This window comes from Salmonella enterica subsp. diarizonae (genome assembly GCF_008692785.1).
GTDB lineage: Bacteria > Pseudomonadota > Gammaproteobacteria > Enterobacterales > Enterobacteriaceae > Salmonella > Salmonella diarizonae.
This window is the reverse complement of record NZ_VXJV01000010.1, coordinates 1-167301: the sequence shown is the minus strand read 5'-3', so window position 1 is coordinate 167301 and position 167301 is coordinate 1. Positions and strand designations below refer to the sequence as shown.

Here is a 167301-nt window from a genome sequence, read left to right as displayed (position 1 = left end):
CGCGGCCTTTTTCAGAATATCCCGCTCTTCCTCAGTGCGTTTAAGCTGTGCTTTCAGCCTGAGAATTTCTGTTCTGGCATCCAGTAAATCCTGTGCCTGCTGTCCACTGTTGTCAGGCTTAACAGCATGGAGCCATTTATATAGGCTGTGCGCCGACACGCCGAGCCGTTCAGATACTTCAGCAATAGAATAGCCCCGCTCGGTGATCTGGCGGACAGCCTCTCCCTTAAATTCAGGTGTAAAACGTGGTGTGCCCATAGACTCCTCCTATGCTCAAACTATAGGGCTGATTTGTCTACGGGCTCGGGGGCACTCCAACTGAAGCTGAAATCAATAGTGTACTCAAATCCTCTTTTGAAGAGACAAATAGGCAAATATAAAAATCTACCAGACACTCCGGAGCATAATTACTTGAATCAATAAAAATCAAATCAAATTCATCTTTACACATAAGATATCATGTGACCATCCGGTACCCAGAGTAAGTATAATTGTAATGATGAGACAGAGAACAAGGTATCTACTGCGGACTCTCAGAAGGTCACTGCGTCTTTACCCTTTATAAAAGATAACGACAAATGGATAGTCGTTATGCCAGCTTAATAAAAGTTATTTAAAAATGTACAATTATCCAGTGTGTCGTAAGATCCCGATCTTCTTGGCGGGAACATAGTTTATGGTTTTCAATCTTACTTTTTTTGTAAAGTTAGCGGTATAAAGCGACGCCAAGACTTTAAATTTCAGCTGCGACCATATCGTTATCAGGTTTATAACGATGAGACACTTTATTGGGAGCCATCGTTTCGTTTTTAACCATGCGCCAGCTCTCCAGAATGAGAACAATGAAACTGGAAGTGACTATATTATCTACACAAAGAAGGTTTCGTTGCAGATTGAGTGGACATAATTTTCGAATTTTATTGCGTCAGTGACACTGAATCTCAGAAAAATATCATCAGATATCCTAATCTGCTTAATTCTATGTAAAATAATACAATAACCATTTAACTGAGCTTGTCTTTATTAAATTATCACACTTGGAAATTATGTTTCAAACTATACGAATCCGTTTTCTTTTGGATGTTTTATTTTTGTCTCTTTGGTTTTTTATTGGTTTTGTTTGTTTTGTTTGTTTGGTTTGTTTGGTTTTGTTTATTGATTTTGTTTGTTTTGTTTTTATTTTCAAATATTGACGTGAATCTATTTTTGTTTAATTTCTCTGTTTTTCATATAATTTTGATTTTTTGTTTATTGGCGATCTTTTGTTCTATTTTTTGTTTGTTTTTTGGGGCTTTTATCTGTTTTTATTTTCTTTTTTGATGTTTTGTTTTGGTATTTGACCATATGTCGATATAAAAGATCGCTCAATCAACTCTTCACAGTACAAAATTCTTGGATATAATTTATAAAAACATTAAGTTGTTGATTATTTCCTTTATGCACTCTGTTATCACAGGCAACTGAATTGAGGGTCGTTTTGTATGCAAATGGGGAATATTCTTTGTCATCCGGAGGATAAGGTGCTTTTTTCCAAAAAGAGGGAAGGGGTATTGATGCCTGGGGAGGTACCTGAAGAACAATTCTGGTTGCTGATTGAAATATCTTCTATCCATAGTGAACGTAATATCCATGCGCTGAAAGATTATCTGGTTTCTGGTTATTCCAGGAAGGCTGTCTGTGAGCGTTATGGTGTTAATAATGGTTATTTCAGTACCAGTCTTGGTCGTCTGCACCGCATTAATCAGATGGCCTGGAAACTGGCGCCTTATTACAGGAATGCTGTCTGACTATCTGAATTAATATTCACTTTGACGGATTTTATATGAATAGATTTTCAGTATTCATTCTCCTGCTATTGGTGGGGAGCGAATTCTCTCATGCCTCGGTTCAGAAAACCATATTCAGCGCTGATGTAGTGGCCTCTGCCTGTCATGTGGTGGTGGATGCTGAAGGCACCAGCAGCAGCCGGCTCATTTTCGGTACGTACCGCAAGTCATCTGCTGTATCTGTGCCACCACGTGATTTCACCGTTCGGCTGTATGAGTCTGGTGCCACGGTTCAGGGTTGCTCTGCTTTTCTGGCAGGACAGATCGCCACCCTAGACTTTGGTAACCCTGGACAACTTGATGCCGCTGGCGTGGTAACCCACGGGGCCGGAGACGGGATACGTATTGATGTTCGGGCGGTGGATGCGCAGGCAGACACCCATGGACGTCTGACACAGGCTACTCATACGGTTAACTATCCTGTGGATTTCGCGGCCAGGGGGCAATTCCGTTTCCGTGCACAGCCAGTCATCCCGGCAGACGTGAAGGCCGGGGAATATAGCGGGGCTCTGACTTTCGTGGTGACCTATCAGTAAGAGAATGAGGAACAACAGAATGAATCGGAAGCAGGCGTCATCACAGTCCCCTCTATATTACCGGACGGTCCTGGCACTTGCGATAGCGGTTGCACTGGGCGGTGGTACCGCAAGTGCCGGGGAAAAACTGGACATGTCATTTATTCAGGGGGGGGGGCGATATGAACCCTGAAATCTGGGCTGTCCTGAACGGTAGTTATGCGCCGGGGCGTTATCTGGTTGATCTGATCCTGAACGGTAAGGACACAGGAAAGCAGATACTTGATGTGACACCACAGGACAGCGAGGAATTGTGTCTGCCGGAAGCATGGCTGACAAAAGCCGGAGTCTATATCAGCCTGGACTACTTTCGGGATGGCTATGACACCACTCGGCAGTGTTATGTGTTGACCAAAGCACCGTCCGTAAACGTGGACTTTGATGTTTCCACTCAGACCTTGGCGCTGGCTATTCCCCAGAAAGGTCTGGTGAAAATACCTGAGAACGTGGAATGGGACTACGGCACTAGTGCATTTCGTGTGAACTATAACGTGAACGCCAATACCGGAAAAAATAACACGTCAGCCTTTGGCTCAGCAGACCTGAAAGCCAATATTGGTCGCTGGGTGGTGAGTTCGTCGGCCACAGCCAGCAACAGTGACAACGGCGATAACACTGCCACGATAAATATGTTTACGGCCACTCGAGCCATCGGGGCAATGAGCGCAGACTTGGCGGTTGGGAGGACATCGACAGGTGACAGCCTGCTTGGCAGTACCGGGACTTACGGGGTGTCCCTGTCACGCAACAACAGTATGAAGCCGGGGAACCTGGGATATACGCCTGTGTTCAGCGGGATTGCAAACGGACCGTCGAGGGTAACCCTGACACAGAATGGACGACTGCTGTATTCAGAGATGGTGCCGGCCGGGCCATTCTCCATCACAGATGTATCGTTGTACACCAGTGGTGATGTGACGATGAAAGTTACCGGAGAGGACGGTCGGGAGTATGCGCAGAACTTCCCGCTGTCGGTTATAGCCGGGCAGCTGAGTCCGGGAGAGCATGAGTTCAGTGTAGCAGCGGGGATGCCGGACGATGACAGTAATATTAAAGGTGGCGTGTTTGCTGCCTCTTATGGCTATGGCCTGGACGGACTGTCTCTACGGGGGGGCGGAGTGTTTAACCCGGACTGGCAGGGGGGCAGTGTTGGCATAGTAGCCGGGTTGGGATATCTGGGGGCAGTGTCAGTTGATGGTGCGTATGCCACAGCAAAATACAGGGACGGCAGCCATAGTGGCAGCAAGGTAAAGCTGGCCTGGAGTAAGCAACTGGATATAACGAACACAGGACTGCGCGTGAGCTGGTCACGGCAGAATGAGGAATACGAAAACCTGTCCTCCTTTGACCCGATGGAGTTGTGGGTGCAGTCAAATCACGGACGTCGGATAAAGGATGAGTGGAATGCTGGTATCAGCCAGCCGGTGGGGGGATTATTCAGCCTGTCGGTATCGGGCTGGCAACGGAGCTATTATCCGGGGAATGTTATCGCCAGTTATTACTACCGTGATGACAATGGGAAAGAGAAAGGGCTTACTGGCACGATGAGTACACAGATAAAGGGCGTAAGCCTGAATCTGGGGGTGTCCGGCTCAAGAAACTCACAGGGGGAGAACAACTGGTCGGCTTCTGCATCAGTGTCGGTACCCTTCACCCTGTTTGACCACAGGTACAGTAATAGTACATCCGTAACAACCAGTAAGGGAGGCGGAACCGGATTCAGTACCGGGGTATCAGGCTCACTGAATGACCGTTTCAGTTATGGGGTTGGTGGTGGTCGTGACAGCAGCGGTGGTGCCAGCAGTTATCTGAACACGTCATACAGCGGTGATCGGGCGTATCTGAGTGGCACTCTGAACCATTCATCCGGCTCAGGAACCAGTGGTTCTGTATCTGCCAGTGGTTCAGTACTGGCGGTGCCGGCAGTACGGGATGTCATGTTCAGCCGGACCAGCAGTGACACAGTGGCGGTGGTGAGCGTGAAGGACACGCCGGGCGTACGGGTGACATCAGGAAACGGAGAAACCAACCATGATGGCAATCTGGTAGTACCCCTGAGCAGTTACGACTGGAACACGGTGACCATTGATGCGGGTACCCTGCCACTTAACACCGAGCTGAGTACGACTAGTCAGAAGGTGGTGCCGACTGATAAAGCGGTTGTGTGGATGCCGTTTGATGCGCTGAATGTACGCCGTTACCTGCTACAGGTGAAGCAGCGTAATGGTGAGTTTGTTCCGGGCGGAACTTGGGCTCGGGACAGTAAAAACACCCCGCTGGGCTTTGTGGCTAACAATGGCGTGCTGATGATTAACGCGGTAGATGTGCCGGGTGATATCACCCTGGGGCAGTGCCGGATACCTGCGAAAAAACTGCAGGAGACTGAGAAACTACAGGAGATTACGTGTGAATAAGCGTAGTGCAGTAACGAAGTTTTTCACCAAAAAAGTGACAAAAGGTCTTGGTATGACCTTGGCCCTGATGGTAGTCAGCCAGAGTGCGCTGGCCTCTCTGGCGGCGGACCAGACCCGTTATATATTTCGCGGGGACAAGGATGCGCTGACCATCACGGTGACCAATAACGATAAGGAGCGCACCTTTGGTGGGCAGGCTTGGGTGGACAATATTGTGGAGAAAGATACCCGCCCGACCTTCGTGGTGACTCCGTCCTTCTTTAAGGTGAAACCGCAGGGCCAGCAGACGCTGCGAATCATCATGGCATCAGACCATCTGCCGAAGGACAGGGAGTCTGTGTACTGGCTGAACCTGCAGGATATCCCACCAGCACTGGAGGGTAGCGGGATTGCGATTGCCCTGCGCACGAAGCTGAAGTTGTTCTACCGCCCGGAAGGGCTAATTAAAAATCGTAAGGGGGCTGAGGAAGGTATTAGTCTGCAGAGCCGTCCGGATGGCAGAACTGTGCTGGTTAATACCACGCCGTACATCTACGCCATTGGCAGCCTGCTGGACGCGAATGGCAAAAATATTTCGGTGGACAATGACACAGCCCAGAAGCTGCTGATGTTCATGCCCGGGGATGAGGTGCAGGTCAAGGAAAATGTGGTGAAGGTGAGTTCCCTGAACGATTACGGCGAACTACAGACTTGGGCCATTAACCAGAAGAAGCCGGGAGAGGCGGAAATAAAAAGCGTGTCTGAGAAAAAAGCAAGCACAGAAGCCGGTACAAAGGAATAACTGGTCATAGTGGCATAAAGGGAAAGCATGATGAAAAAAACACTGATGGCTGTGGCTCTCGTCACATCCCTGCCGGTGCTGGCAGCAGATTACAACGAGAAAACCCAGTACCTAGGAGTGGTGAATGGCAGGGTGGTAGGCAACAGCGTGGTGAAGGTGACTCGTACGCCAGCAGAGCCAGTACTATTCCGGGCAGAGAATAACGACTCGCTACCGGAAGAACTGGTTATCCGGCATGCGGAAAGCCGCCCGGCATCAGGAGGCCTGACCAACATCACGGTGAAGCAGCTCCTGGCGGACGGGCGGGACGCGCGACTCACCCTGAAAGCCGGTCTGATGGTGGACGGGAAAAAAGTGGTTATTACTGCCAGTCAGCGGGGGGAGGACGTGGTTATCAGTGTACCGGCAGCGACCAGACTGGTGGAACTGAGAAGTGATGCGCCGGTAGAGCTGGAAGTACCGGCAAACTACAGGGGCAACTTGCAGGTGCCGGTGGAAGTGGAAGGGATTAAAACCAGTTAAAAAATAAAAAGGAACAGAATGAAATAAAAGTGCTATTGAGGTGAAGGGATTTCTTCCTTTATACGGAAGTAACGTAAAGCCATTCCGTACTTAAAAGATGAACATGTAAATGCAAGCATATTAATCAGGGGTAAGGGATGGTTTTGCGGTAAGACCGGAAAAAGGGATTGCCAAATTTAAAAAATACATTGTTGTTTTATAAAACTGAAAGGAATTTATTTTATGAAAAAAACATTGATTGCACTGGTTGTGGCAGCATCGGCAGCAGTATCCGGCTCAGCTATAGCATGGACTGCAAATGGTAATGGTGGGACTGTTGACTTTGGTGGTACACTGACTCCAGAAGTAGAAGGAAATCCATGGGAAGTAAAGATCGGTAGTGCGGTTAGTGGTTTGGATATTAATATTCAGCAAGGAGTGGATTCAGTTACTATTCCTGCTAAGGAGAATATTTCACTGCTGGGTATTCGCACTCGAACTAATGAAGCATTTAGGCCTCAAAGTGGAATTATTCCACAAATTGATTATGGTGATAGCGTTGATTTAAGATCTGGTGAATGGGGTAAGGTTGTGCTCACTCTACCGGTATTAAATTCAGACTCCCAAAAAATTGGCACTCTCCAAACATCCATGCAGGTTGGTGGCGGTCTATCTATAAAAGGTTCCGATAATAATGCAGATGGTGTTTATTCATTGTCAGCTGAAAAATGGGGATATGCTTTCCATGGTGGCCTACCTCTACGGCAGAATATTGGTGGGGCAAACAATATTACTAAATATTTTGATGGTGAAGTTAACAGGAATTTTACCACTCAGGGTCAACCAGAAACCTTTGAGAGATTTAAATCCACCGTATTTAATGATGGGGGGGCCAGCTATAGCGCATTTTATGCATCTGGCATTGCGCAACAAGAGGATATTCGTATTACTCTTGAATCTCCAGTAAGTAGTAACGCTCCCATTACATGGAAAGCATCTATGCCAATTACTGTTTCTTATCGGTAATATCGCAGATGCTCGAGCATAATAGATTATTTGACTTCTGATTCTACTTAATTATTAAAACCGATGTTGGTTATACGGCTGGCATCGGTTATATCATTCCAGTGTTAGTTTTTATGTGATTTTCTGTTTTATTATGGTAGGTTTTATATGTGATTATATTGCTGAGGGTTGTTTTTTTCTTAAATAAAATAATGTGAATAACTATGAAACTCATCTGTCATTATAAATCTATTATTTTCACCCTGACTATGGTGACCCTGTTTTATTCTGCCATACCCAGGGCCGAAATTCTTGATGGTGGCGAAATTCAGTTTTACGGCTTTGTCACCGACGAGTCTCCAAAATGGACCTGGCAGGTTAGTTCTTATGAACAATCATGGTCAGTGGATATCGCTGATGCCCGAACAGAGAGCGGGCAACTTATCTTTGATTTACGCAATAAAGGAGCCTTGCCCTTTCTTGAAGGACATCTTTATGAGGTGGCCGAACGAGGCGGTCCCGGGTTCACTCCTTTTATTACATTCAGCAGTGCAGGCCAGCCTTTTTCCGTGAAAGACGGAGAGAGCACTGCCGCACAACATTTTCGCGCCTCTGTCCCAGTACGTGATCCGGAAAACGGTAATGTGGCCGGGCGACTTTTCTTCACGTTCAACCAAGGGATGGCTGTCAGTGTTGGTACGCAAATGGAAGGGACATCCTTGCCGGCAGGGATGTCCCTGGTCAGTGGACAGAGTGTAACCAAGGTATATTCAGAAACTCTGCCGCAGGGACTTAAGAACCGTCTTTCCTCACTGCTGCTGATGAATAAAGGCTTTGGCGATGGGATGAGTGCAAATGATAACAGGCAGGTTATCAGTCAGGGAGTTTTGGCTGACGGACGGGTTATGAACATTGCTGCGGCTTACGCTTCTGTAGTATCAGATTTTGAACTGCAATTGCCGTCTGAAGGAACGCCTTCACGGTGGCAGGCGGGACTGAATGTGACGGTGACCGTCCAGTGATTTCTGAACCGGGAGATAGACAGAGCATATGAAGAAAATAACATTTCTGTTACTGGCAGCCAGTTTGTTGCCATCTTGTGTGCTGGCCTGGAATACGCCGGGGGAAGATTTTAGTGGTGAGTTGATACTGGGGGGACCGGTTACCAGTACGCGAAACCCTTGGGTATGGAAAATTGGTGAAGGAAATGAAAGCCTGGATGTGAGGCAGGTACAGGGGCATTCTGGCAAAGGGCAGGTGACACCGGTATCTCTACCAGAGATGGCGGTGTTATTAGGGAAAACCACACAGGCCACCCCGTCAGGACGTGAAGGCCTCTCTCCCCGGGTGAACTACGGAAAAACAGCAGACGGTTTCAAACTGGAGTGGGTTTTGCCGGGGATGGCGGAAGTAACTCTTCCGGTGACAGGAGAGGATAACTCACGTATTGGCAGTTTCAGCTTCAGAATGCAGGCTGTGGCGGTAATGCGACATACAGTGAATGGACGGGCAATGTATGCCGGACTCTATGAGAACCTGAAGGGAAATGGTCTGCCTGAGCAGGCCGCAGTGATGTCGGCTGAACAAACTCCAGGGAAACTGCAGGCTATGTTTGGTAGCGAAGGGCCACTTTGGTTACAGGATATTGGCATCAACGAAACTATCGGCTTGAGCAGCTTCAGTGACGCAGCCTTACATCAGATAGAGGGGGTTTATGGTGCGCAGGTGGTTCCTGGCAGCGGTGAGCTCCGTTTGGCTGACAAAACATCGTCACGTTGGCGGGTATCCTTGCCAGTAAGTATTGAGTACCAGTAAGAGGGGGTGGGATAGTGAAAACAGCAAATTATATTTGTTCCGTAGTAGCTCTGTTATCTCTTCTGATGCCGACAACAAATGCTCGGATGCAGGACTTTACGTCCGGACACTGGCAGGAAGGAGGCGCTATGGGAACAGCAAACCTCAGCGGGACTCTGTATGTTCGCGGTGTGACCTGGCAATGGCATCCACAAATACTGCAGATGAGTAACAGTGGCTGTATCCAGGCCGGACTTCGTCTCGGCAAGCAGGGCATGATGAGTGAGAGTAGTCCCGGGCAGCTTTACTATATTCTTGGTGGCCATACAACGACACTGACAACGGTCCGTCCCGGGCTTCAGCCATCGGTGAGTTTGTTGCAAACTGATCCGGTTGCTCCCCGCCTGGAAGCCAGAGGTGAGCTGGCGAAAGGGCAGGTTAGGTATGGTGAAATTACTTTTTCCGTCCGGCATGTACTGGCCTGGCAGGATAGCACTACTGCAGACAGCGGATGGAGTGTAGTCAGTGGTGATGTCACTCCTGACATGGAGCAACAAATAAAAAATCAGTTATGGCAGGTGACCGGATATGACTGGGAGCCGGTGTATTCAGGTCTTACGGCACGACCAGATGCTTTTACGGCGATGCCTGACAGTATTCAGCCAGAAAATAAGACTAAGCATAATATTGCTGGCGCTTGGGTCACCGCGCTGGAAGATATTCGGGTGAGATTCCCGGGAGCTGAAGAGCCGGTCAAACGCTGGCAGGGTAACCTTACGCCTGTGGTAATGTATTTCTGACTACATAAGAGAGTATCCGGAGTGAAAATATCTGCATGTTATTTTTTACTTGTTAATTTTGGTAAGCATTATCTTGGTGCTGGTAGGGGTTGTTGGTCAGGCGTTTGAGGTGTGGTAAAGAAAGTACAACATGAACAGCATGTTACATAACCGAAAACGTGTACTACTGACCGGGAACTGTAAGTACGAACTGACCGGATTACACCATCTTCTTACAGATATAGGGTGTGAGGTCATGTACCAGGGAATACCGGGCAGCGGACAGTATGATCTTATTGTGATCGCTCTGAGTGCTGAGCCGCTGGCTGGCTGGGGAAAACATCTTCAGAATATCAGAGAACTGTACGCAGGTGTGCATGTGCCAATGATTGTGCTGGTTCCTCCCCAATTGCAGGCATTGCGACTTCTGAAGGGAGTTGCCCGGATTTACAACGGACGAGACAGATTATCCCGGTTGGAAACCGTACTTCGTCAGTCCCTCGACGGTGGTTTATGTCCGGCAGAGATGGAGGTGCTGACTTGCCGCCGACAGCGTACGCTAATGTCACTGCATATGGCAGTGAGCAGTAATACATCGTTGAAGCCAGCAAACCGAAGAGAGTATTACCACCGGGCCCGCCTTGTTGAATATGTGGGGGTGGACAGTCTGCACGTGTTGTGTATGAGTGGCTTGGTATATGAGGTATGCAGAGTGTCCCGTCAGCCTGATATCCCCGGGGGAAAGCGACTGGATTTTTAATTCCCTGCGCCGTGAGTACCACTGTCAATCGGGGACGCCACTCTGAATATTGAGACTAACAATCTTACGGAGAGCCTGGTCTGTCTGGTGGTCGGGAGTTAAGGATAAAGATGAATAAAATATATGCGCTTAAATACAGTGCAATTGCCGGTGGGGTTATTGCAGTATCTGAATTTTCCACAAAATGTACCCGCAGGATAATTGGAAAAAAACAGCTGAAAGCTTTGGTGTTACTATCGTTACTGTTTTTCTCCGGTCTGTCAGGTGCGTCCATTGTCAGTTCAGAAATTGATTATCAGATATTCCGTGATTTTGCGGGAAACAAAGGGATATTTAAACCTGGAACTACAAACATCTCTATTTACAATAAAAAGGATGAGCTGGTTGGAATACTGAATAAGGCTCCCATGCCGGATTTTAGTTCTGTTGGTGTACGTGCTCATCCGGGGGTGGCAACACTAATTAACCCACAATATATAGTTAGTGTGAAACATAACAGCGGATATCAGAATGTCAGATTTGGCGATGGTGAAAATGAGTATAATATTGTAGATCGAAATGATCATGCATCTCAGGATTTTCATGTTCCAAGACTTGATAAACTGGTCACCGAGGTTGTGCCAGCCGCTGTCACGGCGGAAGGCCAGAAAAAAAATGCTTATGCTAATACTGAGCGCTACACCTCGTTTTATCGTCTTGGGAGTGGCATGCAATATATCAAAGATAAAAACGGCAATGTAACTTGGAGATCAGAGGCTTATAGCTATCTGACAGGTGGAACTGTTGGTGCACCATCGTCATCCGATTATATTATTTCGAGCTGGCCTGGGAATGTGTTTGATCCGATTAATGGTCCTCTGTCTAGTTATGGGGCTCCCGGGGATAGTGGCTCTCCCTTGTTTGCATATGATTCATGGCAGGAAAAATGGGTAATAGTGGGGGTTCTTTCGACCTGGACCGGTGAAAATGGGACAAATAGTAGGTGGGCCGTTATCCCGCTGGATTTTATTGAACGCACTTTAACTGAGGACAACGATGTTTCTGTCACGTTTAACTCTTCACTCAGCGAACCGCTGCTCTGGTCGTTTGACCAGAGCAGCGGTACTGGTTCTTTGGCGCAGGCCAGTACCTCGTATAAAATGCATGGGCAGAAGGGGGATGATCTTAATGCCGGTAAGAACGTGGTCTTTTCCGGGAATGGAGGCCAGATTGACATTAGGAATGATGTTTCTCAGGGTGCTGGCTCACTGACCTTCAAGGATGACTATACAGTCTTTTCCTCAACGGGGAATATCTGGACTGGTGCTGGCATTATTGTTGATAAGGGGGCATCGGTCATCTGGCAGGTTAATGGGGTGAAAGAAGATAACCTTCACAAAATTGGTGAAGGTACCTTGCATGTGAACGGTAGCGGAGTTAATGAAGGTGGTCTGAAAGTTGGGGATGGCACTGTAGTTCTGAATCAGCAAGCAGACAAAAGTGGTCAGGTACAGGCCTTTAACAGTGTTAATATTGCCAGTGGACGACCCACAGTGGTGCTGGCTGATGACCGACAGGTGAATCCGGATAATGTCTCTTGGGGATATCGTGGAGGCACACTGGATGTGAATGGTAACAGTTTGACCTTTCACCAGCTGAAAGCTGCGGATTATGGTGCCGTGCTGGCGAATAATGCCGGCACACAAGCAACGATTACACTGGATTACACCCTGTCTCGGGAGAGCGTGGTTATAAATAACTGGGCTGACACTCGCACAGGAACTGCCGGAGAGCTTTATGAATACAGCAATCCTTATACAAAAACCACAGATTATTTTATCCTGAAAAAAGACCGCTATGGTTATTTTCCTACAAATCAGAGTAGTAATGATGTCTGGGAATATGTCGGTAATAACCGTACTGAGGCACAAAAACTGGTTGCAGACAGAGAGAATGAAAAGGGGTATCTGTATCATGGTCAGCTGAAAGGCAACCTGAATGTGTCAAATGCTGTACCGCAGGGAATTACCGGGGCTCTGGTCTTGGATGGTTCTGCAGATGTTTCCGGTACCTTTACTCAGGAGAATGGTCGTCTGACTTTGCAGGGGCATCCTGTCGTTCATGCGTATAATGATTATGCCTTGGCAAATAAACTGACTGCTATTGGCGATACGTCTGTCCTGACACAACCTACTTCATTTGGCCAGGACGACTGGGAATGCAGGGTCTTCACTTTTGATAAGCTGGAACTGAAGAATACGGATTTTGGGCTTAGTCGCAATGCCACTCTGAACACCATTATTGAGGCCGATAACTCCGTTGTTACATTGGGTGACAATCGTGTGTTTATTGATAAAAAAGACGGTGATGGTACTGCTTTTGTTCTGGAGGAGGGAAAATCTGATGCGGTATGGGAGGGGGACAGGAGTATCTTTAACGGCAGCGCTACGTTGACCGGGAATACTCAGCTGAATATTATTAACTCTGTTGTTAATGGTGACATCACTGGTTATTCGGGGACTCAGGTACAGTTATCCCGAAGCGGAAGATGGAATATGGACAAAAGTTCAACCCTTGATACTTTTCGCAGCCAGGGAGGTAATCTGTCCCTCGTCACGCCGGACTGGTCACCGAAGAATTTGACTGTGAATACCATGGATGCTAATAGCCTCCATATCAGTCTTGGTGTCAGCATCGCGGATAGTACAGGTGACCGGGTTGATATTCTGCAGAAGGCGACAGGTGGGCATAACATATTGGATTTGACCACTCTGTTTGATCAGTCTGTACTACTAAAGAATGATTTGACACTGGCCTCAGCACCTGCAGGTACATCACATAGTTATTTTTCTTTTGCCAGTCTGAACAGGGGTTTTACAGTGTATACACCTGATACACAGGTGCAGGAAAAGGATGGAAAGGTGTTATGGCAGTTGAAAAGCAATACTCCTCCGGGTATTGGAGAAAATAACGGTAATAACGGTAATGTGACTGTGCCGGATACTCCTGGTCCAGGAGAACCTGTCTTTAAAGGAGAGGATAACACCTCACTCCTTAAAAAAGCCCGGAGTTTATTTACTGCCCGGGAATATATTATCAGTAGTAATGTGGACCACTGGCAGCAGGTTGCGGATAATGCCAAAACTGAAAGCGGCCCACTGGTTATGGCTGGTTACAGCCATGGTGGATATGGGGACTTTACAGTGAGCCAGAGCGGACTGGATATCGGTTTCATAACTGCGGAAGATATGAAGTTCTGGGGGGGGGCCAGTATCGGGTTATATAAGGGACACAGTAGCACTGATGGTTATCGGGATGACTATAACCTGTGGGGTGGTAATATATTTTTTGGGATATCATCAGAGGAAGGTTTGTTTGCTGACGGTGGTGTAGGATATAAACGTTTGTCTGAACAGTTTTCTATTCAGGGGGAGCTGACTGACTTATCAGGCAAAGCGGATACGAATATTTTCACAGCAGGTGCTCGGGTGGGCTGGCGCGGGAATATAAAGAGTCTGGATATGAGCGTCACGCCATCTGCCTCACTTAACGGTGTCCAGGTGGGGGCTAATCGCCTGAAGGGGGAATATCGGTCAGCAGAGATTCAATCTGGGCGTGCTGTATGGCTGAAGACCGGCATTCTTGCGGAAAAGGATTTTGGGGGAATCATGGTAACAACCGGATTGTACCGTAATTTTACGCTGGATGAGATGCCAGGTATGGTGTTGAGTGATGCCTGGAAAGCCAGGCACTATTCGGCCGAGAGGGCAGATCGTTATACTGCAACGATAGGTATTGATGGAAAGATAACGGAGAAATTACATGTGCAGGTGAAACTGAACAGCAGCTTTGGTGGATACTTCAGAACTGACTGTGAAGGAGGGATGGGAGTGCGGTATGATTTCTGAGCTGGCTGATGAACAGCTCCGGCAGAATGATATACGGGAGATGACTGTTCCTGAGAAAATCATTGAATTTATGAGGAACAGTATTAATGAGGATGGCCAGGTATTTTTCCGTAGCAGGGAAATAGCAGACGCAATTGGACTGACGATATACCAGATACGTGCGCATTTAACCCTGCTGCAGGACGCAGGGATAGTGGAAAGGGTTAATATCGGGAGAGGACGTCCAGGGGTATGGATACTGAAATAAAAACTGAGGACATCATACGGAAGGGAGATATTTTCTCTTGTGGTTGCTGAGTTTTTATCTCCCCGGTAGTATTCTGGATTGTAAGCGATTTGATGAGTTGGCGATTTTGCACCATGGGCCTGAAGCGTGTTTTTTACTATAAATCGGTGTTACTGACAACAGCTCTTCTGATAATGGCTGGAGTAGTTATCTTGTATTTCCCGGAGACGTATTACCTGAAAGAAACGGGATGGAACCTTACAGCAGAAAAAGAAATTCCAGGAGTAAAAGGAGGATTATCCGGTCTTACGTGGAACCCGGATAGTGGTACATTATTTGCTGTGACAGATCATCCGTCATCAGTAATCGAGTTGGATACTGAAGGGAATGTACTACGAGTAATACTATCGGATCGAGACCATGATTTTGAGGCCATCGAATATCTCGGTCAGAATCGCTATATTCTGGCCAGGGAGAGAGAGCGGACACTCTCCACCCATTGTATTGATCGGACTACTACAGAATTACCACTGGCGGTATACACCATGACTCTGGATATAAACAGGGGGCGTGATAATACCGGTTTTGAGGGTCTTGCCAGTAGTTCGGGCAGGGATGAACTTATTATTGCCCAGGAAAAAAAGCCTCTTCGGATTTACCGTGCCGGACACAGCAAAAACGGGATGATGATCAGCGACGCCATAACCTGGGAGACGTCGTTACCGTGGTTTATAAAGGATATATCTGGTCTGCATTATGACCATAACAGGCAGTGTTTGTATATCCTTTCTCATGAGTCTGCACTGGTTCTGGTGTCAAATCTGGCAGGTAACAGGAGGTTAATGCCACTTCTCAGAGGCCACTATGGGCTTCACCGGGATATACCGCAGGCGGAAGGCATTGCCTCCGATGACAGAGGTACTTTGTGGATAGTCAGTGAGCCAAATTTATTTTATCGGTTTAGCAGGACAACGATGTCCTGACGTCAAATCAGAGTTAAATGTATTAGAAGTACTCCTTCTTTACTCAGAAATTGTCATCCTCCCCGCTCTGAAGGACAGGGCTTTACGGTGCATCTGGGTAATTAAAATAAGTGTGCTCAGGGAGTTTTATGATGAAAAAAATCCTTTTATCTTCTCTGTTATTATCGACATCTGTGGACATTGTTATTACTGATGCTCAGGCTGATACTCATTCCCTGTCAGTAGTCAGGCAGAAAATTTTAAGGATAACAGGAATATAGATCTGAAGTGCTGTTATGAGGCAGAAGCATCAGTAGGGTTGATGACATCCCTCAACTGGCAGTCTGGTGAGTATGATTATTTATATTCTGTGTTGGGTTACAGGTGCCGGCCGAATATCAAAGCAGATTGCTTACCAGATAATAAGTTTGTATCATTTTACGCGCTGACTGGGGGCGAAGTCAGAATTAAAGTATCACGTCAATATACCAGGCTATAGTGGAAGGTGTTTTTTTGTATGCCAGTCTTCTTTATACTGATAGTATAGGCCAGCAATCATTTCCGGGAAGGTGACAAAAGATAAAAATGAAATTTTTTTCGTTGCATCCATACAATGAGAACCATTAGAGTGAAAAATAATCTATTCAGCTTTAAAGAATTTATCTATTTTACAGGTATGTTAACTCTTTGGATTGTGGTCTGGTATATTCCTGGGTTGTTACAAGGATATTATTAAGAATGCTCTTTATACATCTATAAATCTCTTCATTGCTAATTCTGTTGTTGGTTTAGGGAGTGTTAATTTTATCTCATGGTTGTATGACACATACCAAAACATCCCTCCACTGGGTAATCAAATATTTTTGTATAAAAGAGAGGTAACAGAATTCAGAATTTTTTCTATAGCTATTCAGATGAAGTCAACCCAATAATAAAAATAGCCATATGAGCCATGTGGTTATTTAAGGATGTATTATACAATAGCACTAAATACTCTAGCCTCTACAACTACACCATAAATTAGTGACCCTGGCCCAAAATCAGTATAGTACTAAATCAGAGATCTTTATTTTTCTTGAGACTTCGGATGAATTCTGCCGGAGTCATGTCATTTAATGATGAATGCGTCCTCTCATGATTATATTCCCTGCGCCACTTCTAGAGTTTATCCTGCGCATCTTCCAGCGACAGGAACCAGTGAATATTCAGACATTCATCCCGCAGGCTTCCCTTAAACGATTCAATAAACGGGTTATCTGTCGGTTTTCCGGGGCGGGAGAAGTCCATCGTGACACCGTGCTCATATGCCCATTTATCCAGACTTTTCGGGATAACTCGCTGCCGTTATCTGTCTGAATACGTACCGGCAGACGCTTATCCAGCATCCGCAGCGCTTCCCTTACGCGGACTACATCCTCACCCTTCAATGATTTTCCGGCATGGATCGCCAGGCATTCCCGACTAAAATTATCCACTACAGTCAGTGCCCGGAAAGCCATCCCTTAAACAGACTATCCGACACGAAATCCATACTCCAGCACTGATCGATGTACGTCGGGGTCGGACGCTGCTGACGGTGTGCCACACTGATATGCCTGCGGGGACGTTTTCTGCGCAAATTCAGGCCTTCCGGATAATAAATCCGGTGTGTTTTCTTATAGTTAATTAGCCAGCCTTCTCGTTGCAGCAGGACGTGAATGCGCGGACAGCCGTAGCGTATTCGTGCTTCCGCAATTTCCCTGATGCGCAGTGTTATCGCCCGATCGTCACGCTGACTCTGCCAGTGGTAGACAGTTCAGCTCTGCATCAGCAACCCGCATCCCCGATGGCGATGAAGTGCAGGCCCTGCGTGAGCAGCTTAAACAGATGAAACAGGCGATAAAAACGGTAAAGGTGGAAGTGCTGAACGCGCTTTGATAGGCTGAGTAAGCGTTTATTGGGGAAGAAGTGGATAAGTGAAATTTTGCGAATGATCGAATTCGTTCGATGAAGAGTCTGGATGCAGAAAAGCAAAAACCCGCCTTTTGAGCGGGTTCTTTAGAATAGTGGTGCCCGGACTCGGAATCGAACCAAGGACACGGGGATTTTCAATCCCCTGCTCTACCGACTGAGCTATCCGGGCAACGGGGCGCATTAAACCGTAAAGGGGCGCGGTCGTCAACGGCTTTACACGAAAAAAGTGGTAAAAGCGCGTTGATTGTCTGCTTTTCAGGCAAAATGCGTAAAATCAGTACTCCGTCAGGTTAGCGCGCCACCCTGGCGGCACTGTGCAAAACGCAGAATATCTTCCGCCAACCGCTGAGCGGTATCTACATCAGCCTGACTGCGGTTGACCAGCATTCGACTGAGACAACCTTCCAGCACCAGCTCCATCTGCCTTGCGACCATCGCTGGATCGTCAATTTCCAGCGTGGTCAGTAGCTCATGGGTAAAATCATGTGCCGCGCGTTTTTGTTGATCGGCCAGTTGATGAATAGGATGGGCTGGATCGGGATAAAACGTGCAGGCGGCAATGAACAGGCAACCAGGATAACGGTTATTACTGACACATTCCGAGAGCGCGCTGTAGCGTGCCAGCAGCTTTTGTTCAGCAGAAAGGGTCTCATCAAGAAGAAGCTGGCGTCGCCAGATATCTACCTGCTGACTAAGATAACGTAGCGCGTCATACAAAATGGCTTCTTTATCTGGCCAGAAACGCTGTAATGTGTCGAGTGGTTGATTTACGCGCTCAGCCACCATTTCCAGCGTAGTATTGGCTATCCCTTGCGTCTCCAGTAATTTCAGGGCTTCTCCCAGAATATCTTCACGTTGCACGGTATTCTCCTCCGTCTTTGCTTTTGCAAGTGTCGCTCACGGTTGGCGATCGTGCAAATGCGCGCTAAAGGTTGCGGCGTCCATAAAGCCGGTGACTCGCGCTTGCGGCTGTTCCTGACCTTGAGCATCAAAGAACAGAATGGTGGGTAGCCCGAGGACTTGCAGATGCTTTAACAGCGCGACATCCTGCGCATTGTTAGCGGTGACGTTAGCCTGCAAGAGCACCGTGTTGTCGAGCGCCTGTTGGACCCGCGGATCGCTGAAGGTATACTTTTCAAACTCTTTACAGGCCACGCACCAGTCGGCGTAGAAATCCAGCATAACGGGTTTGCCTTTGGCCTGTGCCAGCGCCTGATTGAGCTCGTCCACGGTAGAAATAGCCGTGAAATTGAGGTGCGCCTGAGTCTGCGCGGACGGCGATCCGAATGCCCAATCCTGTAGCGGCCGCACGCTAATGAGCGCTGCTGCCAGCAGGATAATCTGTACGATACGCATCCATGCACGTCTGGCCTGAAGGCTGGTGATAAACGCCCAGCCAAAGAAAGCGACGCCCAGCAGCGACCACAGCCGTAAACCCCAAGCCTCGCCAATAATCCGCTCCAGTAAAAATACCGGTAACGCGAGGATTACGAAACCAAAAGCGGTTTTGACATGCGCCATCCACGGGCCGCTTTTCGGCAGCAGGCGGTTGCCAAATACGGTGACCAGAATTAGCGGCAGACCCATGCCTAATGCATACAGATACAGCGTGCCGCCGCCCAGCCACATATTTCCGCTCTGAGCGATATAGAGCAGAATCGCGCTTAACGGCGCTGTGGTGCAGGGAGAACAAATTAATCCGGCAATCGCCCCCATAACAAAGACGCCGCCGGGCGAGCCGCCTTGCTGACGATTACTCATTAATGTTAGCCGGGTTTGCAGTGAGGAGGGGAGCTGTAGTGTGAACAGGCCAAACATCGACAACGCAAGCAGGGTGAACACGATGGCAAGGCCGATTAACACATAAGGGTGCTGCAGCGCCGCCTGAAACTGTAATCCCGCCGCGGCGACGACCAGACCCAGTGCGGTATAGGTCAGCGCCATCCCTTGTACATAGATAAAGGCCAGCAGCAGTGTGCGACCCGTCGACAAACGTTGCCTTCCGCCCAGTACAATACCGGAAATCAGCGGATACATGGGTAAAACGCAGGGCGTAAAGGCGATGCCGATGCCGATCAGAAGTGCCCAGATCGCGGAGAAAGGTAGCTGGGCGGCGGGTTTTGACGTCTCACCCGTCTGGGTGACAGCAGGCGTCGGCGTGGCGTCTATTGCCGCGGCGACTTCACTTAGCGGCACCGTTTTCGTTTCCGGCGGATAACAGAATCCCGCATCGGCGCACCCCTGGTATGTTACCGTTAATGTCGCGCCAGCCGCCGCCTGGTTAACTGTTACCGGAACGTTTAGCCGCTTACGGTAGATTTCGCTTTTCCCGTAAAACTCATCTTCATGCCAGACGCCTGCCGGGAGCTGGACTGCGGCGATATCCGCTTTCGTCGGCGTAATGCTGATTTGTTTACGGTAAAGGTAGTAACCCTCTTTTACCTGCCAGGAGAGGGTAAGGTCGTGTTGATTTTGCTGAAAATCAAAAACAAAAGCCCGGTCGGCAGGGACGAACTGTGAGCGACCCGGCGCGTCGAATAATCCGGCGAAGGCGGATGTGCTGCACAGCAGCAGGATCAGCGTAAAGATGCGTTGAGCCATGAGAGGTAATCAGTATCTCCGTGAGTAACAGGTAAAACCAGAAGTTCGGGCGTTTGATACGGGTGATGAGACTTCAGGCAGTCGATAAGCGCTTGCTGATGTGAAACGGTGGTTTTCAAGATCATTTGAACTTCATACTCCTGCTCCAGTTTGCCTTCCCAGTAGTACAGCGATGTCGCTCCGGGGAGGAGGGTGGCGCAGGCGGCCAGTTTTTCCGCCAGCACTTTGGCGGCCAGATCCTGGGCGGTAGCTTCATCCGGGGCGGTGCAAAGCACCACAACGGCCTCGGGGATGGAAATATCCTGACTCTTAACATCAAGCATAAACACCTCGAAAGAACAAAAAGATCCGCAAGTGAATGGTCACTATACAATGGACGAGGGCAGGATGTTAGTCAAAGGGCGGGAGAATGCGGGGCGTGATACGCCCCGCGGGTAAAACACTTACAGCATAACGCTGCCCAGCAGGAAGCCGAAGCAGACAGCCAGAACGACGCCCAGGGTGCCTGGGATGAAGAACGGGTGGTTAAAGACGAATTTACCGATACGGGTTGTACCGGTGTCATCCATCTGTACCGCCGCAACCAGAGTCGGGTAGGTCGGCAGAATGAACAGGCCGGAAACGGCAGCGAAGGAAGCGACTGCCGTCAACGGAGAGACGTTCAGCGCCAGCGCCATCGGCATCAGAGCTTTCGCCGTTGCCGCCTGAGAGTAGAGCAGCGCGGAAGCAAAGAAGAAGATGACGGCCAGCAGCCACGGATGACCCTGAATGACGCTACCCGCAGTATCTTTGATCCAGTCGATGTTAGCGGATACGAAGGTATCACCCAGCCACGCCACGCCCAGAATACAGATACAGGCGCTCATCCCTGCTTTAAAGGTACTGGAGTTGAGGATGGCGTCAGTTTCCACTTTACACAGGATGGTGGTCAGCGTTGCGACGCTCAGCATGATGATCAGAATAGCGTTGGTGGTGTTCATCAGCGGTTTCTCAACCAGGCCGAGGCTCGGACTGTTGACAATCGCATAAACAACCACGCAGATAACGCCCAGCAGGAACAGCCAGACGGAGTTTTTTGCCATCGGTTTGATTTCAATCTGCTTTTCACCACGCAGTTCAATCAGTCCTTCTTCCAGACGCTTGCGGTAAATCGGGTCGTCCGAAAGTTTGGAGTTGAACAGCATAGTGACCAGGAAGGACATCACCAGCACCGCCAGCAGCGTAGATGGGATAACCACGGACAACAGGTGGATGTAGCTGATGCCATGACCTTCCATGACAGAAGACATATACACCACGGCCGCAGAAATCGGCGAGGCGGTAATCGCGATCTGCGCGGATACCACGGCGGTAGAGAGTGGCCGGCAAGGTTTGATTCCCTGCTCCTTCGCGACTTCAGCAATAACCGGTAGCGTTGCCAGGGAAATGTTCCCGGTACCGGCAAAAATAGTCAGGAAATAGGTCACAATCGGTGCGAGGATGGTGATGTATTTCGGGTTCTTACGCAGCAGTTTTTCTGTCTGGTTTACCAAATAATCCAGACCGCCCGCGACCTGCATGGCAGAGATCGCGGCGATAACCGCCATGATGATGGAAATGACATCGAATGGAATTGTCCCTGGCTTCACGCCGATGGCGGCAAGTACCAGAACACCCAGCCCACCTGCGAATCCAATACCGATGCCCCCAAGTCTGGCGCCCAAAAAGATTGCCAGCAAAACAATGATAAGTTCGACAACTATCATATTAGCCTTCCTTGTTGTTTAACAAGTTGATATTAAATTGTTGTTATTTGGTAACTTATTGCAAGAAAAAAGGCACGTCATCTTGACGTGCCTCTTTGGTACTACCCTGTACGATTACTGTTCGCTTTCATCAGTATAACGTTTAGCTTTATAAGCCGGGTGCATCAAGTTCTGTACGGAGAAAATATCGTCCAGCTCGGCTTCCGTCAACAGGCCGCGCTCCAGCACAACTTCACGTACGCTCTTACCGGTTTCGGCACAGATTTTACCGACGATGTCGCCGTTGTGGTGGCCGATGAACGGGTTGAGGTAAGTGACGATACCGATGGAGTTATAAACGTACCCTTCGCACACTTCTTTATTCGCGGTAATGCCGTTAACGCATTTTTCCAGCAGGTTGTAGCACGCGTTGCTCAGAATGTGAATGGATTCGAACATCGCCTGACCGATAACCGGTTCCATAACGTTCAACTGTAGCTGACCGGCTTCCGCCGCCATCGTAACGGTGGTGTCGTTACCGATGACTTTAAAGCATACCTGGTTTACGACTTCCGGTACAACCGGGTTCACTTTTGCTGGCATGATGGAAGAGCCCGCCTGCAGTTCCGGCAAGTTGATCTCGTTCAAGCCGGCACGAGGGCCAGAAGAGAGCAAGCGCAGGTCGTTACAGATTTTGGACATCTTCACCGCCAGGCGTTTCAGCGCGCTATGAACCATGACATATGCGCCACAGTCAGACGTCGCTTCAATCAGGTCTTCAGCCGGAACACAAGCAAAACCAGTTACTTCAGCCAGTTTTTTCACCGCCAGCGGAGAGTATTCTTTCGGCGTGTTCAGACCGGTACCGATTGCCGTAGCGCCAAGGTTCACTTCCAGCAGCAGTTCAGCAGTACGTTCGATGCTTTTCACTTCTTCTTTCAGCAGGATGCTGAAAGCACGGAATTCTTGACCAAGCGTCATCGGTACGGCGTCCTGCAACTGGGTACGACCCATTTTCAGGATGTCCTGGAATTCAACTGCTTTACGTTCGAAGCCTTCACGTAACTGGTTGATGGCATCAATTAGTTTGATGATAGAGGCGTAAACCGCTACACGGAAGCCTGTCGGATAGGCGTCGTTAGTCGATTGACATTTATTCACGTGGTCGTTCGGGTTCAGGTACTGATATTCACCTTTCTGATGACCCATCAGTTCCAGCCCGATATTGGCCAGCACTTCGTTGGTATTCATGTTGACGGAAGTGCCCGCGCCGCCCTGGTAGACATCTACCGGGAACTGATCCATGCACTTACCGTTATTAAGGACTTCATCACATGCGGCAATGATGGCATTCGCCACACTCTTAGGAATGGTTTGCAGCTCTTTGTTGGCCAGCGCCGCCGCTTTTTTTACCATAACCATGCCACGCACAAATTCAGGGATGTCGCTGATTTTGTTATTGCTAATGTAGAAGTTTTCAATCGCTCTCAGAGTGTGAACACCATAGTAGGCTTCAGCTGGAACTTCCCTGGTACCCAACAGATCTTCTTCGATACGAATGTTGTTTGACATGTGAACCTTCTTTTTCAAGCTGCCAATGATTTTTACTTTAAAACACACAGGATATATGTGATTTCGAATGTTTTCTGACCGACGATTATCCCCTCCATCGGCCTGATAAACGAGATCATATGCTGGTCCAGAATTCCTACCGTAATCTGGATCACTTAAAGTGTGGGAATTTACCCCTTATTTATTATTTTGTGAAATAGGTCACCGCTTTAGGATTACTACTTAAAATAAGTGTACAAACTGCTTGAAATTTTGCTAAGCACCACCATATCGGATCAATGCGAATCGCAAACCCATTTAAATGGTCGTCGCAGACGGCTATGACTTACAGGAGAGTCCTTTGCGCTGGATACCCTTTTTAGCTGTCTTTCTCTATGTTTATATTGAGATTTCTATCTTTATCCAGGTCGCCCATGTGCTTGGCGTCCTGATGACGCTAATCCTGGTGATTTTTACGTCGGTTATCGGTATGTCGCTGGTACGTAACCAGGGTTTTAAAAACTTTTTGCTGATGCAACAAAAAATGGCGGCCGGTGAGAGCCCTGCGGCAGAAATGATTAAGAGCGTATCGCTGATCATCGCTGGCTTACTGCTCCTGTTGCCGGGTTTTTTCACCGATTTTCTCGGCCTTCTCCTTTTGTTACCGCCAGTGCAAAAACATTTGACGCTGAAGTTGTTGCCACATTTACGTTTTTCCCGGATGCCGGGCGGCGGGTTTAGCGCAGGTACTGGTGGTGGCGAAACATTTGACGGCGAGTATCAGCGTAAAGACGACGATCGCGATCGTATTGAACATAAGGATGATCGTCGGGATTAAAGGTGGAGATGCAGGTCGGATAAGTTGCGTGAGCGTCGCTATCCGGCCAATGGTTGCCTCTCACGTCATGCGTTTCCGCTTCGGTAAAAACCGCCATAACATTACCAGCATAATAGTGGCGTATAAGCTTTTCCAACCCACCATTACCAGCAATAATAGACACAGTAGACAACCCGTCACCGCCAGTGCATGACCGCGCCCTTTCAACAGCCGACAGCCCGCCAGCATACAAAGCAGATAGAGCATAATAAAAATACCGTTAGCATAGACGATCAGCGCATTGAGATTAATTCTCAGGGCGTAGACGACCAGGGAACTCACGCAACAACAGGCCAGAATGGCGTTTAACGCGTGCAAGGGGATGCGTCCGGGAGAGAGTTGAGCCAGATAGTGGTCGGGCTTATATTGCATTTGCGTCCATATCAGGCGCGCGAAACTCTGAGCATACACATTCAGGCTGGCAAAGCAGGTGAGATAACCAATAATGCAGGCTACCCACAACGCCTGCAGACCGAAGAGATGAACAATAATAAGCGGTAGCGATGCTGTCGCCGCTATCTTGTCGCTATAGACGCCAAAATGCAGTACCACGGCGGTACTGGCCCAATAAATGGAGCCGGCCAGCATCAGGCCAATGATCAATGCGCGCGGAAAATCACGTTCAGGATTTTTAAATTCAGACGACAAATGCGTAAAAGCCTCAATTCCCACAAATCCCCAGAATATGATCGCCAGGGCGGTACACAGCCGGGAAAATGTGATTTCTTTCGCGGCTGGAAAAGTGATATCCGCAGGTTTAATCGCGCCTTTCCACAGAATGGCGGCAATAAGCGCGATAATTAATCCAGCGATAATGGCTTGCAGGTTGGCGCTGGAGCTGGCGCCGCGAGAGCCCATAAACCATAGTAAGACTATAGTTCCCAGTTCCCCGAATAAGAGCTGCTCGTTCCGCCAGCCAAACAGCGCCTGACCGAAGCCCACCGCAATATGCAGGGCTGCGGGAAAGCTGACAGGAATTACCGATAAAAATAACCAACTGATCACCCGTTGTAGGTGCGGGCCAAATGCCATTCCGACAAAATGCGCTATGCCGCCAGCGTGTGGAAAATGACGCCCCAGCACGGCAAAGACAATGGCAATAGGGAAAATCAAAATAATGAGCAGCGGCCATGCCCACAGGCTGATGTTGCCTGCGGCCCGCGCAGCCAGTTCCGGAAGCGCAAAAACGCCAGTCCCTAATAATGACGTGGTTAACAAGATAACGCCCTGAACCAGCCCAAGCTCTTTTTTTAGTTCATTCATAAGCTAATTATCCGGCGGCATTGTAACGTCAGGCGACGACAGACATTTTTAAGCGTATCACACACGCATTTTCTTTTAGCAGGATGTTCTAAACCTCGGGTAAACGTGAGATAAGTAGCGTTTTTACAGCTTTTTTGGCTTAGAAGAATTTTTTTTCATCTCCCCCCTTGAAGGGGCAAAATCCCATCCCCATCTCTCTGGTCACCAGCCGGGAAACCGTTTACGGGCCGGCGTAACCCATAACTGATAAAGACTTTCTCAAAGGAGAGCTATCAATGAGTATTCGTCCGTTACATGATCGTGTGATCGTCAAACGTAAAGAAGTTGAGTCCAAATCTGCTGGCGGCATCGTATTGACCGGTTCCGCAGCGGGTAAATCAACTCGTGGCGAAATCATCGCTGTCGGTAAGGGTCGCATCCTGGACAACGGTACTGTACAGCCGCTGGATGTGAAAGTCGGCGACATCGTTATTTTTAACGATGGCTACGGTGTGAAATCTGAGAAGATCGACAATGAAGAAGTGTTGATCATGTCTGAAAGCGACATTCTGGCAATTGTTGAAGCGTAATCCGCGAACGACACTGAACATACGAATTTAAGGGAAAGAGAAAATGGCAGCTAAAGACGTAAAATTCGGTAACGACGCTCGTGTGAAAATGCTGCGCGGCGTAAACGTACTGGCAGATGCAGTGAAAGTAACCCTCGGTCCGAAAGGCCGTAACGTGGTTCTGGATAAATCTTTCGGTGCACCGACTATCACTAAAGATGGTGTTTCCGTAGCGCGTGAAATCGAACTGGAAGACAAGTTTGAAAACATGGGCGCGCAGATGGTGAAAGAAGTTGCCTCTAAAGCGAACGACGCTGCAGGTGACGGCACCACCACCGCGACCGTACTGGCGCAGTCCATCATTACCGAAGGCCTGAAAGCCGTTGCTGCGGGCATGAACCCGATGGATCTGAAACGTGGTATCGACAAAGCGGTTGCTGCTGCGGTTGAAGAGCTGAAGGCGCTGTCCGTACCGTGCTCCGACTCTAAAGCGATTGCTCAGGTAGGTACTATCTCCGCTAACTCCGACGAGACCGTAGGTAAACTGATCGCGGAAGCGATGGATAAAGTCGGTAAAGAAGGTGTCATCACCGTTGAAGACGGTACCGGTCTGCAGGACGAACTGGATGTGGTTGAAGGTATGCAGTTTGACCGCGGCTACCTGTCCCCTTACTTCATCAACAAGCCGGAAACTGGCGCAGTAGAGCTGGAAAGCCCGTTCATCCTGCTGGCTGATAAGAAAATCTCCAACATTCGTGAAATGCTGCCGGTTCTGGAAGCCGTTGCGAAGGCTGGTAAACCGCTGCTGATTATCGCAGAAGATGTTGAAGGCGAAGCTCTGGCTACCCTGGTCGTGAACACCATGCGTGGTATCGTGAAAGTGGCTGCGGTTAAAGCGCCTGGCTTCGGCGATCGTCGTAAGGCGATGCTGCAGGATATCGCTACCCTGACCGGCGGTACCGTAATCTCTGAAGAGATCGGTATGGAGCTGGAAAAAGCAACTCTGGAAGATCTGGGCCAGGCGAAACGCGTTGTGATCAACAAAGACACCACCACCATCATTGATGGCGTGGGTGAAGAAGCGGCCATCCAGGGCCGTGTCGCTCAGATTCGTCAGCAGATTGAAGAAGCGACCTCCGACTACGATCGTGAAAAACTGCAGGAGCGCGTAGCGAAACTGGCAGGCGGCGTTGCGGTTATCAAAGTTGGCGCTGCGACCGAAGTTGAAATGAAAGAGAAGAAAGCCCGCGTTGAAGATGCCCTGCACGCGACCCGTGCGGCGGTAGAAGAAGGCGTGGTTGCTGGTGGTGGTGTTGCGCTGATTCGCGTGGCGTCCAAACTGAGCGAGCTGCGTGGTCAGAACGAAGACCAGAATGTGGGTATCAAAGTTGCGCTGCGCGCAATGGAAGCTCCGCTGCGTCAGATCGTGCTGAACTGCGGCGAAGAGCCGTCTGTTGTGGCTAACACCGTTAAAGGTGGCGACGGTAACTACGGTTACAACGCAGCGACCGAAGAATACGGCAACATGATTGATATGGGTATCCTGGACCCAACCAAAGTCACCCGTTCTGCGCTGCAGTACGCGGCTTCTGTGGCTGGTCTGATGATCACCACCGAGTGCATGGTGACCGACCTGCCGAAAAGCGATGCGCCTGATTTAGGTGCTGCTGGCGGTATGGGTGGTATGGGTGGTATGGGCGGCATGATGTAATTGCCTACACCCTGCATCCTTCAGGCTGCAGATGCGTTGGCTGCGTTTGCTAACCCCAGTCACTTACTTGAGTAAGCTCCTGGGGATTAACAAACTGGCCGCCTTCCTGCAACCAGAATGATTTGGGTGCTTATCTCCCAGAATTGAGAAACCTCCGGGCAGAAATGACCGGGGGTTTTTCTTTTGGTCATCTTTTTAGTATAAGATTCAGATACGGACAAAACGTCCAGCTCATTGATTATGGGGAATAACATGCACGTGAAATATTTAGCAGGGATCGTTGGCGCCGCGCTGCTGATGGCGGGTTGTAGCTCCAGCAACGAACTCACCGCGGCCGGCCAGAATGTGCGCTTTGTCGAAGATAAGCCAGGCGCGGAATGCCAGCTTATTGGTACGGCAACCGGTAAACAGAGTAACTGGTTTTCAGGCCAGCACGGCGAAGAGGGGGGGTCAATGCGCGGCGCAGCGAACGATCTGCGTAACCAGGCGGCCGCGATGGGCGGGAACGTTCTGTATGGCGTAAGTAGCCCGTCGCAGGGCATGTTGTCCAGCTTTGTCCCGACGGCCAGCGAGATGAACGGCCAGGTTTATAAATGTCCGAACTGATATGTCTGAATCGTAACGCCCTCTGCAAGATTCAGGGGGCGATATGGTTAGTGTTTTTCCTGCGATGACCCCATGCGTAGATTATGCAACGCGCGCAGGCATTGATCTTGCGTCAGACGCGTTGCTTTACCGGTTCCTGGCGTTCTGACAAAAACCTTACATGGTCTTCCCTCCTGCTTTTTAAGACGCGGGCTGTAATTCAGCAAACGGCGTGATATCGCTTCGGCTTCTTTAGAGCCTGACTGACTGCGGGTTTTAATGATGGTGCCGCAATCATAAGATTTTCCTGCTTCATCCGTGTAACGATAAACGAGCGCCAGATAATGGTTATACAGATTATGTTTCCAGTCGGGCTGGTTATAGGTATCGAATTGCAGATTACCGTTTTCCAGACAATCAGCATCGTATAATGGTAAAAAGTCCAGCATTGAAGAAATACGCAATGCGAGCTCACGCATTCCGGCATTGTTAATAGCGTGAATAATAGCTATCACCAGGACTTCAACCTGCCACTCTCCAACCTGTAAATCCAGGTGGCTACCATTGTGCAGATTTAACGTAAAGATTAATGCCTCTTCTGTATTATCGCTGAGCGCTAAGGACTCAATGCGCTAATTAATATCGGCGTTTTCCAGCTCTTCACGGAGTATTGCCGGAATATTCTCATGCATTTTACGCACATGGATGCTTTTGGCTTTCTGGCGTTTTTCCTGCTCTTGTTCCGGAAGCGAGTGTTGTAAATAAAGCTGGTGTTCAAGGCCGATCAGCAGGTCTCGCAGCGCGAGCACAGGAAAGAAAAGCACTATTTCTTTATTTCTCAGGGACTTCACCTTAAGCGCCAGCGCGATAAACGTATTATTGTGACGAATAACGCCGGTATTTAGTTCTTTAATCGTTAAGGCTATGTCAATTCTCCATAAATATAAAATAATTAAATGTTTAATAGTAATGTATTTAATATATGAATTGTTTATGCTGCTCTATAAAAAGGAAAGCCAGTATAATTTGAAAATGCAGTACATGCTAAGCGAGTCCTAAAACGGATTTTATTGAAAAGAGAGTGTCAGAAATAGGAGGGATAACGAACGTTATTTTATCGTCGCCAGATGGTGAGGAGAATCGCAGGGCGAATCTCCTCGTGATATTGCGCGGTAATATTTTTCGCCGTCCCTGATTCGCCCGCGAGTATTATTGTTGACGAAGCTGTAAATCAAGCGGCGTTTTGCTCGGTTCGCCGCCAATTTCACGCGCCAGTCTTGGCACCATATAGCCGGATACCAGCGTGAGCAGTTCGCGCATGATTTGCCGGGCTTCGTCATCGGTGACCATAAAATGCGCGGCACCCTGCACTTTATCCAGCACATGCAGGTAATAGGGCATCACTCCGGCGTCGAATAGCGCGTTGCTCAGATTCGCCAGCGCTTGCGCATTATCATTCACGCCACGCAGCAGGACGCTCTGGTTGAGAAGCGTTACGCCCACGCGGCGCAGTTTCTTCATCGCCAGGCAGAACGCCTCGTCCACTTCATTGGCGTGGTTGATATGGTTCACCAGCAAAAGTTGCAGACGCGACTGGTCAAAGCGGGCGACCAGTTCGTCAGTAATACGTGCCGGGATGACGATAGGCAACCGGCTATGGATGCGTAACCGCTTGACGTGCTTAATGGCTTCCAGTTGCGTGAGCAGCCAGTCCAGCTCATGATCTTTCGCCATCAGCGGATCGCCGCCGGAAAAGATGATCTCATCCAGTTCCGGGTGCGCGGCAATATACTCCAGCGCGACTTTCCAGTTGCGTTTATTGCCTTGATTCTCCGCATACGGGAAGTGACGACGGAAACAGTAGCGGCAATTTACCGCGCATCCGCCTTTTACCAGCAATAGCGCTCGGTTTTGGTATTTATGCAATAATCCTGGCACCACGCTGTGTTGCTCTTCCAGCGGGTCGGTGGAGAAACCGGGGGCGACAATAAATTCGTCCCGGGACGTCAGTACCTGACGTAAAAGAGGATCGTCAGGGTTGCCTTTCTCCATGCGCGCAATAAAAGCGCGCGGCACGCGGAGGGCAAACAAATGCCTGGCGTCCTGTCCTGCCCGGAGTTTTTCATCAGCTTCAATCTGTAAAAGATGCAGCAGTTCATCGGGATTGGTCACAACATCGGCAAGTTGCGCTAACCAATCTTCTCGCAATGGGGTATTTAGGGTTACAATATGCGCCATTTTGTGGCTTAGCTACCAGTTAACAATTTCAGAGGGCCTTATGGCGACTTACTATAGCAACGATTTTCGTTCCGGTCTTAAAATCATGTTGGATGGCGAACCTTATGCGGTTGAATCCAGTGAATTCGTGAAACCGGGTAAAGGCCAGGCGTTTGCCCGCGTTAAGCTGCGTCGCCTGCTGACCGGCACGCGTGTAGAGAAAACCTTCAAATCGACCGATTCCGCTGAAGGCGCGGATGTGGTCGATATGAACCTGACTTACCTGTATAACGACGGTGAGTTCTGGCATTTCATGAACAACGAAACCTTCGAACAGCTCTCTGCAGATGCCAAAGCTATCGGCGACAACGCAAAATGGCTGCTGGATCAGGCGGAATGCATCGTGACCCTGTGGAACGGTCAGCCAATCTCTGTCACCCCGCCAAACTTTGTTGAACTGGAAATCGTTGATACCGACCCAGGTCTGAAGGGCGATACCGCAGGTACGGGCGGTAAACCAGCTACTCTGTCTACTGGCGCAGTGGTTAAAGTTCCGCTGTTCGTGCAGATTGGTGAAGTGATCAAAGTCGATACCCGTTCCGGCGAATACGTATCTCGCGTAAAATAATTTACGTTACCGGGAAGTATGGCGTAGCGTGTGCTGCGCCATCGTATTTTTCGAGCATCAATGATGAAACGCCTTATCAGCCTTGTCGCGCTGGTTCTCCTCATCGGCACATTATTAACGGCATGTAATACCGCTCGTGGTTTTTGCGAAGATATTCAGCATCTCGGTCACACCCTCTCCCGCGCAGCCAGTTAATCACTTCTCGTCTTCCTAAAATTAGTCGAACGTCCGTCATTTTCTGGGATGTTGTCTATTATTAAGTTGCTATACACAAACAACATTGGCTAGAAAAGGAAGACATTATGGTTAAAAAGACAATTGCAGCGATCTTTTCTGTTTTGGTACTTTCCACTGTATTAACCGCTTGTAATACCACGCGTGGCGTGGGTGAGGACATCTCGGACGGTGGTAGTGCGATCTCTGGCGCTGCAACCAGAGCTCAGCAGTAATCATCAACGGTACGGCATGGCGTCGTACCGTTAATCTATTCTCTCCGGAAGCGTTAGAAAGGGAGAATACCGATTATCCATATGAAGTTTCATACGGATATTACGTTTATAGGTGTAAACCGTTTTCCCGTGAATGCCAAGCGCATACGCAATTTCTTTATTGCTGGTGCCTTCTGTCCACATCGCGAGCACCTTTTCCTCCTGCGGAGAGAGCAATGGCGTGGCGCTTTCCGGCGCTTCCTGCAGTGGATGAGTACATAGTGCGCCTTTAATTCGTTGTGCAAGCTCATGTAAAGACGTGTGTTTAGATAACACCGCATGGCTGGCATAGTGTGACCTGTACGGCACATCCCCTGACTGTAATAATACCAACGGCGTCATCCCACAGGCGGCGAAAAATGCATTGATAGGCTGCGCGGGCAAGGCATCGTTGAGAAAACCATATAAATCAGCGATAACCAGATGAGGCTTCCATTGCAGAATATGTTCTTTCGCCAGTATAAGGTTATTCATCCCGGATACCAGCAGCGAAGAACTGAGCACATCAGTGTGATTAAGCCAGGCCTCCATTCCCGTACGGGTAAAATGGCATCGGTCTATCACTAAAATTTTCAACATAGTTTTTTTGCACCTGGAAGTAGATAAAGCATTTTCTGATCCCAGAAAGCGCTCCATCATAGAGAACTCCTGTTGGCGCTAAATGCGAAAATTACGCGGCTTAAAAGGGTCAATTCCCGCCTTTAGACGGAAAAAAATAAAAAGGTTGAAATTCATTTTCTCTCAGGCAAGAATAGCTTTTAATCCGTATACGTTACAGGACGACCTGTAAACGCTATTCTCAGCGGGGACGGCCCCATTAATTCTCTGGAGCCTGATATGTCCTGGATCATTTTATTAATCGCTGGTTTACTTGAAGTGGTATGGGCTGTCGGCCTGAAGTATACCCACGGTTTTTCTCGTCTGACCCCCAGTATTATCACTATTATTGCCATGATTATCAGTATGGCGTTACTTTCCTGGGCAATGAAAACGCTACCTGTTGGAACGGCGTACGCTATCTGGACCGGCATCGGCGCCGTCGGGGCGGCAATCACCGGTATCCTTCTGCTGGGCGAGTCTGCCTCACCGGCGCGTTTGCTCAGTCTTGGCTTGATCGTCGCGGGTATAATTGGGCTAAAACTCAGCACGCATTAATTCGTCGCTGACATCGCTACGAACCTGATTGTTTTACCCAAATTAATTTATTGACGTCAAACCCCTCCCGGGTCGCGACGGCCAGCATTTGCTGTTTTATTTCCTCAGAGAGCGTTGGCGTGCGAGAGAGTATCCACAAATAATCGCGATCCGGGCCGCACACCAGCGCATGACGGTATTCCCTGTCAAGCGCAATCACGTTATAGCCGCCGTAGAACGGGCCGAAAAAAGAGACCTTGAGCGCGGCGTGGTTTGGACTACCGGTAAAATACGCTTTGCCTTCTGTTTTTTGCCACATTCCCCGATCCGGGTTATAGCCTTTATTGATGACATTAAGCCCGCCATCGTTACGCAGACTATAGGTGGCAGTAACTTGCTCCAGTCCACGCTCAAATCGATGATCGAGGCGTGCGATTTCATACCAGGTGCCGAGGTAACGTTTGGCATCAAAGTTATTTACCACGGTAACGCCTTTAGGCGGCGTAGGCGAACTACAGGCGACAACCAAAAATGCCGCGGTAACTGCAGCAACGACGGGCAGCAAGCGCATAGAGTTTTTCCTTCCAGTGTTTTTTCTAAGTGTAGAACCTGGCGGGAAAATGAGGGGCAGGAAAAGAAAAAACGCCCTCTTACCGGGTAGATAAGAGGGCATCGTTGCGACTTAGAGAGTGATAACGCCAATCGCCGTCACAACGGTCAGGATTGCCGCCAGGCCGTAGAAGACCCATTTGCCCGCGGGCACATGAATTTTCAGGTCATGCATCGCATGGTGCATACGGTGTAAGCCACACCATAGTGGCAGTACGATCATCAGGAACAGAAAAACGCGACCAATAAAGCTTTGGGCGAACGTTAGTACGCGCTCAAAACTTAGGGCATCGCCCGGAAACAGCCCCAGCGGCAGCATGATGCCAACCAGTAGCACGATCACCGGCGCGATGATCGCGCCCCACATACCGCCTGCGCCAAACAGTCCCCAGAATACGGGTTCATCAGAACGTTTTGGGTTTGGATTAATCATCCGGGACTCCTTACCAGAACAGGGCAACATACAGAATGACTACGGTGACTACCGCAGTGACCACCCAAAGCCCTTTGATGATTGGCTCTGGCCCCATTTTTTCGTCTTTTACAATGATATTGGCAGCCTTCGGCGCCAGCTCAAACCAGGTTTTGGTATGCAGCAGCGCGGCAGCCAGGGTGATCAGGTTTAAGATCACTACCACCGGATTTTGTAAAAAGCCGACGAATCCCATCCAGGATTCCGCGCCGTGTTTGAGTGCAAACAGACCGAAAATCAGTTCAATACTGAACCAGACTGCCGGCACCGCTGTGCCTTCGCGCAGCATATAAAAGCGATAAAACGGCAGTTTCTTCCACCAGGTGGACGTCATCGGCCGCACATAGGGTTTGCGTTTAGTCGTCATGTTGCACTCCTTAGCGTGGTTTCAGGGTGGCGATAAGAAAGTCTTTCGAGCTTTCCACTTTACCCTGCTGAATGGCCGCAGCCGGATCGACATGTTTTGGACAGACTTCGGAGCAGTAGCCCACGAAAGTACAGGTCCATACGCCGTTCGGACTGTTCAACTGCGCCATACGCTCCTTCTTACCGTGGTCGCGGCTGTCTTCGTTATAGCGATGCGCCAGCGTAATCGCAGCCGGTCCGATAAACTCAGGGTTCAGACCGAACTGCGGGCACGCGGCGTAGCACAGACCACAGTTGATGCAACCGGAGAACTGGTGATACTTCGCCATTTGCGCCGGGGTCTGGACGTTCGGCCCCTGATCCGGCGTGCGAGAGTTGCCAATAATGTACGGTTTGATCGCTTCCAGACTTTCAATAAAGTGCGTCATATCGACAACCAGGTCGCGCTCAATCGGGAAGTTTGCCAGCGCTTCCACCTTCATACCGTTGGTGTAATCGCGCAGGAAAGTTTTACACGCCAGTTTAGGGACGTTGTTGACCATCATGCCGCAAGAGCCGCAGATAGCCATACGACAGGACCAGCGGTAGCTCAGGTCTGGCGACAGGTTATCTTTGATGTAGCCCAACGCATCCAGTAGCGACGTTGTCTCATCATAAGGAACTTCATAGAAAGCACTGTGTGGCGCGGTATCGGTTTCCGGGTTATAGCGCACCACCTCAACTTTCAGGTTTTTCATCTCAGCCATTCGCCTTCTCCTTCTTATCGGCTGCTTCCGCTTCACCGCCGTAAACACGTTTGGCTGGCGGCAGGGTGGTGATTTTCACGTCACTGTATTCCAGGCGGGTCGTGCCATCAGCATCGCGGAAGGCGAGGGTGTGCTTGAGGAAGTTCACATCGTCGCGCTCGGTACAGCCTTCATCCAGACGCTGATGCGCGCCGCGGGACTCTTTACGCGCCAGAGCAGAGTGCGCCATACATTCCGCCACGTTCAGACCATGACCCAGTTCGATGGTATATAGCAGGTCAGTGTTGAACACACTGGAGGTATCGGAGATACGTACGCGCTTGAAGCGTTCCTGAAGTTCGGCCAGTTTATCAACGGTTTTCTGCATCAGTTCCGGGGTACGGTAGATACCGCAACCTTCTTCCATAGACAGACCCATCTCATCGCGGATCTTCGACCAGTTTTCGTTGCCTTCCTGGTTCACCAGATTTTTCAGACGTTGTTCAATGTCGGCAACCTGGGCGTCGAGCGCGGCGCTATTTGCGGCGCCTGCCGTAGCAGCGCGCTCCATCGCTTGTTCGCCAGCCAGACGACCAAATACCACCAGTTCCGCCAGTGAGTTGGAACCGAGGCGGTTCGCGCCATGCAGACCGACAGAGGAACATTCGCCAACGGCAAACAGTCCTTTGACACGGCTTTCACAGTTCTGGTCGGTTTCAATGCCGCCCATGGTGTAGTGCGCGGTCGGACGTACTGGAATCGGTTCTTTAACCGGATCAACGCCGACATAGGCTTTCGCCAGTTCGCAAATGAACGGCAGACGTTCATGCAGTTTCTTCTCGCCGAGATGACGCAGGTCGAGGTGAACCACATCGCCGCGCGGCGTGGAGATAGTGTTGCCTTTACGCCATTCGTGCCAGAAAGCCTGGGATACTTTGTCGCGCGGCCCCAGTTCCATATATTTGTTTTTCGGCTCGCCCAGCGGCGTTTCAGGGCCCATGCCGTAGTCTTGCAGGTAACGGTAGCCATTTTTGTTGACCAGAATACCGCCTTCGCCACGGCAACCTTCGGTCATCAGGATACCGGAACCTGGCAGGCCGGTCGGGTGATACTGAACGAATTCCATATCACGCAGCGGAACGCCGTGGCTCAGCGCCATGCCCATCCCGTCGCCGGTGACGATGCCGCCGTTGGTGTTATAGCGGTATACGCGGCCTGCGCCGCCTGTCGCCATTACCACGGCGTTGGCGCGGATTTGCACCAGCGTGCCTTCCATCATGTTCATCGCCACCAGGCCGCGCGCATGGTTGTCATCAACCAGAATGTCCAGCACAAAATGTTCGTCAAAGCGCTGGATTTGTGGGAATTGCAGGGAAGTCTGGAACAGGGTATGCAGCATATGGAAGCCGGTTTTATCTGCGGCGAACCAGGTACGCTCGATTTTCATACCACCGAAGCGACGCACGTTAACGCTACCGTCCGGACGGCGGCTCCACGGGCAGCCCCATTGCTCGAGCTGCGTCATTTCAGTGGGACAATGGTGGACAAAGTAATCCACGACATCCTGCTCACACAGCCAGTCTCCGCCTGCTACCGTATCGTGAAAATGATAGTCAAAGCTGTCATGATCCTGGGCGACAGCGGCTGAACCCCCTTCGGCAGCGACAGTGTGGCTGCGCATCGGGTACACTTTTGAGATCAGTGCGATTTTAGCGTTGGGATTCGCCTGTGCGGCAGCAATTGCAGCACGTAATCCCGCGCCACCGGCGCCTATAATGGCAAGATCGGCTTGAAAGGTTTGCACGACATTCCTCCAGATTATTGTAATTTCACCCTCGCGCAGCCAGATAAAGCCTCTGGGTTCTGCGGAGTATGAATGCGTTTCCACTGCTCCTTTATGGGTACAACAGTATAGTCTCAGGGATGTCAGGGAAATTTGACGTGTTCGATTTTTTTAGCGTATCAGGGGGATGAATTATCATTGATTTTGATTAATTTAATTACTAAACCATCTGAAATCACTTTTTTTACCCTCCAGAAGGCGCCCGATACGCCCGCGCAAAATTTGTTTCGCCCGCGCGTTGCGAGTAGACTTCGTGACCTTGTCTTAAACTGGAGAAAGAATCATGAGCGAAACGGCAACCTGGCAGCCGAGCGCGTCCATCCCCAATTTATTAAAACGCGCGGCGATTATGGCGGAAATCCGTCGTTTCTTTGCCGATCGTGGAGTGCTTGAGGTTGAGACGCCTTGCATGAGTCAGGCGACGGTCACGGACATCCATCTGTTCCCGTTCGAAACGCGTTTCGTCGGACCTGGCCATTCCCAGGGGATGAACCTCTATTTAATGACCAGTCCGGAATACCATATGAAACGCCTGCTGGCGGCAGGATGTGGTCCGGTTTTTCAGCTATGCCGCAGCTTCCGCAACGAAGAGATGGGACGACATCATAATCCGGAATTCACTATGCTGGAGTGGTATCGACCGCATTACGATATGTACCGCCTGATGAATGAAGTGGATGATTTGCTTCAGCAAGTGTTGGATTGTCAGCCTGCGGAAAGCCTCTCCTATCAACAGGCGTTTCAGCGCCACCTGGAGATTGACCCATTATCAGCGGACAAAATGCAGATGCGTGAGGTGGCGGCAAAGCTTGATTTAAGCAATATTGCCGATACGGAAGAAGACCGGGACACCTTGCTGCAACTGCTGTTCACGATGGGGGTCGAGCCGCATATAGGTAAAGAAAAGCCGACCTTTATTTATCATTTTCCGGCAAGTCAGGCATCGCTGGCGCAAATCAGTACCGAGGATCATCGCGTCGCCGAGCGCTTTGAGGTGTACTACAAAGGTATTGAGCTGGCGAATGGTTTCCACGAGCTGACGGACGCACGTGAACAACAACAGCGCTTTGAACAGGATAATCGTAAGCGCGCTGCGCGCGGCCTGCCGCAGCAGCCGATTGACCAAAATCTGCTGGATGCGCTGGCCGCAGGTTTACCGGATTGTTCCGGTGTGGCGCTGGGCGTTGATCGTCTGGTGATGCTGGCGCTGGGGGCGGAAAGCCTGGCGGACGTGATTGCTTTTACGGTCGATCGGGCGTAAATCTGAAATTTACTCTTTTGCGAGATAAAATGGCGCAATAAGCGCCATTTTGTAGCATATTTTTTCAATTATCCTCTACTTGCCACAACATAAGGCTGGATATTTGATGCCATTTAGGTATCAATCCTGTGTTGATTTTTTATCGCTGACCTTTGTAAAAAGAAGGCGGCGTCAATCGGTGAGCGGCGTCTGGCAAACGCGCTCGAGCGTAAGGGATGGTTGAATGACTCACACAATAAAAAAGATGAGCCTTATTGGGCTTATCCTGATGATTTTTACTTCTGTTTTTGGTTTTGCGAATAGCCCTTCGGCGTTTTATTTAATGGGATATAGCGCAATCCCGTGGTATATATTTTCTGCCTTACTGTTTTTTATTCCATTCGCCTTAATGATGGCTGAAATGGGTTCCGCTTATCGAAAAGAAGAGGGTGGAATCTATTCCTGGATGAATAATAGCGTGGGGCCGCGTTATGCGTTTATCGGCACGTTTATGTGGTTTTCATCGTATGTCATCTGGATGGTAAGTACGGCGGCAAAAGTCTGGGTACCGTTTTCTACTTTTGTTTTTGGCGCCGATATGACGCAGCACTGGGGGATCGCCGGGCTTGAAGCTACCCAGGTTGTCGGATTGTTGGCCGTTGGCTGGATGATTCTGGTGACGTGTGTCGCCGCCAGAGGGATTAATAAAATTGCGCGAATTACGGCGGTCGGAGGTATTGCCGTAATGTGTCTTAATTTAGTTTTATTGTTAGTGAGTGTCGCTATTTTGTTGTTAAATGGTGGGCATTTTGCACAAGAAATTAATTTTACCTCGTCACCGAATCCGGGTTATCACTCTGGCCTGGCAATGTTGTCATTTGTTGTATTTGCTATTTTTGCTTACGGTGGCATTGAAGCCGTCGGCGGGCTGGTGGATAAAACCGAGAAACCGGAAAAGAATTTTGCGAAAGGTATCGTCTTCGCGGCAATTGTGATTTCAATTGGTTATTCTTTGGCAATTTTTTTATGGGGCGTCAGCACTAACTGGCAACAGATATTAAGTAATAGCGCCGTTAACTTAGGGAATATCACCTATATTCTGATGTCGAGTTTAGGCACGACATTAGGCAACGCGTTAAACCTTTCTCCAGAAGCGGCGTTGACGGTGGGCGTCTGGTTTGCACGTATCACTGGTCTTTCTATGTTTCTGGCTTATACCGGCGCGTTTTTTACGTTGAGCTATTCACCGCTGAAAGCCATTATTCAGGGGACGCCAAAAGCGTTGTGGCCCGCGCCGATGACGAAACTGAACGCTAACGGTATGCCGGCGACCGCTATGTGGCTACAGTGTGTGCTGGTGAGTCTGTTTATTTTGCTGGTCTCTTTTGGCGGCGATACCGCGTCGGCGTTTTATAACAAACTCACGCTGATGGCGAATGTCTCAATGACGTTGCCATACCTGTTCCTTGCGCTGGCATTTCCCTTCTTTAAAGCGCGTCAGGATCTGGAGCGGCCATTTGTTCTCTTTAAAACCAAAGCCTCTACCCTGGTCGCGACAGTTGTTGTGGTGCTGGTGGTGACGTTTGCCAACGTTTTTACCATCATCCAACCAGTGATTGAGGCCGGGGACTGGAATAGCGCTCTGTGGATGACCGGCGGCCCGATCTTCTTCTCGTTGTTAGCGATGGCGATTTATCAGAATTACAGCCGCCGTATGAGCGCTGATCCGGAGTGGGCGGCGGAGTAAGCGCTTTGCGTGTAGGCCTGATAGCGCTGCGCTTATCAGGCCTACACGACACGAACCCGGATTACAAACTGCCTGCCGGGCGGCTGGTTTTACCGGCTGACGTTAACGTTCTTCCCGTCTGCTTCCCGTTCAGGCTTTCCAGACGCATCTGGAACGGTGGGAATGGCATATCGATACCGTGCTTATGGAAGCCCGCCAGAATCAACTGATGGATCTCATGGCGTAATGGCATACGGTGCCCCATTTCCGCGGCATAGATACGCAGTTCGAAAATCTGAATACCCTGCTGGAGATCCACCAGAAAGATTTCAGGTGGTGGGTTATCAAGCACCAAAGAACAGCGCTGCGCCGCCGTCAGTAGAATTTGCGTAACCTCTTCGCTATTGGCATCCGCTGGCGCCGGGATGGTTAACACCACGCGCGTAACGGAGTCAGACAGCGACCAGTTAATAAACTGTTCAGTGATAAAGGCTTTGTTCGGCACGATAATCTCTTTACGATCCCAGTCGCTGATGGTGGTGGCGCGGGTATTGATTTTGGTCACGCTACCGGTGAGATCGCGAATGGTCACCGTATCGCCGATACGAATCGGCTTTTCAAACAAAATAATCAGACCGGAGATAAAGTTAGCGAAAATTTCCTGCAGGCCAAAACCGAGCCCAACGCCGAGTGCGGCAACCAGCCACTGTAGCTTCGACCACTCAATTCCGATCATCGAGAAGCCGACCAGTCCGCCAATCAGCATTAACAGATATTTGGTGATGGTAGTGATGGCGTAACCGGTGCCCGGCGTTAAATCGAGATGCTGTAATAACGCCAGCTCCAGCAGCGCAGGCAGATTACGCACCAACTGCGTGGTGATGATAAACACCAGAATCGCAATGAGCACCGCCCCCAGGGTAATCGGCTCCAGGCTCTCCACACCCTGCACCGTAGAGGTGACATCCCACAGCGAAATATTCTCCAGGAAGCCGAACGCCGAGTGGATTTCCGACCACAGTACGATCACCGATAGCAGGGCGATAAGCATCAGAATCGAGCGGACCAGACGTAGCGATTGAGCGCTAATAGTGTCAAGATCGATTTCACTTTCATCGATGTCGACCGCGCCTTCAAGGCTGGAGGAGTGCGCCGGTTCTTCTTCGCCGCGCGCGCGCTGCGCCAACATTTCCGCCCGACGATGTTTGGCGCGGTCAAAAGCCAGTCGGCGTCGTTGGATCAGCATCCAGCGGCGAATTACGTGATAAATGACCAGCAGCAGGAACCAGATGGCGACCGAGGTTTCCAGTCTCGCCAGTAGCGCCTGCGCCGTGGCCAGATAGCCCACCGCCGCCGCCAGAATCGCGATAAGTGGCGCGCCCATCAACATATTCCACAGCAGGCTGTTGACCATGTTGTCGCTGTTGCCTTCTTTATCGAGATAGAGCGGGATTCCCGCTTTTTTCAGACTCAGCGTCACCAGCGCCAGCGCGCCGCATATCAGGATGAAGCAAAGGCGGCCCAACGAGCCGGAAAACTCCCGATCGTTAAGATTATCAAACATGATCACCGCCATAATGAGCGGCACGATCAGCCCAATGCTCATCAGGTAGTAGCGCATCGCTTTCGCTACCCGATTTCGCGGCCAGCCGAAATGCGCCACAAACAGGCCGTTAGGGCGGGCAAAAGCAGCGCAAATCATGACTACCCACAACAGCGGTACTGTCGCCGTCACGCCATCGCCGATAGCGACGGCCAGCGGATACGGCCAGGCTTCCTGTAGGCCATAACCAAGCGTCGCCCATAAGACGGGCAGCGGCGAGGCGACCAGAATCGACCAGAACACCGTTCGCAGCGTCAGCGAGAAGTGATCCTGGGTAACTTTCCCGACGCGCGAGGCTGAGCGCTCAAGGAACCGGTTGAAGTGTTGGCGCGAATAGAGGCTAAATCCGACCAGCACCAGCGCGCCGAATAACGGCAGTAGCGTCTCTTTGCTGGTCAGCATCATGATGCTGGCTTTACCTAACTGATTAAACGTATCTAATGAGATAAGCCGACGTAAATCCTGAACCAAATCAACAGGCCAGGAGAGCGATAGTGGGCTAACGTCAGCGGTCCAGAACAGATAACGGTGGGTCGCTTCGTTAACCTCTTTAAGCGCATCCTCCAGTTGACTATTGGAGACTTTCAGTTTGGTCAGCTCCAGGATCAGCGTGTCGCCGCCCTGTAACAAGGAGTTGAGCAGCTCACGCTGAGTACGAAGCTGGGCGTCAAGGATCCGGTTTTGCTCGGCGGTCAGCGGCTGTCCATCGGCCTGACGTATTTGCCGTAGCTGCGGCTGCTTATTGAGTAACTCTTCATAGCGCATACGGTGAACGCGTAGCTGCGCCATTTCCGTATCAAGCTGCTGCGGCTTAGGCATTTCCGGCAGACGGGCGACCTGCGCGCGCAGCGCTTCGCCAAGCATGTTGGACACGCCAAGCCATTGCGACTGCTCCCGCAGCGTATTGAGCGCCTGACGCACCTGTAACGTTTGGCTGGTGGCCTGTCGCTGCTGCGAGGCGACCAGATCCATCCGCTGCGCTTGTTGATTGAGTGCTTGTGACAGTTCGCGGTTGATTTTAAATTGTTCGACGATGCCTTCCGGCAGACCGGCGCTGTTTTCCGCCAGCAGCTCAGTGCTTTCCAGCGCGCGTTCCGCTTCACGTTGACGCAGGCTGTTAAGCTGATTGCGCAGCGCCTGAAGATACGCATCCAATTGCTGACTCTGTTTTTCCGCCAGTTCGGAACGCAGACGAGCCAGTTCCTGACGGTTGTTGGCGGACAGTTGCGCCAGCTCCAGTTCGTCGACTAACGCCTTTAGTTTAGCGGATTCCGCCTGCATACTGAGACTTTGCGCCTGGCTAAGCGAGGCACTTCCGCCCGCGGCGCCGAGCCGTCGCTCAATCTCATTAAGCTGGCGGCGGGCGTCGTTTTGCTGTTGGGGAAGCTGGCTGAGCGAGTCGGCGATCTCCCTGGCGCGCTCCTGCTCCTGCTGCGCCTCGCGGGTTTTATCCAGTAGCTGGCTGCTAACCTGCAAGATCTCCTGATTTAACGCCTCGGTGGACATCTCTGGCGGTACGCTGCGAGGTTCATCGCGCAGATTATTCAACTGGGCGCGCAAGGTGGCGGACAGCTTAGGGAAATTATCAATAACGTGTTGATATTGTTTCGCGCGCTCAAGCGAGCCTTTTCGCTCTTCAAGCGCGTTTAACGCAGTCTGGAGCGCCTCAACAACTTCCGGCTGAGCAGGCTTCGCCGCTTTTGCCTGCTCCAGTTCCTGCGTGATTTGTTTGGCGTCGGGGGCCGTTGCGGCGAACGCCCCCGTGCTGAGGCACCAGGCCATCAGAAAAGCGATAATCAGGCGCACGTCAGCGTTCTCTCTTGATTAGGTTTCGTCTTTTTTATCGTCAACCAGCGGGCTGGCGTCGTGTTCGGCTTTAATTTCTTCTTCCGGCAGTGGAGCAGGTTCTACCTCCGGTGCGACGAATGTTTCGGTCGAGGTTGCCAGCGGTTGGCCAATTTTGGTGACGGACAGGCTTGCCAGCGACTCGATCAGATCCACTTTCCCCGGCGCAAATAAGTTGATGACCGTGGAACCCAGTTTAAAGCGCCCCATCTCCTGGCCTTTCAACAAGGCGACAGACCCTTCATGTTCGCCTTCTGGCCAGGTCCAGCGCTTGATGATGCCTTCGCGCGGCGGCGTAATGGTCCCCGCCCAGACGGTTTCGATACTGCCGACAATAGTCGCGCCGACCAGAATCTGCGCCATAGGGCCGAACTCGGTATCAAACAGACAGATAACGCGCTCGTTGCGGGCAAACAGGTTGGGGACGTTTTGCGCGGTCAGATGGTTAACGGAGAACAGATCGCCCGGTACGTAGATCATTTCGCGCAGGATGCCGTTGCATGGCATATGCACGCGATGGTAGTCGCGAGGGGAGAGGTAAGTGGTCACGAACGTGCCGTTGCGGAACTTATTCGCCATCAGGTAGTTACCCGCCAGCAACGCCTCAAGGCTGTAATTATGGCCTTTGGCCTGCAAAATTTTATCTTCTTCGATACGGCCCAACTGGCTAATCACGCCGTCGGCAGGCATAACCAGGATGTTAGGATCGGTATTGAGCGGGCGCACATCATCACGCAGCGGGCGCACGAAAAAATCATTGAACGTACGATAGCTGGCGGTATCCGGTTTTTGCGCCTCTGTCATATCGACTTTGTAATACTTTACAAAGAGATCGATAACCAGTTTCGTCAGCCATCCTGCTCGTTTGCTTGCGCCCCAGCCCGCCAGGCGAGTGAGCCATAGTTTCGGCAGTATGTATTGTAGCGAAAGTTTAAATGAGTTTAACAAGGTAGCCTCCAGGCCATTGTTGTTCCTGAACCGGCATTTATACCGGCATCCTGAAAAAAGGGGACGATTCTAACGACGCCTAGCGTATCTGTCAGTCGTCCGTATCAGAAAAGTTTTTACGCGTTTTTACCTGCGCCATACTTTCAAGAATTCGGTGATAATTTTCGAAACGGGTTTCCGCTATAGCGCCGTTCTCTACCGCCTCGCGAATGGCGCAGCCTGGATCGGCGTCATGCTTGCAGTCCCGGTATTTGCAATGTCCCAAATAGTCATGAAATTCGACAAAGCCCTGCGTGATTTGTTCCGGCTCCAGATGCCATAAGCCGAACTCGCGCACGCCAGGGGAGTCAATGACATCGCCGCCATGCGGGAAATGATACAGACGAGCAGCGGTAGTGGTATGTTGACCCAGACCGGAGACATTCGACACATCGTTCGTCAGAATCTCGTCCTGTAAGCCGAGCAGGGCGTTTAGCAGACTGGATTTTCCGACGCCGGACTGTCCGGCAAAAATACTGATGCGACCGGTTAACGCCTCTTCCAGCGGTTTCAGGCCATCCTGCGTATGGCTGGAGACCATCAGCACGCGATAGCCGATATTGCGGTAAATATCCATCTGCTCATTAACGAAGTCCATGCCTTCGTCATCCAGCAGATCAATTTTGTTCAGTACGATAAGCGGCTCAACCTGTAGGGTTTCACAGCCGACCAGATAGCGATCGATGATATTCAGCGACAGCTCCGGCAAAATCGCGGAGACGATAACGATTTGGTTAATGTTGGCGGCAATAGGCTTCACGCCGTCGTAGAAGTCCGGGCGCGTCAATACCGAGGTGCGCTCATGCACCGCTTCAACGATGCCTTTTACGTTGACGCCCTCTGAGGCGGCTTTGCCCGGACGCCAGACGACACGATCGCCTGTCACCAGCGAGCGAATGGTGCGGCGGATATTGCAACGGTGAACCTCGCCGTCAGCAGATTCCACATCGGCATGCATACCAAAACGGCTAATGACGATACCTTCTGCAGGCTCGCCAAACAGGTTGTCATCGTAGTCGGCTTTCTCCGCGGACGTTTTTAAACGACGCTGGTGATTGGCGTTCACACGGCGCTGCTGGCCTTTGGAGAGTTTATTTTTGCTCAATCGTACTGGCTCCTGGTCGCCCATAGTGGGCAAAACATCTATGATACACGCAATTGTAGATGAATATAGTCACAGTGAATGTGACCTCTGAAGGGTGGAAAATAGCATGAGTGCCGATGAAAACAACCTGATTTGGATCGATCTGGAGATGACAGGTCTGGACCCCGAGCGCGATCGCATTATTGAGATAGCCACGCTGGTGACGGATGCCAGTCTGAATATTCTGGCGGAAGGGCCGACGATTGCGGTACATCAACCCGATGCGCAACTGGCGTTAATGGATGACTGGAACGTGCGCACCCATACCGGCAGCGGCCTGGTGGATCGCGTTAAGGCAAGTACGATGGGCGAACGAGACGCTGAACTGGCGACGATTGAATTCTTGAAAACGTGGGTGCCTGCGGGTAAGTCGCCGATTTGCGGTAATAGCATTGGTCAGGATCGTCGTTTCCTGTTTAAATATATGCCGGAACTGGAGGCTTACTTCCACTATCGCTATCTGGATGTCAGTACACTCAAGGAACTGGCGCGCCGCTGGAAGCCGGAGATTCTGGCTGGCTTTACCAAGCAGGGCACGCACCAGGCGATGGATGATATTCGCGAGTCGGTAGCGGAACTGGCTTACTACCGCGAGCATTTCATTAAGCTATGAGGCGCGACATGCCGGATGACGACGCCAGAGCGTTTTATCCGGCAGCTCTCCCGCCGCTGAATTACTGCGTAAACCATTTCTCTTGCATCTGCGCATATTCCGGCGACGCTTTCACCTTGTCGAGTGCGGCATTAATCTCTTGCAATAGCGGGTCATTGCCTTTGCGTACCGCAATGCCTAACCCTTTTCCGTAGTAGTCAGGATCGCTGGCGCGTTCATCCATGATGGCGTAATCTGGATTGTTTTTTAGCCATTTGCCAATCGCGGCGACATCGCCAAACACGCCCTCAAGGCGGTTATTTTTCAGATCGGTAAAGGCGTTCAGATAGCTGTCATAGGCGACTGGCGTGATTGCTTGTTGTTTATCCTGCAAATAGCGCTGATGCGTTGTACCGTTTTCCAGTCCGACTTTTTTGCCTTTCAGATCGGCAAAAGTGTGATAAGCCCCTTTACGCGTGACGACTACCGCCGACAAACCTTCGTAATAGGGTTGGCTAAAGGAGACCTGCTGTTCACGTTTGGGCGTCATGTCCATACCAGCGATCACCGCATCAAATTTCTTGAAGCGTAGACCGGGGATCAGGCTATCAAAGCTCTGGTTAGTGAATGAACACTCCGCTTGCATCTCTTTGCAGACTGCGTTGGCGACATCAATATCGAAACCAACAATTTTATTATCGGCATCGACAAACTCATAGGGCGCATAGGTTGCGGAGGTGCCAAAATGTAATGTTCTGGCGGAAACGGAAGCAGCGTGAACGGAGAGGCTGGCTAACAGCATGACAATAAGCTTTTTTTTCATCTTGATCCTTGATATCGATTGGATGTTGTGGTGGTTCCGATGCGCTTCGTTCTTTAAGCGGTTTTCTGGCGGCTGGCTTAAGATACGCCAGTCACATCGCTATCTATGTTCCTGATCGTTTTTTGCTGCTGCGATACCGCGTAAATGATGAGGCGCATACACCTTGCTATTCTTTTTTTGGCGCAGGGTGCTATTCTGATTCTGTGCCTTTAGGCGTGGCGTGAAAAGTTTTTTGTCGAATGACGCACGCTTTGCTCGTTTTTTATCTTGTTTGGTGATTTAATCAGCACTCAAACAAAAAACGCGAAAAAATGCGCTCAGGGGCTTGCAGCTAAATGGATTTCTCGTATAATGCGCCTCCCGTAACGACGCAGAAATGCGAATTACGACAGCAACAAATTTGCGGGAATAGCTCAGTTGGTAGAGCACGACCTTGCCAAGGTCGGGGTCGCGAGTTCGAGTCTCGTTTCCCGCTCCAAAATTTGAAAGTACTTGTTAAGTACAGACCACCAATCGCAGGATTTCGAATTGCGACAAGGCGGCAACTGAATGAGTCCTCAGAAGCTTACTGAAGTAAGTGGCTGAGGCGAGTGAAGGCAGCCAACGCAGTAGCGGTTCGAAAGACGAAGATTATGCGGGAATAGCTCAGTTGGTAGAGCACGACCTTGCCAAGGTCGGGGTCGCGAGTTCGAGTCTCGTTTCCCGCTCCAAATTTGATAGTGCTTGTTAAGCACAAACGCACCCAAGCGGGAATAGCTCAGTTGGTAGAGCACGACCTTGCCAAGGTCGGGGTCGCGAGTTCGAGTCTCGTTTCCCGCTCCAATTCTTATCTACAGTAAAATTATCCACAACGAAAATCGCGTTGGGGAACGTTTTGTTCCGCTTTCGTCAGATCCTTGTAAACAGACTTATCCACAGGATGGTCCATTACTCCTGGAATGCCAAAAATCATACCTAACCAGTGGAATTTATACAACGCATTGAAATTTATGCAAAAAATAAGATTTCAAAATGTTAGCGTTATGGACTGTTCCTTTTCTCCCTCTTGAATCGCAATGTGTTTTTATTTTTATACACAGCCTGTGAATAATTCAGGCATCGCGCACCAGCCCTTTCTCAATCACCCTGACCAGACGTTGTTTTTTCGGTAGCTGCACTTCAATGATGCAGGCGTTCCGCTTTTCAATTTGTTGCGCAACCGCCCATTCGATATGCTCATCAAGGAGTGGATGCTCACCCTTGCGGCTTTCCAGCGCCGCAATGACGGCATTACTCCACGGCGCATTCCCCAGCGCGACGGCAACATTGCGCAGCCAGCGTAAATGACCAATGCGCCGAATCGCAGAACCTTCAGTGACTTTCAGAAATTGCGCTTCGCTCCAGCTAAACAACTCAAGCAACTCCGGAGCATGCAGCGCCTTGCGTGGGCTAAAATCTGCTTCGTCGGTCAACTGAGAATAACGATTCCACGGACAGATAAGCTGGCAGTCATCGCAGCCGTAAATACGGTTGCCTATTAGTGGGCGAAATGCTTCTGGAATAGCGCCTTCCAGCTCAATGGTGAGATAAGAAATACAGCGCCGCGCGTCCACCGTATAGGGTTCGACAATCGCCCCGGTCGGGCAAATGGTCATACAGGCGACGCATTTGCCGCAACCTTCCTCAATCGGTTGGTCGACCGGCAGCGGTAAATCAATCAGCAATTCCCCCAGGAAAAAGAATGACCCCGCCTCCCGATTAAGAATAAGTGAGTGCTTACCCGTCCAGCCAAGTCCGGCTTTTTCCGCTAATGGGCGTTCAAGAATAGGCGCAGAGTCGACAAACGGTCTAAAATTCAGCGAACCGCAGTGCTGCTGGATCTGCTCGCCCAGTTTTTTAAGGCGGTTGCGTAATAGCTTGTGATAATCACGCCCCAGCGCATATCGGCTAACGTAGCCCAGCGTGGGATTCTTCAACGTACTGGCAAACGCGGCGTTGGCGGGCAGATAGTTCATGCGCACGCTGATGACACGTAGCGTTCCAGGTAAGAGTTCATGAGGCCGGGCGCGCATCATACCGTGGCGCGCCATCCATGCCATCTCGCCGTGGTATTGTTTGTCCAGCCACGCCTGCAGCACAGGTTCGGATGCGCGCAGATCGGTGTCGGTAATACCGACCTGCTGAAAGCCCAGCTCCAGCCCCCACTGCTTAATATTTTGCGCTAACTGATTGAGATCGAGGGGCTTTGACATGATGGACCATAACATGAAGAAAAACCCTGTAAGTATACCACACTCCATTTGGCCCGCCGATGACATCAAACGGCTGGAACGCGATGCGGCGGATGCCTTCGGGCTCACACTCTATGAATTGATGCTGCGCGCTGGCGACGCAGCGTTTCGGATAGCTCGTGACATGTACCCTGACGCCCGACACTGGCTGGTGCTGTGTGGTCATGGTAACAACGGCGGCGATGGTTACGTCGTGGCGCGACTGGCGCAAGCGGCGGGCATTAGCGTGACGTTGCTGGCGCAGGAGAGCGACAAACCGTTGCCTGAAGAAGCAGCACAGGCGCGCGATGCCTGGCTGAATGCCGGGGGAATTATTCATGCTGCCGATATTATCTGGCCGGAAGTGACAGATCTGATTATCGACGCGCTGCTTGGCACTGGCATAGCCCAGGCGCCGCGCGCCCCGGTAGCCAGTCTGATTGAACAGGCGAACGCCCATCCTGCGCCGGTTGTCGCCGTCGATATCCCGTCAGGTCTGCTGGCGCAAACGGGCACCACGCCCGGCGCGGTGATAAGTGCCGCGCATACGGTCACGTTTATCGCGCTGAAACCTGGGCTGCTGACCGGCAAAGCGCGTGATGTTACCGGCATACTGCATTATGACGCGTTGGGACTGGAAGGCTGGCTGGCGAGCCAGACGCCGCCGCTCCGGCGTTTTGATGCGACGCAGTTGGGGCAATGGCTAACGCCGCGTCGACCGACCTCCCATAAGGGCGATCATGGTCGCCTGGCCATTATCGGCGGTGACCTGGGAACTGCGGGCGCGATTCGGATGGCTGGCGAGGCGGCGCTGCGTGCGGGAGCGGGGTTGGTCAGGGTACTGACCCGCGGTGAAAACATCGCGCCGTTGCTGACGGCCCGCCCGGAACTGATGGTACATGAACTGACGCCTCAGTCGCTGGAAGAGAGCTTGACCTGGGCTGACGTTGTGGTTATCGGCCCGGGGCTTGGGCAGCAGGAATGGGGAAAAAAATCCTTACAGAAAGTAGAAAACGTCCGTAAACCTATGCTGTGGGATGCGGATGCGTTGAACCTACTGGCAATCAATCCTGATAAACGTCACAATCGCGTGATTACGCCGCATCCGGGAGAGGCTGCCCGCCTGTTAGGATGTTCTGTGGCAGAAATTGAAAGTGATCGCTTACTTTCAGCACAGCGTCTGGTAAAACGTTACGGAGGCGTGGTTGTGTTAAAAGGCGCAGGAACGATTATCGCCTCTGCACACCACCCTTTGGCTATCGTTGACGCTGGTAATGCGGGGATGGCGAGCGGCGGGATGGGCGATGTCCTGTCTGGCATCATCGGCGCATTGCTTGGACAGAAGTTTACCCCGTATGATGCGGCATGTGTGGGATGTGTGGCTCACGGCGCGGCGGCGGACTTACTGGCAGCGCGTTATGGCGCTCGCGGCATGTTGGCGACCGATCTTTTTACTACGCTGCGGCGTATTGTTAACCCTGATGTGATTGACGTAAACCATGATGAATCGAGTAATTCCGCTACCTGACGAACAGGCGACGCTAGACCTGGGGCAACGCGTAGCCAACGCCTGCGATGGCGCGACCGTTATTTATCTGTATGGCGATTTAGGTGCCGGTAAAACGACGTTTAGCCGGGGGTTTTTACAGGCGTTAGGCCATAACGGTAATGTAAAAAGTCCCACCTATACACTGGTAGAACCTTATGCGCTTGATAACATGATGGTATATCACTTCGACTTATACCGTCTTGCGGACCCGGAGGAGCTGGAGTTTATGGGCATTCGCGATTATTTCGCCAACGACGCCATTTGCCTGGTGGAGTGGCCGCAACAAGGTAAAGGCGTTCTCCCCGACCCGGACGTCGAAATCCATATTGATTATCAGACGCAGGGGCGTGAGGCGCGCGTAAGCGCGGTATCCTCAGCGGGTCATTCGTTACTGGCGCGTTTAGCCGATTAGCTATAAAGGTGGCGGGATGATTTATCGCATCAAAAATGCCGTAATAGCAGCCTTAATCCTGCTGTGCGCGCAGGCGGGCGCCGCCAGTCTCTCTGATATTCAGGTTTCCAACGGCGAGCAGCAGGCGCGCATTACACTCAGTTTTATCGGCGAGCCGGAATATGCTTACGCACAGGACGGTAAACGTACCGTGGCGTTGGATATCAGGCAGACCGGCGTGATTCAGGGGCTGCCGCTTCAGTTTAGCGGTAACAATCTGGTGAAAACGATCCGTGCCGGGACGCCGAAAGATGCGCAATCTTTACGGTTGCTTGTCGATCTAACAGAAAATGGCAAAACCGAGGCTGTGAAGCGGCAAAACGGCGGCAACTATACGGTCATTTTCACCATTAATGCCGATGTCCCGCCACCACCACCTGTCGTTGCGAAACGGGTTGAAAGTGCGCCCCGCCCGACGGAGCCTGCCCGTAATCCGTTTAAATCTCCTGATGATCGCCTAACCGGCGTAACCAGCAGCAAGACCGTTACGCGACCTACGGCGCGCGCGCCGGCAGGCGCTGGCGATAAAGTGGTGATTGCTATTGATGCCGGACATGGAGGCCAGGACCCCGGCGCGATAGGCCCGGGTGGTACGCGTGAGAAAAATGTCACCATCGCCATCGCGCGTAAGTTACGCACATTACTGAATAACGATCCGATGTTTAAAGGCGTGCTGACGCGTGACGGCGACTATTTTATTTCGGTGATGGGGCGGTCTGACGTGGCGCGTAAGCAAAACGCCAACTTCCTTGTCTCTATTCATGCGGATGCCGCGCCAAATCGCGACGCCACTGGCGCCTCCGTTTGGGTATTGTCCAATCGTCGCGCGAACAGCGAAATGGCAAACTGGCTTGAGCAGCATGAGAAGCAGTCCGAACTGTTAGGCGGCGCTGGCGATGTGCTGGCGAACAGTCAGTCAGACCCTTACCTGAGCCAGGCGGTACTGGATTTGCAATTCGGTCATTCGCAGCGGGTAGGGTATGATGTAGCGACGAACGTGCTAAGCCAACTGGACGGCGTGGGGTCACTGCATAAACGTCGCCCGGAACACGCGAGCCTCGGCGTGCTGCGTTCGCCGGATATCCCGTCCATTTTGGTGGAGACAGGCTTTATCAGTAATCACGGCGAAGAGCGATTGCTGGCGAGCGATCGCTATCAGCAGCAGATTGCTGACGCTATATACAAAGGGTTGCGTAAGTACTTTGCAGCGCATCCGATCCAGTCTGCGCCGCAGGGCGGCCCAGGCCAGACGGCCAGTATCAACCAGCCTGGCGGCATAACCGCCGCGAATTAAGGAGATTTCATGCCGATTCAGGTTCTGCCGCCGCAGCTTGCGAACCAAATCGCCGCTGGCGAAGTGGTGGAACGCCCTGCGTCGGTTGTTAAAGAGCTGGTAGAGAATAGTCTGGATGCCGGTGCCACCCGCGTTGATATCGACATCGAGCGTGGCGGCGCGAAGCTTATTCGTATTCGTGACAATGGCTGCGGCATTAAAAAAGAGGAGCTGGCGCTGGCGCTGGCCCGACATGCCACCAGTAAAATCGCCTCGCTTGACGATCTGGAAGCGATTATGAGTCTGGGATTTCGCGGCGAAGCGTTGGCGAGTATCAGTTCGGTCTCGCGTCTGACGCTAACGTCGCGCACGGCGGAGCAGGCGGAAGCCTGGCAGGCGTATGCGGAAGGGCGCGACATGGACGTGACGGTAAAACCCGCCGCGCACCCGGTCGGCACCACCCTGGAAGTTCTGGATCTCTTTTATAATACGCCCGCCCGGCGCAAATTCATGCGTACCGAAAAAACGGAATTTAATCATATCGATGAGATCATCCGTCGTATTGCATTGGTCCGTTTTGACGTCACTCTTAACCTGTCGCACAACGGCAAATTGGTACGGCAGTATCGCGCTGTTACAAAGGATGGGCAAAAAGAGCGCCGGTTAGGCGCCATCTGCGGCACGCCGTTTCTCGAACAGGCATTGGCGATCGAGTGGCAGCATGGCGATCTGACTCTGCGCGGCTGGGTCGCCGATCCGAATCATAGCACCACGGCGTTAACGGAGATCCAGTACTGCTATGTGAATGGCCGCATGATGCGCGATCGTTTGATCAACCATGCTATTCGCCAGGCCTGTGAAGACAAATTGGGCGCGGACCAACAGCCTGCGTTTGTGCTGTATCTGGAGATTGACCCGCATCAGGTGGATGTCAATGTTCATCCCGCCAAGCACGAAGTGCGCTTTCATCAATCCCGACTGGTGCACGACTTCATCTATCAAGGGATGCTGAGCGTTCTGCAACAGCAGACGGAAACGACGCTGCCGCTGGAGGACATTGCGCCAGCGCCGCGGCATGTCCCGGAAAACCGTATCGCCGCCGGACGTAACCATTTTGCTGAACCCGCCGTGTCGGCTGCGGCGCGCGAGCCGGCTACACCGCGTTATTCTGGCGGCGCATCGGGCGGTAGCGGCGGGCGTCAGTCCGTTGGCGGCTGGCCTCACGCGCAGCCGGGCTATCAGAAGCAGCAGGGCGAGGTTTATCGCGCGCTTTTACAGACGCCTGCGACGAGCCCAACGCCGGAACCGGTTGCGCCTGCGCTTGACGGACATAGCCAGAGTTTTGGCCGCGTACTGACGATAGTCGGCGGTGACTGCGCGTTACTGGAACATGTGGGGAATATCCAGCTCTTGTCGCTGTCGGTTGCGGAGCGTTGGCTGCGTCAGGCGCAGCTTACGCCGGGTCAAAATCCGGTTTGCGCGCAGCCGCTGCTGATTCCGCTGCGTTTAAAAGTGAGCGCCGATGAAAAAGCCGCGCTGCAAAAAGCCCAACCTTTGCTGGGGGAATTGGGCATTGAATTTCAGTCAGATGCGCAGCATGTGACCATTCGTGCAGTGCCTTTACCCTTACGACAACAAAATTTACAAATCTTGATTCCTGAACTGATAGGCTACCTGGCGCAACAAACTACATTTGCAACGGTCAATATTGCACAGTGGATAGCACGTAATGTGCAGAGCGAACATCCGCAGTGGTCGATGGCGCAGGCCATATCGCTGCTGGCGGATGTTGAGCGGCTATGTCCGCAACTGGTAAAAGCGCCGCCGGGTGGTCTGTTACAACCTGTTGATTTACATTCGGCGATGAACGCCCTGAAGCATGAATGATGTAAGTAAGGCGAGCCTGCCTAAGGCGATATTTTTGATGGGGCCGACGGCCTCCGGCAAAACGGCACTGGCGATAGAACTGCGTAAAGTTTTGCCAGTAGAGTTGATAAGCGTTGATTCCGCCCTCATTTATCGGGGAATGGATATTGGTACGGCCAAGCCGAATGCCGATGAGCTGAAAGCGGCGCCGCATCGACTGCTGGATATACGCGACCCGTCGCAGGCGTATTCGGCGGCGGATTTTCGCCGTGATGCGTTAGCGCAAATGGCGGAGATCACCTCCGCGGGGCGTATCCCGCTGTTAGTAGGCGGTACCATGCTGTATTTTAAGGCATTGCTTGAAGGGTTATCGCCGTTGCCTTCAGCAGATCCGGAAGTCAGATCCCGGATAGAGCAGCAAGCTGCGGAGCTTGGATGGGAAGCGTTGCACCAGCAACTTCAGGAGATAGATCCGGTTGCCGCCGCGCGAATTCATCCAAATGATCCGCAAAGACTTTCCCGGGCACTGGAAGTTTTTTTCATTTCGGGTAAAACTTTAACGGAGCTAACGCAAACGTCAGGAGACGCGCTACCGTATCAGGTGCATCAGTTCGCTATCGCCCCGGCGAGCCGTGAACTGCTCCATCAGCGCATTGAGCAGCGTTTTCATCAGATGTTGGCTTCAGGTTTTGAAGCAGAAGTCCGGGCGCTTTTTGCCCGAGGAGATTTGCATACGGACTTGCCTTCCATCCGTTGTGTGGGATACCGCCAGATGTGGTCATACATTGAGGGCGAAATTTCATATGATGAAATGGTTTATAGAGGTGTTTGCGCCACGAGACAGTTGGCGAAGCGCCAGATGACCTGGTTGCGCGGTTGGGAAGGGGTGCGCTGGCTTGACAGTGAAAATCCCGATCGAGCGCGAAAAGAAGTATTACAGGTTGTTGGTGCTATCGCAGACTGAATGTGTACAATTGAGACGTATCGTGCGCAATTTTTCAGAATCGAAAGGTTCAAAGTACAAATAAGCATATAAGGAAAAGAGAATGGCTAAGGGGCAATCTTTACAAGATCCGTTCCTGAACGCATTGCGTCGGGAACGTGTTCCAGTTTCTATTTATTTGGTGAATGGTATTAAGCTGCAAGGTCAAATCGAGTCCTTTGATCAGTTCGTGATCCTGTTGAAAAACACGGTCAGCCAGATGGTTTATAAGCACGCGATTTCTACTGTTGTCCCGTCTCGCCCGGTTTCCCATCACAGCAACAATGCCGGTGGCGGCACCAGCAATAACTACCATCACGGTAGCAACGCGCAGGGTTCTACTGCGCAACAGGACAGCGAAGAGACTGAATAAGTTCACGCGCTGTTTATCCATGTCGGGGGCGTCGGATAATCGCCCCCGCTGGTTATTAAGAGGGTTTACGCTTGTTTGACCGTTATGATGCCGGTGAGCAGGCGGTACTGGTACACATCTATTTTTCGCAAGACAAAGATATGGAAGACCTCCAGGAGTTTGAATCTCTGGTCTCTTCCGCCGGTGTCGAAGCAATGCAGGTGATTACCGGTAGCCGTAAAGCACCGCACCCGAAGTACTTTGTAGGTGAAGGTAAGGCAGTTGAAATTGCGGAAGCCGTGAAAGCGACTGGCGCAGCGGTCGTATTGTTTGATCATGCATTGAGTCCAGCCCAGGAGCGAAACCTGGAACGTTTGTGCGAGTGCCGGGTTATCGATCGCACCGGTCTTATCTTAGATATTTTTGCCCAACGTGCGCGAACCCATGAAGGTAAGCTGCAGGTTGAGCTGGCGCAGTTGCGCCATCTGGCTACGCGTCTGGTGCGTGGCTGGACCCACCTTGAACGTCAGAAAGGCGGGATTGGTTTGCGCGGTCCGGGTGAAACCCAGCTCGAAACCGACCGTCGTTTACTGCGTAATCGCATTGTGCAGATTCAGTCGCGCCTGGAGAAAGTTGAGAAGCAACGTGAGCAGGGGCGACAGTCGCGTATCAAGGCCGACGTTCCGACGGTATCGCTGGTGGGCTATACCAACGCCGGAAAATCCACCCTTTTTAATCAGATCACTGAAGCGCGGGTCTACGCGGCAGATCAGCTATTCGCGACGCTGGACCCCACGTTACGTCGTATTGATGTGGCGGATGTCGGTGAAACCGTGCTGGCGGATACGGTAGGTTTTATCCGCCATTTACCGCACGATCTGGTGGCTGCCTTTAAAGCTACCCTGCAGGAGACGCGTCAGGCGACGCTGCTGCTGCATGTGGTCGATGCGGCGGATGTTCGTGTGCAGGAAAACATCGAGGCGGTAAATACCGTTCTTGAAGAGATTGACGCTCACGAAATCCCCACCTTAATGGTGATGAACAAAATCGATATGCTGGACGACTTTGAACCGCGTATCGACAGAGATGAAGAGAATAAACCCATCCGTGTTTGGCTTTCAGCGCAAACCGGCGTGGGAATACCACAGCTTTTTCAGGCTTTGACGGAGCGTCTTTCCGGCGAGGTGGCGCAGCACACGCTGCGTTTGCCGCCGCAGGAAGGGCGTCTGAGAAGCCGGTTTTATCAGCTTCAGGCAATAGAAAAAGAGTGGATGGAGGAAGACGGTAGCGTCAGTCTGCAGGTACGAATGCCGATTGTCGACTGGCGTCGCCTCTGTAAACAAGAACCGGCGTTGATCGAATACGTGATCTAGAGCGGAGTCATTCAGGTCGCATTGAAGCGGTAGCTGAGAGAATCTCAGGAGTTTACAACTGTAAAGTGACTGGGGTGAAAGTAGCAGCCACTCAAGGAGCGGCCTGAGAGATGACGCCTGTAACGGCGGCTCGTCTGAAGCATGGAGTAATTTCGCCTTATCCTCTGGAGTCGAAAGACAACGGGGATCACCGCATAACAAATATGGAGCACAAACATGGCGTGGAATCAGCCCGGTAATAACGGACAGGACCGCGACCCGTGGGGAAGCAGCAAACCTGGCAGCAACTCTGGGGGAAATGGAAACAAAGGTGGCCGCGATCAGGGACCTCCCGATCTGGATGATATCTTCCGTAAGCTGAGTAAAAAACTCGGTGGTTTTGGGGGCGGTAAAGGCACCGGTTCCGGCGGCAGTAGCTCATCGCAAGGCCCGCGTCCGCAACTGGGCGGTCGTATCGTCGCCATTGCCGCGGCGGCAATAGTCATTATCTGGGCAGCCAGCGGCTTCTATACCATTAAAGAAGCCGAGCGCGGCGTTGTGACGCGTTTTGGTAAATTCAGCCATCTGGTAGAGCCAGGTCTGAACTGGAAGCCGACATTTATTGACGACGTCACGCCGGTGAACGTCGAAGCGGTGCGCGAACTGGCGGCGTCAGGCGTGATGCTGACGTCTGATGAAAACGTCGTGCGTGTTGAAATGAACGTGCAATACCGCGTCACCGATCCGCAGAAATATCTGTTTAGCGTGACCAACCCGGACGATAGCCTGCGTCAGGCCACCGACAGCGCGCTGCGCGGCGTCATTGGTAAATACACGATGGATCGCATCCTGACCGAAGGTCGTACCGTTATTCGTAGCGATACCCAACGCGAACTGGAAGAAACCATCAAGCCGTACAACATGGGGATTACCCTGCTGGACGTGAACTTCCAGGCTGCGCGGCCGCCGGAAGAGGTGAAAGCCGCCTTTGACGACGCGATTGCCGCACGTGAAAACGAGCAGCAGTACATTCGTGAAGCGGAAGCGTATACCAACGAAGTTCAGCCGCGCGCCAACGGTCAGGCGCAGCGTATTCTTGAAGAAGCACGCGCGTATAAAACCCAGACTATCCTGGAAGCGCAGGGTGAAGTTGCCCGGTTTGCGAAGATTTTGCCGGAATATAAAGCCGCGCCACAGATTACGCGCGAGCGTCTGTATATTGAAACGATGGAAAAAGTGCTGAGCCATACCCGTAAAGTACTGGTTAACGACAAGAGCGGTAATTTAATGGTGCTGCCGTTAGATCAGATGCTAAAAGGCGGGAATGCGCCGGCGGCAAAGAGCGACAATAGCGCCAGCAACCTGCTGCGCCTGCCGCCGTCCACAAAGTCTAACGCCAGCGGAGCAAGCAACACGTCGTCCTCAAATCAGGGCGATATTATGGACCAACGCCGCGCGAATGCGCAGCGTAACGACTACCAGCGTCAGGGGGAATAACGATGCGTAAGTCAGTTATTGCGATTATCATCATCGTGCTGGTAGTGCTCTACATGTCCGTCTTTGTGGTCAAAGAGGGCGAGCGCGGCATTACGCTGCGTTTTGGTAAAGTTCTGCGTGACGATGAGAACAAACCGCTGGTTTACGCGCCGGGTCTGCACTTTAAGATCCCGTTTATTGAATCAGTGAAAATGCTTGATGCGCGTATCCAGACGATGGATAACCAGGCCGATCGCTTTGTTACCAAAGAGAAGAAAGACCTGATTGTCGACTCCTACATCAAATGGCGTATCAGCGACTTTAGCCGTTATTATCTGGCGACCGGCGGTGGCGATATTTCGCAAGCCGAAGTGCTGTTAAAACGTAAATTCTCGGACCGCTTGCGTTCTGAGATTGGTCGCCTGGACGTAAAAGACATCGTGACCGATTCTCGTGGTCGTCTGACTCTGGAAGTGCGCGACGCGCTGAACTCCGGTTCAGCCGGTACTGACGATGAAGTGGCGACCCCGGCGGCGGATGACGCCATTGCCGAAGCGGCGGAACGCGTCACGGCGGAAACCAAAGGTAAGGTACCAGTCATCAATCCGAACAGTATGGCGGCATTGGGTATCGAAGTGGTCGATGTGCGTATTAAGCAGATCAACCTGCCGACCGAGGTTTCTGAGGCGATTTACAACCGTATGCGCGCCGAGCGTGAAGCGGTAGCGCGTCGTCACCGTTCACAAGGTCAGGAAGAAGCGGAAAAACTGCGTGCGGCGGCTGACTACGAAGTGACGAAAACTCTGGCGGAAGCTGAGCGTCAGGGGCGTATCATGCGTGGTGAAGGCGATGCCGAAGCCGCGAAGCTGTTTGCCGACGCATTCAGCCAGGACCCTGACTTCTACGCGTTCATTCGTAGTCTGCGCGCTTACGAGAATAGCTTCGAAGGTAATCAGGACGTCATGGTGCTGAGCCCGGACAGCGATTTCTTCCGCTACATGAAGACACCGAGTTCGACGACACGCTAAAATAGCGTCAGCGGTTTTAGACCAGCAAAACCACCGCATCCAAAGGATGCCGGTGGTTTTCTTTTATAAGGGCGATAAATGAATTCAACAATCTGGCTGGCGCTTGCTCTGGTATTAGTCCTCGAAGGGCTGGGACCGATGCTATATCCCGGCGCATGGAAAAAAATGGTTTCGGCACTGGCGCAACTGCCGGAAAATGTTTTACGTCGTTTTGGCGGCGGACTTGTGGTTGCGGGAGTTGTAGTCTACTACATGTTGAGGAAAACGATTGGCTGAGCAAAAAGTGGTCGGATTTGCCGAAGATTGAGTGCAAAAAGTGCTGTATATCTGAAAAAGCGATGGTAGAATCCATTTTTAAGCAAACGGTGATTTTGAAAAATGGGTAACAACGTCGTCGTACTGGGCACCCAATGGGGTGACGAAGGTAAAGGAAAGATCGTCGATCTTCTGACTGAACGGGCTAAATATGTTGTACGCTATCAGGGCGGTCACAACGCAGGCCATACTCTCGTAATCAACGGTGAAAAAACCGTCCTCCATCTTATTCCATCAGGTATTCTTCGTGAGAATGTTACCAGCATCATCGGTAACGGCGTCGTGCTGTCTCCGAGCGCGCTGATGAAAGAGATGAAAGAACTGGAAGACCGTGGCATCCCCGTTCGTGAGCGTCTGCTGCTGTCTGAAGCCTGTCCGCTGATCCTTGATTATCACGTTGCGCTGGATAACGCGCGTGAGAAAGCGCGTGGCGCGAAAGCGATCGGCACCACCGGTCGTGGAATCGGGCCTGCTTATGAAGATAAAGTGGCACGTCGCGGTCTGCGTGTTGGTGACCTTTTCGACAAAGAAACCTTCGCTGAAAAACTGAAAGAAGTGATGGAATATCACAACTTCCAGTTGGTTAACTACTACAAAGTTGAAGCGGTTGATTACCAGAAAGTTCTGGATGATACGATGGCTGTTGCCGACATCCTGACTTCTATGGTTGTTGACGTTTCGGACCTGCTCGACCAGGCGCGTCAGCGTGGCGATTTCGTCATGTTTGAAGGTGCGCAGGGTACCCTGCTGGATATCGACCACGGTACTTATCCGTACGTAACTTCTTCTAACACCACTGCAGGTGGCGTGGCGACCGGTTCCGGCCTGGGCCCGCGTTATGTTGATTACGTTCTGGGTATCCTCAAAGCTTACTCCACTCGTGTAGGTGCAGGTCCGTTCCCGACTGAGCTGTTTGATGAAACCGGCGAGTTCCTCTGCAAGCAGGGTAACGAATACGGCGCCACTACCGGTCGTCGTCGTCGTACCGGCTGGCTGGACACCGTTGCCGTTCGTCGTGCGGTACAGTTGAACTCCCTGTCTGGCTTCTGCCTGACCAAACTGGACGTTCTGGATAGCCTGAAAGAGGTGAAACTCTGCGTGGCTTATCGTATGCCGGACGGTCGCGAAGTGACCACTACTCCGCTGGCGGCGGACGACTGGAAAGGCATCGAGCCGATTTACGAAACCATGCCGGGCTGGTCTGAATCCACCTTCGGCGTGAAAGATCGTAGCGGCCTGCCGCAGGCGGCGCTGAACTATATCAAGCGTATCGAAGAACTGACCGGCGTACCGATTGATATTATTTCAACCGGCCCGGATCGTACTGAAACGATGATTCTGCGCGACCCATTCGACGCGTAATCTTCCTGAGGGCGTGGTTATCCACGCCCTATGTTATCCTTCCCGCCGTTAGCGCCGCGCGTAAGCCCGCGACATTTCCCTGTTTTTAGACGCCAGCAACGCGAAGTTCGTTGGGTATAGCTATGTCCGGTTACGTGGTAGGATAAACGTTGGCATCAAGGCGCCAGAGAGGGAAAGCATGTTGACCATTACCACTGAGAGATTAATTCTACGCCCACAAACCATCGCTGATTTTGCAATATGGTATCCTATGTATGCCGATCCTGAGATATTTCGTCTGGATAATGCGCCTGGATTCACACCAGAAGAGGGATGGAATCGCCTATTAAGGAATGTGGGTCATTGGGCGGCATTCGGTTACGGCATCTTTGCCATTTTCCAGAAATCTGACGGCGCTTTCCTTGGGGAAACGGGGCTGGCTAACTTTCATCGCGGCCTTGATGATAACTTTGCGCGTTGCGCTGAGGCTTCCTGGGTTATTTCACGCCCGGCGCAGGGGCGGGGAATTGCAAAGGAAGCGGCTGTTGCCGCGCATCAGTGGTTTGTGCAGACATTCTCGCCAGCAAAAACGGTCTGTCTGATTGCCAAAAATAACCCTGGCTCGGTCAGCGTTGCTGAACATGTGGATTATCATATTTACGACGAATGTTTATACAAAGGCGCCGAGTGTTTAAAGCTTGCGTGTTTATGGGATAAATCAGTCGGCTCGCCTTGAGATTCGCGCTTTTTTGCTCTTGCGTTTAAATAAATTAGCGGCCTGAGCGCTGGCTGGTTTATCATCAACGATAATGCTCTTTATTGAGCTGGTGTCTGTGTTGGGTGTGTTGGCGCAACATTGATATCCTGAATCATAGAGGCATCCCTATCCGTTTTTCCCAGAGGTTGATGTGCAGTTAACGAGTTTCACCGATTACGGCTTACGTGCGCTAATCTATATGGCGTCGTTACCAGATGGACGAATGACCAGCATTTCTGAGGTGACAGAAGTCTACGGCGTGTCCCGTAATCATATGGTCAAAATTATCAATCAGCTTAGCCGGGCGGGCTTTGTCACCGCCGTTCGGGGAAAAAATGGCGGTATCCGCCTGGGTAAACCGGCTAATACTATTTGTATTGGCGATGTGGTGCGTGAGCTGGAACCCTTATCACTGGTCAACTGTAGCAGCGAATTTTGCCACATCACCCCTGCCTGTCGTCTGAAACAGGCGCTTTCTAAGGCCGTGCAGAGTTTTCTCAAGGAGCTGGATAACTACACGCTTGCCGATTTGGTTGAAGAGAATCAACCGCTTTATAAATTATTACTGGTGGAGTGAAGTAAACTTCATTAGAGATGACAATGGAGGAACCTCAATGTCACATGATCCTTTCCAGGAACGCGAAGCAGAAAAATACGCGAATCCTATCCCGAGCCGGGAATTTATCCTCGAACATTTAACGAAACGTGAAAAACCGGCCAGTCGCGAAGAACTGGCCGTAGAACTGAATATTGAAGGCGAAGAGCAGCTTGAAGCCTTGCGTCGCCGCCTGCGCGCGATGGAGCGCGACGGACAACTGGTCTTTACCCGTCGCCAGTGCTATGCGCTGCCGGAACGCCTCGACCTGGTGAAAGGCACCGTGATCGGTCATCGTGACGGTTACGGTTTCTTACGTGTCGAAGGCCGCAAAGATGATCTGTATCTTTCCAGCGAGCAGATGAAAACCTGTATTCATGGCGATCAGGTGCTGGCGCAGCCGCTTGGCGCCGATCGTAAAGGTCGCCGCGAAGCGCGTATCGTCCGTGTTCTGGTACCGAAAACCAGCCAGATAGTCGGGCGTTATTTTACTGATGCGGGCGTGGGTTTTGTGGTGCCTGACGACAGCCGTCTGAGCTTCGACATTCTTATCCCGCCAGAAGACGTCATGGGCGCGCGGATGGGGTTCGTGGTCGTGGTTGAACTGACCCAACGTCCAACCCGGCGTACCAAAGCGGTAGGGAAAATCGTCGAAGTGCTGGGCGACAATATGGGCACTGGTATGGCGGTTGATATGGCGCTGCGTACCCATGAAATTCCCTACATCTGGCCGCAGGCGGTAGAGCAGCAGGTCGCCGGGCTGAAAGAAGAGGTGCCGGAAGAGGCGAAAGCAGGCCGTGTCGATCTGCGCGATTTACCGCTGGTCACTATTGATGGCGAAGATGCCCGTGACTTCGACGACGCGGTTTACTGTGAGAAAAAACGCGGCGGTGGCTGGCGTTTGTGGGTCGCGATTGCTGACGTGAGCTATTATGTACGGCCGCCAACGCCGCTGGATCGCGAGGCGCGCAATCGCGGCACGTCGGTTTACTTCCCATCACAGGTTGTCCCAATGCTGCCGGAGGTGCTCTCCAACGGCCTGTGCTCGCTGAACCCGCAGGTTGACAGGCTGTGTATGGTCTGTGAAATGACCATCTCGGCGAAGGGGCGGCTGACCGGCTACAAATTCTATGAAGCGGTGATGAGCTCCCATGCGCGTCTGACCTATACCAAAGTCTGGCATATGTTGCAGGGCGACCAGGATCTGCGTGAACAATATGCGCCGTTGGTGAAGCATATTGAAGAGCTGCACAACCTCTACAACGTGCTGGATAAAGCGCGTGAGGAGCGCGGGGGGATCTCATTTGAGAGCGAAGAGGCGAAGTTTATCTTTAACGCCGAGCGTCGCATTGAGCGTATCGAACAGACCCAGCGTAATGACGCGCATAAGCTTATCGAAGAGTGCATGATCATGGCGAATATCTCGGCGGCGCGCTTTGTCGAAAAAGCTAAAGAGCCGGCGCTATTCCGTATTCATGATAAGCCCACTACCGAAGCGATTACCTCATTCCGCTCTGTACTGGCGGAGCTGGGACTGGAGCTTCCGGGCGGAAATAAACCGGAACCGCGCGATTATGCCGAACTGCTTGAATCCATTGCCGACAGGCCGGACGCCGAAATGCTGCAAACTATGCTGCTGCGTTCAATGAAGCAGGCGATTTACGATCCGGAAAACCGCGGGCACTTTGGCCTGGCATTGCAGTCTTATGCGCACTTTACCTCGCCGATTCGCCGCTATCCGGATCTTTCTTTGCACCGCGCCATTAAGTACCTGCTGGCGAAAGAGCAAGGGAACAAGGGCAACACCACAGAAACGGGTGGCTATCACTACTCGATGGAAGAGATGTTGCAGCTCGGTCAGCACTGTTCGATGGCGGAACGCCGCGCTGATGAAGCGACGCGTGATGTCTCCGACTGGCTGAAATGTGACTTTATGCTGGATCAGGTAGGCAACGTCTTTAAGGGCGTGATTGCCAGCGTCACCGGTTTCGGCTTCTTTGTGCGCCTTGACGAACTGTTTATCGATGGGCTGGTACACGTTTCCTCACTGGATAACGATTACTATCGCTTCGATCAGGTAGGGCAACGTCTGATTGGCGAGTCTGGCGGACAGACGTATCGCCTGGGCGACCGGGTCGAGGTACGCGTCGAAGCGGTGAATATGGACGAGCGTAAAATCGACTTTAGCCTCATCTCCAGCGAGCGCGCGCCGCGTAACGTCGGCAAAACGGCGCGTGAAAAAGCGAAAAAAGGCGAAAGTAAAAACGCCGGTAAGCGTCGTCAGGTAGGTAAAAAAGTTAACTTCGAGCCTGATAGCGCCTTCCGCGGCGAGAAAAAAGGTAAGGCAAAGCCGAAAGCGGAGAAAAAAGGCGATAAAAAAGCGAAAAAGCCGTCGGCAAAAACGCTCAAAATCGCCGCGGCTACCAAAGCAAAACGCGCCGCGAAAAAGCAATCCGCGGAGTAAATTTCCCCTTATAAGCCGGGTAAGCGTAGCGCCCCCGGCAAACGTCATGAATGAGAACCATCAATGAGTGAAATGATTTACGGCATCCACGCGGTGCAGGCCCTGTTGGAGCGTGCTCCTGAACGTTTTCAGGATGTCTTTATCCTAAAAGGGCGTGAAGACAAACGCCTGTTGCCGTTGATCCATGCTTTAGAAGCGCAGGGCGTTGTTATTCAGCTGGCAAACCGCCAGTTTCTGGATGAGAAAAGCGAAGGCGCGGTACACCAGGGCATTATCGCCCGTGTGAAACCAGGCCGGCAATATCAGGAAAACGATCTACCGGATCTGATCGCATTACACGATCGCCCCTTTTTGTTGATCCTTGATGGCGTCACCGATCCGCATAATCTTGGCGCCTGTCTGCGCAGCGCCGATGCCGCAGGCGTACATGCGGTAATCGTGCCGAAAGACCGCTCCGCGCAACTCAACGCGACGGCGAAGAAAGTCGCCTGCGGCGCAGCGGAAAGCGTGCCGTTGATCCGCGTCACCAACCTGGCGCGCACGATGCGCATGTTGCAGGAAGAAAATATCTGGATTGTCGGGACGGCGGGCGAGGCTGACCATACGCTGTATCAGAGCAAAATGCCTGGCCGCATGGCGCTGGTCATGGGCGCAGAAGGTGAAGGTATGCGTCGTCTGACCCGTGAGCACTGCGATGAGCTGATCAGCATTCCCATGGCCGGTAGCGTGTCGTCGCTGAATGTCTCTGTTGCGACCGGGATTTGTCTGTTTGAAGCCGTTCGCCAGCGAACCTGATGCTGATATTATTTTTTCAGAAAAAACCATCCATAATCGGATGGTTTTTTTTAATCTTTGGCTGGTAATATAAAAAGCAAAACATACCCTGTAGTTTCTTTTAGTTATAAAGAGATAGGAATATGGTATGGACTCCACGGACGCTGGCGGATGCGTTAAACAACATCGCCGATTTAGATATAGAATATAATAAATCTTCATTAATAATAAAAATGAATGATTATGGCGATTTACCACTGACAGTTTTATTTACCTCGCAACAAATAATTATCGAGACTTATATATGTCCGGCAAATACTATTAGAGATACCGCGGAGTTTAACGTTTTCTTACTTAGAAATCAGAAGGTTTTACCACTGTCTTCGGTCGGTATTACTCGGGTGAAATAGGAAGAATATTATGTCACTTTTGGCGCGTTGTCGTTAAATTCTTCGCTTGACGACGTGACGCTGGAGATCACCACGCTTATAGAAAATGCGTTGGATGTCGTTGAAATAACACAAGACTACTTACAGGAATAATACAGGCGGCAGTCAGATTTTTCGCTACTACACCTCTGGCGATGAGTTTCTGCAAATTAACACGACTGGCGGCACGGATGTTGACGACATTGATGACATCAAACTCTTTGTGTACGAGGAAAATTTCGGTATTAACGAGGAACGATACTGGCGTTCAGCCATTGCGCCAGCGGAAATGGGACCGATAACCCTCAACTGGCAAGAACGGCGCTGGCTGGCGGTATTTTTAACTCTGCCTGTATGACATGGTAACGGAAGATCATGGCAAGAAAACGAAAATCCAGAAGCACATCCGGCGTAGGCTATTCGGCAATAAGACGGAAAGCCGAACCGGTTAATCCTTTTGAGCGGAAACGAAATCGCTACACGCCAAAATGCCTGATGCTGCCGCTATTGTGGCGCTTCTTCCCTGACCATCCGAATCTGCTGCCGGCCTGGTTTGAGGGCGAAAAATCGCTCGCAGCGCCTGGCGAAAGCAGTGTACGGAAGCCGATTTATTCGCGGGAAGGCGGTAATGCCACGATTTTCGATGACCGGAAAAATGTTATCGATTATGCCGACAGTGGCTACGCCGATGAGCCGATGATTTACCAGGCGTTTCAGCCTTTGCCGCGCGTTGGCGATAGCGATACGCTGATTGGCAGTTGGATCATTGACGATGAAGCCTCCGGGATGGGGATTCGCGAGGATAATACGCTGATTACCAAAGATACTTCCCGTTTCGTTCCACATTATATTGCCGATTAATCATACTTTTGTGATCTTCCTCCGGCGTCAATGGCGCGGTCATGACCATACTTGACTTCACCGCCATTGAAGGAGGGAGACACCATGTCCTGGCAAACACATACCGTTTTTAATCAACCTGCTCCGCTCAATAACAGTAACTTATTCCTGTCTGATGGCGCGCTGTGTGAAGCGGTTTCCCGGGAAGGCGCGGGATGGGACAGCGACCTTCTCGCCAGCATTGGTCAACAACTGGGAACGGCGGAATCACTGGAACTGGGTCGTCTGGCGAACGCGTATCCTCCTGAGTTGCTGCGTTACGATCCACAGGGACAACGTCTGGATGACGTTCGCTTTCATCCCGCCTGGCATCTGTTGATGCAGGGACTTTGCGCTAATCGGGTACATAATCTGGCCTGGGAGGAGGATGCCAGGGCGGGGAGCTTTGTCGCCCGAGCCGCGCGTTTTGTATTACATGCTCAGGTAGAAGCGGGAACACTCTGTCCTGTCACGATGACCTTTGCCGCGACACCGTTGCTATTGCAAATGCTTCCCGCCACTTTCCATGACTGGCTGGCACCGCTGCGCAGCGATCGCTACGATTCGCATTTATTACCGGGCGGGCAAAAACGGGGTCTACTCATCGGTATGGGGATGACGGAAAAGCAGGGCGGATCTGACGTGCTCAGTAATACGACCCGCGCGGATCGGCTGGCGGATGGTTCATATCGGTTGGTGGGGCATAAATGGTTTTTCTCTGTGCCGCAAAGCGATGCACACCTGGTGCTGGCGCAGGCAAAAGGAGGTCTATCCTGTTTCTTTGTGCCGCGTTTCCTGCCTGACGGGCAACGGAACTCTGTTCGTCTTGAACGCCTGAAAGATAAACTCGGTAATCGATCGAATGCCAGCGCCGAAGTTGAGTTTCATGATGCCGTCGGCTGGCTGCTGGGAGAAGAGGGCGAAGGGATTCGGCATATCTTAAAGATGGGCGGTATGACGCGTTTTGACTGTGCGCTTGGGAGTCATGGCTTAATGCGGCGCGCGTTTTCAGTCGCGATTTACCATGCTCATCAGCGTCAGGCTTTTGGTAAGCCGCTGATCGAGCAACCGTTGATGCGACAAACCTTAAGTCGTATGGCGCTATGCCTGGAGGGGCAGACGGCACTTTTATTTCGGCTGGCGCGCGCCTGGGAGCAACGTCGCGAGGCGAAAGAGGCATTATGGGCGCGATTATTTACGCCAGCGGCGAAATTCGCCATCTGTAAGCAGGGAATCCCTTTTGTGGCTGAGGCGATGGAGGTTCTCGGCGGGATGGGGTATTGCGAAGAGAGCGAACTCCCGCGCCTGTACCGTGAAATGCCGGTGAACAGTATCTGGGAAGGTTCCGGCAATATCATGTGTCTGGATGTACTTCGGGTGCTGACAAAACAACACGGTGTCTATGACGTATTGGGTGAAGTTTTTGCAGAAGTCAAAGGTCAGGATCGCCATTACGACCGCGCGGTACGTCAGCTACAGCAACGTTTACGCAAACCGGACGAAGCAATGGGCAGAGAGATTACGCAGCCGCTTTTCTTGCTGGGATGCGGAGCGGAAATGCTTCGTCATGCATCGCCGCCACTGGCGCAGGCGTGGTGTCAGATGATGCTGGATACACGTGGCGAAATGCCGCTGTCTGCACAGGTACAAAATGATTTATTGTTAAGGGCGACGGGGGGATTGCGGTAGCGTTTTTCTGGTTTCGACTTGGTCCGGATGGGACACGGTGTGCCTGATGATACCTGGTGTCTGGCCTGCAGTACATGCCCATCCTTCAGGCCGGATAAGACGTAGCCGCCCTCCGAAAAATTGCCCGGTGGCGCTGTCGCTTACCGGGCCTTCGGGGGCGTCAATGTGTAGGCCAGATAAGATGCTGGCGTCGCTATCCGTCGCGAGCCACGCGGAATCAGGCGTAGAGTATCGCCTGTACGCGCCAGTTATCCGGCTGTTGTTCTTCATACATTTGAATAATCCTGTACCAGGATGCGCCCTGTTCATCGGCTTTCAGGGCGATAATCCGCTCTACATCCTGTGGGTTTCCTGCAACATTACTGACCGATATCAGGCCGATTTCATTCAGACCCGTTACGCAGTCAGCACTGGCGAATTCGGCAGACTGTGCCGTCGTACTCACCAGTCCGGCAGAAAGCAGCAGTGAGGATAAGGCAAGTTCTTGTTTCATCGTCAGCTCCTTATTACATACCCCGCATTTAACAGGACGCTCCATCACGGTAAACCTGTTTGTTTATTGTGCACAGGTAAACGCATAGGGGCGCAAAGCAATGTAAAACTGACTAAAAATCAATCTACTGTTATTGACGATACAAAATGGCTTGTGAATACCACTGTCCGGTTACAACCGTTTCATCAACCATTAAGATAACGTAATAATCGGCTTTCGCAGCGGCGGCTTTCGCTCTGATTTCATCTATTGCATCATCCGGGGAACCCCGAACCAGCGCGCTTACGGTCCCCATCCGCTGTAGTCCTTGCGTTTGATCGCGACGGATTTCCTGCGGGTGATCGGCGACAGGCGGCGCAGGTTGCGGCGTACCTTGCAGCACGCTACACGCGCTTAATAACAGTGCTGCTATTAATGAAGCAAACCGACGCATAACTCTATCTCGTTTCCTGATAACCATAGTGTAATGCCTTATTGATTTCCCTTTAGGGGGAATGTTCCCGAAGTGTTACCTGTCACGCGATTTTCGAATGAAAATGTTGCGAAAGCGTAACCCAGTTCTCAACATTATGAATCATTGCGCTATCCATAAACTTGCGTTAAGTATTTCTCCGTGGCATACCGGATAAAAAGGAGAGAATAATGATAGCGATTGAAACACGACAATTAGACGGGCGCGCCGTACTGCATGCCTTCCCGGAAGGGAAACGCGACGCGCCGCTTCCCTGTGTGGTGTTCTATCATGGTTTCACCTCCTCCAGCCTGGTTTATAGTTATTTTGCCGTTGCCCTGGCGCAGGCCGGATTCCGGGTGGTCATGCCGGATGCGCCGGAACATGGCGCTCGCTTCGGCGGCGACTCACAGGGACGGATACAGCGATTCTGGCAAATTCTGCAACAAAACATGCAGGAATTTACGACGTTACGTGCGGCGATTCTGGCGGAAAACTGGCTGCTTGACGAGCGTCTGGCGATAGGCGGCGCATCCATGGGCGGTATGACGGCGCTGGGCATTATGACGCGTCACCGTGAGGTAAAATGCGGGGCCAGTTTAATGGGGTCGGGCTATTTTACCGAGCTCGCCCGGACGCTTTTCCCGCCGTTGTCCCCGCAGAACCCGGCACAACAGGCGGAATTTGACAATATCATTGCGCCGCTGCAGGAATGGGAAGTCACACACCAACTGGAACGACTGGCCGACAGGCCGCTTCTGTTGTGGCATGGTCAGGAGGATGACGTGGTGCCTGCTATTGAAACCTTCCGGCTCCAGCAGGCACTCGCCGGAGCGAAGCTGGATAAGCATGTGACCTGTTTGTGGGCCGCAGGCGTGCGGCATCGCATTACGCCAGAAGCGTTGTCGGCGACGGTAGCGTTTTTCCGACAGCATCTTTAAACGCGCAGTATGCTTACGCCCTGGGCTTCAAGCTGTTGCAAAACCTCCGGATTGGCATTTTTGCCGGTAATCAGCATATCGATTTGATCGGCGCGGCTGAATAACATCCCCGCGCGCTCCCCAATTTTACTGCTATCGACCAGAGCGACCAGTTTCCCGACGACGCTGAGCATTTTTTGTTCCGCCATGGCGGTCAGCATATCGGTTTTGTACAGGCCATCTGCGGTTAAGCCCTTTCCGCTGGTAAACATCCAGTGGCCAGCATAGAGACTGTTTTCACTTCCCTGCGGGCTCAGGGTAATCGACTGGCTTTTGTTGTACTGACCGCCCATGATAATCACGCTTTCATGCTCTTGATCGATCAAATAATTCGCCAGCGGCAGATAGTTAGTAATGATCTGTACCGGCTTCCCGCACATTTCGCGCCCCAGCAGGAAGGCGGTAGAGCCGCAGTTAATCACTACGCTTTCACCCGGATTCACCAGTTGTGACGCCGCTTTCGCGATGCGTACTTTTTCATCATGGTTTTGCGCCTGGTGCAGATTCATTGGCGTCCAGCGGGGCCGCTGTTGGGTGATAGCTTCCGCGCCGTTGCGTACTTTTTTAAGTTTACCGCTTTCGTCGAGCTTGTTAATGTCACGGCGCGCTGTCGCCGGGGAGATCCCCAGACGCTCGATCACGTTTTCGACGGTAACAAAGCCAAACTGTGCCAGCATATCCAGCAGTATTTGATGTCTTTGTGCTTCAGTCATGAGCTATTCCGATATAAATTGATTTGAAAAGATGATATTTGAAATAGCCTGGAAATACTAAAGTAAATGGGAAAAAATGCCGGGTAATCCCGGCATGATGTCGGCTCAGAGGAAGGATTTGAACGGTAGATCTGGCTCAATCGTAAAGCAATCGTCAAAACCACGTGGATAGTGGTATTCGAAATTGTCTTTATCCAGCGGCCAGGTAAACTTGCCGCCAACCTGCCAGATAAACGGTTTAAAACCATACTTCAGGCGATCTTTTTTCATTTCCCATAGCACGCGGATCTCCTGCGGATCGGCCTGGAAGTTCGACCAGATATCGTGGTGGAACGGGATCACCACTTTGGTATTCAGCGATTCCGCCATGCGTAGAATATCCGCACTGGTCATTTTATCCGTAATACCGCGTGGGTTTTCGCCATAGGAACCGAGCGCGACATCAATTTGATGCTCGTTGCCGTGTTTCGCGTAATAGTTGGAATAGTGAGAATCGCCGCTGTGATAGAGATTGCCGCCCGGCGTTTTAAACAGATAGTTAACCGCGCGTACATCCATGCCGTCCGGCAGTACGCCAGCGGCTTTCTGATCGGCGGGCAGCGTGATTAATGCGGTGCGGTCAAAAGCATCAAGCGCATGAATTTCAATATCTTTCACTTTCACTCTATCGCCCGGTTTTACCACGATGCAGCGTTCTTTCGGGACACCCCATCCGACCCATAAATCCACGCAGGTCTGTGGGCCGATAAACGGAACATCATCGGCGCAATTCTGCATTACGGCAGCCGCCACATTGACATCAATGTGATCGTTATGGTCATGGGTCGCCAGTACGGCGTCAATCTGACGGATAGCGAAAGGATCGAGAACAAACGGCGTGGTGCGCAGATTAGGCTGTAATTTTTTGACGCCAGCCATACGCTGCATCTGATGGCCGGTTTTCATCAGCGGATTACCGTGGCTTTGTTTACCAGTACCGCACCAGAAATCGACGCATACGTTAGTGCCGCCTTCAGATTTTAGCCAGATGCCGGTACAGCCCAGCCACCACATGGCGAACGTGCCCGGCGCGACCTGCTCTTGCTCAATCTCTTCATTCAGCCAGCTTCCCCACTCCGGAAACGTGCTCAGAATCCATGATTCACGCGTGATGCTTTGTACTTTACTCATCGCATTTACCTTCATGTTTGTTCAAAATTTCTCAAAGTGTGATTTGTTTTGATTAATCCTGACACTATTTTCTCAAGAAGGCAATGGGCTATTTTTTGGCTTTTTGGGAGAGGATAACGCTGATAGATGAAAAAATTAATCCGATATAGCGTCATGTAGATATATTCATGTTTATGATTTTACTTATTTTAATTAAAAAATAGGTTATCTGTAAGTAAACCATGTATTAAGTGTGCTAATTATTTGCGCGCTACGTCACATTTAATCAAATTCAATCTTGTTGTGATTACTTTTGAAAATTACAGTGAAGGGACACTATCCTGAGCGCCTGCGACTCAGCAACCTTGTCTACCGGAGATCGTTATGGAGATTCTCTACAACATCTTTACCGTTTTCTTTAATCAGGTAATGACCAATGCCCCGCTATTACTGGGTATTGTGACCTGCCTGGGCTATATCCTGCTGCGCAAAAGCGTCAGCGTCATCATCAAAGGAACGATCAAAACCATCATTGGCTTCATGCTGCTACAGGCCGGGTCCGGTATTCTGACCAGCACCTTTAAGCCTGTGGTGGCGAAGATGTCCGAGGTCTACGGTATCAACGGCGCGATTTCCGATACCTATGCTTCGATGATGGCAACGATCGACCGAATGGGCGATGCGTATAGTTGGGTAGGCTACGCGGTGTTACTCGCGCTTGCGCTGAACATTTGTTACGTCTTGTTGCGACGCATTACCGGTATTCGCACCATCATGTTGACCGGGCACATCATGTTTCAGCAGGCGGGGCTGATTGCGGTCTCTTTCTATATCTTCGGCTATTCCATGTGGACCACCATTATCTGCACGGCGATACTGGTTTCCCTGTACTGGGGCATCACCTCCAACATGATGTATAAGCCCACCCAGGAAGTGACCGATGGCTGCGGTTTTTCTATTGGTCACCAGCAGCAATTTGCTTCCTGGATTGCCTACAAAGTTGCGCCATACCTGGGCAAAAAAGAGGAGAGCGTTGAAGATCTCAAGCTGCCGGGCTGGCTGAATATCTTCCACGACAACATCGTCTCTACGGCGATTGTGATGACCATTTTCTTTGGCGCGATCCTGCTCTCTTTTGGTATCGACACCGTACAGGCGATGGCGGGTAAAACCCACTGGACGGTCTATATCCTGCAAACCGGCTTCTCGTTCGCTGTGGCGATTTTCATCATTACTCAGGGCGTGCGTATGTTCGTTGCCGAGCTCTCTGAGGCCTTTAATGGTATCTCCCAGCGTCTGATTCCGGGCGCGGTACTGGCGATTGACTGCGCCGCTATTTACAGCTTCGCGCCTAACGCCGTGGTCTGGGGCTTTATGTGGGGCACCATCGGACAACTGATAGCCGTTGGTATCCTGGTAGGTTGCGGCTCTTCCATTCTGATCATTCCCGGCTTCATTCCGATGTTCTTCTCTAACGCTACCATCGGCGTCTTTGCCAACCACTTTGGCGGCTGGCGCGCGGCGCTCAAGATTTGTCTGGTGATGGGCATGATTGAAATTTTTGGCTGCGTCTGGGCAGTAAAACTCACCGGTATGAGCGCCTGGATGGGGATGGCGGATTGGTCGATTCTGGCGCCGCCGATGATGCAGGGGTTCTTCTCCCTCGGCATCCTCTTTATGGCTGTCATCATTGTTATTGCACTGGTTTATATGATCTTCGCAGGACGCGCGCTGCGTGCTGAAGAAGATGCAGAAAAACAACTGGCAGATATTTCTGCTCAATAAGGAGTTTGGATTATGACCGTACGTATTCTGGCTGTATGTGGCAACGGACAAGGCAGTTCTATGATCATGAAAATGAAAGTAGATCAGTTTCTAACCCAATCCAATATCGACCACACGGTAAACAGCTGCGCGGTGGGAGAGTACAAAAGTGAGCTGAACGGTGCGGACATCATCATCGCTTCCACACATATTGCAGGTGAAATCAGCGTGACGGGCAACAAATATGTGGTTGGCGTGCGCAACATGCTATCGCCCGCAGACTTTGGTCCGAAACTACTGGAAGTGATCAACGCGCATTTTCCACAGGACGTGAAGAAGTAAGGACGCAACATGAAATTACGTGATTCGCTGGCGCAAAACCATTCCATTTGTTTACAGGCGGAAGCCGACACCTGGCAAGAAGCTGTCAAGATCGGCGTCGATTTGCTGGTGGCTGCCGACGTGGTGGAGCCGCGCTATTACCAGGCCATTCTCGATGGTGTTGAGCAGTTTGGCCCCTATTTTGTGATTGCCCCCGGCCTGGCGATGCCGCATGGCCGCCCGGAAGAAGGGGTCAAGAACACGGGTTTTGCTCTGGTGACGCTGAAAAAGCCGCTGGCGTTTAACCACGAAGATAACGACCCGGTCGATATTTTGATCACCATGGCGGCAGTAGACGCTAATACCCATCAGGAAGTGGGCATCATGCAGATCGTCAATCTGTTTGAAGATGAAGCCAATTTTGACCGTTTACGCGCCTGCCGCACCGAGCAGGATGTGCTGGATTTAATCGATAACGCCACTGCGGCGGCTGTTTAAGGGAGAAACAAAATGTCATTACCGATGTTGCAGGTCGCGCTGGACAACCAGACCATGGATAGCGCCTATGAAACTACCCGCCTGATTGCCGAAGAGGTCGACATTATCGAAGTGGGTACCATTCTATGCGTTGGCGAAGGCGTACGTGCCGTTCGCGACCTGAAAGCGCTCTATCCACACAAAATAGTGCTGGCGGACGCTAAAATTGCCGATGCCGGTAAAATTCTCTCCCGTATGTGTTTCGAAGCCAACGCGGACTGGGTGACAGTTATTTGCTGCGCCGATATCAATACCGCGAAAGGCGCGCTGGATGTGGCGAAAGAGTTCAACGGCGACGTGCAGATAGAACTGACCGGCTACTGGACCTGGGAACAGGCGCAGCAGTGGCGCGATGCGGGTATTGGGCAGGTAGTTTATCACCGTAGCCGCGATGCGCAGGCCGCGGGCGTAGCGTGGGGCGAGGCGGATATCACCGCCATCAAACGTCTGTCCGATATGGGCTTTAAAGTGACCGTGACCGGCGGCCTGGCGCTGGAAGACCTGCCGCTGTTCAAAGGCATTCCGATCCATGTCTTTATCGCAGGCCGTAGCATTCGCGATGCCGAATCGCCGGTAGAAGCCGCACGTCAGTTCAAACGCTCCATTGCCCAGTTGTGGGGCTAAGGAGGGGCTATGCTGTCGAAACAAATTCCGCTCGGCATCTATGAAAAAGCGCTCCCTGCCGGGGAGTGCTGGCTGGCGCGCCTGCGGTTGGCGAAAACGCTGGGTTTTGACTTCGTCGAAATGTCGGTGGATGAGACCGACGCCCGGCTGGCGCGGCTCGACTGGAGTCGCGAGCAGCGTCTGGCGCTGGTAAATGCGGTTGCTGAAACCGGCGTGCGCGTACCGTCCATGTGCCTGAGCGCGCATCGTCGTTTTCCGCTCGGTAGCGAAGATGACGCGGTGCGGGCGCAGGGGCTGGAGATTATGCGTAAAGCAATTCAGTTTGCGCAGGACGTCGGGATTCGCGTCATTCAACTGGCGGGGTACGACGTTTACTATCAGCAGGCCAATGACGAAACGCGCCGTCGCTTCCGCGATGGATTAAAAGAGAGCGTTGATATGGCCAGCCGCGCCCAGGTCACGCTGGCGATGGAGATCATGGATTACCCGCTGATGAATTCCATCAGTAAAGCATTGGGTTACGCTCATTATCTGAATAACCCCTGGTTCCAGCTTTATCCGGATATCGGCAATTTGTCGGCATGGGATAACGATGTACAGATGGAACTGCAGGCCGGAATAGGCCATATCGTCGCGGTACACGTCAAAGATACTAAACCCGGCGTGTTCAAGAATGTGCCGTTTGGCGAAGGCGTTGTCGATTTCGAACGCTGTTTTGCAACGCTCAGGCAGAGTGGGTATTGCGGGCCATACCTGATTGAGATGTGGAGCGAAACGGCAGACGATCCGGCGCTTGAAGTCGCGAAAGCGCGCGACTGGGTGAAAGCGCGCATGGCCAGCGCCGGCCTGGTGGAGGCAGCTTAATGCAAAAACTCAAGCAGCAGGTATTTGACGCTAACATGGATTTGCCCCGTTACGGACTGGTGACGTTTACCTGGGGCAACGTCAGCGCTATTGATCGCGAACGCGGGCTGGTGGCGATTAAGCCAAGCGGTGTCGCCTATGAAACCATGAAAGTAGATGACATTGTGGTGGTGAATATGGATGGCAAAGTGGTGGAGGGGCGTTATCGTCCTTCTTCCGATACCGCTACCCATCTGGCGTTGTATCAACGTTATCCATCGCTTGGCGGCGTCGTTCATACCCATTCAACCCATGCCACGGCATGGGCGCAGGCAGGGAAGGCGATTCCAGCGCTGGGCACGACCCATGCTGACTACTTCTTTGGCGATATTCCTTGTACCCGGGCGTTAAGCGAAGAGGAAGTGCAGGGCGAATATGAGCTAAACACCGGCAAGGTGATTATCGAAACGCTGGGTGACGTGGAACCGCTGCACTCGCCAGGTATTGTGGTGTATCAACACGGACCGTTCGCCTGGGGGAAAGATGCGCATGATGCGGTACATAACGCAGTAGTCATGGAGGAAGTTGCGCGAATGGCGTGGATTGCCCGCGGTATTAACCCTGGCCTCAACCCCATTGACGATTATCTGATGAATAAGCACTTCATGCGTAAGCATGGCCCGGATGCGTATTACGGGCAAAAGTGAAATGTGTGCTCCGTAATGTGAATATTATCGGGATGTCACAGGTCTAATTCCGGAGCCATCTTTCAGAGAAAAAAGCCCCCTGTTCAGGGGGCAAATCAAACTATGGCTTTTTTGTTGGTTTTCCTGATGCTAGCGATAAATATCCGCGCTGGCGTGAATATTGCCGTTACTGCCCGGTTCCCGGATAAGTATGATGTAATAATACGCCGCGCCCTGAGCCTCCGCTTCTTCATTCAGCGCCAAATTGGCTTCACTTTCCGTGGCGACGTTATGGTTGATATAAATGACGCCCAGGCTGCGTACATCATCCATATTCCTGGCCTGGTGATGGTTTATTTTGATGGCTGCCGTTGCCGTTGCCGTTGCCGTTACGCTAAGCAAAAGCGCCGCCAGAACTAGCATTATCCGGGCTCGCATGGTGTACCTCCTCAGCAGCGCGGTCTGGTTGGCGATATCTCCCCGTCAGTTAATCGCTTCTGGTTTAATTTTAACCATAACCCGCCGCAGAGATGGCGACCTTTTCTGATGCTGTTGTTCAAAAAATTATCGCATGGTCGTTTTTCGCCTGATTACCAGCCCGGTGACCTCCGCCGTCACGCTAAAAATACCTGTGCGCAAAGCAAGATCTCTTACCGAATCGTCAATTTTCCTGTCGGAGCAGCCTGTTTATAGTGAGGCGCAGCATAAAGATAACTTTATGATAATAAGGCAGAAAATGATGGATACTTCTTTCATGAATTTCAGCTACTTTGCGATCATGTTTATGGTGGCGTTGCTGGCTGGTTTTATTAATGTGGTGTCTGGCGGCGGCGGGTTTCTTTCTATTGGCGCGTTACTCCTTTCAGGTCTTCCGCCCGCCAATGCGCTGGCGACCAACAAAATACAGTCGCTGGGCAGCTCGCTAACCTCCGGAATTTATTTCTTGCGGCGGGGACACATCAAGGTACAGCAGCATAAATATGTCTTTCTGGCCGCGTTTATGGGGTCGGCGCTGGGCACGACGCTGATTCAGTTTATCGAGCCGGCGCTGTTAAAAAAGTTATTGCCGGTCCTGATTATTACCGTTGCGGTCTATTTTATTTTCGCTCCTAACCTTACCGAGCCCAAAAAGAAGCCGCCGGTCTCGCTATTCCTTTTTTCACTTATTTGCGGCGCAGGCGTGGGGTTCTATGACGGTTTTCTCGGCGCGGGAGCCGGTTCTTTTTATACGCTGTGCTACATCCTGCTGTGGGGATATAGCATTGATAAAGCGCAAATTCATTCAAACTTCATTAATCTTGCGTCGAATATCGCTTCCATTGTGTTCTTCATCTTCGGCGGCAAAATGATCTGGTCGCTGGGGCTGGTGATGTTCGTCGGGCAGTCGCTTGGCGCGAGGTTAGGCGCTACGGTAGTGCTGGCGCGCGGTAAGAAAGTCATCAGGCCGATGATTGTGATTGTCTCTATCTGTATCAGCGTCAAAATGCTGCTGGATATGTATTGAGGGTCGCACGATAAATAATCGTACAATCACCTTGAGTTTACCCGCTGGCGCCAGTATTATAACGCGTCATTTTTCAGCCGACCTTTAACACGTTCCTTGCCTCCATGGGCCGCGGCTGACCCAGACAGGAGGCTGAATAATCCGTAAGGAGCAATTCGATGCGTCATTACGAAATCGTTTTTATGGTCCATCCTGACCAGAGCGAACAGGTTCCGGGCATGATCGAGCGTTACTCTGCCGCCATCACTGGCGCAGAAGGCAAGATCCACCGTCTGGAAGACTGGGGTCGCCGTCAACTGGCTTACCCGATCAACAAACTGCACAAAGCGCACTACGTTCTGATGAACGTTGAAGCGCCGCAGGAAGTGATCGATGAGCTGGAAACTACCTTCCGCTTCAACGATGCCGTTATCCGCAGCATGGTTATGCGTACTAAGCACGCTGTTACCGAAGCATCTCCGATGGTTAAAGCGAAAGACGAGCGCCGTGAGCGTCGCGATGATTTCGCAAACGAAACCGCAGATGATGCTGAAGCTGGGGATTCTGAAGAGTAATTTCTGATGACCAACCGTCTGGCGTTGTCCGGCACCGTGTGCAGGATGCCCCTTCGAAAGGTCAGTCCATCAGGAATTCCGCACTGCCAGTTCGTGCTTGAGCATCGTTCTGTGCAAGAGGAAGCCGGCTTTCACCGGCAGGCGTGGTGCCAAATGCCCGTTATTGTTAGCGGACACGAAAACCAGGCCATTACTCACAGTATAACGGTCGGCAGCCGCATAACCGTTCAGGGGTTTATCTCTTGCCACAAGGCAAAGAACGGTCTGAGCAAAATGGTTCTGCATGCCGAGCAGATTGAATTGATAGATTCTGGAGACTAGCCATATGGCACGTTATTTCCGTCGTCGCAAGTTCTGCCGTTTCACCGCGGAAGGCGTTCAAGAGATCGACTATAAAGATATCGCTACGCTGAAAAACTACATCACCGAAAGCGGTAAGATTGTCCCAAGCCGTATCACCGGTACCCGTGCAAAATACCAGCGTCAGCTGGCTCGCGCTATCAAACGCGCTCGCTACCTGTCTCTGCTGCCGTACACTGATCGCCATCAGTAATCGGTCACGGTCCATTAATACGACTTTGAGAGGATAAGGTAATGCAAGTTATTCTGCTTGATAAAGTAGCAAACCTGGGTAGCCTGGGTGATCAGGTTAACGTTAAAGCGGGCTATGCTCGTAACTTCCTGGTACCACAGGGTAAAGCTGTTCCGGCTACCAAGAAAAACGTTGAATACTTCGAAGCACGTCGCGCTGAACTGGAAGCTAAACTGGCTGACGTTCTGGCTGCTGCAAATGCACGCGCAGAGAAAATCAACGCCCTGGAAACCGTTACTATCGCGTCTAAAGCAGGCGACGAAGGTAAACTGTTCGGTTCCATCGGTACTCGCGACATCGCTGACGCTGTGACTGCAGCTGGCGTTGACGTGGCTAAGAGCGAAGTTCGTCTGCCGAACGGCGTTCTGCGTACCACTGGCGAACACGAAGTGAACTTCCAGGTTCACAGCGAAGTATTCGCAAAAGTTATCATCAACGTGGTTGCTGAGTAATCAGTCATTCTCGTTTTTGCTAGCAACGAAACGTCGGCCCAGCGCCGGCGTTTTGCTTTTTTTACCCTATCGTTTTTCGACTGGCTATCTCCCCCTCTTTTCGCGATAATCAAAAAATAAAACATTATTTTAATTTCTTGGTGACAGAATGGATACCCAACGCCAGGCCTCTCCGTTTGCCCGCAAAAACGTCGTTTATTTGTGTGCCGCATTTTGTTGCCTGCTGTGGGGCAGCGCCTATCCGGCCATCAAAAGCGGTTATGACCTCTTTCAGATAGCCACCGACGATATCCCTTCTAAAATTGTTTTTGCTGGTTATCGTTTTTTGTTTGCGGGTGGGTTGCTGCTACTGTTCGCGCTGCTTCAGCGTAAACCGATTGGTCGGTTTCGCCCGCGCCAGTTTGGTCAGTTGACGTTACTGGGGCTGACCCAGACGTCGCTGCAATATCTCTTTTTCTATATCGGCCTCGCGTTCACCACTGGCGTGAAAGGCTCAATCATGAACGCCACGGGCACATTCTTCAGCGTATTGCTGGCGCACTTTATTTATCAGAACGACCGACTGAGCTACAACAAAACGCTCGGCTGTATTCTGGGCTTTGCGGGCGTCATGGCGGTGAACGTCAGTAGCGGCCTGGATTTCAGCTTTAATCTGCCGGGAGAGGGCTCCGTAGTACTGGCGGCGTTTATTCTTTCTGCGGCCACGTTGTATGGTAAACGTCTCTCGCAGACGGTCGATCCGATGGTCATGACTGGCTATCAATTGGGGATTGGCGGTCTGGTACTGGTCATTGGCGGTTACGTTTTTGGCGGTACGCTGACGATACATGGCTTCTCGTCGGTGGCGATTTTGGGCTACCTGACGCTGCTCTCGTCGGTCGCTTTTGCGCTATGGAGCATTTTACTCAAATATAATCGCGTGGGGATGATTGCGCCGTTTAACTTTCTGATCCCGGTTTCCGGCGCGGTACTCTCGGCTGTTTTTCTCGGCGAGAATATTCTGGAGTGGAAATACATGGTTGCGCTGGTGCTGGTATGTTCAGGGATCTGGTGGGTAAATCAGGTGAAGCGGTAATGCTTCACCTGAACGAATGCGGTGTAGGTGGGGTAAGGCGCAGCCGGCGTTACTGTGCGCGAATAAAACTGCCGTCAGGCTGACGCGTAAACAGCACCTGCTGACCATTATCGCCATCTATCGTTAAACCTGTCACCACGCCGCTGGTATTCTGGCGAATTTTAATCATTTGACCATTTTTGAGATTACTCAGCGGCTTGCCAGCGCCTTCTACCTGCGCCATTGCATAAACGTCTGTCGGGGGCAATCCGTGATCGCGGAACAGTTGCGCCAGAGTTTTACCCGGTTCCACCCGGTACGAGCGCCACTGTTGACCGATGCCGCTATCCTGCTGGAAAGGCTGAGTTTGCGCTTGGCCTGGTTCTTCCGGTTGGCCTTCCTGGATAGGTTCAGGCGCAACGGGCGCCACCTGATCCGGATCGTTTTGCGGTGCGACCAGTTGCGCCTGAATCTGCGCTTCGTCAGGCGCCCGGGAGGGCGATTGCAGATCCAATTGCGCTTCCCGCGTGACCACAGGCGCGTCGCTGGTCTCGCTGGCGGGCAGCAGGAAACCAATCACCAGCACGATAGCGGCAATGATAATGCCACGACGATGCATCGGCGGCAGTGGCTCCATGAGGCGAAAATTATCCGGCGCGTGCCAGATTTTCGCCAGGGTTGGTTTTAGTTCAAAGCGCCCGGGCATGGTTTACCTCCTGCTCCGCATCTCGTTCCTTAATCATAGAGTATAGATGGCTAACGCTATGATACTGGTAGTGCTATCCGCTTTCGTGACGTCAATACGGATAATCTATTGTTTCTTTTTCCCTGCGATTTGTCATCCTCCCTGAGACAAAGTTTTACCAGAAGAAGCGTGGCTGTTATGCTGCCCGCTACTTTTTTTGATATCCGATGAAGGAAAAATAATGGCCACCCCGAATTTTGACACTATCGAAGCGCAAGCGAGCTACGGCATTGGTTTGCAGGTAGGGCAGCAGCTCAGCGAATCCGGTCTTGAAGGACTGTTGCCTGAAGCGCTGGTTGCAGGCATTGCTGATGCGCTGGAAGGTAAACAGCCGGCGGTTCCTGTTGATGTGGTGCATCGTGCGCTGCGTGAAATTCATGAACGTGCGGACGCGGTGCGTCGTGAGCGTTTTAAAGCGATGGCGGCCGAGGGCGTGAAATATCTGGAAGAAAACCGCGAAAAAGACGGTGTGAACAGTACTGAATCCGGTTTGCAGTTCCGCGTTCTGACGCAAGGCGAAGGTGCGATTCCAGCGCGTACCGACCGCGTACGAGTGCATTATACTGGTAAGCTTATTGATGGCACCGTATTTGACAGCTCCGTCGCACGCGGCGAACCGGCTGAATTTCCGGTAAATGGCGTGATCGCCGGCTGGATTGAAGCGCTGACTCTGATGCCAGTAGGTTCCAAATGGGAGCTGACTATACCACAGGAGCTAGCCTATGGTGAGCGTGGGGCCGGGGCATCTATTCCGCCATTCAGTACCCTGGTGTTTGAGGTAGAGTTGCTGGAAATCCTGTAAGCGCCGTGGATTTGCCGGATAAGGCGAAGCCGCCATCCGGCAATCCTTGAATTCAGTAGATGTCGATATTTTATTTTGCAAATGGAATCGCTACGTGTATTTTTGTGAGATAATTCGCATTATCAAAGTGATATAACACTCACTTTAAACATAAAATTAACATTATATTTAAATCTTAGTATTCATCCCGCCGATTCTTACCTAATATCGATGAGTCCTGATAACAGGATCGTCGTATCATAGACCAAAGGCCGTAGAGCCCGCACAACACAGACAGGTACAGGAAGAAAAAACATGGTAGATCAGGTAAAAGTCGCAGCCGACGAACAGGCTCCGGCTGAACAGTCGCTACGGCGCAATCTTACAAACCGTCATATACAGCTTATCGCCATCGGCGGCGCTATTGGTACCGGTCTGTTTATGGGATCGGGTAAAACGATCAGTCTCGCCGGACCGTCGATCATTTTTGTGTATATGATCATCGGTTTTATGCTTTTCTTCGTGATGCGCGCCATGGGGGAGTTGCTGCTCTCGAATCTGGAATACAAATCATTTAGTGATTTTGCTTCCGACCTGCTTGGTCCCTGGGCGGGATATTTCACCGGCTGGACGTACTGGTTTTGCTGGGTAGTGACCGGTATGGCTGACGTAGTGGCGATTACCGCCTACGCGCAGTTCTGGTTCCCTGGCCTTTCCGATTGGGTGGCCTCGCTGGTGATAGTGATCCTGCTGCTAAGCCTCAACCTCGCCACCGTTAAAATGTTTGGTGAAATGGAATTTTGGTTTGCTATGGTCAAAATCGTCGCCATCGTGGCGTTGATTGTGGTCGGGCTGGTCATGATTGCGATGCACTTTAAATCGCCAACCGGCGTTGAAGCGTCTTTCGCGCATCTGTGGAATGACGGCGGCTGGTTCCCGAAAGGTATTAGCGGGTTCTTTGCCGGTTTCCAGATTGCGGTGTTCGCCTTCGTAGGGATTGAACTGGTCGGCACCACCGCCGCAGAAACCAAAGATCCGGAAAAATCGCTGCCGCGCGCGATTAACTCGATACCGATCCGTATCATTATGTTCTACGTCTTTGCGCTGATTGTTATTATGTCGGTGACGCCGTGGAGTTCCGTGGTGCCGGATAAGAGCCCGTTTGTTGAGCTGTTTGTGCTGGTGGGCCTGCCTGCTGCCGCGAGCGTGATCAACTTTGTCGTGTTGACCTCGGCGGCGTCTTCCGCCAACAGCGGCGTCTTCTCGACCAGTCGTATGCTGTTTGGTCTGGCGCAAGAAGGCGTGGCGCCAAAAGCATTCGCTAAACTGTCAAAACGCGCAGTACCGGCGAAAGGACTAACCTTCTCGTGTATCTGCCTGCTGGGCGGCGTGGTTATGCTGATGGTCAACCCGAGCGTGATTGGCGCATTCACCATGATCACTACGGTTTCGGCCATTCTGTTTATGTTTGTCTGGACCATCATTCTGTGTTCATACCTGGTGTACCGCAAACAGCGTCCTCACCTGCATGAAAAATCCATCTATAAGATGCCGCTCGGTAAGCTGATGTGCTGGGTCTGCATGGCGTTCTTTGCGTTCGTGCTGGTATTGCTGACGCTGGAAGACGATACGCGTCAGGCGCTGATCGTGACGCCGCTGTGGTTTATTGCGTTGGGTCTGGGCTGGCTGTTGATAGGTAAGAAACGGATGGCGGGAATGCGTTAATTGTTTTGCCCGGTGGCGCTGGCGCTTACCGGGCTTACAGCGTAGCGTTGATTTGTAGGCCGGATAAGGCGTAGTTCACTGCCGCCATCCGGTAAAATGCCCGGTGGCGCTGGCGATTATTCCCCGGCCAGCGCGCGTGGGAACAGCACGTTATTCTCCAGACTGATGTGCTCCATCAAATCATCAATCATCTCATTAATACCGTTATACATCGCTTTCCAGGTGGTGCAGGCTTCCGGCGGCGGCGTCACATTTTGGGTGACATGTTTGATGACGTCCACCAGCTCTCCCGCCTCGTCATGCTCGCTTTCCATTACGCTTATCGGGCCCGTTGCCTGGCGACCCATACCCTGTTGTATCATCGGGAACAGGATCTGTTCTTCTTTCATCATATGGCTGGAAAGCTCTTCATGCAGCGCGGTGAGATATTTTGTCAGACCGCGTGGGACGTTTGGCTTATCCGCGTGAACGCGTTCCACTTTGGTTGCCTGCAGGATAAGCTCCGGCAGTTGTTCGCGATGTCGGTCATGATAACGCACAACGATATGGTCAATAATGTCCGCCAGCGGAACGGCGCGCCAGTCTTTTTCGATGGGCTGTTCAGCCAACTGCGCGAGTTGCGCTTCAATGATGTTAATATCGACGTCGTGACGCGCGGCGGCGCGCGCCAGCGTCTGTTTTCCGCCGCAGCAGTAATCCATATCGTACTGGCGAAACAGCGCCGATGCGCGGGGAATAGAAAGCGCCAGTTCGCCTAAAGGTTGATCGCGATAAGCCATAGCCGTTACCTCATTTGCAATAACATAAGTTGTATTTTAAATGCATCTTTAAGGCGTGGCTATAACTCTTTCGGGGTGCGTATAATTTAATCCAGCATGAGACTAGCGTTCCGTGACCGGAACGACGGTCGCTTTTTCTGGTTTCGCTCTCACGGCGATGACCACGCCAGCCACCAGGAGCGCAATGCCGCTTAACGTCAGGAATGGCGGAATTTCCTGGCGTAGAATGAAGGTATAGAGCAGTCCCGCCAGCGTCTCAAAAACAATCAGCGGCCCTAAAATAACGGTTGGCAATTTTTGGCTGGCGATATTCCAGCACAGCGCGCCCACCCAGGAACATAGCACCGCGATGGCGATCATCAGACCGATAAACAGCGCGGGATGTGGGCCAAAGGGCAGGGCAAACGTCGGTTTCTGGATACTCAGCCACAGACAAACCGCCGCATAGCCGATTAACGAGACTGGCAGCGTGACCAGCGCCTGCGCCGTTGCCCACATCATGGGATGTTTGTCGGGATTTTCCCGTAGCCAGCGAGCGTTGCGCAGCGCATACCATGCCCAGCACGCTACAGAAATCAGCGCCAGCACAATACCTGAACCATAGCGCCAGCCGCTAACATCGGATAATCCTTGACTAAGTTCAGCAATATTGACGCACAGCAGGCCAAAACCGATAAGCGCCAGCGCGGGCGCTAAGCGCAGCCAGGATAATCTGCCGTCCCGTTGGCTATAGAGAACGTTAGCGAAAACCGGAATGACGACCGGTAGCGTCCCGATGATCATCGTCGAAACTGGCGCGCCGGTTCGCTGAATGGCGCTGGCGAGGCAGGTGTAATAGATCAGGTTGCCCATCAGAGTCAGTGACAGGGCGGTGGACCAGTCTTTGCGCGTCAACTGGCGTAACCGCGTGCGGCCTAACCAGGCAACCGGCAGGGCAATCAGCCCCAGCGCCAGATAGCGTCCCATTGACTGTAAGAGGGCCGGGTAATCCGGCACGATTAACGGGCCGACGAAAATCAATCCCCACATTAGCCCTGCCAGCAGGGCGTACAGTACGCCGCTAATCATCAGATTCTCCTCATAAACCGTTCCGTCATTATCAGAGAAGGTCTATGAGGATGCTACATAAATTAACTAAATTTTAACACTTACAATACGGAGCGAAGGCTTTCTGTGAGCATCGTCGTCGGGCGACCAATGAGTTTACGCAACGTATGGCTGTCATCAAACAGGCCGCCTTTCGCTGCGCCAACGTCAGAATTAGCCAACATATCCGCCAGTCCGTCAGGCAGGCCTGCGCCTTTCAGCGCGGCGGCAAAATCGACTTCGCTCAGGTTCTGGTAGACGATTTTTTTTTCCGCTCTGATGAGTAAGTTCATCCACCAACTGGCTTAATGTCCAGGCGTCATCACCTGCCAGCTCGTAAACATTCCCGGCGTGACCCTCTTCACTGATGACGCGCGCGGCGGCGGCGGCATAGTCAGCGCGCATTGCGGAGGCGATTTTCCCTTCTCCCGCCGCGCCAATAAAGACGCCATGCTTCAGCGCGGCAGGGACGCTCGCCAGATAGTTTTCCGTATACCAGCCGTTACGTAATAGCGTGTGAGGAATACCTGACTCAGCCAGCATCTTTTCAGTTTCAATATGTTCATCAGCGAGCGCCAGTGGCGATTTATCCGCATGTAGCAGGCTGGTATAGGCGATGAATTTCACCTTCGCGGTAATGGCGGCCTGAATGACGTTGCGATGCTGCGCGGTGCGTTGTCCTACTTCGCTGGATGAAATGAGCAGCAGTTTATCAACGCCCTGTAAGGCGGTGGTCAGTGCAGCTTCGTTAGCGTAATCCGCCAGGCGAACGGCGATCCCGCGCTGACTGAGCGGGGCGGCTTTTTTCGGGTTACGGACAATCGCGACGAGGTGACTGGCGGGCGTCGTTTTTAGCAGGTTTTCAATAACGTGTTGGCCCAGTTGGCCCGTTGCGCCGGTGATAGCAATCATGGTGAACTCCTCAGTATTGGTCTTGTGTTTTATTACGCTACCACCTAAACTTACTTTTAGTAAGTACGTACAAAAAGGTAAGTATTAATGCATGCTCATTCTCTTTCCCGGCAGTTGCGTGAAGGCAATCTCTTTGCTGAACAGTGCCCGTCCCGCGAGGTGTTAAAACATGTCACCAGTCGCTGGGGCGTGCTGATCCTGGTGGCGTTACGCGACGGTACACACCGTTTTAGCGACCTGCGCCGCAAGATGGGAGGCGTGAGTGAAAAGATGCTGGCGCAGTCGTTACAGGCGCTTGAACAGGACGGATTTCTCAACCGGGTGTCATATCCCGTTGTTCCGCCGCATGTGGAGTACAGCCTGACGCCGCTTGGCGAGCAGGTGAGCGATAAAGTCGCCGCGCTGGCAGACTGGATAGAACTGAATTTGTCGCAGGTATTGGCGCAGCGGGAGCGTATATCAGATGGCGGCTAGCGCTTTATTCGGCCTGCCAGTCAGGCCGAATAAACGCGGCGCCATACGGTACTAACGTTACTTGCTCAAATCCACCTGATAAATGGCAAAACCGATATCATCGACAGCAACCTTATTCATCGGATACTGCCCTTTCTCTTTAATGAAGGCAGCGGCTTTATCGCCTGGCGATGTTTCAAAGCGGATATCCAGCGTCGTATCGCTGTGGATTGGTGCCAGACGCCAGTTATTATCCGCCGCCGGATGGATTTCGCCTGCGCGTTTTGACTCTGCGCCAATCCATGCCGCCAGCACGGCGCGATTTTCATCCGGAGACGCAAAGGCGATATGGCTGTCGCCAGTGCCGGCAAACTTGCCGCCGTAAGCGCGATAGTTATTCGTGGCGACCAGGAACGTAGCGCTCGGGTCGACAGGCTTACCGTTAAAGGTCAGGTTTTTAATACGCTCCGCCTGCGGATTCACCATCTGGCATTCGCCATCATAGCGGGCGGGCTGTGACACATCGATTTGATAATTCACGCCGTCAATGACATCGAAATTATAGGTGCGAAAGCCATCCCAATTGATCAATGATTGCGGTTTGTTGCTGTGAATATCAATCTGATTAAACTGTCCGGCAGAACATTCCAGCCACTCTTTTACCTCCTTGCCGCTGGCTTTCACCACCACCAGCGTATTCGGATAGAGATAAAGATCGGCGGCGTTACGGAAGGTCAACTGGCCTTTTTCCACTTCGACAAAGCTGGCGGGATCGTTCTTACGCCCCCCGACTTTAAACGGCGCGGCGGCGGAAAGCACCGGCAGTTTCGCCAGATCCGGATCGCCCTGAATAAAGTGTTCCACATACGCTTTTTGCGCGTTATTCACCACCTGTACGGTAGGATCGTCCTGCACCAGAGCAAGATAGCTGTACATGTTATCGGCGGATTTACCAATGGGCTTGCTGACAAACTCGCGGGTGGCATCGTGGTCGGCTTTCAGAATACCGACCAGCTTACTGTCTTCCGCCGCCAGCGACTTTTTAGCGGCGGCGTCGTAAATGGGCCGCGCTTCCGCTTTCGCCTGCGTAACCTGCCATTTGCCGCTGTCGTTATTGAGCACCAAATCGACCACTCCCAGATGGTCGCCCCACATGCCAGGCATCACCGCAGGAATGCCGTTAAGCGTACCTTTGGCGATATCCGCGCCTTTGATGTCGGCAAAATCTTTACCGGGGAAGACGGCGTGGGCGTGGCCAAACATAATAGCGTCGACGCCGGGAACTTCACTGAGGTAATAAACCGAGTTTTCCGCCATGCTGTGGTACGGATCGGCAGAAAGGCCAGAGTGAGCAATTACTACCACTATATCAGCACCTTTCTCGCGCATTTCGGGCACATATTTCCTGGCGGTTTCCGTGATGTCATTTACGGTGACTTTTCCGCTCAGATTCGCTTTATCCCAGATCATGATTTGCGGCGGCACAAAGCCGATATAGCCGATTTTCACGGTTTGCGGGTTGCCGTCTTTATCAATAACGTTCGTCTCTTTAATCAGATAAGGCGTAAAGAGCGGCTTTTGGGTTTTAACGTCGATAATATTGGCGTTAACGTAAGGGAATTTCGCGCCGGCCAGCGCGTTATGCAGATAGTCCAGACCATAATTAAACTCATGGTTGCCGAGGTTTCCAACCGCGTAATCCAGAGTATTGAGCGCTTTATAGACCGGGTGAATATCGCCTTCTTTGAGTCCTTTTGCCGCCATATAATCGCCCAGTGGGCTCCCCTGAATCAGGTCGCCGTTATCCACCAGCACACTGTTTTTGACTTCATTTCGGGCGGCATTAATCAAACTTGCGGTACGTACCAATCCGAATTTTTCGGTTGCGGTATCCTTGTAATAATCGAAATCCATCATGTTGCTATGTAAATCAGTAGTTTCCATGATACGGAGATCGACGGTGGCCGCATTCACGCTGGCGGCGATCAGCGTAGCCAGAAGCGTTGCACTAAACTTAATCATCAGAGGCACCTTTTAAGAACGCAATACAAAAGCCGGATAGTGAAAAATAGCGATGACAAACAGTGAAACCCGATAATCGCTCTGACCGTCGCCAGGAGAAGGCGAGACCGTCCCATCCGGCCGATTTTTTGCGATTGTTCACAGAATGGTGAATCATGCCATGAAAGGTATTATCAAAACCGCAGACGGTATCACAGTTGGCGGAACCCTTAACGATCGGGTATAAGTAAAACAACGAGTTAACGCCCCTGCCATAAAGAGGTGGAGAATGTTAGAACAAGTATGCCAGCTTGCACGGAACGCGGGCGATGCCATTATGCAGGTTTATGATGGAGCCAAACCGATGGAGTACGCCCGTAAGCAGGACGATTCTCCAGTCACTGCGGCGGATATCGCCGCACATACCGTGATTCTCGAAGGGTTACGTACGCTCACGCCGGATATTCCTGTGCTTTCAGAAGAAGATCCGCCCGCCTGGGAAGTGCGCCAGCACTGGCAGCGTTACTGGCTGGTCGATCCGCTCGACGGCACCAAAGAATTCATCAAGCGTAATGGAGAATTTACGGTCAATATTGCGCTGATTGAGCAGGGCAAGCCGGTGTTGGGCGTTGTCTATGCGCCGGTGCTGAAAGTGATGTACTACGCGGCGGAGGGTAAGGCCTGGAAAGAGGAGTGCGGGGTGCGTAAGCAGATTCAGGTCCGGGATGCCCGCCCGCCGCTGGTAGTGATTAGCCGTTCGCATACGGATGATGAACTCACCGAATATCTCCAACAGCTTGGCGAACATCAGACAACCTCTATTGGTTCCTCGCTGAAATTCTGTCTGGTGGCGGAAGGCCAGGCGCAGCTTTACCCCAGATTTGGGCCGACCAGCGTCTGGGACACTGCCGCAGGCCATGCTATTGCCGTTGCAGCCGGGGCGCACGTTCACGACTGGCAGGGAAAAACGCTGGACTATACCCCTCGTGAATCGTTCCTTAACCCCGGCTTCCGGGTGACTATTTATTGAGGAGCTTATGCAGCAGGTCGACCACCTGTTGTACCTCTTGTTGGGTTAACGCGCCATCTTTCACCCATTGAACCCGCCCGTCTTTGTCAAGCACGATGACGGCGGACCCCTCTTCTTTTAATTGCCAGGCGTTGCGCGCCACGCCATTGCTGTCGACAATAAATTGCGACCACGGATAGAGCTTTTTATTACTTTCTATACTGCTACGCACGAACATACCGGAGCCTGGGATCGCATCATCGGTATTCACAATTGTGGTCGTCTGGTATCTGTCGTGCGGAAGCCTGGCGGCTTTAATCGCTTCAATCAGCGTGGCGTTTTTCTCCTTCGCTGACGTTCGTCCGGCAATATGTAGCAGGACGCGCACTTTTCCCGCCAGTTGCGCGCTATTCCAGTTTTTATAGCTAAACTCATCTTTATTCAACATCAGTTCGCCACGATCGGCAATGCCTACCGGCGGCACCCGTTGGTTAACTTCAAGGTTATGCGCGGAAGCCATTATAGGGAGTAGCAGGCACGACATTGCCAGAATTTTACGTAGGGTCATGGTCATTCCTTCTTTATTTTTTGCAGGTGATCCGACCACTTTGGGCCGACAGTTAATCATATGTGCGATTGATGCTTTTTCCCGCAAAGGGGATGCCAGTTTGCGGGTGGGCGCACACTTCCTGTGAAAAATGAAGGCATATACTGACAAAAATGAGCTGATGTTTAGATAATTCTGAATAACTGTAATCAAAAGGTAAATATACTTATGCACACTGGAAACGACGTAGATATGGTCTATAGTCATATGGCATTAAAATTTGCGCCTTAAAACTGTTGGGCCGATTGTGGCACCGCAAGGGCGTAATACTCAGCAGGAGACAACAATGAAAATTTTCCAACGCTACAACCCGCTACAGGTGGCGAAGTACGTGAAGATCCTGTTCCGTGGACGGTTATATATCAAGGATGTTGGCGCTTTTGAGTTCGATAAGGGTAAGATTCTTATCCCAAAAGTGAGAGACAAGCAGCATTTTTCTGTGATGTCTGAAGTTAACCGTCAGGTTATGCGTCTGCAAACTGAGATGGCGTAACCAAAAGTGCTATGCAGTAGGTTAAAAAAGTAAAAAAACGGCTCCTGGATCAGGAGCCGTTAATGTTTCTGGTAAACGGATTTCAGGCCGCGCCGTCTTCTTTGCCTTTCGCATCTGGCAATTTCGGTGCCGGAACGTTGGTTTTACTGTCGAGACGCGTGACCAGCAACTGATCGATGCGGTAGTTGTCGATATCCACCACTTCAAATTTGTAGCCAGCCAGCTTCACCGAATCGGTACGTTTCGGGATCTTACGCAGCATAAACATCATAAAGCCGCCGATGGTTTCATAGTTGCCGGATTGCGGAAACTCATCGATATCCAGCACGCGCATGACGTCGTCAATCGGCGTGCCGCCGTCAACCAGCCAGGAATTCTCATCGCGCGCCACAATTTGTTCTTCCAGTCCCTGGCCGACCAGATCGCCCATCAGCGTAGTCATCACATCGTTCAGCGTGATAATACCGACGACCAGCGCGTATTCATTCATAATGACCGCGAAATCTTCGCCTGCCGTTTTGAAACTTTCCAGCGCCTCGGAAAGGGTCAGCGTATCCGGCACAATCAAGGTATTGCGAATTTGCACGCCGCTATTCAGCGCCATACTTTGGTTCGCCAGCACGCGATTCAGCAGATCTTTGGAGTCTACATAGCCGATGATGTGGTCGATATCTTCATTACATACTAAAAATTTTGAGTGCGGATGTTCGGCGACCTTTTTCTTCAGGCTTTGTTCGTCTTCGTGCAGATCAAACCAGATGATACTTTCGCGCGACGTCATAGAAGACGGTACGGTGCGGGATTCAAGTTCAAACACGTTTTCAATCAGTTCGTGCTCTTGCTTGCGCAAAACGCCCGCCAGCGCGCCGGCTTCCACCACCGCGTAAATATCATCAGAAGTGATGTCGTCTTTCCGCACCATTGGAATTTTGAACAGGCGGAAGATGTTGTTTGCCATGCCGTTAAACAGCCACACCAGCGGGCGAAAAACGAACAGGCAGAAGCGCATCGGGTTGATGATACGCAAAGCCACAGCTTCTGGCGCAATCATACCGATGCGTTTCGGGGTTAAATCCGCGAACAGGATAAACAGCCCCGTCACCAGCGAGAAAGAGAGAATAAAGCTCAGCTGCTCGGAGAGTTCTGGCGACATATAGTGCGAGAAAAGGGCGGAAAAGGCGGGCGAAAATGCCGCATCGCCGACGATACCGCCAAGAATAGCGACGGCGTTCAGGCCAATTTGCACAACGGTGAAAAACATGCCGGGATTTTCCTGCATTTTCAATACGCGTTGTGCGTTGATACTGCCTTCATCAGCCAATAACTTGAGTTTAATCTTACGTGATGCGGCAAGCGAGATCTCGGAGATGGAGAAGAACGCACTTACAGCGATCAGGCAGAATATAATGAATATACTGTTTAACATATCTTATCCGGCGAAACGCCAGATCCTCGGAAGGGAAGTTTATAAATCCGTGTGGTAACGTTTAATGAAAACCGGCTCGTAGCAGTGAGCCGGTAAGTTCAGGGCTAGTATAGCGTAAGCTACTGTAAAGTCGCCAGAGGGTTCATTTTCAACGCCGACAAGCGCCCCCTACGCCAGCGCCGTCACGCGTCAGGCGGCAGGCAAACGCCGAGCCCGCCAATCCCGCAGTAACCGTACGGATTTTTGTGCAGATACTGTTGGTGTTCATCTTCGGCGTAGTAAAACGGCGTCGCATGGGCGATTTCCGTGGTAATTGGGCGATCGTCTCCGGCGGTGGCCATTGCCGACTGGAAGCGCTCGCGACTGGCGTGAGCGGCGGTACTCTGTTCCGGTGTTAAGGGATAAATCGCAGAACGGTATTGCGTACCGTGATCGTTGCCTTGTTGCATCCCCTGCGCCGGATCGTGATTTTCCCAGAAGACCTGTAAAAGTTGCTCATAACTGATAACGGCAGGATCGTACACTACCCGTACCGCTTCGGCATGACCGGTCTGTCCGGAGCAGACTTCCCGGTAGGTTGGATTAGGCGTGTAACCGCCCGCATACCCTGCCGCGGTGCTATATACGCCGGGCAATTGCCAGAATAAACGTTCTACGCCCCAGAAACAGCCCATAGCGAAGTAGGCGATCTCCATCCCGGCAGGAACATTGGTCATAGAGTGTTCATTTACCGCATGCAGAGTGGCGATCGGCATCGGGGTATTGCGTCCTGGTAACGCATCTGCTTGAGTAACAAGATGTTTTTTATCAAATAAACTCATGAACCATTCTCCCGAAAGCGTTAATTGGCGTTAAGGTTGTAACGAGACGCATCTTTGCACACAATAACAACATTAATGTATCTGGATTTAACCATAAGAAATATTTGGGCTGTCGTCTGCTTTTCAATCGCGATTGTTGATTTTATGTTAAGCCGCGGAGCGGTAGTGTGATTTTTTCCAGGGGTGGGAATAGGGGATATTCAGGAGAAAATGTGCCACATATCCGTCAGTTATGTTGGGTTAGCTTACTGTGCCTGAGCAGTTCTGCGGTAGCCGCAAATGTTCGTCTGAAAGTCGAAGGGCTATCCGGAGAACTGGAAAAAAACGTTCGCGCACAGCTCTCTACGATTCAAAGCGACGAGGTGACGCCGGATCGGCGCTTTCGCGCTCGAGTTGATGATGCGATTCGCGAAGGGCTTAAAGCGTTAGGCTATTACGAACCCACTATCAATTTCGACTTGCTTCCGCCGCCTGCGAAAGGACGGCAGGTATTAATCGCCAAAGTTACGCCCGGCCAGCCGGTGCTGATTGGCGGTACAGAAGTCATTTTACGCGGCGGCGCGCGTACGGACAAAGATTATCTGGCCTTACTGAAAACGCGTCCGGCAATCGGTACGGTGCTGAACCAGGGAGACTATGACAATTTTAAAAAGTCGTTAACCAGCGTGTCGCTACGTAAAGGCTATTTCGACAGCGAATTCGTTAAAAGCCAGTTGGGAATTGCTCTGGGCCGTCATCAGGCGTTTTGGGATATTGATTATGATAGCGGTGAGCGCTATCGCTTCGGACATGTCACCTTCGAAGGTTCGCAGATTCGTGATGAATATTTACAAAATCTGTTGCCGTTTAAAGAGGGCGATGAGTACGAGTCGAAAGATTTGGCGGAACTAAACCGCCGACTTTCCGCTACCGGATGGTTTAATTCTGTCGTCGTGGCGCCGGAATTTGAGAAATCCCGTAAAACAAAAATTCTGCCGTTAAAAGGCGTGGTATCGCCGCGAACCGAAAACACGATTGAAACCGGGGTGGGGTACTCCACCGACGTCGGGCCGCGCGTGAAAGCGTCGTGGAAAAAGCCGTGGATGAACTCTTACGGTCATAGTCTGACCACCAGCACCAGTATTTCTGCGCCGGAACAGGTGCTGGATTTTAGTTATAAAATGCCGCTGCTGAAAAATCCGCTGGAGCAATACTATCTGGTACAAGGCGGTTTTAAACGTACCGATTTGAATGATACGGAGCAGGATTCGACCACGCTTGCCGTTTCGCGTTACTGGGACCTTTCCAGCGGCTGGCAGCGGGCGATTAACCTGCGCTGGAGTTTCGACCACTTTACCCAGGGGAACGTCACCAATACCACCATGCTGTTCTACCCGGGTGTGATGATCAGCCGAACCCGCTCGCGAGGGGGGCTGATGCCAACCTGGGGCGATTCGCAGCGCTACTCGGTAGACTATTCGAATACGGCCTGGGGTTCCGACGTGGATTTCTCCGTGCTACAGGCGCAAAACGTCTGGATTCGGACTTTGTACGATCGCCACCGTTTTGTGATGCGCGCCAATTTGGGCTGGATAGAAACCGGTGACTTCGACAAAGTTCCGCCGGATTTGCGTTTCTTCGCCGGGGGCGATCGCAGTATTCGCGGCTATAAATACAAATCTATTTCGCCTAAAGACAGCGACGGCAATCTTAAAGGTGCCTCAAAACTGGCAACCGGATCGCTGGAGTACCAGTATAACGTCACCGGCAAATGGTGGGGGGCGGTATTTGTCGATAGCGGCGAGGCGGTGAGTGATATTCGCCGTAGCGATTTCAAAACCGGGACCGGGGTCGGCGTGCGCTGGGCGTCGCCGGTTGGGCCTGTCAAACTCGATTTTGCCATACCGGTCGGTGACAAAGACGAACACGGTTTACAGTTTTATATCGGTCTGGGGCCTGAATTATGAGTTTATGGAAGAAAATAAGCCTCGGGGTGTTGATTTTCATTGTGCTGTTACTGGCGAGCGTCGCGTTTCTGGTCGGGACGACGACGGGGCTGCATCTGGTGTTCAGTGCGGCGAACCGCTGGGTGCCGGGGCTGGAAATTGGGCAGGCCACCGGTGGCTGGCGGGATTTATCATTGAAAAATATCCGCTATGAGCAGCCGGGCGTCGCGGTACATGCGGGCGAAATTCATCTGGCCGTCGGGCTTGGTTGCCTGTGGCACAGTAGCCTGTGCGTCAATGATCTGGCGCTAAAAGACATTAATGTCGCTATCGACAGCAAAAAAATGCCGCCTTCCGCACCGGCGCAAGAAGAGGAAGAAAGCGGACCGCTGAACCTCTCCATGCCCTGGCCCATCACGCTGTCGCGCGTGGCGCTGAATAACATCAATATCAAGATTGATGGCACTACCGTTTCGGTGCTGGATTTTACCTCCGGGCTGACATGGCAGGAGAAAAACCTGACCCTGAAACCGACGCGGCTTCAGGGGTTGCTGATTGCGCTGCCGAAGGTCGCCGACGTGGCGCAGGAAGAGGTGGTTGAACCTAAAATCGAGAAACCTCAACCAGATGAAAAGCCGCTTGGCGAAACGCTAAAAGATCTGTTTGCAAAACCGGTAATGCCGGAGATGACCGATGTTCACCTGCCGCTCAATCTGAATATCGAGTCATTTCGCGGCGAGCAGCTACGCGTTACCGGCGATACCGATCTCACGGTGCGCACGATGCTGCTTAAAGTCAGCAGTATCGACGGTAATATGAAGCTGGATACTCTGGATATCGACGCCAACCAGGGCACGGTGAAAGCCTCCGGTACGGCGCAGCTCGCCAATAACTGGCCGGTCGATATTACGCTCAACAGTACGCTGAATATCGATCCGCTAAAGGGTGAAAAGATAAAACTTAAGGTCGGCGGCGCGCTACGCGAACAACTGGAGGTTGGGGTGAACCTTTCCGGGCCGATGGATGTCGCGCTTCGCGCCCAGACGCGGCTGGCGGAGGCCGGTTTACCGCTCAATCTTGAAGTCGTCAGCCAACGTATTGCCTGGCCGTTCACGGGCGATACCCAATTTCAGGCTGACGATCTGAAGCTCAAACTGAGCGGTAAGATGACCGACTATACGTTGTCGATGCGAACCGCCGTGAAAGGACAAGATATTCCGCCTGCGACCATCACGCTGGATGCCAAAGGGAATGAGCGGCAGATTAATCTTGATAAACTTACCGTCGCCGCTCTGGAAGGCAAAACTGAACTGAAAGCGCTGGTAGACTGGCAGCAGGCGATTAGCTGGCGTGGTGAACTGACGCTGAATGGCATCAATACCGCCAAAGAGATCCCGGACTGGCCCGCGAAGCTTAACGGCGTAATGAAAACCAAAGGCAGTCTCTACGGCGGTACCTGGCAGATGGATGTTCCGGAGCTCAAGCTGACCGGCAATGTGAAGCAGAACAACGTTAACGTCAACGGGACGCTAAAGGGCAACAGCTACATGCAGTGGACGATCCCGGGGCTGCACCTTGCGCTGGGCCCAAACAGCGCCGATGTAAAAGGCGAGCTTGGCGTTAAGGAGCTGAATCTTGATGCCACCATCGATGCGCCAGGGCTGGATAATGCGCTGCCAGGGCTGGGCGGCACCGCAAAAGGTATCGTTAAAGTCCGCGGTACGGTAGAAGCGCCGCAGTTGCTGGCGGATATCACCGCCCGCGGTCTGCGTTGGCAGGCGTTGTCTATCGCCCAGGCGCGCATCGAGGGCGATATTAAATCCACCGATCAGATAGCGGGCCATCTCAACGTTCGCGTAGAGCGGATTTCGCAGCCCGATGTTAACATCAATCTGGTGACGCTTGACGCCAAAGGCAGCGAGAAGCAGCATCAGCTACAGCTCCGCGTTCAGGGAGAGCCGGTATCCGGCCAACTCTCTCTGAGTGGCAGTTTCGATCGCGATGCGGCGCGCTGGAAAGGGACGTTAAGCGACACCCGCTTCCAGACGCCAGTGGGGCCATGGTCGTTGACCCGCGCGATTGCGCTGGACTACCGCAATAAAGAACAGAAAATCAGTATCGGGCCACATTGTTGGCTGAACCCGAACGCCGAGCTGTGCATACCGCAAACCATTGATGCGGGCGCCGCAGGACGAGCGGTGGTCAATCTCAACCGCTTTGATCTGGCGATGCTGAAGCCATTTATGCCTGATACCACTCAGGCCAGCGGGATCTTTAGCGGGAAAGCGGACGTGTCGTGGGACACCACCAAAGAGGGATTGCCGCAGGGGAAGGTCACGCTTTCCGGTCGTAACGTGAAGGTTACGCAGACCGTCAATGACGCGCCGTTACCGGTCGCGTTTGAGACGCTGAACCTCAACGCCGATCTGCACAATAATCGCGCCGAGCTGGGATGGCTGATTCGCCTGACGAACAATGGTCAATTCGATGGCCAGGTGCAGGTAACCGATCCTCAGGGGCGGCGCAATCTCGGCGGTAACGTCAACATGCGCAATATCAATCTGGCGATGGTCAACCCTATCTTTTCGCGTGGCGAAAAAGCGGCGGGAATGTTAAACGCCAGACTACGCCTGGGCGGTGATGTGCAAAGCCCGCAGTTGTTTGGTCAGTTGCAGCTTAGCGCGCTGGATATTGACGGTAATTTTATGCCGTTTGAGATGCAGCCGAGCCAGTTCACCATGAACTTTAGCGGTACGCGTTCGACGCTCGCCGGTATCGTGCGAACGCAACAAGGGCAAATTAACCTGAACGGCAACGCCGACTGGAGTCAGATTGACAACTGGCGCGCGCGGGTGACGGCGAAAGGCAGTCGGGTGCGGATTACCGTTCCGCCGATGGTGCGCCTGGATGTCTCGCCGGATGTGGTCTTTGACGCGACGCCCTCACTGTTCACGTTGGATGGTCGTGTGGACGTTCCGTGGGCGCGAATTGTGGTGCATGACCTACCGGAGAGCGCGGTCGGCGTCTCCAGCGATGTGGTCATGCTCAACAATAACCTGCAACCAGAAACGCCGCAGACAGCGTCTATTCCCATCAACAGTAATCTGACGGTACACGTCGGCAACAACGTGCGCATCGACGCCTTCGGGCTTAAAGCGCGTTTGACCGGCGATTTGAAAGTTGCGCAGGATAAGCAGGGGCTGGGGCTGAATGGTCAAATCAATATTCCTGACGGCCGATTCCGCGCCTACGGCCAGGACCTGCTTGTCCGTAAAGGCGAGCTGCTGTTCTCCGGCCCGCCGGATCAGCCGCTGCTTAATATCGAAGCGATCCGTAACCCTGACGCCACCGAAGACGATGTCATTGCGGGCGTGCGCGTCACAGGCACTGCTGATGAACCCAAGGCGGAAATCTTCTCCGATCCAGCGATGCCGCAGGCTGAAGCGCTTTCTTATCTGCTGCGTGGGCAGGGGTTGGACAGCAATCAGAGCGATAGCGCGGCAATGACCTCCATGCTTATTGGCCTGGGGGTTGCGCAAAGTGGTCAGGTTGTGGGTAAAATCGGAGAGACATTTGGCGTAAGTAATTTGGCGCTGGACACGCAAGGGGTGGGCGATTCGTCTCAGGTCGTGGTCAGCGGCTATGTACTGCCGGGTCTACAGGTGAAGTATGGTGTAGGGATATTTGACTCTCTGGCGACGCTCACGTTACGTTATCGCCTGATGCCTAAGCTATATCTGGAAGCAGTGTCTGGCGTAGATCAGGCACTTGATTTGCTCTATCAGTTTGAGTTTTAGCAATGCGAATATTTGTCTATGGCAGTTTACGACAGAAACAAGGCAACAGTCACTGGATGACCAATGCCCAATTGCTTGGCGATTACCGTATCGATAACTACCAGTTGTATAGTCTGGGCCACTATCCAGGCGCTGTTCCGGGAAACGGATCGGTACACGGCGAAGTTTATCGAATTGATAACGCCACGCTGGCCGAACTTGATGCTTTGCGCACCAGGGGCGGTGAATACGCACGCCAGTTAATCCTGACACCGTACGGCAGCGCATGGATGTATGTATACCAACGTCCTGTGGATGGATTAACTCTGATTGAAAGCGGTGACTGGTTAGACAGAAACCAGCCCTGAACTGAACACGCCACCCTCGGGTGGCGTTGTTTTTTTACATCCAGGCTGATGGCGCTAACGCTTATCAGGCCTACGCTATCCGGCAGGTATAAAAAAACCCTGACGCGCCGATAACTGGCGCTCAGGGTTTTTCCGCAACCAAAGACTTATTTCTTCGCTGCGCGCTCGAAGGAGGCAACGATTTCCGCTTTAGCCGCTTCGGCGTTGTCCCATCCGTCCACTTTCACCCATTTGCCTTTTTCGAGATCTTTATAGTGCTCGAAGAAGTGAGTGATCTGCGCTTTCAGCAGTTCCGGCAGGTCGTTCACATCTTTAATGTGATCGTACTCTTTGCTCAGTTTGGTGTGTGGTACGGCAACCAGTTTCGCATCTTCACCGGATTCGTCGGTCATTTTCAGTACGCCAACCGGACGGCAACGGATGACGGCGCCTGGCTGCAGCGGGTACGGCGTCGGGACCAGAACGTCTACCGGGTCGCCGTCCAGAGACAGGGTATGGTTGATGTAGCCGTAGTTGCACGGATAGAACATCGCGGTGGACATGAAGCGGTCAACGAACAGCGCGCCGCTCTCTTTGTCAACTTCGTATTTGATCGGATCTGCGTTAGCCGGGATCTCAATAACGACGTAGATATCTTCCGGCAGTTCTTTACCCGCCGGGACGTTGAGTAAGCTCATGTCTGTTTCCTTTGAATTTATGACAAACAAGTGGCGAGTATTATAGCCAACTCACGCCGAAAGTCTTCGCTTGTTTTTGTTTTCACTTCTCTTCACGCGTGCGTTGCTTGTCATTTTTATGACAAGAAAGTCCATAAGTTTAGCCGCTTTTTTAATAGGAAAATGGGAATAAATATAAACATTTAATTAACATTGCATTTGCTTTTTTGAGGTGTGATGTAGCGCAATTTGTTACATGGGTGATTGTCTATGGTTTTTCCCGCGATGGTTTTTTCGCCAATACAATTCCCCTACGAGGATGCCCTTATATGGAAGCGCTTACTTTTAGTGACAACAGTTTCGGCAGCCATGCCGTCTATGGCGTTCGCCGCTCCCTTAACCATAGGATTTTCGCAAGTTGGATCGGAATCCGGCTGGCGCACTGCGGAAACGAATGTGGCGAAAAGCGAGGCTGAAAAACGCGGCATTACGCTGAAGATCGCCGACGGTCAGCAAAAGCAGGAAAATCAGATCAAAGCAGTACGTTCTTTTGTGGCCCAGGGCGTAGATGCGATCTTCATTGCACCGATAGTGGCGACTGGCTGGGAGCCGGTACTCAAAGAGGCTAAGGATGCGGAGATCCCGGTTTTTCTACTCGATCGTTCTCGGCGAATTTGATGGGAATCTCCATGCGAAGCGTCATGATTCGTATTTATATGTTGTCGACCGGTTTAGCGACGCTGCCGGGATCGTATTTTCCATTTATACCCAGGCGGGCGTCGGGGTGGAACTGGACGCCATTGCGTCGGTGGTGATCGGCGGTACGCTGCTGAGCGGCGGGGTAGGTACGGTACTGGGGACGTTATTTGGCGTCGCTATCCAGGGGCTGATTCAGACCTATATTATCTTTGATGGTACGCTAAGTTCCTGGTGGACAAAAATCGCTATCGGCGTTCTGTTATTTATTTTTATCGCGCTACAGCGAGGACTAACGGTACTGTGGGAGCATCGCCAGAGTTCGCCGGTGAGGCGTATAGCCGACAATAGCTAAACTTTTTTCGGTTGTAGTCGATAGGTTTTGTTAAGCCAAATTCAACTCTACAACTGGAATATAACAATGCCAAAAATCCTTTCTATTCGAGCCAGCTTGCTGGCGTTATTGTCTTCCCTGACGCTGCTTTTATTGCTAACGGGGAGTATGGGACTCTATGCTTCAGCGCGTGTTATCACCTCCTGGGCATACTATGGCGTGATGAGCGCCGCAACGTTGGTTGCGCTGGGCCTGTTATGGGTGATGTGGCTGATGCTGCGTAATAAGTTGCTGTATCCGTTGGATAACGTAGTGGAACAGCTAGAGCGGTTGGCGACCGGCGATTTAACGCCTGTTGACTATCAACCTGCCTGCGTCGAGTTTAACCGCCTTAATACCGCGATGGCGGATATGCGCGCCGCGCTGAGCAATTCCGTGAGGCGCGTGCGTGATGCCAGTTCACAGATTGACATCGGTAGCCGGGAATTAACGGCAGGTAATGTTCATCTTGCTACGCGAACCGAGTCGACCGCGACATCGCTCGAACAGACTGCTGCCAGCATGGAAGAATTGACGGCAACGGTGAAGCAGAATGCGGAAAACGCGGAACAAGCACATCAACTGGCGAAAACCGTGTCTGATACCGCCGATCGCGGCAGCGAAATGGTGTGCTACGTTATCGAAAAAATGCGCGATATATCAGGGAGTTCTAATCGCATCGCCGATATTCTCAGTGTGATTGACGGCATTGCTTTTCAGACTAACATCCTGGCGCTGAATGCGTCAGTAGAAGCGGCGCGCGCAGGTGAACAAGGGCGCGGCTTTGCCGTAGTTGCCGGAGAGGTTCGTCATTTAGCCAGCCGTAGCGCCGAGGCGGCAAAAGAGATTCGCACGTTGATTAGTGATTCGCAAACACAGGTGGGCGAAGGAAGCGAGCTGGCGCAGCAGGCTGGCGAAACCATGGATGAAATTGCGACCGAAGTTTTACGCATGACTAAATTGATGCGCGAAATCGCTAATGCGTCCCGCGAGCAGAGCCGGGGTATTGAGCAGGTCAATATTGCCGTCAGCCAGATGGATGAAACGGCGCAGCAGAACGCAGCGTTGGTACAACAATCATCCGCCGCAACGCGCTCTCTGGAGGAACAATCGCACGTATTAGTGGAGGCTGTTGCCACGTTTAAACTGCAAACGGCGTAACCGCAAATTGTAGGCCGGATAAGGCGAAGCCGCCATCCGGCAATCGGCAACGCCACGCTTTTTCTCCGGCCTACATGCGGGCCTTTGCCCGAACGGATTACGCGTCCGGGAATACCCGGATAAAGCGTTCCACATCTTCAACCATATGGCGATTACCGACGAAGAATGAGCGGCGCTGGTGCAGGCTTTCCGGGATGATATCCAGAATACGCTCTTTACCATCGCTCGCTTTGCCGCCGGCCTGTTCCGCGAGGAACGCCATCGGGTTGCACTCATACAGTAGACGCAGTTTTCCCTGCGGGTGGCTGGCGGTGCTCGGGTAGAGATAGATGCCGCCTTTTAGCAGGTTGCGGTGAAAATCGGCCACCAGAGAGCCAATGTAACGCGAGGTATAAGGGCGGCTTGTTGAACTATCCTCTTCCTGGCAGAATTTGATGTACTTCTTCACGCCATTCGGGAACTTAATGTAGTTGCCTTCGTTAATAGAGTAGGTTTTACCCTTTTCCGGAAAACGCATACGTTCCTGGCACAGACAGAACACGCCCAGCGACGGATCGTAGGTGAAAGCGTGTACGCCGCAGCCAGTGGTGTAAACCAGCATGGTGGAAGAGCCATACACGACATATCCCGCAGCGACCTGCTTGTTGCCGGGTTGCAGGAAATCTTCTTCGGTGACCGGCGTGCCAACGGGCGTCACGCGACGATAAATTGAGAAAATCGTACCGACAGAGACGTTAACGTCGATGTTAGAAGAGCCATCCAGAGGGTCCATCAGCACTACATATTTCGCGTGTTCGCAGCCTTCAAAGACGACGATTTCGTCCTCTTCTTCCGATGCGATGCCCGCTACAATATCGCGCGCTTTTAGTGCAGCTTTCAGTTTCTCGTTCGCGAACAGATCGAGTTTCTGCTGAACCTCGCCCTGTACGTTCTCAGCACCGCTGGCACCCAGGATATCGACCAGACCGGCCTTGTTGATATCGCGGTGGATGATCTTGGCGCCCAATTTTATTGCCGACAGCAAAGCAGTGAGCTCACCGGTAGCCTGAGAGAACTCGTGCTGCTTTTCGACAATAAATTCACCTAACGTTTTCATAACACTTTCCCTGCAATTGATTGGAGTAAAGCGACCGTAACAATCTTAACAAACATTTCAGATGATGCGCTCAGGTGAATCGCGCCAGCAAAGTACAGATTTACCTGAAATGCGTTTCTCACTTGCCAGACATGTGCGTAAAATGTCTCGCAGATAAAAAAAGGATAGTGACGTATGCGCATTCATATTTTGGGAATTTGTGGCACTTTCATGGGTGGACTGGCGATGCTCGCTCGCTCGCTTGGTCATGAAGTAACGGGGTCGGACGCCAATGTGTATCCGCCGATGAGTACTTTACTTGAGAAGCAAAGGATTGATCTGATTCAGGGTTATGACGCCAGCCAGCTCGATCCTCAGCCGGATCTGGTGATTATCGGCAATGCGATGACGCGCGGGAATCCGTGCGTGGAAGCGGTACTGGAAAAAAACATTCCCTTTATGTCTGGTCCACAGTGGCTGCACGATTTTGTGTTGCGCGATCGCTGGGTACTGGCGGTCGCCGGTACTCACGGTAAAACCACGACCGCAGGCATGGCGACCTGGATACTGGAATCGTGCGGGTACAAGCCGGGATTCGTTATCGGCGGCGTACCGGGCAACTTTGAGGTTTCCGCGCGGCTGGGCGAAAGTCCGTTCTTTGTTATCGAAGCGGATGAGTACGACTGCGCGTTCTTTGATAAACGTTCTAAATTTGTGCATTACTGCCCGCGTACGTTGATCCTCAATAATCTTGAGTTTGATCATGCCGACATTTTCGACGATCTGAAAGCGATCCAGAAGCAGTTCCATCATCTGGTGCGCATTGTGCCAGGGCAGGGACGGATCATTTGGCCCGAAAACGATATCAATATAAAACAAACCATGGCGCTGGGCTGCTGGAGCGAGCAGGAGCTGGTGGGCGAGCAGGGGCACTGGCAGGCGAAGAAGCTGACTACCGATGCTTCCGAGTGGGAAGTGTGGCTGGACGGCGAAAAAGTCGGCGATGTGAAATGGGGACTGGTGGGCGAGCACAATATGCATAATGGGCTGATGGCGATTGCCGCCGCGCGCCACGTGGGCGTCGCGCCCGCTGAAGCGGCCAGCGCGCTGGGGTCATTTATTAACGCCCGCCGCCGCCTGGAACTGCGCGGGGAAGCTTACGGCGTAACGGTCTATGACGATTTCGCCCATCACCCGACGGCGATTCTGGCAACGCTGGCGGCCTTACGCGGTAAAGTCGGAGGTACGGCGCGTATCATTGCGGTGCTTGAGCCGCGTTCTAACACCATGAAGATGGGGTTATGCAAGGATGACCTGGCGCCGTCGTTAGGGCGTGCGGATGAAGTTTTCCTGCTTCAGCCGCCGCATATTCCGTGGCAGGTTTCGGAAGTGGCGGACGCCTGCGTACAGCCTGCTCACTGGAATGGCGATGTCGATACTCTGGCGGATATGGTAGTGAAAACTGCACAGCCTGGCGATCATATTCTGGTGATGAGCAATGGAGGTTTCGGTGGCATCCATCAGAAATTGTTGGATGGCCTGGCGAATAAGGCATTGTTGTAACAATATTATATTAACGCACTATAAAGTGATCTTTATAGTGCGTAATATTATTTAATATACCTTTTAAGTTGATCTCTTAATATATTTTAAAATCGTCACCATTCATAATCCTAGTGAATGCACCCCTTCTAAACATCCCATTCTTATATTAATTTATTCTGAAAATGATACTTCAAGCTTCTGCATTCCTTGAACATATAAGTCCCACAATGGATGATAGTGCTATTAATTTTACTCTAACGCAAGGTCATTTTTATGGAAGAAAGCAACCCATGGCCAACATTTGTTGATGCATTTTCGACAGTATTAAGTATCTTTATTTTTCTGACGCTTCTATTCATATTGAATAGTATGGTCGTAATGTATGAGAGTTCACAAAAAGTTTATGCTCAGTTTAAAGCTGAAGTGCAGCAAAACAGCCAGTCTGAAACTGTAAGCGTTGAAAATAAAAAAGAATATAACGTCTCAAAGGATGGTGTTTTTATTAAGGATGCAACTAATCACTCATCTTTAATTTTTAGTAAAGATAAAGTCATTATTAGTTATGATCCCAATAAGTGGCAGATATCAGAAAATGAACTAAAGCAGATAGTTGACTGGATTGGTAGTGAAGATCATGTCAGCATTGTGGCGACAAACGGCAATAACTTGCCTGTATCTGATGAAATTAAAATTGCCTATGAGAGAGCTGTCTTGCTGGCAAAATCTCTTGAAATTAATAAACATGAATTGAAGCTTTCAATTGAAGTGGCATCAGGCTCAAATAGCAGTAATGGACAAATAATAATCTACAAGGGAACAAAATGATTTCAATAAAGAATAAATTCAGCATACTTATAATTCCAATTTTATCTTTGGTGGTTGCATTAATTCCCGCTATGTTTTTATTTTCTCCTTATCTAAGAGGATATATATTCTCAACATACAGAGCGAGTGCTATATTCAATACTGCAATTCTTACTATTTATAGCATTGGTGCTTTTGTTAGTTTCTACTCGATAGTTGAAGTTGGACGTGCCAGATTTATTTTAAGTAGTGGGGATGGAGATAAAAACTGTCGATTGATCTCTAATCTTAATAAGGTTTTTTATTCCGCTGAATACCCCAATGCAGGTTCATTGATATCAAGTGCCAATGAAAGCGCCTTTAAGACAAAAACGCAAAGGTTGTCATTGATTCACACTTGTATGAATACATCAACCATGATGGGGCTGCTTGGCACGTTTTTTGGTTTGTCTGTAACGGTTGCATCTGTTGTTGTCTTATTAGACAAATCAGGCCTTGGAGGTGGGGGCGGAAACAGTAGCGAGATATTAGATGTTATCGTTAATATCATGAAATCCCTTTCTGCCCCACTTCGTGGGATGAATATTGCTTTTGTGGCTTCTATTTATGGCGTAGTTAGTGCCATCCTCTTAGGCGTACAGACAATTATATGTCGGAGCGCCTACAATTCACTTTTTTATTGTTTAAGAGAGATGTCAATTGAATACCTTAAGAGAAATGATGAGCAAATAGATTTAAATAATAACAGAGTTAATACAGGCAGAATTATTGCAAAGGGTATTAATAGTATTCTTGAACAGGTAATTAATCTAAATAACACAACTGATAAACAATATAATATTACTGCTGAGGTATTGTCTGGGATTGATATGAATATGTCCCGTATCAACTCTTGCCTTTCAAGTATTAATGATGTTTTGGTAATTTTGAGTCAGGAACAGGTTATCCTTAAGTCTGGTATTGATTCTGCAAAAAAAATGATTAGCGAAGGTATTTGTTTGCAGATGAAAAATCACCAGGAATATAGCAATAAATGCAATGATATCCTCAAAGGAAATTTATCGATAGCGGCAGAAATAGACAGTATTAGTGGGCAACAGGAAAAAAACCATCTTGAACACCTTGACATGCTAAAAGAAAATGCAACTGAAAATAAAATGTATGCAGATATTCTCTTAAAAGAAATGGAGTCAAGTCATTCAACATTTTATCCTTTGTTTGAAAAATTAGTAGAAATGCATAAAGCTTTAACAAGTAAGGTTACTAAATAATGTCAACATCTAAAGTTAATTATGCATTATTTGCTTTTGCATCGCTTTTCTCAATGCCATCGTTTTCTTCAGGGCAAAATATCTATGCGCTATCAACTTTGATTAAGGATGGGATTACTTCATCAAGTTCTGTGGCCTCAGCAAAATGGGGTTCTGAAGCAAAAAGAGAAGATATTAATATCGCAAAGTCATCATTATATCCGACATTAGATATGACATCAGAGGTTGCTCGTGCATATGAGAAAGGCTCTACGCGCACCACTGAAGACAATGTAAAAAATCAGATCATGCTAAATTATCGCATACTTGATTTTGGTGTAAGAGATCAGTTAATTGATGAGAGTAATAATGAATGGAATTCTGCAAATTATATATATCTGGATCGTGAGAGTGAAATTGCAGGGAAAGTGACGAAAAGTTTCTTAACCGTGAATAAACAAAAAGAACTACTGGATATTATCCAAAATGAATTGAGCTACTATCATGACCGCTTGCATGATTTTGAATATCTTGTGAAATCTGGCGAGTCGACCGAGTCAGATCTAAAAAAAATACAGGCTTCAATTGATTCATTAAATGTCCAAAAGATAAATGTTAACGAAAAGCTTGATGATGAACTTAATACGCTAAATATATATACTAATGATCGGATATCCAGAAATAATCTGACTAGTGTACCATCGGCAATTAGTAAATACAGGTTTAATATGGATGGTGAAGCATTTTTATCACTTATATTGAAGCAGAATTCTAAAGTTCTTAGTGCAGATAAAAAAATTGATGCTGCAAAAGCAGAGTATATAGCATCAAAAGATAAATTCTTTCCAACAGTGGACTTCCAGGCTGGCTATACAGACAACACACCATCAAATGATTCTGATATTGATGACTATAAAGATGAATTTCGAGTTGGAGTAAAAGTTGGCTGGAATATTTTTAATGGGTTTAAGGATGTTTCTGATGCTAACAAAAGACGCGATATGTTGAATAAGACTCTCGCAGACCGGGATGATTTACTTAAAGAAGTTACGCTGAAAATAAAATCTAATGCCGCGCAGTATCGCTCTGGTATTGAATCTTTAAAATTGGCAAATCAATCATGCCGCAATGCCCGAGATTTGACATCTCTTTATGAGCAGGAGTTTAAAATTGGTCAAAAATCTTTACTTGATCTGGTCACTAGCCGTAGTGAACTCTTTCGCGCATGCTCAGAAATTATTGAAAGCCAATATCAGGTATACACAGCCAATTTGGACCAAATGTTATTAGGCGATATGCTAATAAAAACTATTAATGAAAATGAAAATGTATACCGTTGATGTAGACTCCATACACTCAGTTCGTATAATGCAGTGGCTTATTGTCTTTCTGCTTATTTTGTTGGGCATTTCTTCCTCGGCTGAAATTAATGCGGTTGTTCACGGGGAAGGTAATGTTGTTAACCGTTCAAACTCTCAGGTAGTTTCACTGAGTAAGGGGGGTGTAATTGCGGATTTATACTGCCATGAAGGCGATTATGTTCATAAAGGACAAGAACTGGCAAAGATAATTAACCACGATATAGATAAGGATTTCGAACAAAAGAAAGTTAAAGCGAAGCAACTTCAGAAAAAGATCAATGATCTTTCATATTTTATTTCAAATAATTTAAATGTAATTGATTATTTTAATTATGCAAATGTTGACGATCCTGAAATAATTAGTAATTCGAAGACTATCAATGATCAAATACAGTCAAAGCAAAGTGAAAGTAAAGGTGCTGAAAGTGAAATTCATGGTCTTGAGGAAGAAGTAAAAAATAAAAAAGAAGAATATAACCTGAGCGCTAAAGAAATAAACATCATTGAACCATTGGTGAAAAAAGGTATAAGTCCACTAAGTAATTTATTAGTTAAAAAACAAAGTGCTGTTCGTCTTCAATCTGAGATTTCAGAAATAAATAATCAAATTGTTAGTAAAAATAACTTTATTGATCTTAAAGGTAACGAGATCTCGACCATCAGGCAAGACTATTTACACTCAATTCAAAAAAAACTACAAGATAGTGAAAATGATTTGTCAATCTTGAATGCTGAGCTAAAAATTATCGGTTTACAACGTTCTGAGAATATTGTTCACTCCCCTGTTGAAGGCGTTATATATAATGTAAATAAAAATGCGATGACTATTGGTGGGGTTATTTCACCGACAGAAATGTTATTCGAGATTAAACCTGTTGATAAGCATATCAGGGCTGAGGTGAAAATTAATCCGAAGTACCGCGATCAAATTTTTGTTGGTGAAAAAACAACAATTTCAATCGAGTCAATTGTAAACTCCAGGCGTCAACCATATCCGGCAATAATTGAAAGTATTAGCCCTGATATTATTGAATCTAAGGATAATGCCGGGTTGAAAGAATATTATAAAGTTATGGTTGAGTTTTATGTTTCCGACAGTGCTTTATCAAATATTAAACCGGGAATGATCGTTGATGCAAATATTATAACTGGTAAGCATACGATTCTTGATTATCTTATGTCACCTATTGCTAAAACATTTAAAGGGGCGCTCTCAGAGCCGTTACCTTCTGACCATCGATAAGGAGTTTTATTATGGAAAATTATTACGTAAGCAATAATTCAAATGTTGATTTGACTAAGTATGGTTCGCTTTCTGATGCAAAAATTTCCATAAATGGGTCAGATCTTATTGTTAAATTTGAATCAAATGAGATCCATATTATAAATGGTGCGCTTTATTCATCGCTAAATGGATCGGGTATTGTCGTTACGTTTTCGGATACTGCAGTTGCGGGGAAAACACTTCTTGATAAAGTTGATCTGCAGAATGTCAATCTTACGCATTTAAGTCAGGATGTCATCAATAATCAACATACTCAAAATATCGATAAAGAAGAACTTGAAAAAGAACTTGCGAAAACAAAAGAGGAGCTCAAACATCTTGCTGAACATGTCAAACAGGAGCAACACTCTGAGCATTCCCTTCTTCAGGAAATGCATCAGATATTACAGCAAGATGCCAGGCAGCAAGATTTTTCTAATCCACAATCTGATGTTCATTTGAAGGATTTTGATTTTGAGTATGATGAGCAGATGGACAACGTCGAGCAGCGCGAATTTATGGTTTTATCAGACCCCTCAAGCTCAGTCAGTGCTCCTCCTGAGACACCGAGCGGCGGTAATTTGCCTTCTATCACGTTGGAGTTGGTTGACAGTAGTGATAGTGGCGTTGCACGTGATAATGTTACCAATGATATCTGTCCTATGGTTGCAGGAAAATCGCAAGCGGACAGCATTGTCTATATTTCAATTAATGGGGTAGTGGTTGGTGAAACAACAACGGACGCTTCAGGTAATTTTTCATATATAATTGATAGAAATCTTCCTGATGGAAGCTACTCCGTTCAGGCAACGACAATATATCCATCCGGTGCTCAGGAAAAATCAGGTATCAATATTACTATTGACACTCATGTATCAGTTCCTGAGATTAGTCTTGCGCTAAATAATGATACAGGAATAAGTAATGTCGATGGTGTGACAAATATTAACTCTCCCGTGTTAACTATATCTAATATAGATCCTGATGCTGCATCGGTTAAGGCCACTATTACCAATGATAATGGGGAGTTGATATCCGCTTCAACAGCATCAGAAAATGATGATGGAACCTGGTCTTTTAATGTTGGTCAGCAACTTCCTGATGGCGTTTATGTGATTTCAGTTACTGTGACCGATATTGCTGGTAATTCAGCAACATCAGTACCCGTTGATATCAGAATTGATACAACGATTTCACCCGTCACGGCAAATTTACTTTCATCAGATGATACGGGAAGCAGCAGTATTGATGGCATTACAATGCATAAAAATGTCTCCGTGACAGGTAATGCTGAGTCCGGTAGTATAATAACTATTTATGATAGCAATGGAATACCTGTCAGTACTACAACTGCAGATAATGAAGGGCATTGGGAAGTTACATTAAATTCATTGCCAGAAGGTAGTAATATTTTCACTATTACATCACAAGATGCAGCGGGTAATATTTCGGAAACTGTAATAAATATTGACTGTGATACTTCAACATTTGTTACTAATTTGACTATTACTGATGAAACAAATAGTGGAGCATTAACCGATCTTATTACGAATAATTCGTCTCCGGTGATTACAGCAAATGGTGAAGTTGGATCATCAGTTGATATCATAGTCAATGGTGTCAAAGTTGACACCATATCGGTTGGCGATGATGGGGTTATTACTTATGAGCTTAAATCTCTTCCTGATGGGGAATACTCCGTACAGCTGGTAACAACAGATGTGGCAGGAAATACGGCAACCTCTGAGGCTATTTCTGTCACAGTCGATACTCATATCAGTCAATTCTCTATTAGTATGAGCTCTCTGACGAATGACACTACACCCGCATTGTCTGGAAAGGGTGAGGCAGGGTCTACAATTGATGTTTATGTAGATGGTAGACATGTTGATGAATTGGCCGTTGATTCAAACGGGAACTGGTCTACTAATCTGTCATTAGGTCCTGATGGCGTATATTCTGTTTCCGTTGTTATCACCGACATCGCCGGTAACACTGAGACAAAAACAGCCTCTTTAACACTTGATACACATATTGATACTCCCACTATTGTATTTCCCGCATCGCAAGATTCGGCAGATCCAACAGACATGATTACAAATGTCTCTAAACCTACTTTCTCTGGCGAGGGTGAAGTAGGAGACACAATTACCGTTTATGTGGATGGTAAAAGCTATGCGACGACAACGGTTGATTCACAAGGAAATTGGACATATGAATTTTCTAATTCCTTAAGCGATGGGGCGCATAGTATTTATGTTGTTGCTAACGATGCTGCTGGAAATAGAGCCACATCGGATACAATTTCACTGACTATTGATACGGTTGCCCAAATTAATACGCCAACACTGGTTTCAGATGATGGGCTTTATAATAACGATAATATCACAGGCAATAATAACCCCGGTTTTAAAATTTCAGGCGAAGTCGGTGAGACAGTTATTATCTATCTGGATGGTAAGCCGGTCGATACGATTGTTTTAACGCAATCATCGCAAAATTGGCAATATACTCAAACATTAGATGATGGTGTGCATACCTTACAATATTCAGTCACTGATGTTGCAGGGAATACCAGTATTTCAGATGTTACAAATTTTACAATCGATACACACTATGATGCAACGCTTCTGGTGACCTCTGTTGAAGGAGTACAGGTTACTGCAAATACCGATGTGATATATATTACAGATAATCCTGCGACAATTTCTTTAAACGGTGAGGGGGAGGCCGATAGCAAAATCACTATTTATATTGATGGGGTACAAGTTGCCTCCGTATTGGCCGATAATTCGGGTAACTGGCAGGCAGATATTGATTCTGGAAAATTTCCCCCACAAGAGAACGCCTCAGTACAAATTATTTCGGAAGACGTTGGTGGTAACACTTCAGAAGTTGATTACACCATTCGTGTTGATAATCAAGTTGATGGTCTGACATTACAACTTGATAATCCAATAGCCAATACTTCTGGTGCTGAAGACTCTCCTGTCGTATGGAAATCAAATTCCGAATCGTTAGACTTTAGCGGGACGGGAGAAGCTGGAGCAACCGTCTCTATAATGATAGGTGGCGTTATCGTTGCGTCTTGTATTGTTGACAGCAATGGACAGTGGAGTACTGAATCATCACCTGTCAGTGATGGAACATGGAGCGTTACTATTGAAGAAACGGATGTTGCGGGTAATACAATGGAGTATACGCATGACATTGTTATAGATACCACGCCACCGCAAACACCTGATATTGAGTATTCCTCTTATATTGATGAACAAGGTATTGTTGTTCTTTCTGGTATGGGGGAGCCTGATAGTACTATTTATCTGACTGATAGTGCAGGAAATATCATTGCACAAGCAACGGTTTCTGATGATGGTTCATGGACTCTTTCCGCAAAATATACTTCAGGCACAGATTATTCTGTGTACTCTGTAGATAGCTTTGGGAACCAAAGCCCAGCAGTTGCAGTTAATGGTTCAACAGACGCCAATACCTGGCCCACAGATTCTATAGACAATATTAATCATTTGCTGATTACTAATGCTGATACCCATACGGTTGTTTTTTCCGATATCCCCAACAGTGCTAGCTCTGTTGATATTATATGGCAAGGAAAAACATATGCTTTAGTCCATGATGATGATGGTTCCTGGTCTATTCCTGGTAATGTCGTTCACGAGAATGGAGTTTATGAGGTTAATCTGGCAATCCATTATGCCGACGGAAGCACCTCGTATATGAATGAGTTTGTTGTGGTCGATATTCCTCAGGCTAAAAGTGCTTCTCATCAGGACTTATCTCATGTGTCTGATTTGATACCCCATATGGTCGATCATCATGTTGAACATTCGGGAGGCTTCGATAAGCATAAGTTGGCTGATATATTTCATCATGCCTCTGAGTCTCACCCACACTCAGTTCCAGCTAGCGTTACCCGATCAGAACATACGCCTTTGGAGCATACAAGTATCGATGCGTTTGCACAATTTATGCATAAAATGGAGCATCATTCTTCCGTATCCGAAAAAATCACTGGGCTTAATGACGCTTTTGCTAAGAACCATGAAGGGGAACATAGGGGATTATCTGGTAATCACCAGGTTAATATTATAAGGCATTTTATTACTCACGCGTATAACGAACATATGCATAATGCTGATGAACATCATCATAGTATTCATACCAATCATCATATTTAATCTATTCTTATAGAGTTAATAATGCTTAATATTGTTAGTGATTTATGTATTCGAACAGGCGAATTGATAACTGTACTGTCATGTTTTTGGGGGAGGGCGGAGCCTTCCCCCCCAGAAGTTGATGAAATTGCTGATTCAGAAGTAAAGATTAATGGTGTATTGTTACCTTATGGTATCACGGCTAAGCCTGTGTTAGCGGGATGTATTCATGACATAAGTGCAAAGAATATGCCCCTCATTATTCATGCTGGTGAAGGCCGTTGGTTAGTTGTCGTTAGAGTGATGAAAAATGCGGTCACGGTACTTGGATTAGATAAAAAGTTTCAGGATGTCATCATTGATGATTCTTTTTATAATGGTAAAACAATATTTCATGTTACCCAGAATGAAACCCTTAAAGAAAAAATATCAGTAAAGCGTATGCTTTTTAGACTTATCTCTGAGAACAAAAGTTATTACTGTAGATATTTTTTGGCCTCTTTTCTGTTAGCATTGACTGCGCTAACCATTCCTGTTTTTAGTAGTGTGTTTTATGATAAGTTAATACCTAGTGAGTCTGTTTCTTCGCTGTTCTCGATATGTGGTATTGTAGTGATTATGATACTACTTGAATTGTTTTTACGGACTTCGCGTGATATTAGTCAGTCATTGCTTTCTCGAGCTGATGATGTCACTCTTGATATTAGTTTTATGGAAAATGTTATCCGTACGAACAGCCATTCATACATGGTGTCGACGCTCTATTTCCTCTGGGTCGAGTTTCAGAGAGTTAAGTCTATTATTTTCTATGGGCTTATTCAAAAAGTTGCTGAATTACCTGTATTCATAATCTATGTTACTATTATTTGTATGAATCTCGGATTTGTGGGGCTGGTACCGGTAGTGATGACTATAGTTGGGGTAATATATTCCTGGTACCATAACATATCCATGGATAAACTAGGAAAAGAACAGCAAAATAAAAATCAGTCGCGAGACTCGTGGTTTTCTGAAGTTTTATTTTCTCTTGATTCGGTCAAAAATATAAATAGTGAAAGGTTATTGACTGACTGGGTAGTTATGTCAGAAGATAATTCAATTACCTCATTGAAGATTAAAAGGATGATGTCTACCTATCAGTATATTATGGCATCGATGTCTGGTTTAAATCAACTGTTGATAATGATGTGCTCGTGGTTTTTGGTCGTGCAGGGACGCATTACAACCGGCGCTATTATTTCTTCAGTTATTATTGTTGGGCGTATGTCTTCTATAATGAATTCATTTTCCTCACTGTTTATGTCTGTACTAACAGCAAGAAGAGTTACTCATGACATGGGGGCGCTATTTGATTCACCAACAAGTACTTCTCCAAATTTGTTAACCTATATTAAACCCAAAAATTCTATTCTGGTTAAAAATCTTTCCTGGAAATACGATGATGTTGGACCTGATGTTTTAAGAGAAATCGATCTCGAAATACCCATTGGACAAAAAATTGCAATTGTGGGGGAATGTGGAGCCGGTAAGTCAACTCTGCTTTCACTCATTAGTGGAATGAAATTGCCTCATTCGGGCGCAGTAATTTATGATGGTGTTAGCTCGAATCATTTATCCTCTGATTTTTTCTTTAAAGAAATTAGCTGTATTTACCCTAAAGATGGTTTTTTATCTGGTACCCTTGAATACAATTTTTTGCTTAAGAACAGCACCAATCCGCCTAAGGTTGTAGATGCCTTAAAGTTACTTGGGTGTGATTTTATTCTTAATGACCCTGGCGGTATGAAACGGCATGTTAGCTATATGGAAGAGGGTTTTTCATCGGGGCAATTACAGAAATTGCTTCTGGCAAGAAGTATCAGCGGTTCAGCAAATATCTTTGTTTGGGATGAGCCGACTTCTTCTCTTGACGAGAAAAGTGAAAGCGAATTTTTCAGTAAAATAGATACTATCCTTAAAGGAAAAACACTCGTCATGACAACGCATCGCAAACATTTATTACAATTTTTTGACAGAGTAATTTATTTAAAGAATGGAAAAATTACAGGTGATTATCTGCACGCAGAGCTATTCCCTTAATCAGTACAGTGTACCGCTTTTTTACATTTCTGCTGTTTGACCTGTAAATTAGCCCGCATATACGGGCTAATTTGTGCCAGTTATTTACGTTTTATCTTGGCTCATGCAAATGACTTCAGGCATGATGCCTGCATACCCGGCGCTGATGGAACTCTTTTCAAATTTTCCATGGACGGTACAAGCCTGCGCGCCCGGTATTATATTCTTTTCCAGAAGAAACCTGGCCGCCGTCATGGCGGCTTTTTCATTCACGGGAGTGTCGATGGATAAGAAGATTTGTGTCGTGTGCCTTAGCGTCAGAAAGCCAGCAATGCGTATTTATAAATAACTGGACCGGTAAAAGGCTATCAAGCGCCCACGGCAGGAGTCAGGGAAGTACATTCTGCATCAACGTATTTTCGATTCTGACCGGGATAAAAAAGGCGAGGAGTTTTATATTTTATTGAGTGGATACGCAAGGTTGCCCTTGCGTATCATTTTACTCTTCGTTCTCAGACAGCTCACGCAGATACTGGAAGATCTGACGCGCTGATTTCGGCGGTTTGTTGCCTTCTTTCTCTTTCTTCGCATTGCGGATCAATGAACGAAGCTGTTGACGATCGGCGTTAGGCCACAGGATCAGTACTTCGGCTACTGCGTCATCGCCTTCGACGATCAGACGATCGCGCAGATGCTCAAGCTTGTGAAACAGCACCACCTGCTGATTATGGCGATTCTTTAGCTTGTCCAGCGCCTGGCGAATAGGTTCAACGTCGCGCTGGCGCAGCATCTTTCCGATAAGCTGCAACTGGCGGCGACGTCCTTCCATTTTGATACGCTGGGCCAGTTCAATGGCGTCGCGCAGATCGGCGTCCAGCGGGATCTTATCCAGCGCGTTTTTCCCCAGATCCACCAGTTCCGCGCCCAGGCGTTTTAATTCCTCGGCATCGCGTTTAATTTCACTTTTACTGACCCAGATAATTTCATCGTCTTCGTCTTCGATGTCATCACCGGGAACGTCGTCGAGCCAGTCTTCGGGCTGCTTTGTCATGTCAGGCTCCTTAAAAAAAGAGGCTAATGTTACCAGTTAAGATGCGCACTGAAAAACGGTTCTCTGTTAGACTTCAGAGAAACTCTCTCTACATTATGGCATTTGCAATGAAAGTAATCTCACAAGTTGAAGCGCAGCGTAAGATTCTGGAAGAAGCAGTTTCGACAGCGCTGGAGTTAGCCTCAGGCAAATCGGATGGGGCGGAAGTGGCCGTCAGCAAGACCACCGGCATTAGCGTCAGTACCCGTTATGGTGAAGTAGAGAATGTCGAATTTAATAGCGACGGCGCGCTGGGGATCACCGTTTATCACCAGAACCGCAAAGGCAGCGCTTCCTCGACGGATTTAAGCCCGCAGGCGATTGCCCGCACCGTGCAGGCCGCGCTGGATATCGCTCGTTACACGTCGCCGGACCCGTGCGCAGGCGTGGCGGACAGAGAGCTGCTGGCGTTTGACGCGCCGGATCTGGACTTGTTCCACCCGGCAGAGGTTACGCCAGACGAAGCCATTGAACTAGCCGCGCGTGCGGAGCAGGCTTCTCTAAAGGTGGATAAACGCATTACCAATACCGAAGGCGGTAGCTTTAACAGCCATTACGGCATTAAAGTGTTCGGCAACAGCCACGGTATGTTGCAAGGATATTGCTCCACGCGCCATTCGCTCTCAAGCTGTGTCATTGCTGAAGAAAATGGCGATATGGAGCGTGATTACGCTTATACCATTGGTCGGGCGATGGCGGATCTGCAAGCGCCGGAATGGGTCGGGGCCGAGTGCGCGCGCCGTACGTTATCCCGTCTGTCGCCGCGCAAGCTTTCCACCATGAAAGCGCCGGTGATTTTCGCCAATGAAGTGGCGACAGGGTTATTTGGCCACCTGGTCGGGGCGATTGCCGGCGGCGCGGTATACCGTAAATCCACTTTTCTGCTTGACTCGCTGGGCAAACAAATTCTGCCGGAATGGTTAACCATCGAAGAACACCCGCATCTGCTAAAAGGGCTGGCGTCTTCACCGTTCGACGGCGAAGGCGTGCGCACGGAGCGCCGTGACATTGTGAAGGATGGCGTGCTGACTCAATGGTTACTGACCAACTATTCTGCCCGCAAACTGGGGCTGAAAAGTACTGGTCATGCGGGCGGCATCCATAACTGGCGTATCGCCGGGCAGGGGTTGAACTTTGAGCAGTTGCTTAAAGAGATGGGCACCGGCCTGGTGGTGACAGAACTGATGGGCCAGGGTGTCAGCGGTATTACCGGCGACTACTCCCGTGGCGCTGCCGGATTCTGGGTTGAAAATGGTGAAATCCAGTACCCGGTGAGTGAAATCACCATTGCCGGCAACTTAAAAGAGATGTGGCGAAATATTGTCACCGTCGGCGACGATATTGAAACGCGTAGTAATATACAGTGTGGTTCGGTACTGTTACCGGAGATGAAAATCGCCGGACAATAATACCCGTCATACTTCAAGCTGCGGGTGTGCTGGCTGCGTCCGTTTACCCCGGCCACTTACTTATGTAAGTGACCGGGGGCACGTGCTTACCGGCTGCCTGCAACTCGAATTATTTAGGGTATTCAGCTTATCGTTAATAATAAAAAGGAAGTGAACAATGCGTAAAAGCCTGTTAGCTGCTCTTGCTGTGTCATCGCTGGTGTTCGGTTCGGCTGCTTTTGCTGCCGATCTTGAAGATAATATGGATATTCTCAATGATAACCTGAAAGTCGTTGAGAAAACGGATAACGCCCCTGAACTGAAAGCGGCGTTAACCAAAATGCGCGCGGCCGCGCTGGATGCTCAAAAAGCTACTCCGCCGAAGCTGGAGGATAAAGCGCCGGATAGCCCGGAAATGAAGGATTTTCGTCACGGTTTTGACATTCTGGTCGGCCAAATTGATGGCGCGCTGAAGCTGGCGAACGAAGGTAACGTCAAAGAAGCGAAAGCCGCGGCGGAAGCGCTAAAAAACACCCGCAATACATATCACAAGAAGTATCGTTAATTTTTGTGGGATGGCGGCTTTGCTTTATCCGTAGGTCGCCATCCGGAAAAATGTAATACTCATCACACTTTCTCACTTTATACGACCACGCCGTTGTTGATTTCTGCCGCGCCATTTTCTCTTTACGCCACGATACGCCTCACACTTTCCCGGCGCTAACTCATCAAGGCCGCCTTTTCTGTGCAGCAGATCACCCTCCCCACTCACCTTTCCACTTCGAGGTGGAAAATGACTCGCTACAAACTTTTAACCCTTGTCGCTAGTTTTATCTCATTGCTATTAACGGGGTGAGACGCGTGGATAACGGAGCAGTAAAACACAACGCCGGGGAGCGAATTAACGAACTGGCTGAACAGGTGTTAACACAGGTGGATGGCCTGCTGGGGCGGCATCACATTGTCCCCAATGCGGTACAGACGCAAATGCTGACCTCGCACGTTCGCGCGATGGCGCACCGGTCAATTACCGGCGAGCCTTTACCGGAAGTCGATGCCAGCTTGTTTGATGAAATCTCAGCCGAATCAATGGCGCTCGCCCGCGAAATCGTAGCGGCGTTTGGCAACCTTCCTGATGAAGAAGCCTGGCTATTATCGGTACATTTTGAAGTCGCGAAAGACAACCTCTAAGGAGCAAAAAATGGAACAGATTACCGTCGTGATTGGCGATCGCCTGGGTAAAGGCCAGAAAGTGGCGGTGGGCGTGGAAAAAGCGGGCGGTCGTGCGGTCGTCGTACCGGGCGTCGCGGCAGACATGAAGCTTGGCGATGTGATGAAAGCGGAAAACGCCACCTTCGGCATTTCATTTTGCGGCAGCGGCGGCGCGGGCGCTATCACCGCGCAAAACAAGCATGGCTACAAAGCCAAATATGGAATGCGGTCAGTGGATGAAGGCGTCACCGCTATCAATGAGGGCTGCAACGTGTTGGGTTTTGGCTTTATGGATAAAGAAGAGCTCGGCGAGCGCCTGGTGCAGGCGTGGCAAAAGAAATACGGCGCCTGATGATGAAAGAGCAATTCACCACCACGGTGAGAGTAAAAGGCAAGGGTGATGCTAAAGCACGCGCCTTTGCCGATGCGCTGAACCATGTTCAATCGACGGTGATGAGAAAGTCGCCGTATATCTTACTGCGTATTGAGCCACAGGATGTGCGGATTGTTCAGGCGCATGAGTCGGTGCGTAAAGAGGCCTTTCTGTTTTTCTTTTTGCGCCGGGAACGACGCACCTACAGCGTGGAGCTGGATGTGACCGTCAACGTGACCGCCATCAATCTCGACAGGGTGGATTTCGTCGCGAAACGCTGATTTTTGTTAAAAAGGCATAGTTATGTTCCTGATAATACTAATTAAATCGCTCATTATCGGCGCGTTGGTCGGCGTAGGAGTGGGCGCTGGGGCTGCACGCATGTTTCACGCGCCAACCACGCAGGGGATGGGCGCGTTCCGTACGCTGGGCGAACTCAACTCTTGTGAAGGCGACCCGGCATCTCACTTCTCCTTTGGGTTAGGTTTCTTCTTTAACGCCTGGGCGTCGTCCGTAGCGGCCGGATCGTTCACCCAGGATGTCGATCACCGCATCATCCCGAACTGGGGCGCGGCGGCGCTAATGATCAAAAACCGTAACGTCGGCGAGACGCTGCACGACCCGAAAAAAATGGCGATTGCCTGCGCCGTCATCGGCATGATTGTCGTGACGTTCCTTAACCTGACCGCCTCATCCGTACCAGAAGCGCTACAGGTAACGGCGGTTAAGGTGCTGGTGCCAGCGGCAAACCTGCTGGTCAACATCGTCATGCCTGTGATCTTCTGGTTAGCAGCGATCGACGCTGGTAAAAAATCGGGCTTCTGGGCCACCGTTTTCGGCGGCGCGGCGCAGCTCATCATGGGGAACGCCGTACCGGGGCTGGTGCTGGGTATATTGATCGGTAAAGGCGTAGAAGAGAGCGGCTGGAACCATGTCACCAGAGTGATGATGGTTGCCATCGTGTTGCTGTTTGTATTGAGCGGCTTCTTCCGCGGCTTCGACATGAAAATGATCGAGTCTTTCAACATGACGGTCCCGAACTGGCTTGAACTGATCCACAACTCGCTCAGCGGCAAATAACGGAGGCCACAATGGAAGAGAATAAAGGTTTTTGGTATGCCGACTGGTCGTTCCCGATCTTTGTTGGCCTGCTCTCATCCGGCGTTTTCGCCGGGACGCATATGTACTATCTGTACGGTATCGGCGCATTTAACGAAGTCGCTTTTGTGGCGATGCTGAAAGCGGGGATGGATACCGGCGTCTATGGTGCGGTCGCCGCTTTCGGCGCCAGCTTTTTATTTGCCCGCATTATCGAAGGTTCGCTGGTCGGGATTCTGGATATCGGCGGGGCAATTCAGACCGGCGTGGGCTTAGGGGTTCCGGCGTTACTGCTGGGGGCTGGCTTTGTCTTCCCGGTGGCGAACTTTATCGCCTCGCTGATAACCGGTCTGGTGATTGGCCTGGCGATTGGCTACATCATTATTCTGGCGCGTAAGTTCACCATCAATCAGAGCGACTCCACGTACGGGGCGGACGTCATGATGGGGGCCGGTAACGCTTCAGGCCGTTTTCTGGGACCGCTGATTATCCTCAGCGCCATGACGGCGTCTATTCCGATTGGCCTGGGTTCGCTGGTGGGCGCGCTGCTGTTTTATATCTGGCAGAAACCGATTACCGGCGGCGCGATTTTAGGCGCGATGATTTTAGGTTGGCTGTTCCCGGTGGCCCTTTAATCCCTACGGGCGCTCCGGCGCCCGCCTCTTCAGGAGAACGTTATGTTTGATTTACTCCTGCGCCGTGCGCGGCTGGTCGACGATACGGTCTGCGATATCGCCCTACAAAACGGCAAAATTGCCGCGCTGGGCGACATTTCCGCGCCGGCGGTAAAAACCCTCGATCTACGCGGCAACTGTTTTGTCAGCGCAGGTTGGATTGATTCGCACGTCCACTGTTACCCAAAATCGCCGATTTATTTCGATGAGCCGGATAGTATCGGCATCGCGACGGGGGTGACGACGGTGATTGATGCAGGCAGCACCGGCGCAGACGACATTGATGATTTCTATGCCCTGACCCGTCAGGCGACCACCGACGTTTATGCGCTATTGAATATTTCCCGCGTCGGGCTGATAGCTCAGAATGAACTGGCGGACATGAACAACATTGATGCCGGAGCGGTAACGCTGGCGGTAAAACGCCACCCGGATTTTATCGTCGGCCTCAAGGCGCGGATGAGCAGCAGCGTGGTCGGCGTTAACGGCATCACGCCGCTGGAACGCGCTAAAGCCATGCAGCAAGAAAACGGCAACCTGCCGCTGATGGTACATATTGGCAATAACCCGCCGGATCTGGACGAAATAGCGGAGCGTCTGACGGCGGGCGATATCATTACCCACTGTTACAACGGTAAGCCGAACCGTATTCTTCGGCCTGACGGCGAGCTGCGTGCCTCGGTGACACGGGCGCTGGCGCGCGGTGTGCGTCTGGATGTCGGACATGGCACCGCCGGCCTGAGCTTTGCGGTGGCAAAACGCGCCATTAGCCTGGGGATTTTACCGCATACCATCAGTTCCGATATCTACTGCCGTAACCGCATCAACGGCCCGGTACATTCGCTGGCTAATGTGATGTCGAAATTCCTTGCCATCGGCATGTCGCTGCCGCAGGTCATTGCGTGCGTGACGGCCAATGCCGCCGATAGCCTGAATCTGAAAACCAAAGGTCGTCTTCAGCCCGGCCTGGATGCCGACCTGACCCTCTTTACGCTTAAACGCCAGCCCACCGTGCTGGTAGACACGGAAAACGACAGCTTACAGGCTGAGGAATTGCTGACGCCGCTTGCCGCGATACGCGCAGGCAAGGGCTATATGACTGAACAAGGGAGCGCGGAATATGCCTTCGATTTTTGAGAAGTATCGATTAAAACAGGTGATTAACGCCTCCGGACGTATGACGGCGCTTGGCGTCTCCACGCCGCGCCCGGAAGTGATAGAGGCGGCGATGGCCGGAATGAGTCAGTATTTCGAGATGAAAGATCTGGTGAATAAAACCGGCGAGTACATTGCGAAATTGCTGGAGGTGGAAGGGGCAACGGTAGTCTCCTGCGCCAGTGCGGGCATTGCCCAGTCGGTTGCCGCGGTACTGGTTCAGGACAGCGACTGGCTGCTGGAAAACCTGCACGTTACACCGATTGAAAATAACGAAATCGTCCTACCAAAGGGCCACAACGTCAACTTTGGCGCGCCGGTGGGAACGATGGTGGCGCTGGGCGGCGGCAAACTGGTGGAAGCTGGTTACGCCAACGAATGTTCCGCCGCGCAGTTGGCGGCGGCCATCACGCCGCGCACGGCGGCTATTCTCTATATCAAATCTCACCACTGCGTACAGAAAAGTATGCTTAGTGTGGAACAGGCGGTCGTTGTGGCGCGTAAATACCATCTGCCGCTCATTGTGGATGCCGCGGCGGAAGAAGATTTGCAGTGCTACTACCGTTCTGGGGCGAGTTTGGTGATTTACAGCGGCGCGAAAGCGATTGAAGGGCCGACCAGCGGGCTGGTGATTGGTAAAACGCAGTATGTTGAGTGGGTAAAACGTCAGTCAGCGGGCATTGGCCGGGCGATGAAGGTCGGCAAAGAGGGAATTGTTGGCCTGACCTGCGCCATTGAATTGTACCTGCGGGCGCAAAAAGAGAGCGGCGCGGAGATGGTAGAAAAAATGGCGCCCTTTATCGACACGTTGAACACGTTTAACGGCGTCAGCGCCCGCGTGGTGTGGGACAGCGCCGGACGCGATATCGCGCGTGCGGAAATGACGTTTGATGAAGCCGTTACCGGCATCGCCACTGGCGACCTGGTGGAGGCGCTCAAACAGGGCGACTATGCGATTTACTTTCGCGGATACAAAGCCAACGAAGGGATTATTGAAGCGGATGTCCGCAGCGTCGATCGCGCGCAGTTAGCAATTGTGGCGCGTCGTATTGGCGAGGTGATTAATCAGGAGAAAAAAGCATGAAACTGACCCCTAACTTTTACCGCGATCGCGTTTGCCTGAACGTACTGGCCGGTTCGAAAGATAACGCCCGGGAAATCTACGCGGCGGCGGAAGGTCATGTGCTGGTTGGCGTGCTCTCCAAAAACTATTCGGATGTGGAAAGCGCAGTCGCGGATATGCGTGAATATGCGGGGCTTATCGATAATGCGCTCTCCATAGGACTGGGGGCGGGCGATCCGCACCAGTCGGCGATGGTGAGCGAAATCTCCCGTCAGGTACAGCCGCAGCATGTCAACCAGGTGTTTACCGGCGTAGGGACCAGCCGGGCGCTGCTTGGGCAAAACGAGACGGTGGTGAACGGACTGATCTCGCCGACCGGTACGCCGGGGCTGGTGAAGATCTCTACCGGCCCACTAAGCCGTCGCGCGCCGGACGGCATCGTACCCATAGAAACGGCGATTGCGCTGCTCAAAGACATGGGCGGCAGCTCCGTTAAATACTTTCCGATGGGAGGTCTCACCTGTCGCGACGAGTATAAAGCGGTGGCTGACGCCTGTGCCCGCCATGATTTCTGGCTGGAACCGACGGGCGGTATCGATCTGGAAAACATTGCCGAGATTCTGCACATCGCCCTTGATGCCGGTGTAAGCAAAATCATTCCTCACATTTATAGTTCGATTATTGATAAGGTGAGCGGCAACACCCGTGCGGACGATGTGCGTCAGTTACTCGCTATCGTCCGGTCGCGTGTCGGCTAATCATGAGGAGAGAGACGTGCGATTCCCCAACCAACGTTTAGCGCAGCTATTTGCGATGCTGCAAAACGAGACGCTGCCGCAGGACGAGCTGGCGCAGCGGTTGTCGGTCTCCACGCGTACCGTTCGGGCGGATATCGCCGCGCTGAACATGTTGCTGACGCCGCATGGCGCGCAATTTACTCTCAGCCGCGGCAACGGGTATCAGCTCAAAATTGATGATCCGGCACGTTATCAATCCCTGCAAACGCAGCAATCTCCCGCGCTGGCGCGCGGTCCGCGCACCAGCCAGGAGCGGATACACTATTTGCTGGCGCGTTTTTTAACCTCCGCCTTCTCGCTGAAGCTGGAGGATTTAGCAGATGAATGGTTCGTCAGCCGTGCGACGCTGCAGAACGACATGGCGGACGTGCGCGAGTATTTGCTGCGTTATCATCTGACGCTGGAAACGCGTCCGCGTCATGGTATGAAACTGTTTGGCGGAGAGATGGCGATTCGCGCCTGCCTGACCGATCTTTTATGGACGCTGGCGCAGCAGGAGCCGTCTCATCCGTTAATCGTTGATACCACGCTGAACACCGATGTGTCTCAACGGCTGCGGTCTCTTTTGCCGGATATTTTCTCTCATTTTCAAATTCGCCTGACCGATGAGGGCGAGCTGTTTCTGTGTTTATACTGCGCGGTGGCGGTACGGCGTATTGGCGAGGGTTATCCGTTATCGGAATGCGTGGCGGAGGAGGTGGATGAAAAGGTGCGCTATGCGGCGCATGAGATTGCGGAGCTACTACAACAACTGGCCGACAAGCCGCTGTCGGAGCCGGAAGTAAGCTGGCTGAAGGTGCATATTGCCGCCCGCCAGGTACAGGAGATTGCCCCCAGCGCCATTAATGCCGATGATGAAGAGGCGCTGGTGCACTATATCCTCAATTTTATTAATACCCAGTACAACTATAACCTGTTGAATGATAAACAGCTTCATGCGGACTTGCTGACCCACATCAAAACGATGATTACCCGCGTGCGCTACCAGATCATGATCCCCAACCCACTACTGGAAAATATTAAGCAGCACTATCCGATGGCGTGGGATATGACGCTGGCGGCGATATCGAGTTGGGGAAAATACACGCCGTATACCATTAGCGAAAACGAAATCGGTTTTCTGGTGCTGCATATTGGCGTTGGGCTGGAACGTAGTTACAACATTGGCTACCAGCGGCAGCCGCAGGTACTGCTGGTGTGCGACGCCGGTAATGCGATGGTGCGGATGATTGAAGCGGTACTGGCGCGGAAATACCCGCAGATTGAGATTGCCCGCACTCTGACGCTACGCGACTATGAGGCGCGGGAAAGTATTGTGGAGGATTTTGTGATTTCCACGGCGCGGATCGGCGAAAAAGATAAACCGGTCATTATGATCGCGCCTTTTCCCACCGACTATCAATTGGAACAGATCGGTAAGCTGGTGCTGGTGGACAGAACCCGCCCGTGGATGCTGGATAAATATTTCGATGCCTCGCATTTTCGCATCGTGGAAGGGGAAATAGATCAACAGACGCTGTTTAAAACGTTGTGCGATCAGTTACACGAGGAAGGCTTTGTTGATGCGGCGTTTCTCGATTCGGTTATTGAACGTGAAGCTATTGTCAGTACGTTATTAGGCGACGGGATTGCCTTGCCGCACGCGCTGGGGCTGTTGGCGAAGAAAACGGTGGTTTATACGGTGCTCGCGCCGCAAGGAATTGTCTGGGGTGACGAAACGGCGCACGTTATTTTTTTACTCGCCATTAGCAAAAGCGAATATGAAGAGGCGATGGCTATCTACGATATTTTCGTCACGTTTCTACGCGAACGCGCCATGACGCGCCTCTGCGCATGTCAGAATTTTACGCAATTTAAAACAGTGGCGATGGAGTGCGTGAGCCGCTTTTGAGAGGCGTTTTCCAGAATCGAATGTAATGCATATGTAATGCTATAATGCATTACAATAATATTATGCTCTGGAGACATAATGGCCACACTTAACGTCCGTTTGGATGACAAACTCAAAAACGAGGCTTATGCCGTGCTGGAAAAACTCAATATTACCCCCACAGAAGCTGTCCGGCTGTTGTTTCAATATGTGGCGGAAAACGGGCGTATGCCTGTTAAAACCGTTACGATTAGCGACAGCGAAGACGCATTGCTACAGACAGTCCGGGAACGACTGGCTAACCCACAGAAAGGAATCAGAGTTAGTCTGGATGACCTATGAGCTGGAGTTTGATCCACGCGCGCTAAAAGAGTGGCAAAAGCTGGGTGAAACGGTAAAAAAACAGTTCCGCAAGAAACTTGTCGACGTGTTGTCAAATCCGCGGGTTGAGTCTGCGCGGCTGCGTGAACTGCCAGATTGCTACAAAATCAAGCTGAAGACCTCAGGCTATCGTTTAGTGTATCAGGTGCAGGACGACGTGGTATTGGTGGTGGTGATTGCTATCGGCAAGAGAGAGAAATCGGCCGTTTATCGCCAGGCAGACAAACGGCTTTAGAACGCTGGACTAACGAAGGTGATGCACCACCTGGTTGCTGCTGCCGCGCCAGATAAGCGCAGGGTCTTTCAGATCCTGGACAAATTTACCGTCCACCAGCACGTTGATAATATTTACCACCTGCATCTGCGCGGCGTTGAGTTCATCAAGCTTGTAGCCAGTCCATACCCAGATATCCTTCCCGGGACACTCGGCGCGAATACGTTGTACCAGCGTCAGGATATCCGGCACGTTTTGCGGATGGAGCGGATCGCCGCCGGAAAGCGAGATCCCCTGGCGTTTAATCCGTGTATCGTTCAGATCGTGAATGATCCGATCTTCCATCTCTTTGGTGAACGGCTGACCGGAATTAAGCCGCCAGGTGCTTTTGTTATAGCAGCCTGGGCATTCATGCACGCATCCTGACACAAACAGGGTGCAGCGAGTGCCGGGGCCGTTAACGATATCGACGGGGTAATATTGGTGAAATCTCATTTTTGCTTCTCATCCGCTTATCAATTCGCGCCATAGCTGCGTTAGCTGCATTCATGCGCCCGAGTCACTTACTCATGTAAGCTCCCCGGGACCCACTCATTTGCTGCCTTGCTATGACGTGAATTGCGTTGCGGAAAAAATGGCCCGAAAAGCGTCGCATCGCCAGGCAATAATACTGTCGAAATTAACCTATCTGCCCGTTGCCTAAATGCTTAACGCGGCGCTTCACTTCTTCCTGCTTACCGGCGTTAAACGGACGCGCGTCCGGGCTGCCTAAATAACCGCACACGCGGCGGGTGACTGAGACGCGAGACGCGTCGTGGTTGCCGCATTTCGGGCAGGTGAAACCTTTACTGGTACATTCGAACTCGCCGGTAAAGCCGCACTCGTAGCATTCATCGATCGGCGTGTTGGTGCCGTAATACGGTACGTGCTGATAGCTGTAATCCCAGACATCTTCCAGCGCTTTCAGGTTATGCTGAATGTTCGGGTATTCGCCGTAGCAAATGAAACCGCCGTTCGCCAGCGGCGGATACGGTGCTTCGAAATCGATTTTGTCGTACGGATTGACCTTTTTCTCCACGTCGAGGTGGAAGCTGTTGGTGTAGTAACCTTTATCGGTTACGCCCGGCACCACGCCGAACTCGGCGGTATCCAGACGACAGAAGCGGTCACAGAGGTTTTCGCTTGGCGTGCTGTACAGGCTGAAGCCATAGCCGGTCTCTTCTTTCCACTGATCCACGGCCTGGCGCAGACGCTCCACAATCGCGATGCCTTTAGCGCGAAGCTGCTCGCTGTCGTACAGGTGTTCGCCGCCGAACAGCGCGTTAATGGTTTCGTGGATACCAATGTAGCCCAGAGAGATTGAAGCGCGACCGTTTTTGAAAATCTCGGCGACGTCGTCGTCCGCTTTCAGCCGCACGCCGCAGGCGCCTTCCATATACAGGATAGGCGCGACGCGGGCTTTCACGCCTTCAAGGCGGGCGATACGGGTCATTAGTGCCTTACGCGCCAGCGCCAGACGCTCATCCAGCAGTTTCCAGAATGCGGTTTCGTCGCCTTTTGCTTCCAGCGCGATGCGCGGCAGGTTAAGGCTAATCACGCCCAGGTTGTTACGCCCGTCGTGGATCTGCTCGCCGTTTTCGTTTTCCCACACGCCGAGGAAGCTGCGGCAGCCCATTGGCGTTTTGAACGAACCGGTGACTTTGACCACCTGATCGTAGTTGAGGATGTCCGGATACATGCGCTTGCTCGCGCACTCCAGCGCCAGTTGTTTAATGTCGTAGTTCGGATCGCCAAACTTGTAGTTCAGACCGTCGCGGATGGCGAAGACCAGTTTCGGGAACACGGCGGTTTTGCGATTTTTACCCAGACCGGCGATACGGTTACGCAAAATAGACGCCTGGATCAGACGCGACTCCCAACTGGTGCCGAGGCCAAAACCAAAGGTCACGAAAGGCGTCTGGCCGTTAGCGGTGTGCAGCGTGTTAACTTCGTACTCCAGCGACTGGAAGGCGTCGTAGCACTCTTTTTCGGTACGGGAGCGCGCATACCCTTCGGCATCCGGAATCTGCCACTCCGCGGCGGTTTGACGATGTTTATTGAAGCTGGCGGTAACAAACGGCGCCAGTACTTCATCAATCCGGTTAATCGTGGTGCCGCCATAAATATGGCTGGCAACCTGAGCGATAATCTGCGCGGTAACGGCAGTGGCGGTGGAGATAGATTTTGGCGGTTCGATCTCGGCGTTACCCATCTTAAAGCCCTGGGTCAACATGCCTTTCAGGTCGATCAACATACAGTTGAACATCGGGAAGAACGGCGAATAGTCGAGATCGTGATAGTGGATATCGCCGCGCTCATGCGCTTGCACTACGTCACGCGGCAGCAGGTGCTGGCGGGCATAGTGTTTGGCGACAATCCCGGCCAGCAAATCACGCTGAGTTGGAATGACTTTACTGTCTTTGTTGGCGTTTTCATTGAGCAACGCAGAGTTAGTTTGCTCGACCAGGCCGCGAATCTCCTGGTTCAGACGACCACGCTTTTCACGCTGGATGTCGCGATCGTGACGGTATTCGATGTAGGCGCGGGCAAGCTGTTTGTACGGGCCGGACATCAGTTGGTTTTCAACCGCAGTCTGGATCTCGTTAATATCGACCTGACTGCGCGCGTTCATTTGGCTGCTAACGACTTCTGCGACGGTGGCACAGTAATCTGCGTCATCGACTCCCGCTGCTTTAGCTGCACGTAGAATGGCTTCTTTAATGCGCTCTGATTTGAATGGCACTTTACAGCCATCTCGTTTCATCACATGCGGTGTCATGATCACTCCATATTTATAAGAACAGGTTATCCACAGAGGCCGGGGAAGCCATACCAGGTTTATTCATCTCTTTTCCAATGACTTCCCGCAATCCTGGCCCAGGTTATCCACAATTCACCTTGTATCGGGTGAACGGGTGTTGTAGCAATTGTAGTCAATTAATACAATATATTGGGTCGGCGTGCATTTTAAAGTCTATATGTAGTGATTTGCATCAAGGATGTTTGCAATTTTATTGACGTAGAACAAGGTAAAAATCAGAGCGTACAGATGGCGGGCACTGTAGCGTTTGTAAAGGATAGCAAGAAAAATCTGATTAATTATTCAACAAAAACAGTAAGGTAAGTTGGAGCAATGTCGCAGTCCGTGTCAATAGGACTGCGGCGTTTATCCGTATAGGGACGTCGTGCTAGCGTTGTAACCACCAGATGGCTTCAAATGGGCGGAGCGTCATCGTGGCTGGCTGGCTGGCGACCTCGCCATAATTGTGCAGTAGCGCCTGCCACTGTCCTTTGATATGCGGCGGATGCCACTCCTGACACTGATCGCTCAGATTGGCAATGACCAGCAGAGTTTGCCCTTGCCATTGGCGGCGATAACACCATACCGATGGGCTATCCGGGAGGAGATCCTGATAATCGCCCCAGATCAGTACAGGCTGTGTTTTACGCAGCGAGATCAGTTTTTGATAGGTGTAGAACACCGAGTTTTCATCGCTCAATGCCGCCGCGACATTAACCTCCGCATAGTTATCACACAGGTTTATCCACGGCTCGCCCTGGGTGAAACCGGCGTTTTTAGCGTTGTCCCACTGCATCGGCGTGCGGCTGTTGTCGCGGGATTTACTGGCCAGGATAGCCAGCAGTTCGTCGGGGTCGCGCCCGGCGGCGCGTAGCGCGGCAAACATGTTATGGCTTTCCACGTCGCGATAATCGGTGATACGGGTAAAGCGCGGGTTGGTCATGCCGATTTCTTCGCCCTGATAGATATAAGGCGTCCCTTGCATACCGTGCAGCGCCATCGCCAGCATTTTCGCGGCCGGAATCCGGTATTCACCCTCGTCACCAAAGCGGGAAACGATGCGCGGCTGATCGTGATTACACCAGAATAACGCGTTCCAGGCGACGTTATGCATCCCCTGTTGCCAGTGGCGGAACAACGCTTTCAGCGCCACATAATCAGGTTTTGCCAGCGTCCACTTTTCGCCATTGGGGTAATCCACCTTCAGATGATGAAAATTGAAGGTCATCGAGAGTTCGTTGCCGCTAAGCGCGGCATATTGCTGGCAGTTTTCCAGGGTGGTAGAGGACATTTCGCCTACCGTCATCAGATTACGCGGCGTAAAAACGTCACGGTTCATTTCGCGTAAAAACGCATGCGCGCGCGGTCCGTCGGTATAAAAACGGCGTCCGTCGCCCGCCGGATCGTCAGGAAAATCTTGATCTTTGGCGATCAGATTCACTACGTCCAGACGCAGGCCATCCACGCCGCGATCGGCCCAGAATTCACAGACCTTTTTCAGCTCGGCGCGCACGGCGGGGTTTTCCCAGTTCAGGTCGGCCTGCTCAGGCGCGAAAAGGTGTAAATAATACTGTTCGCTCTGGCTATGCCAGCGCCAGGCGCTACCACCAAATTTGGATTGCCAGTTATTCGGGCAGACATCTGGTGTACCATCGCGCCAGATGTAAAACTGACGGTATGGGCTCTCTTTGTTCAGCGCGTCGCGAAACCAGGCATGCTGGGTAGAAGTATGGTTAAACACCATATCCAGGATGATGCGAATACCGCGTGCTTTCGCCTGCGCGACCAGCTCGTCAAAATCATCCAGAGTGCCGTAGGTCGGGTCGATAGCCGTATAATTTGCGACGTCATAACCGTTATCCACCTGCGGTGAGATATAAAACGGCGTGAGCCAGATGGCATCCACGCCGAGTCGCTGTAGATAGTCAAGGCGCTGCGTGACGCCGCGTAAATCGCCGGTGCCGCTGCCGGTCGTGTCCTGAAAACTTTTCGGGTAGATCTGATAAATAACGCCGTTTTGCCACCAGAGGGGAATAGTCATTGTAGTTTCCTGCAAGTGCGTTGGGGCGCAACTGCGCCCCGAAGAAGAATTAGACAATTTGTAATGTGCCCTGACGATGCTTACGCTGATAGATAAAGGTGGTCAGAATCATCGGGATAACGATCGCGATAACCATCGCCATGCCGTACACCTGCCAGTAGCGCGGCGGTATAGACAGGATGCCCGGCAGGCCGCCCACGCCGATACCGTTAGCGATGACGCCGTTCAGGCCGCAGAGCAGTCCCGCCAGACCAGAGCCTATCATCGCGCACAGCATCGGAAAACGATACTTCAGGTTGATACCGTACATCGCCGGTTCGGTTACGCCAAGATAAGCGGAAATGGCGGCAGGAACGGAGATCTCGCGTTCATTGTGTTTACGGCTGGAGATGATGATGCCCACCACGGCGGAGGCCTGCGCGATATTCGACAGCGCAATCAGCGGCCAGACTGGCGTACCGCCCATGCTCTGGACCATCTGCATATCGATAGCGAGCGTTGTCTGGTGGACGCCGGTAATGACCAACGGGGCATACAGGAAGCCGAACAGCGCCGCGCCTATCGGGGCGAAACTGCCGGTCATCAGATAACGTACCGCAAAGGCCACGCCGTCGCCGATCATACGGCCAAAGGGACCGATAAAGGTATGGGCGAGAAAGACGGCCAGTATCAACGAACAGACCGGGACGACGACCAGGTAGAGATAATTCGGCACGATGCGCTTCAACCGTGTTTCAATAAACCCAAGCGCCAGCCCTGCCAGTAGCGCCGGGATAACCTGCGCCTGGTAGCCCACTTTCTCAATGCTAAACAAGCCGAAGTTCCAGACGTCCGGCGTTTGCTGGCCCAGCAGATACGCATTCATCAACTGCGGCGACACCAGCGTCACGCCGAGGACGATACCGAGAATCGGCGTACCGCCCATTTTTTTCACCGCCGACCAGCAGATCCCCACCGGCAGATAGAAGAAGATCGCTTCGCCGATCAACCATAAAAAATCATAAAGCGTTTTTAGCGTCGGATACATCTGCGCCAGCGTTTGGCCGTTGCTCATCGGCACATCGCCGATCACGTTACGAAAGCCTAAGATCAAACCGCCGCTGATCAACGCCGGTAGTAGCGGAAAGAAGATCTCCGCGAAGTGGGAAATTAACTGTTCATGCCACTTCATGTTCTGGCGAGCGGCTTTTTTTGCCTGCTCTTTATCGGCATGCGCTTTGCCGGTAGTGTCCAGCAGTGCTTTGTAGTAATCGCCAACGTCGGTGCCGATCACCACCTGAAACTGCCCGGCGTTGGTGAAACAGCCTTTAACCATCGGCAGTTGTTCGATCTCTTTTGGCCTGGCGTTTGTTGGCTGGTGGAGCACAAAGCGCAGGCGAGTAATGCAGTGGCTCACCGTGGCGATATTATCGCGCCCGCCGACCCGTTCAATCAGCCGGTCGATATCGGCTTGTTTTACTTTGCTCATCGTAAAGCCTCATGACAGAGGAGGTATGTTATTGGTTGGCGCAAGAGTATCTCTTCAACGTTTGTTTAAGAATGGGAACGTTCCCGAAATACGGCGACGATCACAAATTACTCATGGTATTCGGTTTAATCAGCCATTCAGGCGAGGGTAGAAGGAATGACGATCCGGCGCGGTTCGCAGCGACCATTGATCTGTTCGATCAACTGCGAAGCCGCCTGTCGTCCGGCTTCAGCATAGCCAGGATCGACGGTGACGATCTCCGGGTGCAGGAATTTCATCAGCGGCGTGTTCCCGACGCTTGCCAGTTGCAGCGTCTCAATACGTTGCTCCTGTAAATACTTACTGGCGCCCAGCGCCAGTGTATCGGTGGCACAGACTAACGCGGTGGTATCCGGCATGATGACGCTTGCCGTATTGTCATAGCCCTGTTTCATGGCAAGACCGGGCAGGGCGGCGACGGGATGAAGTTTATGTTTTTTGCAAAACGCCAGGTATGCGTCATGCCGACGTTTGCCGGTCGTAACGTCGCTATGGGGAACGCCCAGAAAGCTAATGTTGCGGTGTCCCTGCTCATACAGCCGCTGCATGAGGATATGAATCGCGCCCTCGTCGTCGTAACAGACGGAGGCAAAACCTTTCGCATCTCTTGCCAGCAGCACCAGCGAGGCTTTCCAGGGGGCGATCAGCTCTTCTGTGATGCTGGTAAAGCCAAACAGCACCACGCCATCGATATTGCGTCGTCTGAGCATTCCCAGATGTTCCGCTACCAGCGTTGATGAGAACTGACTTTCCATCATAATAGGGTCGTAGCCCTGCTCATAAAACGCAGGCAGCATGGTCTGAACTGCAAGGTTTTCAGACAACGAATCGAGGCGAGTGACGATAATAGCGACCACTTTATCGCTTTGCCCCCGCATCGCACGGGCGGAGCGGGACGGGGAGAAACCGTGCTGATTCATCACCGCTTCGACACGCTCGCGGGTACGTTCGCTTACGCCGCTTTCATTGTTAAGCACGCGGGAAACGGTTGATTTCCCTACGCCGCTCAGGCGGGCGATGTCTTTGATAGTGAGCCGATGTTGCATCCTGTTTTCCCGTAGCGTGACGTTGGTGGTGATAAAAAGAGTAACTTTACTCAAGCGAAGGACAATGGGCAAAGTCTGGTTTATAGTTGGTTTAATTACGTAACGGTATGATACCGCCATAATTGCCACAAAACTTATGGATTTATGCGTATAATCCGCGACGCAGATCATTCACTTACCGGAGGCGACATGGACCCTGAACCCACCCCTCTCCCGCGATGGAGAATTTTCCTTTTCCGGTAAGCCTGCCTCTGCTGTCTTACCGGTTTGTAAGACAGTGACACGATAACGTCCCTGTTTTTATTTAAAAATTGCTCATCGGGCAAGGCTTTGCCGTGCCTGAAGAATTTTCTGCGCCTGACTTCGGCGCGGAGGGATTACCTATGCTAAAAACCATTACCCGCCAGCTTTTTGCCCGGCTTAATCGTCATTTGCCTTATCGTCTGGTTCACCGCGATCCGCTGCCTGGTGCGCAAACCGTCGTAAACGCGACTATCCCGCCTTCGCTGAGCGAGCGCTGTCTGAAAGTCGCGGTAATGGAGCAGGAGACTCTCTGGCGCGTCTTTGATACGCACCCGGAGGGATTAAACGCCGCCGAGGTGACGCGCGCGCGTGAAAAGTATGGTGAAAACCGCCTTCCCGCACAGAAACCCTCGCCGTGGTGGGTGCATCTGTGGGTATGCTATCGCAATCCTTTCAACATCTTACTCACGATTCTTGGCGGCATTTCTTATGCCACGGAGGATCTGTTTGCCGCAGGCGTTATCGCCCTGATGGTCTGTATCTCAACGCTGCTGAATTTTGTGCAGGAAGCGCGCTCGACGAAAGCGGCGGATGCGCTAAAAGCGATGGTCAGCAATACCGCTACCGTACTGCGGGTTATTAATGAAAATGGCGAAAACGGCTGGCTGGAATTACCCATCGATCAACTGGTGCCCGGCGATATTATTAAGCTGGCGGCGGGAGATATGATCCCGGCGGATTTACGGATTATCCAGGCGCGCGATTTGTTTGTCGCCCAGGCGTCGCTGACCGGCGAGTCTCTGCCGGTCGAGAAAGTCGCCACGACCCGCGAGCCCCGGCAAAATAATCCGCTTGAGCGCGACACGCTGTGCTTTATGGGAACGAACGTGGTGAGCGGAACGGCGCAGGCCATGGTGATGGCGACTGGCGCCGACACCTGGTTTGGTCAATTGGCGGGTCGCGTTTCGGAACAAGATAACGAGCAGAACGCTTTCCAGAAAGGGATTAGCCGCGTCAGTATGTTGCTGATCCGCTTTATGCTGGTCATGGCGCCGGTAGTGCTGATTATTAATGGTTACACGAAAGGTGATTGGTGGGAAGCGGCGCTATTTGCGCTCTCGGTCGCGGTAGGGCTAACCCCGGAAATGTTGCCGATGATCGTCACCTCCACCCTGGCGCGCGGGGCGGTGAAGCTATCGAAACAGAAAGTTATCGTGAAGCACCTTGACGCGATTCAGAACTTCGGCGCGATGGATATTCTGTGCACCGATAAAACCGGCACTCTGACGCAGGACAAAATTGTGCTGGAGAATCATACGGATATTTCCGGTAAGCCCAGTGAGCATGTACTGCATTGCGCCTGGCTGAACAGCCATTATCAGACCGGTCTAAAAAATTTACTGGATACGGCGGTCCTGGAGGGAGTAGACGAAACCGCCGCGCGTCAGCTCTCCGGACGCTGGCAGAAAATCGATGAGATCCCTTTTGATTTTGAGCGTCGCCGGATGTCGGTGGTGGTCGCCGAAGACTCTCACGTGCATCAACTGGTCTGTAAAGGCGCGTTACAGGAGATCCTGAACGTGTGTACCCAGGTGCGTCACAACGGCGATATTGTGCCGTTGGACGACAATATGCTGCGCCGAGTGAAACGCGTTACCGACACGCTGAACCGTCAGGGGCTACGCGTGGTCGCCGTCGCAACCAAATACCTGCCTGCGCGTGAGGGCGATTACCAGCGTATCGATGAGTCTGACCTGATTCTGGAAGGGTATATCGCTTTTCTCGATCCGCCAAAAGAGACCACTGCGCCGGCGCTGAAAGCGCTGAAAGCGAGCGGGATTACGGTGAAAATTCTCACCGGCGACAGCGAGCTGGTGGCGGCGAAAGTCTGTCATGAAGTCGGGCTGGATGCAGGCGATGTCGTCATCGGCAGCGATATTGAAGGGTTAAACGACGACGCGCTGGCGGCGCTGGCCGCGCGTACGACGTTGTTTGCGCGTCTGACGCCGATGCATAAAGAGCGCATCGTTACTCTGCTCAAACGTGAGGGGCATGTGGTCGGTTTTATGGGCGACGGGATTAACGATGCCCCGGCTTTGCGGGCGGCGGATATTGGTATCTCGGTAGATGGCGCGGTGGACATCGCCCGTGAAGCGGCCGATATTATCCTGCTGGAAAAGAGCCTGATGGTGCTGGAAGAAGGCGTCATTGAAGGTCGTCGTACTTTTTCTAATATGTTGAAATATATCAAGATGACCGCCAGCTCAAACTTCGGTAACGTGTTTAGCGTGCTGGTGGCGAGCGCCTTTTTGCCGTTCCTGCCGATGCTGCCGCTGCACTTGCTGATTCAAAACCTGCTGTACGATGTATCCCAGGTGGCGATTCCGTTTGATAATGTCGATGAAGAACAAATTCAAAAGCCGCAGCGCTGGAATCCGGCGGATTTGGGGCGCTTTATGGTCTTTTTCGGTCCGATCAGCTCGATTTTCGACATTCTGACATTTTGTCTGATGTGGTGGGTATTTCATGCGAATACGCCAGAAGCGCAAACTTTGTTCCAGTCCGGCTGGTTTGTGGTGGGATTACTGTCGCAAACGCTGATTGTGCATATGATCCGTACCCGTCGTCTGCCGTTTATTCAAAGTCGCGCCGCCTGGCCGCTGATGGCGATGACGTTGTTGGTGATGGTCGTGGGGATCTCATTGCCGTTTTCGCCGCTGGCGTCTTACCTGCAATTGCAGGCGCTGCCGTTAAGCTATTTCCCGTGGCTGATTGCCATTCTGGCTGGCTATATGACGTTAACCCAGTTGGTGAAAGGGTTTTACAGCCGACGTTATGGCTGGCAGTAAGCGTCACAGTATTATCGGCCTGGATGGCATACCAGGCCGAATAAGCGATAGCGCCATCCGGCCTCTATCTATAAACGAGCGTTAGCGACGAACAGCGATCGCTTCGATCTCAATTTTTACATCTTTCGGCAGACGCGCGACTTCCACGCAGGAACGCGCCGGGAAGGTGGCGTTGTGCTCGGTGAAGAAAGCTTCGTAGGTGGCGTTGACGGTCGCAAAGTCGTTCAGGTCTTTTACGAATACGGTCGTTTTCACAATGTCGCCTACTTTCAGACCGGCGGCTTCCACGATAGCTTTAACGTTGTCAAGCGACTGACGCGCCTGTGCGGACACGTCTTCCGGTACGCTACCTGTTTTCGGATCAACCGGGATCTGACCGGAAGTGATGATCATGCTGCCCAGATCTACGCCCTGAACGTATGGACCGATAGCTGCGGGTGCATTTTCCGTCGCAATAGTTTTGCTCATGATTTCTCCTGAATTACAGCGGTAAGTAAGGCTGCATCATGTGATTAAGGGATGCAGCCTGATGTCCCGCCATTATAGGGAGCCCGAAATTGTTAACCAACCCCAATTAGTTGGCCAGCACCACATTATGCGAAAACTCTTTTTCACAGTATTTGCATTTGAGGGCGATGTCATTGGCGCGTTTTTTCACTGCAAAGCTGGAGGACACCGGTTCTGCGTGGCTGATGCAGTTGCTGTTCGGGCAAACCAGCACATTATTAATACGCTCCGGCAGGTTGGGGCGTGATTTCCCGACTACGTCGTAGTTGTCGATACGGTTAACGGTGGCCTGCGGCGCGTACAGAGCAAGTTGGTTAACCTGCTCATCGGTGAGGAAGGTGTTTTCTATTTTGATTAAGTCCTTACGCCCCATCTCGCCAGACGGTAGATTCAGGCCGATAGTAATCCGCTGATCGGTCTCGGTCAGTTTAAACAGACTCAGCAGCTTAAAACCTACCTGCGCAGGGATATGGTCAATCACGGTGCCGCATTTAATAGCTTCAACCTGCAGTTTATTATCGTGTGTCATCTCTTTTCTCCCTTACAGACTCAGTTCGCTATTCAGTACCAACGCCAGTAACGCCTGGCGAGCGAAAATACCGTTGCCCGCCTGCTGGAAGTACCAGGCGTGTGGCGTTTTATCCACATCCGTGGTGATTTCATCAATCCGCGGCAGCGGGTGCAGCACTTTCATATTTTCACGCGCGCCGTTCAGGTCGCAGGCGCGTAGAACAAACTGCGCCTTCACATTGGCGTACTCCGACGGGTCGAGACGCTCTTTCTGTACGCGAGTCATATAGAGGATGTCGACTTCGGCCATGACGTCTTCAATAGAACCATGCAGGCTCCAGGCCATCCCTTTTTCATCAAGCATATCCAGAATGTACTGCGGCATCGCCAGAGCGTCCGGCGCGATAAAATAAAAACGGTTGCCGCTAAATTTCGCCAGCGCCTGGGTTAGCGAATGCACGGTACGACCATATTTCAGATCGCCGACCATTGCGATATGCAGGTTATCCAGACGGCCCTGCGTTTCCTGGATGGTAAACAGATCCAACAGGGTCTGCGTGGGGTGCTGGTTCGAACCGTCGCCCGCATTGAGCACCGGTACCTGACCGGAAAACTCAGTCGCCAGACGTGCCGCGCCTTCTTGCGGATGGCGCATCACAATCGCGTCTACGTAAGTGCTAATCACTGAGATCGTGTCGGCTAACGTTTCTCCTTTTTTCCCCAGTGACGTGTTGGCGCTGTCGGAGAAGCCCACTACGCTGGCGCCCAGGCGATGCATTGAGGTTTCAAACGACAGGCGGGTACGCGTGGAGGCTTCGAAAAAGCAGCTGGCGATCACTTTATGTTTCAATAGTTCCGGCTGCGGGTTGGCTTTTAATTTCGCTGCCGTCGCCAGTACCAGATTAAGATCGTCGCGGCTGAGGTCGTTTATGGAAATGATATGTTTTTGATATAGCGGGTTAGCCATGTTTATCTCCTGACGCCTGGACAAAAAAAAGCCCCTCAATTGAGGGGCTTGGTATTGGTTTTCAACGGAAAGAAAAACGGCAGGCCTGCGTCTTTTTTCAGACGCGGTAAGACAGAATGTCGTACACACTGAACCATGCTTCCTCCCGGCAAATTGTCCGCGATTATACTCAGCTCTGTTTTGGGATCAAGCGATTAATGCATGATTTACTCATCGCGAACGGTTCTTATGAATTTAAATTCATTTTAAGTAAATAATTAATTTGTTTATGTACCAGCGCCGTGCGCTTAACGACCCGCGGCGCGACCCAGACAATACTGCTACCGGCAACGACGCCGAGAATTTCCGGCAATGCGTGGTAATCTAGAATCCTTGCGACGGCGCGGCCATAGCCTGCCGCCGTGTGGATAAGGATAAATTCGCTATTATGTTCAATGCTGACCACCATTTCGGCTATTGAACGTCCGGCATCCGGCGAGGGACGCTGCTGGGGATTTACGGAATAAATCTTTTGTCCCTTCGTATTTCTGATTTTTATTGCGCCAAGCAGCTTGAGCAGGCGCGAAACCGTAGACTGACTGATACCTTCAAAACCCTCATTTTGTAAATCGTGGCGAATCTCCTCCTGGGACAGATAACTTTTTTCGCTAATCAGGCGCTGACAAACCGCCAGTTGCTGCTGTTCTTTGGCGGAGTAATCATCGTATTCCTTCATAAATGCACCTTATCTTTATTATTGATATCAACGGACTGGCGAAATTCATCACATTTGTCACATTGATTACGGATCAATCGGGCGGTTTTGCAGGAAAATGAGAAGCCGATCAAAAAAGGAGACGGTGTGCCTGATGGCGCAGCGCTTATCAGCCAGCCCTGTCGTCGCCATCCGGCACCGTTACATCATCGCTCCGATGCTCAGCACCGCCATATTCAGCAATGTCAGGATCAGCAACAGCGGCGCGACCCATTTCAGATAGCGGACATAGGGAACACGCGCGATCGCCAGTCCACCCATCACCACGGCGGAGGTGGGGGTAATCAGGTTCACAATCCCGGAAGCCGACTGGTAGGCTGTTACGACCAAATCTCGCTGTACGTGGGCAAAATCCGCTAACGGCGCCATAATGGGCATCGTCAATACGGCAAGACCGGAAGAGGAGGGCACCAGGAAGGAGAGCAGTACTTCCAGCCAGTAGGTTACGTTAATGAAAATGATTGTAGAGAGACCGGAAACCAGATTTTCCGCGCTGTGCAAAATGGTGTGGGTAATCATACCGTTGTCCATGACCACTACAATGCCGCGCGCGATACCGATAATTAGCGCTACGCCGAGCAAATCCCGCGCGCCGTCGATAAAGGTGCTGGTGAACGCTTCCTCACCCATCCGCGTTATCACGCCAACGATAATCGCCGCCGCCAGAAAGACGCCGGAAATTTCCGCCATCCACCAACCGAGTACCGCCACGCCGTAAATCATCACCGCGAAAGAGGCGGCGAAGATCAGCAGTACCCATTTACGGGTAGCCGTAAACTCCAACAGAGTATTGGAGCGATTGCCGAGAAAATGGGCGCGGTTCTCCTCCATTTTATCCGCTACGATGGAAAGCTCAGGATGAGCGCGTACTTTGCGCGCATAGCGCATTACCCAGACTACGCAAATCACGTAGCCCACGATAAGCAACAGAACACGCATCAGCATTCCCTGGGTAAACGGGATGCCAGCGGCGTTGGCGGCAATCACCGTGGCGAAAGGGTTAATGGTCGAACCGAGCGTGCCTATCCCCGCGCCGAGCAGCACGGTTGCCGCCGCCACCAACGGATCGAAGCGGGCCGCCATCATGACCGGTACCAGCAGCGTGTAGAAGGGCAGCGACTCCTCCGCCATGCCATAGATAGTGCCGCCTGCGGCGAACAAAGCCATCAGAATGGGGATCATCCACTCCTCTTTGCCGTTGAGCCTGACCGTTACCCGCTCGATACCGGCATCAATCGCCCCCGTTTTATTTACCACGCCCAGAAAACCGCCGATAATCAAGACGAACAGCGCAACGTCAATGGCGCCGGCGGTGTAGGTTTCGTGGTTATAGAGGCCGTCAATTGGCGCCAGTAAAACGGCGGTAATCCCTTGCGGATGCGCGTCAACGGGCGCATACGTTCCTGCCACCGGCACCTCTTTTCCCAGCGTGGCGTTCATCGCCATTTGATATTTTCCCGCTGGCACAATCCAGGTCATCACCGCGACCAGGGCAATAAGAATAAACAGGATGGTATAAGCGGTGGGAAATTTAAATTTACCCATGATGTTCTCTCCTGATATCACGGATATGCGCCGCGAGGGCGCATATCCTGTGGGATTAGTCGCCGAGCGTCGCCACCATGACCGCTTTGATGGTATGCATCCGGTTTTCCGCTTCATCGAAGACTACCGAGCCTGCGGACTCGAACACCTCTTCCGTGACCTCCAGCCCTTTCAGGCCGTAAGCCATTTCGATTTCGCGTCCCACTTTGGTGTGCTCGTTATGGAAGGCGGGCAGGCAGTGCATAAACTTCACGTCAGGGTTGCCGGTAGCGTCCACCACCTGCTGGTTGACCTGATACGGCGTCATCAGACTGACGCGCTCCGCCCAGGCTTCTTTGGGTTCTCCCATCGAGACCCAGACGTCGGTATAGAGGAAATCCACACCGTGAACGCCGTCTTCAACGCTCTCCGTTAAGGTGATACGAGCGCCGGTAACGCTGGCGATTTCCCGGCACTGCGCGACCAGCGCGGCATCTGGCCAAAAGGACTTTGGCGCTATCAGGCGGATATCCATGCCCATTTTCGCCGCGCCTACCATCAGCGAGTTACCCATGTTGTTGCGCGCGTCGCCCAGGTAGGCGAAGCTCAGTTCCGGCAGCGTTTTGCCCGGCGCATGTTCCAGCATGGTCATCAGATCGGCCAGGATCTGTGTGGGGTGAAATTCATCGGTCAGGCCGTTCCAGACGGGAACGCCAGCGTATTCCCCCAGCTCTTCCACAATGTGTTGACCAAAACCGCGATATTCGATGCCGTCATACATCCGTCCCAGGACGCGAGCGGTATCTTTCATGGACTCTTTATGGCCAATCTGTGAGCCGCTTGGGCCGAGATAAGTCACCTGCGCGCCCTGGTCGAAAGCGGCGACTTCAAACGCGCAGCGGGTGCGGGTAGAGGTTTTTTCAAAAATAAGCGCGATATTTTTGCCGAGCAGTGTTTTTTGCTCATGTCCGTTTTTTTTCGCCGATTTCAGCGCAATCGCCAGGTCGATAAGGTGCTGGATTTCCTCCGGGGTGTAGTCAAGTAGCTTCAAAAAGTTACGATTTTTCAGTGTAATAGCCATTACAATATCCTTGTTAAAATGAATTTCCTGATGGCGCTGCGCTTATCAGGTCTACGGTTATGCGCGTTCTGTAGGCCGGATAAGGCGAAGCGCCATCCGGCAAAAAGCCTTATGCGTTAGCGTCAACGGTTTCGCATCGAATCAGGGTTCCTTTCTCACCCGCGAGAATGGCTTGCCCATCCGCCAGCGAGCCGATTCCGGCAATGCCGCGGCAATGGCTGACAAACTCGGCGCAGGCGGTCACTTTCGGGCCCATCGAACCGGCGTCGAACTGCATTTCACGAAGCCGCTCCGGCGTAACCTGCGCCAGCGGGTGTTGGGTGGGCTTGCCCCAGTCGAGATACACCGCGTCGGCATCGGTCAGAATGAGCAGCGCGTCGGCGTGAATTTGGCTGGCAAGCAGGGCGGCGGACAGATCTTTGTCTATCACCGCCTCGATACCGTGGTAGCCATCGGCTTTTTCCACAACCGGCACGCCGCCGCCGCCGTTACAGATAACCAGGTGATCGCGGCTAATCAGCGCGCGGATAGCATCGTTTTCCACAATGCGTTTCGGCTGCGGGGAAGGCACAACGCGGCGGAAGGCGTTACCGTCGGCTTTGAATACCCAGCCCTTTTCTGCCTGTAACGCGCGGGCCTGCGCTTCGTCGTAAATTGGTCCGATATATTTGGTTGGATTCAGGAATGCCGGGTCGTTGGCATCGACTTCGACCTGGGTGAGCAGGACGCTGATTTCACGCTCCGGCAGTTGATTTTTCAGCGCCTGTTGCAGCATGTAGCCAATCATTCCCTGGCTTTCCGCGCCGAGGATATCGAGCGGGTAGGGCGTAACGCTGGCGTAGGCGCTATTTTGTAGCGCCAGCAGTCCCACTTGTGGGCCGTTGCCGTGCACTAACACCACTCGCCATTGCTGAGTAAGCTGGGCGATGGTTCTGGCCGCCAGATCGATATTTTTACGCTGAATATCAGCCTCCAATGGCTCGCCGCGTTTGAGCAGCGCATTGCCGCCCAGCGCGACGACCAATGTGCGTTTGTTTGCCATAACGTCTCCTTTAAATACCATCGCGTTCCAGTGGGCAGCTCATGCAGCGTGCGCCCCCGCGCCCGCGGCCCAGTTCATCGCCGGGAATGGGAAGGACAGTAATGCCGGCTTTGTCGTATTTTTCGTTGGTCCAGATGTTGCGCTCATAGCCCACGACCACGCCGGGACGCAGGGTGAGTACGTTATTGGCGTCATTCCACTGTTCGCGCTCAGCTTCAAATGCATCGCCGCCAGTGGTGATTAAGCGCACCTGATCGATGCCAAGCGCTTTTTCAAGAGCGTGAACCAGCGTGCTCTCCTGGGTTCGTTTCAGATCGCCGTGTCCGTCTGGCGTCAGCGTCCAGCACTGAACGTTCGGGCGAACGACTTCCGGATAGACGGAGAAGGTGTCGATATCAATGTGGGTCATGACGGTGTCAAGGTGCATGCAGGAGCGATGTTTTGGCAGCTCAACGGCAATGACGCGTTCCGCCTGACGATGTTTAAACAATGCCTGCGCCAGGAACTCAATGCCCTGCGGCGTAGTTCGTTCAGACATACCGATCAGAACCGCGCCGCGGCCAATCACCAGCACATCGCCGCCCTCTAAAGTGGCGTGGTCGTAATTAATGTTTTCGTCGCCGAAATATTTAATGAAATCACCGTCCGCGAATTGTGGATGCCAGCGATAAATAGCACGTAAATTATTTGTTTCACGTTGACGTGCAGGCTTTGCCATGGGGTTAATTGAGACGCCGTTATATATCCAGCAGGACGTGTCACGGGTAAATAGGTGATTCGGTAATGGCTTCATAATAAAGTCATTAATATCGTGAGTATCGACCACCATATTTTTTATGGAGGCGGGGATTTCGCCGTAAGTTAAACCGCCGCTTAAATGGCGAGCCAGTTCACGGTGCGGCATATCTGCCAGCCAGGCGCGAATATCTGCGGCAAAGGTGGGCCCAAGGCGATAATCGGAAATTTGCGTATCCAGCAGCCAGGTTTTGGCGTCAGCCACATCCAGCGTTTGGGTGAGCAGGTCGGTTAACAGCAACACTTCTATCCCTTGCTGGCGCAGCGTGTTGGCAAAAATGTCATGCTCTTCGCCAGCGCGCTCTACGGATAATACATCGTCAAAAAGCAATTCCTGACAATTTGAAGGGGTAAGTCTTTTTAGGCTTAGATTGGGACGATGCAACATTACGCTGCGTAATTGACCGATTTCAGAACCGACAAAATGCTTTTCCATCGTTATACCTTTTACATAATTTCAAGAATAAAGAAGGAGTGGCTGCAAATATTTAGTGTGCTTGCAGTCGCGGCGTTTCAGTTAATTTCGGGAGCAATCATTGAATTTTATTAGGGGCGTTAATGTGATGGGATTCACATCAATTAAGGAGTGCTATTTTTCTTGTTTAATATATGAACCGGCTCAGAGAAATTCAAAAAACAATAAAGTATTAAATGAATTACTACGCAGCTATACGGTTTGTTATTTTTCATTGTTAATTATTTGTTTATTATGTTGAATGGTATTTAAATCATAACTTATTGAAAATAAACTAATTATTTACAACGATTGCATAACTATGCGTGAGGGTGATTTTATTATCGGGGATACTTAGATAATTTAAAAATAACTATGGATATGGAAGTAGTTTATGCAGGGAGCGCGAATTGTGATCGCTAAAACGTTTTTATGTTAACACCTTTAATATCAAATGGTTGCTGGTAGTGGCAATTTGGCGTCGCTGGGGTTTATGCATAGAGGCTGCATAAAGACTGGCGTACTATTAACAAAATATAAACACCACTGGCGATAAACATGCGCTGGCGCAAAATCGATGAGAGTAAGGGTAGTATGGCAGCCATTTTTCTCGTATAAATAGAAAACTAAAACACTGTTTTAACTAAGGGGGTGCGATGATTGTTGGCAATATTGAATATCTGGAGGCCTGGCTGCCGACGGCGCTACGTCAGGCGATTGAGCATATCAAAGCGCATGTCGCGGCAACGACCGCGTCAGGTAAGTATGAGATTGACGGCGACAGGCTGTTTTATATGATTTCTGAAAATATGACGGAGCCAGGTGAATCGCGTAGCGCAGAGTATCACGCCCGTTATCTTGATATTCAGATTGTGCTACAAGGTCAGGAAGGGATGGCATTCAGTACCCGGCCTGCGGGAACGCCGCACACGGACTGGCTGGCGGATAAAGACATCGCATTTTTACCGGCGAGCGTCGGGGAGAAAACCGTCGTCCTGAACGAAGGCGACTTCGTGGTGTTTTATCCCGGCGAAGTGCATAAGCCACTGTGCGCGGTGGGAGAGCCAGCACAGGTACGTAAAGCGGTTGTGAAAATGCTGATGGCGTAATTTTTTGTGCCGGATGGCGGCGCCTGCACGTTGCGATTTTGTGGGACAACCGCCATCCGGCATCATAACGTCCTTATTTAGACAGCGTCGCTACCATCACCGCTTTGATGGTATGCATTCGGTTTTCCGCCTCATCAAAGACAATGCTGGCCGCAGACTCAAAAACCTCGTCGGTCACTTCCATCCCGCCATGTAAACCATACTCTTCGGCCATTTTTTTGCCGAGCGTGGTTTCGTCATCGTGGAACGCAGGCAGACAATGCAGGAACTTAACCTGCGGATTGCCGGTTAACGCCATCATCTGGCTGTTGACCTGATAGTCACGCAGCAGGGCAATACGCTCCGCCCATTTCTCTTTGGGTTCGCCCATAGAGACCCAAACATCGGTATAGATAAAATCCGCGCCTTTTACGCCCGAGGCGATATCTTCAGTCAGGGTGATGGCGCCGCCGTTCTTTTTCGCCATGGCACTGCATTCCGCCACTAACGCGGCTTGCGGCCAACAGGCTTTTGGCGCGACCAGACGGAGATCCAACCCTGTTAACGCAGTGGCTTCCAGCATGGAGTTGCCCATGTTATTGCGCGCATCTCCGGCATAAACCAACGTCATCTCGTTAAAGGCTTTACCCGGCAGATGTTCCTGCATGGTGAGCAGATCCGCCAATAATTGCGTTGGGTGAAACTCATCGGTTAAACCGTTCCATACCGGCACACCGGAATATTCAGCCAGCGTTTCGACGATCTCCTGACCATATCCTCGATACTGGATACCGTCAAACATCCGGCCCAGGACGCGGGCGGTATCTTTGATGGATTCTTTATGGCCGATCTGGCTACCGCTGGAACCCAGGTATGTTACGCGCGCGCCCTGATCGTATGCGGCAACTTCGAAAGAGCATCGTGTACGGGTCGAGTCTTTTTCGAAGATGAGCGCAATATTTTTACCCACCAACTTTTGTTCTTCTTTACCGTTTTTCTTATCGGCTTTCAGTTTGGCGGCAAGCTGCAACAGAGCAGTGAGTTCGCTGGCGGTGAAATCAAGTAACTTTAAAAAAGGTTTTTGGTAAAACGTAGACATACTTCCCTCACATGGCCTGGGCCTCTTGTTGAATTAAAATTCACTTTATATGGATGATTATTCATTTGCAACCCTGTTTGATAAAACTTTTCTCGATAAGGTGGAGGCAACGTCGGCGGTGTGTGACAATAAGAGTATCGGCAGGACATCTACGAGGAATGAGCTATGGCAAACCCGGAATTACTGGAAGAACAGCGTGAAGAAACGCGTTTAATTATTGAAGAGTTACTCGAGGACGGCAGCGATCCGGACGCGCTGTACACTATCGAGCATCACCTTTCCGCCGACGATTTCGAAACGTTGGAAAAAGCAGCGGTAGAAGCCTTTAAACTCGGTTATGAAGTGACGGAGCCGGAAGAGTTGGAAGTGGAAGAGGGTGACACGGTCATTTGCTGCGATATCCTCAGCGAATGCGCGTTGAACGCCGAACTCATCGACGCTCAGGTTGAGCAACTGATGAACCTGGCGGAAAAATATGATGTTGAATACGACGGTTGGGGAACCTATTTCGAAGACCCTAACGGCGAAGAGGGGGATGACGACGATTATGTCGATGAAGATGACGACGGCGTGCGTCACTAAAGCTGAATAGTATGACGGTACGGCAGCATTTGCTGTCGTATTTTTTTCAACAGGTTACGTATGAATTACCCGCAAATACTCTCTCCGGTGCTTAATTTCCTGCATTGCCCGACGCCACAGGCGTGGATTGTTCAGGCCCGCGATCCGCAAAATCTTCCTCTTCTGCTTACCGATCACTTGATCTGCGAACTAAAGGCCGCGCAAACCGCGTTGCTGTTAGTGCGTAAATATGTCGCCGATAAATCGGGCACCGACGCGCTGCTCGCCTGGTTGCAACCTTACGAGGCGTTCGCGTTTCGTCAGGGATCGGAGCCGGATTTTGTTGCCTTGCATCGACAGATTAGCAAAAGTGTCATGCCGAAAACTGATGACCCCTGGGGACGTCAGCTTGTCGACCGTATGGTGTTATTGATTAAAGAGGAGTTGCACCATTTTTGGCAGGTACGCGAGGTCATGCAGGCCAGAAACATTCCTTATGTGAAAATCACCGCCAGCCGCTACGCGAAAGGAATGTTGAAAACGGTACGCACGCACGAACCACTCACCTTAATTGATAAGCTGATTTGCGGGGCGTATATCGAAGCCCGCTCCTGCGAACGTTTTGCCGCTCTGGCGCCCTGGCTGGATGATGATTTGCAGACATTTTATCTCTCGCTCCTGCGATCCGAAGCGCGCCATTATCAGGATTACCTGGCGCTGGCGCAGCAGATTTCCGACGAGGACATTTCTGCGCGCGTGCGCTATTTTGGCGACGTGGAAGCCGACCTTATCTTGTCGCCAGACCGCGAGTTTCGTTTTCATAGCGGCGTGCCTGTCGCCGGGTAAACGGCGCACGGACCAGGAGAACAATATCTTAAATTGATGAAAGTGGAAGTAGTCATCATTTTGCGCCAGGCAGACATGATAGCTATTTTTTATATTTATCGTTAAATAAAGTATCTGCCGTTATTCAGCCTTAACGTGATGAAGTCTGAAGGAACGGATAAAGAAATAACCTGCAATCCGTCCAATATTTGGATTGCAGGTAGTAAGATTCCATGTATGCATTGCTGATGCGAAATTACAGTACTTTTAACATCCGCACTTCGCAATCGACATGTCCGGTGCAGCCGAGCGGTTCGCTAATATGTTCAAACCCTAAACGTTCGTACAGCGCAATCGCCTCGCGTAAAAAAGCCGTCGTTTCCAGATAGCAGCGTTTAAAACCCTGTTCACGAGCATGATCCAGCGCCATCAGCGCCAGCTTTTTCGCCAGTCCCTGACCACGAATTACCGGCAAAAAGTACATTTTTTGCAGTTCACAAATATCCGGTTCGCTACAGGATAATGGCGCCACGCCACCACCACCCACTATGCTACCGTTTTGCTCTATCACCCAATAGGCTGCGCCCGGTTGACTATAAACCTGATGCAGTTCATCCAGATTAGGGTCGGCGACGGTATAACCTTTATCGGCGGTAAGTCCGTATTCCGCAGAAACCTGACGGATGACGCGGGCAATTGCGGCGTTATCATCGGCAGAAATTCGACGCAGCGTCGCCGCGACGGAGGTAATGGCACTCATAGCGAACTCATGACATAAAAGTGAGACATATGCAGTTAATACCACTGCGGTAAGGGGAAGCGCAAGCGATGATAATTCAATAAAAAGCCTCTGAGCAGATGCGTCAGAGGCTTTTATCGTCTGCGATGCCAGTAGGCCGGATAAGCGTAGCGCCATCCGGCAAACAGCTTTACAGCGCGGCGATGACCGCCTGCTGCTCAATCAGCTTCGCTTTCGCTTCGGCGTAACCTTCCAGCTTTTCACGCTCTTTAGCGATTACCGCTTCCGGCGCGCGGGCGACGAAACCTTCGTTGGAAAGTTTGCCTTCAATACGGGCAATCTCACCTTCGATTTTCGCCACTTCTTTCGCCAGACGCGCCAGCTCATCGTCTTTATTGATGAGGCCCGCCATCGGGATCAGCAGTTCGGCGCCGTCGATAATCTTGGTCACAGAAACCGGACCTTTATCATCGCCTGGCAGCACGGTGATGCTTTCCAGACGCGCCAAAGTTTGCAGGAAGTTGCGGTTGTCATTGACGCGACGAACGGCTTCTTCACTACAGCCGCGCAGCAACAGTTCCAGCGGCTTGCCCGGCGCGATGTTCATTTCCGCGCGGATATTACGTACGGCGATGATTGCCTGCTTCAGCCATTCGGTATCGGCGAGCGCCACTTCATCCACCTGAGACGCATTGTACTGCGGGAACGGCTGTAGCATGATGGTGTCAGCAGTGATACCGCAAATCACTTTCACGCGCTGCCAGATGGTTTCGGTGATAAACGGAATGATCGGGTGTGCCAGGCGCAGCAGACCTTCCAGTACCGTCACCAGCGTATGGCGCGTGCCGCGCAGTTCCGCTTCCGTTCCGCCGTTCATCACCGGCTTGGTCAGTTCCAGATACCAGTCGCAGAACTGGTTCCAGGTAAATTCATACAGAATCCCCGCCGCGATATCGAAGCGGAAGCTGTCCAGCGCGTCGCGATAGGCCTTGATGGTCTGGTTGAATTCCGCCAGAATCCAGCGGTCCGCCAGCGACAGAGTCATCTCGCCGCCGTTGAAGCCGCAATCATTTCCTTCAGTATTCATCAGTACGAAACGGCTGGCGTTCCACAGCTTGTTACAGAAGTTGCGGTAACCTTCCAGGCGTTTCATATCCCAGTTGATATCGCGACCGGTCGAGGCCAGCGCCGCCAGGGTGAAGCGCAGGGCGTCGGTGCCATGCGGCTCGATGCCGTTCGGGAACTGTTTTTCGGTACGCTTGCGGATTTTCTCCGCCATCTGCGGCTGCATCATATTGCCGGTGCGTTTTTCCAGCAGCTCCGGCAGGGAGATGCCGTCCACCATATCCAGCGGGTCAATCACGTTGCCCTTGGACTTGGACATCTTCTGGCCTTCGTCATCACGAATCAGACCGGTCATGTAGACGGTATGGAACGGTACCTGCGGTTTGCCGTTTTCATCTTTGATGAAGTGCATGGTCATCATGATCATGCGGGCAATCCAGAAGAAGATGATGTCGAAGCCGGAGACCATCACGCTGGTCGGGTGGAACTGACGCAGGGCGTCGGTGTTTTCCGGCCAGCCCAGCGTTGAGAAGGTCCACAGAGCGGAGGAGAACCAGGTGTCGAGAACGTCATCGTCCTGGCGGAGCTGAACGTCTGCGCCGAGGTTATTTTCCTGGCGTACTTCATCTTCATTGCGGCCCACGTAGACGTTACCCGCGTCGTCGTACCATGCCGGGATACGGTGGCCCCACCATAGCTGACGGGAGATACACCAGTCCTGAATATCACGCATCCAGGAGAAGTACATATTTTCGTACTGCTTCGGCACGAACTGAATGTCGCCGTTCTCAACCGCTTCAACCGCCGGTTTAGCCAGCACGTCGGCACGGACGTACCACTGGTCGGTCAGCATTGGTTCAATGACCACGCCGCCGCGGTCGCCATAAGGGACGGTCAGGTCGTGTGGTTTGATCTCTTCCAGCAAACCCAGCGCATCAACGGCAGCGACGATCGCTTTACGCGCGGCAAAGCGTTCCAGTTTCTGGAACTCAGCCGGAATCTCGCTGGAATAAACATCGGACTCTTCACCTTTGGTATCGAACACTTCCGCGCTTTCGCGAATGTCGCCGTCAAAGGTCAGGATGTTGATCATCGGCAGGGCGTGACGACGACCGACTTCATAGTCGTTAAAGTCGTGCGCCGGGGTGATCTTCACGCAGCCGGTGCCTTTTTCCATGTCGGCGTGTTCATCGCCGACAATCGGAATGCGGCGATTCACCAGCGGCAGGACCACAAATTTGCCAATCAGGTCTTTATAACGCGGATCTTCCGGGTTTACTGCCACGCCGGTATCGCCCAGCAGGGTTTCCGGACGCGTCGTGGCGACCACCAGATAATCTTTACCGTCGGCGGTTTTCGCACCGTCGGCCAGTGGATAGCGGATGTGCCACATTGAGCCTTTCGACTCGCGGTTTTCCACTTCAAGGTCAGAGATGGCGGTGCGCAGTTTCGGGTCCCAGTTCACCAGGCGTTTGCCGCGGTAGATCAGATCTTCTTTATACAGGCGGACAAAGACTTCTTTCACGGCATTGGAAAGGCCTTCGTCCATGGTGAAGCGCTCGCGTTCCCAGTCAACTGAGTTGCCGAGACGGCGCATCTGGCGGGTAATGGTGCCGCCAGATTCCGCTTTCCACTGCCAGATTTTGTCGATAAACGCATCGCGGCCGTAATCGTGACGGGTTTTACCTTCTTCAGCGGCAATCTTGCGTTCAACCACCATCTGGGTCGCGATCCCGGCGTGGTCGGTGCCGACCTGCCACAGGGTGTTTTTGCCCTGCATACGCTGGTAACGGATCATCGTATCCATGATGGTTTGCTGGAAAGCATGTCCCATATGCAAACTGCCGGTGACGTTCGGCGGCGGGATCATGATGCAGAAACTCTCCTGGCTTTCATCGCCATTCGGTTTGAAATAGCCCTGCTTTTCCCAGTGCTCGTAAAGCGGCTGTTCGATATCTTGGGGATTATATGTCTTTTCCATTATTTCCAGGTTGCCGTATTCAGGTTAAAACCAGCCACGCGGTAGGCTTTGTAGCGTTCGCGAGCCAGTTGTTTCAAAGTTTCTTCGTAAGGGACGAAGTCTACCACTTCTGTGAAAGCGGTGGCAAAATCTGCAAAGCTTGTACGCAGGCTGATTAAAATATCGCGCGGGCTGCTGTTGCGTTTTTGCGGCCAGGCGATTTCGACTGGCGCGCCGCCGCGTGGCCCTTCGCCTGCCAGATTGTGCGGGACAAAGCTTTCCGCCGGTCTCGCCCACAGAGCTTCATCCAGCCGAATGGCCTGCTTTTCGTCTTCGCAGGCGATCAGCACGCGCTTGCCGGCGCGCCAACGTTCTGCGGCAATTTCACACACCAGTTGTTCAACGGCGCTTAAACCGTCGGCGGCGGTGTCATTGTCCAGAAGATAGAACGTCGCATTTTTCATATATGGGGCTTCTTGTGGTGGATTTAAATGCATTGCCATGATGCGCCCCGTAGGCTGGATAGCGCTGCGCTTATCCGGCCTGCGGGGTAATTTCAACCTTACTCTTCGCCGTTAAAACCTGCGCGATTGAGCAGGAACTGCGACAGCAGCGCTACCGGACGACCGGTCGCGCCTTTCGCTTTGCCGGAGCGCCAGGCGGTGCCGGCGATATCCAGGTGCGCCCAGTTGTATTTACGGGTAAAGCGAGACAGGAAGCAGCCCGCGGTGATGGCACCGCCAGGACGCCCGCCAATGTTCGCCATATCCGCAAAGTTGGACTCCAGTTGTTCCTGGTACTCATCGCCCAGTGGCAGACGCCACGCGCGGTCGCCCGCCTGCTCGGACGCGCCGATCAGTTCATGCGCCAGCGGGTTATGGTTCGACATCAGACCGGTAATGTGATGGCCCAGCGCAATCACGCAGGCACCGGTTAGCGTCGCGACGTCAATAACGGCTTCCGGCTCGAAGCGTTCAACGTAGGTCAGCACATCGCACAAAACCAGACGGCCTTCGGCATCGGTATTCAGCACTTCAACCGTCTGACCGGACATGGTGGTCAGTACGTCGCCCGGACGATACGCGCGTCCGCCAGGCATGTTTTCACAGCCCGCCAGTACGCCGATAACGTTGATCGGTAGCTGAAGTTCGGCGACCATACGCATCACGCCGTACACCGCCGCCGCGCCGCACATGTCGTACTTCATCTCGTCCATCCCTTCAGATGGCTTGATAGAGATGCCGCCGGAGTCGAAGGTCAGGCCCTTACCCACCAGCACGATCGGGCGCGCGTCTTCGGATGGATTGCCCTTGTACTCAATAACCGACATCAGCGATTCGTTCTGCGAACCGTGGCCGACCGCCAGATAAGCGTTCATTCCCAGTTCGCGCATCTGCTGTTCGCCGATCACGCGAGTAATGACATTTTGGCTGTAGCTGTCGGCCAACTGGCGCGCCTGTGACGCCAGGTAGGCAGCGTTACAGATATTGGGCGGCATGTTGCCGAGATCTTTCGCGGCCTTAATCCCGGCGGCGATGGCCAGACCGTGCTGGATGGCGCGTTCGCCGCTGGTGAGCTCACGGCGGGTTGGCACATTAAAGACCATTTTACGTAGCGGGCGGCGCGGCTCGCTTTTATTGGTCTTGAGTTGATCAAAGCTATAAAGCGTCTCTTTGGCCGTTTCGACGGCCTGACGCACTTTCCAGTAGTTGTTGCGGCCTTTAACGTGCAGTTCGGTCAGGAAGCAGACGGCTTCCATCGAGCCGGTATCATTCAGAGTATTTATCGTTTTCTGAATAACCTGCTTATACTGACGTTCATCAAGCTCGCGCTCTTTGCCGCAACCAATGAGGAGGATTCGCTCGGAAAGAACGTTAGGAACATGGTGCAGCAACAGAGTCTGCCCCGGTTTTCCTTCCAGTTCGCCGCGACGCAGCAATGCGCTGATGTATCCGTCGCTAATTTTGTCGAGCTGTTCTGCAATCGGAGAAAGGCGACGCGGTTCAAAGACGCCCACGACAATGCAGGCACTCCGCTGTTTCTCCGGGCTACCGCTTTTTACACTGAACTCCATGCACTATGCTCCTGAATCTTAAAGACAACAGTGGTGGCTACAGCTATACTCGTCGTCTTTCAAGTTGCAGATGCGTTGGCTGCGCCTGCTCACCCCTGTCACTTACCTGATGTAAGCTCCGGGGCTTCACAGTCTTGCCGCCTGCCTGCAACTCGAAATCCATAGAGTATAGAAATTGAAAGCTTTCGTAACTCATGTCCGCTGTTGCGGTGACTTCGTGTTAATCTTAACGTTATTACGGCATTGGCACGTCAGAACAAGTTCTGAGAGGTGAATCCGCTGAGTATAATGATCTTAGCGATGATTTCGACGACTCAAGAGAATAAATGACGTTTAAGCCATGAAACAAGCTAAATTCCAGCAAAAAAACGGGTTTTTACGGGCGTATTTAAAGTGATAATCATAAGATATCTGGTGCGGGAGACGCTCAAAAGCCAGCTGGCGATACTCTTCATCTTGCTTTTGATCTTCTTTTGTCAAAAGTTAGTGAGGATTCTCGGCGCGGCGGTTGATGGCGATATTCCCGCAAATCTGGTGCTCTCGCTTCTGGGGCTGGGCGTACCGGAAATGGCGCAGCTCATCCTGCCATTAAGCCTGTTCCTGGGGCTTCTGATGACGCTGGGCAAACTGTATACCGAAAGTGAAATTACGGTCATGCACGCCTGCGGCTTGAGCAAAGCCGTCCTGGTAAAGGCCGCCATGGTACTGGCGTTATTTACCGGTATCCTTGCGGCGGTTAACGTAATGTGGGCTGGCCCCTGGTCGTCGAAACACCAGGATGAAGTGCTGGCGGAGGCGAAAGCGAACCCCGGTATGGCGGCGCTGGCGCAGGGACAATTCCAGCAGGCGACCAACGGCAGTTCGGTGCTGTTTATTGAAAGCGTTGATGGCAGCGACTTCCACGATGTTTTCCTTGCGCAAATTCGGCCTAAGGGCAATGCTCGTCCTTCTGTGGTGGTGGCCGACTCCGGACATTTGACTCAGTTGCGGGATGGTTCCCAGGTTGTCACCTTAAACAAAGGGACGCGCTTTGAAGGGACGGCGTTGCTACGCGATTTTCGCATCACCGACTTTCAGAACTATCAGGCGATTATTGGCCATCAGGCTGTGGCGCTGGACCCGAACGATACCGACCAGATGGACATGCGCACGCTGTGGAATACCGACAACGATCGCGCTCGCGCCGAACTGCACTGGCGTATCACGTTAGTCTTTACCGTATTTATGATGGCGCTGATGGTCGTGCCGCTCAGCGTGGTGAATCCACGTCAGGGGCGGGTCTTGTCTATGCTGCCGGCCATGCTGCTTTATCTGTTGTTCTTCCTGATCCAGACGTCCATTAAATCGAATGGCGGTAAAGGTAAACTGGACCCGGTTATCTGGATGTGGGTGGTCAACCTAATCTATCTGGCGTTGGCGATTGGTTTGAACCTGTGGGATACGGTGCCGGTCCGCCGCCTGCGTGCCCGCTTTCTGCGTAAAGGGGGGCGGTATAATGCAGCCATTTGGTGTACTTGACCGCTATATCGGTAAAACCATTTTTACTACCATCATGATGACGTTGTTCATGCTGGTGTCGCTCTCCGGGATCATCAAGTTTGTCGATCAGCTGAAAAAAGCGGGGCAGGGTAACTACGACGCGCTGGGCGCGGGTATGTACACCTTGCTCAGCGTACCTAAGGATATCCAGATCTTCTTTCCTATGGCGGCGCTGCTTGGCGCGCTGCTGGGACTGGGGATGCTGGCGCAGCGTAGCGAACTGGTGGTGATGCAGGCATCGGGTTTCACCCGTATGCAGGTGGCGCTGTCGGTGATGAAAACGGCTATCCCCCTGGTGTTGTTAACCATGGCGATCGGCGAATGGGTCGCCCCGCAGGGCGAGCAGATGGCGCGTAACTACCGTGCGCAGGCGATGTATGGCGGTTCGCTGCTTTCCACCCAGCAAGGTCTGTGGGCGAAAGATGGGAATAACTTTGTCTACATTGAACGGGTGAAGGGCGACGAGGAGCTGGCCGGCATTAGTATTTACGCTTTCAACGATCAGCGTCGTTTGCAGTCGGTGCGTTACGCCGCTTCGGCAAAATTTGACCCGGAGCATAAGGTCTGGCGTTTGTCGCAGGTGGATGAGTCCGATCTGCAAAACCCGAAACAGATCACCGGTTCGCAGACGGTGAGCGGCACCTGGAAAACGAACTTGACGCCGGATAAGTTAGGCGTGGTGGCGCTGGACCCGGATGCGCTTTCCATCAGCGGTCTGCATAACTATGTTAAATATCTGAAGTCGAGCGGACAGGACGCCGGGCGTTATCAGCTCAATATGTGGAGTAAAATCTTCCAGCCGCTCTCCGTGGCGGTGATGATGCTGATGGCGCTGTCATTTATTTTCGGGCCGCTACGCAGCGTACCGATGGGCGTGCGTGTGGTGACGGGGATTAGCTTCGGCTTCGTATTCTACGTCCTCGACCAGATTTTTGGCCCGCTGACGCTGGTATATGGCATTCCGCCGATTGTCGGCGCTCTGTTGCCGAGCGCCTCGTTCTTCCTGATTAGCCTCTGGCTAATGCTGCGTAAGTCATAGCATCCGGCATAGTACCGGGGGCGCTGCGCTTATCCGGCCTACATAGTACAGCTTTGTAGGCCGGATAAGGCGTTTACGCCGCCATCCGGCACATTGCCGTTAGCGTCTTCTGCCACCCAGCAGACTGCCTAACATTCCTCGAATGATTTGATGAGTAACCTGACGCGCCGCGCTTTTGGCTACACTTTGTATCACGCCATCGCGCTTGCCGCCGCGCGGTCCGGTACTGCCAAACAGGATCTCCTTTAGCCCACCAGGAACACTGCCGTCTACAGCGGGTGTCGTACCTTTTGTCGGAGGGGTATTCTGTTTTTCGGTAGTGGCCTGAATGCCTTTTTGCAACATTTCATATGCCGACTCACGGTCAACGTCGTCTTCATACTTGCCGTACAGCGCAGAGTGATTGATAAGCCCGTTGCGCTCATCATCCGTCACTGGCCCCATACGTGAACAGGGAGCGATAACCATCGCCCGTTCTACCACCGACGGGCTGCCTTTGGCATCTAAAAATGAGATCAGCGCCTCGCCGGTGCCCAGTTCCTGAATCGCTTTTTCCGTATCAAACGCCGGATTGGCGCGCATGGTCTGCGCCGCGGTTTTCACCGCCTTCTGATCCTTCGGCGTGAAGGCGCGTAAAGCGTGCTGGACGCGATTGCCCAACTGGCCGAGCACGTTGTCTGGAATGTCCGATGGGTTTTGGGAGACGAACCAGACGCCGACGCCTTTCGAGCGGATCAGACGGATAACTTGTTCGATTTTATCCAGCAGCACCTGCGGAGCATCATTGAATAGCAGGTGTGCCTCGTCGAAGAAAAACACCAGCTTCGGTTTCTCCAGGTCGCCGGCTTCCGGTAACTGTTCGTAAAGTTCGGAGAGCATCCACAGCAGGCTGGCGGCGTACAGTTTCGGCATCTGGTAGAGTTTTTCCGCGCTGAGGATATTAATGATCCCTTTGCCGCTGGCATCGGTGCGCATCCAGTCGTAGATATCCAGCATCGGCTCGCCGAAGAAGTGCGCTGCGCCCTGTTGCTCCAGCGTAAGCAATCCGCGCTGGATTGCCCCGACCGAAGCGCTGCTAATATTGCCATACTGATTCTGGAAAGATTTGGCGTTATCGCCGATATACTGGGTAATTGCCCGTAGATCTTTGAAATCCAGCAGTAATAACCCCTGGTCATCGGCGATGCGGAAAATGATATTCAGTACGCCGGATTGTACCTCGTTCAGGTTTAACAATCGGGCAAGCAGCAACGGCCCGAGATCGGAGACCGTCGCTCGCAGCGGATGCCCTTTCTCGCCAAAGATATCCCATGACGTGACCGGGCTGGCGTGTGGCTGCCAGTCAGACACGCCGATATTTTTCAGCCGCGCGAGCAGTTTCTCCGACGCCAGCCCTTCTTGCGCCACGCCGGTTAAGTCGCCTTTTACATCTGCCATAAACACCGGTACGCCGATGCCTGACAGTGATTCTGCCACTTTCTGGAGCGTGACGGTTTTTCCGGTGCCGGTAGCGCCGGTGATTAGCCCATGACGATTAGCCATCTCCGGCAGTAAAAACAGTTCCGTTTCCGGCGTGCGGGCAATTAACAGAGGTGCGCTCATTGAGATGTTCTCCACGTTTTCTGCCTGGAGTATAGGCAATCTGCGGGAAAGAGAATGAGCGCGGTAGGGCAAAAAATTTATAATGTGTTGCCGTGATAAATCTGATAACCCAAATCAATCGTATTATGGTTGAGATCGTTATTTTTAATTTTGTTAAGCAACATCTGCGCAGCCCTGCGCCCGATCTCAAAACGAGGGGTAATTACACTGGCGAAGCTCGGTATCATTTGCCTGCCCATCTCCAGACCGTGGAATCCGGCGATGGAGATCTGCTCCGGTACGGCCAGTTGACGCTCGCGGCACCACAGTAGAGCGCCCATTGCGATATCGTCGTTAGTACAAAAGACGCCATCTACGTCCGGGTGTGCAGTAAGCGCATCACGCATTAGCTGTATCCCCAGATGGATAGAGGAGATAGCGCGGGGATTGATGCGCAACGGCGCCAGCCCCCGGTGCGTCATCGCATCGCAGTAGCCATGATAACGCTGCTCATCACGGATATCGTCTTTTGAACCCAGATAGAGGATTTTCCGCCGCTGGCGTTTATCCAGCATGGTGCTGACCATATCAAAGGCGGCCTGACGGTTATCAAACCCCACTTCCATATCTAACCGATCGCCCTGGATATCCATGAGTTCTACAATCGGAAGGGTAGCTGAGCGCAGGAATTTGACGGTTCTGAGCGTATGATATTTTTCTGAAAGAATAATGCCGTCGATATTGTAAGACAGTAAATTGATAACGGACTCTTCTTCCGAATCGCGATCGTAATTGTAATTCGCAATAAGAGTTTGGTAGTTATGACCCGACGTCACGGATTCAATCCCGGCAAGAATGTCGGCAAACAACTGGTTCTGGAAAGAGGGGATCAGCACGCCGAGAGTGTAACTTTGCGCGTTTAACAACATAGCTGGCGCGCGATTGGGTATGTAGTTAATTTCCTCCATGATCTGCGCAATACGCTCGCCGGTTTCCCTGGCGACTTTTTTCGGCGAGCGGATGTAACGGCTCACCGTCATTTTTGTCACGCCTGCAAGCGTAGCGATATCCTGCAAAGAAATTCTGTGATTCCTCATGGTTTCTCCAGTACCGGGGGCGGGAAAGTCGCCCCCATGGTTAATTGGACTGCGGATGATGAATTAATGCAGAACCGCATTCAGCGCCAGTACGCCCAGCAGCCCCATGACAGAGATCAATGTTTCCATGACGGTCCAGGTGCGTAGGGTTTCCCCGACGCTAAGATTAAAATACCCTTTAAACAGCCAAAAACCGGGATCGTTAACATGTGATGCAATAACGCTTCCCGCGCCTGTCGCCAGTACCATTAACGCCGGATCGGCGTGGGTTACGTTAATAATCGGCAATACGACGCCCGCTGTGGTTATCGCGGCCACGGTTGCGGAACCTAACGCAATACGAAGCACGGCGGCTACCGTCCAGCACATTAATAAAGGAGATAGCGATGTGCCGGTCATTAATTGCGAGATATATTGGCCCACGCCGCTATCCACCAGCACTTGTTTAAACGCACCGCCGCCTGCGATGATAAAAACAATCATCGCGATAGCGCCAATGGACTCGCCGACGATATCCATCACCTGCTCAACCGTACGCCCATTGCGTCGGCCCAGCGTAAAAATGGCGATGATAATGGCAATAAACAACGCCACTGCCGGATTACCGATAAATTCGAAGAAAACCCGAACGGCATTCGTTTTTGGCAGCGTGATTTCACATACCGCTGCGATGGCCATCAGAATGACCGGGATCACGGCGGCAAAAATACTGTTCCAGAATGACGGCATCTCTTCTTCACTGAATAGATGAGGATTAAATAATCCTTCAGGCGGCGCTTTCTCAAAGCGCGCCAGCAATTTTGAAAACAGCGGGCCGGCAACAATCACGGTCGGTATGGTAATGATTAACCCATACAGCAGGGTCGTACCGAGATTTGCCTCAAAAATTGTCGCAATGGCGGTAGGGCCGGGATGCGGCGGCAGGAAGCAGTGCGTAACGGATAAGGCGGCGACCATTGGAACCCCGACATACAGCAATGGCAGTCCCGATGAGGCCACAATCGTAAAAACGAGCGGCAACAGCAGTACGAATCCGACTTCAAAAAACATTGCCAGGCCGACGATAAGCCCGGTTATCACCAGCGCCCATTGCACGCGTTTTTTGCCGAACGTATTAATGAGCGTCGTCGCAATGCGCTGCGCGGCGCCAGTATCGGAAATTAATCTTCCCAGCATCGCGCCGAAACCGAGGATCATGGCTAGTCCGCCCAGAGTACTGCCAATTCCGTTTTGTATGGAGTGCAGGACATCTTGTGCGCCCATCCCTTCGGCAAATCCCACAACGGCGGCAACCAGAACAAGGGCGATAAAGCCGTTAACTTTAAAGCCAATCATTAAGACCAACAGCAGCGCAACGCCTGCCGCAATAATTATTAATGGCATATTCGTCTCTCTTATCAGCGCCAAAATAGCAGCGCTTACGCGCTGCGTCGTATTTCCCTGGTCAGACGGCAACCAGCATACCGCCATCGACAAACAGCAGATGTCCGTTAACAAAGTCGGAGGCTTTAGAGGAGAGAAACACCGCTGCGCCAATAAGCTCCTGGGGATCGCCCCAGCGTGCGGCAGGCGTACGTTTGCATAGCCAGGAGGTGAAGGCTTCATCTTCAACCAGCGCTTTGGTCATCTCCGTTTTGAAGTATCCCGGCGCAATACCGTTGACCTGGATATTATGACGCGCCAGCTCCACGCACATGCCGCGGGTCAGCATCTTCACGGCCCCCTTCGATGCGGCGTATGGCGTAATAGTGTCGCGGCCCAGCTCGCTTTGCATCGAACAGATGTTGATCACTTTGCCTGCCTGCCGCGCCACCATACGGCGAGTAACGGCCTGAGAGACGAGAAAAACCGCGGTCTGATTTACGGCGATGACGTCATTCCACTCCTGCTCGGGAAACTCGGTAAACGGATGACGGCGCTGGATACCGGCGTTATTTATCAGGACGTCAATGACGCCAATATCTTTTTCGATATGTTCAACCGCAGCTTCAATATCCTGTTTATGGGTGACATTAAAGGGGGCGGCGATAGCTTTTATCCCTTCCTGCTGAAGTTTCGTCACGGCTGTTTCGGCGCGTTCTGGGGTAATATCGTTAACAATAATGCGCGCGCCATAGCGACCAAGACCGGTCGCCAGCAAATAACCAATTCCCTGAGCGGCTCCGGTGATAAGGATATTTTTACCTGCCAGTGAAAAAAGATCGTTCATGATAGTGTCCCTTATTTTACTTTCTCAGAAAACGAGCTGAACTTTTGCCGCCTGTGTTTTGTCTCCGGCAAAGATCAGCGCCGGTTCCAGGTCGGTAAATGGATATTCCGCGCTCAGTAACGGCAGCGGATCGATAACGCGGTTGGCAAGCCAGGAAACCGCAGTATTAAATTCGCTAGTAAAGCGGAAAGAGCCTTTCAGGGAGATCTCTTTGCTTATTAACATCATCATCGGGAAGTTGGGTACTGCGCCTCCCATGCCAACCTGCACCATCACGCCTTTTGCCCGTGTGACTTCCAGACACGTTGAGATTGAGGAAGGATGCCCGGAGACTTCAAAACTGATATCGAAATACCCTTTTTCTGCTTTCCAGCCATCGAGAGAATCATGCTGTGGATTCACCAGCGTATCCGCGCCCATCAGCCGGGCCAGCGAGAGAGAGCGGGCGCTGATATCGGCACATACCACTTCCGCCGCGCCCAGCGTTTTTACTGCGCTAACAATCAGGCAGCCGATAGGGCCAACGCCGGAGATAAAGACGCGTTTGCCCTGCAAATCGCCCGCCTCATGAGCCGCATGAATGGCAACTGCCAGCGGTTCGGCAAAGGCCATGGCTTTTTCGTCCGCCTGTTCCGGCCAGGGAATACACTGAGCGGTATCGACAGCTTTAAATCGGGTAAAACCGCCATCAACATGCGGAAAATACATGGCGCTGCCAAAGAAGCGCATTTCAGTACAGTGGTTTTCTTCGTGTTGCAGACAGTATTTGCAATGACCGCAAGGCTTCGATGGATTAATCGCTACCGGTTGCCCTTCACGTAATAAATCTGAGTCGCTATAAACGATTTTGCCAATCACTTCATGACCTAAAATCATTGGCGCTTTTACTGTAAAATTGCCGACTTTTCCTTCCTGATAATAATGTAAGTCAGACCCACAAATTCCACCACGGGTAATTTGTACGAGTGTTCCTTTATTATTCCATTCAATATTTTGTTCCGTAACGGCAACAGCACGCTTACCCGCAACAACGCAGGATTGAGTTTTTACTTCCATAAATTCCTCACTGGTCAGGTAGTTACCCTGAACGCATTTAAGCGGTTTTATTTGTCACTATTTGTGACTCATATCACGCTGGAAAATTGTTACACTACAATGTTACGCATAACGTGATGTGCCTTAGAGTTCTTTTCTATGCAAATTAAAAAATGTGAAATTGTCGAACGTAGAGGCGTAATATCATGTTGTGGAATATGACTCAGAGGTATCTAAATGGCCGGGGAAAGCTATATTTTAATGGGCGTTTCGGGTAGTGGTAAGTCTTTAATAGGCAGCAAAATTGCAACATTATTTTCTGCGAAATTTATTGACGGCGATGATCTCCATCCGGCGAAAAACATTGACAAAATGTCTCAGGGAATACCGTTAACTGATGAAGACCGCTTACCCTGGCTGGAACGATTAAATGACGCTTCATACAGTCTTTATAAAAAAAATGAGACAGGATTTATTGTCTGCTCGTCATTAAAAAAACAGTACCGCGATATTTTACGTAAGAGTAGCCCTAACGTACATTTCCTGTGGCTGGACGGCGATTACGCCACCATTCTGCAGCGAATGCAGCGTCGTGCCGGGCATTTTATGCCGCCAGACCTGCTGCAAAGTCAGTTTGACGCGCTGGAGCGGCCGTGTGTCGATGAACATGATATTGCGCGTATCGATGTTAATCATGACATCGAGCACGTGACGGAGCAGTGCCGACAGGCTGTACAGGCTTTTCGTCAGGCAGTCAGCGCTTCCTGATGATTGTCAAAGCGCTGAGCCAGGCGGTCAGAAGTCAGCTTTTAGCACTACCCGATAGCGGGCTTTGCCATCGCGAACGTGCTGGATAGCCTCGTTGATTTGTGACATCGCGAACAGTTCCGTGGTGGGCGCGACTTTGCTGCGTCCGGCGAATTTCATCAGCTTGCGAAGTTCATATGGTGTTCCGGTTGCCGAACCTGAGATACTGCGATCGCCGGCAATCAATGTAAACGCCGGTACGGGCAGCGGCTTCAATACGGCCCCAACGGTATGGAAGTTGCCGCCATAAGTCAGCGCTTCGAAGTAGGGCTGCCAGTCGAGATCGACGTTGACCGTGTTAATGATGAGATCGAACTGGCCCGCCAGTGCTTTTAATGCTTCCGGATCGCGGCTGTTCACCACGTTATTGGCCCCCATCGCCAGCACTTCCTGTTCTTTCGATGGATTTGAGCTGAACGCGGTGACTTCGCAGCCCATCGCGTGCAGCAGCTTGATTGCGATATGCCCAAGCCCGCCAATACCGATGACGCCAACGCGGCTGGTAGCAGTAATATGGTGCATCAATAGCGGTTTAAAGACCGTAATGCCGCCACATAACAGCGGGCCTGCGGACGCCATATCCATATTCTCCGGAAGAGGAATTACCCACTGCCAGCCTGCGCGAAGCTTCTCGGCAAAACCGCCACGATTGAGGATAGTGGGCACTGCGCCTTCCAGGCAGTTAATTTGATTACCGCTGATACAGGCATCGCAGTGTCCGCAGCTGTGTGCCGTCCAGCCGATTCCAACGCGCTGGCCGACTTTTAGCCCCTTGTCCTGTGCCGCGCTGCCGAGTGCGGCCACCTGACCGATGACCTCATGTCCGGCAACCAGAGGGTATTGAGAGAACCCCCATTCATTGTCGATCATCGACAGATCGGAATGGCAGATCCCGCAATAGTCGACACGTACCTCGACATCTTCCGGTTGGAGTTCTCCGGCGTCATATTCATAGAGTTCGAGCTCGCCGCCCGCCTCTTTTGCGGCATAGCTTTTTATTATCGTCATTGTGTTTCCCTTAATGTGGTGTTGAACTGAAAAGTGTAGAGTATGGAGGCGAGGGCCGCCCGGCGTTAATCTGCTGGAGAAGATGGGAAGTAGCCTGATTATTCTATTTAATACCCAACGATGCTGAAATTTTCAGCACTTAGCGAGACAGGTGTATGCTCGTGCTTGCATGGCGGCGTATGACAGGTATAATCCACAACGTTTTCCGCATACCTCTTCAGTGCCGAAGTGGCGAAATCGGTAGACGCAGTTGATTCAAAATCAACCGTAGAAATACGTGCCGGTTCGAGTCCGGCCTTCGGCACCATAAAAAGCTTTTTTCAAGTCTACTAACGTCTACTTTAGTCCATAAAAACAGTAAGTTAAGCAGGTTTCTGGCTTTTCTTAGTCTGTACATGTCTACTCAATTCCTTGAACATATACCAACTGATGATGGTATAACTGATGGTATTCCCGGTTCGATTGATTTTGGTACCAACACTGGAGGTATCAACTGATGGCTCTCACCGATATCAAAGTTAGGACTACCAAGCCCTCCGACAAACCCTTCAAACTCACAGATGGGCAGGGTATGCACCTGCTGATCAATCCTAACGGCTCGAAGTACTGGCGATTACAGTACCGTTTCGACGGCAAACAGAAAGTTTTAGCATTGGGTGTTTATCCAATGGTCTCTCTTGGTGAGGCCCGCAGGAAGCGAGATGAAGCCAAAAAGTTGGTATCTGATGGTATCGACCCTTCTGAGAAGAAAAAAACCGACAAGATCGAGCAGAGCGAAGCTCTTACTTTTGAATCTGTTGCCAGGGACTGGCATAAGGCTTGTAAAAGAAAATGATCAGATTCCCACAGCGAGAGAGTTCTAAAAAGCATGGAAGATGGTCTCTTTACTGCCATTGGTAAAAGAAAAATATCCGAACTTAATACCAGAGATCTTCTTGCCCCTATCAAGGCTGTTGAAGCTTCCGGGCGATTGGAAGTTGCTTCCCGATTACAGCAAAGAACAACGGCAGTAATGAGATATGCTGTCCAGAACGAATTAATAGTTTCAAGGGTAGAAAACTCACGAAGTTAGCCGTGAAACTCACATTGCTCATTTTCATTCGTTCAAGTGAACTCAGGTTTGCTCGTTGGTCAGAGATAGATTTCGACAATGCCATGTGGACTATCCCTGGGGAACGTGAGCCATTGCCAGGGGTCAAACATTCTCATCGAGGCTCAAAAATGAAGACCCCACACCTCGTGCCGTTAAGTCGTCAGGCTTTAGAACTCCTCAAAGCTATCAGAGAAATCAGCGGTGAATGTGAACTTGTGTTCATTGGTGATCATGATTTTAGAAAGCCTATGTGGAGTGACCACGCTCCGGTAGACAGTTTCTGTCCTCACGGTGAGGCCTTTTCGAAGGCCTCTGGGCTGACGCCACCGAGGTGGCTGTGGCGTCGGGTACGGTTGTAGAACACTTCAATGTAATCGA

152 protein-coding genes, 5 tRNA genes and 14 pseudogenes are annotated in these 167301 nt (G+C 51.2%); 105 read left to right on the top strand and 66 right to left on the bottom strand.

Annotated elements, in window-relative coordinates:
• On the bottom strand, positions 1–258 hold a 258-nt coding region (locus tag F4V72_RS20375), incomplete at its 3' end, for a transposase (protein WP_150342501.1).
• A gap of 1229 nt (positions 259–1487) precedes the next feature.
• On the opposite strand from F4V72_RS20375, the gene F4V72_RS20360 reads away from it, so the two are divergent.
• The 12 genes and pseudogenes from F4V72_RS20360 (at position 1488) to F4V72_RS20300 (ending at position 15531) form a co-directional block, all read left to right on the top strand.
• Positions 1488–1787, top strand: coding sequence for an adhesin biosynthesis transcription regulatory family protein (locus F4V72_RS20360; protein WP_070804002.1), 300 nt, complete (start codon positions 1488–1490; stop codon positions 1785–1787).
• Between the two features lie 35 nt (positions 1788–1822).
• Positions 1823–2362: a fimbrial protein gene (locus F4V72_RS20355; RefSeq protein ID WP_070803997.1), complete on the top strand. Its 540-nt coding sequence runs from the start codon at positions 1823–1825 to the stop codon at positions 2360–2362.
• A 19-nt stretch (positions 2363–2381) separates the two neighbouring features.
• Positions 2382–4815: pseudogene (faeD, locus tag F4V72_RS20350) on the top strand (F4 (K88) fimbrial usher FaeD).
• Entirely contained in the window at positions 4808–5596 is a 789-nt protein-coding gene (locus F4V72_RS20345) for a fimbria/pilus periplasmic chaperone (RefSeq protein WP_023249543.1), read from the top strand. Before faeD ends, F4V72_RS20345 begins: the two are co-directional and overlap by 8 nt.
• 30 nt (positions 5597–5626) lie before the next feature.
• The gene (locus F4V72_RS20340) at positions 5627–6118 is read left to right on the top strand and encodes a DUF5462 family protein (protein ID WP_023249544.1); all 492 of its coding nucleotides are present in this window, start codon (positions 5627–5629) and stop codon (positions 6116–6118) included.
• A gap of 222 nt (positions 6119–6340) precedes the next feature.
• On the top strand, positions 6341–7123 hold the full coding sequence (locus F4V72_RS20335; protein ID WP_150342500.1) for a hypothetical protein: 783 nt from the start codon (positions 6341–6343) through the stop codon (positions 7121–7123).
• 203 nt (positions 7124–7326) lie between these two features.
• On the top strand, positions 7327–8124 hold the full coding sequence (locus F4V72_RS20330) for a fimbrial protein FaeH (RefSeq protein WP_023249546.1): 798 nt from the start codon (positions 7327–7329) through the stop codon (positions 8122–8124).
• A 28-nt stretch (positions 8125–8152) separates the two neighbouring features.
• Complete coding sequence (locus tag F4V72_RS20325; RefSeq protein WP_023249547.1) at positions 8153–8917, top strand: K88 minor fimbrial subunit protein FaeI; 765 nt, start codon at positions 8153–8155, stop codon at positions 8915–8917.
• A 65-nt stretch (positions 8918–8982) separates the two neighbouring features.
• Positions 8983–9696 carry a hypothetical protein gene (locus F4V72_RS20320; RefSeq protein ID WP_044136667.1) on the top strand — a complete coding sequence of 238 codons (714 nt, stop codon included), beginning with the start codon at positions 8983–8985 and terminating at the stop codon, positions 9694–9696.
• A gap of 849 nt (positions 9697–10545) precedes the next feature.
• Positions 10546–14322 (top strand): S6 family peptidase, encoded by a 3777-nt coding sequence (locus tag F4V72_RS20310; RefSeq protein ID WP_136058547.1) that lies wholly within the window; start codon positions 10546–10548, stop codon positions 14320–14322.
• Positions 14312–14569, top strand: coding sequence for a FaeA/PapI family transcriptional regulator (locus F4V72_RS20305; protein ID WP_023249551.1), 258 nt, complete (start codon positions 14312–14314; stop codon positions 14567–14569). Before F4V72_RS20310 ends, F4V72_RS20305 begins: the two co-directional genes overlap by 11 nt.
• Positions 14570–14682: 113 nt before the next feature.
• Complete coding sequence (locus tag F4V72_RS20300) at positions 14683–15531, top strand: SdiA-regulated domain-containing protein (RefSeq protein WP_024149777.1); 849 nt, start codon at positions 14683–14685, stop codon at positions 15529–15531.
• Between the two features lie 1035 nt (positions 15532–16566).
• Here F4V72_RS20300 and F4V72_RS20295 read toward each other — a convergent pair.
• Positions 16567–17335: pseudogene (locus F4V72_RS20295) on the bottom strand (IS3 family transposase); the annotation flags it as partial.
• Here F4V72_RS20295 and F4V72_RS24180 point away from each other — a divergent pair.
• The gene (locus tag F4V72_RS24180) at positions 17260–17427 is read left to right on the top strand and encodes a hypothetical protein (protein WP_170245768.1); all 168 of its coding nucleotides are present in this window, start codon (positions 17260–17262) and stop codon (positions 17425–17427) included. The pseudogene F4V72_RS20295 and the gene F4V72_RS24180 sit on opposite strands and share 76 nt — an antisense overlap.
• Before the next feature lie 129 nt (positions 17428–17556).
• On the opposite strand, the gene F4V72_RS20290 is transcribed toward F4V72_RS24180, so the two are convergent.
• The 6 genes from F4V72_RS20290 to aspA form a co-directional block, all read right to left on the bottom strand.
• A tRNA-Phe gene (locus F4V72_RS20290) sits at positions 17557–17632 on the bottom strand.
• A gap of 116 nt (positions 17633–17748) precedes the next feature.
• Positions 17749–18324, bottom strand: a complete 576-nt coding sequence (locus F4V72_RS20285) for a transcriptional regulator (RefSeq protein ID WP_053507701.1) — start codon at positions 18322–18324, stop codon at positions 17749–17751.
• Between the two features lie 36 nt (positions 18325–18360).
• Positions 18361–20064, bottom strand: a complete 1704-nt coding sequence (locus F4V72_RS20280; protein ID WP_121767981.1) for a protein-disulfide reductase DsbD — start codon at positions 20062–20064, stop codon at positions 18361–18363.
• Positions 20040–20387 carry a divalent cation tolerance protein CutA gene (gene cutA / locus F4V72_RS20275; protein WP_000887832.1) on the bottom strand — a complete coding sequence of 116 codons (348 nt, stop codon included), beginning with the start codon at positions 20385–20387 and terminating at the stop codon, positions 20040–20042. The genes F4V72_RS20280 and cutA overlap by 25 nt, the downstream gene beginning before the upstream one ends.
• A 120-nt stretch (positions 20388–20507) precedes the next feature.
• Positions 20508–21809: an anaerobic C4-dicarboxylate transporter DcuA gene (gene dcuA, locus F4V72_RS20270; RefSeq protein ID WP_000637596.1), complete on the bottom strand. Its 1302-nt coding sequence runs from the start codon at positions 21807–21809 to the stop codon at positions 20508–20510.
• Between the two features lie 114 nt (positions 21810–21923).
• The gene (gene aspA / locus F4V72_RS20265) at positions 21924–23360 is read right to left on the bottom strand and encodes an aspartate ammonia-lyase (RefSeq protein ID WP_023220389.1); all 1437 of its coding nucleotides are present in this window, start codon (positions 23358–23360) and stop codon (positions 21924–21926) included.
• Positions 23361–23700: 340 nt separating this feature from the next.
• Between aspA and F4V72_RS20260 the strand changes: the two genes are divergently transcribed.
• Positions 23701–24177 (top strand): FxsA family protein, encoded by a 477-nt coding sequence (locus F4V72_RS20260; protein WP_001267291.1) that lies wholly within the window; start codon positions 23701–23703, stop codon positions 24175–24177.
• A gap of 60 nt (positions 24178–24237) precedes the next feature.
• Here F4V72_RS20260 and yjeH read toward each other — a convergent pair whose 3' ends face one another.
• A complete protein-coding gene (yjeH, locus tag F4V72_RS20255; RefSeq protein ID WP_023248777.1) occupies positions 24238–25479 on the bottom strand; it encodes an L-methionine/branched-chain amino acid transporter in 1242 nt (413 codons plus the stop codon).
• A gap of 275 nt (positions 25480–25754) precedes the next feature.
• On the opposite strand from yjeH, the gene F4V72_RS20250 reads away from it, so the two are divergent.
• From F4V72_RS20250 to F4V72_RS20240, 3 genes are all read left to right on the top strand, one after another.
• Positions 25755–26048 (top strand): co-chaperone GroES, encoded by a 294-nt coding sequence (locus tag F4V72_RS20250; RefSeq protein WP_000027827.1) that lies wholly within the window; start codon positions 25755–25757, stop codon positions 26046–26048.
• Positions 26049–26091: 43 nt separating this feature from the next.
• A complete protein-coding gene (gene groL, locus F4V72_RS20245; RefSeq protein ID WP_023185643.1) occupies positions 26092–27738 on the top strand; it encodes a chaperonin GroEL in 1647 nt (548 codons plus the stop codon).
• Between the two features lie 252 nt (positions 27739–27990).
• Complete coding sequence (locus F4V72_RS20240) at positions 27991–28344, top strand: DUF4156 domain-containing protein (RefSeq protein ID WP_000558210.1); 354 nt, start codon at positions 27991–27993, stop codon at positions 28342–28344.
• A gap of 47 nt (positions 28345–28391) precedes the next feature.
• Here F4V72_RS20240 and yjeJ read toward each other — a convergent pair.
• Together yjeJ and epmB are read right to left on the bottom strand one after the other, a co-directional pair.
• Positions 28392–29249: pseudogene (gene yjeJ / locus F4V72_RS20235) on the bottom strand (YjeJ family protein).
• 283 nt (positions 29250–29532) lie between these two features.
• Positions 29533–30561, bottom strand: a complete 1029-nt coding sequence (epmB, locus tag F4V72_RS20230) for an EF-P beta-lysylation protein EpmB (RefSeq protein WP_088734537.1) — start codon at positions 30559–30561, stop codon at positions 29533–29535.
• Between the two features lie 40 nt (positions 30562–30601).
• On the opposite strand from epmB, the gene efp reads away from it, so the two are divergent.
• The 3 genes from efp to ecnB all read left to right on the top strand — a co-directional run bounded on the left by efp (position 30602) and on the right by ecnB (position 31617).
• Positions 30602–31168, top strand: coding sequence for an elongation factor P (gene efp, locus F4V72_RS20225; RefSeq protein WP_000257282.1), 567 nt, complete (start codon positions 30602–30604; stop codon positions 31166–31168).
• A 60-nt stretch (positions 31169–31228) separates the two neighbouring features.
• Positions 31229–31363 carry a hypothetical protein gene (locus F4V72_RS20220; protein WP_023248781.1) on the top strand — a complete coding sequence of 45 codons (135 nt, stop codon included), beginning with the start codon at positions 31229–31231 and terminating at the stop codon, positions 31361–31363.
• Between the two features lie 107 nt (positions 31364–31470).
• Complete coding sequence (gene ecnB, locus F4V72_RS20215) at positions 31471–31617, top strand: lipoprotein toxin entericidin B (RefSeq protein WP_000239598.1); 147 nt, start codon at positions 31471–31473, stop codon at positions 31615–31617.
• Between the two features lie 30 nt (positions 31618–31647).
• On the opposite strand, the gene F4V72_RS20210 is transcribed toward ecnB, so the two are convergent.
• Entirely contained in the window at positions 31648–32235 is a 588-nt protein-coding gene (locus F4V72_RS20210; RefSeq protein ID WP_023248782.1) for a helix-turn-helix transcriptional regulator, read from the bottom strand.
• A gap of 258 nt (positions 32236–32493) precedes the next feature.
• On the opposite strand from F4V72_RS20210, the gene sugE reads away from it, so the two are divergent.
• Positions 32494–32811: a quaternary ammonium compound efflux SMR transporter SugE gene (gene sugE, locus F4V72_RS20205; protein ID WP_023248783.1), complete on the top strand. Its 318-nt coding sequence runs from the start codon at positions 32494–32496 to the stop codon at positions 32809–32811.
• A gap of 16 nt (positions 32812–32827) precedes the next feature.
• Here sugE and F4V72_RS20200 read toward each other — a convergent pair whose 3' ends face one another.
• The 5 genes from F4V72_RS20200 to frdA form a co-directional block, all read right to left on the bottom strand.
• Positions 32828–33361, bottom strand: a complete 534-nt coding sequence (locus F4V72_RS20200) for a lipocalin family protein (RefSeq protein WP_023248784.1) — start codon at positions 33359–33361, stop codon at positions 32828–32830.
• A gap of 111 nt (positions 33362–33472) precedes the next feature.
• A complete protein-coding gene (gene frdD, locus F4V72_RS20195) occupies positions 33473–33832 on the bottom strand; it encodes a fumarate reductase subunit FrdD (protein ID WP_000609650.1) in 360 nt (119 codons plus the stop codon).
• Between the two features lie 10 nt (positions 33833–33842).
• A complete protein-coding gene (gene frdC, locus F4V72_RS20190; protein ID WP_000208749.1) occupies positions 33843–34238 on the bottom strand; it encodes a fumarate reductase subunit FrdC in 396 nt (131 codons plus the stop codon).
• 10 nt (positions 34239–34248) lie between these two features.
• Positions 34249–34983 (bottom strand): fumarate reductase iron-sulfur protein, encoded by a 735-nt coding sequence (frdB, locus tag F4V72_RS20185; RefSeq protein ID WP_000829509.1) that lies wholly within the window; start codon positions 34981–34983, stop codon positions 34249–34251.
• On the bottom strand, positions 34976–36766 hold the full coding sequence (gene frdA / locus F4V72_RS20180; RefSeq protein ID WP_001192954.1) for a fumarate reductase (quinol) flavoprotein subunit: 1791 nt from the start codon (positions 36764–36766) through the stop codon (positions 34976–34978). Before frdA ends, frdB begins: the two co-directional genes overlap by 8 nt.
• Before the next feature lie 322 nt (positions 36767–37088).
• Between frdA and epmA the strand changes: the two genes are divergently transcribed.
• Positions 37089–38066 (top strand): elongation factor P--(R)-beta-lysine ligase, encoded by a 978-nt coding sequence (gene epmA / locus F4V72_RS20175; RefSeq protein WP_070801348.1) that lies wholly within the window; start codon positions 37089–37091, stop codon positions 38064–38066.
• A gap of 223 nt (positions 38067–38289) precedes the next feature.
• Positions 38290–39792, top strand: coding sequence for a glutamate/gamma-aminobutyrate family transporter YjeM (gene yjeM / locus F4V72_RS20170; protein WP_023248786.1), 1503 nt, complete (start codon positions 38290–38292; stop codon positions 39790–39792).
• 61 nt (positions 39793–39853) lie between these two features.
• Here yjeM and mscM read toward each other — a convergent pair whose 3' ends face one another.
• The 3 genes from mscM to rsgA form a co-directional block, all read right to left on the bottom strand.
• Positions 39854–43180 carry a miniconductance mechanosensitive channel MscM gene (gene mscM / locus F4V72_RS20165; protein ID WP_053529126.1) on the bottom strand — a complete coding sequence of 1109 codons (3327 nt, stop codon included), beginning with the start codon at positions 43178–43180 and terminating at the stop codon, positions 39854–39856.
• 18 nt (positions 43181–43198) lie between these two features.
• Entirely contained in the window at positions 43199–44167 is a 969-nt protein-coding gene (gene asd, locus F4V72_RS20160; protein WP_023248788.1) for an archaetidylserine decarboxylase, read from the bottom strand.
• 91 nt (positions 44168–44258) lie between these two features.
• Positions 44259–45311: a small ribosomal subunit biogenesis GTPase RsgA gene (gene rsgA, locus F4V72_RS20155; RefSeq protein WP_072158621.1), complete on the bottom strand. Its 1053-nt coding sequence runs from the start codon at positions 45309–45311 to the stop codon at positions 44259–44261.
• A 106-nt stretch (positions 45312–45417) separates the two neighbouring features.
• Here rsgA and orn point away from each other — a divergent pair, with 106 nt between their 5' ends.
• Positions 45418–45963: an oligoribonuclease gene (gene orn, locus F4V72_RS20150; protein WP_053507694.1), complete on the top strand. Its 546-nt coding sequence runs from the start codon at positions 45418–45420 to the stop codon at positions 45961–45963.
• 61 nt (positions 45964–46024) lie between these two features.
• On the opposite strand, the gene F4V72_RS20145 is transcribed toward orn, so the two are convergent.
• A complete protein-coding gene (locus F4V72_RS20145) occupies positions 46025–46765 on the bottom strand; it encodes an arginine ABC transporter substrate-binding protein (RefSeq protein WP_023248790.1) in 741 nt (246 codons plus the stop codon).
• Positions 46766–47167: 402 nt separating this feature from the next.
• Here F4V72_RS20145 and F4V72_RS20140 point away from each other — a divergent pair.
• The 3 genes from F4V72_RS20140 (at position 47168) to F4V72_RS20130 (ending at position 47587) form a co-directional block, all read left to right on the top strand.
• Positions 47168–47243: transfer RNA gene (locus tag F4V72_RS20140), tRNA-Gly, on the top strand.
• A gap of 156 nt (positions 47244–47399) precedes the next feature.
• A tRNA-Gly gene (locus tag F4V72_RS20135) sits at positions 47400–47475 on the top strand.
• Positions 47476–47511: 36 nt separating this feature from the next.
• Positions 47512–47587, top strand: a tRNA-Gly gene (locus F4V72_RS20130).
• A gap of 269 nt (positions 47588–47856) precedes the next feature.
• Here F4V72_RS20130 and queG read toward each other — a convergent pair.
• Positions 47857–48996 carry a tRNA epoxyqueuosine(34) reductase QueG gene (queG, locus tag F4V72_RS20125; RefSeq protein WP_023248682.1) on the bottom strand — a complete coding sequence of 380 codons (1140 nt, stop codon included), beginning with the start codon at positions 48994–48996 and terminating at the stop codon, positions 47857–47859.
• Between queG and nnr the strand changes: the two genes are divergently transcribed.
• The 20 genes and pseudogenes from nnr (at position 48995) to F4V72_RS20030 (ending at position 68585) form a co-directional block, all read left to right on the top strand.
• Positions 48995–50542 carry a bifunctional ADP-dependent NAD(P)H-hydrate dehydratase/NAD(P)H-hydrate epimerase gene (nnr, locus tag F4V72_RS20120; protein ID WP_023248681.1) on the top strand — a complete coding sequence of 516 codons (1548 nt, stop codon included), beginning with the start codon at positions 48995–48997 and terminating at the stop codon, positions 50540–50542. The genes queG and nnr overlap by 2 nt on opposite strands.
• Complete coding sequence (gene tsaE / locus F4V72_RS20115; RefSeq protein ID WP_023248680.1) at positions 50514–50975, top strand: tRNA (adenosine(37)-N6)-threonylcarbamoyltransferase complex ATPase subunit type 1 TsaE; 462 nt, start codon at positions 50514–50516, stop codon at positions 50973–50975. The genes nnr and tsaE overlap by 29 nt, the downstream gene beginning before the upstream one ends.
• Positions 50976–50991: 16 nt before the next feature.
• Positions 50992–52308: an N-acetylmuramoyl-L-alanine amidase AmiB gene (amiB, locus tag F4V72_RS20110; protein WP_136058546.1), complete on the top strand. Its 1317-nt coding sequence runs from the start codon at positions 50992–50994 to the stop codon at positions 52306–52308.
• A gap of 9 nt (positions 52309–52317) precedes the next feature.
• The gene (gene mutL / locus F4V72_RS20105; RefSeq protein WP_136058545.1) at positions 52318–54174 is read left to right on the top strand and encodes a DNA mismatch repair endonuclease MutL; all 1857 of its coding nucleotides are present in this window, start codon (positions 52318–52320) and stop codon (positions 54172–54174) included.
• Positions 54167–55117, top strand: coding sequence for a tRNA (adenosine(37)-N6)-dimethylallyltransferase MiaA (gene miaA / locus F4V72_RS20100; protein ID WP_023248677.1), 951 nt, complete (start codon positions 54167–54169; stop codon positions 55115–55117). The genes mutL and miaA overlap by 8 nt, the downstream gene beginning before the upstream one ends.
• Before the next feature lie 82 nt (positions 55118–55199).
• Entirely contained in the window at positions 55200–55508 is a 309-nt protein-coding gene (gene hfq / locus F4V72_RS20095) for an RNA chaperone Hfq (protein WP_001051879.1), read from the top strand.
• Between the two features lie 71 nt (positions 55509–55579).
• Positions 55580–56860, top strand: coding sequence for a ribosome rescue GTPase HflX (hflX, locus tag F4V72_RS20090; RefSeq protein ID WP_000460339.1), 1281 nt, complete (start codon positions 55580–55582; stop codon positions 56858–56860).
• A gap of 216 nt (positions 56861–57076) precedes the next feature.
• Positions 57077–58336: an FtsH protease activity modulator HflK gene (hflK, locus tag F4V72_RS20085; RefSeq protein ID WP_063390015.1), complete on the top strand. Its 1260-nt coding sequence runs from the start codon at positions 57077–57079 to the stop codon at positions 58334–58336.
• Positions 58337–58338: 2 nt separating this feature from the next.
• A complete protein-coding gene (gene hflC / locus F4V72_RS20080) occupies positions 58339–59343 on the top strand; it encodes a protease modulator HflC (RefSeq protein ID WP_001232419.1) in 1005 nt (334 codons plus the stop codon).
• A 78-nt stretch (positions 59344–59421) separates the two neighbouring features.
• Positions 59422–59619, top strand: a complete 198-nt coding sequence (locus F4V72_RS20075; RefSeq protein ID WP_001089290.1) for a DUF2065 domain-containing protein — start codon at positions 59422–59424, stop codon at positions 59617–59619.
• Positions 59620–59721: 102 nt separating this feature from the next.
• Positions 59722–61020 (top strand): adenylosuccinate synthase, encoded by a 1299-nt coding sequence (gene purA / locus F4V72_RS20070; RefSeq protein ID WP_136058544.1) that lies wholly within the window; start codon positions 59722–59724, stop codon positions 61018–61020.
• A 178-nt stretch (positions 61021–61198) separates the two neighbouring features.
• The gene (locus tag F4V72_RS20065; protein ID WP_024149716.1) at positions 61199–61735 is read left to right on the top strand and encodes a GNAT family N-acetyltransferase; all 537 of its coding nucleotides are present in this window, start codon (positions 61199–61201) and stop codon (positions 61733–61735) included.
• A gap of 172 nt (positions 61736–61907) precedes the next feature.
• A complete protein-coding gene (nsrR, locus tag F4V72_RS20060) occupies positions 61908–62333 on the top strand; it encodes a nitric oxide-sensing transcriptional repressor NsrR (protein WP_001177632.1) in 426 nt (141 codons plus the stop codon).
• A 37-nt stretch (positions 62334–62370) separates the two neighbouring features.
• On the top strand, positions 62371–64815 hold the full coding sequence (gene rnr / locus F4V72_RS20055) for a ribonuclease R (RefSeq protein WP_053507688.1): 2445 nt from the start codon (positions 62371–62373) through the stop codon (positions 64813–64815).
• 63 nt (positions 64816–64878) lie between these two features.
• Positions 64879–65610 carry a 23S rRNA (guanosine(2251)-2'-O)-methyltransferase RlmB gene (rlmB, locus tag F4V72_RS20050; RefSeq protein ID WP_001293263.1) on the top strand — a complete coding sequence of 244 codons (732 nt, stop codon included), beginning with the start codon at positions 64879–64881 and terminating at the stop codon, positions 65608–65610.
• A 122-nt stretch (positions 65611–65732) separates the two neighbouring features.
• Positions 65733–66131 (top strand): annotated as a pseudogene (locus F4V72_RS20045) (YjfI family protein).
• 4 nt (positions 66132–66135) lie between these two features.
• Positions 66136–66357, top strand: a pseudogene (locus F4V72_RS20040) (DUF2491 family protein); the annotation flags it as partial.
• Positions 66358–66392: 35 nt separating this feature from the next.
• Positions 66393–66527 (top strand): annotated as a pseudogene (locus tag F4V72_RS24880) (DUF1190 domain-containing protein); the annotation flags it as partial.
• A pseudogene (locus tag F4V72_RS20035) lies at positions 66513–66878 on the top strand (glutathionylspermidine synthase family protein); the annotation flags it as partial. The pseudogenes F4V72_RS24880 and F4V72_RS20035, both read left to right, overlap by 15 nt.
• Positions 66879–66962: 84 nt before the next feature.
• Complete coding sequence (locus F4V72_RS20030) at positions 66963–68585, top strand: isovaleryl-CoA dehydrogenase (protein WP_053507686.1); 1623 nt, start codon at positions 66963–66965, stop codon at positions 68583–68585.
• Positions 68586–68802: 217 nt separating this feature from the next.
• Here F4V72_RS20030 and yjfN read toward each other — a convergent pair whose 3' ends face one another.
• Positions 68803–69078 carry a DUF1471 family protease activator YjfN gene (gene yjfN / locus F4V72_RS20025; protein WP_001664967.1) on the bottom strand — a complete coding sequence of 92 codons (276 nt, stop codon included), beginning with the start codon at positions 69076–69078 and terminating at the stop codon, positions 68803–68805.
• A gap of 130 nt (positions 69079–69208) precedes the next feature.
• Positions 69209–69538 (bottom strand): biofilm peroxide resistance protein BsmA, encoded by a 330-nt coding sequence (bsmA, locus tag F4V72_RS20020; RefSeq protein WP_000236760.1) that lies wholly within the window; start codon positions 69536–69538, stop codon positions 69209–69211.
• Positions 69539–69720: 182 nt separating this feature from the next.
• Here bsmA and yjfP point away from each other — a divergent pair, with 182 nt between their 5' ends.
• Positions 69721–70470 carry an esterase gene (gene yjfP, locus F4V72_RS20015; protein WP_150342499.1) on the top strand — a complete coding sequence of 250 codons (750 nt, stop codon included), beginning with the start codon at positions 69721–69723 and terminating at the stop codon, positions 70468–70470.
• Here yjfP and ulaR read toward each other — a convergent pair.
• Both ulaR and ulaG read right to left on the bottom strand, forming a co-directional pair.
• Positions 70467–71222 carry an HTH-type transcriptional regulator UlaR gene (gene ulaR, locus F4V72_RS20010; protein WP_053529621.1) on the bottom strand — a complete coding sequence of 252 codons (756 nt, stop codon included), beginning with the start codon at positions 71220–71222 and terminating at the stop codon, positions 70467–70469. The two genes, yjfP and ulaR, sit on opposite strands and share 4 nt — an antisense overlap.
• A gap of 105 nt (positions 71223–71327) precedes the next feature.
• Complete coding sequence (ulaG, locus tag F4V72_RS20005) at positions 71328–72392, bottom strand: L-ascorbate 6-phosphate lactonase (protein ID WP_053507683.1); 1065 nt, start codon at positions 72390–72392, stop codon at positions 71328–71330.
• 363 nt (positions 72393–72755) lie between these two features.
• On the opposite strand from ulaG, the gene ulaA reads away from it, so the two are divergent.
• The 6 genes from ulaA to F4V72_RS19975 are packed head-to-tail and all read left to right on the top strand — an operon-like array spanning position 72756 to position 77167.
• Positions 72756–74156: a PTS ascorbate transporter subunit IIC gene (ulaA, locus tag F4V72_RS20000; RefSeq protein WP_150342498.1), complete on the top strand. Its 1401-nt coding sequence runs from the start codon at positions 72756–72758 to the stop codon at positions 74154–74156.
• A 12-nt stretch (positions 74157–74168) separates the two neighbouring features.
• Positions 74169–74477: a PTS ascorbate transporter subunit IIB gene (ulaB, locus tag F4V72_RS19995; protein WP_023248665.1), complete on the top strand. Its 309-nt coding sequence runs from the start codon at positions 74169–74171 to the stop codon at positions 74475–74477.
• 9 nt (positions 74478–74486) lie between these two features.
• Positions 74487–74954, top strand: a complete 468-nt coding sequence (ulaC, locus tag F4V72_RS19990; protein WP_053529619.1) for a PTS ascorbate transporter subunit IIA — start codon at positions 74487–74489, stop codon at positions 74952–74954.
• 12 nt (positions 74955–74966) lie between these two features.
• Entirely contained in the window at positions 74967–75617 is a 651-nt protein-coding gene (gene ulaD, locus F4V72_RS19985; protein WP_000056750.1) for a 3-keto-L-gulonate-6-phosphate decarboxylase UlaD, read from the top strand.
• Between the two features lie 9 nt (positions 75618–75626).
• Positions 75627–76481, top strand: a complete 855-nt coding sequence (ulaE, locus tag F4V72_RS19980) for an L-ribulose-5-phosphate 3-epimerase UlaE (RefSeq protein ID WP_053507680.1) — start codon at positions 75627–75629, stop codon at positions 76479–76481.
• On the top strand, positions 76481–77167 hold the full coding sequence (locus F4V72_RS19975; protein ID WP_053529617.1) for an L-ribulose-5-phosphate 4-epimerase: 687 nt from the start codon (positions 76481–76483) through the stop codon (positions 77165–77167). The genes ulaE and F4V72_RS19975 overlap by 1 nt, the downstream gene beginning before the upstream one ends.
• 129 nt (positions 77168–77296) lie before the next feature.
• On the opposite strand, the gene yjfY is transcribed toward F4V72_RS19975, so the two are convergent.
• On the bottom strand, positions 77297–77584 hold the full coding sequence (yjfY, locus tag F4V72_RS19970; RefSeq protein WP_136058543.1) for a DUF1471 family protein YjfY: 288 nt from the start codon (positions 77582–77584) through the stop codon (positions 77297–77299).
• Positions 77585–77885: 301 nt separating this feature from the next.
• On the opposite strand from yjfY, the gene F4V72_RS19965 reads away from it, so the two are divergent.
• The 7 genes and pseudogenes from F4V72_RS19965 (at position 77886) to F4V72_RS19940 (ending at position 81323) form a co-directional block, all read left to right on the top strand.
• Positions 77886–78650, top strand: coding sequence for a TSUP family transporter (locus F4V72_RS19965; RefSeq protein ID WP_136058623.1), 765 nt, complete (start codon positions 77886–77888; stop codon positions 78648–78650).
• Positions 78610–78738: pseudogene (locus tag F4V72_RS24535) on the top strand (hypothetical protein); the annotation flags it as partial. The gene F4V72_RS19965 and the pseudogene F4V72_RS24535, both read left to right, overlap by 41 nt.
• Positions 78739–78808: 70 nt before the next feature.
• Positions 78809–79204: a 30S ribosomal protein S6 gene (gene rpsF / locus F4V72_RS19960; protein WP_001216673.1), complete on the top strand. Its 396-nt coding sequence runs from the start codon at positions 78809–78811 to the stop codon at positions 79202–79204.
• Between the two features lie 6 nt (positions 79205–79210).
• A complete protein-coding gene (gene priB / locus F4V72_RS19955; RefSeq protein WP_012134407.1) occupies positions 79211–79525 on the top strand; it encodes a primosomal replication protein N in 315 nt (104 codons plus the stop codon).
• A gap of 4 nt (positions 79526–79529) precedes the next feature.
• Positions 79530–79757 (top strand): 30S ribosomal protein S18, encoded by a 228-nt coding sequence (gene rpsR / locus F4V72_RS19950; RefSeq protein WP_000135199.1) that lies wholly within the window; start codon positions 79530–79532, stop codon positions 79755–79757.
• Positions 79758–79798: 41 nt separating this feature from the next.
• Complete coding sequence (gene rplI / locus F4V72_RS19945) at positions 79799–80248, top strand: 50S ribosomal protein L9 (RefSeq protein WP_001196065.1); 450 nt, start codon at positions 79799–79801, stop codon at positions 80246–80248.
• A 148-nt stretch (positions 80249–80396) separates the two neighbouring features.
• A complete protein-coding gene (locus tag F4V72_RS19940; protein WP_023248660.1) occupies positions 80397–81323 on the top strand; it encodes a DMT family transporter in 927 nt (308 codons plus the stop codon).
• Positions 81324–81372: 49 nt separating this feature from the next.
• On the opposite strand, the gene F4V72_RS19935 is transcribed toward F4V72_RS19940, so the two are convergent.
• The gene (locus F4V72_RS19935; RefSeq protein WP_136058542.1) at positions 81373–82008 is read right to left on the bottom strand and encodes a LysM-like peptidoglycan-binding domain-containing protein; all 636 of its coding nucleotides are present in this window, start codon (positions 82006–82008) and stop codon (positions 81373–81375) included.
• A 220-nt stretch (positions 82009–82228) separates the two neighbouring features.
• Here F4V72_RS19935 and fklB point away from each other — a divergent pair, with 220 nt between their 5' ends.
• On the top strand, positions 82229–82849 hold the full coding sequence (gene fklB / locus F4V72_RS19930) for an FKBP-type peptidyl-prolyl cis-trans isomerase (RefSeq protein WP_023248658.1): 621 nt from the start codon (positions 82229–82231) through the stop codon (positions 82847–82849).
• 294 nt (positions 82850–83143) lie between these two features.
• Positions 83144–84553 carry a D-serine/D-alanine/glycine transporter gene (gene cycA / locus F4V72_RS19925; protein WP_023248657.1) on the top strand — a complete coding sequence of 470 codons (1410 nt, stop codon included), beginning with the start codon at positions 83144–83146 and terminating at the stop codon, positions 84551–84553.
• A 116-nt stretch (positions 84554–84669) separates the two neighbouring features.
• Here cycA and ytfE read toward each other — a convergent pair whose 3' ends face one another.
• From ytfE to F4V72_RS19910, 3 genes and pseudogenes are all read right to left on the bottom strand, one after another.
• Positions 84670–85332, bottom strand: a complete 663-nt coding sequence (ytfE, locus tag F4V72_RS19920) for an iron-sulfur cluster repair protein YtfE (RefSeq protein ID WP_079836830.1) — start codon at positions 85330–85332, stop codon at positions 84670–84672.
• A gap of 102 nt (positions 85333–85434) precedes the next feature.
• Positions 85435–86400, bottom strand: coding sequence for a DMT family transporter (locus F4V72_RS19915; protein ID WP_023248655.1), 966 nt, complete (start codon positions 86398–86400; stop codon positions 85435–85437).
• 80 nt (positions 86401–86480) lie between these two features.
• Positions 86481–87330: pseudogene (locus F4V72_RS19910) on the bottom strand (SDR family oxidoreductase).
• Positions 87331–87417: 87 nt separating this feature from the next.
• Here F4V72_RS19910 and F4V72_RS19905 point away from each other — a divergent pair.
• Positions 87418–87804, top strand: a complete 387-nt coding sequence (locus F4V72_RS19905; RefSeq protein WP_053529614.1) for a winged helix-turn-helix transcriptional regulator — start codon at positions 87418–87420, stop codon at positions 87802–87804.
• Between the two features lie 57 nt (positions 87805–87861).
• On the opposite strand, the gene F4V72_RS19900 is transcribed toward F4V72_RS19905, so the two are convergent.
• On the bottom strand, positions 87862–89805 hold the full coding sequence (locus tag F4V72_RS19900; protein ID WP_023248652.1) for a bifunctional 2',3'-cyclic-nucleotide 2'-phosphodiesterase/3'-nucleotidase: 1944 nt from the start codon (positions 89803–89805) through the stop codon (positions 87862–87864).
• Between the two features lie 268 nt (positions 89806–90073).
• On the opposite strand from F4V72_RS19900, the gene cysQ reads away from it, so the two are divergent.
• Positions 90074–90814 (top strand): 3'(2'),5'-bisphosphate nucleotidase CysQ, encoded by a 741-nt coding sequence (gene cysQ, locus F4V72_RS19895; RefSeq protein ID WP_000893398.1) that lies wholly within the window; start codon positions 90074–90076, stop codon positions 90812–90814.
• On the opposite strand, the gene F4V72_RS19890 is transcribed toward cysQ, so the two are convergent.
• The gene (locus F4V72_RS19890) at positions 90804–91361 is read right to left on the bottom strand and encodes a YtfJ family protein (protein WP_023248651.1); all 558 of its coding nucleotides are present in this window, start codon (positions 91359–91361) and stop codon (positions 90804–90806) included. The two genes, cysQ and F4V72_RS19890, sit on opposite strands and share 11 nt — an antisense overlap.
• 325 nt (positions 91362–91686) lie before the next feature.
• On the opposite strand from F4V72_RS19890, the gene F4V72_RS19885 reads away from it, so the two are divergent.
• Entirely contained in the window at positions 91687–91893 is a 207-nt protein-coding gene (locus F4V72_RS19885) for a DUF1107 domain-containing protein (RefSeq protein ID WP_023248650.1), read from the top strand.
• A gap of 82 nt (positions 91894–91975) precedes the next feature.
• Here F4V72_RS19885 and F4V72_RS19880 read toward each other — a convergent pair whose 3' ends face one another.
• Positions 91976–93319, bottom strand: coding sequence for a hemolysin family protein (locus tag F4V72_RS19880; protein ID WP_023248649.1), 1344 nt, complete (start codon positions 93317–93319; stop codon positions 91976–91978).
• Positions 93320–93501: 182 nt separating this feature from the next.
• Positions 93502–94140 (bottom strand): peptide-methionine (S)-S-oxide reductase MsrA, encoded by a 639-nt coding sequence (msrA, locus tag F4V72_RS19875; protein WP_023248648.1) that lies wholly within the window; start codon positions 94138–94140, stop codon positions 93502–93504.
• Between the two features lie 212 nt (positions 94141–94352).
• On the opposite strand from msrA, the gene tamA reads away from it, so the two are divergent.
• Genes tamA through F4V72_RS19860 form a run of 3 tightly spaced genes read left to right on the top strand, consistent with a single transcriptional unit; the run spans position 94353 to position 100209 of the window.
• Positions 94353–96086 (top strand): autotransporter assembly complex protein TamA, encoded by a 1734-nt coding sequence (tamA, locus tag F4V72_RS19870; RefSeq protein WP_023248647.1) that lies wholly within the window; start codon positions 94353–94355, stop codon positions 96084–96086.
• Positions 96083–99862 (top strand): autotransporter assembly complex protein TamB, encoded by a 3780-nt coding sequence (gene tamB / locus F4V72_RS19865; RefSeq protein ID WP_136058541.1) that lies wholly within the window; start codon positions 96083–96085, stop codon positions 99860–99862. The genes tamA and tamB overlap by 4 nt, the downstream gene beginning before the upstream one ends.
• Positions 99863–99864: 2 nt before the next feature.
• On the top strand, positions 99865–100209 hold the full coding sequence (locus tag F4V72_RS19860) for a gamma-glutamylcyclotransferase family protein (protein WP_053507672.1): 345 nt from the start codon (positions 99865–99867) through the stop codon (positions 100207–100209).
• 146 nt (positions 100210–100355) lie between these two features.
• Here F4V72_RS19860 and ppa read toward each other — a convergent pair whose 3' ends face one another.
• Entirely contained in the window at positions 100356–100886 is a 531-nt protein-coding gene (gene ppa / locus F4V72_RS19855) for an inorganic diphosphatase (RefSeq protein WP_000055079.1), read from the bottom strand.
• Between the two features lie 306 nt (positions 100887–101192).
• Here ppa and F4V72_RS19850 point away from each other — a divergent pair.
• The 3 genes and pseudogenes from F4V72_RS19850 to F4V72_RS19840 all read left to right on the top strand — a co-directional run.
• A pseudogene (locus F4V72_RS19850) lies at positions 101193–101531 on the top strand (substrate-binding domain-containing protein); the annotation flags it as partial.
• A pseudogene (locus tag F4V72_RS19845) lies at positions 101531–101916 on the top strand (ABC transporter permease subunit); the annotation flags it as partial. The pseudogenes F4V72_RS19850 and F4V72_RS19845, both read left to right, overlap by 1 nt.
• Positions 101917–101982: 66 nt before the next feature.
• Positions 101983–103095 carry a methyl-accepting chemotaxis protein gene (locus F4V72_RS19840; RefSeq protein ID WP_023248642.1) on the top strand — a complete coding sequence of 371 codons (1113 nt, stop codon included), beginning with the start codon at positions 101983–101985 and terminating at the stop codon, positions 103093–103095.
• Between the two features lie 97 nt (positions 103096–103192).
• On the opposite strand, the gene fbp is transcribed toward F4V72_RS19840, so the two are convergent.
• Complete coding sequence (gene fbp, locus F4V72_RS19835; protein ID WP_136058540.1) at positions 103193–104191, bottom strand: class 1 fructose-bisphosphatase; 999 nt, start codon at positions 104189–104191, stop codon at positions 103193–103195.
• A gap of 174 nt (positions 104192–104365) precedes the next feature.
• Here fbp and mpl point away from each other — a divergent pair, with 174 nt between their 5' ends.
• From mpl to F4V72_RS19800, 7 genes are all read left to right on the top strand, one after another.
• Complete coding sequence (gene mpl / locus F4V72_RS19830) at positions 104366–105733, top strand: UDP-N-acetylmuramate:L-alanyl-gamma-D-glutamyl-meso-diaminopimelate ligase (protein ID WP_136058539.1); 1368 nt, start codon at positions 104366–104368, stop codon at positions 105731–105733.
• A gap of 255 nt (positions 105734–105988) precedes the next feature.
• Entirely contained in the window at positions 105989–106540 is a 552-nt protein-coding gene (locus F4V72_RS19825; RefSeq protein ID WP_136058538.1) for a hypothetical protein, read from the top strand.
• On the top strand, positions 106537–107790 hold the full coding sequence (locus F4V72_RS19820) for a hypothetical protein (RefSeq protein ID WP_136058537.1): 1254 nt from the start codon (positions 106537–106539) through the stop codon (positions 107788–107790). The genes F4V72_RS19825 and F4V72_RS19820 overlap by 4 nt, the downstream gene beginning before the upstream one ends.
• On the top strand, positions 107790–109109 hold the full coding sequence (locus F4V72_RS19815) for a TolC family protein (RefSeq protein ID WP_080070680.1): 1320 nt from the start codon (positions 107790–107792) through the stop codon (positions 109107–109109). The genes F4V72_RS19820 and F4V72_RS19815 overlap by 1 nt, the downstream gene beginning before the upstream one ends.
• Positions 109096–110373 carry an HlyD family type I secretion periplasmic adaptor subunit gene (locus tag F4V72_RS19810; protein WP_226295801.1) on the top strand — a complete coding sequence of 426 codons (1278 nt, stop codon included), beginning with the start codon at positions 109096–109098 and terminating at the stop codon, positions 110371–110373. The genes F4V72_RS19815 and F4V72_RS19810 overlap by 14 nt, the downstream gene beginning before the upstream one ends.
• Positions 110374–110384: 11 nt before the next feature.
• On the top strand, positions 110385–114593 hold the full coding sequence (locus F4V72_RS19805) for an Ig-like domain-containing protein (RefSeq protein ID WP_136058536.1): 4209 nt from the start codon (positions 110385–110387) through the stop codon (positions 114591–114593).
• Between the two features lie 21 nt (positions 114594–114614).
• Positions 114615–116651 (top strand): ATP-binding cassette domain-containing protein, encoded by a 2037-nt coding sequence (locus F4V72_RS19800; protein WP_023248635.1) that lies wholly within the window; start codon positions 114615–114617, stop codon positions 116649–116651.
• Positions 116652–116735: 84 nt separating this feature from the next.
• Here the strand turns inward: F4V72_RS19800 and F4V72_RS24175 are convergent, their stop codons facing one another.
• Positions 116736–116903 carry a hypothetical protein gene (locus F4V72_RS24175; RefSeq protein WP_154707533.1) on the bottom strand — a complete coding sequence of 56 codons (168 nt, stop codon included), beginning with the start codon at positions 116901–116903 and terminating at the stop codon, positions 116736–116738.
• Here F4V72_RS24175 and F4V72_RS24530 point away from each other — a divergent pair.
• A pseudogene (locus F4V72_RS24530) lies at positions 116848–117087 on the top strand (hypothetical protein); the annotation flags it as partial. The gene F4V72_RS24175 and the pseudogene F4V72_RS24530 sit on opposite strands and share 56 nt — an antisense overlap.
• A 42-nt stretch (positions 117088–117129) precedes the next feature.
• Here the strand turns inward: F4V72_RS24530 and yjgA are convergent.
• Entirely contained in the window at positions 117130–117681 is a 552-nt protein-coding gene (gene yjgA / locus F4V72_RS19790; protein WP_023248634.1) for a ribosome biogenesis factor YjgA, read from the bottom strand.
• A gap of 95 nt (positions 117682–117776) precedes the next feature.
• Between yjgA and pmbA the strand changes: the two genes are divergently transcribed.
• The 13 genes from pmbA (at position 117777) to F4V72_RS19725 (ending at position 127966) form a co-directional block, all read left to right on the top strand.
• A complete protein-coding gene (pmbA, locus tag F4V72_RS19785; protein WP_044136437.1) occupies positions 117777–119129 on the top strand; it encodes a metalloprotease PmbA in 1353 nt (450 codons plus the stop codon).
• A gap of 157 nt (positions 119130–119286) precedes the next feature.
• On the top strand, positions 119287–119673 hold the full coding sequence (gene cybC, locus F4V72_RS19780) for a cytochrome b562 (protein ID WP_023248632.1): 387 nt from the start codon (positions 119287–119289) through the stop codon (positions 119671–119673).
• A 287-nt stretch (positions 119674–119960) separates the two neighbouring features.
• Positions 119961–120299, top strand: a complete 339-nt coding sequence (locus tag F4V72_RS19775; RefSeq protein ID WP_072094726.1) for a glycine dehydrogenase — start codon at positions 119961–119963, stop codon at positions 120297–120299.
• 10 nt (positions 120300–120309) lie between these two features.
• On the top strand, positions 120310–120672 hold the full coding sequence (locus F4V72_RS19770; protein WP_070803977.1) for an SFCGS family glycine-rich protein: 363 nt from the start codon (positions 120310–120312) through the stop codon (positions 120670–120672).
• The gene (locus F4V72_RS19765; protein WP_072158618.1) at positions 120672–120974 is read left to right on the top strand and encodes a DUF4312 family protein; all 303 of its coding nucleotides are present in this window, start codon (positions 120672–120674) and stop codon (positions 120972–120974) included. Before F4V72_RS19770 ends, F4V72_RS19765 begins: the two co-directional genes overlap by 1 nt.
• 22 nt (positions 120975–120996) lie before the next feature.
• Positions 120997–121773, top strand: a complete 777-nt coding sequence (locus F4V72_RS19760) for a DUF4311 domain-containing protein (RefSeq protein ID WP_023182642.1) — start codon at positions 120997–120999, stop codon at positions 121771–121773.
• Positions 121774–121784: 11 nt separating this feature from the next.
• The gene (locus F4V72_RS19755; RefSeq protein ID WP_000392124.1) at positions 121785–122426 is read left to right on the top strand and encodes a DUF4310 family protein; all 642 of its coding nucleotides are present in this window, start codon (positions 121785–121787) and stop codon (positions 122424–122426) included.
• Positions 122427–122468: 42 nt separating this feature from the next.
• On the top strand, positions 122469–123602 hold the full coding sequence (locus F4V72_RS19750; protein ID WP_070803975.1) for an amidohydrolase/deacetylase family metallohydrolase: 1134 nt from the start codon (positions 122469–122471) through the stop codon (positions 123600–123602).
• Entirely contained in the window at positions 123586–124704 is a 1119-nt protein-coding gene (locus F4V72_RS19745; protein WP_080168695.1) for a DgaE family pyridoxal phosphate-dependent ammonia lyase, read from the top strand. Before F4V72_RS19750 ends, F4V72_RS19745 begins: the two co-directional genes overlap by 17 nt.
• Positions 124701–125441: a 2-dehydro-3-deoxy-phosphogluconate aldolase gene (gene dagF / locus F4V72_RS19740; RefSeq protein ID WP_023248627.1), complete on the top strand. Its 741-nt coding sequence runs from the start codon at positions 124701–124703 to the stop codon at positions 125439–125441. The genes F4V72_RS19745 and dagF overlap by 4 nt, the downstream gene beginning before the upstream one ends.
• Positions 125442–125457: 16 nt before the next feature.
• Positions 125458–127371 (top strand): BglG family transcription antiterminator, encoded by a 1914-nt coding sequence (locus F4V72_RS19735; RefSeq protein WP_139384824.1) that lies wholly within the window; start codon positions 125458–125460, stop codon positions 127369–127371.
• Between the two features lie 78 nt (positions 127372–127449).
• Entirely contained in the window at positions 127450–127692 is a 243-nt protein-coding gene (locus F4V72_RS19730; protein WP_023182636.1) for a type II toxin-antitoxin system RelB/DinJ family antitoxin, read from the top strand.
• Positions 127682–127966 carry a type II toxin-antitoxin system RelE family toxin gene (locus tag F4V72_RS19725; protein ID WP_000220584.1) on the top strand — a complete coding sequence of 95 codons (285 nt, stop codon included), beginning with the start codon at positions 127682–127684 and terminating at the stop codon, positions 127964–127966. The genes F4V72_RS19730 and F4V72_RS19725 overlap by 11 nt, the downstream gene beginning before the upstream one ends.
• 9 nt (positions 127967–127975) lie before the next feature.
• Here F4V72_RS19725 and nrdG read toward each other — a convergent pair whose 3' ends face one another.
• From nrdG to treR, 5 genes are all read right to left on the bottom strand, one after another.
• Positions 127976–128440 carry an anaerobic ribonucleoside-triphosphate reductase-activating protein gene (gene nrdG, locus F4V72_RS19720; RefSeq protein WP_023248625.1) on the bottom strand — a complete coding sequence of 155 codons (465 nt, stop codon included), beginning with the start codon at positions 128438–128440 and terminating at the stop codon, positions 127976–127978.
• 184 nt (positions 128441–128624) lie between these two features.
• Positions 128625–130763, bottom strand: coding sequence for an anaerobic ribonucleoside-triphosphate reductase (gene nrdD, locus F4V72_RS19715; protein WP_136058535.1), 2139 nt, complete (start codon positions 130761–130763; stop codon positions 128625–128627).
• 409 nt (positions 130764–131172) lie between these two features.
• Entirely contained in the window at positions 131173–132825 is a 1653-nt protein-coding gene (treC, locus tag F4V72_RS19710) for an alpha,alpha-phosphotrehalase (RefSeq protein ID WP_053507662.1), read from the bottom strand.
• 49 nt (positions 132826–132874) lie between these two features.
• On the bottom strand, positions 132875–134293 hold the full coding sequence (gene treB / locus F4V72_RS19705; RefSeq protein WP_063390029.1) for a PTS trehalose transporter subunit IIBC: 1419 nt from the start codon (positions 134291–134293) through the stop codon (positions 132875–132877).
• A gap of 137 nt (positions 134294–134430) precedes the next feature.
• Positions 134431–135498 (bottom strand): trehalose operon repressor TreR, encoded by a 1068-nt coding sequence (gene treR, locus F4V72_RS19700; protein WP_254892137.1) that lies wholly within the window; start codon positions 135496–135498, stop codon positions 134431–134433.
• Positions 135499–135522: 24 nt separating this feature from the next.
• Here treR and mgtL point away from each other — a divergent pair, with 24 nt between their 5' ends.
• Together mgtL and mgtA are read left to right on the top strand one after the other, a co-directional pair.
• The gene (mgtL, locus tag F4V72_RS24875; RefSeq protein ID WP_108418447.1) at positions 135523–135621 is read left to right on the top strand and encodes a mgtA regulatory leader peptide MgtL; all 99 of its coding nucleotides are present in this window, start codon (positions 135523–135525) and stop codon (positions 135619–135621) included.
• Positions 135622–135761: 140 nt separating this feature from the next.
• On the top strand, positions 135762–138470 hold the full coding sequence (gene mgtA, locus F4V72_RS19690) for a magnesium-translocating P-type ATPase (protein ID WP_053529637.1): 2709 nt from the start codon (positions 135762–135764) through the stop codon (positions 138468–138470).
• Positions 138471–138551: 81 nt separating this feature from the next.
• Here mgtA and ridA read toward each other — a convergent pair whose 3' ends face one another.
• The 4 genes from ridA to pyrL all read right to left on the bottom strand — a co-directional run bounded on the left by ridA (position 138552) and on the right by pyrL (position 140591).
• On the bottom strand, positions 138552–138938 hold the full coding sequence (gene ridA / locus F4V72_RS19685; RefSeq protein WP_000047540.1) for a 2-iminobutanoate/2-iminopropanoate deaminase: 387 nt from the start codon (positions 138936–138938) through the stop codon (positions 138552–138554).
• A 106-nt stretch (positions 138939–139044) separates the two neighbouring features.
• Positions 139045–139506 (bottom strand): aspartate carbamoyltransferase regulatory subunit, encoded by a 462-nt coding sequence (gene pyrI / locus F4V72_RS19680; protein ID WP_000148565.1) that lies wholly within the window; start codon positions 139504–139506, stop codon positions 139045–139047.
• Positions 139507–139518: 12 nt separating this feature from the next.
• Positions 139519–140454 carry an aspartate carbamoyltransferase gene (gene pyrB / locus F4V72_RS19675; RefSeq protein ID WP_023248618.1) on the bottom strand — a complete coding sequence of 312 codons (936 nt, stop codon included), beginning with the start codon at positions 140452–140454 and terminating at the stop codon, positions 139519–139521.
• Positions 140455–140489: 35 nt separating this feature from the next.
• Positions 140490–140591 carry a pyr operon leader peptide gene (pyrL, locus tag F4V72_RS19670; RefSeq protein ID WP_000249504.1) on the bottom strand — a complete coding sequence of 34 codons (102 nt, stop codon included), beginning with the start codon at positions 140589–140591 and terminating at the stop codon, positions 140490–140492.
• Between pyrL and F4V72_RS19665 the strand changes: the two genes are divergently transcribed.
• Positions 140571–140711 carry a hypothetical protein gene (locus F4V72_RS19665; RefSeq protein ID WP_001541415.1) on the top strand — a complete coding sequence of 47 codons (141 nt, stop codon included), beginning with the start codon at positions 140571–140573 and terminating at the stop codon, positions 140709–140711. The two genes, pyrL and F4V72_RS19665, sit on opposite strands and share 21 nt — an antisense overlap.
• Here F4V72_RS19665 and F4V72_RS19660 read toward each other — a convergent pair.
• The 5 genes from F4V72_RS19660 to arcA form a co-directional block, all read right to left on the bottom strand.
• Positions 140681–141169 (bottom strand): arginine repressor, encoded by a 489-nt coding sequence (locus F4V72_RS19660; protein WP_136058534.1) that lies wholly within the window; start codon positions 141167–141169, stop codon positions 140681–140683. The two genes, F4V72_RS19665 and F4V72_RS19660, sit on opposite strands and share 31 nt — an antisense overlap.
• A gap of 180 nt (positions 141170–141349) precedes the next feature.
• Positions 141350–142753, bottom strand: coding sequence for a YfcC family protein (locus F4V72_RS19655; protein ID WP_023248615.1), 1404 nt, complete (start codon positions 142751–142753; stop codon positions 141350–141352).
• A gap of 55 nt (positions 142754–142808) precedes the next feature.
• The gene (gene argF, locus F4V72_RS19650) at positions 142809–143813 is read right to left on the bottom strand and encodes an ornithine carbamoyltransferase (RefSeq protein ID WP_023248614.1); all 1005 of its coding nucleotides are present in this window, start codon (positions 143811–143813) and stop codon (positions 142809–142811) included.
• A 109-nt stretch (positions 143814–143922) separates the two neighbouring features.
• Positions 143923–144855 (bottom strand): carbamate kinase, encoded by a 933-nt coding sequence (arcC, locus tag F4V72_RS19645; protein ID WP_023248613.1) that lies wholly within the window; start codon positions 144853–144855, stop codon positions 143923–143925.
• 10 nt (positions 144856–144865) lie between these two features.
• Entirely contained in the window at positions 144866–146086 is a 1221-nt protein-coding gene (arcA, locus tag F4V72_RS19640; protein WP_023248612.1) for an arginine deiminase, read from the bottom strand.
• Positions 146087–146760: 674 nt separating this feature from the next.
• Here arcA and F4V72_RS19635 point away from each other — a divergent pair.
• Positions 146761–147213, top strand: coding sequence for a YhcH/YjgK/YiaL family protein (locus tag F4V72_RS19635; protein ID WP_023248611.1), 453 nt, complete (start codon positions 146761–146763; stop codon positions 147211–147213).
• Positions 147214–147286: 73 nt separating this feature from the next.
• Here the strand turns inward: F4V72_RS19635 and argF (F4V72_RS19630) are convergent, their stop codons facing one another.
• Together argF (F4V72_RS19630) and argL are read right to left on the bottom strand one after the other, a co-directional pair.
• On the bottom strand, positions 147287–148291 hold the full coding sequence (gene argF, locus F4V72_RS19630) for an ornithine carbamoyltransferase (protein ID WP_136058533.1): 1005 nt from the start codon (positions 148289–148291) through the stop codon (positions 147287–147289).
• Positions 148261–148356 carry a putative translational regulatory protein ArgL gene (gene argL, locus F4V72_RS24870; protein WP_394341729.1) on the bottom strand — a complete coding sequence of 32 codons (96 nt, stop codon included), beginning with the start codon at positions 148354–148356 and terminating at the stop codon, positions 148261–148263. The genes argF (F4V72_RS19630) and argL overlap by 31 nt, the downstream gene beginning before the upstream one ends.
• 100 nt (positions 148357–148456) lie before the next feature.
• Between argL and rraB the strand changes: the two genes are divergently transcribed.
• A complete protein-coding gene (gene rraB / locus F4V72_RS19625) occupies positions 148457–148873 on the top strand; it encodes a ribonuclease E inhibitor RraB (protein ID WP_000002940.1) in 417 nt (138 codons plus the stop codon).
• 11 nt (positions 148874–148884) lie between these two features.
• A pseudogene (miaE, locus tag F4V72_RS19620) lies at positions 148885–149698 on the top strand (tRNA isopentenyl-2-thiomethyl-A-37 hydroxylase MiaE).
• 235 nt (positions 149699–149933) lie between these two features.
• On the opposite strand, the gene F4V72_RS19615 reads toward miaE, so the two are convergent.
• The 4 genes from F4V72_RS19615 to pepA all read right to left on the bottom strand — a co-directional run bounded on the left by F4V72_RS19615 (position 149934) and on the right by pepA (position 155515).
• Positions 149934–150437 carry a GNAT family N-acetyltransferase gene (locus F4V72_RS19615; RefSeq protein WP_023248608.1) on the bottom strand — a complete coding sequence of 168 codons (504 nt, stop codon included), beginning with the start codon at positions 150435–150437 and terminating at the stop codon, positions 149934–149936.
• A 169-nt stretch (positions 150438–150606) separates the two neighbouring features.
• Complete coding sequence (locus tag F4V72_RS19610; protein ID WP_053529596.1) at positions 150607–153462, bottom strand: valine--tRNA ligase; 2856 nt, start codon at positions 153460–153462, stop codon at positions 150607–150609.
• A complete protein-coding gene (gene holC / locus F4V72_RS19605; protein ID WP_170245769.1) occupies positions 153462–153905 on the bottom strand; it encodes a DNA polymerase III subunit chi in 444 nt (147 codons plus the stop codon). Before holC ends, F4V72_RS19610 begins: the two co-directional genes overlap by 1 nt.
• A 98-nt stretch (positions 153906–154003) precedes the next feature.
• Positions 154004–155515 (bottom strand): leucyl aminopeptidase, encoded by a 1512-nt coding sequence (gene pepA, locus F4V72_RS19600; protein WP_023248605.1) that lies wholly within the window; start codon positions 155513–155515, stop codon positions 154004–154006.
• A 279-nt stretch (positions 155516–155794) separates the two neighbouring features.
• Between pepA and F4V72_RS24525 the strand changes: the two genes are divergently transcribed.
• The 3 genes from F4V72_RS24525 (at position 155795) to lptG (ending at position 158093) form a co-directional block, all read left to right on the top strand.
• The gene (locus F4V72_RS24525; RefSeq protein ID WP_212724070.1) at positions 155795–155845 is read left to right on the top strand and encodes a hypothetical protein; all 51 of its coding nucleotides are present in this window, start codon (positions 155795–155797) and stop codon (positions 155843–155845) included.
• Positions 155846–155908: 63 nt separating this feature from the next.
• Positions 155909–157033: an LPS export ABC transporter permease LptF gene (gene lptF / locus F4V72_RS19595; RefSeq protein WP_136058532.1), complete on the top strand. Its 1125-nt coding sequence runs from the start codon at positions 155909–155911 to the stop codon at positions 157031–157033.
• The gene (lptG, locus tag F4V72_RS19590) at positions 157011–158093 is read left to right on the top strand and encodes an LPS export ABC transporter permease LptG (RefSeq protein WP_001182242.1); all 1083 of its coding nucleotides are present in this window, start codon (positions 157011–157013) and stop codon (positions 158091–158093) included. The genes lptF and lptG overlap by 23 nt, the downstream gene beginning before the upstream one ends.
• 99 nt (positions 158094–158192) lie before the next feature.
• Here lptG and F4V72_RS19585 read toward each other — a convergent pair whose 3' ends face one another.
• The 5 genes from F4V72_RS19585 to idnD form a co-directional block, all read right to left on the bottom strand.
• Positions 158193–159695: a helicase HerA-like C-terminal domain-containing protein gene (locus F4V72_RS19585; protein WP_136058531.1), complete on the bottom strand. Its 1503-nt coding sequence runs from the start codon at positions 159693–159695 to the stop codon at positions 158193–158195.
• 77 nt (positions 159696–159772) lie between these two features.
• Positions 159773–160771 carry a DNA-binding transcriptional regulator IdnR gene (gene idnR, locus F4V72_RS19580; RefSeq protein ID WP_136058530.1) on the bottom strand — a complete coding sequence of 333 codons (999 nt, stop codon included), beginning with the start codon at positions 160769–160771 and terminating at the stop codon, positions 159773–159775.
• Between the two features lie 63 nt (positions 160772–160834).
• Complete coding sequence (gene idnT / locus F4V72_RS19575) at positions 160835–162154, bottom strand: gnt-II system L-idonate transporter (RefSeq protein ID WP_053507703.1); 1320 nt, start codon at positions 162152–162154, stop codon at positions 160835–160837.
• 61 nt (positions 162155–162215) lie between these two features.
• Entirely contained in the window at positions 162216–162980 is a 765-nt protein-coding gene (idnO, locus tag F4V72_RS19570) for a gluconate 5-dehydrogenase (protein WP_000998688.1), read from the bottom strand.
• A gap of 24 nt (positions 162981–163004) precedes the next feature.
• Positions 163005–164036 (bottom strand): L-idonate 5-dehydrogenase, encoded by a 1032-nt coding sequence (gene idnD / locus F4V72_RS19565; protein ID WP_053529594.1) that lies wholly within the window; start codon positions 164034–164036, stop codon positions 163005–163007.
• 216 nt (positions 164037–164252) lie between these two features.
• Here idnD and idnK point away from each other — a divergent pair, with 216 nt between their 5' ends.
• On the top strand, positions 164253–164783 hold the full coding sequence (idnK, locus tag F4V72_RS19560) for a gluconokinase (RefSeq protein ID WP_023248600.1): 531 nt from the start codon (positions 164253–164255) through the stop codon (positions 164781–164783).
• A 27-nt stretch (positions 164784–164810) separates the two neighbouring features.
• Here the strand turns inward: idnK and ahr are convergent, their stop codons facing one another.
• A complete protein-coding gene (gene ahr, locus F4V72_RS19555) occupies positions 164811–165830 on the bottom strand; it encodes an NADPH-dependent aldehyde reductase Ahr (protein ID WP_150342497.1) in 1020 nt (339 codons plus the stop codon).
• Positions 165831–166052: 222 nt separating this feature from the next.
• On the opposite strand from ahr, the gene F4V72_RS19550 reads away from it, so the two are divergent.
• Positions 166053–166137: transfer RNA gene (locus F4V72_RS19550), tRNA-Leu, on the top strand.
• Between the two features lie 189 nt (positions 166138–166326).
• Positions 166327–167174, top strand: a pseudogene (locus F4V72_RS19545) (tyrosine-type recombinase/integrase); the annotation flags it as partial.
• Between the two features lie 35 nt (positions 167175–167209).
• Here the strand turns inward: F4V72_RS19545 and F4V72_RS24690 are convergent.
• Positions 167210–167301: IS3 family transposase (locus F4V72_RS24690; RefSeq protein WP_328287492.1), on the bottom strand; the 92-nt coding region annotated here is incomplete at its 5' end.

What these genes read in the sequence shown, in the direction of transcription:
- yjfP (WP_150342499.1), top strand. Translation starts at nt 69,721, where the DNA reads ATGATAGCGATTGAAACACGACAATTAGACGGGCGCGCCGTACTGCAT.
- queG (WP_023248682.1), bottom strand. Translation starts at nt 48,996, where the DNA reads ATGTCAAAGCCCCTCGATCTCAATCAGTTAGCGCAAAATATTAAGCAG.
- aspA (WP_023220389.1), bottom strand. Translation starts at nt 23,360, where the DNA reads ATGTCAAACAACATTCGTATCGAAGAAGATCTGTTGGGTACCAGGGAA.
- frdC (WP_000208749.1), bottom strand. Translation starts at nt 34,238, where the DNA reads ATGACGACTAAACGCAAACCCTATGTGCGGCCGATGACGTCCACCTGG.
- F4V72_RS19660 (WP_136058534.1), bottom strand. Translation starts at nt 141,169, where the DNA reads ATGAAGGAATACGATGATTACTCCGCCAAAGAACAGCAGCAACTGGCG.
- yjfY (WP_136058543.1), bottom strand. Translation starts at nt 77,584, where the DNA reads ATGCGAGCCCGGATAATGCTAGTTCTGGCGGCGCTTTTGCTTAGCGTA.
- msrA (WP_023248648.1), bottom strand. Translation starts at nt 94,140, where the DNA reads ATGAGTTTATTTGATAAAAAACATCTTGTTACTCAAGCAGATGCGTTA.
- F4V72_RS20145 (WP_023248790.1), bottom strand. Translation starts at nt 46,765, where the DNA reads ATGAAAAAAAAGCTTATTGTCATGCTGTTAGCCAGCCTCTCCGTTCAC.
- F4V72_RS19615 (WP_023248608.1), bottom strand. Translation starts at nt 150,437, where the DNA reads ATGAGTGCCATTACCTCCGTCGCGGCGACGCTGCGTCGAATTTCTGCC.
- frdB (WP_000829509.1), bottom strand. Translation starts at nt 34,983, where the DNA reads ATGGCTGAGATGAAAAACCTGAAAGTTGAGGTGGTGCGCTATAACCCG.
- F4V72_RS20310 (WP_136058547.1), top strand. Translation starts at nt 10,546, where the DNA reads ATGAATAAAATATATGCGCTTAAATACAGTGCAATTGCCGGTGGGGTT.
- yjeM (WP_023248786.1), top strand. Translation starts at nt 38,290, where the DNA reads ATGACTCACACAATAAAAAAGATGAGCCTTATTGGGCTTATCCTGATG.
- ulaE (WP_053507680.1), top strand. Translation starts at nt 75,627, where the DNA reads ATGCTGTCGAAACAAATTCCGCTCGGCATCTATGAAAAAGCGCTCCCT.
- F4V72_RS20075 (WP_001089290.1), top strand. Translation starts at nt 59,422, where the DNA reads ATGAATTCAACAATCTGGCTGGCGCTTGCTCTGGTATTAGTCCTCGAA.
- cysQ (WP_000893398.1), top strand. Translation starts at nt 90,074, where the DNA reads ATGTTAGAACAAGTATGCCAGCTTGCACGGAACGCGGGCGATGCCATT.
- F4V72_RS19915 (WP_023248655.1), bottom strand. Translation starts at nt 86,400, where the DNA reads ATGATTAGCGGCGTACTGTACGCCCTGCTGGCAGGGCTAATGTGGGGA.
- F4V72_RS20360 (WP_070804002.1), top strand. Translation starts at nt 1,488, where the DNA reads ATGGGGAATATTCTTTGTCATCCGGAGGATAAGGTGCTTTTTTCCAAA.
- pepA (WP_023248605.1), bottom strand. Translation starts at nt 155,515, where the DNA reads ATGGAGTTCAGTGTAAAAAGCGGTAGCCCGGAGAAACAGCGGAGTGCC.
- idnK (WP_023248600.1), top strand. Translation starts at nt 164,253, where the DNA reads ATGGCCGGGGAAAGCTATATTTTAATGGGCGTTTCGGGTAGTGGTAAG.
- groL (WP_023185643.1), top strand. Translation starts at nt 26,092, where the DNA reads ATGGCAGCTAAAGACGTAAAATTCGGTAACGACGCTCGTGTGAAAATG.
- F4V72_RS19750 (WP_070803975.1), top strand. Translation starts at nt 122,469, where the DNA reads ATGTTTGATTTACTCCTGCGCCGTGCGCGGCTGGTCGACGATACGGTC.
- F4V72_RS20320 (WP_044136667.1), top strand. Translation starts at nt 8,983, where the DNA reads ATGCCGACAACAAATGCTCGGATGCAGGACTTTACGTCCGGACACTGG.
- cycA (WP_023248657.1), top strand. Translation starts at nt 83,144, where the DNA reads ATGGTAGATCAGGTAAAAGTCGCAGCCGACGAACAGGCTCCGGCTGAA.
- yjeH (WP_023248777.1), bottom strand. Translation starts at nt 25,479, where the DNA reads ATGAATGAACTAAAAAAAGAGCTTGGGCTGGTTCAGGGCGTTATCTTG.
- sugE (WP_023248783.1), top strand. Translation starts at nt 32,494, where the DNA reads ATGTCCTGGATCATTTTATTAATCGCTGGTTTACTTGAAGTGGTATGG.
- pyrB (WP_023248618.1), bottom strand. Translation starts at nt 140,454, where the DNA reads ATGGCTAACCCGCTATATCAAAAACATATCATTTCCATAAACGACCTC.
- F4V72_RS19975 (WP_053529617.1), top strand. Translation starts at nt 76,481, where the DNA reads ATGCAAAAACTCAAGCAGCAGGTATTTGACGCTAACATGGATTTGCCC.
- F4V72_RS20300 (WP_024149777.1), top strand. Translation starts at nt 14,683, where the DNA reads ATGGGCCTGAAGCGTGTTTTTTACTATAAATCGGTGTTACTGACAACA.
- F4V72_RS19800 (WP_023248635.1), top strand. Translation starts at nt 114,615, where the DNA reads ATGCTTAATATTGTTAGTGATTTATGTATTCGAACAGGCGAATTGATA.
- holC (WP_170245769.1), bottom strand. Translation starts at nt 153,905, where the DNA reads ATGAAAAATGCGACGTTCTATCTTCTGGACAATGACACCGCCGCCGAC.
- rraB (WP_000002940.1), top strand. Translation starts at nt 148,457, where the DNA reads ATGGCAAACCCGGAATTACTGGAAGAACAGCGTGAAGAAACGCGTTTA.
- F4V72_RS19935 (WP_136058542.1), bottom strand. Translation starts at nt 82,008, where the DNA reads ATGCCCGGGCGCTTTGAACTAAAACCAACCCTGGCGAAAATCTGGCAC.
- amiB (WP_136058546.1), top strand. Translation starts at nt 50,992, where the DNA reads ATGATTTATCGCATCAAAAATGCCGTAATAGCAGCCTTAATCCTGCTG.
- F4V72_RS20250 (WP_000027827.1), top strand. Translation starts at nt 25,755, where the DNA reads ATGAGTATTCGTCCGTTACATGATCGTGTGATCGTCAAACGTAAAGAA.
- F4V72_RS19825 (WP_136058538.1), top strand. Translation starts at nt 105,989, where the DNA reads ATGGAAGAAAGCAACCCATGGCCAACATTTGTTGATGCATTTTCGACA.
- priB (WP_012134407.1), top strand. Translation starts at nt 79,211, where the DNA reads ATGACCAACCGTCTGGCGTTGTCCGGCACCGTGTGCAGGATGCCCCTT.
- ppa (WP_000055079.1), bottom strand. Translation starts at nt 100,886, where the DNA reads ATGAGCTTACTCAACGTCCCGGCGGGTAAAGAACTGCCGGAAGATATC.
- F4V72_RS19585 (WP_136058531.1), bottom strand. Translation starts at nt 159,695, where the DNA reads ATGAGCGCACCTCTGTTAATTGCCCGCACGCCGGAAACGGAACTGTTT.
- cybC (WP_023248632.1), top strand. Translation starts at nt 119,287, where the DNA reads ATGCGTAAAAGCCTGTTAGCTGCTCTTGCTGTGTCATCGCTGGTGTTC.
- epmB (WP_088734537.1), bottom strand. Translation starts at nt 30,561, where the DNA reads ATGGCGCATATTGTAACCCTAAATACCCCATTGCGAGAAGATTGGTTA.
- F4V72_RS19860 (WP_053507672.1), top strand. Translation starts at nt 99,865, where the DNA reads ATGCGAATATTTGTCTATGGCAGTTTACGACAGAAACAAGGCAACAGT.
- ridA (WP_000047540.1), bottom strand. Translation starts at nt 138,938, where the DNA reads ATGAGCAAAACTATTGCGACGGAAAATGCACCCGCAGCTATCGGTCCA.
- rplI (WP_001196065.1), top strand. Translation starts at nt 79,799, where the DNA reads ATGCAAGTTATTCTGCTTGATAAAGTAGCAAACCTGGGTAGCCTGGGT.
- F4V72_RS19810 (WP_226295801.1), top strand. Translation starts at nt 109,096, where the DNA reads ATGTATACCGTTGATGTAGACTCCATACACTCAGTTCGTATAATGCAG.
- treB (WP_063390029.1), bottom strand. Translation starts at nt 134,293, where the DNA reads ATGAGCAAAGTAAAACAAGCCGATATCGACCGGCTGATTGAACGGGTC.
- F4V72_RS19905 (WP_053529614.1), top strand. Translation starts at nt 87,418, where the DNA reads ATGCATGCTCATTCTCTTTCCCGGCAGTTGCGTGAAGGCAATCTCTTT.
- F4V72_RS19655 (WP_023248615.1), bottom strand. Translation starts at nt 142,753, where the DNA reads ATGGGTAAATTTAAATTTCCCACCGCTTATACCATCCTGTTTATTCTT.
- treR (WP_254892137.1), bottom strand. Translation starts at nt 135,498, where the DNA reads ATGGCGGTATCATACCGTTACGTAATTAAACCAACTATAAACCAGACT.
- F4V72_RS19730 (WP_023182636.1), top strand. Translation starts at nt 127,450, where the DNA reads ATGGCCACACTTAACGTCCGTTTGGATGACAAACTCAAAAACGAGGCT.
- dagF (WP_023248627.1), top strand. Translation starts at nt 124,701, where the DNA reads ATGAAACTGACCCCTAACTTTTACCGCGATCGCGTTTGCCTGAACGTA.
- F4V72_RS19770 (WP_070803977.1), top strand. Translation starts at nt 120,310, where the DNA reads ATGGAACAGATTACCGTCGTGATTGGCGATCGCCTGGGTAAAGGCCAG.
- ahr (WP_150342497.1), bottom strand. Translation starts at nt 165,830, where the DNA reads ATGACGATAATAAAAAGCTATGCCGCAAAAGAGGCGGGCGGCGAGCTC.
- fbp (WP_136058540.1), bottom strand. Translation starts at nt 104,191, where the DNA reads ATGAAAACGTTAGGTGAATTTATTGTCGAAAAGCAGCACGAGTTCTCT.
- ulaR (WP_053529621.1), bottom strand. Translation starts at nt 71,222, where the DNA reads ATGACTGAAGCACAAAGACATCAAATACTGCTGGATATGCTGGCACAG.
- nrdD (WP_136058535.1), bottom strand. Translation starts at nt 130,763, where the DNA reads ATGACACCGCATGTGATGAAACGAGATGGCTGTAAAGTGCCATTCAAA.
- F4V72_RS20325 (WP_023249547.1), top strand. Translation starts at nt 8,153, where the DNA reads ATGAAGAAAATAACATTTCTGTTACTGGCAGCCAGTTTGTTGCCATCT.
- F4V72_RS20340 (WP_023249544.1), top strand. Translation starts at nt 5,627, where the DNA reads ATGAAAAAAACACTGATGGCTGTGGCTCTCGTCACATCCCTGCCGGTG.
- F4V72_RS20220 (WP_023248781.1), top strand. Translation starts at nt 31,229, where the DNA reads ATGATGAAACGCCTTATCAGCCTTGTCGCGCTGGTTCTCCTCATCGGC.
- purA (WP_136058544.1), top strand. Translation starts at nt 59,722, where the DNA reads ATGGGTAACAACGTCGTCGTACTGGGCACCCAATGGGGTGACGAAGGT.
- F4V72_RS19880 (WP_023248649.1), bottom strand. Translation starts at nt 93,319, where the DNA reads ATGTTAAACAGTATATTCATTATATTCTGCCTGATCGCTGTAAGTGCG.
- nnr (WP_023248681.1), top strand. Translation starts at nt 48,995, where the DNA reads ATGATGGACCATAACATGAAGAAAAACCCTGTAAGTATACCACACTCC.
- nrdG (WP_023248625.1), bottom strand. Translation starts at nt 128,440, where the DNA reads ATGAGATTTCACCAATATTACCCCGTCGATATCGTTAACGGCCCCGGC.
- argL (WP_394341729.1), bottom strand. Translation starts at nt 148,356, where the DNA reads ATGAATAATCATCCATATAAAGTGAATTTTAATTCAACAAGAGGCCCA.
- F4V72_RS19815 (WP_080070680.1), top strand. Translation starts at nt 107,790, where the DNA reads ATGTCAACATCTAAAGTTAATTATGCATTATTTGCTTTTGCATCGCTT.
- rnr (WP_053507688.1), top strand. Translation starts at nt 62,371, where the DNA reads ATGTCACATGATCCTTTCCAGGAACGCGAAGCAGAAAAATACGCGAAT.
- F4V72_RS20065 (WP_024149716.1), top strand. Translation starts at nt 61,199, where the DNA reads ATGTTGACCATTACCACTGAGAGATTAATTCTACGCCCACAAACCATC.
- treC (WP_053507662.1), bottom strand. Translation starts at nt 132,825, where the DNA reads ATGACTATTCCCCTCTGGTGGCAAAACGGCGTTATTTATCAGATCTAC.
- F4V72_RS19760 (WP_023182642.1), top strand. Translation starts at nt 120,997, where the DNA reads ATGTTCCTGATAATACTAATTAAATCGCTCATTATCGGCGCGTTGGTC.
- argF (WP_136058533.1), bottom strand. Translation starts at nt 148,291, where the DNA reads ATGTCTACGTTTTACCAAAAACCTTTTTTAAAGTTACTTGATTTCACC.
- mutL (WP_136058545.1), top strand. Translation starts at nt 52,318, where the DNA reads ATGCCGATTCAGGTTCTGCCGCCGCAGCTTGCGAACCAAATCGCCGCT.
- F4V72_RS19965 (WP_136058623.1), top strand. Translation starts at nt 77,886, where the DNA reads ATGGATACTTCTTTCATGAATTTCAGCTACTTTGCGATCATGTTTATG.
- idnR (WP_136058530.1), bottom strand. Translation starts at nt 160,771, where the DNA reads ATGAGGAATCACAGAATTTCTTTGCAGGATATCGCTACGCTTGCAGGC.
- hflC (WP_001232419.1), top strand. Translation starts at nt 58,339, where the DNA reads ATGCGTAAGTCAGTTATTGCGATTATCATCATCGTGCTGGTAGTGCTC.
- F4V72_RS19755 (WP_000392124.1), top strand. Translation starts at nt 121,785, where the DNA reads ATGGAAGAGAATAAAGGTTTTTGGTATGCCGACTGGTCGTTCCCGATC.
- argF (WP_023248614.1), bottom strand. Translation starts at nt 143,813, where the DNA reads ATGGCTATTACACTGAAAAATCGTAACTTTTTGAAGCTACTTGACTAC.
- cutA (WP_000887832.1), bottom strand. Translation starts at nt 20,387, where the DNA reads ATGCTTGATGTTAAGAGTCAGGATATTTCCATCCCCGAGGCCGTTGTG.
- pyrI (WP_000148565.1), bottom strand. Translation starts at nt 139,506, where the DNA reads ATGACACACGATAATAAACTGCAGGTTGAAGCTATTAAATGCGGCACC.
- efp (WP_000257282.1), top strand. Translation starts at nt 30,602, where the DNA reads ATGGCGACTTACTATAGCAACGATTTTCGTTCCGGTCTTAAAATCATG.
- pyrL (WP_000249504.1), bottom strand. Translation starts at nt 140,591, where the DNA reads ATGGTTCAGTGTGTACGACATTCTGTCTTACCGCGTCTGAAAAAAGAC.
- F4V72_RS20330 (WP_023249546.1), top strand. Translation starts at nt 7,327, where the DNA reads ATGAAACTCATCTGTCATTATAAATCTATTATTTTCACCCTGACTATG.
- ytfE (WP_079836830.1), bottom strand. Translation starts at nt 85,332, where the DNA reads ATGGCTTATCGCGATCAACCTTTAGGCGAACTGGCGCTTTCTATTCCC.
- F4V72_RS19635 (WP_023248611.1), top strand. Translation starts at nt 146,761, where the DNA reads ATGATTGTTGGCAATATTGAATATCTGGAGGCCTGGCTGCCGACGGCG.
- arcA (WP_023248612.1), bottom strand. Translation starts at nt 146,086, where the DNA reads ATGGAAAAGCATTTTGTCGGTTCTGAAATCGGTCAATTACGCAGCGTA.
- F4V72_RS19890 (WP_023248651.1), bottom strand. Translation starts at nt 91,361, where the DNA reads ATGACCCTACGTAAAATTCTGGCAATGTCGTGCCTGCTACTCCCTATA.
- F4V72_RS19900 (WP_023248652.1), bottom strand. Translation starts at nt 89,805, where the DNA reads ATGATTAAGTTTAGTGCAACGCTTCTGGCTACGCTGATCGCCGCCAGC.
- F4V72_RS20210 (WP_023248782.1), bottom strand. Translation starts at nt 32,235, where the DNA reads ATGTTGAAAATTTTAGTGATAGACCGATGCCATTTTACCCGTACGGGA.
- pmbA (WP_044136437.1), top strand. Translation starts at nt 117,777, where the DNA reads ATGGCATTTGCAATGAAAGTAATCTCACAAGTTGAAGCGCAGCGTAAG.
- F4V72_RS20200 (WP_023248784.1), bottom strand. Translation starts at nt 33,361, where the DNA reads ATGCGCTTGCTGCCCGTCGTTGCTGCAGTTACCGCGGCATTTTTGGTT.
- F4V72_RS20305 (WP_023249551.1), top strand. Translation starts at nt 14,312, where the DNA reads ATGATTTCTGAGCTGGCTGATGAACAGCTCCGGCAGAATGATATACGG.
- rpsF (WP_001216673.1), top strand. Translation starts at nt 78,809, where the DNA reads ATGCGTCATTACGAAATCGTTTTTATGGTCCATCCTGACCAGAGCGAA.
- rlmB (WP_001293263.1), top strand. Translation starts at nt 64,879, where the DNA reads ATGAGTGAAATGATTTACGGCATCCACGCGGTGCAGGCCCTGTTGGAG.
- arcC (WP_023248613.1), bottom strand. Translation starts at nt 144,855, where the DNA reads ATGGCAAACAAACGCACATTGGTCGTCGCGCTGGGCGGCAATGCGCTG.
- dcuA (WP_000637596.1), bottom strand. Translation starts at nt 21,809, where the DNA reads ATGATAGTTGTCGAACTTATCATTGTTTTGCTGGCAATCTTTTTGGGC.
- mgtA (WP_053529637.1), top strand. Translation starts at nt 135,762, where the DNA reads ATGCTAAAAACCATTACCCGCCAGCTTTTTGCCCGGCTTAATCGTCAT.
- yjfN (WP_001664967.1), bottom strand. Translation starts at nt 69,078, where the DNA reads ATGAAACAAGAACTTGCCTTATCCTCACTGCTGCTTTCTGCCGGACTG.
- tsaE (WP_023248680.1), top strand. Translation starts at nt 50,514, where the DNA reads ATGATGAATCGAGTAATTCCGCTACCTGACGAACAGGCGACGCTAGAC.
- ecnB (WP_000239598.1), top strand. Translation starts at nt 31,471, where the DNA reads ATGGTTAAAAAGACAATTGCAGCGATCTTTTCTGTTTTGGTACTTTCC.
- tamB (WP_136058541.1), top strand. Translation starts at nt 96,083, where the DNA reads ATGAGTTTATGGAAGAAAATAAGCCTCGGGGTGTTGATTTTCATTGTG.
- fklB (WP_023248658.1), top strand. Translation starts at nt 82,229, where the DNA reads ATGGCCACCCCGAATTTTGACACTATCGAAGCGCAAGCGAGCTACGGC.
- F4V72_RS19745 (WP_080168695.1), top strand. Translation starts at nt 123,586, where the DNA reads ATGCCTTCGATTTTTGAGAAGTATCGATTAAAACAGGTGATTAACGCC.
- F4V72_RS20240 (WP_000558210.1), top strand. Translation starts at nt 27,991, where the DNA reads ATGCACGTGAAATATTTAGCAGGGATCGTTGGCGCCGCGCTGCTGATG.
- miaA (WP_023248677.1), top strand. Translation starts at nt 54,167, where the DNA reads ATGAATGATGTAAGTAAGGCGAGCCTGCCTAAGGCGATATTTTTGATG.
- F4V72_RS19725 (WP_000220584.1), top strand. Translation starts at nt 127,682, where the DNA reads ATGACCTATGAGCTGGAGTTTGATCCACGCGCGCTAAAAGAGTGGCAA.
- ulaG (WP_053507683.1), bottom strand. Translation starts at nt 72,392, where the DNA reads ATGAGTAAAGTACAAAGCATCACGCGTGAATCATGGATTCTGAGCACG.
- F4V72_RS19885 (WP_023248650.1), top strand. Translation starts at nt 91,687, where the DNA reads ATGAAAATTTTCCAACGCTACAACCCGCTACAGGTGGCGAAGTACGTG.
- ulaC (WP_053529619.1), top strand. Translation starts at nt 74,487, where the DNA reads ATGAAATTACGTGATTCGCTGGCGCAAAACCATTCCATTTGTTTACAG.
- epmA (WP_070801348.1), top strand. Translation starts at nt 37,089, where the DNA reads ATGAGCGAAACGGCAACCTGGCAGCCGAGCGCGTCCATCCCCAATTTA.
- idnO (WP_000998688.1), bottom strand. Translation starts at nt 162,980, where the DNA reads ATGAACGATCTTTTTTCACTGGCAGGTAAAAATATCCTTATCACCGGA.
- F4V72_RS19820 (WP_136058537.1), top strand. Translation starts at nt 106,537, where the DNA reads ATGATTTCAATAAAGAATAAATTCAGCATACTTATAATTCCAATTTTA.
- F4V72_RS20335 (WP_150342500.1), top strand. Translation starts at nt 6,341, where the DNA reads ATGAAAAAAACATTGATTGCACTGGTTGTGGCAGCATCGGCAGCAGTA.
- mpl (WP_136058539.1), top strand. Translation starts at nt 104,366, where the DNA reads ATGCGCATTCATATTTTGGGAATTTGTGGCACTTTCATGGGTGGACTG.
- F4V72_RS19805 (WP_136058536.1), top strand. Translation starts at nt 110,385, where the DNA reads ATGGAAAATTATTACGTAAGCAATAATTCAAATGTTGATTTGACTAAG.
- idnD (WP_053529594.1), bottom strand. Translation starts at nt 164,036, where the DNA reads ATGGAAGTAAAAACTCAATCCTGCGTTGTTGCGGGTAAGCGTGCTGTT.
- ulaD (WP_000056750.1), top strand. Translation starts at nt 74,967, where the DNA reads ATGTCATTACCGATGTTGCAGGTCGCGCTGGACAACCAGACCATGGAT.
- bsmA (WP_000236760.1), bottom strand. Translation starts at nt 69,538, where the DNA reads ATGGTTATCAGGAAACGAGATAGAGTTATGCGTCGGTTTGCTTCATTA.
- hflK (WP_063390015.1), top strand. Translation starts at nt 57,077, where the DNA reads ATGGCGTGGAATCAGCCCGGTAATAACGGACAGGACCGCGACCCGTGG.
- F4V72_RS20030 (WP_053507686.1), top strand. Translation starts at nt 66,963, where the DNA reads ATGTCCTGGCAAACACATACCGTTTTTAATCAACCTGCTCCGCTCAAT.
- yjgA (WP_023248634.1), bottom strand. Translation starts at nt 117,681, where the DNA reads ATGACAAAGCAGCCCGAAGACTGGCTCGACGACGTTCCCGGTGATGAC.
- F4V72_RS20355 (WP_070803997.1), top strand. Translation starts at nt 1,823, where the DNA reads ATGAATAGATTTTCAGTATTCATTCTCCTGCTATTGGTGGGGAGCGAA.
- F4V72_RS19765 (WP_072158618.1), top strand. Translation starts at nt 120,672, where the DNA reads ATGATGAAAGAGCAATTCACCACCACGGTGAGAGTAAAAGGCAAGGGT.
- mgtL (WP_108418447.1), top strand. Translation starts at nt 135,523, where the DNA reads ATGCGTATAATCCGCGACGCAGATCATTCACTTACCGGAGGCGACATG.
- F4V72_RS19610 (WP_053529596.1), bottom strand. Translation starts at nt 153,462, where the DNA reads ATGGAAAAGACATATAATCCCCAAGATATCGAACAGCCGCTTTACGAG.
- ulaB (WP_023248665.1), top strand. Translation starts at nt 74,169, where the DNA reads ATGACCGTACGTATTCTGGCTGTATGTGGCAACGGACAAGGCAGTTCT.
- idnT (WP_053507703.1), bottom strand. Translation starts at nt 162,154, where the DNA reads ATGCCATTAATAATTATTGCGGCAGGCGTTGCGCTGCTGTTGGTCTTA.
- F4V72_RS19940 (WP_023248660.1), top strand. Translation starts at nt 80,397, where the DNA reads ATGGATACCCAACGCCAGGCCTCTCCGTTTGCCCGCAAAAACGTCGTT.
- frdD (WP_000609650.1), bottom strand. Translation starts at nt 33,832, where the DNA reads ATGATTAATCCAAACCCAAAACGTTCTGATGAACCCGTATTCTGGGGA.
- orn (WP_053507694.1), top strand. Translation starts at nt 45,418, where the DNA reads ATGAGTGCCGATGAAAACAACCTGATTTGGATCGATCTGGAGATGACA.
- hfq (WP_001051879.1), top strand. Translation starts at nt 55,200, where the DNA reads ATGGCTAAGGGGCAATCTTTACAAGATCCGTTCCTGAACGCATTGCGT.
- lptG (WP_001182242.1), top strand. Translation starts at nt 157,011, where the DNA reads ATGCAGCCATTTGGTGTACTTGACCGCTATATCGGTAAAACCATTTTT.
- F4V72_RS19840 (WP_023248642.1), top strand. Translation starts at nt 101,983, where the DNA reads ATGCCAAAAATCCTTTCTATTCGAGCCAGCTTGCTGGCGTTATTGTCT.
- rpsR (WP_000135199.1), top strand. Translation starts at nt 79,530, where the DNA reads ATGGCACGTTATTTCCGTCGTCGCAAGTTCTGCCGTTTCACCGCGGAA.
- ulaA (WP_150342498.1), top strand. Translation starts at nt 72,756, where the DNA reads ATGGAGATTCTCTACAACATCTTTACCGTTTTCTTTAATCAGGTAATG.
- F4V72_RS19665 (WP_001541415.1), top strand. Translation starts at nt 140,571, where the DNA reads ATGTCGTACACACTGAACCATGCTTCCTCCCGGCAAATTGTCCGCGAT.
- F4V72_RS20280 (WP_121767981.1), bottom strand. Translation starts at nt 20,064, where the DNA reads ATGGCTCAACGCATCTTTACGCTGATCCTGCTGCTGTGCAGCACATCC.